We start from the raw sequence: 173,731 nt of genomic DNA, 5'->3' as shown, positions 1-173,731 counted from the left end.
ATTACATGCCTTGGTCGAATAATATCCAAGCCACATGTTCAAAATAGCCAGTTATCTGAAAAAAACTCAGATAGCTGGCCATTCGTCGTGCGTACAGAGAAGGTGCGCTTATTTTTGTATTTCGGGCTTACCGTTAACTCTTTCTGAAGATGTTTGGAGTGAAATTGAAAATTTAATTGAAGATGGATCGAATCAATCGAAGGTGTTAAGAAGCCTTATAGAAAAGGGATTGAAAAGTTAAAGTTAAAGTTAATGCACAATATGAGTAAATTACGCAATAACTGAAAATAAAAAAGCCGCAGCGTCTTCACACGCTACAGCCCAGAATTGGTTCATGCCCTTTAAGGTTTGTTAGTAACAGTAGTATATCATAACTTAGGAGGGCAAACCTAATGGGCAAACAAGGGCAAGTATTAACATTTACACAGGATAAGCTAGACGCAATGATTACAGACTACCACTGGATGGTTAACGCCATCAAAGAAATGCGAGCAGAAATGGTTGTCGGGGCAAAAACGGCACAATACGGTATTGAGGCTACATTACCAAAGGCAGTAGGCGGTGTAGGTGATCCGATTATGCAGGAAGCTATTAGACGTTCAAAGAACATCAAGCGTGTTGCAGAGTAGGAGAAGAAGCTTTTAGAGGTTCAAAATCGGGTCGATCGAGTTACTGGAGACAGAGAAATGCAAGTGCTGAACTGGATGTTAGATGGTAAATCTCAACGTTGGATAGGTCAGCACATAATGGCTTTATCGGCAACTAGTATTAAACGTATTAAAGATAACATTGTAAAACAGATGATGGCGTGATGTGGGGGCTTGTGCCCCTACGAATTTATTGCCACAACTTTGGATTGTGGCAATAAAAGAGACTTTCTCTTTAGGATATTTGTTAAACCTTCACGCATATTAATAATCATTTCTAATCATGGTTTATATTGTTCGTCCTCAAATACCTGTTTTATATTTAGAAATATTTTTTTCTTTTTCAAAAATAGAAGTATTCTGTTCATATTTTTTGGGATTAGATAACTTTTCAAGCTCTTGTATCAACATATCCTCTAAGTCTATGGACTCTTTCATGTTTTCTTGGGTTTGTTTAACCTCCCTAACAAGTAATCTAACTAATTTTTGTCCATTCGATTTCACAAGATATGTACGTATATAACCATCTTCATATCTGGTTTCGAATTTAGGTTTGATATTTTTTTCGTTTTCGTCTTCGTCTTTGTCTTTATTTATATTTTTAATTCCAAATAAATCTAAGAGACTTTCATTTTTTATATTTTTATTTACCTCTGTTTTCAAATAATTTAATGTATTACTGGTTTGAATTTTCATTAATAATTCTCCTTAATTACAAAATTTTTAAATCAAACATTTTAGTTAAATTTGAAATAGGTTTTTGGCATTTTTTATACTTTATTATAACCTTTTAAGTTAATAAATACATTTTTTTGAAAATTCTTTTAGTATTTTTAACATCAATTTGCTGATAGCGAGACTGGGAAGGTAAGCGTGTGATGCCTCAAGGTGTTATTTATGGCATGTTTAACATGAAAGCTAATGTGTTGCCAAAAATACGAGGGCAAATATACGAAATGTTTTTCGTGGCTGATGGTGGTCAATCTGATGCTACTTCATGTAGCTGTAATATCGTTGTGAGATATGAGGATAAATTCAGGCTATTGCGTGTGGCTAACTACTACCATAGTGGCGCTGAGACAGGTCAAGTTAAAGCAATGTCCACTTATGCAAAAGAGTTAGTTAAATTTAAAGAATGGTGTGTTAAAACGTTTGAGATGCGTTACACAGAGTTCTTTGTTGACCCAGCATGTAAATCACTAAGAGAGGAATTACACTTGTTAGGTATTCAGACAAAGGCAGCAGACAATAATAGCAAAGATGTTACAGGAAGCTCGAAAGGGATTGAGGTCGGTATTGAACGACTACAAAACTCAATCACTAACGAGCAATTTTTAATTGTGGAGACAGATAGTGAATACGATCATTACGACTTATTAAAAGAAATTGGCATGTATGTCCGTTTAGATAATGGCGAACCAATTGATGACTTCAACCACGCACTGGATGAGTGCCGATATGCTAATAACTACTTCTTCAAACGATATTTACGTGGGTAGGTGATGCGATGAAACTTAAAGATATTTTTAGTCGAAAGAGAAAACAATGTTGTAAGTGTTATAAAACATTTTATAAACCATATACACATTATTACTCTGACTTTCAATTCAAAAGATTGTTATCGCCTTGTTGTAAAAAAGACTATATAGAAGTATAGGTGGTGATGACATGTTCAACAAAACAATTAACTGGATGAAGGGGGTGATGGCTAAATTGGGGTTAGTGCAAAAAATAAAGGATGTCTCGGATATCAAAAAGATACCGATGTCAGACCAGACCTATAAAGAAATCGAAAAGTGGCAGCAAATATACAAAGGTTACTTTAGTGAATGGCATGACGTATTTTATCACCGCAGCCAAGAACGGCAAAAATATCTATATGCTCAGGGGCGTACAAGATCAGGGCAAATAGTTACCTGGACATTAAACAGTAATCATAAATCACGTTTAGCGTGGGACATTGCTGTTGATCCTCCACAATCATTATATGATGTGACTACTTTAAATAAAGTCGGTGCAATTGCTAAGAAATTAGGCGTTGAGTGGGGAGGCACTTGGACGAATGCTATTGATCGTCCGCACTTTGAGGTTAAAGCTAATTGGATTATGCCAAAGGGTTATAAGTTAGAAGGTACTGTAATCGTGCCAAGTAACAGCAAAATGCAAGTCCAATTAATTGTGGAAGACAAAAAGGAGGAAATCAAAGTGACTCAAACATGGTATCCAGGATCACCAGCTATGAAAACTGCAGAAAACTATATCGCACAGGCGGTAAAGGATGGTATTATCCAGGCTTCACATTTGAAGGATTTACAGAATGGTACAATGACTACGGACCGTTTAATGGGGTTGTATATTACGATTCAGCAGCGTAGAAATAATAAAAAATAGTTAAAATCAGCACAGTACTTATCGAACTTTATCATAAAAATACTAAAGACCAAGATAGCTTAATGCTGTCTTGGTCTTATTGTTACAAGAGTTATAGAATTAAATATATATTTTAAAAATTATTTTTTTCTAAATATGAAATACTAATAAATTAATACCAAGTTACTTTTAAGTCATAATACGATGCACTAAGACCCGGTCTAGTATCTACTACTTCAATATAATTCCAACCTTGAGTTAAATCATTTGCTAATACACCAGGATCAGATCCAACCTCGATAAAGTTCCCATTTAGTATACTCAATTTATGAGAACCCATACTATCAAATCTTACAGAAACTCCATCATAACCATCGAAGTAAAATTTATAGTATTTAATAGGGTTATAAGTGGTAGTATAAGAGTTTCCAATACCTCCATTCTTTAGTTCATAAGCTCGATCATGAATACTACTGTATGTATTTATAGTAGAAAGAGTTTGAATTTGATTTGTATTTTCTGTTTCAGCCGCTGATACACCACCAGTTAAGCCACTAAACAACCCTAGAGAGATAACAGGTACAAGTAATAATTTTTTCTTCAAAATAAAACCTCCTAAAATTTGAAATATATTACAATATTATAATAACATAAATATTTTTAGATGGTCAACCAATTATTGGATTATATTGCGAAGATGTTGTACTTCAGTATGCTAAACAAGCACTTAAAACACAGGTGGAAAAATTATTATTAAGTCACCAAAATAAATAACCAGGCGCTCATTTAAAAGTGAGTACCTGGTCTTTTTGTGTTTAGTATTCTCTTACTTCAAATGAAGCAATCTTATCATGTACGATATATTCCGTTACTTTTTTATAAGGTGAAATTGTTTTTGAGAATTTGAATGTTGAAGTACCTTGAGCACTTTCAAACCAATTTAAGTAATTGTTTAAAACTGTATTAGTTACATCATATTCTTTTGTTATGCCGTTTACTAACGTGATACTTAGAATAGCACTTGATGATTCATTGTTTGGTTTCTTAACGATAACTGTAGCAGTTGCAACTAGTTCTGTATTTTCGACCTTAGCGAAAATAGTAGCTTCGCCTTCGCGAATAGCTGTTACATTACCATTCTGGTCAATTGTAGCAATTGTTTCATCACTTGAAGACCATATTACATTTTTGTTTAATGAGTCTTCAGGTAAGACTGTAGCTGTTAATTTATCTTGGCTACCTTCTAGTAGTTCTAATACATTTCTGTCTAATGTAATTGATTCAGATTCTGTATTTCCTCGCTTCTTAACAATTACAACGCAGTTGGCAGTAAGATTTGAATTTGGTACTTGTGCTGTGACTGTAATTACTCCTTCTTTAATAGCAATGACATTTCCGTTTTGATCAACAGTTGCAATAGATTCATCACTACTCATCCAAATTACATTTGCGCTATCTGGAGTAACTGTTGCTGTTAGTTTTTCTGAGTCACCTTCAAATAATTCTAGATTATTTTTATCTAAAGTGATGGATTCTACTTTAGGAATTTCGTTCTCTGATATTAAATATCCATCTACATCAATAGCATCAATATCAAAGGGTCTATCATTAGCCTTAACGTTTTTAATCACTACAGTATGTGTTCCTGGTGTTAAATTATTTTTTTCGTAAGTTATAGTTCGTAATGTAGTTATATTTGGATCTGAACTTTGAGAAAAAACATCAACTACTTTGCCATCTATACTTACTTCAATATTTGTAGAATAACCATTGGCTTTTGTTGATATAATTCTTAATTTAGTTCCGCTAAAATTGAAAGTTGCTGAACTGTTATTATAAAACTGTGAAGACCTATCTTTGTAATACGGAGTGCCAAAAGCAGATCTAACGTGTGAAGAATTCCCGATAATAATTTTTTGGTTCTTGTCATCATATCTTTTCCACCCAATTTCGGGATTCTTAAGCACACTACCAACTACTGCACTATTTTCAGGAGTGTTATTTAAATTAGTAACACCTTCCTCATAATCAACTGCTTCTGCTGCTGATGCTCTTTCAACATTAAAACTAATTAGAACGAACAGCATTAAAGCCAGATAAATAAAACCTTTTTTAAATAAAATATTCACTTATGTATCCTCCTTAAAAATTGTTGAAGGTAATTTCTTTAAATAACCTCCAGAAACAACTTTAACCATTTCGAGACTTATTTACCATGATAATAATCGGTTATTTTTGATAATAAAAAAGCCACTCGGTGAGTGACTATTTTTTATTTACTGGTACAACTACTGTTATTTTATCACCAATAAATCTGTTATCTTTTGAAGTACTATCAAATACAAATTTTAATTCTTTTACTCCTTCTAAACCTTCTTCTCCTAAATCAAAGATAACTTCACCTTTTTGAATTACCTTTCCTATAAACTCAGATTCAAAAGGAGAAATCATTACATTTGAATCGATTTGACGCTTTGTATCAGTAATCATTTTAGCTGTGTTAGGATGAAAATCAACTGTGTCGTCAGATAAATTTTCTCCTGTCATAGATAGGATAAGGACATTTGTTTCAGCAGCTGTTTCAATCAAATCAGGATTTTCCGCCTTTAATTTAGCCGTTTTAATTCCATCAATAGTAAATTCAACATCAGCACTTTTGTATTTATCAGTTGGTGCTTCATACAAATCAGTGATTGTATATGTACCTGCAAAGTCATCTTTTACTACATCACCGACATTAGCTACAGTTAGATTATCTGCTTTATTTACTTTGCTTTCTTCTTTGATTTCAACGTTAGTAGAACCTGTTACAGCTTTTTCAAGTGAAGCTGCATACTTAGCGAATTCATTATCTTCCATATCGCCATTCATTTGAATTAAGAATAAGCCACTCTGATGTGTGTGTGAATAAAACATTGGTCCTGAATTACCTAATTCATCGTAGTAACTTTTAGCTTTTTGTAAGTTTTCTTCACTATCAAATAAGAATAATCGACCACCTGAATCATCACCAAGGGAAGGAATTAAAACTCTTTTTCCTTCCTTGCGGATATTACCAAATTCATCATTTGGTAAATCAGAAACTTCTCCTATTTCTAAACCATCATCTTTAAAATGTTGAATTACATCATCCGTTGTTTTAGCCAAAACTTTTTGTGGTTCTTCAGTTTTAGCATCATTCTCTTTAGGTTTATCTTCCTTTGATGAATCTGCTCCACAACCAGCTAATCCCAAGCTTAATACTAATGCAGCACTAAAAATTAATTTTTTCATTTCAATAATTCCTCCCTCTATATTTCCATTTTAGGTAATTCGGAGTGAAAAGTACATATGAAAAAACAGACAACCTTAATTAGTTATCTGTTACTTAACCTCAAATATTTCATTCATGTCTGTAATTTCTAAAGCCTTTATAACTTTAGTTGCATACTCTCTATTAATAGAAGTTCGTCTATTTGTAGCCAATTCACTTATTACAGTTGTTGTGACTCCTGTTTTTTGAGCTAGTTCTAACTGTGACATTCCCCGTGCTTGTAAAACTTCCTTCAACTTAAACTTTAATTCAACCATGTAATTCAACTCCTTGTTTTAAAATTCCTTAATTTGATTATACACAAATTATTACATTTAATAAATAAAATCATTGAATTATTATATTTAATGATTTATAATCAAATACATATATAATTAAATTATTATATTTAATAATAAATGGTAGGTGAAAACGATGGCATTTGAATACTTAGCAACATACACAACATTTGAATCAATAGCAGATATGGATAAGAGTGTGGAGGACCACATAGCAGCGCACTATTACGATTTAACAGAATCAGAAACGTGCCATCGTTTTCAAGCTTGCTAGTCATTCACTGGAATACCCAGGAGCTTGTCGCTTAAAAGCAAGGACGATTGCAGAAGCATTGGAAGTTAGTACAAAGACGGTTTATAGAAGTATTAAGAAATTAGCTGAGTTAGGCATCATTGAAAAAGTACCTGGTACGAAATCAAACGGCATTAAAGGTGCTAGTATTTATCGCATTTTACCTTATGTCCCATCGAGCGTGTCCCAACGAGAGACAGTCTATGAAGCATGTAATGACGCGGTTTGTCCTCCACAATCTGAAAATCAATCATCTAAATCTTTTAATCTTTCTTCTTTTAAAACAAGCACTTTACAGCAAGTATATATAGATGCTCACGCTGAAAAAGAAGCTTGTAAGGAATACATGAATGAGTACCAAGTGATGCTATTTGATTTCATGCACAGCTTACCTTTATCGGATAACTTGAAAGATGAATTGCACAAGGCTGTATTAGCTACTCAGGTTCATAGTGCAACTGACTTCATAAAAGCTAAGAACGTGCTATTTAAAATTGCTATGGATATTAAAGATGGTGTATTGACAGTTGCTAGTACATTAAGAGCTGTATTTGTAGGGGCATATAGTAAGGTTGTTGAGCGTTAATTCATCATCTAATAGAAGAAACTCAGAATAGAGAGCGTCCAGTGCCGTTTTATAACTGGCTTAAGGAGCGTGATAGTCGTCCACAAGCAATAGTTCAATGTGCACCAGCGTTAGAAAATTGGTTGGAATGGTAAATGGAAATAGTTATCCAAATAAAATTTTATTTGAGGTATTATTAAAATAGTTCGATCAAAATTGAACTAGAGGGAGGAGTATGTAATATGAAAATAAAAAGCGTTGTTATTACAATTGTCGCATTTTTATTTATAGTTATTACAGGGTGTAGTTCTGGGATAGAAGAAGAGTCTATGGGTGAAGTTGAAAAGGAAATTTATACGCAAGAACTGGTAGAGTCTATGTTCAGTGAAGACAATCTGGAAGCAGCGAAAGAACGACTAGAGGAACGGGGCGGCTCAGATTATATGATACCACATGAGTATACTGCTATCGGAGAAAATCAATCAACTGTAGTAGAACTTAAAGAGTCGGACATTTTAGACGGAGAAGATTCTAGTTTTGAAAAGTATGACAACGTAGGAGAAATACGTCTTGATACGTTAGAGCTGGACTCTACTTTTGAGGATCAAGATAAATATACAAATGTGCTGCGTACAGAACTAGGAATGGGGGATGATTATTATGCAAAGCATTATCCTCTATTGTGGACAGCCGGTATTCTTACAGATGGACTCAAAGAGCATAGTGATGGCACTATATCTTTTTATCTAAGTAAATACTCTGTGCTTATAAATTGTCACTTTCAGGGCGCTAACCCTGACGTGAAAGAAAAAATTATCAGAAACATGCAGCACGCATATAAAAACAATACACCTATAATTGTCTATGGAGAATATGAGCAATTTCTGGACGAAGAAGGATACTCTGGCTATCGTCTTATCATTCATCGAATAGGCTTTAAAGAGGTCATAAATTAATAAAAGAAAAACTAAGGATTTGATAACAATCCTGAATTATTCATGGAAATGATTTTTAGAAATTTGCCAAATAAGACCACTCCGTGATGGGTGGTCTAAAAAGTTAGTATTACAATACATGCTAATGGATAAGTTTTTAGTTGAAATTACACATTTTCATGGTATTACACAGATATTACACAAAAATAAACTAAGCCCTTGATATCAAAGGGTTTTAAGTTCAATAATACACGTCCTCCTGGGACGTCAAAAAACAGGGTTTGAGGCCTTGGGGTATAAGGGTTTGAGAGGAATTAGGGATACGGTCAGGGCTTCGGTCTGGATGACTTTATCCCTTTTTTGTACCATTGTGATTTTATTACGAGACCAGAATCATCTTCCAATCAATTCTTGAATGGAGGATTTTTTTTATGACTAAAAAGTCGGGATTATTTGAAGTAGAAGTTGATTTAAACCTTTTAAAGTTTGAGAATGAGGCAACTGTTAAGCATGGAAAAAATAATTCAAAAATGATAAAAGATGCGATTCAAATTGTGAAAAGACAAATGATTTCCAGTGGTCTTCGACCTCGAACAATAAAAGACTATGAAACAATTGTAAATCACTTAAAAGATGCACAGACTATTACGTTTTTAAATGACATAAACATTAGATACAATTTACTCTTGGCTTGAAAACATGCAAGTATCAAAACAAACAAAATTGACGAGATTAAAAGCACTTAAGTCATTCCTAAGTAAATGTTATATAAATGGTTGGTATGAGTCAAAATTTTGGCAAGATGTGAACCTCAAAGTCGATAAAAAAGTAAAAGCTGGGGCAAATGAAAAAGATGTACAATTATTGATTTCCCTTTTAGATTTAAATACTTTTATAGGTCAAAGAGATGCTGTTGCAATATTAACAATGTATAAAACTGGGATTAGAATAAATACTTTAGGAAAACTTGAAGAAAAACATATTGATTTTGATGAAAAAACGTTGGTTTTAGAAGGGGAAATTTTAAAAAATCATAAGTTATTGAAGTTACCGATTGATAATCAATGCTTTTGCTCGGTTTACATGCGATAGGTTTACAACAATTCTTAGAACTTATTTCCGATGACACCAAAGCCTTGTTACGAAAAATGTTAGATGAACAAAAGGAGGATAAAGAATGACTGTATATTAGATGTTAAAAACAATCAGCGTTGTTACGTATGAAGCACAGGAAACTTTTGGGAGGCGGTTCAGTAGCAAACTATGCATTTTCAATTGCAACGTTTATTAGCTCAGGACCAATTGCACTAGTTGGACAGGACTTAGCCTATACTAGAGTTGGAGTTTGCTGAAGCTTATTTAGATGTGCAAATTCTGCTTAGAGCAGGAATATGTAAGTATGTTGAGGTAGATAAAAAAATGAATGCGGAATGAACGTAAAATAAGAATATTATCTGTTGTTTATTCAAATTTTGATAAGATTTTTTAAAAACGAGTTAAAAAGAGCCTCTAATATGTAAATGAATAATCAGCATTTATAATTGAGGCTTAGTTTTTGCTCGAAAATTTTAAAATAGATTTTTTCATGAGAACATCCACCTATTTTGCTTTGCAAAGTTTTGGGGTGGTTATTTTTATTATGGTTGTACAAAGTTTAAATTCATATGTACTTATTATAAAAAATCTTGTATTGAATCTTCAAATTTAAAGATTTCGAGAATGGAGTAATTCTTTTTAGATATATTAATTCCCCATTCAGGTTTACTTGTTTGTTCTGGTTTATCGTAATTTCTGTCAACAAATATTTCATTCGGTACTTCCCATACTTGTGCAGGAATAAGAAAAACATCAGGCATTTCACCAACATTAAAGATTAATAGAGCCAGGTATAGGTTTTTATTCGTAATGTCGAATTTACTTTTTTGCATAAACACATAGCCTGTGCCTCTAAGAGATTTAACCTGTATTTCACAGAAACGACCATTCTTATCTTTAATAATAAAATCAATACCCCTGTCATCCACCTCTGTTGTGTAAACTTCTAATCGATACGAAGCAAATTCCATTTTTGCAAAATACTCAGCGTATTTTCCTACTTGTAAAGAATTGAGTTTTGTCCAATCAGTATTTGGCATCGCTATTCCTCCATAGAATTTATATATTTTATGCAGACTTTTCTAATATCAAATAATAACATAGAATTAAAGTACGGAAGTTTGAAATTTCAATTAATATTATTTTATATAAAGAGGAAGGTATTTATGGATAAATATTATTTCAATCTCATGCAATTTTTCGAGGGGTATGTAAGGAATTATCGCAGAATGAACTTATCCCATTTACATAATGTTTCTATGTTCACAAAAAGGGAAATTGACTTTTTTGCTCAATTAGGAGAAATGCTTGGCTTCGATGCATTCATTGAAGATTCGAAGTTTGATAAATCAAAAGGGCGTTCCCGACCAATGGATTTATCTTGGTGGAAGTGTGATGCCCGATTTGATGATGAACATTTTTTATATCTTGGCTTACATTTGGAGAGGGAGAGTATCCCGAAAAAAGATGTTGAAACAATAGAAAAGCTATTTTCGCAAACAGAAGAAGGATATATTCCACATAATGTTATAGGTATACAATACATTAAATCTGCTGATAGGGTAGATTATCTAAATGAATTGATTCTGCGAAAGAATAAAATTCAAAAGTCGAATGTTTTAATGGTTTACCGTTATCACGATAATGAATTTGATTTACAAAGAGTTCGTGCGTATAGTATTACCCCCGAAGGATTAATTGAGGAGAGAAAAGCCATTTTCAAATATGACCAGTCAGGCTATTGTTATATGTGCTTTGATGAGGATTTTGCCCCGTTACAAAATAATAAAAGAATCACTGATTCGATTGAGTTTTGAAGAAAATGGGAATTTCAATAGTGCGGAGCAACTGTTCTTAAGAACAATAACCAATAGGGTTTTGGAAGAAATAAAGAGGGATGTGATGAAAATGTTTTCTCTTGAAGAATACATTTCAAAAAGAAAAAGAGAAGATAAAATAAATGAATATGATATTGATACAAAAAATGAAAATATACGTGTTTGTGTGAATTATGTTTTTGAATATTTTAATCAATATTTGAATATTGAGGAGATGGAACAAAAAACATTCTTATATGAAGAAAGGTTAGTAAAATTTAGAAATCAATTGGAAAAGTATGAAGATGCTGTTCAAGAATGGCTTGTCGATATTTATGATGTTCATGAAAAGCAAATCCATCGTTCTATTATAAGTTTTTTAAAAAAAGAGGAACTTTTTCTTTTGTATAACACTGAACATGAATTTAGGACTTGTTCATATGATTGTTATGCCCATCTTATAAAAAAGAACCCATTTTTAAAAGGTCAGACAGAGATGTTATTCAATTTAATAAAAGATTACCATCGGATTGAAAGTGAAAAAGAGTTAAATAATCCTTCGATATTTTTGACTGAGGATATAAATGAATGGCTGGAAAGTACTTGGAGTAAACACAAAGTGAATATTTGGGCGTTTGCTTCCAATTATTTATTACGTTTTTCTGATGATGATTCTTTATGGCCAGTAAAACATAAAATTAAAACCGGTGAAAATTGGCAGCCTTATATTTATGATTATAAACAAAAAACAAATCTCTTTAATCTAAATACTCGTTACACCAAAATTTCAAGGAAGCCTTTTATAAAAGGGAAGAAGCAGTTTCTTGAAGTAATTTTGATGTACATATGGTTACATGATATATGGGGAGACAATGAAAATTATTGGGAAGAATACTGTACTAAGGTGGTTAATAATTTATAAAATTAATTTTCAACAGAGCCATAAATCTCCTATGGTTGATAGTCGGGCATCGGAAAATTTATGTTTTTTTAAAAAGAAGGGGCGACGAATAATTGAACATGGTTGTAGTATTTGAAGAACAGGTTGTTAAGAAAACAGAACAAAAATTGAAGCAGACTTTAGCAAAGTTAAAAGAAGATGTACATCTTCAACAGAATCTTAGGGAATTGACTGATTTAGCATCAACATTGGAAAAATATAAAGTTATCTTAGAAGATTTTCATATAAATAAAGAGAATAGAGATAAGCGGATAGAGGAAAGAAATGAACTTTTAGAGAAACATGATAAAATATATTCTGAATTGATATTAGAAGGATTTGAAAATTCATGGATAACAACTATTATTAAACATGAAATGGAGAATTTAAAAAAGGTTACTAAAGATGCAAGGGAGGATGCGTACAAGGAACATTTTGGAAAAGTTGATATTGAAGATATTGATATAATGGACGACCGTTGGGAACTCGTAGGACAACAAATAAAACAAGTAAAAGATAAATATATTAGAGGCAATTGAAGCAATTTGAACTGACTCCCAAAAGTTAGACCAAAATCTAACGATTGGGGTGTATTAATTTTGGTAAAGTACGATTATGAGTTTAAAAAGAAAGTTGTTGAAGCTTATTTTCGAGGTGAGGGCGGTTATAGGCATTTAGTTATTCAATTTGGAATTTCAAGTCATGGAGTGGTTAGAAGGAGGGTTAAGCAGGTGACTGCACAGGGATTTGATTCTCTTCGGAAACGGAAAGACATGCAGGTTACACTACTCAATTTAAAAGCGACGAAGTTCCCTAAAGCGACTTATATGTATTGGCAGAAACGATTTGATCGAGAAAATCCCGATAAGGAAATTGAGCGTGTCATGAAAGAAATTTTTGAAGAGAACGATGGCAATTATGGTTATCGCAGAATGGATGACGAATTGCGTGACCGTGGAATCATTGTAAATCATAAGAAAATTCAGCGTATTAAGCGGAAACTTGGTCTACAAAGCGTGAAGTTTACGAGAAAATCTCGCAAATATAGTACATACAAAGGTACCGATGGAACCGTTGAGAAGAATCGTATTCACCGCCGATTCTATACATCCATTCCACATTAGAAATTGACAACGGATACCTCTGAATTCAAGTATTTCGTTACTGGAAAAGATGGAAAAGTAACCATTAAGAAGGCTTATTTAGACGCCTATCTAGATATGTTTAACGGTGAAATCATTTCCTATCGATTATCTGAACGACCGAACGCACAAGCAATTCATGACGCTCAACTAGAGGCAATAGAACGAACATCCGATTGCCCGTATTGTCGAACCTTTCATTCAAATCGGGGATGGACATATCAGATGAAACAATACGTCAATCTACTGAAGAACAATCAAATATTCCAAAGCATGTCTCGAAAAGGAAACTGCTTAGACAATTCGCCAATGGAAAACTTCTTCGGCTTATTAAAACAAGAAATGTATCACGGAGTTATCTATACTAGATTTGAAGAAATGAAACAAGCGATTGATAAGTATATCTACTACTACAATTACAAGCGAATAAAGAGTAAATTTGGATGTAGCCCAGTCACCTATCGTGAAAGATTGGCTGCATAAAAGAAAAACCAGAATGGAGAAATCCATTCTGGATAAAGTCTACTTTTGGGGTTCACTACGGAATGTAGATTCTACTTTCCTCACAACCTGTTCACCTAAATTGATACTAAGAGATTCCTAGAGCTACGGCTACAATTAATGCAATACATGCGATGACTGCCCATCCAAGAATCATCTTCCAAATAAATTTTATCCATTTTTCATAAGGAATACCTGCTACTGCCAAATATGCCATCAGGGCAGATGAAGTAGGAATAATAGAGTTCGTTAAAGAGTCCCCATATTGGAATGCTAATACAGCAACTTGACGCTCTAAACCTAGTAAATCTGTAATAGGGATCATGATTGGCATTGTTGCTGCCGCCTGACCACTTCCAGATGAAATAAATAAATTCAATATCGCTTGAATAAATAACATTCCGATTGCACTGATTGCATGAGGTAAATGACCAATCGTTTCGGACGCAGCATAAACAATCGTATCAATAATTTTCCCTTGCTCAAGCACAACAGTAATTGCGCGTGCAAAGCCGACAATTAAAGCACCAAATGTAACAGCTTTTGCCCCTTCGATAAAGGAATCGAAAATCGAACCAGGTTTTAACCCCCCGATGAGACCAGCAATTATCCCCATAATTAAAAAGGATGCTGTTAATTGCGTTAAAAACCAACCCCAGTTGAAAACACCATAAATATTAAAACCAATACCACATGCCATCACAAGAAACACTAGTTTATGTTTCCACGTTAATGAAGGAATATCGATAATCGAATGATTGGCTTTTGCCTTTTGTTCAATCTCATAAATGACACTCGCTTGCGGATTCTTTTTTACTTTAAAGGCATAACGTGACACGTAGAAAATTGAAAACCCTAGCACAAAAATATAGACGACTGCCCGGAAGCCAATCCCTGAAAATAAAGGTACATCAGCTAAAGATTGCGCTACACCTACTGTAAATGGATTTAACATACCGCCAAAAAAACCACTGGCAGCACCGAGTGTTATCATGGCAGTCCCTGTTACGGCATCGAAGCCCATTGCGCGTGCTATGGCTACACCAATTGGTACAAAGATAATCGTTTCCTCTGCCATCCCCATTGTAAAACCACCAACAGAGAATAGAATCATAGATAATGGAATTAGTAATTTTTCTCTACCTTCTAAAGCTTTAACCCCTTTATAAACGCCAGTTTCAATAGCACCAGTAGAACGAATAATACCAAATACACCACTTACTAAGAATATATAAAAAATGATTTGAGCCCCTTTTTCAAGACCCATCGGAATTGCTGTAAACATCTCAAAAAATGACACAGGATTACTTTCAATATGATGATAACTGCCATCTACAACAAGCATTCGACCTTCTTTATCCTCTACACGGTCAAACTCACCTGCAGGAATAATATAGCTTAAAATACCTGCAAGAAAGATAATAGCAAAAATGATTGTATAAGTATGAGGCACCTTAAGCCAACTCTTCTTTTTTCTACCTAGTTCATTCTCCATATATACACCCCTATATAAATACCAGATATTCGTGCTTTCGACATAATGTTTCTCATGTTTTCCTTAATGCTTCTATATGTCTCCCTTCTTAAACCTTTTGTCGTTATATGTCGTTAATTGAAAATAAATATACAATAGATTAAATTTATTGTAAAGTGTTAATTTTCTGTTATTTTAGAAATTAACTGCGTTGTTGCTTTATAAACCTTTCTAGGGCGGCCCTGATTGTATGGATGTTCTTCACCGGTTAATAATAAATAGTCGTTATCCATTAATCGATTAATAATTCGTTCAGCAGATCTACGGGAAAGGTTCATATATTCTGCTAATTCAGCTGCTGAAAAAGGACGATTATTATTCATGCTAATAAACTGCTTCATTAATTTTAAATTTTTTGCACTCATTTTTATTTCCTCAGCTAACGCTAAAACTTGTTTATCGTTATTCAATAACGAGATTTTTCGCTCATTCTCAAAGAGTGATCCGCGTAATCGACTTTCTTCGTCAACTAGGCATAAAACAGATGTTTGATCTTTAAATTTATTCGTGAAAAATAAAGCCTGCGATGAATGAATCTCAGCTTCATAGAGAGAATAACCAATTCCTATACCAATTTTGAAAAATGTCTCAAACTGCTTTTCCAGTTGAGCAATTAAGGATTGGAAATAAGCAATATTTGATTTTCTAATAGCTCCTCGTGTGGCATAAATTACAAAAGGCTCACTTTGTGATTGTGAAACTCGCGCATTAAAGATTTTGCTTATTTTTTCTATACTTTCTAAGAATAAATGGTTGTTTACAAGTGATTTCTCTCGACTAGAAATGGATACAACAGCTATTTGTGATGACGACAATAAAGAATATTTGTATGCATCAATCGCTTTAGATACTGTTGATACAAAAGTATGTTTACTATCAACCATATAGGTTGAAGGGATTCCTAATTGATTTAAAGCAACAAATACAGCGTGTAAACAAGTCAGCACATGCTTCGTTTTACCTGCTTCATATAAATTTTTATGGAAGTGAATATATTCCTCAATTTGAAAATCATTTATTTCTCGTTGTTGCGCATACACCCAAGCGTAGTCCTTTAAAAAAATGGGGTCAGCTCGTATTCCCGCTTCCTTTATTACTTGATAAAAGCTTTCCTTGTTTGGCAAGTCAATCGATATACTGGCTAGGTCGATCTTTTGGCTGTGTGTAATGGACAATAATGAAATCGATAACGATAATTCGTCGACAGGAATATAAGTTGCTTGCATTTTTTGTGCTTGTATTTTTTTATAACAATAATAATAAGGGATGGAGCCAGCAAATAATAAAATATCTGATTTGGAGGCTGCTCCATCAATTAAATCAATGCTCTCTTCAGGTATAGTGTAAGGAAAATGGATAAATTGCACTTTAGGAAATTCTTTAAAATACTCTTTTATATTATCCCAAAAAAATAATGAACCAATAACTGCTATTGTTTTCATATTTCCCCTCCGATATGTATTTTTACTATGGAAAAAGTCTTTCTTCTCGATTAAGCATTTCGTGAATTTTTAATTTCTCTGGACTACTTCCTAGTGTGAATTTCTTGCAAATCTCATCTAAGTGTGAGATTTTGTAGACCCTTGAAAGAGCACTTCTACACATATAAACAGTCACCAGAGGTTGGATTCGTTTCCTTCCATATACGATTATTATAGACGCTAATATTATTCCATTCTATATGTGTTTAAGGGAATTCGATGAATAAACATTGATTGCTATTTCTTCATCTCGTTCTGCCATCTCTTTTCATACATGCGCGTAATGATCAAGTGTTGTTTGGATATCTGAATGTCTAAGCGTTTACGGAAATGCGTTAATCAAATTTCCTTACAATAATAAGCACGTTCGCTTGTACGTGTGTTCTGAAAAGAAGCGCTGGAGACTACTGAATCGGTAGTCTCTTTGTATAATTACAATACATTCCATTAATACTATCATGTAGGTAGAATGGAGGTGTTGACTAATGGATTATGAATATACAGTGAAGTTTTACTTTGACGAAAGTCGTGAAGAAGAATATAAAATCAAGGCTAATATTGGACAAGAAACATTTACAGAAGAAATTTCTAACGGGTTCAATGAGAAGTCCTGGTATTCATTTACTGAAACAGAAAATTATAAAACGATTTTAATTAGTACTAAAGATGCTTATAAGGTAGTAGTAAAACAAGATATTTTAACATTTGATTAATCCAATGTATTAAATCACATCTAACAAGGTGTGGCTTTTTATATGAAAATAATATTGTTAAAAAAGTTAAACATCTTTATAATAGTTAAATCCAATAAGAGATGGTTTCATGTCCTAAGATGTTTATTAATATCTCTAGTGTCAAACTACATCCTAATGATGCCTTTATAGATAGAAAGGAAGAGTCAATCAATGCTTAAAAACTCAAACATTCAAAGTGAGATATTAGATACTAAAAATATTTTAGGGAAATACAAAGAGGATATAGTTGTAATTCAACAATCCTTAAAACAACTAGAGCATGTCATTACTAAATTGCAAAGTGAAGGATTGGTTGAAATAGAGAAGTTAGCTAATGAATTAAGTATGTTACAGAAACTCTCAACGAGTATAGAATTTAAAGCTAAATGTCTTATTTGTAATAACGGTGAAACCATCGAGACATCAACACCTGAATAAAATATAGATATCTAGTCACATCCAATGGGTGTGGCTTTTTATTGTAAAATAAAAGAGAACAAACGTTCTTTTTGTGTTAAAATTATTCCATCAATATATTATGATGGAGGGGTTACATTGGATAAGGATAAATTCTTTAAAGAACTAGAAGTCTTCATTAAAGATGTAAGTGATAAAAAATTACCTAAAAAGCTTCAAGTGACTATTACCTACTCAACTGGAGAAAAGGATGTATTAAACGTTTCTGATGTCTTTTGGGCTAATATGTTTGTAGCAACCAAAAATAGAGATAAATATTGTTATGTTCATAATCGGCTAATTAACCTTGACCATGTTGTGAAAATGGAATACGAAAAAATACAAGAGACTACATAGGTCTACATTCAATTGAGTGTAGGCTTTTAATTATGCCTTTTTAAATAAAGAAAAGATGCCATTATGTATTTTGTTACTTTTACCGTATGACAATGCCTTTGTTAGCATTGCCACCTTCCTTTTTATAAAAAGAAGATTTTGATAATAAATAACAACAGTAAGAGTTCACTAAAAGTGAGCCTTATCTCGATACATATTGGCATCTTTTCACCGTCTTTTTATTTAGTTGATATTTATTATATTCAATATATTCCAGTTAGACAAGATTAATTGTGGAGGGATAAATAATGATAAAAGCAAAAGCTATTACAGTATCACTTGAAATGGACACCGATAAGGTGCAATTAAAGTTACGAGCAATTGTAAATCATGCAGGAGCATTGGCTGATGAGTTGGATAGGATTGATTCTAATGATTGTACAGAACTATCAGCAAAGCTAATTAAATTGCCTGAACACATGTTAGAACTCAATAAACAAAATGAAATGTCTATCTGTTCATGTGATGAACGTATAGTCAACAAATGGACGCAAGATGAAAAATGGTAATAACCTCCGGGTAAAAAGTTTTGAATTTTTTTCGAAAGATAGGGACCTGAGTGAGGGTGTTCTGTCCAGGTTTATAAAGGTTCCTATTTCCACGCGAGAGGGGGAGGGGGTTAAATTATGGATTTAGAATTATCCTTCAACTAATTGGAAGAACAGGTGTAACTTATTAAAAATGGATGCGTCTACTTTGAAAATGGAGGGAGTGCTTTGAAAAGACTGGTATTCTTATGTATAGTTATGCTCTTTTCAGCTGGATGTGGTACGACAGTAAAAGACAAGGGTACAGTGCTAAATACGGCAACGATTGAGGGATATATAACAGCAGCGGCATCTGGAAGATACCTAGTAGTCAGCAATGAGCCGCTTCATTTAAATGAAGCGAATCCTCAGTTTGTGAATGCAATATGGGTATCGACAAAAGAAGTTTTAGAAGTTGGTGATTATGTAAAGGTATGGGCAAGTACAATTCTAACGTCTTACCCTGGTCAAACAAGTGAAATCTAAAAAACGCTGGAATATAATATTAGTGGATGTTTTTTATTAACTATATTTTTCAACCTCATCCACTATATATCCCGGAATAATTATATTCCCCTCATACGCCACAAGAAACAGATGCCAAATACTAAAAGAATATCCATTCCTATATATTTTTCAAATGATGTTAAATTCACGAAACTAACAAATAAAAATAAAAACACCCATTTCAGTTTGCATAGTTAGAACGGCCATTGATTAGACGCGTATCGAGTTAAGGTCTCCTAAAATGCAAATACCCTCAAATTAACAAATGAACGAATCCGGCCCTTTTTCTATTGAATCCAATAATCATAACGTCCCTTCATTAATCCCTTGGCTAATACTGCTCTATAAATCTTAAATAACTCCAGCTGGAACGATAATTATTGACGGAAAGATATTGAAGTGGGGGTCAAATCCCAGGTTGATATTTAACCAAAAGAAAAACGCTTGAAACCTTATAAATACTGGATTTTAGGCGTTTTTTGTGGGTTGAATGTTGAAATTGGCGGATCTTGGAGTTGCCCACAGAGTTCATATACAACAAGTAGATTAGAGGGAGGTAGATCACTTGCGATATATAAGCGGAACTTTAAGAAATACCATCGCTGCGAATAGCGTTATTCAGGAATACATTTATCCGAAACAATATATATTGAAATTTAAATTTTAAAATAACGAAAAAAAGACTAGGTGCTCAATTCGTGAACCTGGTCTTTTTGTGGGGCAAATGATTAAATATAGCCGCCGTTATTTATTCTTTCATTTTTATTGCTCTAATAATTAGTAAAATTCCTACAATACATAAACTCCCTAATAAGGCATAAAGGATTATAGTCCATCCTTCACTAACTCTTTGAAAATATTTAATAAATAAAGACACCCCATAGGTGCACATTAAGGTACCCCATATAACCCAAAGTAATTGTAATTTCATATAATCCCTCCATGCTGCCCTTTATTAACTAAGCCAGCTAGTTGCTAATATTAGTATTGGTAAAAAGAAATATACAATCGATATTAAACCTTTAAATATTGAACCTGAACATTTATTTACGGATATATACTTTGACAATATTATCAACTTTGAAATAAATGACATTCAACTTATTGCGAAAATCGGAGGTCAAATTTCTTCAGCTGGTGGATATATAGGCGATATTCGAATTACCTATATGTTTAAGGATAAAATGTACCAAGCAAAATCAATTGAATTTGAACCTTATGAATAATGTGTTGTTATACAAATGGATGCTTTAATGCCTGCAAATGTTAATTATAAAGGGTTCTAATTACGCTAATAAATCTTCTACGCTATCATCTCAAGACCTAAAGCAAATGGGATAAATTACCATTAATTTAATGATTATTATAATTTAAATATAATAAATTCATACATTAGTTCATTCTTTTTCATAATTTCAGTTTAAGAATAACATTCTCCACAATTTTAGTATCTTCCTTTTTCAAACTGTTAGCTCAATAAGAAGCACCAATGAAAACAAATTATTAATGGCAAAAAGAAAAATTTTACTAAAATTCATACAGGGTTTTCATCGAACATGATTTAAATGGATAATTTGAATCGCGGTCATAGAACTTAAGACCTGTCAATGTAGACTATGTCTAATTTTGTTGTATATAAACTTAGTTTCATAAGTGTGAGCCAAAAGGAGAATGAATGTTAGTACCTTTATATATCACTAACGTGCATAGCTATTCCGTAAACCGTGAAAAGATTTGGAAGCAGTTTACGGAATACTTGGAGGAAAAACTATTAAAAGGGTCACCAGGCTGGGAGCGACCCTTTCGTCATAACAGAAGTGCCTAAGCTGGTAGATTAGCATTAAACTTCTATTATGATAGCTTGTAGAAGGGATTATGGAGATTATCGATTGTTGCCAATAATGGAGGCGCTAACCTTTCACTGTTACTTATAATTTGAAATGAAGCTAAAGCTTAATTATTCTACACTTAAAAATTGGAAATATTAATATCCTTTATTCATGAAAGTAGCGCCAACAATAATTAGAAGAATGAATAGGACAACGATTAGAACGAATGTTGAACTATTATCCTTGCCATAGTCCATGCCATAGTTTCCACAGTAACTATTATAATTACCTACATTTCCGGAGTATCCCATAAAAATCCCTCCTTTCTATAATCTAGAGTATGTATAATGTAGAATCGAGACACGGTATTCACCTAATCAATATTTCCTTTTGAAAAAACAATTATGTTACGGATTTTGAGAAATAAGACAATAAAAAGTCCGCTCGCACGAAAGTGACCACTGGTATTGTTGCCCCGTATAATTAAGTCGGTGAATTGTTTGGTGGACTTCGACTACAGCAAAAAAAGCATAAGGAGAGCGTCTAGTGCTTTTTTAAAATATTGGTTAAATGAATGTGACAGTCGCCCACAATCGAAAGTTTACTGTGAAGCAGTGTTAGATATTTGCTTTTATGGTCAATGGAAAAAATTATTCAAATGAAACTGATTTACTAACCAAGGAGTTTAGTTAAAGAACGAAATAGTTGAATCTAAAAGAGAATTTGGTCGTATACATATTAATATGTTTATTTGGAGGTAAATTATGGATAATTCTTATAAGATCGCTATAATCGGTGGGACGGGGAAGGTGGGACGTCAAAAGCACCATTTATCTCTAATTAATATTGTCTCTTCAACGAAAGGGAGCTTTGCTTGAATAATCTACACATGGGTCGGTATTAAATCAGTCACAAACCTTTGATACAATTGGATTTGTGAGAGATTAGGGATTCAGAGGGCATCGGTCGCTGTGTAGAATCCCTTTTTTATGGATTCGACGAGAACACTCGTGACTTCAGTCGTGAGAGGTTCAATACCCTTAAAATGACGTGCAAATAGAAACGAAACTATCTTCCAATTCAAACGAAATGGAGGATTTTTAAATGGTAGTGGATCAAACAAAACTACAAGCTTAAAGGTTTTGAAATCATTCTTAAGGATGTGCTTTAACAATGAGTGGTTGAGTAAGATCTTTTGGCAATCAGTCAATGTGAAGGTGGAAAAGAGGGTTAAGAGTGTGCAATAAGACCGTTACAAAAGCCGATGCAATGAGTTCTAAACCACTATGAATAACAAGCAAAGAACAAGGTGCTACTTTTCCCTTCTGCTGTACAAAGGGCGAAGGACACCTTTGTCGTTCGAATCAATTCAGTCTAGCCAAGTGGAAGCGGGCGCTCTTATTTGTTTCAGCATGTTCACTAAATGGCTACCTACAAAATGTGAATCCATAATGATTACTTTGTAAATTAGAATAATTTATATAAAAAGTGGTAATAAATATGTGTAAAAAAGGGTTGAACGTTATGGAATTTTATAAAGATAAAGAAATTTACTGTTACAGTTGTCGTAAAAAGACTTTATTTACATGTAAAGATCAGCATAAAAAAAGTGGAGTAGACAGTCATTGTAGTGAATGTTTTGGTATATGGTTTGAATGGCAAAATCGAGCAGTGGAGAGAGAGATGGAAAAGTGGGTTGCATATAACCAAAGGATTGTAAATTAACGTAATGCTCTATCTTTAACATTCACTAGTTAAAAGACTCTATAATAGTGATGTTTTAGATAAAAAATATGTACTTATAGAAGTATAAAACACTTATTCATTCTACTGTTATAGGGGAATGCAATAACCTGTCTCCCCATTACAATATGATAAATTTGTTATATAAAAAGAGGCATCCTACTGAAAGGATGCCTCTTTTTTATGGTTACATCATTAACAATTAAAGTTTTACGATGTTTGTAGCTTGTGGTCCACGTTGGCCGTCTTCTACTGAGAATTCAACTTTTTGACCTTCGTCAAGTGATTTGAAGCCGTCACCTTGGATAGCTGAGAAGTGAGCGAATACGTCGTTTCCGCCTTCTACTTCGATGAAACCGAAACCTTTTTCTGCGTTAAACCATTTTACTGTACCTTGTTGTGTCATTTAAATGACCTCCATTAATTTTATTAAATAATATCATATTACGTCGAAAGTAAAAAATTCACATATTACAAAAAGTACCTAATAATACACGATTACTCTTTGTAATATGTGAATTCATAGTTTCTTAAAAACGATCTTATTACATTTATTATATTATAAAAAATCATGTTTGTCTAGTGCAAAAGCAAATATATTAACTACCAACATTTTGCCCATAGTTAACATGTTAAATTCTATAGTTAATACAGTAGCAAGTACGCCCTGGATTACCCCTAAATAACAAAGTATTCATGCTTCTTGAGACACCCGAATTTCCACTAACTTGTTAGCAATCATCACGCAATTACGTCAAGGCTAGTACGATTTTCAATCCTCCTGCTGAAATAACAAGGAGGCAACTGCCATTACCATCGCTGGGAGGGGGAGAACCAGCTTGTTAAATAATGAAACAGGGGTTACACTTGCTGCAATAATACAGACCTTCCCTTTATCGTCAATATCTAAATCAATTCCATATCCAGGTGTTTGAATATAATTGTGTTCATTATGTTCGATTCGGTAAAGGTCTGATTTATTTTGTTATCCTTTTAGTCCTTATTAAACCACAGTTCATCTTTGTCATCAACGTCACCATTATAATTAATGAGAATTTCATCTCCTGCTTTTATATCTGTATAAGCATAGAAGTCAAATGTGTGATTTTTAAAATTAATCTCATACGTTGCATTAGGTTCATAGGAATGATTAAACAACATTCCATAACCAAGAAGGATAGCAGAATACCCTATCCCATACTCGAAAGCATAATCAGCCAGTAAGGTTTGCTCAATGTGCTGGTGCTGTTCGTTTGGATAAGAAATAACAGGTGCTTCATGTAAAAGCTCTCCCTTTTTGAAATCACTCGTAGCAAATACCCCTCTATTAAATTCTCCATCACTTAATGGAGATGTTTTTACCTCAATCATGTTTATTCGCCTACTCACTTTAAAATTTTCTTTCTAAGAATAACATTAATTTGAACATTGAGCTTCTTTTTTTGAAAAGAGACACGTCAATATGTCTTTTTATGTACTTGCTAAGAGATAAGAGAGGGAGAAATATTAGGTTCCCCAATTTGAAATAGTCGCTTGTATACGAAGTGTCACACATCAACCATGCACAGCAGGCGATTATCGATGCACATAAATAGAATACTTATTTATTCAATTTTTTTCTAGACAGCTTTTGTTGAAAACATAGCAATAACAAGGTTCTATCGAAAATTAAATCCCCTCCTAGTACTACGTATTGTTGTTCGGTAAGAATAAGTTTGCACGAGCTGAAAAGCGCATAAAACCCTTCAATATCGAGGATTTGATGCGCTTTTCGAATACCTTAGAAAATGTGTGCCAAGACAGACGCTGTTTGTTTAGTCTGATCGAACTCTTTTTTATTACTTGAGGCATGAGGACGGTTATTAAGATAATCATTCGAATGACAGGATTGACAAGAATACAACGAGGAAATCCAACAATAGCGTTTCAATCCCATACGAATTTATTGTAGCTTCGTACCTTGAGATAGCAAATAAAATTAAAGTAAGTTGAGAGAGATTTCATGCATATAACTTTTTATTATGAAAGAAGAAAAAATCGAAGAATTAGAGTTGGAGATCAAAGAGTTATTAAATAAAGAACTTGAAGCCACAATAAATTAACAAATGAAACTAGCGCCAACAATAATCAGAAGAATGAATAGGACAACGATCAGAACGAATGTTGAATCATTACCTTTACCGCTGTCACAGCCATAGCCTTGATATCCCATGAAAAACTTCCCTCCTTTTATAGTGTGTTTCTAATCAATGGAAAAATAAAAAAATTATATGAACTAGGTACATTACCATATTATGCGCTACATATGAATCACTACTAGGTGTTTGACATTGAAAATTAAAAGTGTCTTAACCGTGCAGTACACTAAATCTAAGTATTAGCAATTTAACAAACAAGGTAGGTGCCGCACATGTAAGAAGGGAGCCTATTTCGAATTGTATTAAGATTAGATATGGGGGAATGTAAAACGGCATAGGTAGATATAAGATTAAAGCCAAATCACTCGGGGGAAATGTCGAAGAAAAATGGTTGCACAGTAGGACATATCTACAAGAAATATTCATATCTTTATAATAGAAAAAATCCCACAGCTCTTCTACGAGTTGCGGGAATCAATTGTCTTTTGGATGCTATTGATTACACTTCTTCTTGGAAATAGATTTTATAAAATTTTCGATTGGTTGTTTCATCATAGCCGACTTCAATCAGTTCATGCACTTGCTCGATATCACGAACGTTCACTTGAATTTCAATGTTGGAATCGAGTTTGATTTTACGCTTATAACTTTTTTCAGCCTTTGCAATCCCACTCTCGGAAATGACTGTTTCGTATGGTTTTACCGAATTCACGATAATATCCTTTTGTACTGGATCGGCCTCTTCGAAAACCGTTTCCATATAATCATTTACCTGGAATTCTTCTTCATTTCTAAAATAATCGAGTGTTTTGTTTAAAAATCCTAATTTTTCGGTATTCGTAAAATTCTCTTCTTTTAAAATATACTTTTTACATTCTACTAACGCTAAATTTGTTTTATGATAATGTTCATCTACTACCTTAATTTTTAAAAAACGCTCTTGCCAGTAAACAACATCCTCTTTCTTTTTCGTTTTCATAAAGACAGCAGGTGCCTCGTCTGCCCCCATATCCACGATAACAGCCATATTATTGACTTTCTTAACATTAATACCATCGATGCCATTGACAATCATTTTATTTTGCTCGTTTTTCACATCTAAAAACATTTCTTTTTCATCAATTTTTACAATGGCAATTACCTTTGTTACTTCTGTAGACATAAAACAATTTTCGAATAATCCTATGAATAATTCTCCACTCTTAATATGAGGATGCCCAGATACACTCTGTAAGTGTGTGGCGGTATGCTTAGACTGTTCAAGGAAACTATTTTCAGAATCGAAAATCGCCTTCACATATGTATATACTTCATTTAATCCAATATCCGTTTCGTGGAAAAATTCGTACTGCTGCTCCATATCAAGTTTGTTAAATGCTAATTGTGTAAAGGCTGCTTCTAGCATGACCTCTGGCTGAGAGAATACTTCTTCACCTAAAACAAGTTTATCACTTACTTGATGTACAACATATTGTGCTAATTTACTGTCACTTACTTCTAGCATGGTCTTCACCTTCTAATCATTAGTTGTAGATAATTTACCATACCACACACGGCACAATAGTTTCATGTTTTTTATAGATGGAAACAACTTTTCTAGGGTTGGCTTCTCTACCTTGAAATAATAATATTGAAAGTTAAATTTAATTATTTTTGGATTTTTGAAACATTTTTTATAAAAATTCTTAAGTAAGCTAAGGGGGATGTTACATGAATAAAATTTATCTGATGTCCATTACGAAAAGGGTAGATGGTCAAGAATGTGAACAGCAAGTTAAAGAAAAAGTATTTGTGAAAAAATCAAAACTAAAAGAGTATTTGAAAAAGGAGGGCTATTGTAGGGAATCAAAAAATCAATATGTAAGAATAAGTGCAGAAGCTATGTATGTAGTTGAAATTGAAAAAGTGAAAGTTAAATGACAACTATTTGAAAGAATGTTAAAATTCGAAAAGAATAGGAGGGAAATAAATGATTACAATAAAGCCTATGAACCGTGATGAGTTTCAACAGTATATTAACTTTGCAATCGAAGACTACGCGAAAGACAAGATTGCTTCTGGAAATTGGCATGTAGATGAAGCAATTGAACTGTCTAGGGAATCCTTCACGCGACTGTTACCAGAAGATGAAAAAACTGATTTAAATTATTTATTCTCAATCTTTCATAACGATACCTTGGTCGGAATGATTTGGATTTCACAAAAGTCGCCTACAAATCTTGAAGAAGGTTTTATTTATGATTTTATCATATATGAACAATATCAGGGACGAGGGTATGCTAAGGCAGCGATGAAAGAAGTAGAAATAGTCGCTAAAGGAATGGGTATGAACAAAATTGGTTTACACGTTTTTGGTCATAATAAAATTGCACGTGGCTTATACGAAAAAATGGGTTATGAAATTACGAATATTACAATGGCCAAATCAATTTGAATATGTATCGTCATCATTGTAAAAGAACGCAAAAGATTACAACGCCTGCGTTCTTCTTTTAATTCGGCTTATTTAAATGTAGCAATCAGTACATATTATAAATATTCGCAATTAATGGTTATACCGGTCTCTTTAGAAAATCGGGTTCATTTAGTGTAAGTAATAATGGTTTGTATTTCCCTTTTTAAGGATAGACTGATTTTGAATATAAGGAGGGGAATACAATTGTTACAATTTGAATCAAATATTATTGGAAAACAAATAGGTTTTGGCTATTTACGAGATCATATTGAAAGGCATGGGTTTACAATCGGAGGTAATTGGGAGTATGACAAGGGAAGTTTCGATACGATTTTATGGCAGGAGGCAGGCGAAACGATCTATTTGCGAGTACCGTTTATCGTAACAGAGGGCGAGTTGGATTTTTATAATGCGCAGATTCGCTTTCAGACCCCTTTTGTCATCAAACATGTGACGAATGTAGGATTAGATTATGATGAGGGTTCATTGCTAGATGCTACGGGAGCTAGTCAATTCCAAACGCCTCTTGATAAAGATGCTCAAATCCATGATAAAAGTAAGTGGGTGCATGCGGGCGAAAAAGTAGTAGAAGAAAAATTTCTACCATTTTTTCACTAATGAAATACATTATTTCGGTGGGGCTGTCCCAAAATTAAAAATAGTGTGCTAGGAGTACTCCTGGTATACTATTTTTTTGATATAAAGGTAAATAAAACGCCTAGACTCCAGGGAATCGTATTTGCGACGAAAGAGTGAGCGAAAAGTAGCGACAGGAGCAAAAAAGCAAGCGCACGAGACCCAGCAGGGAGCGATGTAGCTCGTGCCTTACCTGTAGAAGTATAAGTCTATTTTTACCATAGTAAATGTTCGTTGTTGTTTGAAGGACTTTTGGGACAGCCCGTTTTGCCTGTATCAGTTAAAAAAATGCTGAAGCATAGCAAAACGAGTCTACTCATTTCAAGTCTTTTGAACTTCTTTACAATTGGTTCAATATAATCAAATGTTGAAAATTAATTGTCAGAAAATATTACCGATACTATAATGGGGTTATCTAATACTATTATATGAGGTGAGTTTATGGGAAAAGCAGTTAGTAATGATTTTCTATTTTCGTATCAAAAATTGCAACATGAACGACTCATTGACAGAAAAGAAGAGTATTTAGAAGTTCTTGAAAAAACGAAGGTTGAAGGCGAAATATTAGAATTTGATAGTATAATAGAAGAGGCGCCTGAGTGACGTCTTCTTCTTTTTTTGATTTTAGTGGCTTCTGAGCATTGAATAGAGTGATGCGACGTAATGATTTCTAGTGAGGTCTATCTCAACTAATAATTTCTAATGCCTGATGTTCAACCCAATCTTAGAGGTAAATCTAAATATTTCTTATCGAAAATCTGACGTTTTAAAAATCATTTGAACACTAAACACTAAATACTTAATCATAGTTTGGGTATACCACAAAGCAAGTTATTAACCACAAAGCCAGTTTTTTAAAATTTTTTTCTATCGCAGTTTGTTCAAACGATTCTCCTATTTCCATCATACCGCCAGGGGTACAACAATTGTCTTCATCTGAACGATGCTACAGAGATTTCTTCTTTGTTCTCTATAATTACACCACAGCTAACTGTAGATCATGTTTCATGACCAATATTTCTATCCGTATTGTACTTCTTGCGAAGTGTTATATTGTTCCTTGGTTGCTATAAAAGGCATGGTTTTCTAAAAGTTTTTCGATCCCTTCAGAATAGTAAGGCATCCGAAGATTAGCCGTTTCAATAGCTGCCCAATCGATTTGCGAAATTTCCAGTGGTAATTTTATTTCTTCTACACCAGCTACGATTTGTGCCTCAAAAGTAAAAAATAAGGCATGGTGATTTCGCTTTGTAAACTTTGATTCATTTACCGCGAGTAGGTTTCCTATTACAATTTTATAGCCAGTTTCTTCAAATGTTTCCCGAATAGTTGCTTCAATTAGCGTTTCATCAGCCTCAACTTTCCCACCAGGTAGTGACCAATGACCTTCGTGATTATGCACCATAAGAATTTGATTTTCTATATTTTTGATTAAAGCATAGACGACTTTTACTTCTTCCATAAGAGAGACTCCTTATATCAATTTCCTAGATTTTTTAATTATGATGATCTCGTTTTTTTAGCATAGATGATAGCCCATATCCAATGACTCACCACTGTTACAATTAGAATTACTCTCATGAAAAAAGTTTTTTCAATCGGTAACAGTAACATAAAGACAATGGATAGAATAAGAACGGGTAGAACAGTTAAGAACCAAACTTTGACGATTTTATTATTAAAACTCATATCGAATCTTTCCATTCTCTGATTCCTCTATTCTTCTTTAAATTGTATGACCATAAAACGTGAATGGTTCAAATTTATGACACTTGATATTAGTTATAGTTTATTGGAATTTAATTGGAAAGTAAAGTTCCCTGAACTAATTGGGAATACTATGAATGATATATTTAAATGACAAATAAGTAGTGTTTAGAAGAACGAGTTATTCCAAATACACATTAAGGTAATACATGTTTCGTGTTAAAAATAACAAGGAAAGAGTGATGGTAGTTGAGGATAGTTTTAATCCTGACGATGCTGACTATATTTTTACTAGCAGGGTGTATGACAAATAAGCAACAATATATTAGCAATGAACCGCCAAAAATGGAGCGTGATACTGTAGAGATATCCAATGTTGAATTAGAGGTCATTGCGGATAAACTAGCAACACCATGGTCGATTGAAAAAGTAGACAATACATTTTATTTATCAGAAAGACCAGGAAATATAGTGAAGATAGCAAATGGTGAAATAGAGAGGCAACATGTGAAACTAGAAAAAAATCTTGCGACAGCTTCAGAAGCAGGTTTATTAGGATTTGTTCTTGCTCCTGACTTTCCGAAATCAAATCTGGCATATGCTTATTATACGTATGTAGATGGCTCCAAACAATTTAACCGGATAATTACTTTAAGGCTTGAAGAGAATCACTGGAACGAAGAACAAGTGCTTCTCGATCATATTAAAAATGGTTCCTACCATCATGGAGGAAGGCTTAAAATTGGTCCAGATGGTAAACTTTATGCAACTATTGGAGACGCACTAGATCCTTCTAAAGCACAGGACCGAGATACACTGGAAGGGAAAATTTTGAGAATGAACTTAGAGGGGTCTGTTCCGAGTGACAATCCATTTCCAAATTCTTATGTTTATAGTTACGGGCATCGTAACCCTCAAGGAATGGCATGGGCGACGGACGGCACTTTATACGCTAGTGAACATGGCAATACGGCAAATGATGAGGTAAACAGAATAGAAGCGGGTCAGAATTATGGCTGGCCAATTATCGAAGGTACTGAGAAACAAGAGGGATTGATTGCTCCACTGTTTACATCAGGTAGTAACACTACTTGGGCACCTTCTGGTATGGATTATAATGACGGTAAATTGTATGTTGCCGCATTAAAAGGAACTGCAGTATTGGAATTTAATATTGAAAAGGGTGAACAAAGAAAAATAATTAGTGGAGTTGGCAGAATTCGAGATATACTAGTTGATGGAAAGTACCTTTATTTTATTAGCAATAATACAGATGGACGAGGTATTCCACAGGAAAATGACGACAAATTGTATCGAATTCCATTGAGTTTTTGAAGTAATTTACGAGGAGGATTATGATGACGAAGAATTACACAAAAATCGCAGTAGCGATTGACTTTTCAGACCAATCACTAAAAGCATGTGAACGCGCTGTAAACATTGCAAAGGAGGGTGGGGCTACTTTACAATTGGTCAATGTTGTTGACACGAAATCATTTGGGGCTATCACAGCATATGACTTAAAGTATGCGGAAAAACTGAAAGAGGAAAACCTCATCAAAATAGAGAAAATGAAGAATGAAGCTCAAGCAGCGGGTGTAGCAAATGTAGAAGTTGTTGTAGAAACAGGTTCTCCCAAAAGCGTTTTAACACAATTACCGGGTGTTGACTTAATTGTATGTGGTGCTACAGGGTTAAATCAATTAGAAAAAATGGTACTTGGTTCAGTAGCAGAGCGCATCGTCCGTCTAGCTAAATGTGATGTGCTGATTGTTCGCTAATAGAAAAATGAATTTTTGATAAAGAAAGCCAGTCTCCGAAATCTCGGAAACTGGCTGTTTTTCGATTATTGCGGCTCAGTTGCATTATCGATAATATTTTGTGGAATATCAATTGTTTTAAGGTGATTGAATTCAGTATAGGTAATCACTGACTTCTTTGTCATCGCTAATTCTGCGCCTTCAACTTTCATTTTAAAGTCAAAATTCATATCTATTTTTGTTGTATCGAACGTTTCTTTATCGATATGTAGCACGCAGTTTACTTTATCAATTGTTAAGTTATCAAGAGGATTTTCTTCAAGTCCAAGTTCTTTCATAGAATCATTGACTTGTGAATCGATTAGATCTTTAAAACGATCACCTTTTGCTTCAAGTGTTAATACATACGCATCGTCAGTTTGTTCGAATGTAAAGTCATCAATATATTTTTTTAGTTGTTGTAATTGTTCTTTTGCATCTGCGGATGAAGCTGTTTGCGCTAGAATGTCATCAAATTGTTCTTTAGGTAATTTTGACCAACTGTCTGATGCCACATCCTTCATGAAAAAGCCTTGATCTTGTTTCATATACATTTCAATTGGCATATCGGATTTTTCAGTGCCTTCGCCAAACATATCTGGCACGGTTATAGACCCTGATAAGTGCATGGCAAGAGGATCTGCGATGACATCCATCTCCATTTTTGAGTCAATCGCTACTTCCGTCGATTCATCGCCTGCATCAATTTTTGTTACTTGATTCGTCTCCATATTTGCACTCATGCTTTTAATGTCTGCTTGACGATCCACTGCCTTGTCATACACCTGCTCTAAAGTAAGTGAGCTTTTGTTTGTTGTTTCCTTCGTTGATGTAGCGCTTGAATTACACGCGGCCAACACAAGTGCGAATGTCCCTACACTTAAAATTTTGAATAATTTCTTCAATGCTTTCATCTCCTATTCATTGTGAAAAAAAAACACTATTTACTAGTATACGAGGTTTGGGGGTAAAAGTTTCGGAAAAATAAATAATGAATCATTATTACTATATTAAAGGAACGTCTTTCGAATTATGGGGAAGGAGGATTTATAGACTGATAGAGACTATCTAATCGGTTTTCTTCTTTAGCAAGCCTCGATTTTGTTGCTCCATACTTTTAAGCAGTAAGTATTGAGATAATGCAGATAAGAAAAAGCCGAGAAAATGGCAAGCATCTTCTCGGCTTTTTTATGATTAATAACCCCAGATCATTGCGAATAATGTACCAAGGATTGTCACGACACCTACGAATACTGAATATAAAATCGTTGTATATAACGTTTTCTTGTCTTCAGATTCACCGATGTGCATGAATAATACTAATTGAACTGTTGCTTGTGCAAGAGCAGTCACTAGTAGGATGGCGAATGCCATAGAGTAAGACATACCAAATGCCACAACAGATAATGCTACAAGTGTTAGTAATAGTGAGAAGCCGAAGCCCATCACATGTTGTTTTGGGAATAATTCCTTCATCAGCTAATCAGTCCTTTCAAGTAGACGAAGCTGAAGATGAAAATCCAAACGACGTCTAGGAAATGCCAGTACAGTGAGAAGATAAACGCTTTGTTAGCCGTTTGTGGGTTTAAGCCACGTTTTGCTACTTGGATTAAAATTGCAACGCCCCAGAAGAAACCGAATGTTACGTGGGCACCATGCGTACCAAGTAAAGTCATTAATGCTGATAAGAATGCGCTTGTAGTAATTGTTGCACCTTCATGTACATAAGTGACAAATTCATCAATCTCAATACCTAAGAAACCAAGACCAAGTACAAGTGTAATGATGAAGAATGTCATCATGGCTTTTTTATTACCAAGACGCATAGCATGTACGCCAAGACCAATTGTAAAACTACTTGCTAAAAGTAAAAATGTTTCCAGTAATACTGGCGTTAACTCGAAAATTTCTGCGCCAGTTGGGCCACTACCTGTACGGTTGTGAAGCGTGAAATAGACGGTAAAGAGTGTGGCGAATAACACGATTTCGGCGCCGAGGAAAATCCAGAAACCAAAGATTTTTAGACGGTTTTCCTCTGTACTATATTCTAATGGAAGTGAAGAATCGATTTTCATATTATTTGTCACCTCTCAAACGTTTCTCAGTTTCGTTAATTTCCTCAACAGAAATGTAACGACCATGATCTTTTTCAAATGAACGATAAGCCATAAAGCCAAATACTGCTAGCATACTTAGGATGGCTGGAATCCATAGATTAAATACAGCGAAGAATGCTGCAAGGAAGAAGAATCCACTCATCCAGAACGGTGCGCCTGAGTTGTTAGGCATATGGATTTTTTTAATTTTACCAGCAGTAATATCGCGACCTTCTTTTTTCGCAAACCAGAACTCGTCTAAACGTGTAACAGTTGGTACTACTGCAAAGTTGTATTCAGGTACTGGAGAATGAGTTGTCCATTCTAATGAACGGCCATCCCAAACATCTGCTTTTTCATTGCGCGGCATATGTTTCCAGCTATAGTAAATGTTATAAACGATAAACGCAAAGCCGACTGCAAGACCTAGTGCACCAACAAACGATAGCATGTTTAATGGACCGTAGCCTGTTGACTCTGAGTACGTGTACATACGACGTGCATAACCATCTAAACCTAAGATGAATAGAGGGAAGAATGCCACGTTAAAACTAATTGCGATAAACCAGAAGCCTAATTTACCTAATTTTTCATTTAAACGGAAACCGAACATTTTTGGCCACCAGTAGTGGTAACCTGCAAGTACCCCGAATACTGTACCTGGAATTAATACATAGTGGAAGTGGGCAACTAAGAACATCGTATTGTGATATTGGTAGTCGGCACTAGCCATTGCAAGCATTACCCCTGTAACCCCACCGATTGTGAAGATTGGAATAAAGCCAAGTGCATAAAGCATTGGGGTAGTAAATTGAATTTTACCGTGCCGCATCGTGAGCAGCCAGTTGAATATTTTAACCCCGGTCGGTACAGCAATCGCCATTGTTGTAATAGAGAAGACACTGTTTACCATAACGCCGTGTCCCATTGTATAGAAATGGTGGGCCCATACTAAGAATGATAGTAAAGAAATAACAACCATACTCATAACCATTGATTTGTAGCCGTATAAGTTCTTACGTGCAAATGTTGCAATGATCTCTGAGAAAATACCGAAGGCTGGTAAGATAACTATATAAACTTCAGGATGTCCCCAAACCCAGAATAGGTTGGCCCAAAGCATATCCATACCGCCATCTTGCATAGCAAAGAATTTTGTACCGAATTGACGGTCGAACATCATTAGTGCTAGCGCAACAGTTAACACTGGGAACGCGAATACGATAATAACGTTTGTAATTAAAATCGACCAAGTAAACATTGGCATTTTCATTAATGTCATACCAGGTGTACGCATTTTAATGATCGTTGTGATGAAGTTAACACCTGTCATTAACGTACCAATCCCTGATAATTGTAGTGCTAAAGAATAGTAGTTGTTCCCTACAGTTGGACTAAATTCTGTGCCAGATAATGGGAAGTAGGCAGTCCAACCTGCATCTGGTGAACCACCAATAATGAATGATAGGTTCAGTAAGCCTGCACCAGCTGCAAATAACCAGAAGCTGATTGCATTTAGACGTGGGAAGGCAACGTCACGTGCACCAATTTGCAGTGGAATGACAACGTTCATTAAACCGATAACGAAGGGCATTGCCATAAATAAAATCATTATTAAACCATGTGTTGTGAAAATTTCATTATAATGTTGTGCATCGAGAAGTCCGTTATCAGGAATCGCTGTTTGTGCACGCATTAATAGTGCATCGATACCACCGCGGAATAGCATTAAAAGTGCAACGGCGATATACATAATCCCGATTTTTTTATGGTCAACGGTTGATAGCCAGTTTTTGTAGAAATAGCCCCATTTTTTGAAATACGTAAGGCCTGCTACGATAGCAACTGCACCAACAACGATACTAATAGCTGCCGCTAAAATCATCGGTTCTTGCATTGGATGGAATACTTCTTCCATACTCATTGGATGCGCTCCTTTCAGATTTGAAAATTAGTGTGAATGTGTTGATTTGGAATCTTTGTGTGAATCAGTTGAATGGTCCATCTGTTCATGATCCATACCATCCATATCCATGTCACCATGTTCCATTGGTGCTGGACTAAATTCTAAGTGAGTAGATGAGTAGCTTGAACGACCAACGTGCTCAGCTGCTAATAGCTCATTAAATTTTTCTTCAGTTAATGGTTTTTCGTTCGCTTTTACATCAGCAACCCATTCGTCGAAATCTGCTTGTGTCATAGATTGTGCTTCGAATTCCATTTCCGCAAATCCACGTCCACTAAAGTTTGAGTTACGACCCATGAAAGAACCAACCTCATCTGCTGCCAGGTGAATAGTTGTCAACATGTCACTCATTGCATATTTCTGACCAGCTAGCTGTGGAATCCAAAAACTTGTAATAGGACCGAATGAGTAAAGTTTGAACTCAATTGGACGGTCAGTTGGTAGATTGACATAGTTTACTGTTTCAATGCCTTCTTCTGGATAGCTAAAATGCCATTTCCAGTTTGAAGAAGATGCGTAAATAACAAGTGGCTCTTTATTATCATAACCTTCAGGTGTTGTCTCAACTGTACTTGTCGTTTTAACAGTAACAACTGCTAGGAATGCTACGATAATAATCGGAATAACTGTCCATGTAATTTCAAGTAAATGACTACCCTCTTCGTGAGGAGGCTCGTAATCAGCAGATGCTTTTGATGCACGGTATTTTGTTAGCATAAATGTTAAAAGCACGTACACGACTAGCAATATAACGGCCATTGTAATAATGGATAAAATAATTGTGTCTGATAATGTTCTAGCATTTGGCCCTTTTGGATCGAAAATTGTTAGTGGTTCACAACCAGCAAGGATCGCAAGTGCGCCGAATGCTAAAAACATTAAGCTTATTTTTTTATTCATGTTTGACTCCTTTCTATAAAACGGCTATTCATAAAATTCATGTGGTGTTGTCTATCGTCACATTTACAAATAGTAGGTATTGAGGTCACCTCTTTTAACTGATGTACCAATTCAAATACATTTACAATGGCATGGTTCAATATGAAACGTAAAATCTAGTATTTGATTGGTCTAGTGCAAGCGTTTGTGATGACAATGAACTGTGCAACCGAAAAAGGACAAATATTTGATGTCGTTGGTGACAAGTTGTCGTTGTTTGCACATTGGATTATACGCCCGATTCTTCCGGAAAAAAATTATTTTGTTATAGTTTGAATGTCGAATAGGGGATGAATATGAACATTTTTTGAACAAAAATTGTTATTTCACCATTGGTATTTTCGGGTTTAATAAAATAAACACTGTGCAAACGTTGTAAACACTAGGTTTATCAAATTTAGCTAAGTAAACATTTTTTTTGTGAAAAGTTCCGTTTCACATTTTAGACGTTTTTTTGTAATAAAATCAGCGCTGTACTTAGACGTTTAGAACAATTTAGTTGAGTTTTTTTAAAAAAAGGAGTATGTAAAAAGGGTGTTTTGAAGGATTTAAATGATAAATTTCCTATGTCAGGAATGATATTAATGGATAAAATTGGATGTAAGTATTAATTATGTTAATATAATTATGTATTTTCATTCTCACCAAATATTAGGAGCACTTATATTGAAGTTGAAAAATAATAGAGCATCCAACATGATGAGGATGCTCTAAGGAAGATTATGCACCAAGCTTTAACCATTTTGCGACTTGTCCATAAATGATGTTTTGAAGTTTCGGTGCACGATTATTCATTTTTAAGGCAAAGTATAATGTTTTCATGACATTTAGTGTACAGGTACGTCCGCTAAAAAAGCTTTCGTTATAACCTTGAGTCACTAAATGCATTTCGAATTTATCGAAAACTTGTTCAACCCATTCCATTAATGCTTCCTCAGAATAGCTACGAACCAATAATGCCTCAATGATGTTTACTAAACGTTCTTCCTCATCGTTAGTATAGACAACACCTTTCCAAGTTGTAAGCTTTAGTGCGTGAAGGATGGATGGTGCGTGTTGTAAGTCGAACTTTGGGTGTTTAATTGTTATGGCTGCTAAATCAGCGCCATGGGCAATACTATGTGCCCAACCTTTGCCTTGAACCTGTCCTCGTGTATCTTGTTCTAATAACAAATAACGGCCAATCTTTTTAAAGAAAGGTTGTAAACTATCATCGTTTAAAGTAAGTAGTTCAGCATCTTTTGCGAGTGTAGTGGCCACAAGTAAAGCCGAAAATGAACGTGTAAACACACTATTTGATAACTGTTCACCAATATCAGCGTATAAAAATTCCTCGCTTGAAGCAGTATCAAACAAATACTGTAATTGTTGCGAGCTCAGTAAATTATCACTAAGTAAGTCAATGAATGTGCGATAAATAAGTTGATCGCGAAGCTCAGCGTCGGTTGAGCCAATATGCGTCAACATCTGCTGTATAAGCCAATCGCCTTCTGTTAAAAGAAAGTCTTGGCGTTCAGTAAAAGTCTTAATAGAAAATGATTGTAATGTTTCTTTAATATCCATGTGAAAGCCCCCAATGATAGTCTATTTATAATTATACCGCCTTTTAAAAATATTTTATTGATATTTGAAGTATTACGTAAGTATTGAGTTAATTTCACAAGGAGAATTCCAGAATCTATTGAAAGTTGATATGATAGAAGCGCAGCAAAAGAGGAACAGCTAATTTATTGATTCGACGAGAACTCTCGTGACTTCAGTCGTGAGAGGTTCAATATAGGTTTGTAACATTAAAAAGACATACCCATTTATGTATGCCTCTCTTTGTTACAGTATAAAGGCCGCTTTTATACCAAGAGGCCATTCAATGATTGTGTTTTGATTTGTCTTTAACTCCACAAGAATATTTGCGTTTTTAATCGCATCAATAATCCACTCGCTATAATGGATGTTTGGTTGAGGATGCTGTAAGATACGTTGCATGTCTTTCATATCGATACGTAGAAGCTTATAGTTGCATTCAATGTGTACTCTTTGGGGAATAATAAATAGTGACTCATTTTGGTGACCAATTGAAATGGAACCAGGAATCCTTCCTTGGATACCTGTGATATGTGTAATTGCTTCCTGCGTATACATATCAATCTTTGTGCTTGTGAAAAATTCAAAATCGATCGGATAATCTTGTTGCGGACCATCTGCTGTTGAAAATGAAGTAACTCTAATTGATAGTGCCTTAAATGCGGGGGAGATGCGACTATCGAATTCATTGATTGTATCCATTAATTGCATATATTCCACTCCTTGTGAAGAACATGTTTACTAGGTGCAGACAATTAATGGGTGAAAGATGCCTGCAAATAGTAATTTATGATGGGTATTATTAATTATAATACAATTTATTACAAAATATGAATGTAAAAGCAAATATATTTTGTGGAAAATGAGCAATATGTAAATTTTTAGTAGAAAGATTGCTCGGAAAAATACAAGTAAAGAGGTGAGAAAAGTGACAAAACGAAAGCGTCATGTTATTAAACATGATAATGTTGTTGTTTTTCCTGGCGCGGCCCAAATGTTAATGCGAGAGGGCCATATGTTTGCAGAAAATTATCAATATGAAGAAGCGGTGGCGAGCTTTGAAAAAGCGTTTCTATATGAGGATGGGGATGAAGGGGCATTAAGTGCCTATGCGTATGCTTTATATGAATTAAAGGACTATGTGAAAGCAAAGGAAATCTGTGAGATGTTACTGGCAATGGGGACTACTTTGTATGTTGAAGTAATGGAACTATATATAACTATTTGTATGCAACTAAAGGAATATCATCAAGTAGAGGCGGTAATATCTGCTCTCATTGAAGAAAATGTACTTCCAGCAGCTCAGCTTGAAAAGTTTGAGCGTTTACAAAGTTTGAATAAAGAAGTGGCTAAAAATCTTCAGCAAAAAGAAGATACACAGTTAATGATCGAACAACAAGAGTATGAATTGTCCAATTTTAGTTCGTTAACACCAAATGAACAATCAATGCGTCTGCATCGTTTAATGGATACAAACGTACGTCAATTAAAAATGGCGCTGAAGACTATTATCGAAAGCCCTAGTATCCATCCGTTTGTTCAAAGCTTAGCGTTACTTTTACTTGTGGAGCAAGAAGTATCTATTGAACTGAAGGTCACAAAATTTGATCAGACAAAAACCATCAATCCTATTGAACTGGCATTGCCTAATCAGTTACCTCAGTATGGTCAAGTAAAAAAAATCATCGAGAATAAATTAGAGCAAGACCCATCGACGCTGGAAATGGTACAATACTTAATGGCAAAGCATGCCATTGTTACGTATCCGTTTGAATGGCATCCATTTGAAACTGATGATATTGCTTATAGTTATATTGATTTTGTACAATCGATGCTCGGGAAGGTGCAGGAAGTGGACTATGAAATCATCGACTTTTTACAATTGTTAGAAAAACTAACAGGACTACAGGAAGTATGAAATAAGTTGAAACTATACGCATCTATGATATACTAAAATGGTTGTCAAAATCGTAGTTACGAATGAATTGTCTAACATTTAAAACTTGATTATTTATTTGGAGGTATTTATACATGTCAGCAAAATGGGAAAAACAAGAAGGTAATATCGGTACTCTTACAATAGAAGTACCAGCTGCAGAAGTAGATGCAGCAATGGACCAAGCGTTCAAAAAAGTTGTAAAACAAATTAACGTACCAGGTTTCCGTAAAGGTAAAATGCCTCGTAAAATGTTTGAACAACGTTTCGGTATCGAATCTTTATACCAAGATGCATTAGAAATCATCGTACCAGATTCATATGCGAAAGCAATCGATGAAGCTGCAATTATGCCAGTTGATTACCCAGAAATTTCTGGTACAGAAAACTTCGTACATGGTCAAGATTTCACTTTCACTGCGCAAGTAACTGTGAAACCAGAACCAAAACTTGGTGACTATAAAGGTCTAGAAGTAGCGAAACTTCCAGTTGAAGTAACTGAAGAAGAAGTAGAAGCACAAATCCAAGATCAATTAGCTCGTAAAGCTGAACTTGAAATTAAAGAAGACGAAGCGATTGATGAAGGCGATACAGCTGTAATCGACTTTGAAGGTTTCGTAGGCGAAGAAGCTTTTGAAGGTGGTAAAGGTGAAGACTATCCACTAGAAATCGGTTCAGGTTCATTTATCCCTGGTTTTGAAGAGCAAGTTATAGGTTTAAAAACTGGCGAAGCAAAAGACGTAGTCGTTACTTTCCCAGAAGAATACCATGCTGAAGAATTAGCTGGTAAAGAAGCTACTTTCAAAGTAACTGTAAAAGAAGTAAAAACAAAAGTTCTTCCAGAATTAAACGATGAGTTCGCAAAAGAATTAGATCCAGAAGTAGAAGGCGTAGAAGCATTACGTGCTAAAATTAAAGAACAAACTGCTACACAAAAACAAGCAGAATCAGATGCTGCACTACGTGATGAATTAGTAGAAAAAGCGGCTGAAAATGCAGAGTTTGAAGTACCAGCTGGTATGGTTAACTCTGAAACTGATCGTATGCTTCAAGAGTTTGGCCAACGTTTACAAACGCAAGGTATGAACTTAGACCTTTATTACCAATTCTCTGGTCAAACGGAAGAAGATTTACGTGGTCAAATGAAAGAAGAAGCTGAAAGCCGTGTGCGTGTTTCTTTAACACTTGAAGCAATCGCTGAAGCTGAAAAAATTGAAGCTACTGAAACTGATATTGAAGCAGAATTAGAAAAAATGGCTGCTCAATTCAACATGACTAAAGAACAAATTACTGGCGCTTTAGGCGGCACTGCGGTTCTTGAAAATGACATTAAAATTCAAAAAACAGTTGAATTTTTAGTAGAAAACGCTAAAATTACTGAATAAGATTTTTTTGTAACTAGATAGTGAATTTAAGAAGACAAGGTACGGCATTTTACCGTGCCTTGTTTTATAACACATATAATTTTAGGTCTAAGTTAAAGCCTTCTCTATCCCATTCTCTTTTTAGATAAAAATACATATGACATGAAAGCATTTTCATATTTTATGTTGGGATTGGCAAGACGCTTAGCACTTTTCTTATACATAGTGTTGTTGTTTGACTTATCACATGATACTAAATTTTAACTTCATTCAGCAGATTTTCTCGAAGCGGATTGTTTACACAAAAGTTGTATATAGTGAAAATGATAAGTAACAAAGAGACAAGACATTCCGCCTACTCATAGTGGGTAGAATATCAAAGGGTTTTCCATGCAATGATGAATAACAAACCCCTGCTGAATGAAGTTAAGCTACAGGCGGATATTTCGGATTTTGAAGGGTGTTATTTTAAAAGGTAAGCTTTTAAAAGCGTTGCATCTATACGATGAAGGCTAACTGGCTTTGATCTTACAGGTCTAAGCACAATTCGAAATACGGACGTAATTATGCAGAAGCGTAATTGACGCAGTCAATTTATTTGATAATGGCTCAATAATCTTGTAAGATTGTTGCTTGAATAGGGGTGAAACATATTGTTCAAATTTAATGATGAAAAAGGCAATTTAAAATGCTCATTCTGTGGAAAGCCACAGGAACAAGTACGTAAACTAGTTGCAGGTCCTGGTGTATATATTTGTGATGAATGCATCGAGCTTTGTTCAGAAATCGTTGTAGAGGAACTAGGTGTTGAGGAAGAAATTGAATTCCAAGATATTCCGAAACCAAAAGAAATCTTATCGATTTTAAATGAGTATGTAATTGGACAAGAGCGTGCTAAAAAGGCCTTAGCGGTTGCGGTTTATAATCACTACAAACGTATCAATACCAATAGTAAGATTGATGATGTAGAATTAGCAAAATCGAACATTGTGTTAATCGGCCCAACTGGTAGCGGTAAAACATTATTAGCTCAAACATTAGCGCGTATATTAAACGTTCCTTTCGCAATTGCGGATGCTACTTCTTTAACAGAAGCTGGTTATGTAGGTGAGGACGTAGAAAATATTTTATTAAAATTAATCCAATCAGCAGACTATGATATTGAACGTGCAGAAAAAGGAATTATCTATATTGATGAAATCGATAAAGTTGCGCGTAAATCAGAAAACCCATCGATTACCCGTGATGTTTCTGGCGAAGGTGTTCAACAGGCACTTCTGAAAATTTTAGAAGGAACTGTTGCAAGTGTGCCTCCGCAAGGCGGACGTAAGCATCCACACCAAGAGTTTTTACAAATCGATACAACAAATATTTTATTCATCGTAGGTGGTGCATTTGATGGTATTGAATCTATTATCAAACGCAGACAAGGTGAGAAAATAATTGGCTTCGGTTCTGATCCAAATAAAGTAGAAGTGGATGAAGGCTCATTAATGTCGAAGCTGATTCCTGAGGATTTACTGAAATTTGGTCTTATTCCGGAATTCATTGGTCGTTTGCCAGTACTTGCAAGTCTTGAACAATTAAACGAGGCTGCGCTTGTAGAAATTTTAACCGAGCCAAAAAATGCACTAGCGAAGCAATATCAAAAAATGCTTGAGCTAGATGGTGTTGAGCTTGAGTTTGATGAAGGTGCCCTTTCTGAAATTGCAAAAGAAGCAATTGAACGTAAAACAGGTGCACGCGGTCTTCGTTCAATTATTGAGTCAACAATGCTAGAAGTAATGTACGAACTACCATCACGTGATGACGTGAAAAAATGTATCATTACAGCAAAAACAATTACGGATAAAGAAAAACCGAAATTGCTTCTTGAAGATGGCACTGAACTCGATGAAGGTAGCGACACAAAAACTTCAGCATAATGAACAGACTTGGCTGTCTATTGTTATGAGATAAAGAGTAACTTAGCTGACTTCGATTGTGCAATATTCGCACATATCGACAGTCAGCTTTTTATTCATACATAAAGCCTACTGTAAATGGATGAAATTTTTGGCTCATTTGATTAGATAGTGTGAATCCATTATTTAGACACATACTAGTAGCGCGGGATTGTGAAAAAAATTTTGACGGAGGTGAATACCCGCATGGTGACAATACAAAAAACAACAAGTGTACCATTATTGCCTTTACGTGGACTTTTAGTATACCCCTCGATGGTGTTACATATTGATGTGGGTAGAAATCGTTCTGTAGCAGCGCTGGAACAAGCAATGTTAGAGGACCAATTGATTTTATTGGTAACACAAAAGGAAATGCATGATGAACAGCCAGAAGAACAAGATTTATATGCAGTTGGTACAATGGCATATGTAAAGCAAATGCTAAAATTACCGAATGGAACACTCCGTATTTTAGTGGAAGGTGTAGCACGCGCAACATGGTCTAACTACCAAGCATTAGAAAGATATACTGTTGTTGATATTGATGTAAGGGAAGAAACTACAGATAAAGATGTTGAAACACAGGCTTTAATGCGTACATTGTTAACGTATTTCGAAAGATACGCGAAATCCTCCAATAAAATTACTACAGAAACAATTAATACAGTTACTGATATCGAAGAGCCAGGTCGTTTAGCAGACATTATTGCATCCCATTTGCCATTCAAAATCGCTGATAAACAAGAAGTATTAGAAATGCTAACCGTAAAAAAACGTTTAGACCATTTAATAATTCGCCTTCATGATGAACAAGAGGTACTTGATCTAGAAAAGAAAATTAATACAAAAGTAAAGCAATCTATGGAGCGTACGCAAAAAGAATATTACCTACGTGAACAAATGAAGGCTATACAAACAGAGCTAGGGGATCGTGAAGGAAAAACTGGTGAGGTTGCAGAATTACGCAAACGTATTGATGAAACGGGTATGCCTGAATCGACAAAAGAAGTAGTGCTTAAAGAACTCGACCGTTATGAAAAGGTTCCTGGAGCAAGTGCCGAAAGTGGTGTTATCCGTAATTACATTGATTGGATTGTATCGTTACCATGGACAAAAGCAACAGAGGACCGCATGAATATTGTACATGCAGAGGAAATTTTAAATCGTGATCATGATGGTTTAGAAAAAGTAAAAGAGCGTGTGCTTGAATACTTGGCTGTACGACAGTTAAGAAACTCATTACGTGGACCAATTTTATGTTTAGCTGGCCCTCCTGGTGTCGGTAAAACCTCTTTAGCACGCTCAATTGCAGAGAGCCTAGATCGTAAATTCATTCGTATTTCATTAGGTGGCGTTCGTGATGAATCTGAAATTCGAGGGCATCGACGCACTTATGTAGGAGCCATGCCAGGTCGTATTATTCAAGGCATGAAAAAAGCTGGTACCATAAATCCAGTTTTCTTATTAGATGAAATTGATAAAATGTCGAATGATTTCAGAGGAGATCCTGCGGCCGCGATGCTGGAAGTTCTGGATCCTGCACAAAATAATACATTTAGTGATCACTACATTGAAGAACCTTATGATTTGTCGAATGTGTTATTTATTGCAACGGCAAATGATTTGAGCACAATTCCTGCACCGCTACTAGATCGAATGGAAATTATTTCGATTGCAGGCTATACAGAAATTGAAAAAGCACAAATTACAAAAAATCATTTAATTCCTAAACAATTAAAAGAACATGGACTGAAGAAAACACAAGTTATTCTAAAAGATGAAGCTGCGCTAGATGTTATTCGTTATTATACGCGTGAAGCAGGGGTTCGTGGTTTGGAACGTCAAATTGCAACACTGTGCCGTAAAATCGCAAAAATTATTGTTTCTGGCGAAAAGAAACGTGTGACGGTAAGTTCAAAATCGTTAGAAGAATTACTTGGAAAGCATCGCTTCCGTTATGGTCAAGCCGAGAAAGAGAACCAAGTCGGAGTGGCAACTGGTCTTGCGTATACGACTGTTGGTGGTGATACTTTACAAATTGAAGTTTCATTAACGCCTGGTAAGGGCAAAATACAGCTGACAGGGAAGCTTGGAGATGTCATGAAGGAATCAGCGCAAACAGCCCTATCCTTTGTACGAACGAAAATGGAGGATCTTGGGGTGGATGCTGAATATTTTGAAACGCATGATATTCATATTCACGTACCTGAAGGCGCAGTGCCAAAGGATGGACCTTCTGCTGGTATTACAATGGCTACAGCAATTGTGTCTGCGATTTTACACCGTCCAATTCGTCGTGAAGTTGGTATGACTGGCGAAATTACGTTACGTGGTCGTGTGCTACCAATTGGTGGCTTGAAAGAAAAAACGCTCAGTGCCCATCGAGCAGGATTAACGACAATTATTTGCCCGAAAGATAATGAACGCGATATTGAAGATATTCCTGAAAGTGTGCGTGAGCAACTTACATTTAAACTAGTGTCATCTGCAGATGAAGTATTAGCATATGCACTGGACGGAGGTTTTTAAAGAAATGAAAGTCCATAACGTCGAAATGGTCATAAGTGCAGTAAGACCAGACCAATATCCAGAAGATGGACTGCCAGAATTTGCATTAGCAGGTCGCTCAAATGTTGGGAAATCGTCATTTATCAATCGTATGATTGGTCGTAAAGCATTAGCACGTATTTCTTCTAAACCGGGGAAAACACAAACGCTAAACTTTTATAAAATCGAGGAACAACTCTTTTTCGTCGATGTTCCTGGCTATGGCTATGCCAAGGTTTCCAAGACTGAGCGTGAAGCATGGGGAAAAATGATTGAGCGCTATATTACTGGGCGTGAGGAATTAAAGGCAGTTGTACAGATTGTTGACTTACGTCATCCCCCAACTGCTGATGATTGTATGATGTATGATTTCTTAAAGCATTACAATATCCCATGTATTGTTATTGCTACAAAGGCAGATAAAATTCCAAAAGGTAAATGGGATAAACACAAGAAAGTAGTCAAGGAAACACTAGATATGGATAAAAATGATCCTTTAGTGGTGTTCTCTTCTGAAAAAGGACTCGGTTTTGAAGAAGCTTGGCGTCTCATCGAAAAAAAAATGTAATGAAAAAACATCTATTGCGTCTAATGCTTAGGACCGTAGATGTTTTTTATTTGTCTGAGTCACGTGTTTGCTTTGAAAATGGTGAAGCAGAATATTCACATGCAACAGTTGCTTTTATTTAAGTAGCATCTTTGTAATGATGCGATATCTTTTTTATTTCCTTCGCAGTACGAAAGTTGTATAGAAATACAGAAAAATGACTTGATGAACGGAATTTTTATCCGATAAATTAGATAGGAGGTGGACTAAATGGATATCGCAGCTTTATCTATCGCAATGAATCAAGCAAGTCTCATGCAGAATGTATCTCTAGCAGTTACGAAGCAAGCAATGGATATGCAACAACAAAATACCGAGCAGTTAGTAGAAATGTTAGATGCTCCACATCCGACAGCCGGACATACAATTGACATTCAAGTATGATAATGGCGAGGTAGCTTGAATTTGGAAGCTATCTCTGTCTTTTTGTCTAGTAATAATTTCGAAAATAAATAAACAGTGTCAAAATGTAACTTTTTCAATAAGAAAAACTACCAATTATACGATATACTATTCATAAATAACAAATTTTTAAGGAGGCGGGAATTGTTGAAGAAGATTCCATACATATTTATAATTTTATTACTAATTGCGCTAGTGCTTCCATCGGGACAAAATGCACGAGCTGCTCAGTTAGTAACAGGAACCTTCGTTGATGTAACCTATTCAGAATATACGAATACCAACGGAGAAGTAGAAAAGGCGCTAAGTAAAATTACGTTGCAAAATGCTAATGGTCGAACAGTAACGTACAATATTAATAATAATACCCGCCTATATATTAATAACACAGAGACAACTATAGAGGGCTTTAAGATGGGCATGAAAGTTGAAGCTGATGTCTCACTTCGTAATGTCGTTGAGCTTCGTGGTTCTTCCAATGCGTCTGAAGAAACTACAACAGTTGTACAAAATGCTACAACAATTGCTGGAGTCGTAACAAGTATTGATCCGAATGGGATGTTCATTATGGTGAAGCCAGATATCGGGAAAGAAACAACGTACTATATTAACAAGGATACAAGCTATCAAAAAAATTCTTCATCTGTTGATGTTAGTGCGATGTATGTAGGAGATCGTGTCAAGCTAAGTCTTAAAAACACAAGTACTTCCATTATCACGAAGGTAAATATTAGTGAATCAGGTTCTTTAGTCGAAAATCTATATAAAGGTGAAATCCAGGCAATTAATGCTAACGCAAACAAATTAACTGTAAAAAATCAGCATGCCTTTGTGAACTGGCAATTTGGCACACAGACAACGACTGCTTTAACAACGATGGATTTTACTTCAAAAGTACCGATTTACGTAGGCAATACAAAAATTGAAAAAGGTCAACTGAAGAATTACGTTGGTAGTGAAGCGTATTATGCAACTGTAAAGCAGTTTGGCAAAGAAGTTATTGAAAAGATTGTCCTGCTAAAAAACAGTGAACGAACTTACTATGAACCGATGCTCGCTGTTGATACAGAATATCAATTCTTAAAGCTAAAAACAGCTGGCACAATGTACTTCCATGATGGAACAATTTTAATTCGTAATAATCGATTAATTGAACCAACAGGATTATTAGCTTATGGTACAGCTTTTGTTATTTCAGATGGTGCTGCTCGTGACCACTATGCTCAGGTTGTACAAGTGACAAGTGATAGCTTTATGTCACCAAACTTAGCAACACATGATTTATACTATGGTCGATTAGCACAAGCAGATGGCTATTTAATAGAAATCGATGATGCTATAAAAATTGAATCAAATGTCTTTAAAAATACAGATAAAGTAGTACTGTCAGTTAGCAATTCTACAAAGGCAAAGGTCGATGACGGTAATAAAACATACAGTGTTATGCCAGATATTGAACTTTATTTATCTGAAGGGGATTATGGCTACTTCTATGTGAAAGATGGGCATGTTCAAGCGCTTCATATTTTAGACAATGCTAAACCAGTGGCACCATTAATGCTAGCAGGTAAGCTTCAATCGGTAAAATCAACCTATCCAGCCGTTATCAATGTGAAGAGCGTTAGTCAATGGCAGAATGGTCGTTGGTATGAGGCTGGCGAAATGATTGATATGAATATTGACCAAGCTACACTTATTAAGGCTGGTAAAGTCATTCAACCATCTGATTTAAAACCTTCCGATCGTTTAGTTGTATTATCCGATCGATTTGTAAAAGGGCATTTCATTTTAGTTGATTAATAAAGTAGAAGAGTTGTTTTAGTTAGGTAGAAATGCAAGTTTTCCATTCGATTTCTACTGTTTTAAAGCGCATAAAAGAAAAGAATCTGCGCGACTCCAAGGAAACGTAAGCCAAGTAAGCATATGTAGACACTTAAGCATATGTGAAGAATTACGACTTACCAACGGAAAGTAAGCAGATTCTTGTTGTTTATGCAAGATTTACTCTTAAGAAGGATGCCACATCTATGGCACATGCACTGTAGGAAAGAGGGACAAAAAACGAATGCCAAAATATATATCGAAAGTAGTGTTAGCATTTCTTGTAGTATTCGTTATTGTGGCGAATATACCAGTAGATGCTTCAGCTGCATCAACAGAAACGACGGGTGCTGTAAAAAATGAATATACATATGAAGAAGCTGTGTTCATTACAGGGACACCTATTGTCTTTAAAGGTACAAGCAAAGACATCAAAATTACCCAAAAAGAATCAAAAGGTAAATTAACAGAAACTTATAGCTTAAAACTAACAGCAAGCAATGGGGCTACGCTAACTCGAAGTATTGCTTACGAATCAGATGTTGTAGATTATGCAACGATTGGTCAAAAGACATCGAATGGCGTTGTGAAAAAGTATTCAGAGAAAATAGCTGTAGGGAATATAACTTACAATTTGCTAGACTTCCAATTCTCACAAGGAACTGTGACAGACAATCGTGCAGCCTCTGATTATTTTTCAGGTAATGTAATTTCAAGAAAAACATACACGTATCAAACTGGAACTGGAAAGAATGCGAAGAAAAATACGGTAACGGTAGATACGGATAGTCGCCACGTTGGCTATGAAAACTTCTGGGGTGCGACAGAAACACAAATTACAGAATCTATTTATACGTATAGCGATGGTACGACGAGTCATGTGAAGAATCGTTTATCTACAAGCAAATCTCGTGTTATAAACTATGAGGAAAACCCAGCTAGTCTAGCAAGCTTTGACGGGGGCTATGCAGTAGTTAGTGAAAAAGATGTGATATCTGAATATACGTATAACTTAGCGTCTGGTGCAAAAGGCACAGTTGACCTTGATACGGAATATATGCCGACAATCGAACGTTTGATCATCCCTAAATTCCGTGATCTAACGAATCATTATGCGAAAGACGCTATTGATAAATTATATTCTTTAGGCATTTATACAGATGCAAGTAATTTCTTCTCACCAAATACACCAATGAAGCGTTTTGATTTTACAATTGCAATTGGTAAGGCTGTTGATTTACGTGTGATGGAAGAAAAGACATCCAAGAAAACGACAACAACAAGTGTTTTTAAAGATGTGAAACGAACAGTAAAAGATTATCCATACATTGAATCGGCCGTAAATAAAGGCATTATTAAAGGGGTAACATCTGAGTATTTCAAGCCAGACAACGCATTAACACGTGCACAGGCCGCCGCAATATTCGTACGTGCATTAGGGTTGGAAAACAAGGCGCCAGACCCAGGTTATATTACGAAATTTGTTGACGATGCGCAAATCCCTAATTATTCCAGAGACGGCATATACATTGTCAATGAATTGGGCTTAATGACAGGTGATCCCGTAACAGGTCGATTTAATCCAAATCAACCTTTAACACGTGCACAAGCATCCGTTATGCTTGATCGTTTCTTGAATTATTTAGAAAATGACTTAAAACAAAACTATCGAGACGATGTATTGTTCTTTAACTAAAGAAAGGACTGAAATGAATGACATATGCTAAAAAAGCATTGCTATTACTTGCTTGTTTCGTACTCGTCTTTATGACAGTGACGCCAGCAACCCAAGCTGCTACAACGATTCAGGATGTTCCGACGAATAATAGTAAATATAAAGCAATTTCTTGGGCTGTCGATAATGATTTACTATCATTGAATGCAGCAAATAACTTCTTACCAAACGAACAGATAGCAGAACGAGATCTTGTAACAATGTTTGCAAAGCTAGATAAAAACTATGCATTAACCTATAACGAAAGTGTAGCTTATAATTTTTATAGTGAGTTTTATTTACCGCTTGACGGTACTTATGCAGCAACGAGTCGTTCAAAAACGATTACGCGCGGGCAATTTGCTCGTATATATGCAGCATTTAAAGGTTTTGATTTAGACGAGCCTCAAGCAGTACAATATTTATATACAAATGATATTTCCACAGGTAGCACGGGTAAAAAAACATTGGCTGATTTTAATCCATCTACGAAGCTTACACGGGGTGATGTAGCTGAATTTTTATATCGTAGTGTACAGAGTGGTTCATTTGCAGTACAAGGGTTAAAGCGTACAGCAACCGGCCGTGATAATGATAAAATAACTTTACCAGCAGGCTTTATGGGTTCAAATAGTTCAGAATTTGAAGAACCAAAGGATAATAACAATGATTTTACAGGCCCTGAATATGTCAATAATGCATTACAAAGTATTGATGTGGAGAATCCTGATTTAATTGCCAATGATCAAGATACAACACTCATTACTGTATCTTTAAAGGCTTGTAATGGGGATCCAATTGCGGATGATAAATCCTTTACATTCCGAGTAACTTCATCTTATGGTGCGAAAATTGTTGACACTGCCGGTGAAGCGGTTCGTAATGTACAATCGGATGGTTCTACAGTATCAGCGATAGTTGTAGCTCCTAAACTAACAAAATCTGTACGTGACACAATTTCTTTTGAACTGATTAACAATACTGACCCAAGCATGAAATGTCTTGTTGGAGAAAAACTAAATGCACAAGTTCGTTATGCACCTCAGCCAGAAATGCGCATAGATTTTGAAGTGTATGACCCAGCTAACTTAGATGATGGTGACGGCAATGTTACACCGCCGTACGTACCATACGAAAAACTACCAGAATTCTTTACAGAAAATATCGTTAACGTCCATTGGATTGACCCGGATGAAAAATTATTTAGTATTGGGCAGCAAACAAATGTGACAACTTCGTTAGGGAATGTGCAAAATATGTATTTACAATACGGAGGTAGTGATACAAAGTATCCTGCGTTAGGCTATGAAAATGCAATTTTGCAATTCGAAAACTATAATATTTCGGTTTGGCTCTTTGAAACAATCATTCAAAAAAGATTGGATAATTCTGTAAATAGTGCCAATACAATTGAAATTATGTATATGATTTCAGAAGATGGTCGTCCAATCTATCGAATTCAGGGAATTGATGATGATATAGCATCGCAAGTAGAAAACATTAATCCTGTTGGCTCTCTCATCCAACTGATGAGCTATATGCCAGAGGAAAAACAATTAACGCTCGAACACTATGATAGTGTGATGAAAATTTATGCAATTTTAACAAACTTAAGTAATTATGATCGTACAGTATTATTGAAATATCAAGGCGGTAAATTACTTGGACAAGTAGAGGCTTATAAAAAGCGCGTGGATGCATTAAAGGAAAGTGAAGAAGAAGCATCGAGACCATCTGGTAAAGACCGTTATACAAAAGTTATGGTAACACTTGTAAGTCCAGGTGGAGAAATTATTACGGACTATCAGGGAACAGTTAAAATCAAATTTGATGGTGTTGAAAAAACAGCATCCTTCATTACGAATACTTCCAATTCTATAGATAATACTGGTAGTCCAGGAACTGCTGTAGCGTATTTTGACTCGATTATTTATGGGAAATCTAAAATAGAAGCAACGCTAGTCAATAAAGTAGACCCACGTTATGAAACAATTTTAAAGAACATAACAAATAAGACGATTACAAAAGAAATCTTTACAAATCCTTACTTTAGTAAAAATGCATGTTCATTAGCAACAGAAGTTGCCTATGTAGTCGATTACTCATCTTCCATGAAACGGTTAGATAAAACAAATTATCGTGGTAAGAAAACAATTGAATTGATCGATCAAATTAAGGCGAAAAATAATATCGTAATTGAAACAAATACGAGTGCGAATGTTTTAGGAGAAGGTACTATCGAAAATGTCTTAAAGAAAGACCTTTATCGCACTTCGAATGATAAAGGGGCAACGGATATTTTTGCTGGCATTGAGATAGCCCTTTCAAAATTCTCGAACGATACAAAAACTGCTAAATCTATTGTTGTTGTTTCAGACGGTAAAACAAGTAAAGCGAAAATGACCAAAGTACTGAATGATGCGAAAAAGAAAGGCGTTAAAATTTATACAGTTAGTATGGGCAAGAAAAATCAAATCAATGAGGCAATACTAACTCAATTAGCGTCAGAAACAGGTGGTGCATATTATCATGCAATTGATAATCTACAATTGCATCAAGTATATCAAAAGCTAATTGATGCAATTTTATGTAAAACAGCACCGTCAAGTTGTATTAATCCTGAAGATTTATTTGAAGAATCAACGGTATCCTTACGGAAAGGCTATATTACGATGAATGCCAGAATAGATAGCAATTGTCCTAGTGTAGCAAGTGTTAGTGTGCGTTACTCTTCTATTAGTGGAGATGTTAAATTTGAGCTGACGAAGCGTAGCGATAGTGTTTATATGTTGACAAAGACCGTTCAGACTATGCAGGACTTCAAAGTAAATGGCGAGATTGAGTTTTTAGCGTATGATAACGGAGGTAATTTACTAGCTGTGAAAACAGTTGCAATTACCAATTAAGAGATAAACTGCTCCGAGATTTACGGGGCAGTTTTTTAATTTGAAACAACACGTATATTTTGTTACACTTAGTTTATAATAATTCTAATATAGAAAGTTGAATTATAGTCTTCATGACATGTTCACAAATTTTAGATGAACTCTTGTCGAACTGTGCTATAATGAAATTTGTGAATTAGAACGTGTGAGGTGTTATTCATGCATACAATCGTAGTAGGCCTGAATTATAAATCAGCGCCAGTTGAGATTCGTGAGAAGTTATCATTCATAGAGAGTGAACTACCACAAGCAATGGAAGCGCTACAAAAACAAAAAAGTATATTAGAAAACGTTATTGTTTCAACATGTAACCGTACAGAAATTTATGCAGTGGTGGATCAATTGCATACAGGGCGTCATTTTGTGAAACAATTTTTAGCTAATTGGTTTGATTTGCCTGTGGAGACATTTTCTTCTTATTTAACAATTCGTGAAGAAGATGAGGCATTAGAACATTTATTTAAAGTGACAGCTGGAATTGATTCAATGGTTCTTGGTGAAACGCAAATTTTAGGACAAGTGAAGAAAAGCTTCTTGAATGGACAAGAGATTGGGACGACAGGTACGGTTTACAATCAGTTATTTAAACAAGCGGTCACATTTGCGAAGCGTGCACATAATGAAACAGCTATTGGTGAAAATGCGGTATCAGTTTCTTATGCAGCAGTAGAATTAGCAAAGAAGATTTTTGGATCTTTACAGCGCAAGCATGTGGCAATTTTAGGCGCAGGTAAAATGGGTGAACTTGCTATTGAGAACTTATACGGTAGTGGCGTAGGGAAAGTGACAGTGATTAACCGTACGTTTGAAAAAGCAGAAATTTTAGCTGCAAAATTCCATGGTAAAGCAAAATCAATGAAGGAATTACAGTGTTCATTATTGGAGGCAGACATTTTAATAACGTCTACAGGCGCAACAGATTTCGTCATTGACTATGAATTAATGCAATTTGTTGAACGTTTACGTAAAGGAAAACCATTATTTATGGTAGACATTGCGGTCCCTCGCGATATTGATCCACGTGTTGGTGATTTACCGAACGTTTTCTTATATGATATAGATGATTTACAAGGCATTGTAGAGGCAAATCTAGCAGAGCGTGAGCGTGCAGCGGCTGAAATTACGCAAATGATTGATAAAGAAGTTGTGCTTTTCAAAGATTGGTTTGCAACGCTTGGTGTTGTGCCGGTCATCTCTGCATTACGAAAAAAAGCGAGTCATATTCAGGAAGAAACAATGAGCAGTATTGAAAATAAAATGCCGGATTTAACGGATCGTGAACGGAAAATTTTAAGTAAGCATACAAAATCCATTATTAATCAATTGTTAAAAGAGCCTATTTTACAAGCTAAAGAAATGGCAAATTCGCCAAAAGCGAATGAACAATTACGTTTATTCCAACAAATTTTTGGTATTGAGGATGCTGTGGAAGCAGAAGTTGAAGCAATGAGTAAGCAAGAAATCGAGCGTAAAGAACGATTACAGCAAACACAAACTTCTGCTGAGACAAAATTCTCTTTCTAATATGTTCAGTAACATAACAACCTGAGTATCGAAAGTAAAGCGGTAGCAACAAATCTTTTTCCGTGCTGAAAGCGTCAGCGGCAGGTACAAACGGGCGCGAAAGCGCCTTTTCTAATTGCAATAATATGAGGCGTTTTCGTATCTGTATGGTAAACTAAGGATACGAAAACGTCTTTGTTTTCTAGGCTGAAGTACTATTGAAGTCACTTTAGCACTTTTCGATATAAAGAAGGGATGTCTATTGGTTGATTTGACAATGACCAGGCTCTACGAAGTGATGATCGTCTTGTATGCAATCAGTCTTGTATTTTACTTTACTGATTACTTTTATAAACAAGTACGAGCAAGGCGGATTGCTTTTTGGCTAGTTTCATTTGTATGGGTAATTCAAAGTGCCATAATTTTATTAACTTTTGTGGAAACGAAGCGTTTTCCAATATTATCCTTGTATGAGGGGATTCTTTTCTACTCATGGCTATTAGTGACGCTGTCGATTATTCTTCATTGTATAGCAAGGGTCGATTTACCGGTATTTATCATTAATATACTAGGATTTGTGTTCGCTAGTATTTTTACATTTATGCCGAAACGACCGACTGGAGCAGTTGGCGAAACATTAATTTCAGAAATGCTCTTTATTCATATTTCCTTTGCGATTTTATCGTACGCAGCGTTTACGCTGACATTTGTTTTTGCGATATTGTATTTAGTTTTATATCGTTTACTTAAACAAAAAAAGTGGTCATATTTATGGACGCGTTTACCATCATTACAACAAACAAGCAATTGGATGAATATTTCATTTTTTGTTGGCATTCCAATGTTATTTATAAGTTTAATATTAGGGTTTGAATGGGCACTACTAACGCTAGAAAGTTTATCTATATTTGATGCGAAGATAATTGGGTCTTTTATCATATTAGTTTTGTATTGCTGTATTTTATATGTGAATCGTAAAGGTAAACTGACAGGGACTAATTATGCATGGGTGCATGTTTACGCGTATTTATTAGTTGTCGTCAATTTCTTTTTAGGAAGTAGTTTATCGCGATTCCATTTATGGTATTAGAAGAAAGGTTGGAGACTGGTGAGAAAAATTATTGTAGGTTCTAGGAGAAGTAAGCTGGCATTAACACAAACAAATTGGTTCATTAATGAGCTTAAGGCAGCAGGTGCGCCATTCGAATTTGAAGTGAAGGAAATTGTCACAAAAGGTGACCAAATTTTAGATGTTCAACTTTCTAAAGTTGGTGGCAAAGGGCTCTTTGTGAAAGAAATAGAACAAGCACTGTATGATAAAGAAATTGATTTTGCGGTGCATTCAATGAAGGATATGCCTGCAGTACTGCCAGAAGGATTAGTAATTGGATGTATTCCGCCACGTGAAGATGCACGAGATGCCTTTATTTCAAAAGGACATATAAAATTTTCAGATCTTCCAGCAGGGTCTGTTATTGGGACAAGTTCTCTTCGTCGTAGTGCTCAGCTCTTAACGGTACGCCCCGATATAGAAATTAAATGGATTCGTGGAAATGTAGATACACGTTTAGCGAAACTTGAAACAGAAGAATATGATGCTATCATATTAGCGGCAGCTGGGTTAAAACGCCTTGGCTGGAGCGAAGATGTTGTCACTGAATTCTTATCGATAGAAGATTGTTTACCAGCGGTAGCGCAGGGCTCTTTAGGTATTGAATGTCGCGAAGATGATGCTGAATTGTTAGCTGAACTAGCTAAATTAACAGATAATGCTACATGGCAAGAAGCACATGCAGAACGTGCCTATTTAGCGGCTATGGATGGTGGCTGTCAAGTACCTATCGCAGGGTATGCAAAATCGGATGGGGAAGAACTTACACTTACAGGTTTAGTTGCAGCGCCAGATGCTTCGGTGATTTATAAAGAAACTGTAGTAGGTTCAGAACCAGAAGTTATTGGAAAAAAACTTGCCTATATTTTAACGAAGCAAGGGGCCTTTGATTTAATTCAACGTGTGAAGGCAGAGCAAGATGCAAAATAATTTACCTTTAACAGGTAAAAAAATAATTTTGACAGGTACATCTAAAACTTCAACAATTATTGAGGATATAAAAGCTTTAGGTGGCCAAGCAGTCATTACCCCTTTGATTGAAACCTGCGAACTAATAGATAGAAATGATGATGTGCATTTAGAGTTTGCACGTCAATTTAAGTGGCTAATTTTTACGAGTCAAAATGCAGTAGATGCTTTTGCTGGTAAAATGAAACGATTTAATTTAAACGCTAGGCATTTTCAAGGGAAAATTGCATCCATCGGTACAAAAACAACTGAAGCATTAGAACAGCTAGGCTTCCATGTCAGCTTTATGCCTTCAGTGTTTAGTGCAGATGTATTTGTCAAAGAATTTCCAGGTATAGCGGGAGACAATCCAACATGTTTATTTATTCGTGGTGAAAAAGCGAAAAAGACATTAAAGGAAGGCTTACCGTTTGAACTAAAGGAATGGACGGTCTATGAAACGATTGCACGTCACGACCAAAAGCAAGTAATTATCAACTGTATTCGTTCACATGAGGATGTAACTGTGATTTTTGCAAGCCCTTCTGCCGTTGATGTTTATGCAATGGATGTAGCATCAACAATAGGCTGGGAAGCAACTCGTGTGGCGGCAATCGGTCATATTACAGAGGCAGCTATTTTAAATCATGGTGCTAGTGTGGATGTTATGCCAAGTGTGTATACTATGCAAGCAGTCATTGAGGAATTAATGAAAGTAGAGGAAAGAAAATGACACAATTACAATTTCAAAGACATCGTCGTTTGCGTTCGAGTGCAGCGATGCGATCTATGGTAAAAGAAACTTACTTACACAAAGAAGACTTAATTTATCCGATTTTCGTCATTGAGGGCGAAAATATTAAAAAAGAAGTTCATTCTATGCCGGGAGTTTTCCAATTTTCATTAGATAATCTTGGTGCTGAAATTGATGAAGTTGTGGCTTTAGGTATTCCAGCAGTTATTTTATTTGGCTTACCAGCAGAAAAAGATGCTGTCGGTACAGGTGCATTCCATGACCACGGTATTGTACAAGAAGCTACACGTCTTATTAAAACACGTCATCCAGAACTTTTAGTTATTGCAGATACATGCCTATGTGAATTTACAGATCACGGCCATTGTGGCTTAATTGAAGGCCATCAAATTTTAAATGATCCTTCACTAGACGTTTTAGCGCGCACAGCGGTATCTCAAGCTAAAGCAGGGGCAGATATTATTGCACCATCCAATATGATGGATGGATTTGTCACAGCCATTCGTGCAGGCTTAGACGAAGCAGGCTTTGAAAATGTACCGATTATGTCATATGCAGTAAAATATGCTTCAAGCTACTATGGTCCATTCCGTGATGCAGCTGACGGAGCACCACAATTTGGAGATCGTAAATCATACCAAATGGATCCATCGAACCGTATGGAAGCATTCCGCGAAGCAGAATCAGACATTGCAGAAGGTGCGGATTTCTTAATCGTTAAGCCAGCACTTAGCTATTTAGACATAATTCGAGATGTAAAAAACAACTTCCCATTACCAATTGTCGCTTATAACGTTTCAGGCGAATATGCAATGATTAAGGCAGCCGCTATAAATGGCTGGATTGAAGAAAAAAAAGTAGTGCTTGAAACATTATTAAGCATGAAACGTGCAGGTTCTGATTTAATCATTACGTATCATGCAAAAGATGTAGCACGTTGGCTGGAGGAGAAATAAATGACGCGTTCTTATGAAAAATCAAAACAAGCATATGCAGAAGCTCTAAATTTAATGCCGGGTGGCGTAAGTAGCCCAGTACGAGCGTTTAAATCAGTAAATATGGACCCAATTTTCATGGAATCTGGTCACGGTGCGATTATTAAAGATATTGATGGCAATGAATACATTGACTATGTATTATCGTGGGGGCCGCTAATTCTAGGGCATACGCACCCGGAAGTAGTAAAAGCGATTGCTGAAACAGCAGCGAAAGGTTCTTCTTTTGGAGCGCCAAGCTATACGGAAAATAGACTAGCGAAATTAGTATTGGACCGTTTACCTGGTATGGAGATGATTCGTTTCGTATCATCAGGGACAGAGGCAACGATGTCAGCTTTACGTGTAGCACGTGGTGTTACAGGGCGTGATAAAATATTAAAATTTGAAGGTTCATATCATGGTCATGGTGACTCGTTACTTATTAAGGCTGGCTCTGGTGTGGCGACATTAGGTTTACCTGATAGTCCTGGTGTACCAGCTGACGTTGCTCGTAATACATTAACTGTGGCGTACAACGATTTAGAAGGTACGAAGCAAGTATTTGAAAAATTCGGTGCTGAACTTGCGGCAGTAATTGTTGAACCAGTAGCTGGCAATATGGGTGTCGTTCCACCACAACCAGGCTTCCTTCAAGGTTTACGTGATTTAACAAAAGAGCATGGCGCACTTCTGATTTTTGATGAGGTGATGACTGGCTTCCGTGTTGATTATGGCTGTGCACAAGGTTATTTCGAGGTAATACCCGATATAACAACGCTAGGTAAAGTTATTGGCGGTGGACTTCCTGTTGGTGCATACGCTGGTAAAAAAGAAATTATGGAGCAAGTGGCACCAGCAGGTCCTATTTACCAAGCTGGGACACTATCAGGTAATCCATTAGCGATGACGGCTGGCTATGAAACTTTATCTCGCCTTGATGCAAGCTCTTATGAGTACTTTAAAAAATTAGGAGATCTACTAGAGAACGGTTTCCGAGCTGCTGCGACTAAATATAATATTCCACATACAGTAAATCGTGCTGGTTCAATGATTGGCTTCTTCTTTACGAATGAAGAAGTAATTGACTTTGCATCAGCGAAAACGTCTGATTTACAATTATTCGCCGAATATTTCCGATTAATGGCCGAGGAAGGTATTTTCTTACCACCTTCGCAATTTGAAGGCTTATTTATCTCTACGGCACATACAGAGGCGCATATCGCGAAAACCGTTGATGCCTTCCATAAAGTCTTTGCGCAACTAGCAAAATAATATATACTGAGAGCCATCCATTGGGTGGCTTTTTTTTGTCAAAATTATAACTTTCAGCATAGCCAAATCGTGGGCAAAATCATTTATAATAAAGCTATTCAGAAAAGAAAGTAGTGGTTTTATATGGCAACAGGCACACATACAGTAGAAGTACCCGTAGAGATTGAAAATGTATGGGATTTCGTTAGCAATATGGAGAAATGGGCAAAACTTGTCCCAGGTTATAGTGCACATACGATGATAGATGATAAGAATTCCACATGGACATTTAAAGGGAATGTAGGTGTACTGAAAAAAACAGTAGAAGTAGAGATTACTATTTTAGAGTGGACAGCACCTTCGAAAGTAACGTTTGAGTTAAAAGGTTTATCTGATAATTTCTCAGGAAATGGCTATTTCCTTGCAGAAAGCATTGACGCAGAAAATACAAAAATGACAGGCTTCTTAGAAGTAACAGCAGGCGGATTAGCAGGACCTGTGTTAAACCCAATTTTTAAACCGATTGTACCGAAAGCAACTCGAATGTTAACGGATCGAGTGGCAAATAAAATAAAAATGGTAAACGTATAAAGAAAAACGTTAATCGATGGGGATTTTCGACGCCGGGGACATGCTAATGTTTCAATGTAACAGGCGTCGAAATCTATTTCTACCTTTATCTCAGGTTAGGAGTCATCGTAACATTTAATGCGAACAAAGTAAAAAAAGAGGCTGTTCTAAAAGTGAAAATAGTATGCTAGGGGTACTTCCTAGTATGCTGTTTTTTATATTAAGGTAAAATTACGTAGACTGCTACTGCCACTAATGCCTTGAAGTGGCAAATGTAGCGGATTATTACTAAGTAGAAAGATATTATGGTTGAATGATTTTTTAGACGCCTCTTTTATTTATGCTATAGAAATAGCAATATTTGCAGAAAAAGTATCGTGAAACAACAACATCTAGTTTGTTATAAAGCATACAACCTTCTCGAAAGTCATATGATGCAAAGGGAGGGATTATTATCGAACAGAAAACTTGGAATATGCGTGAGACATTTTGTTTTCCAGGGTATGGTTGCCCTACAGAAATAGCAGCTGTACAGATTAAGCCACAGTGGCAAGCCATGCAGCTAGATGATTCAGTACGTTTAGTCGGTATTTATCATATTACTTCACATGTTCGCTTTGATTTTCAAGACTTGCAAAATTTTAAGGATGTTGAAGATTTAGTTAAAATTGATGCACTTGATATTCAAGGAGATACAGGGTATTTTGAGTATGCTGTACCTTTACATGTTGATTTACCGAAAGATGCTGCTATTGAAGATTTGATGGTAAAAGATGTTCGGCCGACACTTGCAAATCAAATGTGTCAGTTGGAATGGACAGTTACAAGTATTTTTAGTGAATCAGAGCCAGTAGTAGAAAAAGCTTTAGTATTAGAAGAACAGGTTGCTCCTGTAGAAGTTGCTGTTCATGTAAAGAAACCCGCACCTGTTGAGCAAAAAATAGTGCTAAGGGAATCCTCTAGTCATACGGCTGTGCGCGAGTCCAGCTCCTGGGATGAAGTACCGACAATGATTTGGGATTTAACGGAAAATTATACACCGTTAAAAGTACGTGCTTCAAATGACATCATTCAAAAGTAAATAGCAAAGAAGAAGCAGTAGTAATAAGAAGATCAAATCGCCAGAAGTTGGTACGATGATGATCCGCACAAACTGAAATGCACAAATCGGTATAATAATCGTTCTGCAGTAGAAACGAATTTGTCGTAGCCAAGGTGGTAAAAACCAGGGATTGTATTTACGTCGTCGCATATGAATATTCACTTCCTTTTCTATTTACTTTAAACAGACTCGCTAAAATAACTAAATCACTTGAAAAAGTGCACGATTTTGCGTTACAATGTGGAAAGTTGAATATAGATGCTATGACAGGGAAGAGTAAATTATTCGCACATATTTAGAGAGGGAACGGTAGCTGAAAAGTTTCTATTTGTGCATAATTGAACGTAGCCTTCGAGCAGCTTTAGTGAACTAATAGTAGTTAAAGCCGGTTAAACACCGTTATCGAATTGAGAGCCAGTAGAAGTAAGCATAAGCAAATCAAGTATAAATCGTTATTTTCTGGTGACTAAGGCTAGCAAAAAGCGCTGTCACAAAAAATGAGGTTGTACGTGAGCACTTGACTTAGCCCTGCTGGAATTAAAGGTGGTACCGCGAACTAAACTCCTTCGTCCTTTTGTAGACGCTAGGAGTTTTTTTATTGTCCAAAAATCTTGTTTCAACAATTTCTTTGGCAATAAAGTCTCTGGTAGTTATCGCAGATTTTCAAAGGAGTTATTGTGTAAACACAATGGAAAATCTGGACAGAAAATTCGTTTTAGACCAGTCGATTTATATCAAAAATTATTAGTCAACAGGAGGAGTCAAGATGACAGAAAACATTTCAATGCCGACGAAATACGATCCACAGTCTATTGAAGCAGGTCGCTATGAGTGGTGGTTACAAGGTAAATTTTTCGAAGCACAACCTGAAAGCGGTAAAGAGCCGTATTCAATCGTTATTCCGCCACCAAACGTAACAGGGAAATTGCACCTTGGTCATGCATGGGATACAGCTTTACAAGATATTTTAACGCGTATGAAGCGTATGCAAGGTTATGATGCACTTTGGTTGCCAGGTATGGACCATGCAGGTATTGCAACACAAGCAAAGGTAGAGGCCAAACTGCGGGAAGACGATATTACACGTTATGATTTAGGACGTGAAAAATTCCTCGAAAAAACATGGGAATGGAAAGAAGAATATGCAGGGCATATCCGCCAACAATGGGCGAAGCTTGGCCTTGCATTAGACTATTCTCGTGAACGTTTCACACTCGACGAAGGTCTATCAGATGCTGTTAAAACTGTATTTGTTCAATTATATGAAAAAGGGTTAATTTATCGTGGCGAACGTATTATTAACTGGGACCCTGCTGCGAAAACAGCGTTATCAGATATTGAAGTTATCTACCAAGATGTTCAAGGTGCATTCTACCACATGAAGTATCCATTAGCAGATGGTTCAGGTTATGTGGAGGTAGCGACAACACGCCCAGAAACAATGTTAGGTGACTCAGGAGTTGCGGTTCATCCGAAAGATGAGCGTTACCAACATTTAATTGGGAAAACAGTGATTCTACCTATCGTTGGCCGTGAAATTCCAATCGTAGCAGATGACTACGTTGATATGGAATTTGGTACAGGTGTAGTAAAAATGACACCAGCCCATGATCCTAACGACTTTGAGGTTGGTAATCGTCATAACCTAGAACGTATTCTTGTGATGAACGAAGATGGGACAATGAACGAGCTTGCTGGCAAATATAACGGAATGGATCGTTTTGAATGCCGTAAGCAAATCGTTGCTGACTTACAAGAGGCTGGTGTGTTAATCAACATTGAAGAACACATGCATTCAGTAGGTCACTCTGAACGTTCTGGCGCAGTTGTAGAGCCGTATCTGTCAGCACAATGGTTCGTTAAAATGCAACCACTTGCTGATGCGTCATTAGCGCTTCAACAAGACGAAGAAGGCAAAGTAGATTTCGTTCCATCCCGTTTTGAAAACACATATTCTCGTTGGATGGAAAATATCCGTGACTGGTGTATCTCTCGCCAATTATGGTGGGGGCACCAAATTCCAGCTTGGTATCACAATGAAACAGGTGAAATTTATGTGGGTAAAGAAGCACCTACAGATGCAGAAAATTGGACGCAAGATGAAGATGTGTTAGACACATGGTTCTCATCTGCACTATGGCCATTTTCTACAATGGGTTGGCCGGACGAGGCGAATGAAGAGTATCAGCGCTATTACCCAACAAGTACGCTTGTAACAGGCTACGACATTATTTTCTTCTGGGTATCTCGCATGATCTTCCAAGGTATTGAATTTACTGGTCAACGTCCATTTAAAAACGTATTAATTCATGGTTTAGTACGTGATGGAGAAGGCCATAAGATGAGTAAATCGCTTGGTAATGGTGTTGATCCAATGGACGTTATTGAAAAATACGGTGCCGATTCCTTACGCTACTTCTTAGCGACGGGTTCATCGCCAGGGCAAGATTTACGTTATACAACAGAAAAAGTGGAATCAGTTTGGAATTTTGCAAATAAAATTTGGAATGCCTCTCGTTTTGCATTAATGAATATGGACGGCATGACATATGATGAAATCGACTTAACTGGTGAAAAGTCAGTGGCCGATAAATGGATTTTAACTCGTTTAAACGAGACAATTGAACGTGTGACATCGCTAGCTGAGCGCTATGAATTCGGTGAGGTCGGCCGTGAGCTTTATAATTTCATCTGGGATGATTTCTGTTCTTGGTATATTGAAATGGCTAAATTACCAATGAATGGTGATGATGAAGCTGCGAAGAAAACTACTCGTTCTATTTTAGCGTACGTACTAGACCAAACAATGCGTCTATTACATCCATTTATGCCATTTATCACTGAAGAAATCTGGCAGCACTTACCACACGAAGGTGAATCTATTACAGTGGCTGCGTGGCCAACTGTACGTACGGATCTTCATTTTGCGGACGAAGCGGACAATATGAAGCTCCTTATGGATATTATACGTTCAGTGCGTAATATACGTGCGGAAGTTAATACGCCAATGAGCAAAAAAGTACCATTATTCATTTCTGCAAAGGATGCAGCAACGGTTATTGTTCTTGAAGCAAATAAAGCATACCTCGAAAAATTCTGTAACCCTGAATCTTTAACAATCGGTGAAGGCTTAGATGCTCCTGATCAATCTATGACAGCAGTTGTGACTGGTGCAGAGCTATTCCTACCACTTGTAGGTCTCATAAACCTAGAAGAAGAAATCGCTCGTCTAGAAAAAGAATTAGAGAAATGGGCAAAAGAAGTGAAGCTTGTTACCGGTAAGCTGTCAAATGAGAAATTTGTTTCAAAAGCCCCAGAAGCTTTAGTCAATGCTGAACGAGAAAAATTAGCGGACTATGAAGATAAACATGCTGTGGTGTTAAAACGTTTAGAAGAACTTAAAAATATGTAATAGTGAAGGCAGTGGATGACGAAAAAGTCATCCGCTGTTTTTCTTTTTGTGAATCAAAAGATATGTATTGAGTTAGGTCAAAGTATATAGTATTATTTATAATAATTAGTATAATAGATAAAAGGTGCTATTCAAATTATAGGTCGCAAAGCCTGGTGTCTAAGACGAAGAGATTACCGATCTTTCATGCTAGGATCGTCGATTACCATTTGATGATATGTTTAATAAAATCTATGGCTGTTCTACTAAAAATAGAATGGGCTTTTTGTAATGTTTGGCAAATCTAAAAAATGGAGGTTCATCATGTCTGGAAATGTTGCAACAATCATTGTGAAAGTAAACAAAGCCTGTGATGGGTTGAATTTTGTGAGTGCAAGAGGATTGATAGAAACAAATCTCATTAAATTATCTGAGGCGAAATACTATCGTCAGTTGAATACGAGTGGTCGAGTACTTATCAAACATGTACTAGCGGATAGCAAAAATCAAAATGAGACAAGCTGTAAATTAACACGTGAAGATTTATTTATAATTAATAAAATTAATGAGTATTGTTCGAATTTTGATATTTCAATGTTGAAAAGAACATTAAAGAACTCATTTGAATTAATGCAAAGACCTGATGTTCAGCCATTGTTGAATAACGATGCTAGAATTATATTGGATGATATGGGTGCCCTATTAGGCGCATATCAGCTACAATAAGAAAAAGTTAAAAACTAACTAGTTAAAAACACACAAAGACTCACTTTAATAGTGATTTTCTGTGTGTTTTTAAATTGTGTATGAATTGTGTGTGTGCCAGGCACCATTTATACTAGAGTTATCGCAGTTAGAGGGAGTGTTTCTTGTGTTTTCATCGATGAAAGCTTGTACAGATTTTATTTTTACATTAAAGGCAGTTGACCATAAGCGTGCGCCACTTGTTATGATGCGTGAAGTTTTGGCACGTTTGGATAATCCGCAGGACAAGCTACAAACGATTCATTTAGCAGGTTCAAACGGAAAGGGTTCAACGGCAAATGTGTTACGGGAAATGTTAGAGGAGGCTGGTTACAGAGTAGGTACTTTTACGTCTCCACATTTAGAGTGTGTCAATGAACGAATGACGATTAATGGGAAACAGATTCCGGATGCGCAATTTTTACGATATATGAACAACATTGCTGCAATTGTTGATACGAATTATGATGGGGACTTTCCGAGTTTTTTTGAGGTTGTAACACTTATCATGTTCCAATATTTTGCGGAAGAAGCTGTTGACTTTGCACTTATTGAAACGGGTCTTGGTGGACGCTTAGATGCAACGAATGTTATTACCCCACTTGTGTCAATTATTACGACCATTTCACTGGAACATACAGCGTTTTTAGGAGATACCTTTGCGAAAGTAGCCTTTGAGAAGGCAGGCATTGTAAAAGAAGGTGTGCCTGTAGTGGTAGGTGTAAAAGATGAAGAGGCGCTTGCAGTTATTAAACAAGCTACACTAGAACGTCATGCTGAATGTCACGTTATTGGAAAGGACTTTATTGTAATTGCAGAAAAGCAAGAGATTGCTATGCAGCACTTTAGTTATCGAAAAGCCGATGTGGAGATAAATGATATTCAATTAAAAATGGCTGGACCACATCAAATCGCCAATGCCAGTTTGGCGATAACCGCTATGTTATTTTTACAAGAAAATGGTCATCTTGAAATATCAGAGACAGCGATACGTCATGCATTGCAAAAGGCACAATGGGCAGGCCGCTTTGAACAATTTACCAACAATATCGTGTTAGACGGTGCCCATAACTCAGAAGGAACCGCTGCTCTTATTCAAACACTTGAAGCTGTATATCCTAATCATCATTATCGATTTATATATGCTGCGCTATCTGATAAAGATCACGCGAATAGTATTACTTTAATGGATGAAGTTGCCACATCAATGGCATTTACACAAATAGACCTACCGAATGCTATGCCCGCTGAAAGATTAGGCGCTTTATCGAAACATCCTGAAAAGGAATATAGTAGTAATTGGCGTGAAGTGGTCGAAGCAACCATACAAAAAAAGAAGGAACAAGAAATTGTAGTCATTACAGGTTCGCTTTATTTCATAGCTGAAGTTCGGCAATGGCTACAGGAGGGAGAGCAATGATTCCGAAATTTGATATATACAAAGAGAAATGGGCTGTGAAAAGCGATGATGTCATCAAGCCAGGTCTTGCTGCGATTGAAGAAGCATTGGCGATTGTAGGTAGTCCAGAGAAAAATCTGCAAGTTGTGCATCTAGCTGGGTCAAATGGTAAAGGTTCAACACTTACTTTTATCGAATCAATGCTAAATGAGCATAGTTTACATGTGGGGAAATTTATGTCTCCTTGCATTTTAGATGTGCATGACCAAATTCAAGTAGCAAATCAACCTATTTCAGGTGAAGAGATGGATCGAGTGTTTCACCAAATGCAATTAGCGGGACTGAGCGGCAAGCTAACGGATTTTGAGCTCTTAACGGTTGCAGCATTTTTACATTTTGTTAATAGTCATGTGGATGTGGCTATAATTGAAGCAGGTATGGGTGGTTTACTGGATAGTACGAATGTAGTGACACCAATTGTTTCTATAATTCCGAGCATTGCGTTCGAACACACGAGATATTTAGGTAATACGATTGAAAGTATTGCCCATCATAAAGCAGGTATTATTAAACAGCATCAGCCTGTTATTATCGGCGATTTACCGCTTGAAGCGAAGGCAATTATCTATAAAGAAGCACGTATGAAACAATCGACTGTTCTAGAACTAGACGATCAATTTTATATAGAGCATACGAAGAATGGTGAGTGTTATACGAATGATGAAAATGGCTTACGTATAACAAATCTGTTGCGAAAAATGAAAGGGCAGCATCAAGCAAATAATATGGCATTAGCCATTACCGCGTTTTTTGAAGTGGCAACAACATTAAATGTGCCAGTAAGTATTCAAGGTATTCAAAATGGTATAAATAAGGCGGAAATATTAGGTCGCTTTGAAGAAATCTTGCCCTATATTATAGTAGACGGTGCACATAATCCAGCTAGTGCGGAAAAATTGATAGCAACAATACGGCATGAATTCCCCGATGAGTTGATTACTTTCGTAATTGGCATACTTGCAGATAAAGATGTAAAAAAGGTACTTTATCAGTTAGAACAAGTGAGTGATACCTTTTATTTTGTTGATTTCGATAATCCGCGTGCGATGTCAGCAAAAGATATGTTAGGCCTATCGAATGCTACGTACAAAGAAGTATTAAGTGATTATGATCAATTTTTACAAAAACAATCGGAAAATAAATGCAGGACGGTCGTGACGGGTTCTTTGTACTTATTAACAGAAGTGCGTAACCGATTAATTGGAAATAGCTAACTAGAGTTGTCCTATAGCGTTACATTAAGGGGAAAAATCGGTATCTTGAAAGCGACAGACATAGTTTTTGCCAAACGTTGTTGAAACGCTCTATTCACCATATGGTCGTCCTAGTATTGATCCCATGCCCGCGAAAAGCGTCCGCCGTAGCGGAAATCAACGGCTTCATATAGATACTTCTAGACAAACTCAATTTTTTGAGTTTGTCTACAGTCTGAACGATTCGATATCATATAGTCGAATCGTTTTTTTTTTTTTTTTTTGAACTTTTCATTTCTAACAAAAGTCAGGTTCTATAATATAGCAAACAAATGTTCTTGTTATGGGGAAATAACTATAATGCGTACAGGAAGCGGGAGAATCGAAGGGGAATTTTGTATAGACTTGTGTTTCAATTAAACAATTCTAATCAAGCTTTAAAGATAGATGTGAAACAATAGTATAGAGTAGGCAAATACTTAAATGACAAAGACCAGGTGCTCATAATTTATATGAGTCCTAGTACCTTTGGTAACAAAAGTATTTAATTTTTATGTTAAACCCCAAAAAAATACTATTAATTGAACTTGCAGTAAATTAGCATTTTCACATATTTTTAAACATATACTAATATGAAATCATAGACGACAATAGACTTGTCTTTTTTTATGTTTATTTTGATACGTTAAAGGAAGAGGTGAAGGACGTATGAAAATTGTTAGTCAGGTGATAAAAAAACAAGTATTTCGTGCAATGCTAATTGGGGGTATTGTAGGACTATTTGGTGTTGCCATATTTTTAGGAATTCTTCAAGTGAGTACTCAGTTTTCTTTGAAACAGGATAGTGAAGTAGCAAGTAAAGATACAGAGAAAGAGACTATTCCGACAACAGGTGGTACCGCAAACTCGTCTATGTTTTATGCAAGTCAAGCAGGCGTATTTTCTAATTATGAAAGTGCAAGTGCATTTTTAGCCGAGTATCCAACATTAAAAGAAAGCGCCATTGTAGGGGTGGATGGAAAATATTATATTTGGACAAGTATTGCGATAGAGGAAAGTCAACTCGTTTTCTTAGAAGCTCCCGCAACATTTAAAAAAGTGTTTAGTGTCACTAGTGATAGCTGTAAAGAGGCAACGATTGCAGAACTTCCTGTCGTCTTTGCTGATAAAAATGCTACAAAATTAAAATTTAAGGATAACGCAAAAGATTCAACGCTGCCTCCCGACTGGCAAACTGTAGGTACAGCAGTTTCTTCTATTTCCAATGATATAAACATCATTCGTTTACATTTATTTGCGCATTACCAGAAGAATAATGCATGTCTCCAAATAAAATTTTAAGTATGAAATATAGTGAAATAGGCATTATCTTGATTTTTTGAAAATTTTCAAATACCTAATTCTCCGTTATGATAAGCATAAGGAGGAATGGTGAGATAATGTTTACAACAAATCATAAGTTAGTACTAGCTTCCGCTTCACCACGCCGAAAGGAATTGCTTGCTATGCTCGCGCTTCCCTTCGATATTGTTACGAGTGAGGTAGAAGAGACAAGCGTTCAAGCAGCAACTATGCAAGATTATGTAAAAGGTGTAGCACTATTAAAAACACGAGATGTAGCACAAAAAGTGTCGAATGCAACGGTTATTGGTGCAGATACTATCGTGGTTTTTGATAATGAACTATTGCATAAACCAAAATCTCATGAGGAAGCAATTGCTCACTTAACACGATTATCAAGTGCGCGTCATGCGGTTATGACTGCAGTTGCTATTATCGAAGCTAATGGACAAGAAACAACATTTGTAGAAGAAACAACTGTTATCTTTAATGAATTATCGCAGGAGCTTATCGAAGCATATGTAGCCTCGGGTGATCCTTTTGATAAAGCAGGCGGTTATGGCATACAAACTGCTGGTACCCTTTTAGTTAAGAAAATTGAAGGTGATTATAACAATGTTGTAGGCTTACCACTTGCAGCGTTGTTTACGCAATTGGTAGCACTTCATATTATCCAATTTGCGAAGGAGTGAGACTTTTGCCAACAGATGTATTACCAAGCATGATGATACGAGACGTTCATATAGCGGATCGACCTCGTGAGAGACTTTTAAGACAAGGAGCCAAGAGTTTATCGAATCAAGAGTTACTGGCTATTTTACTAAGGACAGGAACTAAAGAAGAGTCGGTTCTTGTCCTTGCAAATCGTGTATTAGGTGCTTTCGAGCATTTACATCATTTGAAGCATGCTACGATTGAAGAAATGGTGGCTATTAAAGGAATTGGAGAGGTGAAGGCAATTCAGTTATTAGCTGCGATTGAACTAGGGCGGCGCTTAGCTCAGAAGCACAATGATGAAAAATATACGATTCGATCCCCGCAAGATGCTGCTGCGTACTTAATGCCTGATATGACTTCCCTTAACCAAGAACATTTCGTTGTGCTCTTTCTAAATGTGAAAAATCAAATTATTCATAAACAGACAATTTTTATTGGTAGCTTAAATGCTAGCATCGTCCATCCGAGAGAAATTTTTCGCGAAGCAGTAAAACGTTCTGCCGCTTCCATTATTTGTGCGCACAACCACCCTAGTGGCGTGCCAACACCGAGTCCAGAAGATATTGAGGTAACAAAGCGGATTCAGGAAGCGGGCTATATTATTGGCATTGATTTGATTGATCATGTCATCATCGGTGATCATCAATATATCAGTTTAAAAGAAAAAGGATATTTTTAGCTCTGCAAGCAATTTGCAGAGCTTTTTGAGGTCATTTATAAATTGGATATAATCTTGCTGGTGTTGATGGCATCTAAACTCAAACAATGTTTTAATGAAAGCCTGAGCGATTAGCTAAAGTCTATATGGGGAGTAAAATTATCTTGATGCAAATTAAGTTTATTGTAATATATTTAAAAGCGAACCTTTTTTGTCGAATGACGTTAATGTAGTTGGTAGAAATAACTCTATGATTCACAAAAATTGGTAGCCTATTAGACGTTGTCTTAGATGAATAAAAATTATATGCTAATTAATACGTACTATGTTAAGTTTAAGAGGGATGAAAATAGTATATTTTCCGCAAGATGAGCTATGTGGCACTATAAATTCTTGCGTTTTTCCGTTATAATGAACGGTATGATTTTATGTCAACGAAAGTATGGCTTAAGTAGAAAGGGAGTACACAATTTGTTTGGATTAGGTAGTAAAGATGTCGGAATTGACCTCGGCACAGCGAATACATTAGTTTTTATTAAAGGGAAGGGGATCGTTCTACGCGAACCTTCAGTCGTAGCAAAAAATACAAAAACTGGCGATATCGTCGCAGTTGGTAATGATGCGAAAAATATGATAGGACGTACACCAGGCTCAATTGTAGCGATTCGTCCGATGAAAGATGGCGTTATTGCTGATTTTGATATTACAACAGCGATGATTGAATACTATTTAAAAGAGGCGTCTAAAAATTCTGGTGGAAATTGGAAAAAGCCGAATATAATGATCTGTGTGCCTTACGGTATTACATCTGTGGAACAACGTGCGGTCATCGATGCTTCTCGTCAAGCTGGAGCAAAAGAAGCTTTCACGATTGAAGAACCTTTTGCGGCAGCTATTGGTGCAAATTTACCGGTATGGGATCCAACGGGTTCTATGGTAGTTGATATCGGTGGTGGTACCACAGAGGTAGCTGTTATTTCGTTAGGTGGTATTGTCACAAGTGAGTCTGTACGTGTTGGTGGGGATGCTATGGATCAAGCAATCATTTCATACATCCGTAAAACATATAACTTAACAATTGGGGAACGTACAGCAGAGGCTGTAAAAATCGAGATTGGTACGGCGTTTGCTGAGGGTCCTGAAGAGAAAATGGATATTAGAGGGCGGGACCTATTAACAGGTTTACCAAAAACGATTGAGATTTCATCTCAGGAAATTTCTGAATCACTACGTGAAGCGGTATCATCCATTATTGATGGTGTCCGAAAAACACTAGAACAAACCCCACCTGAATTATCTGCTGACGTGATGGAACGCGGTATTGTGTTAACAGGCGGTGGAGCACTTTTATCTAACCTAGATAAAGTCATTAGTCGTGAAACGAATATGCCTGTATTTATCGCAGAAGATCCATTAGACTGTGTTGCTATTGGTACAGGTAAGGCTTTAGATAATATTGACTTGATTCGTCGACAACAGGTAAAAGGTTAAGGAGGTTTAGGCAATGCCACATTTTTTTTTCAATAAGAAATTAATATTGCTGCTCGTGGGCATGGTTTTTCTTGTGGCATTGATTAGCTTCTCATTACGTGATCGGACGAATGCAACTTTACCAGAGCAAATTATTAAAGATACTGTCGGCGTCGCACAATCCATTGTTGCGAAGCCGGCGAATTATCTTACGGGTATTTTTAATGATATTGACTCCCTCTTAAACACGTACGAAGAAAATAAACGTTTAAAAGCACGCTTAGAAGAATTTGCAGCTGTACAAACCGAGGCATTGGCTTTGAAAAAAGATAATGATAAACTTAGTGAGCTCCTCGATAAAAAAGAGAGTTTAAAAGAATTTAATCCTATTCAAGCAACGGTTATTGCTAGAAATCCTGACCAGTGGGAAGAAAAAATTATATTAAATAAGGGTTCCTCTCACGGTGTGGAAAAAAATATGGCAGTTATGACAGCGAAAGGATTAGTCGGTAAAATTACTTTAGTGACTCCTTTCACTTCTGAGGTAGAGCTTTTATATACAAATAATCCAAATTATCGTGTTTCTGCGATGGTTTTAGGAGAAAAAGAAGCATACGGTTTAATCGAGGGCTTTGATGAAGAACGTAATGAACTCATTATGAAGCGAATCGATTCTAGTTTAACAGTTAAAGAAGGCGAGCAAGTAGTTTCATCAGGGCTGGGCGGTATTTTCCCAAAAGGAGTGCCGATCGGAGAAATTACTGAAGTAAGTACAGATGATTTTGGGCTAACGAAAATGGCCTATGTAAAGCCATCTGCTGATTTTTCGATTTTAGAACATGTCGTCATTGCGAAACGTACATCTACAGTGATAGACGGTTCTGATGGCAAGTCAACGAATGAGGATTTATCGAACCCGCAAGAGGCGAGTGAAGAGGAGGCTGAATGATGGTTCGATTTCTCATCCCCTCTGTGGCGGTTTTGTTATTTTTACTAGAACCAGAGTTTGCTATGTTTTCACCAATTGAAGTGAAAGGGCAAATTTTTTATCTAGTCCCTCGATTTTTAATCTTATATTTAATATTTATATCCATCTATTACAGCCGTCAAAGAGCGGTAATGTATGGACTTTTTTTTGGTGTCTTGTATGATGTCTTTTACATTGATATTATTGGATTATATTCGGTGCTCTATCCACTGATATGTTTTTTAGCTGGATCTATTGTGAAAATTATTCATCAGCACTTAGTTGTGACTACGACGATTTCAGTTGTTTTAGTAGCAATTTTAGAATTCGTACTTTACCAATTCTTCTTTTTAATAGATTTTACAACGATACCATTAACGGATTTCTTACGTTCACGACTACTACCAACAATCATTGCAAATACTTTATTTTTAATGATTCTTGGCTGGGCCTTCAAATATTTAATTAATGCGCGTGTCTTACAGAGAGCACGTGAAGTTTCTTAATAAAGAGCAACGTGAGGTGAGGCATTCATGAAAAAACAATTAGTTAATATGAAGGGGACAAAGGATGGTTTTGTTCTCCGTTTAGACGATCAGTGTGCGTATGCCGAATTAGTAGAAGAGTTAAAGAGAAAAGTTTCAGAAGGCGGTATCGATGGTAAAGTAGATGTACAATTACATTTAGGCAATCGATACTGTTCTGATGAGCAAATAAAAGAGCTAGTGAAAATTGTCCAGGAAACAGAACAACTAATCGTATCTAAAGTGCAGAGTGATGTACTGACTGTCCATGAGAGCAACCAGAAAATGGTAGAAAGCCAACAAGATACATATGTAGGTGTGGTCAGATCGGGGCAAATTCTCCGTTCTTCGGGGGACATTGTTATTGTTGGGAATGTTAACCCGAATGGACGCGTAGAAGCGGGTGGCAATGTGTATGTCCTAGGCAGACTAAAGGGAATTGTGCATGCTGGTGTACATGGTAATAAGGAAGCAATAATTGCTGCCTCTCGTTTAGAAGCCACACATATAATGATTGCCGATCAAGTTGAGGCAATGTCAGATGAGCATGTAAAAGCTATCAATCAATCAGAGATGGCTTGTGCATTTATCGGCTATGATGGGCGTATTACGTACGATCAAATTCATGCGTTAAAAAATATTCGACCATTGTTAAATGTGTCTAAGGGAGGAAGCTAGTGTGGGAGAAGCGATCGTCATAACTTCAGGTAAGGGCGGTGTCGGGAAAACGACGTCTACGGCTAACCTTGGGACTGCATTGGCTCTACAAGGTAAAAAAGTATGTTTGGTTGATACGGATATTGGATTACGGAATTTAGACGTAATTCTTGGTCTGGAAAATCGTATTATTTATGATTTAGTTGATGTTATTGAAGGACGTTGTAAGATACATCAAGCTCTAATTAAAGATAAACGTGTTGATGACAAACTATTTTTACTACCTGCTGCTCAAACGACAGATAAGAATGCTGTCACGCCTGAGCAGATGAAGAGCTTAATAGAGGAATTAAAAAGAGACTATGATTATATTTTAATTGATTGTCCAGCAGGTATCGAACAAGGCTATCGTAATGCTGTAGCTGGTGCAGACCATGCAATTGTAGTAACGACACCAGAAATTTCAGCTGTGCGTGATGCGGATCGCATTATTGGACTGCTCGAGCAAGAGGAAATTACGGCACCGAAACTAATTATTAACCGTATTCGTCAGCATATGATGAAAAGCGGTGATACTTTGGATGTCAATGAAATTACAACTCATCTGTCGATTGATTTGTTAGGTATTATCGTCGATAGTGAGGGTGTTATTTCGTCGTCAAATAAAGGAGAACCTGTAGTGATGGACCCCGCCAATAAAGCATCTTTAGGTTATCGTAATATTGCACGACGCATATTAGGAGAATCAGTGCCGCTCATGGCCATTGAAGATGAACATAGAGGCATGTTTTCAAAATTCAAAGCATTATTTTCAAGATAATTAAGACCTTTTCGTGCAATCGCGCGAAAGGTTTTTTTCTTGTTAAGGAACAATAAATAGTTGTCACTTGCATACGAATTCTTTAGCGCAAGTATTCCTCAACAGTCATTGCTCCACCAGGACAAGTTTACCTGTATCAAAAGCCAGAACGGGCAATCGATGAGAATATACATTTCTTGTGCATGAATGGACATGCAACCTCATATAGTGTGAAAAAAGGATGAGGGCTTGTTTAAAAAGTGGAAATGGATTGTCATGATATTACTCGTGGCTGCAATCATGCTCGTTATTCGTTTAGAAGATCAAGGCGTATTGGAAACACCTGTGCGAAAGCTTGTCACAACATCAGCAGATATAACGTATTTAAGTGAGCTCGGGCAAAGTTGGTTAAATAAAGAAGAGGAAACCATTATGGTATCGAGTGATATAGGGCAAACTGAACTATTAAATTTCGCCAATGCGCAGGTTTTTAAAGAAGGTTTTTTAATGCAGTATGATGTTGGACTTCCTGTGTATGCAGGGCAAAGTGGGCTAGTTGTTTTTACAGGCCATACAAAATATACTGGCAAAACGATGACCATTAGCTATGAGGATGGCACAACAGTATCCTATGGTATGCTCGATAGTTTAGCTCAATTGCCATATACTACAGTGCAGGCAAATGATTTAATTGGCATGAAACATGCTGGACAACTGTATTTATCGATTGAAAAAGATGATACTCACTATAATTTAGAGCAAATAGTGCAGTGGCTTCAAACGGATAATGATGAAGATTAAATTGCATATATTATGTATCCCTCTGGTGTTTATAATGATTTTTAGCGGTCAAATTGCTTACTATGCTATTATTTTATCCTCGTTACTCTGGCATGAAGCAGGACATTTATTGGCAGCAAAAATTTGTGGTGTAAAGATAAAATGTTGTGTTATTACACCATATGGGGGGGAAATTGAATTTGATAATCCAGCAGTTGTGCAGGCAACATCGCTACTATGGATTGCTTTAGGAGGACCAATCGCTACGGTATTAGGGATTGGTCTTGCTTTTTTTATGCCCGAGCTACTTGCTATTAAGCTCATCGAGGTACAGCTTGTGTTACTGGCTGTTAATGTATGCCCAATACTCCCACTAGATGGGGGAAGAATATTGATCGCATGTTTATTCTTATTTTGTCCGACTGTGCGTGCATTTGAATATTACTACTCGTTTTGTCTTGCCATTGTAACGCTATTATTTATATTGACAATGAGTTACTTGCCGCAGTCTATTTTTTTAGCTGTTCTTTGTCTATTTATATGGCTTCAAGTAATCAAAGAATGGAATTACCGAAAATATCGTTTTGCTTTTGAGAAATATGTCTTGAACAGGTTGACTTAAGAAATATCATATGGTAATATTTTAATGTTATTGTTTGTAGCACCCGTGCTACTACAACCGCTCTGGGAAGGTTTAAGTATCCTTATGATCACCTTCATATACAGGCGAGTCTGAGTCTAAGAGGAGGTGCAGTAAAATGTACGCAATTATTGAAACTGGTGGTAAACAAATCAAAGTAGAAGCTGGTCAAGAAATCTATGTTGAGAAATTAGGCGTAGAAGCTGACGAAGTTGTAACTTTCGATAAAGTTTTATTCGTAGGTGGCGAAAACGTTAAAGTTGGAGCTCCATTCGTAGAAGGCGCTACAGTAACAGCTAAAGCTGTGAAAGAAGGCCGTCAAAAGAAAATCGTTGTTTTCAAATTGAAAGCTAAAAAGAACTACCGTCGTAAACAAGGTCACCGTCAACCTTACACAAAATTAGTTGTTGAGTCTATCAACGCTTAATTGTGAGGTGTAACGAGTGATACAAGTTACGATACATCATGATGAAAATAGACATGTGTCTGCATTCGAATTTTCAGGACATGCTGAGTACGACGAATCTGGTAAAGATTTAGTATGTGCAGGAGCATCTACCATTGCTATTGGCACGGTGAATGCTATTTATGCACTATTACAATTACAACCGGAAGTTGAACAAGCAGCTGAAGGTGGAGGCTATCTAAAGGTAGATTTACCAACAGATTTAGAGCCTGAAATTGATGCAAAACTACAATTAATTGTCCAGGTAATGACTGCTCAAGTATATTCTATGGTGCAAAATTACGGGCAATATATCCAAATCAACTACAACCAAGTAGGAGGTGGAACAGAATGAAATTGTTATTAGCATTAGACCTTCAACTTTTCGCATCGAAAAAAGGGGTAGGTTCTACTAAAAACGGACGTGACTCTGAGTCTAAACGACTTGGCGCTAAACGTGCTGATGGCCAATTCGTAACTGGTGGTTCTATTCTTTACCGTCAACGCGGTACAAAAATTTACCCAGGTACAAACGTAGGTCGTGGTGGTGATGATACACTATTTGCTAAAGTAGACGGCGTTGTTAAATTCGAACGCTTAGGTCGCGATCGCAAACAAGTATCTGTATACCCAGAAACTCAACAAGCTTAATTTTCATCAATATGATCATAAAGCGGAGGGCTGCATTTATTGCAGTCCTTTTTTTTCTTCAAAAAGCATATTTGTTGTGAGGAATTAAGAGAAAAAAACGTCAAAACTTGTTATACTAATGAAGATAACTTTATTGGAGTGAATGGGATGAACAGTCAATCACTAACCATTAGTGAAGTATTACGTTTTGCAAATCATGATTATGTGAATCAGCTTCAACTAATTCGCATGAATTTAGATTTAGGTAGAATCGATGAATCAAAGAAACTTATTCAAAATTTTTCTGAACAATTACGGGTGCTTTCTAGCATAAATCGACTACAGTTACCACAAACGATGGAGTGGCTACAAACAGCAAATTGGCGCTATCCTTCGTTGCCAATGAAAATTAGTGGTGAGATTAGCAAACCTGTCACGAATAATATTGATGCGGCAGTTGTAGAATACTTAAATAAAACAGTTATACATGTTTATGATACATTAGATCCATTTACTGAACAGAGTTTAGCGATTCATGTGTGTGTCGACGACCATACATTTGCTGTAACATTCACGCTAAATGGACACTGGAGTGCTGATGCATTCACCGAAAAAGGTTTGAAACAATTTGACATTCAAACAGAGGAAGAGACAAATACGTCTTGGATATATGTATTGAGTGCAAGCAGGGAGTGAATTAAATGTTTGTCGATCACGTCAAGATTTATGTAAAAGGTGGCGACGGTGGGGATGGAATGGTAGCCTTCCGTCGTGAAAAATTTGTACCGAATGGTGGTCCAGCCGGTGGCGATGGTGGTCACGGTGGCAATGTTGTTTTTCAAGTTGAAGAAGGACTGCGAACGTTAATGGATTTCCGCTACAAACGCAACTTCAAGGCTGACCGTGGTGAGCATGGTATGAGTAAAGGGATGCATGGTAGACGTGCAGATGATTTAATCGTTAAAGTACCACCGGGCACGGTCGTAATGAACGAAGAAACAGGCGTTGTTATTGCCGATTTAGTCGAGCATGGTCAACAAGCGACTATCGCAAAATCTGGCCGTGGTGGTCGCGGGAATTCCCGCTTTGCAACACCAGCCAATCCTGCTCCAGAACTTTCCGAAAAAGGTGAGCCAGGACAAGAATTAAATGTTATATTAGAGTTGAAAGTACTGGCAGATGTAGGATTAGTTGGCTTCCCAAGTGTGGGTAAATCAACATTATTATCTGTTGTTTCTGCGGCAAAGCCAAAAATAGGTGCTTATCATTTCACTACAATCGTACCGAACTTAGGAATGGTTGAAACGGATGATCATCGTAGCTTTGCAATGGCCGATTTACCAGGTTTAATCGAAGGTGCGCACGAAGGTGTTGGTCTAGGTCACCAGTTCCTCCGTCATATTGAACGTACACGTGTTATCGTGCATGTAATTGATATGTCGGGTATGGAAGGTCGCGACCCTTATGAAGATTACTTAACAATCAACGATGAGCTACAACAATATAATCTTCGTTTAACAGAACGTCCGCAAATTATTGTGGCAAATAAAATGGACATGCCAGATGCAGAGGAAAACTTAGAAATTTTCCGTAAAAAAGTGGGCGAAGATGTGAAAATCTTCCCAGTATCAGCGGTTTCTCGCCAAGGCTTAAAGCCGGTATTATTTGAAATTGCCGACTTACTGGAAGTGACTCCTGAATTCCCATTATTCGATGATCTAGATGAAGAATCAGATGCAACGGTACTTTACAAACACCAAACTGAAGCAGATTCAATCGAAATCTCTCGTGATCCTGATGGTACATTCATTCTTGGTGGATATGCGATTGAGCGTATCTTCAAAATGACAGACTTCAGCCGTGAGGACGGTGTACGTCGTTTTGCACGCCAATTACGTGGTATGGGCGTCGATGAAGCATTACGCGAACGTGGTGCACAAAATGGGGATATTGTACGCTTATTAGAATTCGAATTTGAATTTGTCGACTAAGAATAGGTTTTAGGGGGAAGAGTATGAAAAACGTTGCTAACCAGCGATATTATTTAGTTCGTGAAGACGTTTTGACAGATGCTATGCAAAAAACTTTGGAGGCGAAACACTTACTTTCAAGTGGTACGGTATCTTCCATATGGGATGCGGTAAAACAAGTGGATTTATCGCGTAGTGCGTTTTACAAATATCGTGATGCTGTTTTTCCTTTCCACTCTATTGTGCAAGAACGGATTTTAACAGTCTTTTTACAACTTCAGGACCGTAAAGGAACACTTGCCAAACTTTTAGAAACTGTAACAAACACGCATTGTAATATACTTACAATCCATCAAACGATTCCAATTCAAGGTCGTGCCAATGTTACACTGTCATTAGATGTAACAAGCATGAGCTGTGAGCTTGATGATTTATTGCATCAGCTTAAGCGCTTAGATTTTGTAGAGTCTGCGGAAGTTATTAGTTCTGGAGCATTGTAAAAGGGGTGGCTCAGAGATAAATCTGAGTCACCTCCTTCTATAGGCATGAAAACTATTTCAAAGAAAGGGCTTGTAGAACGCCCCTTTCTTTTTTAGAAGAAGTTTTCGAAAAATTAAAAATGATGTATAGGCTACCAATTGTAGCGAAGGAGGTAAATTCAATGACAGAGCAAAATTGGGAGAAACGAATTGCCTATTTAGGACCAGAAGCATCCTTTACATACTTGGCAACAAAAGCTATCTTCCCTAGTGAATGGCTAGTCCCATGTACCACGATCCCAGAGTGTATTGAGGCAGTAGCGGAAGGAAAGGTTGATTTAGCAGTTGTACCTCTAGAAAATGCATTAGAGGGCTCAGTACCATTAACTCTAGATTATTTATTTCATGAAGCGACGCTTTATGTAACAGGTGAATTACAACTGAAAATACAGCAACATTTAATGGTGAACAAAGCACAACAGGACAAATGGGAGTCCATTAAGGGCGTGTATTCGCATCCACATGCGTTAGCACAGTGTCATAAATACTTATTCTACCGTTTCAGCGATGTTCCGTTACATCAAACAACATCAACAGCGGCAGCGGCAAAATTTGTATCTGAAAATCCGAATGAGTGCATCGCAGCAGTTGGTAACGCAGCAGCAGCTGAAAGATATGGCTTAGACATCGTGCAATCAAATATCCATGATTTTCACTTTAACCATACTCGTTTCTTGGTATTATCAAAACAAAACAAACGTTTACCGCAGGAATTATCAGAGGGACAGGCAAAAACAACCTTCATGATAACCTTACCAACGGACCGTTCAGGGGCATTACATCAGGTACTTTCAGTATTTGCATGGCGCCAGCTAAATTTAAGTAAAATCGAGTCACGTCCATTGAAAACAGGACTGGGTGATTATTTCTTCATGATTGATGTATTAGCGGATGAGAAAGAACCGATGATGCGAGGGGCTATGGAAGAGTTAGCTGCCTTAGGCTGTAAGGTAAAGTCACTTGGTACATACTTTACCTATCTAACATCTGACGAGACCTAAATCGGTTAGGAGGTGCTGTGATGGGTGGTATTATTCTGTTTGACGGGGTTTGTAATTTTTGCCATAGTAGTGTGCAGTTTATTATTAAACGTGATCAGAATGCTTACTTCCAGTTTGCCTCGATTCAAAGTGAAGTTGGGCAGGAAATTCTTGCAACATATAAAGTTCCAACAAACATAGATAGTGTCATATTAATAGAGCATGGTTACGCTTATTTTGAATCCACAGCGGCTCTAAAAATTAGTCGACGTTTAGATAGCTTGTGGCCTACCTGTTATGTTTTCGTTGTTATACCTTCCTTTATACGAAATGTTATATACAAAAAATTTGCTGAAAATCGTTATCGTCTTTTTGGTAAAAAAGAGCAATGTCTAATACCAACACCTTCGCAACGAAAAAGATTTCTCTAACTACTCTGGAGCGCCCAATTTTTTTGGGAGAGCTCGTTTTTTGTGAAGATAGGTGAATGGTAAGACTCTACTAGTAAATGAGCAGGAGAAAAAATCGCCGATAAAAGAGGTATCCCAAACGCAAATGGGATACCTCTTTTTTAGAAAGCATAAAGTTTCAGACTTTATTGATCTATAACTAGATAGCCTTTTTTTTGAAGATTATGTTCAATTAAATCTAAAATTTCTACAGATGGAGCAGAAATGACATGAAGATGTGTACCACCTGTTAGAGCAGATAAATAGTTAGCTTGTGTATCGTTAACGCTTTGCACAAATTTTTCAACATCATGGCGATTAGACACCATAATGGAAGCTGTAATCTCTCCGTATATAGGGTGTTCGACAATTACGTTTTTCACAGTACCACCACAATCAACAATCACCATGAGCTCATCTTTTGCATCCTCCGGGGTGTGAAAACATGGAATGGTACGTTCAACAGTTTGGTATAGTTGGTTCTGATGCATATAAATATAGCCTTGGCTCGTTGCAATAATGGGTTCATTTCTAGCCTTTAATAATGTTATATCATTGACAATGACTTGTCTTGAAACATTAGCAAATTTAGCTAAGTCTGTTCCTGTTATAGGTGTATTGCTTTTTTTTAGTTGTGCTAGAATTTGCAGTCGGCGTTCTTCGCCTAACATTTTTTTCATAAGAGATCACCTCTGCCTGTAATGAAGGAAACGTATTCCTTAAGCAATAGTGTACCATGAAGCTTTTACAACATGCGTGAATTTTTTGTATCCAAATGAAACATTGAACATATGATACGAAGAGAGGAAGGGAGGAAAAAATTGCGTATTCATATTGTTCAAAAGGGAGATACATTGTGGAAGATTGCGAAAGAGTACGGCATTTCGTTTGAAGATTTGAAGCGGCTCAATGTCCATCTTGCCAACCCTGATTATATTGTACCGGGCATGGAAATTATTTTGCCTGAAAAAATACACAAGGAAACACATAACCAAGGAGCACATCATCAAGGAACACAGCATAAGGAGACACAAATTCATAAAGAGATGCCTACTCATAAGCCTGTGAAGGAAAGTGTTAAAAAAGAGGTGCAGAAGCCAATGCCCGCGCCTCCTATTGTTGCACCGCCACCGATGCCAATGCCTGCGCCACAAATGATTCCTATACCATTTCCAATGCCGATGCCACAACCAATGCCACAGCAACCAATGTGGGTGCCTCAGCCTGTTGAGCTTAATTGGAACCAACAATTAGTCATGCCACAAGTTGAACATCCTGTTTTACCACCAATTCAAATTCAACCACCGCCACCAGCACCAGCACCACCACCAATAGCTCATCCAGCGCCGCCACCACCACCACCACCAGTTCATATAATGCCACAAATGCCAATGATGCCACATTGTCCGAGTTGCCATCAGCCGATGCATCATCAAATGTGGTGGCATATGCCAATGCAACCGATGCATCAAATGCATCAAATGCAACCGATGCACCATATGCACCCACAAGTAGAGCCATGTTCAATGCCGCCGCCACCAGCACCATGTCCATGTCCAATGCCTGCGAGTAACGTTGCTGGAGCAGGTCATTTCTTAGAGTCAAGCACATCTCCATTCTTCCCGGTAAATGATGCACATATCAAGCATCATTTTGATCCAATGCCAGAGATGCAAATGGGGCAGTCTTGTGGTTGTGGCTCACAGCCAGCGATGATGCCAAATTGGCAATTTGACCCATGCAACTGTCCGCCACCATGTCCGACGCCGTGCCCAACGTGTGGTCCATGGATGTCCCCGCATTTTTTCCCAGGCGGGATGACGCCTTATCGATGGTGAAAAAGCTTATATTGTAGAGGAAGTAAAGCCTAACATTTGGAAGTATAATTACCGATCGAATAATTACTTTGTCAAAAGAGCAAAGCAATTAGAAGTAGCAGAAAAGGTGAGGGCAATTCATCGTCAACTTGGACGTCTTGCTCCCTCACTCGTCCTGCCTTTAGTACAAAGTGATGATGAGCAGATGATCGTGCAATTGTGGCAAGAGGGGAGTCATAGTGCGAATTTTGCACATAAAAAAGATCGTGAGCAATCTCTAAAGCTATTAATGGCTTTACATGAGACACATAAAAAAATAGCTTGGCAGCGAGTACCAGGCATGCACACGTATTCGCAACTTTTAAAATGGCAAATGCGTCACCTGCGTTTTAAAAGTAGGCGGAATGATTTTCGTGCATTTTTAACGAAAGAAGAAGTGGATCAAATCGTTCACTATAGTGAAAAGTCATTACAGCTAATTGCTATGGAGGATGTGCCAGAAAAAGATATTACACTCTTACACGGAGATGTCGTCCATCATAATTTTTTATGGTGTAGTGACGGAGAATTACGCTTAATCGATTTTGATTTAGCACATCTAGGTGAAGCGGATGATGAATATATTTTATGGTTACATCGTGTATTGCCAGCAGTGGACTATGACCTTGGTAAAATTTTAGCAGAGTTACCTGAGCTTCGGCGTTTAGATAGAAGAAAGTATCATCGTTTAAAATTTCCAAATGAGTTATTACGGGAATGGCTTTTTGCAGTGGACTTACCTTTAGAGCAACAGCTCGTATTTTTAGATTATTTAATACCGTTTACCAAACGAGCTCTCACATACTGGCCGAAACTGTGGTACGATATTGATAGATTCATGAAAAAATGACCGTCCATGGGCGGTCATTTTTGTGTGTGAACGGCCACTATTGTCATTTATTATAGTCGAGCATTCGTTCGCTATATGCTATAATCGAAGACGATGAATGTGAGGGATTTTATTATGTATGATTATTTAAAAGGGCAAGTAATGCGTATTACCCCAGAATATATAGTGCTTGAGCAACAAGGGATTGGCTGGCAGTTGAATACACCTAACCCATTTGCGTTTCGCACAACGGCAGTCGAACAACAAATTTATGTTCATTTGCATGTACGTGAGGATGCACAAGTGCTGTATGGTTTTCCAAATTTAGATCAACGAGAGCTATTTCGCAAGCTGATTTTAGTATCAGGTATTGGGCCAAAGGGTGCACTCGCAATTTTAGCGACAGGTAACCCGCAACAGGTTATCAGTGCAATTGAACGCGAAGATGAGACATTTTTAGTGAAATTCCCAGGAGTGGGTAAAAAAACAGCCCGTCAAATGATTTTAGATTTAAAAGGCAAGCTTGGTTCCTTACTGGATACAATCGAATTACCTAGTACAGATGATGAGTTACCTTTATTTGGGGTGAATCCACATAAGCATGAACTTGAAGAAGCCATACTCGCTCTATTGGCGCTTGGTTATTCTGAAAAAGAACTAGAAAAAATTCGTCCGCAGCTTGAGGATAATGATAAACTTGAAACGACAGATGCCTATATGAAACAAGCATTGCAATACCTATTAAAGTTAAAATAACGAGAGGAGGGCAAGTACATGTCAGAACGAATGATGGCAAGTGAAGCAGGTAGCTATGATGACCAGTTTGAATTATCCCTTCGACCACAAAGATTAACGCAATATATTGGACAACATAAGGTGAAAGAGAACCTACAAATTTTCATTGAAGCGGCCAAGCTTCGTCAGGAAAGTTTAGATCATGTGCTGTTATACGGTCCTCCTGGGCTTGGAAAAACAACATTAGCTGTAGTCATTGCCAATGAAATGAATGTCAATGTGCGCATGACGAGCGGTCCTGCTATAGAACGACCAGGGGATTTAGCGGCAATATTAAGCTCACTTGAACCGGGTGATGTACTATTTATAGATGAAATACATCGTCTGCCTCGCGCCATTGAAGAGGTGCTTTATCCAGCGATGGAGGATTTTTGTTTAGATATCGTTGTGGGAAAGGGGCCTGAAGCCCGTTCTGTCCGCCTTGATTTACCTCCATTTACCCTCGTCGGTGCTACCACAAGAGCGGGAGCATTGTCTGCACCACTCCGAGATCGTTTTGGCGTGTTATTGCGCTTAGAATATTATGATGATATGTCACTCGCTGAAATAGTTGTACGAAGTGCACATTTATTTGATGTCGATATTGAGCAAATAGCTGCCGGTGAAATGGCAAGACGTTCACGTGGTACACCTCGTATTGCCAATCGTTTACTAAAAAGAGTGCGAGATTATGCACAGGTCCTTGGAGATGGTATGATAACGGAGGGTCTTGCGAAGCAAGCTCTGGAGTTACTACAAGTCGATCCTAGAGGACTTGACCATATTGACCATAAACTTGTGACCAATATGATTGAGCGCTTCCGCGGAGGTCCAGTAGGCTTAGATACACTCGCTGCTTCCATAGGTGAGGAACGTGTGACGATTGAAGATGTGTATGAGCCATATTTGATGCAAATTGGCTTTATTCAACGTACACCACGTGGTCGTGTAGCAACACATCTAGCTTACGAGCATTTTGGATATGATTATCCCCAACAAACATAGAAGAAGGAAGTTTTTTTAATGCGTGTAGAAGATTTTGATTTTGAATTACCAGAAGAGCTTATTGCGCAAACACCACTTGTGGACCGTACTGCCAGTCGTTTAATGGTGGTTACACCCGGTTCAGAAGAAGTAGAGCATCATCATTTTGCACATATTTTAGATGAGTTAAATGCAGGGGACTGTCTTGTGTTAAATGACACACGTGTCTTACCAGCGCGCTTAATGGGTGTAAAAGAGGAAACAGGTGCCCATATTGAGGTGTTGTTATTAAAGCAAACTGCTGGAACTGACGAATGGGAAACACTTGTAAAGCCAGCTAAACGTGTGAAGGTCGGTACTGTTGTGACATTTGGTGACGGTTTATTGACAGCAACATGTACAGGTGAGCTTGAACATGGAGGACGTTTGTTTGAGTTCAATTACGACGGTATTTTTTACGAGATTTTAGAGCAGTTAGGCGAAATGCCACTGCCGCCATATATTCGGGAGAAGCTAGATGATCAAGAGCGTTATCAAACCGTTTATGCAAAGGAACGTGGTTCTGCAGCGGCGCCAACAGCAGGTCTCCATTTTACGCAGGGATTGCTAGAACAAGTGAAAGCGAAAGGTGTAGAAATTGTTTTCATTACACTGCATGTAGGCCTTGGAACTTTCCGTCCTGTCAGTGTAGATGCCATTGAAAACCACGAAATGCATGCTGAGTTTTATAGTGTTACCGAAGAAGCTGCGGCAATCATTAACCGAGTGAAGGCTAACGGTGGCAATGTCATCGCTGTAGGTACAACGTCTACACGTACATTGGAAACAATCGGCTCAAAATATGAAGGCGAAGTGCGTGCAGAACAAGGATGGACATCCATTTTCATTTATCCGGGCTATGAATTTACCGTAGTGAATGGCTTAATTACAAATTTCCATCTACCTAAATCTACACTTGTGATGCTTGTTAGTACACTTGCGACAAGAGATACTATTTTAAGTGCCTATAATCAAGCTGTAGAAGAAAAATATCGCTTCTTTAGCTTTGGCGATGCGATGTTTATTCGACCAAAAGGGCTATAAAGGAAACAAATCGAAGTACTGTTTTTACTTCAGATAAGAGAGGATTATTTATTTTATGACACAACCAGCAATTCGTTATGAGCTACTCCATACATGTAAGCAAACGGGGGCACGTCTTGGTATCGTGCATACACCGCACGGATCATTTGAAACGCCAGCATTTATGCCAGTCGGGACACAGGCAACTGTTAAAACGATGTCTCCTGAAGAATTAAAAGAAATGAATGCAGGCATTATTCTTTCGAATACGTATCACTTATGGCTACGTCCAGGTAATGATATCGTTAAGGAAGCTGGTGGCTTGCATAAATTCATGAACTGGGATCGCCCAATTTTAACGGATTCAGGTGGTTTCCAAGTGTTCTCACTTAGCCAATTCCGTAAAATTGAAGAAGAAGGTGTCCATTTCCGTAACCATTTGAACGGGGACAAGCTATTTTTAAGTCCAGAAAAGGCAATGGAAATTCAAAATGATCTTGGTTCAGATATTATGATGGCATTTGATGAATGTCCACCCTACCCTGCTACACATGAATATATGTTGAAATCGGTAGACCGTACAACACGGTGGGCGAAGCGTTGTAAAGAAGCACATGCTCGTCAAGAAGATCAAGGTTTATTTGGGATTATTCAAGGCGGAGAATACGAAGATTTACGTCGTCGCTCGGCAGAAGCTTTAGTAGAGCTTGACTTCCCAGGCTATGCAATCGGTGGTTTATCAGTGGGTGAGCCCAAAGATATCATGAACAAAGTATTAGAATTCACGACGCCATTAATGCCTGAAAACAAGCCCCGTTATTTAATGGGTGTTGGTTCACCGGATTCACTGATTGACGGAGCGATTCGTGGGATTGATATGTTTGACTGTGTATTACCGACACGTATTGCACGTAACGGAACTTTAATGACATCTGAAGGTCGCTTAGTTGTGAAAAATGCGAAGTATGCTCGTGATTTTGGTCCAATCGATCCAAACTGCGATTGCTATACTTGTAAAAACTATTCTCGTGCCTATGTGCGTCATTTAATTCGTACAGAAGAGACATTTGGAATTCGTTTAACGTCTTATCATAACTTGCACTTCCTTTTGAAATTAATGGAGCAGGTGCGTGAAGCGATTCGTGAGGACCGCCTAGGTGATTTCCGTGAAGAATTTTTCGAGAAGTATGGGTTTAACGGACCGAATGCAAAAAACTTCTAATTTTGGAATGGAAATTAGCGAGATTTTACCTGTAATAGAAAAACTATTGATAATATAGAAAAATTTTGGGCTTGTCCATCGCTTTTTTAGGGTGGAATAGTCTATACTAAAAAAGTGAGATTTGGAAAGGGGGCAAGAATTATGGAGCAATATTCTGGCTTAATAATGATTGTGATTATGTTCGTTGCGATGTGGTTTATTTTAATCCGTCCTGCTAAAAAAAGACAACAGGAAACACAAAATATGCAAAGTAGCATACAGCGTGGTGATAAAATTATTACAATCGGTGGCTTACATGGTGTTATTGATTCAATCGAGGACACATCTGTGACATTAATCATCGCTGATAATGTACGTGTGAAATTTGACCGTCAAGCAATCGGACGTGTCGCAAATGACCAAAAATAATGTTAAAAGGCGTTGTTCCAAATTTTATTGGACAGCGCCTTGTACAATTCTGGAAGCTTTGTCGTGAAATGGTGATACATTTTTGACACAGCTTTTTTTTGTATAAAAAGTAGCATACACGGTCACCTTGATAGTATGGGGGTGTCTGTATGGAAGAATATTTCATGATTATATTTAGAACATGTTTTCTATACGTGTTCATACTAATTGTTTTTCGTTTGATGGGTAAACGAGAAGTTGGCGAGCTATCTGTGATTGATTTAGTTGTATTTGTTTTAATTGCAGAGGTAGCAGCATTTGCGCTGGATGACTATGAAAACCCATTATTTAATGCAATTTTACCAATACTCATATTGCTTATCATTCAAATTGTAAGTGCCTATTTGTCATTGAAAAATAAAAAAATACGTGATTTAGTGGATGGTGAACCAGCGTTACTTGTAAGAGATGGTGTCATCTTAGAAAGTGAGATGCGCAAGCAACGCTATAATTTAGATGATTTATGTCAACAATTACGTGAGAATGGTATCGCTTCTATTACTGAAATCACGTATGCGTATTTAGAGCCTTCTGGCAATCTTTCCGTTTATAAAAAAGACGAGAAGGCTTTTGTCTATCCACTTATCATCGATGGTGATATACAAGAAAGGCATTTAATGATCATGCATAAGGATGTTGAATGGTTACTAGCAGAGCTTGCTAAAAACAATATCAAGAATAGTAGCGCGGTGTTTTTTTGTATATGGGAAGACAATCGACTTCATATCCAACTAAAAGAATCCTAAACTTTTTTTGCCAGTTTACGAATATAACGTAAATCTGTCATGCGTAGCTGATTGGAAAATAATAAGAATGTGAACAGTAAAAATATTGTTACACAACTACTTAAAATAAAGGGAAGCGGCATGAATTGCATGATGAAATATTGAGCAAGACAAACAGCTATAAAGCAACTATAAGGAACAACAAACATACGGAAGCCAGCGCGTAAATTTTTACGTTGTCGTACAGTCGCAATATGCAAGAATGACGTGAGCAAAACACCAAAACCAATGGCTACAACCGCACCTTTTTCTTGTATACCTGATTGTGAAGCAAGAACAAACATGACAAATAATTTACCAAAGCCACCATAAATGGAGTTCATCATCGCAGCTCGAGCCTCGCCAATGGCTTGCAGTATCGAATGTAGTGGACTTTGAATATAATAAAAATAAAAAATTGGCGCTAAAATTTTCACATAGCCACGGTTTTCCTCTAAGTGGAAGAGCTTCATCGCAAGTTCGTCCCCATGAATAAAAAAATACGTAGCGGCAAAGCAACCTACCAAAGAGGAAAGGCGTAATGATACAGAAATCCTCTCCTGTAAGAGAGATGTATGTTGACGTGCTACGGCATCACTAACAGCGGGTATAAGCACGATTGACAATGCGGTGGATACGAATGCTGGGAATAATAGAAGTGGCACTAAAACGCCTGAAATGACCCCATATAAAATGGTTGCAGCAGAAGCAGTTAGACCTGCCATTGTTAATGCTTTTAAAAATATAATTGGCTCTAAAAACCAAGTGAAGGAGCCAAAAAGCTTGCTTCCAGCAGACGGCAGGGCAACTCGTAGCATTGGAGTCGCAGGGTAGGACTCAACTTTGCTTTTTCGTGTTAATAATTTTTTCTTTGAAACGATATAGTGGAGCCATAAATACAAGAAAGCCACCACTTCGGCTAGAAGCGTAATACCCATTGCGGAGGCCGCTGTAACTGCAGCATTATTATAAGCAGCCACAAAGGGTAGCATGAAGGTAATGAAACCAATGCGTACAATTTGTTCAAGCATTTGTGCCCAAGCTGTTGGCGTAATTTTTGCGACACCTTGTAAATAAGCACGCAATAAACCAGAGCCAACAGATACAGGTACAGCAAAGAGTGCAATCCATAGTGTAAATGTTGTTTGTTCATTATGTAAAAGAGTGGAAGAGATATATGGTATAGTGAGTGCAACGAGTGGCATAAAAACAATCATACCAATAAACGACCAGAGAATGGCCGTACGCATAACACCGAAAATGCTTTCTCGTTTATTTCTTGCTAGTAACTCTGCCACAATTTTAGCCACAGCGATAGGTAGTCCTAATTGAATGAGTGAGATGAAGAAAATAAATGCAGGATAGGCGGTCATATAAATACCGACAGCCTCTTCACCAGCAATACGCATAAATTGTATTCTATAAAAGAAGCCAAAAAGTTTAGATAAAAAAATAACAAACATTAAAAATAATGTACCACGTACAAAAGAACTCATGCCATCCGTCCCTTCTCAAGCCGCAAAAATTCATTTACACTATTTGTATGCAAATACGTCTTACGATACAACTTTGATTGGAGATGATTCAAAATGAGTATGCAACATGCGCAACTATTTGAAAAAATTCGTCCGGCAATTGATAGTAAGATAGAAGAATTTAAGCACTTTCAGTACGATGCTATTACAGCTGAAGAACTATGGCGTTTTTGTGTAGAAAAGAAATGGCGGAAAAAAAATGTTGAGCAATTACGCTTATATGAAGTCATCGCAACTATTTTTGCGGTAACCCCGTCCGATATCGTATCATTTAACCAAGTAGAGTTTTTACAAAGCAATGATTGGTTTACAGAAGTGAACACGGACGAGCTAAAATTATTGCTTGGTCCTGTTAGAACCTAACCAGAATATGTAGGATCTGTAAAAGATTAAAAGAATACTACAGTGTAGAATTGACACCAAGCGCAACGTGTTTCATAATGAGTGTGTTGCGCTTTTTTACTTTGTACAAGTTTCGACAAAAATAAGCTGTATGAATTTGCGCGTTATTGAACGATTGAAATAAGTAGAGCAATCTCTTTTGAAGCACGGGTAACATTATTCTAGATGAAAAGGAGGAATAAACGCTTCAAAAGGTATTGCTAGTATTACTTGTTTGTAGTGTAAGGGATGTCCTTGCACCAATTCGAGGAGGATTTATAGATGAAATTAAGAAGTCGTATTGTTGCATTCGTGCTGCTTTTGGTGCTCTTTACAGCAACCATGAGTACGACTGTAGAAGGCGTCTTAAAGGACATCAAGCTTGGCCTTGACTTACAGGGCGGGTTTGAGGTTCTTTACGAAGTTCATGAATTAAAAGAAGGACAAAAAATTACACCAGAAGTTGTTTCAGCGACTGCAACAGCTCTTGGTAACCGTATTAATAAAATGGGTGTCAGTGAGCCAAACATTCAGGTCGAAGGTGAGAACCGTATTCGTGTGCAATTAGCGGGTGTCGAAGACCAGGAATCTGCGCGTAAGTTATTGTCAACTTCAGCGAATTTAACATTTCGTGATGTCGATGATAATTTATTATTAGATGGTGATGATTTAAAGGGAAATGGAGCTAGTGATTCCTTTGACCAACAAAATCGTCCAATTGTTTCGCTTACATTAAAAGATGCGAAAAAATTTGCGGATATTACAAGTGAAATTGCTGCAAAACCAGCGGGTCAAAACTTACTAGTTGTATGGTTAGATTTTGAAGAAGGTGTAGATTCGTATAAAGCGGAATCACAAAAAGCAGAACCTCGCTATGAATCAGCAGCCGCAGTAAGCCAAACATTAAACACGACAGACGTTATGATTAGTGGTAACTTCACGGTTGAAGAGACAAAAAATTTATCAGGCATTTTAAATGCTGGGGCACTCCCAGTAAAACTTGAAGAAACTTACTCTACTTCAGTCGGTGCACAATTTGGTGACCAAGCACTGAAAAGTACAGTTTTTGCAGGGATTGTTGGGGTAGTCATCATCTTCCTCTTCATGCTATTCTATTACCGATTACCTGGTTTCATTTCAATTATTACACTATGCGTATTCACGTTCCTAGTCCTTGTCGTATTTGACTGGATTAATGCTGTCTTAACGCTACCAGGTATCGCAGCCATCGTGCTCGGTATTGGGATGGCAGTTGATGCGAATATTTTATCTGCGGAGCGTATCCGAGAGGAACTTCGCGTGGGACACTCGGTAAAACAGGCGTTCCAAATAGGTTCGAAACAATCTTTATCTGCTATTATCGATGCGCAATTAACTACATTATTAGCAGCAGCTGTACTATTCCAATTTGGGACAAGCTCTGTTAAAGGTTTTGCGACAACATTAATTATTTCGATTTTACTAAGTTTCCTAACAGCTGTTTGGGGATCTCGAGTACTATTAGGAATACTTGTGAACAGTGGTTACGTCAACAACCCAGCTTGGTTTGGGATTGCAAAATCTAAACAACATAGCTTAGACGAAAATATTGGTACATTAGATTTATCAACGAAATTTGATCGTTTTGACTTTGTGCATAATCGTAAAAAATTCTATACATTCTCATTAGCTATTTTAGTAGCTGGTTTAGTGATTATTGGTATTTTCCGCTTAAATCTTGGTATTGATTTCTCAAGTGGTACACGTGTGCAGATTGAAGCAGACCAAACATTAAGCAAAGAAGAAGTCTCTAAATATATTGATAGCATCGGCTTCCCATCAGAGGATATCGTTCCTTCTGGTGAAAAGAGCACTTCAGCGGTTATCCGTTATAAAGATGACTTATCACAAGATGAGATTTTAAAATTCAAAAAAGTTACTGAAGAAAAATATGGTCATGAACCGACCGTTAGTACAGTTTCAGCGACTGTCGGAAAAGAGCTTGTGAAAAATGCGATTTATGCCTTATCACTTGCTGCTCTCGGCATCATTATCTATGTAGCGATTCGTTTCGAATGGCGCATGGGTGTAGGCGCAATTGTATCGTTGCTCCATGATGTATTCTTAATTGTTGCTGTATTTAGTTTTATGCGTTTAGAAGTGGATATTACGTTCATTGCCGCCGTACTGACGATAGTCGGTTACTCTATCAATGATACAATCGTTACGTTTGACCGGATGCGTGAAAATTTAAGTCAGTATGATACCATTAAAGATCGTGAAGTACTGGCGAATATTGTTAACAAATCATTACGTCAAACAATGGGACGTTCTGTGAATACGGTATTAACAGTAATTATCGTCGTTGTGGCCCTGTTAATTTTTGGTGCACCTTCTATTCAAAACTTCTCAATTGCGTTATTAATTGGTTTATTCACAGGTATGTATTCTTCTATCTGTATCGCAGCACAAATCTGGTACTCACTAAAAATCCGTGAGATGAAAAAATCAGATGGTCAGCTACACAAAAAAGAGAAAAAACAATGGGGATCTGATGAACCTACTGTTTAATAAATAATCTCAAACCTAATTGCTTTTTGAAGTGTCCTTGCAATGGACAGTTTCATAAAAGCGCTAGGCAACTTGGAGAAGATGCTGTCTGTATTATTCAGACGGCATCTTTTTTTATCGAGAAGGGTTGTTTATGAAAAAAGCTAAGCAATGAATAGAGGGAGAACAACGTTGCTACTACCAGCAATTAGTGAAAATATAATCTTATATTTGATTGGTGAACGGATATAGAGAGCGCCATACGTATAGTAGTTTTCGATTTTTGAGAGAAGTTTAGCGTTCCACTTGTCGTCTATGTAAGGGGTGAATTAATTAATATTGCTGTCGTGGAGGATAAGGGGTATTTCTATGTTAATTATAGTATAATGATGATTTCAAATATGGGGTGGAAAACAGGGAGTGAGAGAACGCATGCCTACTATATTAGTTGCTGACGACGATACGAATATTCGCGAACTCGTCTGTTTATTTTTACGTAAGGACGGATTTGCAACAGTCGAAGCCGCAGATGGCAAGGCAGCACTAGCCGTTTATGTTAAAGAGCAAGTTGATCTTGTCGTGCTCGATATTATGATGCCTATGATGGATGGTTGGACGTTGTGTAGGGAGCTCCGAAGGGCCAATCCTGATCTTCCGATACTTATGCTGACTGCAAGGGGCGAAACATGGGAGAAAGTGAAGGGATTTGAACTGGGGGCGAATGATTATTTGACGAAACCATTCGATCCGTTGGAGTTGTCGGTTCGTGTTAAGGCACTATTGAAACGATACCGAATTGGCTCCACGCAAACAATCAAGATCGGCAACGTCATTCTTGATCGACAAACCTATAAAGTGATGAGGGGAACGGAGTCACTCACGTTGCCGCTCAAGGAGTTCGAATTGCTGTATAAGCTCGCTGGAACACCCGGACAAGTCTATACGCGCGCACAGCTAATCGATCAAATTTGGGGAATTGATTATGCTGGAGATGATCGAACGATAGACGTACATATTAAGCGCCTACGAAAGCGGTTCGCGACCACACCGGAGTTTCGTATCGAAACGGTACGTGGCCTTGGCTACCGGCTCGAGGTGTACGAATGATCAAATCTTTATATACACGCGTAGTGCTGATATTTCTAGTCTCCGTAATCGGTGGCACGATCATTGCTTTTTTTGTAGCAACTTGGGTATTTGAAGATAAATTAAACGAAAACTTGCGAATTCCCTTACTTAACTTTGGTCGGGATGTCGCCAAGATTTATGAGACATTACCGTTAGGTGAAGCAAACAAATTCGTAAGTGACATGAATCAGCTCAATTCCTATCATATTCGAATTTTCGAAGAATCAGGGCAGTTCCAGTCTTACGGAGCGCTAAACGGACACAAACTTGCCACTGTGACGATGGATCAAGTAAAAAAAGTACTAGATGGAGAAATTGTTCAAGTCAATCCGAGTGGAGTTTCTACGGTTCTCTTAGGGTTGCCAATGACAACTGAAAGGGGTAAGCAAGCGATGTTTGTAGAACCAATCGCCCCCCCTTCCGCAACTTTTGTCATAAAGTGGATTTTGAACTTTTCAAGCTATTCGTTGATAGCAGGAAGCCTATTGATTCTGGTTGCTGCCATGTTCCTAGTCAAACCGATCAAAAAGCTGACAAAAGCGACTAGACATATAGCAGGTGGTGATTTTAACGTCAAGCTGAATATTAAACAAACAGGTGAGCTAGGTACTTTAGCTCGCAGCTTCGAAGAAATGACGCACGACCTGCAACAACTTGAGAAAATGCGGAGGGAATTTGTATCCAATGTGTCACACGAAGTTCAGTCACCGCTTACCTCAATATCAGGTTATGCGCTAGCACTCAAGCAAGAAGACATCGCACAAAACGATCGAAACCGATATCTCGATATTATCATTACTGAAGCAGATCGGATGTCCAAGATGAGCGATAGTCTATTAAAATTGAGTATGCTTGAATCGCAGTCACAGCACTTGCAGTTGGACACATTTAGTGTTGATGAACAAATCAGACGAGTCATCGTGGCAATTCAGCCGCATTGGATGGCTCGCAACATCCGTTTTGAGCTTAATTTGGAAGCCGCTCGTCTAGAAGCTGATTATGATCAATTAAACCAGGTATGGACAAACATTCTTGTGAATAGTATCAAATTTTCTAAGGATGACAGCGTTATTAACATCGGCATCAAACAAGATAGCAAAAATGTGACAGTACGAATAGATGACAAAGGCATTGGTATTTCCTACAAGGACCAGAAGCGTATATTTGAGCGGTTTTTTAAGGCCGATCGTTCTCATAGTCGTAAGTATGCTGGTAGCGGTATGGGACTCGCCATCGTTAAACAAATCGTATCGCTTCATCGAGGCGACATCCGCGTGGAAAGTGAACTCGGCAGAGGAACGACTTTCTTTGTCACTTTGCCAATTGTAACACCGAAAGAGTAACTACATTCAAGTTGTACATTCGAATTATGTAAACCCCCGTGTTCTCCATGTTACGGTGTCATGTGTAAACTTTGTTGCATGTGATGCCCTAACATTTTTTATTTGTTCATACTCCGTTCATATTGTTGTCATAGTGAGTACACCTTCGTTGTATAAACTATCCTTAACGGTTTGTAAAGGTAGCCGGAATACACTGATGTGGATAGAAGATACGAATAGATAACGAAAGGGAGGGTAGGCACGAGTACAACGTAGAGAACAAGTTTGCCACTCTACAACCTCGTGCAAACATAATGAAAAAAACGTTAACCATTATAGGTAAAATAATAGCAGTTTTAGCTATAGTCATAGTACTTTTTCTAGCTATTGTTTTCCTGGTTAATATTGTATGCAACAAAATGGAGCAAGGAAAAATAGAATCTTATGGTCAGTTTGTAACAGTAGACGGAAAAAATATGAATGTCTTCATTCAAGGAGAAGGAGAAGAAACCGTCGTGCTCCTACCGGGCTATGGAACAGCGGCACCAGCTCTTGATTTTAAGCTGCTCATCGATGAATTATCTCCATTTTACAAAGTTGTTGTAGTTGAACCTTTTGGTTATGGATTAAGTGATGAAACCGATAAAGAACGAATCACTGAGAATATTGTCAGTGAATTGCATGAAGCTTTACAACAGCTTGATATTGACGAATTTACGCTAATGGGCCACTCCATTGCAGGCATTTACGGACTGGATTATGTGAACAAATATCCAAACGAAGTGAGTGCATTTGTCGGGCTCGATAGCAGTGTTCCAACGCTAAGCGAGAAAGAAATTGGATCTTCAATAATAGGAACTTTAAAACTACTTAAAAAAGCGGGTTTAGCCAGATTGCAAGTGAAGCTAGGTGAAGATCCATACGCCGCACTACCATATGATGATAAAACGAAAGAACAAATGAGCATTCTTATACACAAAAACATGTATAATCCCAGCCAATTAAATGAAGCTGAAAATATGTATGCTAATTTTAGAGCAGCTGAAAATTTATCATTCCCAAAAAATCTTCCCGTTATTTTCTTTATACAAGCGGATCATAAAGTAACTGAAAGATGGATACCAGAGCATAAAAAACAAATAAAAGATTCTGTACATGGGAAAGTGATGACATTTGAAGGGGATCATTATTTATATCGTACCAAAGCAAAAGAAATTGTAGAAAATTTCAGGGCGTATATGGATGAAATAAAGTAAGTGTAGTGACATCACGTTTGTTGTAATAGTTTTGTTTCAATTAGATTGTCTAAACCACATTCTCCATGCTACGATTCAGTTTCCCTAGCATGTGACGCTATAATTATTTTTTTGTTTGTTCATTCATACTCCGTTCATATTGTTGTCATAGTGAGGACACTTTCGTTGTATAAGCTGTACTTAATGGTTTATAAAGGTAGCCGGAATACAATGATGTGGATTGAAGATACGAATAAATAATGAAAGGGAGGGTAGGCACGAGTATAAGTAGAGAACGAGTTTGTCACTCTACAACCTCGTGTAAACATAATGAAAAAAACGTTAACCATCATAGGAAAAATAATAGCAGTTTTAGCTATAGTCTTAGTACTTTTTCTAGCTATTGTTTTTCTCGTTAATATTATCTGCAATAAAATGGAGCAAGGAAAAATAGAATCTTATGGTCAGTTTGTAACAGTAGACGGGAAAAATATGAATGTCTTCATTCAAGGAGAAGGAGAAGAAACCGTCGTGCTCCTACCGGGCTATGGAACAGCTACACCAGCGCTTGATTTTAAGCTACTTATCGATAAATTATCTCCTTTTTACAAAGTTGTTGCGATTGAGCCTTTCGGATATGGACTAAGTGATGAAACTGAAAAAGAACGAACAACGGAGAATATCGTAAATGAAGTTCATGAAGCTCTAAAGCAGCTTGATATTAACCGATACACGCTAATGGGCCACTCCATAACAGGTATCTACGGACTTGAATATGTGAATAAATATCCAGACGAAGTGACTGCATTTGTCGGAATCGATAGCAGTGTTCCAACACAACCGGGTATGGATGTCGAATTGCCAGTAAAAACGTTTGCGTTTGTCGAAAAATCAGGTCTCTTAAGATTGATCATGAAAGTAAGTGGTGACCCCTATGCTGGACTAGCGTTTGATGCTCAAACCGTAGAGCAAATGAAAATGATTTCGAATAAAAATATGTATAATGCCACTACCTTGAATGAAATGGAACATATATCTTCTAATTTTAAAGGGGCTCAAGACTTGTCATTCCCTAAAGATCTTCCTCTTCTTCTCTTTGTACAAGCGAATAATGAAGGCGTAGAAGGATGGATTCCACTGCATGAAGAGCAAGTAAAAGATTCTGTACATGGAAAAATGATCCCAATGGAGGGATCACATTATTTACACCATACTCAATTCAAAGAAATCGCTGAAAACTTTAGAGAATTTATGAAAGAAGCAAAGTAAGTGCATAAGTGATATGAAAACCGTCCTTTGGGGCGGTTTTTCACTGTGCATTTGATGATGTGGCATTTTTTTGCTAGTTCATACTCGGTTCATATTGATGTCACAGTGAGTTCATCTTCGTCGTATATGCTTGTTTTAATAGCCCGTTAAGGCAGGCTAATAGAGAGATAACGATAGGAGAAGTTGTGCGTGAAAATACGAGAGGTGAAGAAAATGGACTTGGACACAACAACAGGCAAGAAACCAGCTAATAAGATGAAAAAATTGCTGATTATTTTACTTAAAATATTAGCAGCATTAGTTATAGCAATCGTCGTTTTTATAGCCATTGTTTTTGTCGTTGATAAGATCAGTAGCAAATCAGAGGAAGGAAAAATAAAACCCTATGGTCAGTCTGTAACAGTAGATGGGAAAAATATGAATGTTTTGATTCAAGGACAAGGCGAAGAAACAGTCGTGCTACTACCAGGTTTGGGAACAGGAACACCAGCACTTGATTTTAAGCCGCTAGTAGAAGAGTTATCGCCATTTTACAAAGTCGTAGTGATTGAGCCATTTGGTTATGGATTAAGTGATACAACCGAAAAAGAACGAAGCACAGAAAATATTGTAAGTGAAATTCATGAAGCTTTACAGATTCTTAAAATTGACCGTTATATTCTAATGGGTCACTCCATTGCGGGCATTTACGGACTAGACTATGTGAACAAATATGAACACGAAGTGAGTGCATTTGTCGGGATCGATAGCAGTGCTCCAAGGCAATATGGTGATAAGGTTGTTGAATCTCCAATACCTAATTCAGTAATTACACTACTCAAAGAATCAGGTTTAGGCAGATTGGTAATGAAACTAAGTGCTGACCCATATGCTACACTACCAGTTGATGATGAAACAAAAGAACAAATGAGAATTCTTTCTTACAAAAACTTTAGAAATCCCACCATTGTGAATGAAATAGAAAATAGGTTTCCTAATTTTAAAGCAGCTGAAAATTTAACATTCCCAAAAAACCTTCCTGTTATTTTCTTTTTACAACCGAATAGTACTGGAATTGAAGGGTGGTCAACACTACATGAAGAGCAAGTAAAAGATTCTGTACATGGAAAAGTGATGACATTTGAAGGAACACACTATTTACACCATACCAAATCAAAAGAAATCGCTGAAAACTTCAGAGCATTTATGGAAGAAGTAAAGCAAGACAGTAGATAATTTTTAAAATGAAAGTTTGTTTGTAACTTGTTGATGTAACAACATGCGCTCATTCGCATTATCTAAACACGGTCCTCGTATTATCCATGCTACGGCATCATGTGCAAGCTTTCTTGCATGTGTGCTGTAGCATTTTTTTTCATTTGTTCATACTCCGTTCATACTGGCGTCACTGGTAGTATATCTTCGTCGTATAGGCTTTTTCTTAGGGCGCGTTAAGGTAGCCCAATAAACAGATAATGATAGGAGAAGATGCGAGTGAAATCAAGAGAAGAAATGAAATTGAAAATGGGCACGAGAATAGGTAGAAAACGGACTTCAATCGTCGCTTTAACCCTTATGTTAACGATGTTGGCTCCAATGTCTGGGGGATAGAGGTAATTCTTCCCCCTCGCGTCACATTTCAAATTTTCACATGGGATCACCTATTTTAATCAGAATTAATTGACAATTCTTGTGGATTGGCATAGAATAAGGCTAACTTTTCGTTCGATACAAGGTAGAAGGTCTCGGGAGCGAGATCAGCCTTTGAACAGATGAGCAGAGGGTAGTCGAGAATAGCTGAGAAATTGTTGAATAAGAGTAGTAGCATAAGTGTGCAATGTAAGAGAGTCAGTGGGTGGTGAAAACTGATTTGTAGCTTATGTGAATGGACTTATGAGAGTCGCTATTGTTTATAGCGGACGGATTCCCCACGTTATCGGGGGTGCTTCCACCTTATTTTTAGCGGTTTACCAAACAATCGTTGAATAAGGTTATAACCTTAGATTGAGCTTTTGATTTGAAAGTAAAACAGCAGGTATGGATGTTTTATGAATCGAAAGCAAAATCAATACCCATTTAGCTGAGGCAGTATAGATGGAGCACACAAGTGAGAGCACATAGCTCTAATATGAGGTGGCAACGCGGTCATGATCGTCCTCTGCAATTAGGAAAATCCTTTTTGCAGAGGGCTTTTTTGTGTTTTTCCGCATAAATGGTCAGTAAGACGCCCACTCCCAAGGTGAATAATGAGAACTGGTTAACTAGGTGGTTGACCAACTGCCCGTAAAAGCCCGATTGGTTCAGCTACCCATCAGTAGGGGTGAAGAAAACCTCTGGGATTGAAGTTTCACTTTACCGTGGGTTTTCTAAGCCAGTTAGTATGAAATTATTTTTGAGTAAAGGAGACTGTCTAAATGCAAACAACGAGCTCAAGAACAAAAATGAAAACAATTAACGGTGATTCACTCACACCTATATTAATTTTTAGACGTTTACAAGGTACGCACAAATTTTTGCTTGAAAGTTCCGCACAGCATGATAGTACAGGACGTTTCTCGTTCATCGGAGCCAATCCGCGGAAAACCTATAGAGGTGTAGGTGATGAAATACGAGAATTTTCCTATAAAACAGAGAAAACCTATACGCATAAGGGTGACCTCTTCGTATTATTAAAGCGCTTAATGCCGCGCATTTCCAATACAACACAATTCCCATTTTCAGGTGGGGCAGTTGGCTATGTTGGTCATGGTGCAACGACAATATTAGCAGCCGGCCAAGATAAAATGCAGCTCCCTGATGTGCATTTTCATGTATATGAAACGATTATTGTTTTTGACCATGTAACAGACGAAGTGACATTGATTCATACGAATATTGATGCAGAGAAAAAAGAGCCGAATTTAGAAGAATTAGCTGAGCAACTGTTAAAAGGGAGAGAGAGTGAGGATGCAAATTGTCGTTATCTAACAAAGGATACATCCTCTAATGAGCACTTTGAAATGTCTTTAACAAAAATAAAAGAGTCTTTAGATGAAGAGAATGCACGTCTAGTATTATCGAAACAATTTTTAGCAAATTTAGAGGGGGACGCTTTTGCGCTATATCGTCAACTGCGTAAAAAAAATCCTGCCCCCTATATGTATTATGTCACGTTTGATGACCATATTGTCTTGGGAACATCACCAGAAAGCCTTATTCGAGTAAAGGGTGAACGAGTAATTGCAACGCCTACCGAAGGAACCTATGCACGTGGACTTACGAAAGTAGAGGACATAGAAAATGAACGAAAGTTATATGAAAATGTGGAAGTGAGGAAATCACATGCTGTAGTCGTTACTGCTGTGCAAAAAGAACTTCAAACTGTATGTTTGCGCGATTCAATTCAAGTGATTGATGCCATGAGAATTGAGCGATCAAAGCAGGTTATGTATATGACTTCGCGTGTAGAGGGGCGAATTTTACCGATGCTTCATGCTTTAGATGTATTAGCCGCAACTTTACCACCCTTCACTTCTACAGGTATACCGAAGGAATATGCAGAACATCCGTTAATGAAAGCGACTCAAACTGCTGGTATTTTCGGAGGTGCTCTAGGATTTATCGGCTTTAATGGACACCTAGATTTTGCGCTAACAGGGAAATCTATCGTGGTAGAAAACGACATCATGTATATGCAAACAACTGTAACGGTTACAAAATATAGCAATGTAAAAGAACTACTTCACAAAGTGGAAGAGGAAGAGCGATTATTTTTACAACTACTAGGAAAAGAAGGAGGCGCAAGTTAATGGAAGACTTAAGTGAGAAAGTACGGAAACGAGAACATTTAATGTATGAAGAAATGTTGGAGGCAGCAAAATGGATGTTTCGGGACGACACACCAAAGGATGAAATGACCAGTTTTTTAATGGACTTGTCTTTAAAAGGTGAAACTGCACATGAAGTGGCGGCACTAGCAACAGTCATGCGGTCGTTTGCACTAGATGTTCCAGCAAAATCGGCTGTTTATATGGATAATTGCGGTACGGGTGGAGATGGTTTAAATACATTTAATATTAGTACTGCATCTGCATTTGTATTAGCGGGTGCTGGTGTCAAAATGGCAAAGCACGGCAATCGTAAAATTTCCTCTGCGTCGGGTAGTTCAGATGTTTTGGAGGCGCTTGGTATTCATACAAATATTTCTATAGAGCAAACGATTGAGCTCTTAGAAAAAGAAGGGATTGCATTTTTATATGCGCCAAATGTTCATCCAAAATTAAAACGTATCGGTGAGGTGCGACGTGCTCTTGGTAAGCCAACCATTTTTAATCTTGTTGGTCCGTTAACAAATCCAGTGGCTTTATCAACACAATTTACGGGCATTAATCGACCAAATTTTGTGATGGAGTATGCTTCGGTTTTGCAGATGCTAGGTCGAGAGCGAGCAATGGTGGTTTCTGGTCCACAAGGATTAGATGAGGCCTCATTGGCTGGGCAAAACACCTTTGTTTTAGTGGATAAGGGAGATTTAATTCCGTTTGCATTAACAGCTGAGGATGCGGGACTTAACTATGCTCCGTTAGAAGCAATTCGTGGAGGAAATGCAGACGAAAATGCTGTTATTATGCGGAAATTACTAGCTGGTAAACAAAGTGCTTATTTTGATACGGTGTTATTAAATGTTGGTATAGGATTGTTCAGTTATGGAATTGCTCAAACCGTTAAAGAAGGTGTCGAGATGGCGAAGGATAGTATATTCAGCGGACGTGCATTACAGAAATTAGAGGCAGTTGTTGCCTATAGTAAGCAAATTAAAGAAGTGGAGGTAGGACGATGAATATTTTAAACAAAATTCTTGAACAAAAAAAATTAGAAGTTGGAGCATTACTTGAACAGCCTGACCCATTAGCTAATTATACAGAAAAAAAGCGTAGGTCATTGTTTGAAACTATAAGAAAATCACAAACAGTGCAAGTTATTGCTGAAATGAAGCGTGCTTCGCCTTCTAAGGGCCTCATTGCAGAAGGAGCTGACCCGGTCAAACAGGCAAAAATTTATGCAGAGGCTGGGGCAGCGACGATTTCTGTTTTAACAGATAAGGAGTTTTTTAAAGGCTCGTTTGATGATTTAGCAGCCGTAGCACAAGCTGTCGAAACACCAATTCTTTGTAAAGACTTCATGATTGATCGTGTACAAATTCGATTTGCAAAAGCGTCAGGTGCATCCATTATTTTACTGATTGTGGCAGCCTTAGAAGACGAACTTTTACGTGATCTATATAGCTATGCAACAAGCTTAGGGCTAGAAGTCTTAATAGAGGTTCATGATATCGCGGAGCTTAAACGAGCTGTTGCTGTCGGTGCTAGACTAATTGGTGTCAATAATCGTGATTTACGGTCATTTGAAGTGAGTCTAGAGCGTACCCGTGAAATTGCCGAAGCCTTTCCATTTGGAGAGGAACGCGTGCTAATTAGTGAAAGTGGTATTTGGACGAAAGACGATGCCCAGATAGTTGCAACGATGGGGGCAAGTGGTGTTCTTGTGGGGGAATCGTTAATGCGAAGTGGTGATGCAGGGTCCGCACTCCGAAGCTTACAAGTAAGTAAAGCGGGTGCATCTGTATGACAAAGGTGAAAATTTGTGGTTTGAAGGAAGTGCAACACGTGCAAGCGGCGGTGCGGGCAGGAGCAGATGCAATTGGCTTTGTGTTTGCATCGAGTAAGCGTTCGGTGTCGATTGAGCAGGCTCATGAATTAGCAAAGCATGTACCTGAAGGGGTAGTGAAAATCGGTGTATTTGTCAACCCAACAGCAGAGGAGCTACAGGCGGCAGTGAAAGAAGTGCCATTAGATTATGTGCAATATCATGGGGAGGAAACACCTGATTTTATCCGTGAGCAAGGGTATCCTGCTATTAAAGCGCTATCGGTGCGTTCCGCAGAGGATGTACAAAAAGCTGCACTTTATGATGTCGATTATTATTTATTCGACGCACCTGGTACGGATTTTAAAGGAGGTAGTGGACATACATTTGACTGGACGCTACTCAAAGCGGTGGGCATCCCTCATGAAAAACTAATTCTAGCAGGTGGCTTGAAGGTAGAAAATATCGAGCAAGCAGTATCGCTTGTGTCACCGTCAATGGTGGATGTTTCAAGTGGTGTCGAGACAGAAGGTGTCAAGGATATCGCGAAAATAGCAGCCTTTTTGCAGCTAGTAAAGAAGGAGAGAGTAAAATGATGAAATCAATTGCAAATAATGTGCCGACCAAGGAAGGACGCTACGGAAAATTTGGTGGGCAGTTCGTACCAGAAACGTTGATGACGGCACTGTTGGAGTTAGAAACGGCTTATAACGAAGCAATGGCGGACAAAACATTTACGGATGAGTTAACTTATTATTTAAAAGAATATGTAGGTCGTGAAACGCCACTGTACTTTGCGGAAAACTTAACGAAAGAACTTGGTGGGGCAAAAATATACTTAAAGCGCGAAGACTTAAACCATACAGGTGCTCATAAAATCAACAATGCCATCGGGCAAGCGTTACTAGCAAAACGCATGGGGAAAAAGAAAATTGTCGCAGAAACAGGAGCGGGACAGCATGGGGTAGCGACTGCGACGGCTTGTGCATTATTAAATCTTGAGTGTGTTGTCTTTATGGGTGCCGAGGATATAAAGCGTCAGCAATTAAATGTTTTCCGTATGGAGCTGCTCGGCACAAAGGTCGAATCTGTTGAAACTGGTTCAAAAACATTGAAAGATGCAGTCAATGCGGCCTTACGCTATTGGGTAACGAATGTAGAGGATACACATTATATTTTGGGTTCAGCTTTAGGACCTCATCCATTTCCGAAAATTGTACGAGATTTCCAGCGCATAATTGGTGTTGAAACACGTGCACAAATTTTAGAAAAAGAAGGGCGTTTACCTGACGCCGTTGTTGCTTGTATTGGAGGCGGGAGTAACGCGATTGGTATGTTCCACCCATTTGTAGACGATGAAAAGGTAGCTTTGTATGGTGTCGAGGCTGCAGGTAATGGACTAGAAACAGGCAAGCATGCTGCAGCCATTGCAGGCGGACAGCTAGGGGTCTTACATGGTGCTTACATGTATTTACTGCAAGATGAAAATGGGTTTGTTCAGGAAGCACATTCTATTTCGGCTGGACTAGATTATCCAGGGAAGGGGCCAGAACATTGTTATTTATATGATATTGGTCGTGCAAAATTCGATTCGATCACAGATAGTGAAGCGCTTGAGGGCTTACAATTACTATGCCGGACAGAAGGGATTTTACCGGCGTTAGAAAGTTCTCATGCGATTGCTTATACAGCAAAACTTGCAAAAACGATGCGTGTGGATGACATCATTGTTGTATGTTTATCTGGTCGCGGTGATAAGGATGTTCATACAGTAAATGCAATACTTGGGGGTGAGGTATAATGGCAACATTACAGCAGGCAATTGAACAAGCTAAGATAGCAGGTAATAAGGCGTTTGTGCCATATATCATGGCAGGTGATGGAGGACTTTTAACATTAAAGCCAACTATTTTGAAGCTACAAGAAATGGGTGTAACTGCGATTGAAGTGGGTATTCCATTTACGGATCCTGTAGCCGATGGACCTACAATTGAACAGGCAGGTGAACGTGCTTTAGCAGAAGGGGTGACATTGCGCAAAGTGTTAGAAACACTTGCTTCATTCCGTGAAGAAATAGCAATCCCGTTAGTCATGATGACGTATTTTAATCCTGTATTGGCGTATGGGTTAGAATCATTTGCTGAGGCTTGTGTTTCAGGGGGCGTTAAAGGTTTAATTGTACCTGACGTACCGCTTGAGGAAAGTGCTATTTTACGCGATCAGTTAAATCCGTATGGTGTGGATATTGTACAGCTTGTGTCATTAACTAGTCCGCCTGAACGGATTGCGCGAATTGCCACAGCAAGCCAAGGTTTTGTCTATGCGGTAACGGTAAATGGGATTACAGGTGCACGCGCAAGTTTTGCTGAAAATTTAGCAGGACATTTTGCGCGATTACGTCAATCAAGCCATCTTCCGGTGTTAGCAGGTTTTGGGATATCGACACCACAACAAGTGATGAGCATGGGGGCTCTTAGTGACGGCGTAATCGTCGGCAGTGCGATTGTTGCGGCATTACATGAAGGCGATGTTGCCAGGGTCGAAGCATTGGTTGCTGCCTCGAAAAATGTGCGAGAGAAGTCTACTCTTTAACGGAGTAGGCTTTTTTGTATGTAGATGGATAGAATCATGAACGTGACGGATAACTTCCAGAGAAAGTGACAGATAGCGCGCCTTGTCGATTTTAGGTATAATAGCCTTCGTGAGGAAGTGAAAAAATGATTCTATCGAAAAAGAGATGGCAAGTAGAGCGTCCAGACGCACAACTTGTACAAGCATTACAAAATGACTTACAAATTTCTGCGATTGCGGCAAAAATTTTAGCTGCACGTGGCTGTGAAACTTCTGCAGCAGCAGAAAGTTTATTAAATATGACAGAAACAAATATTCATGACCCGTTTTTAATGCATGGCATGGCGGAAGCAGTGGCACATATCGAACGAGCACTCGAAAATGGTGAGAAAATATTAATATATGGAGATTATGATGCCGGTGCGACACGTTTCTAAGTGAAAAGCTTAGACACTAGGGAGTCGCTTAATTTCCCTAGGAGAACTGATTTCTTGATAGGTGGAATGAGAGGGTAACGCCTTGAAACGCCTACTCTGATACTCCGACATGCTTTTGCTAAGGTTAAGTAGCAAAGTATGAAGCTCGGTGAAGTCGGCAGAGAGATACCGTAAGTTTACGATGTGAAAAACTAAAAAAATATTCACAGTAAGCCACGAAAGCTGTCTAGAGGTAGATGGTGTATCCTATATGCCGGGAGTCCATAAAGTATCTATGGTTAGAATGTGCTATATTAGCACTGACGAATCTCTGAATGTACAGGTCTAGACGTAGACATTGTAGAAATGCAATGGGTGGCAGTGCCATCGTATGTGTGGGTGAGTAAAAATCGTGCGTTATGAAAACCCATAGCTTGTTATAGGCAAGTTCAAGCATACAGGACTATAGGAGAAACCTAAGGATATATGTATATGTAAGGATAGAGAAATTGGAACGTGGAAAGCGGAAGATGTGGAGGTATTAGCCTACCTATGAAACAGTTCGATATATAAAGGATATAACCTATTAAAATCGATTAACTTTCCGTGAGAGTGGAGCCATAGTACCAGTGAAACCGGGATAACAAGCGGTGGAGGGATAGGCTCTAGTCGGAACTTTCAAAGAACTTATAAATGCATAACAAATCACAGATTCGAGTATGACTAATAGAATCACCACTTGAGAAAGGGGTTGATGTCTGTGGCAAATTCACGAATCGCAAAACATGTTAAAAAGTCCAAATTAAGAAATGCGGAATATTACAGTATGCAAGCAACATTTGATATGCTGTATGACCAAAGTTCAAAAGGTAGTAGTTTTAAAAACTTAATGGGCATTATTAGTTCGCCTGAAAACATTAAATTAGCGTATCGTAATATTAAGAAAAATACTGGCAGTAAAACAGCAGGTGTAGATGGACGAACAATCGAACATGTATCGAAGCTTACGGAGGAGCAATTTATCTTCTATGTCAGAAATAAATTAAGAGATTATAAACCTAAAGCAGTAAGACGAGTTGATATACCAAAACCTAATGGAAAAACAAGACCACTAGGAATTCCAGCAATATGGGACAGAATAGTCCAGCAATGTATTTTACAAGTTCTTGAACCAATAGTAGAGGCGAAATTCTCAGGTAGGAGTCACGGATTTAGACCAAACCGTTCCGTAGAAAATGCAATTGCTCAAAGTTATCGACTCATACAAAAATCAAAAATGTCTTATGTAATTGACATTGACATTAAAGGCTTTTTCGATAACATTTCACATGCAAAGTTATTAAAACAAATGTGGACATTGGGAATCAAGGACAAAAATGTACTCACGATTATTTCAAAAATGCTAAAAGCCAAAATCAAAATGCCAAATGGACAAATCATTGAAAACGAAATAGGTACACCACAAGGAGGAATTCTCTCTCCCTTACTTTCTAACATTGTTCTCAATGAATTGGATAGATGGATTGAAAGTCAATGGGAAACTATTCCGATTTGTGAGGATAAAATAACTATCCGAAAAGATAGAGGGAATTCAATAGATAAAGGAAATCAGTATTACCATCTAAAGAAAACCCGATTAAAGGAATGTTACATTGTTCGATACGCAGATGATTTTAAAATATTCTGTAGTAATCCAAATCATGCGAAAAGGTTATTTATTGCAGTCCAAAAATGGCTGAAAGATAGACTTGGCTTAGAAATTAGCGAAGAAAAATCAAAAATCGTGAATCTTAAAAAAGACTATTCTGAATTTCTAGGAATCAAAATGAAATTAATTCCAAAAGGTAACAAATGGGTCGTTAAAAGTCATATGTGTGACAAAGCTGTAAAACGCACTAAGGATAACCTAAAAGAAATTATTAATGGTATCCGTTATGATAGCGGTTCAAACGACCAAGCAAGAAAAATTGCGTTTTATAACTCAACTGTAATAGGACTTCATCAATATTTCCGTATTGCCACCATGATAGCCGAGGATATGGGTAACATTGCATATGAAGTAAATGCATGTTTAAAAGACCATCGAATGAAACGGCGAATCAAGAAAACAGGTGTTATTACATCAGATTTCATTAAAAAGGAATATGGAAAAAGCAAACAGATTCGATTTATCTCTAAAGCACCGTTTCTACCAATTGGGTACATTAAACACAAAAGCCCGATGATGAAACGGAATGTGGTAAATGCTTATACGAAACAAGGTAGAGAAGAAATTCATAAAAATCTATCTACGATTGATATAGGCTCACTTCGTTTCTTAATGGAACATCCGATTCCGCAAAGAAGTGTAGAATACAATGATAATCGTATTGCATTATATTGTGCACAAAGAGGGAAATGCCATGTTACTGGTAATGAATTAAATCCGATGATGGTACACTGTCATCATAAAGTACCACGATTGCAAGGTGGTACTGACGAATATAAGAACCTCTGCTTAGTTGATAAAGATATCCACATTCTGGTACATGCAAATGATGAAGAAGTAATTTCGAAGTACAAAATTTTAATAACGAATACAAAGATGTTAAATAAGTTAAATACGCTAAGAAAGAAACTAGAGCTAGAAACAATAACAATCTAATTTGGACAATTAGAGCATAATCAAGAAATACGTGAATTGTGTTGAGTTATGTAGATTACAAAAGTTTTGAATGTTTTCGATGGAACGCCGTGTGAGGTGAAAGTCTCACGCACGGTGTGAAGTGGGGGAAAAGCTGGAGATAATTTCAAAGGTTTACCTATCACTATATGGTATCACGAGTACGACGGTGATGGTCAATGTGTTACTTGATCTTGGTGCAGATGTATCCTTTAAAATACCTAACCGTTTCTTGCACGGCTACGGTCCGAATGAAACATTATTCCGCGAAGCACATGCAGAGGGTGTGCAATTAATTATTACTGTGGATAATGGTATTTCCGGCATTGAGCCGATTCGAGTGGCGAAGGAGCTTGGTATGGATGTCATTGTGACAGATCACCATGAGCCAGGTGAAGAACTACCACCAGCGGATATTATTTTACATCCTCGCGTGCCGGAAGGGCATTATCCTTTTGGCGAACTTGCAGGTGTGGGTGTGGCCTTTAAATTGGCGCATGCTTTATACGGGGAACTACCAACGCATTTATTTGAGTTTGTAGCGATTGGCACGGTAGCGGATTTAGTGCCATTAGTCGATGAAAACCGTTATCTTGTAAAGCGTGGGATTGAAGAAACGCGCCGCTCACTAAGCCCATGGGTACAGGCAATGTGTGAGGTAGCAAGTGCAGATCAATCAAAAATTAATGAAGAAACAATTGGTTTTTACTTCGGTCCGCGTTTAAATGCAATTGGTCGTTTAGGAGAAGCAGCACCAGGCGTAGAGCTCCTAATGGCAGAGGATGGTACAAAGGCATCGGCATTAGCGAAACAGCTGAATGCTTGTAATATGGAGCGCAAAGATATTGTGAAAAGTATTACAGATGAGGCTGTTGCGTTAATTGAAGCGGACGAAAAAATGAGCAAGTCACTGGTATTAGTTGTTGCTGGAGAGGGCTGGAATGCTGGGGTTGTCGGAATTGTAGCATCTCGTCTTGTAGAGCTTTATTATCGTCCGACTATTGTTCTATCACTAGACTTTGAGAAAGGCATCGCAAAAGGATCGGCGCGTAGTATCGACGGTTTCCATTTGTTTAATGAATTGGCGAAGAATCGAGATATTTTACCGCATTTTGGTGGACATCCGATGGCGGCAGGTATGACCTTACCAGTGGAGCATGTAGATGAACTACGAGCAAGATTAGATGCACAGGCAAAAGCTTGTTTAACAGAGGAGCAATTGACACCTATACTCAATATTGATATTCCGCTCAAGATTGATGAAATATCCGCGGATGCTATTGAGGAAATTGCCAAGCTTGGCCCGTTTGGAACGGATTTCCCAAAACCTGTTTATGTACTAGAAGATGTTGAAATAGCTACAATGCGTAAAATTGGTGCTGCTGAAAATCATATTAAAATGGAATTAACGGATGGCTATGACAAATTAGATAGTGTTGGCTTTAATAAAGGAAATCTACATGATGAACTGACATATGGAATTAAAGTATCTTTTATTGGGGATCTTCAGATTAATGAGTGGCAAGGACGTAAAAAGCCTCAGTTTATGATTGAGGACGTGCAAACGACAGAGTGGCAATTATTTGATATTCGTGGCATTCGTCAAACTTCACGTTGGTTAAACACTGTACCAAAAGAGGAGGCAACTTTTATAGCGTTCCGTCCTGAGACGGTGACATATTATCAGTCACTTCTTGGTGTGCCAATTTTGTTTGTTGATGTAGCACTTTCAAATGTGTCGCAAACAAGTTATATTGTGTTACTTGATTTGCCGCAAAACGTTCAATTGTTAGAAAATGTATTACAAAAAACGGCGCCTTCTCGTATTTATGCGCATTTTTATATGCCTGATTCCCAGTATTTCAACGGTATGCCTACGCGTGAGCAATTTACTTGGTATTATAAATTTTTGAAAAACCGTCCATCATTTCCGCTTACTATGCATTTGCCAGATTTAGCAAAACATACAGGCTGGCCGTTAGATGCATTAAAATTTATGACACAGGTGTTTTTTGAGCTGGATTTTGTTAAAATGGAGAGTGGACTGACGACTGTCAACGTGAATGCACCAAAAACAGCGCTTACGGAAGCACCGTCTTACAAACAACGTTCAGAACAGATAGATATAGAGCAAAAGCTTGTATATGCACCTTATATAGAGTTAAAGCAATGGTTTGATGAACGAATACATTAAAATACGAAAAAAGTTTCGTAGGAGGAACATCAAAATGGATTTAAAGCAATACGTGACAACAGTTGAGAACTGGCCGAAGGAAGGCATCAGCTTCAAGGATATTACAACAATTATGGATAACGGACCTGCATATAAATATGCTACAGACCAAATCGTCTCTTACGCAAAAGAAGTAGGCGCGGAAATTATCGTAGGTCCTGAAGCGCGTGGCTTCATCATTGGTTGCCCAGTTGCTTATGCACTTGAAATTGGCTTTGCTCCTGTTCGTAAACCAGGAAAATTACCGCGTGAAGTGGTAAGTGCAGACTACGGTCTTGAGTATGGTAAAGATACATTAACAATGCACAAAGATGCTCTTAAGCCTGGACAAAAAGTATTAATCTGTGATGATTTACTGGCAACTGGCGGTACAGTGGAGGCGACTGTTCGTTTAATAGAAGAATTAGGCGGTGAGGTTGTTGGCTGTGCTTTCCTAATCGAGCTGACTGAACTAAATGGTCGTGCAAAACTTGGCGATCTAAATGTGAAGACCTTAATTCAATACTAAAAATTATGAAAATGGCTGTCTCTATAAGTGAAAAAACTTATAGACAGCCATTTTTTTTGAAATTATCGATTATTAATCATAGGTTTTAATGATTTTTTGTATGTGTCTTAGTGTTTCGTAGAAGTCCTGATATTTTTCTGGACCAATATCATTGATAATTCTTTCCTGTAGTTCACGCCATATAGGAGTGGCTTCATTTAGTTTTTTAATACCTGTATCGGTTAGTGAAAGAATTTTTGTTCTAGCATCTTGTTTATCTCTAGTAATAGCAACATAGCCACTTTGTTTCAGTAAATTTACATTACGAGTAACTGTAGTTTGATCAAGTAACAAAATCTCACCTAATTTGCTGATTGAAACCGCCTTCTGATGATCGATATTGGCCAACATAGAATATTGGGTAATTTTTAAATTAGTAGGTTGGAGCAATTTGTCATACATTTGCGTAACGACTCTTGTCTTTTTTCTAAGGTTCGCACACACACAAACCTGTGTATAGTCGAGGATAGTGAATTCTTTATCCATAAAAAAACTCCTTTTGAGTTATTTCAAGTTAAGGGAAACTTGATGTTATTTTATCATGTGAAATGAGATGGTTAATAATAGTGGAATTTATTTCTTGACAGTGGAAAACTCTATACCTATCATTATATATGTATATACATATATTTTAAAGTTATAGCTCGTCTTTATTTTTTGAGATAATACATGTATATACATGTATTATAGGGAGATGAAAAAACGTTGGCAGGAAAGGATGGAATTTTACAGCACTAAATATAACTTAGGAAAATTTGGAAAGCAAGAAAAATTAGAAATATCCTTTATTGTTAGATACTTTGGAGAAATGTAGGTGGAGTCATGAAACGTATTCACTATAGTTGGTTTATCCTTGTCATTACATTTTTCTCAATTATTGCAGCTGGGATTACATTGTCATCATCAGGCGTGTTTATAGGTCCATTCGAAAAAGAATTTGGCTGGGATCGATCAATGATTGCAATGGCTTTTGCAATTAGTCTTTTTTTATATGGGATATCAGGTCCATTTATGGCAGCATTACTTGAAGTAATTGGCTTAAAGAAAATGATGTTAGCTGCGATGGCGACATTAATAATTGGTATTATGCTAACTCTTTTCATGAATCAAGCATGGCAGTTAATCATCATATGGGGCTTTATTATCGGTCTAGGTGCAAGCCTTTTTTTAACGGTCTTGAGTCCCTATGTGGCAAACAATTGGTTTGAGAAAAGAAGAGGGCTTGCAGTAGGAATATTAACAGCAAGTACAGCAACAGGTCAGTTAATTCTATTACCTATTTTGGCGATGATTATAGAAAATTACTCATGGCGATGGGCGATTGGATTAATTATGATTCTAAGTTCCATCATGTTCGTTATTATTTTCTTCTTTATGAAAAACAAACCAAAGGATGTTGGCATTCTTCCTTATGGACTTGAAAAGGAAATAGCAGTCAACGATGTAGCGCAAAAGAATAATCCTATTATTATTGCCTTCAATGGTCTTTTTCACGCTGTGAAAGTGAAAGAATTTTGGCTATTAGCTGGTAGCTTCTTTATATGTGGGCTTTCAACGAGTGGTTTAATTGGGACACATTTTGTTTCATACTGTATAAGTTTCGGAGTTCCTTTAGTGACGGCAGCTTCGTTTCTTTCTTTTATGGGGATCTTTAATCTAGTTGGAACAACTTTATCAGGTTGGCTATCTGACCGTTTCGATAATCGATGGTTATTATTTTGGTATTATCTACTTAGAGGAGCTGCCCTTGTAATACTACCTTATGCATTAGTGCAAGGTTCATTTACTTTGCTCGTTATTTTTACAGTATTTTACGGATTAGATTGGATTGCAACTGTCCCACCAACAATTAGTATTTCAAGGCAGATTTTTGGTACTACTAAAAGTGGAATTATTTATGGCTGGATTTTTGCTTCTCATCAAGCGGGGGCAGCGGTTGCTGCATACGGCGGCGGTTTAATCTATAAATTTTTCGATTCTTACACATGGGCATTTTTCTTAGCTGGTGTTTTCTGTGTATTAGCAAGTCTATTTGTGATAATTGTAAAAAAACAAAAACCAAATACAGTAACGATATAAGAATGATGGTATAGAGTCGAACATCAATTTAATTCCGCATTGAAGGAGTTATCGATGTTACATACTAACTGAATAAGCAAAAAAACAGCCTTAATCTCTAAAAAGAGCATTCAGGCTGTTTTTTTGAATTATTTGCTTAAGTGAAGGAAATCTTTTGACTTAATTTAAACAAAAGTTTATAATATAAACAAATATAACAAAAGGTGATGCTATGAATGAAAGAGAACAGGCGGTACTCGCATTAATTCGCCAAAATCCGTTTATGTCTCAGCAAGAGATGGCAGATAAAATGAATTTGTCTCGACCGGTACTTGCAAATTTAGTGTCGAGCTTAACGAAGCAGGGCAAAATTGTAGGTCGTGCCTATATTTTACCCGAGGAAAATGAGATTATTTGCATTGGTGGCGCAAATCTTGACCGTAAATTTCATGTAAAGGGAACTGTGCAGCTTGGCACATCAAATCCTGCCAGCTCTTCATTTAGTGTAGGTGGCGTAGGTCGAAATATTGCTGAAAACTTAGGGCGTCTAAACCATGAGGTTACGTTACTGACAACAGCAGGAAAAGATGCTGACTGGCTGGTAATTCAGGAAGCTTCAGAACCATTTATGAATTTACGCTATGTCGAACAGCTACCTGAAGCTGCAACGGGTTCGTATACCGCAATTATGGATGAGCAGGGCGAGCTTGCCTTAGCCGTTGCCAATATGGAAGTCTATGACTTATTATTGCCAAGTTTGTTAAAGCAATACGAGGCAATGCTGATGAATGCCGGCTGCTTTATTATGGATTTAAATTGTCCGAAAGAAACAGTGGTGTACATTCAACAAGTAGCGATTGCTCGTGGAATTCCACTAGTAATTGTACCGGTATCTTCACCGAAAATGAACCGACTTCCAGATACATTGCAAGGAGTCACATGGTTTATTTGTAATACAGATGAGGCAGAGACGATTGTCGGTCATGCGATTGACAACGAAGGACATTATGAAAAAGCGTTACAGAAGCTTCTACTATTAGGGGCTGAACATGTGATTATCACAGCAGGTGGAAAAGGCGTATATGCAGCGTCAACTTCCAATGCACCAAGTCATTTTGCGGCGAAAGCCATAGAAAAAATTGAAGATGTTACCGGTGCTGGAGATGCCTTTGTTAGTGCGGTCATTCATAGTTGGTTAAGGGGACAAACCTTAGCAACGTGTATAGATGCGGGCTTAACAAACGCCAAAAAAACATTGGTGTCTCCGTACACTGTAAGACCTGAATTATCAGAAGAATTATTGAAAAATGAAATGGAGGAATAACATCATGAAAGAATTCATCGTATTATCAGAAGAAGTAAAAGCGGGTCAAGAGAAAGGTCTACCAATTATTGCATTAGAATCAACAATTATTTCTCATGGTATGCCATATCCACAAAATGTACAAACAGCGCGTGAAGTGGAGCAAATTATTCGCGACAACGGTGCAGTACCAGCTACTATCGCATTAATCGATGGTAAAATTAAAATCGGATTATCAGAAGAAGAACTTGAAATGTTTGGCAATGCACAAGGTGTGGCAAAAGCTTCACGCCGTGACTTAGCCTATTTATTAGCAACAAAAAAATTAGGAGCAACAACGGTTGCCGCAACGATGATTTGTGCAGAGCTTGCAGGCATTGAAATCTTCGTTACAGGTGGTATTGGTGGTGTACACCGTGGTGCAGAAACAACTATGGACGTTTCAGCAGACTTAGAAGAATTATCACAAACAAATGTAGCGGTAATTTGTGCTGGTGCGAAGTCAATTTTAGATATTGGCTTAACACTTGAATATCTTGAAACAAAAGGTGTACCAGTAGTTGGATATGGTACGGATGAACTTCCAGCATTCTATACACGACAAAGTGGGTTTGAAGTAAACTTCAAAGCTGATACACCTGAAGAAGTTGCAGCGATGCTTCGTGCGAAATGGCAATTAGGGTTACGTGGCGGTGCGGTTATTGCAAACCCGATACCAGAAGCTGAAGCGCTAGAGCACGAATTCATCACGAACATCATTGAAAAAGCATTACATGAAGCTGAAGAAAATGGTATTCAGGGTAAAAACGTAACACCATTCTTACTTGGTAAAGTGAAAGAACTAACAGAAGGTAAGAGCCTGGATGCGAACATTGCGTTAGTGAAAAATAATGCAGTAATTGGGTCGAAAATTGCTGTAGCATATAATAAAGCAAACTAAACATACATCAAGACCCTCTGTGAAGCTTACCAGCATCAAGGAGGGTCTTTTTATCTATTATAATGGGTAATTTTTCCGATGTTGCAAGCTGTTCACGAGAATAACTAAACTATATGACACAGTCCCTTTACAATCGACCTCTATTTTTTATACAATTAAATTTATATCTAATCTGAAAAATTTGACGGGCAAGGTGGACATGTTATGGCGAAAGAGCAAATTTTGACTCCTGAAGACGTTTTTGATTTAGTCAAATCCTACATGAATGAAGAAAATGTCGCATTCGTGAAAAAAGCATATGAACTGGCACGAGATGCGCATATTGAGCAGTTCCGTAGCTCTGGTGAACCGTATATTATTCACCCAGTGCAAGTAGCTGGTATTTTAGCAGAATTACAAATGGATCCTGAGACAGTGTCTGCTGGTTTTTTACATGATGTTGTCGAAGATACAGAAGTTACACGTGAGGATTTGGTCCGTGAATTTGGTGAAGAAGTAGCAATACTCGTTGACGGCGTGACAAAGCTTGGAAAAATCAAATATTTATCGAAAGAAGCACAACAGGCAGAAAATCATCGTAAAATGTTTGTGGCGATGGCACAGGATATTCGTGTCATCTTAATTAAGCTGGCAGACCGTTTGCATAATATGCGTACGTTAAAACATTTACCTGCTGAAAAGCAACGCCGTATTTCCAAAGAGACACTTGAAATTTTTGCACCACTTGCGCACCGCCTGGGGATTTCTACCGTTAAATGGGAGCTGGAGGACACAGCACTTCGTTATTTAAACCCACAGCAATATTATCGTATCGTTAGTCTTATGAAGAAGAAAAGAGATGAACGTGAAGCGTATTTAGACAATGTCATGGGTGAAATGAAATCTCAGCTGACAGATGTCGAAATAGATGCTGATGTTTATGGTCGTCCCAAACATATTTACAGTATTTATCGTAAAATGGTGTTGCAAAAGAAACAATTTAACGAGATATATGATTTATTAGCTATACGCGTACTCGTTGATAGCATTAAAGATTGCTATGCTGTGTTAGGAATTGTTCACACGCTATGGAAGCCGATGCCTGGACGCTTTAAAGACTATATCGCGATGCCGAAGCAAAACTTTTATCAATCCCTGCATACGACTGTAATTGGTCCTTATGGTGACCCACTAGAAGTGCAAATTCGTACAAAGGATATGCATAAAATTGCGGAGTACGGGATTGCAGCACACTGGGCGTATAAAGAAGGTAAAAATATTGATAGCGAAAAACAAAACGTCGATCAAAAATTAACATGGTTCCGAGAAATTTTAGAATTCCAAAACGAGTCTTCCAATGCAGAGGAGTTTATGGAATCTTTAAAATTCGATTTATTCTCAGATATGGTGTATGTTTTTACGCCTGAAGGAGATGTCATTGAATTGCCAGCTGGTTCAGTACCTATCGACTTTGCATACCGAGTGCATTCAGAGGTCGGAAATCGTACAATCGGTGCGAAAATTAATGGCAAAATGGTACCGCTCGATACACCACTGAAAACAGGTGACATTATCGAGATATTAACATCAAAACAATCATTTGGCCCGAGCCGTGATTGGCTAAAAATTGCTCAATCGTCACAAGCAAAGAACAAAATTAAGCAATTTTTCAAGCGCCATCTTCGTGAAGAAAATATCATCAAAGGTAAAGAGATGATAGAAAAAGAAATTCGTGCACAAGACTTTGACATGAAAGAAACAATGTCAGCAGAAAACTTTAAACGCGTTTTCGATAAATTTAACTATACAAATGAAGATGATTTATACGCAGCTGTTGGTGTAAATGGTATTACTGCACAACAAGTTGTCAATCGTTTAGCAGAAAAACGCCGTAAAGAGCGTGAACAGGAAGAAGCTCTAGAAAAAATTGAGCAAAAAATGAAAAATCCAATTCCGCAAAAACGTACAGAGTCGGGCGTTATCGTGAAGGGTATCGATAATATGCTCATTCGTCTATCCCGCTGTTGTACACCTGTTCCGGGTGATGAGATTGTCGGCTTTATTACAAAAGGAAGAGGTGTCTCTGTACACCGTGCAGACTGTCCGAATATCCAAGTGGAAGATGAGCAGGAGCGTTTAATCGAGGTTGAATGGGAGCATGGACTAACGCCCGAGAAAAAAGAGTATCCTGTCGATATTGAAGTATCCGCATTTGATCGTCCGGGCATTTTAAACGAAATCATGCATATTGTGAGTGAAACAAAAACAAATATTTTAGCGGTTAGTGGTCGTGCAGATCGCGATAAAATTGCGACGATTCATTTAACAATTTCCATTTCAAATATTTCACATTTGCATAAAGTTGTAGAACGTATTAAACAAACTCCTGATATTTATTCTGTGCAACGTGTCATCAATTAATATTATTAAGTAGAGCTAGCGCTATTGACTTCAAGTAAGTCGCGGGTAAATGTACGCCGAATATTTAGCTTCGTGATTGGTACACAGTGCTTTTATGTACTTAAAGTGGCAGGTACAGATTTTGAAAGAATAGAGGTTTTAAAAAATGAAAGTGGTATTACAACGTAGTAAATCGGCATCTGTTACTGTTGACGGAAAAGTAACAGGCGCTATCGATAAAGGCTATGTTCTTCTTGTTGGCATTACCCATGAAGATACAACAGAGGACGTAGCATATTTAGCAAAAAAGATCACTAATCTACGCTTATGGGAAGATGCTGAAGGAAAAATGAATCATTCCATTTTAGCGCACGGAGGAGCCATACTATCCGTCTCACAATTTACATTGTATGGGGAAACAAAAAAAGGAAATCGTCCGAGTTTTACAGGTGCAGCAAGACCAGAGGTAGCACAGCCATTATGGGTGGCCTTTAATGATGCTTTGCGCGAACAGGGGTTGCGGGTTGAAACAGGTGTTTTTGGTGCAATGATGGACGTTGCTTTTACGAATGATGGGCCTGTAACGATACTTCTGGAGTCAAAATAAACTAAAGGTACATTTCCTGTTATTCCTTCATACACTAAAAAGAATGGTTAGTTTGTTGGAAGGAAGTGCATATTTAATGTCGCAGTTAGGAAGCATATCGAATCCATATTTATATGAAACAATAAGAATGATGATTGGCCAGGCAATTGTCGTTCAAACAGGGAAAAATATTCAGCAAGGTATTTTAACCTCTGTTTTACCTGACCATATCGTTGTAGAGGTTTGCCGTACACCCTTCTTTATTCGTATGGAGGAGATTGTATGGGTTACATTGGCAACGAGAAGAAAATAAGTGCATAAGGACCTTCATTTTCTCATAGTGTGAAATGGAGGTGCTTTTTTGTTTCAACGTGTAAATAAATTGCTGATTGATTTACCTGAGGTCGAGTATGGTGACGCGAATGCAGCGAGTGCGGTACAAGAGCTACTTGGTGGGAAATTTGGCGAAATGTCGACATTAAATAATTATATGTATCAATCTTTTAATTTTCGCGGAAAAAAGAAATTAAAGCCTTTTTATGATTTGGTTGCAAGTATTACCGCTGAGGAATTTGGACATGTCGAGCTTGTAGCGAATACAATAAACTTACTGAACAAAGGTTCTTCATTTACCGCACCCCCTGATTTAACACCATTGCAAAATGGCAAGGACATGCGCTCAACGGCAGCATTTATTGCCTCTGCTCAAACATCACTTGCTGTTGATTCTATGGGGATGCCATGGACAGGGTCGAATGTTTTTACGAGTGGTAATCTAGTATTAGATTTATTGCATAATTTCTTTTTAGAGTGCGGTGCTAGAACCCATAAAATGCGTGTCTATGAAATGACCAATCATCCAACAGCAAGAGAATTGATCGGTTATTTACTCGTCCGTGGTGGAACGCATGTCCTTGCTTATGCGAGAGCGCTTGAAATGGCAACCGGTGTAGAGGTCTCTAAGTTGATTCCAATTCCAAATCTTGATAACCGTGTATTCGATCATGCACGAAAGTATGAGGATATGGGCTATGGTAATGTTCTGTTTACATGGAATAATGTGGGGGATTATAAAGATATTGATCGTATTTGGAAAGGGACGAATCCTACCTCTGGTCAACGTTTATATGTACAGGAAGGCTCACCAAAAGGCTACGATATTCCTAATTTAGATGAGATGCCAGAAGAATTTGCTCCGGGTATTGGTCCAGAGGAGTTTAATAAAATTGCGAAGCGTTTAATGGAGAACATATAAAAAATAAGCACGCCACCGAAAATGGCTGTGCTTATTTTTATTGATTCGACGAGAACACTCGTGACTTCAGTCGTGGGAGGTTCAATCGTTTACCTCAAAAAAATCAAGAATACCTTGATAGATGCCTAGCGTTGCTTGTTCACGGAATTTTTCAGTGGTAATAACCCGTTCCTCACTTGCATTACTTAAAAAGCCAAGCTCAATTAATACTGCTTTTTGGCGGTTTTCACGTAGTACTAGGTAATTACCTTGCTGAGTACCACGATCTTTTAAATCAATTTTACTTGCAAGTCCACTATGTATAGATTCCGCAAGTCCTTGCTGATTGCCGCTCAAATAATAAGTGGTAAATCCAGAAATGGCACTATTATCAGTTGCATCATAGTGAAGGCTTATGAATGCATCAGCCTCATGCTGATGGCCAATTGAAACTCGCTTGCGAAGCGCAACATATTCGTCTGATTCACGTGTCATGACGACATTTGCTCCAGCGGCACTTAACTTTGATGCTAGTAAGGATGCTGTTTTTAAGGTGATATTTTTTTCATCAGTCCCACGTAGTCCTGTCGTACCATGGTCATTACCGCCATGTCCAGCATCAACGACAATGGTAATACCATTTAATGTACCTTTCTTTCGTGGTTCATTTTTTTCTTCTGTTGTTATCGATTTATTTTTGGAAGTAGAAACGACCCAATTTGCTACAAAGGCAGTTTTGCCATCTAACTGGATTTCATAAAAATCATCTTTAGCGCCGACAATTTGAAAAGATTCACCAGCGTCTACACGTTCAACCACATCTGCTGCTGTTGTGGCATCAGTACGTAGGTTTGTCCCGTTGTAAATGATTGTGACAGATTCTAGGGCCTTAGCAGATGAAGTTTTAGAGGTAGTCTTCACTGTATTTGAAAACGTACCGTAGAAGCTGTATACCCAGCCTGTCTTTTTTTTATTGTACTGAATCTGTACCCAGTTATGTTCTTGAGCAAGTACTTTAAAGGTTTGTCCTTTGGTAATGGTCCCTATTTTTTTAGCTGTTAAATCTGGCTTTTTACGGATATTTAGTGAATCAACTAAAACGGTAAAGGTTGTACTTTTGCTGTCATTTGAAGTAGAAACTTCAACTATTGGTTCATCGGGTGCTTTTTCCGTTGTTTCGTTAATCGTAACATAGCTTGAAGATACCCAACCAACTAGTCCATTCCAATTAATTTTTGCCCACTCGCCGCTTTCTTTTATTAAAATTGCCTGATTACCAGTTGGCAGTTGTCCAAGAACTGCTGAAGAAATATCTGGCTCTGTTCGTATATTCAGACGATCAACCTGCGAGATAACTGTTTTTTCTATGGTTTGTTCGGCGTTTATAGAAGCGGTCAGCCAAGATGCCACCCAACCTTCATGGTCCCCTGTTTTTACTTGAATCCAATCACCCTCACGACCGATAGAAGTTAGCAAGTCACCTTCTTCTAACGTCGTGATAATCGGATAGGAAAGTCCCGGTCCTTCGCGTAAATGAAGAATTGTTCCTGTTACTTTTAAATCACTGGTGTCGGCAAGAGCCCTTTGACCATCGTATATACTTGGAATCGTAATCGTTAGCAATAGTACGAAGATGATGGTTAAATGTAAAAGTTTTGTCGTCATCAGATTCCTCCTATTCTTGTGCTATTTTACCATGAAATTATTGATTTGTTCGTGGGAAAAAGGTAATGGAATTTGTTGTTTTGATAACAGTTGCATGAAAAATACGAAAACAGTTGACAATACCTGTCGTTGTGACTAACATAAAGGGTAATCAAAAAATGATTAACCGCTTATGACCAAGCGAGTAGCGTATACCTCTATTGGAAAAGAGAGGGAAAGACCTGGGCTGCAATCTTTCCTACAAAAATGTATAGCGTGAACAACACTTGTGAGGCTTTTTTCTGAAAAGGACTGCTTAGTAGGAAAAAACGGAATCGGCCGTTATCCGATTATGAGGAGGGCGCATGTAGTTTTTGCGTCAACTAGGGTGGAACCGCGGAAGCTTATACAGCTCTCGTCCCTTGCAATTATGCAAGGAGGCGAGGGCTTTTTTTATTGGATTGGAAAGAGTTGCTCAATCCGCTGTGTAGTCGCTAAAAAACCCGAAGGACTCACTCAATCCAGTAAGGTAAACTCGTTCATAAGCAATCAATAGAGGAGGTATTTCCATGAGTTTTAAAGTGCCACGTGGTACCCAAGATATCTTGCCTGGTCAATCCGAAAAATGGCAAAAGGTTGAAGCGATTATTCGTGATTTATGCAGGGTGTATCGTTACAACGAGATTCGTACACCAATTTTCGAGCAAACAGAATTATTTGCTCGTGGTGTCGGTGAAACAACAGATGTTGTACAAAAGGAAATGTATACATTTGAAGATCGTGGTGGTCGTTCGTTAACGCTTCGTCCAGAAAATACAGCTGGTGTTGTCCGTGCGTATGTGGAACATAAGATGTTTGGTGCGCCAGATCAACCTGTAAAGCTTTCCTATTTAGGACCAATGTTCCGATATGAGCGTCAGCAAGCTGGTCGTTATCGTCAATTTGTGCAATTTGGTGTTGAAGCTATCGGATCAGCAGATCCAGCAATCGATGCGGAAGTCATTGCACTGGCGATGGATGTTTACGAATCAGCAGGTTTAAAGGACTTAAAATTAGTGATTAACTCACTTGGAGACAAAGAAACGCGCGATGCTCATCGTACAGCATTGATAAACCACTTCGAGCCACATATCGAAGAGTTTTGCTCAGACTGCCAAAACCGACTACAAAAAAATCCACTGCGCATTTTAGACTGTAAAGTAGATCGTGAGCATCCATTAATGGTTACTGCTCCTGCTTTAACGGACTTTTTAACAGCGGATTCAGCGACGTATTTTGCACAGGTGAAAACGTATTTAGATACGCTTGGTATTACGTATGAGGTAGATCCAAACCTAGTACGCGGTCTAGATTACTACAATCACACAACATTTGAAATTATGTCCACAGCTGCAGGTTTCGGTTCCATTACAACGCTTTGTGGTGGTGGTCGTTATAACGGCTTAGTAGAAGAAATCGGTGGACCAAACGTACCGGGAATCGGTTTTGCATTGAGTATTGAGCGCTTATTATTAGCACTTGAAGCAGAAAATGTGGAACTGGATACAGCATCATCACTTGACGTCTATATGATTGCTATGGGTGAAGAAGCGAAACTAAAAGCTGTAGAGCTAACAAGTTCATTCCGTGCAAAAGGTATTTCGACGGAAATGGATTATTTAGACCGTAAAATGAAAGCACAAATGAAATCAGCTGACCGTTTAGGCGCTAAATTTACCATAGTCCTAGGTGAAACAGAGCTTGAAGAGCAAGTAGCAGCTGTAAAGCATATGGAATCAGGCGAGCAACAAAAGATCGCTTTTTCAGAATTAGTTAACTACCTATTAAATAAATAATCTTTGGAGGAATTACAAATGGCAACAAGAACACATGCTAGTAACGAGCTATCTGAAGCGTTACAAGGCGTAAAAGTCGTATTAAAAGGTTGGGTGCAACGTCGCCGTGACTTGGGCGGATTAATTTTCATTGATTTACGTGATCGAACAGGAATTACACAAGTTGTATTTAGCCCTGATGTAGCTGAAGCTCATGCTCTAGCTGATAAAGTACGTAGTGAATACGTCATCGAAATCGAAGGGACAGTAATTCTTCGCTCAGAAGATCAAATCAACCCAAATGTGCCAAACGGAAAAATTGAAGTGGAAGCGACAAGTTTAGTCGTTATTAATACAGCGAAAACTACACCATTCCAAATTGAAGACCGTACGGATGTATCAGAAGACTTGCGTTTAAAATACCGTTACCTTGACCTACGTCGTCCGGTAATGTTTGATACTTTCAAAATGCGTTCAGATGTAACGCGTACAATTCGTAACTTTTTACAAAATGAAGGCTTCCTAGAAGTAGAAACACCAATTTTAACGAAATCTTCTCCTGAAGGCGCACGTGACTATTTAGTGCCATCGCGCGTACATGAAGGTGAATTTTATGCATTACCACAATCTCCGCAATTATTTAAACAATTATTAATGGTTGCTGGATTTGAGAAATACTTCCAGATTGCGCGATGCTTCCGTGATGAAGACTTACGCGCAGACCGTCAGCCTGAATTCACACAGGTCGACATTGAAACAAGCTTTTTAACACAAGAAGAAATTTTAGAAATGAACGAGCGTCTTATTCAAGCAGTAATGAAAGATATTAAGGGCATCGACATTCCTGCACCATTCCAACGTATGAAATATCAAGAAGCAATGGATCGTTATGGTTCGGATAAACCAGACGTACGTTTTGGTTTAGAGCTAGTAGCGCTTAACGATATTTTTGATGGCTGTGATTTCAAAGTATTTGCTGATACAGTTGCGCAGGGCAAACAAGTAAAAAGTATCAACATAAAAGGTGCAGCAGACAAATACTCACGTAAAGACATGGATGAGTTAACGAAATTCGTAGGTATTTATGGTGCGAAAGGTCTTGCTTGGCTAAAAGTAACAGAGGAAGGCTTAAATGGTCCAATCGCAAAATTCTTTGATGAAGCATTAGCAGCAGCATTAATCGAACGCATGGGCGCTGAAGTTGGCGATATTTTAGTATTTGTTGCCGATAAAGCTTCTGTTGTTGCAGCTTCTCTTGGCGCACTTCGTACGAAATTAGGGCAAGATTTAGAGTTAATTGATGAATCACAATTTGCATTCTTATGGATTACAGACTGGCCATTATTGGAGTATTCTGAAGAAGATGGTCGCTACAAAGCAGCGCATCATCCATTCACACGTCCATTTGATGAGGATATTGCATTAATGGATACAGATCCAGCAGCAGTTCGTGCGCAAGCATATGATATCGTGTTAAATGGTTATGAGCTTGGTGGTGGTTCGTTACGTATTTACGAACGTGAACTACAAGAAAAAATGTTTACATTACTTGGTTTCACAGCAGAAGAAGCAAAAGCACAATTCGGCTACTTATTAGAAGCTTTTGAATACGGTGTGCCACCACATGCTGGTCTTGCGTTTGGTCTTGACCGCTTCGTGATGCTACTTGCGGGCCGTACGAACTTACGTGACACGATTGCATTCCCGAAAACAGCAAGTGCAAGCTGCTTACTGACAAATGCACCAAGTACAGTATCTCCTGATCAATTGAGTGAGCTAAGTTTAGCAATCAAACCGTTTAAAAAATAAGCGCTGTTAAAGGTAATTGTTGAGTTTTTGTACCTGTATACGCTCGCTTTCCTAAAGGTAATGACTAAGCCTCTAGGGGACGAGCAACAGGCACGACAATCAACCAACTGCATAATTTAACATCGTAACATAATAAAACCACAAATATTAAGTAATGCTAAATACCTTGATCCTCTAGCAAAAATTGTTGGAAATCTAGGTATTTTTTGCGTTTTCAAAAGGTTTTAAGTTTTTTAATAGAAAATAGTTTGAATTATCTGAAATATAGTGTTATTATAACAGTAATACGAATCCTGATGTGTTTGTCTAACTGCTAACTATATTAAACAGTTTTGACCAACACTATATCGTCGGGAGCCTTCCATTTTGTAGTTGCAAACATGCCCCACCGGAGAGGGAAGTTTAACGCTATGAAGCGGGCACCCACCTGCAAATTGCGGGTTCAAAACGAATGTTTCATCGGCATTACGGCACTATCGGGATTCGTCCATACATAAGAAACAAGTATTCATTAATGGATACTTCAGATTGACGACAAAAGGTATTCGGAATGATTTCATCCCGAATACCTTTTGAAATTTTATTAGAAATGTTCGTACCAAATAGCCCCTATGAACGCAGTGGTGCGCTAGGAGCAACTATTTTCTACCATTTTTAGACTTTGCCACGTCCAGTTAGTTAGCTTCTTCAAATTCATGGCATTAAGCTTGTCTGGATGGACAATTTTTTAATCCTTCGTAAGGTTCTTTAGCATCCGCACTTACACATTCAATCGTTTCTTTTCGAAGTGCATGGATTTGTTTCATGTTACTTTGATGACGTAAATGATCGGCTTCTTCCACATGATGCGCCCAAATAGGATGTTCAATGATTTTTCGATGATCGTTACTTGTCGTACATGGAGCCAATAACGGACAACTTGCGCATTGAAGTGGATTGGATTTATACTGTCTTCTGCCTTCTTTCGTTGTCGTTGAATAGGATACACTAGTTGATTGGCGCGCAGCGACGACTGAAACCATGCCCGCGTAGTGGAAATCAATGGGCTCATATAGATACTTCTATATGTCTAATTGATGTGTTCATCCTAGCCATCACCTCAATCATTTATAGACGTACACTAGTTGGTTGGAGCGCAGGCGGCTACTTCTGCGGGAATAGCATGAGCTGAAGGCCCCGCAGGAGCTGTAGCGACGAGGAGACTGAAGCCGTGCCCGCGAAAAGCGTCCGCCGTAGCGGAAATCAACGACTTCATACTAGATATTTCTATTTTAGCAATAGCCATTCATTTAATGGCTATTTTTTACGACAAAAAGCAGCTTTTCAAGATACATAGAATGTAAGCTTAAGATAAAAAATTAGAAAAATAGAAAAATTAACTGTTTATTTTCATATGAACATACTATAATTGGTATAGACAACTATACCAACCGAAGAAATAGCTTGTCTTGACCTTAAAGAAAACCTTCTAAAAAATAAATATTGAGGGGGTGTACGATTGGGAAATACGTTGTTAATTTCCAATGTCACAATTGTTAATCATGATGAGACACCATTTAAAGGTGATGTATTCATTGAGAATGGTCGGATTATTAAACGAAGTCATGCATTATATGACAAGGCAGAGCAATATATTGATGGCAAGGATAAAAACTGGTTGCTACTTCCTGGATATATTGATATGCACATTCATGGGTCCGCAGGACATGATGCGATGGATGCCACTCAGAAAGCGCTCCATCAAATGGCCCGTTCATTAGTAAAAGAAGGTGTTACAGGTTTTCTTGCAACGACCATGACGCAATCTATCCCAGCTATTGAACATGCATTTGTTAATATAGCCCAATTTGAAAATAATGAGGATGAAGCTGAGTTGTTAGGGATACATGTTGAGGGACCATATGTGTCAAAGCAGCGTGCAGGTGCACAGCCAGTAGAACATATCATTTTACCCTCTTTTGAGCAATTTACTCACTGGCAACAACTAAGTAAAAAACGCATTAAACAAATGACGGTAGCTCCTGAGGTAGAGGGGGGATTTGCATTTATTGAAGAGTTAAGTAAACAAGGGGTGCTCGTTTCGATTGGACATTCTGATGCAACTATAGAAGAGGTGAACAAGGCGATAGCATTGGGGATCAAGCAGGCGACTCATTTATACAATCAAATGCGTCCTTTCCATCATCGAAGTCCAGGTGTTGTAGGGGGAGTTTTCTTAGAAGATAGGGTGAAGGTTGAGTTAATTGCTGATTTTGTGCATAGTCATCCACAGTCGGTGAGACTAGCCTATCGCGTAAAAGGAGCAACAGGGATTATATTAATTACCGATGCAATGCGTGCAAAAGGGCTACGACATGGGGACTATGATTTAGGTGGTCAAACGGTTCATGTGACAGAAAGTGGCGCACATTTATCGAATGGAGCCCTCGCTGGTAGCGTTTTGACGATGGAACAGGCAGTGAAAAATATGAAAGCGGTAACAAATTGTTCTTTACAGGACCTCGTCGCCATGTCATCTGCAAATGCCGCTGAACAATTACAACTAGCAACCAAAGGGCGTATTGCAGAAGGTTTTGATGCAGATTTTGTATTACTCGATCAAAAATTAAATGTACAAAAAACTATTTGTCGAGGTAAAGTTGTATTTGAGAAATCAAAGTAAAGTGTTGATAAGGATGGTGCAAGGCTTGTTAGATAAAAATTCTCATATACCGATTTATATACAAATAGAAGAAATATTAAAGCAACGCATTTATTTAGAGGACTACAAAATCGGCGAAAATATTCCCTCTGAGCGAGAGCTTTCAGTACAGTTTGATGTAAGTCGCATGACAGTGCGTCAATCCATTACCAATTTAGTGAATAGCGGGCTTCTGTACCGCGAAAAAGGGAGAGGCACTTATGTAGCCAATCCAAAATTAGAGCAACCACTGATGGGATTGACAAGTTTTACAGAGGATATGCGTGCGCGTGGAATGGAGCCAAGTAGTAAAGTCTTACGCTTTGAAAAAATTATTCCACCAGTAGATGTTGCAGGAGATTTATTGTTAGAGCCAGGAGAAGAAGTATTCTTTGTTGTGCGGATACGTAACGCTGATGCTAAGCCTATGGCCATTGAAAGAACGTATATTCCTGTAAAAGTATATCCTGAATTAGATGAAAAGAAAATTATGGGCTCACTTTATGCGTTGATTGAAGCGAAATTTCATCAAAAAATTGGCAATGCCATTCAACAAATGGAGGCAGCCATTGTTGCTAAAGAAGATAGTAAATGTTTACAAATTAATGGTACAGCCCCAGTTTTAATTATTAAACGAATAAGTTACTTAGCAGATGGTGTTCCATTTGAGCTGGTGCGTAGTACTTATCGTGCAGATCGATACAAATTCATTAGTGAAATTAAAAGGTGATACTATGCATGCTTATTTTCTGGAAATACAAAAACTTTTACAAGAGGTGATTGTGCAGGAGCAAGAAAATATAGCAGCAGCTGCACAAAAGATCGTTCAACGAATTCAACGTGGTGGAATCGTCCAATTATTTGGTTGTGGCCATTCGCACCTTTTAGCACAAGACGCATTTTACCGTGCAGGTGGGCTTGTGCCTGTCCGTCCAATTACGATTGAACCATTAACATTACAAGCGGGGGCATTGACGTCATCAAAAAATGAAAAAGACCCCACGATAATAGAACGACATAAGCATTGTTTTGATTTTCAAGAAAATGATGTTTGTGTAGTGATATCGACATCAGGGAGAAATTACGCCCCTATAGATGCCGCTTTGCTCGCAAAGGAAGCAGGTGTGCTTGTCATGTCGCTTCAATCACTTACTTATCGCGAGCAGCAGACTCGCCACTGTAGTGGGATGCGTTTAGAAGATATTGTCGATGTCGTCATCGATACGCATATACCTGTTGGTGATGGCTTGCTACGTCGTCAAAATATGCAGTACGCACCGGCTTCAACGGTTATTGGCTCGGCCATACTGCATGCTATTTTTAGTCAAGTGATTGAGCAAATGGCAGATTTTCAGGCTATCTTGCCTGTTTTTGAAAGTAACAATGTAGAAGCTAATCTGCATCATAACGATGTCATGATTGCAAACTATCAAAATCGCATTAACTTTAAGTGAAAATTGGAGGGCTATAGATGAAGAAAACTTTTAAAATAACAACACCAGAAGGTCTACATGCACGACCAACAGCTTTACTGGTAACTGCTGTCACACCATTCGAATGTGATGTTCAGCTAGCCTATAATGATAAATCCGTCAATTTAAAATCCATCATGGGTGTCATGGCACTAGGCATAACACCGGAAAGCATCATTACTATTTCAGCTGAGGGGACAGATGCTGATAAGCTTATGCAGACGGTAACTGACGTTATGATCACTAAAGGAATTGGTGAAGAATGCTAGAAATACAGGGAATTGCTGTTTCTGAGGGCATTACCTTTGCAAACGCCTATTGTTTAATGGAACCAGATTTATCATTTGAAAAAGTAACAATCGTAGATGTACCTGCAGAACTTAATCGTTTTAAAGCGGCGGTAGTGCAATCGAAAAGAGAACTTCAAGAAATCTATACAATTGCTCAGACAAAATTTGGTGATGAGGAGGCGGCTATTTTTGCTGCACATCAATTATTGTTAGAAGATCCAGAGATGTTAGCAGCAATTGAAGCCAAAATACACACAGGCATAAATGCTGAATATGCATTGGATGAAGCATCTAAGCTGTTCATAGCGATGTTTGAAGGAATAGACAATGACTATATGCAGGAGCGAGCAGCCGATATACGTGATGTGTCGAAGCGATTATTAGCACATTTATTAGGTGTGGAATTGACGGATATGAGTCGCTTATCTTCTAATGTGATTATCGTAGCTGAAGATTTAACACCATCTATGACGGCACAGTTAGATACAAAGTATGTAAAGGGGTTTATTACGGATATTGGCGGGCGGACTTCCCATTCTGCCATTCTCGCACGTACATTGGGCATTCCTGCTATAGTAGGAACAAAAACCGCCACACAAATTATTAAACAGGGAACGCCTATTATTATGGATGCCATAAACGGCAAAATCATACTAGATGCCACACCGGAAATATCACAATTTTATGTGCGTCAGCAACAGATACAAAATCAGTTACAAAGTGAGTTCGACCAATTTCGTTCACTCCCAAGTATAAGTGCTGATGGATTACGTGTAGAAATTGCTGGTAATATCGGAAAACCAGAAGATGTCGATATGGTAACTAGTGTGGGTGGCGATGGCATCGGCTTGTTTCGAACAGAGTTCTTATATATGGAGCGTCAAGAGTTACCAAATGAAGAAGAACAGTTCACTGCGTACAGAACAGTACTTGAAAAAATGCAGGGTAAACCTACAATTGTTCGTACGCTAGATATAGGTGGTGATAAAAACCTACCTTATTTTCAACTTCCAACTGAGATGAATCCATTTTTGGGCTATCGGGCCATTCGTATATGTTTATCGCATCAAGAAATGTTCCGAACGCAGTTGCGAGCATTACTGCGAGCAAGTGCTTATGGCAATTTGAAAATTATGTTTCCGATGATTGCCACATTAGATGAATTTAGAATGGCGAAAGCATTATTGCTTGAAGAAGAGAAACAATTGCAAAATGAAGGTTTCATCGTTTCTGAAACGATTGAAGTTGGTATCATGATTGAGATTCCGTCAGCAGCAATGATTGCAGATTTATTTGCGAAAGAAGTGGATTTTTTCTCGATCGGTACAAATGATTTAATCCAATATACTTTGGCAACGGATCGCATGAATGAAAACGTCTCGTATCTATATCAACCGTACCATCCTGCGGTTCTTAGGCTGATTAAGACTGTTATTGATGCTGCACATCATCATGGTAAATGGGTGGGTATGTGTGGCGAAATGGCTGGAGATGAAGTAGCAATTCCGATATTACTGGCCTTTGGATTAGATGAGTTTTCTATGACTGCGTCTTCTATTCTAAAAACGCGCGCACAAATTGCCAAGCATTCACAGAAAGACTTAATACAACATAATGAACGCATTTTAATGTTATCAACAGCTTCTGAGGTAGAAGATTACGTAAGGAAATTCCTGTTAATCCACAAGTAATAGTTTGAATATTCTAAAATCCGGTGGTGATGAATAAGTTATGGAAATAAAATTAATTCCTCCAAATGATTATATGCAAGTACATCGACTGCGGGATTATTGTTTTCCGAATAAATATATTGGTGCTCGACGGGAGGATTTTCAATATTGGATTGAGCAAAGTACAACGTTAGGAGCCTATGATGGGGATAAAGTTGTTGGACAGCTATTCATTCTTCCGCTTAATATGACGGTACATGGTGAGAATTATAAAATGGGTGGTATAGGATTTGTAGCGACTTATCCTGAGTATCGACAGCAAGGGATTATAAAAAAACTCATGCTGCAGGCGCTCAAGGAAATGCGACAAAATGGGCAATCCATTTCAGTATTAGCGCCTTTTTCCGTATCCTTTTATCGTTATTTTGGCTGGGAATTATTCTTTGAGAAACTTCATTATTCTATTCCACATACCATGTTTCCAAGCTTAGGAAAACAATTAGATGTGGTGAAACGTATGAGTTTTGAATGGCCAGATGAAACGCTTTTTCAAGCTATTCAGCGCTTTCATAATACGCAAGCGCTCGTTCACAATGGTAGTATGCTACGTGACGAGGCTTGGTGGAAAAGGATTGAGAGAAGAGCATCTGATAGCCATTTTGCCGCGTATTTTCAAGCGGATAAAATAGCAGGTTATATTCGCTATACGATCCAAGATGGAACGTTTATGATTCATGATTTTATAGCAGAGGATATACTGGCAGAACAGGCAATCTGGCGTTTTATCACGTCACATGCAACGAGTGTACACACAATTGAAGGCATTACTGCAAATGACCATCATTTTGGCTTTCAATTTCAGGAACCGCAATTTAAAAGAGATGTCAAAATGGATGTCATGATCAGAATAGTGGATGCTTGTGCTTTTATGCAGCGTTATCCGTGGAGGGAAATACAAGAACCTTTGTATGTGTGGCTAGAGGATGATTTTTGCACTTGGAATGAATGTATATACCGTATAAATAAAGATGGGGATGTCTCCATAATTGAGGCAAATTCTATCCCGGATAAGCATATGCTAGCATTACCAATCAATCTATTTTCGGCAATGATGGTCGGCTATCTTTCGGTTAAGGATGCACTCATTTATGCGAAAAAAGAACCTGTAAAAGAAGTGGTAGAGCAATGGCAGAAAGCAATTCCGAGTAATCGACCAGTATTCTATGAATATTTTTAAATTATGAATATTTTTTTAATCTTTTTTCTGGACTATACCAGTTAAGCTAATCCATTTATTAGTAAGTTATGAAGCGATAGCCCAATTTGCAAACCATTTTTTAAGTAAGGGAAATAGTGTAAAAAGTATATTGTGGTATATACCAATTGGTGCTATTCTCAACATAAGAAAGCGATTTCATGACATTCGAAAATCGGAAGATGACGTAAAAATCGAGCAGACAAATTGAGATAAGAAAAGGAGTGCAGACGATGAAAAATATTATGTTAGTTTGCGTAGCAGGAATGAGTACGAGTTTACTAGTGTCAAAAATGCAGAAGGCGGCACAAGAGCTAAATATTGAAGCCGATATTTACGCTATTGCTGAAAGTGAGGTTGAAAAAGCATTAGCAAATAAAGGTGCTGATGTACTATTACTGGGCCCACAAGTGCGTTACTTAAAAGGGAAATTTGAGACAAAATACAAGGAAAAGAATTTCCCAATCGATGTCATTAATATGGCTGATTACGGCATGATGAATGGTGAAAATGTTTTAAAACAGGCATTAAAGCTGATTGGATAAGGGGGCTAACTAATGGAAGAAACAGTTATGATGCAAGCCATTATGGGCTTGATTGTGCATAGTGGTAATACGAAGAGTGAATGTATGGAAGCCATTCAGTTAGCGAAAAAGGGGCGTATCAGTGAAGCAAAGGAAAAAATTAACATGGCGAATGAAGCACTTACAGAAGCACATCATTCACAGACAGCTTTGTTAACACAAGAAGCAAGGGGAGAGAAAGTGGAAGTATCGATGCTCTTAATTCACGCACAGGATCATTTAATGAATGCCATTACGTTTCGTGATTTAGCGCAAGAAATGATTGAGCTATATGAACATATCAAAGGGGAGTAGCATCAAATTTTGATGTCACAATAAAAAGCAAAAGGGAGTGTGTGAAATGTTCCGTTTTTTAGAAGAAAAATTTGTTCCGGTAGCTGCAAGAGTTGGGAATCAGCGTCATTTAGTTGCCATACGTGACGGTTTTATCACGATAATGCCATTGACAATTGTAGGATCACTAGCGGTTTTAATTAATAACTTACCTATCGACTTTTATCAAAATGCACTTGACTCCATTTGGAAACATGAAACTTGGACACAATGGGGCGGCAATATGTGGGGGGCAACATTCGGAATTATTTCGTTATTATTAGCCTTCTCCATTGCTTACAATCTTGCAAAAGGTTATGACAAGGATGGGCTTGCTGCAGGGGTCATCAGTCTTTCGAGTTATATGACTTTTGGTACTTTTGGTGAGGGTGGTTTGACAGGCTTAACAACAGGTACAGGTGGTATATTTATAGCCATTATTATCGCATTACTCTCCACTGAAGTATTTTGTAGATTGTCAGGTAATCGTAGACTTCTGATTAAAATGCCAGATGGTGTACCACCGGCTGTTTCAAAATCATTTGCAGCATTACTACCTGCTATTATTACAATTGGTGTATTTGCTTTAGTACGTACAATTATTTCGGCAGGCTTCGATATTCCTGATATTGTGGGGTCATTTTATGCAACAATTCAAGAGCCATTTATGGGCTTAACAAATACATGGATTGCCGCGTTACTTTTAGCATTTATTCCTACGTTTTTATGGACATTAGGTGTTCATGGTGCGAACATCATCGAACCATTTATGCAATCTATTAATCTACCGGCAATTGATGCGAACGTTGCAGCGATTTCAGCTGGTAAAGCAGCGCCGTATATCGTAAATAAACCATTCTTTGATGCTTTTATCAATATGGGTGGATCGGGTACGACAATTGCACTTATTATCGCTATTTTCATTATTGCAAGGAAGAATAAACAATATAATACCGTTGGAAAATTATCAGCAGCACCAGGGATTTTTAATATTAATGAACCATTACTTTTTGGTTTACCAATCGTATTAAACCCAATTTTATTTGTACCATTTATTTTGACGCCGATGATTAATGTTACAATAGCATTCTTTGCAACGAAGTGGGGCTGGGTTCCAGCGGCAATTGTTGCACCACCATGGACAACGCCACCGATTATTAATGGATTTTTAGCAACACAATCTTGGCGCGGTGCTGTGCTTAGTTTCGTATTAATTGTTGTGGCTGTTTGTATTTACTTACCATTCCTAGCGATGGCAAACCGTGTAGCAAAGCAAGAAGAAAAGCAAGAAGAAAAGCGTGATGCTGAATTGGAAGCTCAAAATGTAGAAGTGTAAAAGCTTAGCAATGGAGGTATTTGAATTGAGACGATTAGGTATTTCACTTTATCCACAGCATAGCACATTAGAAGAAATGAAACAGTATGTGCAGCTAGCACATGACAATGGTTTTGATCGTATTTTTACCTGTCTGATGTCCTTAAATAATGAGGATGAACGAATAAAATCACAACAAATCAATGCTTTTGCGCAGCAACTGGGCTTTGATATATCTGCTGATATCGCACCTGCCGTTTTTGAGGAGCTTGGCTTAACGTATAAAGACATAGCTGTTTTCAAAGAACAATATCATCTAGCGGCATTGCGTTTAGACATGGGATTTTCAGGCCAAGAGGAAGCGTTTATGTCACTCGATGCTAGTAATTTGAAAATAGAGTTAAATATTAGTAATGGCACAAAGTATCTAGAAAATATATTATCCTACCAACCGAATAAAGATAATATTATTGGTTGCCATAATTTTTATCCTAGACAATTTACAGGTCTTTCACGTCAGCATTTTTTAGAGACCTCCAAACTATATAAAGTAAATCACGTTCGTACAGCTGCAATGATTTCTTCTCAGCATGCAATATTTGGTCCTTGGGAAAAAACACTGCATGGCTTACCTACATTAGAGGAGCATCGTCATCTGCCAATTACTGTGCAAGCGAAAGATTTATGGCACACTGGTTTAATCGATGATTGTATTATCGGCAATATGTATGCTTCTGAAGAAGAGATACGGGCATTAGGGCAATTGAATCGCCACAAGCTAGAGCTGAAAGTTGTGCAGGCACCCGAAACGAGTATTTTAGAGCAAGCTATACTATTTAAAGAACCCCATTTTAATCGTGGGGATGTATCGGAATATGTTATTCGTAGTACACAATCTCGTGTGAAGTATAAAAATGGAGATTTCCAAATCCATGATACGCATCCATTGAAGCCAGGTGATATCACAATTGATAATAATTTGGATGTTCGCTATAAAGGGGAGCTACAAATAGTCTTAAAGGAAATACCGAATGCGGGCTCGACAAACGTAGTTGCAAGAGTTGTAGAAGAAGAGCAATTTTTAATAACACAGATTCAACCGTGGGCGTCATTTGGCTTTACGAAATGATTGATTACTGGAGGAAGGATTGAGCCAACAATCGTTTGCGCTCAATCCTTTTTTAAGGGGAGAAGAGGATGTATATACTGGCAATAGATGGTGGTGGCACGAAAACATCTGCCGTTATTTGTGACGAACATGGCTGTATTTATGCCAAAGTAGTTACGTCACGTAGCAATCCGACTGCGATGGATGCCCAGAGCTTTGAGTCAACGATTCATGATTTATTGCAAAAAATACAGGCACAAAATCCACAAGTGTTTGCTGCTATACATAGTTGTTTTGCAGGTATGGCAGGGGTGAAAGAGCGACAAGCTGAGCAGAAAGTCAAAGAAATTATTCGGCAGTATGTGGACAAGACGACAGCTGTTGTGATTGAAAATGATGCTTGTATTGCCCTGTATGCAGGTACACTCGGACAGGAAGGCATTGTACAAATAGCCGGGACAGGTGCTATTACGATGGGCTACGATAGTCAGCGGAATTATCATCGTGTGGGTGGTTGGGGTTACCTTTTTGATGATGAGGGGAGTGGTTATGACTTAGGCAATCAGGCGCTCAAGGCCGTATTTCAAAGCTATGATCGGCGGGCGAAGCCAACAGCCTTAACCGATGTCATATTGCATCATTTTTCTGTTGAACATGTACCGCAATTAATAGCGTGTATTTATGGTAAAGATCATCCACGAACAGTGATTGCACCGTTAAGTCAATATGTTTTTGATGTAGCAGACAAGGGAGACAATGTTGCGGTTAGCATAATTGAGGGTGCATGTGAAAAATATTACACGGCGATTAAAGCATGTTACACTCGCATGATATGGGGGCTAAAGGATGTCCCTGTTGTTTTAGCGGGTGGGGTCTTTACCAATGCAGCCTATTTTATGCCAAGATTACAGCAAATCGCAAAAGAAGATGCACTACCTTTGCGATTTATGATACCGGTTTTACAACCAATTGGAGGGGCAGTTATAGGAGCTTTTAAACAGATGAATGTCCAGCTCGATTCCTATTTTGTAGAAGCATTTCAAAAAAATTATGAACGATGGAGAAGTTAAGATGACTGGTAGTTAAAAAACTAAAAGGTATCGGAAGTATTCCCGTTACCTTTTAGTTTTTCTGTGGTTTTTTGTACTAAACGCGTGTTGGTCTGTAGAGTCAGTGTCTCTTATGAGTGCTGCTTACGCTGTTTGTGTATCTCGCCATGTCGCGAGTTTTTTTAAATTCATTGCAGCTCAAGTAAGCGGAGGCTAGCTGCTCGTCAGCGGAAAGCGGGTGGCTTTTTCCGGACCTGATTAGTATTACTTTTAATTTATTGAATTTAGATTTTGATTTACAAGTTCCGCATTCTATCTTTAGGAGATGTAAATTTTAATAAAAAAGTTATTATATGATTTTAGTTCTAGGCTGTTTTTTACCCAGTATAAAGAAATAACATGCTATTCCTAGGGCTATGAATACCATCAGGCCTCCCAACCATATCAAATAAATAATATCTGTATATTCTATTACCAATCCACCTAAGCCAGCTCCTAATGTCATACCAATGTTCATAATGGCGGTATTGAAACTTAAAATAATTTCTGACGATTGTGGTTTTAAAGAAGTCAGATAAAATTGGTTTGCTGGAGTTGTTGTCCAGGCTGCAACTGCCCAAATCATGATAGTGATTAGTGTTCCTATAGTAGAGTGTATAGTAAATGTTAAAACCATTAGCACTATTGTATGAATTACTAAACTGATAGTTATTGTTCGGTATGATCCCCACTTATCAACAGCATACCCGCCAAAACGTGAACCGATAAAGGCAGAAACTCCTAAAATTAAAAGAGTCATACTTATCATTTCTATTGAAAAACCTGCATACAGGCTTAGAATAGGAGAAATGTAAGCGAAAACAAGGGTGTATCCGAGAATCCAAAAAGCTGTAATAAATAACCCAATGAGTAATCGTTTATCTTTTATTAGAATCAATTGTTGTTTTATGGGCATTGGTTTATTCCCATCTAATTTAGGAATAAATTTTTGAAGTAACAAGATATTGATACATGTTACAACTCCGATAATAAGAAAGATATTCCGCCAGTCTATATATGCTGCAGTGAAAGTTCCAATCGGGACTCCAAACGCTAAAGAAACAGTAAATCCTGTAATGACGGTTGCCATTGCACTTCCACGCTTTCCAGGTTGAGCAAGGTGAGCTGCGTAATTTGTTGCTACGACAATATATAATCCTCCACTCAAAGCTAGCACAACTCGAGAAAACATTAGAATTGTGTAATTATGGCTGATGTATGCCATGATATTTCCGGTTAAGAAGATAACCATGGAATAAAAAAGTACTTTTTTTCGATCAAACTTAGAAGTGATCATTACTAAAATAAGGGCACCAATTGCATAGAATAAGGAATATATAGTGATTAATTGTCCAGCAACTGAAACAGATATATCTAAATCAGAAGAAATTATTTCCAAAATTCCTGATACTACAAATTCCGCTGTCCCTGTTACAAAGGCACCTAAAGCTAATAAATATATGGCAAAATGATTCAAAATTCTCCACTCCTTTTTCTATCATGTTTTTATTTTATCTAACATGATATCATGAGTAAAATTGATATTTTTCATAAAGGAGATGAACGTTTACTCATGAGTTTTGCGCGTTTTGAAGTATTTAGTAAAATTGCAGAGCTTGGAAGCTTTACGAAAGCTTCTCAACAATTAAATATGACGCAGTCTGCAGTGAGTCATGCTATCGCGAGTTTAGAATCAGAGTGGGGAGTTTTATTAATAAATCGTGATCGAAGAAAGGGGATTACGCTGACTGAGGTAGGGCAAAAATCACTTCTTCACATCAGAGAAATTTTAAATAGAATGGAACATATTAATCAGGAGATTGCATTAGTTAGAAATCTAGAAATAGGTACGATTCGTATCGGTACTTTTGCCAGTGCATCATCCTGTTTGTTACCGAAAATACTCTCAGAATTTCAGAAAAAGCATTCACAAATAGAGTTTAAATTTTATGAGGGTTCATATGAGGAAATAACAGAATGGTTAAATATTGGTATTATTGACATTGGGTTTGTTGTAGAAATGGATTCAACTTCGACATTTGAAATAATACCTCTTATTAAAGATAAAATGGTTGTAGCATTTCCGAGTAACCATATGTTGAATCACCAAGAAATTATAAATATTCAAGATTTGCAAAAAGAACCTTTTATTATGCCAACAGGGATGTATCAAAAGTATATTGAAGATTTGTTTAAGCAAGAAAATATACACCCAACTATTCGTTTTGAAGTGCATGATTGTAATACAATAGCCAATATGGTAAAGGAAGGTCTTGGCATTACAATTGGCCCGGAGTTATTTTTAAAAACACAGCAAAACATTCAATTAGGTACCTTGAATTTAACCCATTGGCGTCATGTGGCTTTAGCTTGTCCTTCTGTAAAAGAAGCGTCCCCTGCAGTTAGAGAATTTCTTGCAGTTGCGAAAAAGGTTTTTAAAAGTAAGAGCTGACTTATCACAGCCTTGTACTCTTGAGAAGAAAAATTTTTAATGCTAATATGCTTGCATGTAAAAGTCCCATTTTTCCACACTTGAGGAATCAGGCGAATTTGAGTTCTCGTTCAAATATGAACAAAGCGCTATTTTCATCGAATTTACCTAACAGCTAAAGTAAATTAATTAGGAATACTTTTTTCGTTGTAATTTTCACTTGATGAATATCGTGATAAAATGTAATATAGGTTTGATTTTATCTTAGTATATAACTAGGTTTACTAATAAAAAATTTCATTAAATGGAGAGTGTAGGAATGTTACATCAATTTTCACGGAACGAGCTCGCAATTGGCACAGAGGGACTCGAACTTTTAAAAAATACAACAGTAGCCATTTTAGGTGTCGGCGGTGTCGGCTCATTTGCTGCGGAGGCATGTGCACGAAGTGGTATTGGCCGAATTATTTTAGTGGACAAGGATAATGTAGATATTACGAATGTCAATCGTCAATTAGTTGCGTATCTTTCAACAGTTGGAAAATCAAAATCTGGCGTCATGAAAGAACGAATTGCAGATATTAATCCTGATTGTGAAGTTACTGATATGCATATGTTTTATACGGAAGAAACGTATGAGGAATTTTTTGCACAGGGTATTGATTATGTCATTGATGCGAGTGATACTGTAATATATAAAATTCATATTATGAAGGAATGTTTAAAGCGTCATATCCCAATTATCTCAAGTATGGGAGCGGCAAATAAAATGGATCCAACACGCTTTAAAATCGCAGATATTTCTAAAACGCATACAGACCCATTAGCTAAAGTAATTCGCACAAAACTACGTAAAGACGGTATTCATAAAGGCATAACTGTCGTTTTTTCAGATGAAAGTCCAATTGTCGTACGACCAGATGTCGTGGAGCATGTAGGGAAACCCGATGCAGCCATTCGTAAGGCGAAAATGCCCCCATCTTCCAATGCATTTGTACCTTCAGTTGCAGGTTTAATTGCTGCAAGTTGGGTAGTGAATACCATTTTAGCAGATGTGAAAATTACACGTGTGCAAGACTAAATCAATCTTCATTATTCAATTGCTAAAGCAGTATGCCAACTAGCAATAGTCTCTGAATAAAGAGTAAACTTTTCGTTTTGATGATACGCTTTTTGCTTTCGTCAAAGTAAGTAATACAAGTGGTGGATTTTTTTACAAGTGGTGGATTTTTTTTTCGACACAGCAAGTAGTCGTCTCAAATGACTTTTGAGATGGCTACTTTTTTTATGATACAATAATACAGTTAAAAAAGAGGAGGCATTACAATGGAGCAAATTTATCAAATGGAATATAGAGGCTTGAATCTATTCGATGAAATTAGCACAGTGGAGTTAGCAATCGATGAGGCTAGTCGGACAATACATATTTTTGATGTTGGACAGGTTGTTACGCCCATTTTCAATTTTGATGTATCTGCTTATGAATTATCAGATGGTTTTTATAAAATGGCTGATATCCTTCGACATAAACGTATTTTAACCGTGCAGCAACCAGCGAGTGAACTGACGTTAAGTGAATGGCTAATTACAAATAATGCGTATTTTTATAGTCCAAAACATAGAATTAAAAAGTATGCAAATGGATGCATTGTAGAAATAATTGATCGAGAAAAAGAACAATTCCTGTTTGATTCCTATGTTCGAAGAGTATAATTTTCCCAAAATAATGAATCTCACGTTCACAAAATGCTAATAATTCACGGAATTGCCTTATTTTCTTCATGAACCCACTTCTTCTTTTGGTTTATTGCTATAATTTTAATAATTGCAATATATAGATAGATAACAGGTCAATTTGTTTGGAATGTACAGGACTGCTTAGGGGGAGTAAGAATGACGTTTGATAAAACAAATGAGAACATGGGAGAGTGGAAAAATGGAAATACAAGTAATTCGTGATCATTTAGATATCGTAAAGCTCCAAGATAAAATGAATAGCATTGTATTTGACTATCTGGACACATCTAATAATTATACAAAGGCTATGCGAGAATTAAAGCCTTTATATTTACAAGTAATAACTTATTATAAAGAGCATGTAGATGGCCTTGCAGGTGAAGTACCAACTGCAAATACGTATTGGCACTTGTTTATAGATTGTAGTGCAAAGCTTAGCTATTTTTTAGCAGCGGCTACGTATTATTCGACAAATGAGCTACAAAAAATGCCTGATAAAGTGGAGCGATTATTAACGATTGCTGCCTACTCATTACCAAGTATTGAACAAGAAGAAAATGAAGGATTTTTGACAGCTATTTTTGCACTTTATCGTGAAGTTGTTGGAGATGATGGAAAGACTACTGCACTACGCGAAGGTGTTTTAGCGCAAAAAGGTGCTGTAAAACAATGCCTACAGCAATTTAAACTATTTGTTGATAAGGAAATCACTGAATAATATTGAATTTTTACCATTGTCATTAGTAAAGAGGCAATGGTTTTTTTGATTCCGCAATAACGGTCAGTAAGCCGCGCATCTTAAGTTGAAAGATGGAACGAGTCAACTGACCGTAAAAGCCCGATTGGTTCGGGGCAACAGATGTTTTATGTGCGAAAGCGAAGCGGCAGCGACAGGATGTTTTATGTGCGAAAGCGAAGCGGCAGCGACAGGATGTTTTATGTGCGAAAGCGAAGCGTCAGCAACAGGATGTTGGTCACACAAGCTTTTTCACAGGATGTTTTAGCTTGTGTTCCTCTATTTATTGTGGGGATGAAGAAACTCCCACTGCTTGAAGTTTCACTTTATCTTTAAAATTTGCATACGGTCTTTTTGTTAGGCAAAGAATTTTGTTGATATGTAAGCTACAGCCAATAGAGGTATTTAAAGTTTTATGTCGAAATATAGTTAAAAAAAGCAGAAAGATGCCAATCAACAAGGTTAATATAGGATAAATGCATGGAGTAGAAATGTGAAAAAGTAGTAGAACTCAACATATCACTTTGTAGGAAGGGGGCGTAGCAATGTTAGTAAACGGCATTGAAATCGATTTGTTTGATTTAGAAAAACCACTTCTATTAGTCAGCAAAGAGGATGAATTGCTATTTTATCAACTTATAAAACCAACGCTTGAACAGGGGCTCATACAATGTCAATTGGCGCTATCTACTAGAAAGTCTATTTCGTTGGTGAGGGATATTTGGCTGGCAATGTACAAAGACCGTGAAAAATTATTTATCAATAGCGGACATGCAATGTTGTATCCGATTCGTTTGATTCTTTTCGAGTTAGTGACGCAAGAAGAGTACTTTAAACGTTTGGCAGCAAAGTCTCGTGAAAATGAATGTCTTTCACTCATTTATGCCGTTATCTTTTTACAATTTGTGATGCAGTGGCTAAAGGAGCGATTTAGCGACAATCAGGCGGTTTACGATGCTTTAAAGTTCCTATATCGAACGACAGATGATAATGCTGATGACGACCAAACTTCCATAACGAGAGAACAGGCAGTGGCTCAAGCAATTGCAGTGAAATCAATACGTCTAGAGGTACAGAATAATAATCAAGAGTTTGCGAGCCTACTGTTTCAAACATATAATTTTGTTAAATATTTACATGGAAAAGTTGATGCCAAAGAAATGACAACATTACCTTCTATGCGCAATGTAGCCGAAACAATAAGTTTATTTTATAGTAAACGGTACACAACCGATAAAGCAGATTTTTCAGGATGATTGCTCATGCAGTTATCCTATTTTTTTTATTATCAGAAAAATCATTCCGTTGTCATGTCATGTATGTTATCATTGTTTATTATTTATCAGTATATTTTGAATAAATAGTATATTCATGTTAATAAAAGTTACATAGATAGGAGTGGTGCTTGTGGGTGTTTTTGGCTGGTTACCTTTTAAAGAAGGCGTATCTCTATGGTGGAATTATCAGTTAAATATAAAAACGTCACACATGAAGGAGGAAATCTTTGAAGGAATTGCAAAAACGCGTGTGAATTTATTACAAAGCTGGGCACGGGATTGTTGGCTTTCACTTGACAATCGAGCGCAGGTAATTGTGCAAACGGAGCATCAGGACCTCTCACCTTTTTTAGAAGAGTCGAAAGAAAAAAGTACAGATTTTACTGAGTTGTTTCTAGTGGACAAGGAGTTAGTGGTTTTTGCTTCTAGCTATGCTGCGCATATTGATAAGCAATACCATGCATCACATGACCCCATGTTGTGTAAGGCGATAACACAGGTTATTCAGACAATGCAACCATTTTTATATGGACCATTTATTGATCCGATGACTGAAAGTATTGGAGCCAGATCTTCTACATTCCATGATGCGGTGACGATGTTGTTTTTACAACCTGTAATGCAAAATAATAAGCTCCATAGTGTACTAGTAGGACGTGTGCCAAATGATGTTTTAGGTGATTTAATTCAGCGTGAGGCTGGACATATTTATCCATTGTCGGGGGATAATTATTTGTTTATGGCAAAATCCAATTTTGATTCATTGATACCGGCAGGGATGGCACTTTCTCGAAGTCGATTTGAGGACAGGACATTTGCGTCAGGTGCTAATTTGAAATCGGGTATTGAGACTAAGAAGTGGGGAGTAGTAAAGATAGCACAACACACCGAGTTCGAACTATGCTTTCTAAATCCAGCGACCAAAAAATTACACTCAGGCATCAAGCGGACGATGCAAAAAGGTCAAAATGTGAATATACATTTTCCCGGGTATGCGGATTATCGGCATATTCCAGTAGTTGGCAGTGGGCGGATTTTTCAATTACCACATTCACCAGATGAGTGGGGCATCATGTGTGAGGCAGATTTAGAAGAAGTGTATAATGAACGATCTATCGGTTTTAAACTAGCAAGTAGCTTTTTAGCTTTTATGATGATGAATATTGTTTTATTCCAACTTTTGTCGGCACTCCATTTACCCAATTGGCTTGTTTTTTGCATCAATACTTTGTATGGAACAATGGGTGGCTGGTATCTCTTGAAAAAGCGTTTAGCTCCGATAACGAGTAAGCTCGAAAAGATGACCAAGATGGTGCAAAAAATTGCTGAAGGCGCGGGCGATTTAACCATTCGCACACCTGAAGGTATGTTATCTAGAGATGAAACAGGGGACATGGGACGGGCATTAAATAACTTTGTTGATAGTCAAGGAAGTTTGTTAGCAAAGGTACAAAGCTCTTCAAATGATGTAGAAGTAACGAACCAAATCATGCGACAACGGACTTTACAGGTGGAGGCGGACTCAACCATTGTACTAGAGCAAATGAAAGAAATGCATACCGCTATCCAGCAACAACTTTATGATGTTCAGCAAGCCATGGGTAATATTGAAGAAATTCAAGAGAAAATGCGTGCTATGGAGGCTGGGTCAGAGGAACAATTGCATGTAGCCCAGCAGCAAGTAGCAGATATTAATGACAAAATGACACAAATTGTTGGTCAAGTGCAAAATACCTTGCAACTAACTGCTACATTTCAACAAGCATCTGACAGCATCGGCAATGTTGTATTATCCATTAATGCCATAGCTGAGCAAACAAATCTTTTAGCGCTAAATGCATCGATTGAGGCTGCAAGAGCAGGTGAGTATGGCAAAGGTTTTGCGGTGGTAGCTGAGGAAATTCGAAAATTATCAGCGCAAACGAAGCTAGCAACCCAAGATATTCATGCTACTTTGCAATTAATTGAAAATAGTTCAATCCATATTCAACAATCGATTAAAACAAGCAGTGTAGAAGTAGAACAAGGGGCAAGTTTTATACATGATGTTCATACGATGCTTATGAACATGTCTACTATTGCATTGCATAATCATGAGACAGAGCATATGAAAGATATCATTCAAAGTATTGCTGCGAGTAGTGAGCAAAATGTACGTGTGGTCAATCTGGTATCAAAGTCAACGGAGGATATGATGGCACAAATTCAACGTGCGCGTTTTGATACAGAGCGTGCATCACTTGTAATAGGTACGCTTGCCCACGCAGTAGCAAAATTTCAAGTGAAATAGAAAAAAGTGATGCGTCATTCGGCGACATCACTTTTTACTATTCTGGAATGTTTTCAACTTTTCGTAGATTCCAGCCATTCGTTTCTCTTCGCCCGCGATAACAGGCTTGTAAAACTCTGAGTCAACCAGTGTATCAGGTAAATACTGTTGATTCACCCAGCCGCCGAATGTGCCGAGAGGGCTATCGTGGGGATATTTGTAGCCGACATGCCCTAAATCTTGTGCACCAGTGTAATGAGCATCGCGTAAATGAAGGGGGATATCACCTGTTTTACCTTCGTGGATGCTGGCGATGGCTGCATCTATTGCTAGAATGGCAGAATTTGATTTCGATGCAAGGCACATTTCAATGACAGCACTTGCCAGTGGTATACGCGCCTCAGGTAGACCGAGACGTTCTGCTGCTTGCACAGCTGCGAGCATATGGGCACCGACATCTGGATTGGCAAGTCCGATATCCTCATAGGCCATGACGAGTAAGCGACGGCTAACAGCCACTAAATCACCGGTTTCCAGCAAATGTGCTAAATAATATAATGCTGCATTTGTATCACTCCCACGCACAGATTTTTGCAATGCGGACAGCAAATTATAATAATGAGAACCATTTTTATCCCCATAGACGCCTATTCGACCTATAAGATGTTCGATGATATGGTCAGCTGCAATTGTTTGTCCGTTTACTTCATCACTCGCATAGTAAATCGATTCAAGTAAAGTAAGTGCTTTTCGTGCATCTCCATTAGCAGCTATTGCCATTTGTTCAATTTGTTCTTCTGTTAGTGCAAATTCATATTTACCAAGTCCTTGCTTGTCATCAGTCAGTGCCTTTTTGATGAGTTCAACTAAATTTTCTGTGGTTAATCGTTTTAACTGATGGATTTCCCCGCAACGCGAGCGAATAGCTGGGTTTACATCATGATATGGATTCTCTGTAGTAGCGCCAATCAAAACAATGGAGCCGTTTTCAACATGAGGTAACAACGTATCCTGCTGTAATTTATTGAAGCGATGGATTTCGTCCAAAAAAAGTAGAACTTTCCCGGATATTCTTGCTTCCTGTACAATATCTTCCACATCTTTTTTTCCAGCGCGTGTGGCATTTAGAGAGAAGTACGGCAACTTTGAGCTACCTGCAATAGCATTGGCAATGGATGTTTTACCAATACCTGGTTCACCGTAAAGTAACATGGACGGAACATGTCCATGTTGAATCATTTTATAAAGTGCGGTGTCGGGTCCGACGAAATCTTGCTGACCAACGATTTCATCAAGTGTATGTGGTCGCATGCGATAAGCAAGTGGTTCATTATGCAAAAGTCATCCTCCGTTCGTACGTTTGTTCTAATTTATAGTATATCATATCCGTATAGGAGTATTTCCGAGTTCTACGAGAGGATATTATGATATACTGTCTTTAGTATTTTGACTAGACTAATTGAGGGTGATAAAATGAAAATTTCAACAAAGGGCCGTTACGGGCTGACAATTATGATTGAATTGGCAAAACACTATGGTGAAGGTCCAATTCCACTACGTAAAATTGCCGCAGAAAAGGAACTTTCTGAAGCATATTTAGAGCAACTTGTATCGCCATTACGTAATTCAGGATTAGTGAAAAGTGTGCGCGGTGCATATGGTGGTTATATGCTAGCTAATCCACCAAGTGAAATTTCTGCTGCGAATGTTATTAGTGTATTAGAAGGTCCAATCCAGCCAGTAGAAGGAATTGAAAATGAGGAAGCCCCTCAACGCGAGTTGTGGCTACGTATTCGTGACGCTGTAAAAAATGTATTAGATACTACATCAATTGAGGATTTGGCACAACATACAGAGGAAAATGAAGTAGACGGCTATATGTTCTATATTTAAAAATTTTAGGCTAAAGCGCCACCCTTCAAAATCGTAACTGTTGCAGCAAAGCCACGGCGGACTTATGCTAACGAACGATAGTCGAGGGTAAAGGGCACTTTAGCGCTTTTCGTATAAAGGAGTTTTCAACATGAATTCATACATCTATCTTGATCATGCTGCGACATCGCCAATGAATGACAAGGTAATTGACGCCATGGCTATAGCGATGCGTGAGGTATATGGAAATGCATCAAGTATTCATGGTGCAGGCCGAGAGGCACGAAAATATTTAGATGACGCACGTGAGATCCTGGCCCATTCCATCGGTGCAAAGCCAAGTGAAATTATTTTAACAAGTGGCGGGACAGAAGCGGATAATACAGCGATTCTAGGTACAGCTTATGCACGAGCTACTGAAGGGAAGCATATTATTACAACACAAATTGAACATCATGCGGTGTTACATACATGCGAAAAGCTTGAAAGAGATGGCTTTGATGTGACTTATTTGCCAGTAGATACAATGGGGCGAGTCTCAGTAGAAGCGGTGCAAAGAGCATTACGTGAAGATACGATATTAGTAACGATTATGTATGGTAATAATGAGGTGGGTACCATTCAACCAATAGCGGAAATTGGTGAGTTGTTACGCGACCATCAAGCAACATTTCATACAGATGCCGTACAAGCTTATGGATTAGAAACAATCAATATAACGAATCTACAAGTTGATTTATTAAGTGTATCTGCACATAAGATTAATGGACCAAAAGGAATTGGCTTCCTCTATCAAAAGACAGGTACGCCACTCGCTAGCTACGCTCTTGGTGGTGCACAGGAGAAAAAACGTCGTGCGGGTACTGAAAATATTCCTGCTGTTCTTGCTTTTGCTACAGCCGTACAAAATGCAAGTGAGTTGCGTCTGGACAAGCGTTCACTGTACAATCACTTTAAGCAAATTATGCTTGAGGTTTTTGCACATGAAAAGCTGTCATTCCATGTGAATGGAGATACACAAAATGCCTTACCACATGTATTAAATGTAAGTTTTGCTGGCATGGAAGTTGAATCATTTTTAGTAAATCTTGATATGGCTGGCATTTGTGTATCAAGTGGTTCAGCATGCACAGCGGGCTCCATTGATCCTTCACACGTGTTAGTTGCAATGTTTGGGCAAGGAACTGAAGAATTACGTAATTCCATTCGTTTTAGCTTTGGTGAAGGTTTAACAGAAGAGGATGTCCGACAAGCCGCAGCAAAAACAGCAATAATTGTGAAAAGACTGGCAAATTAATATTATTTAATGAACAAGTACTTTGCTTGTAAAATAAACAGATAACTTAAAACCTCTGATGGAAACCATGTATGTTTTGAAATGTGCATGTTTAAAACGACTGTGATTCCATTCGTGGTGGTGAAGTTGCTTAAGAGAAAAGGTGACAGCAATGAAAGAAACACGTGACCCCTCACAAATTCGTGTCGTTGTCGGCATGTCAGGTGGGGTAGATTCTTCGGTTGCAGCATACATGTTAAAACAACAAGGTTATGAAGTGATCGGAATTTTTATGAAAAACTGGGATGATACAGACGAAAACGGAGTTTGTACAGCTACAGAAGACTATGATGATGTCATTAAAGTATGTAACCAAATAGGTATTCCGTACTATGCAGTGAATTTTGAAAAGCAATACTGGGATAAGGTTTTCACATACTTTTTAGAAGAATATAAAGCAGGGCGTACACCAAACCCGGATGTCATGTGCAATAAGGAAATTAAGTTTAAAGCTTTTCTTGAACATGCGATGAATTTGGGTGCAGATTATTTGGCAACAGGTCACTATGCACGCATCGATCGAAGTGGTGACGGCGAAGTTCTAATGCTTCGCGGTGTTGATGACAATAAAGATCAGACTTATTTCCTCAACCAATTATCTCAGGAGCAGCTATCCCATGTCATGTTCCCAATTGGTGATATCGAGAAAAAAGAAGTGCGAAGAATCGCAGAAGAAGCTGGACTTGCTACTGCAAAGAAAAAAGATTCGACAGGGATTTGCTTTATCGGTGAGCGTAATTTCAAAGAGTTTTTAAGTCAATATTTACCATCCCAACCTGGCAAAATGGAAACGATGGATGGAGTTGTGATGGGGCAACATGATGGCTTAATGTATTATACACTAGGTCAACGTCATGGCCTTGGTATTGGTGGAGACGGTGAACCTTGGTTCGTGCTCGGCAAAGACTTAGAACGAAACGTGCTACTTGTTGGACAAGGATTCCACCATGATGCCGTGTACTCTACTTCACTAACAGCTGTAAAAATGAGCTATACTTCGACAAAAAAATTGCCCGGGAAATTTTCGTGTACAGCGAAATTCCGTTATCGACAAACGGATACACCAGTAGAGGTAGAAATATTAGAAGATGGTCGTACACATATTACATTTGCTGAGCCTGTACGTGCTATTACGCCGGGACAAGCTGTTGTATTATACGATGGTGAAGTGTGCTTAGGCGGCGGGACAATCGATGAAGTCTTTAAAAATAGCGAAAAATTAACATACGTTGGATAACTTGTGATTTGACTGCTGTTCATGTGATTCAGTATTTGTTTCCTTTCTTTTGAAGTGATGCTATCTATATTTTTTATGGATTCATTCAATGGACGGGGTATCAAGTGGGTTACGTATGTCACCAATTCTGAACTGTTTTTGCGCAGTTCAAAATTCGGAGGCAATTACGCAAATGAAACAGCAGTCTTTCGCTACATAGAGGTGAAAAAATGGATTTTAATGAACAAGGCATATTAGCATTTCAAGAAAAACGTTATGAAGATGCGGCACAGCTTTTTACACAGGCAATAGAAGCTGAACCTGACAATGCAATTGGTTATGTGAATTTTGGTAATCTATTAGCAGTACTAGAGGATACCGAGCGCGCAGAGCGTTTTTTCCAAAAGGCGATTACGGTGGATGGTACGGCTGCGACGGCTTATTATGGATTAGCAAATTTATATTATAATGCAGAGCGTTTTGCAGAAGCATTGAAACTTTATGAGCAAGCGGTGACACATAAAATTGAGGGCGCCGATGTTTATTATATGATGGGCAAATGCTTTGAACGAATGGAAAATCCAAAGCTAGCTTTACCTTATTTACAACGTGCAGCAGAGCTTTCGCCAGAGGATTCACAAATTCGTTTAGCTTATGCGATTGTGCTTTGTGCCTTAGAAATGTTTGATGAAGGTAAAAAAGAATTGGACTTTTTAATCGAACAGGATTGGAATAATGCGGATGCGCATTATAATTTAGGCGTACTGTATGCGGTATCCACAGAGCAAACACAAGATGCTATGTATCACTTAAAGCAGGCCTTTACGTTACAGCCTGAATACGACCAAGCACGTTATATTTACGACATGATTGCGCAACGATTTAATTAAATGAAAAAACTCGTCTCTGCTATACCGTAGATGACGAGTTTTTATTTGTTTTATACCAAGACGATAACATGCATATGAAAGCCCCTAATACATAAGTTGAAAGCGCTGTTCGAATTATTCTAGGTTTTTAGAAGTTCGCTCAGACGTTATCAGAGACAAATATTTTGCTAAATTAGCAACTGGTGTGTCGTCTAAAACAGATGACTCTGATTCATGGACCTTCAATATATTTATTTCTTTATTTAGGCGTTCCATTTTGCGATCAAGTTCAGCAGCTTGCAGTGCGGCATCTTTTAGTTCGGTACGAATATGCGTAGGGACCTCTTTATTATACTTATAGTAGATTTTGTGCTCTAGGCTGGCCCAAAAATCCATCGCAATCGTACGAATTTGAATTTCAGTAAATACTTTTTCCATACGATCCGACATGAATATAGGAATTTTTATAATGAGATGTAAGCTTTGATAGCCATTTTCTTTTGGCTGTGCAATGTAATCCTTAACATCAACGACTTCAATATCACTTTGTGCCTGTAGCATAGCACTCACTTTATAAATATCCTCCACAAATGAACAAGTAATACGTACGCCAGCAATGTCACGAATATTTTCACGAATAGCATCCATTGAGGGCTCTAATTCCCTTTTCTTCACCTTTAACAATATACTTTTTGGTGATTTTATTCGCGTGGATACATGTTCAATCGGATTATACTCGTGAATGAGCTTAAATTCTTCTTTTAATATATTTATTTTCGTCTCAATTTCATTCAATGCAAATTTATAGCCTAAAAAGAACCTTGTTAGCTCTGTTTGGAGAGTTTTTAAAGTTGTATTTTCGTGTTCATTTTTCATATATTGTTAAACCCTTTCTATGGTTAAGTGAAATGATTGGTAGTGGGGGTTCCCGCTTGTAAACTTGCCCACTTTTAAGCTTAACAAAATTTATGTAAAATTAAAAATAAGTGCTCCAATGGGAAAAACCTATCTTCAACAGGGAAGATAGGTTTTTTCTAGCATTATACAATAATTTTAGCATTTAAGTTGTAACGTTTATTAAACTCCTCGACAAATATTTGTAAATCGATATATGTGCCGATGTAGGGTTCGTTTTCTTGATCACGTAAGAAGCCACATGTTGCTTTTAATGATTTTGAAAATTCTAGTAGCATTTGCTCGTTATCAAGTTGTATCTGTAATGATAGAGCATCATCAAAAGTATTCACTTTAAAATACTTACCATCAATAATACGTTCTAAATTTGTTTCTTTGAATGGAAAAACGTAATCTTTATATATTAGTTTCACACTACCCCGTCCTTTTTACAATAGTTTACAACGTCTGAATAAAGTAAATCTCCACCAAAAATAGATAGGGCACTACCGATTGTCACATGGAGCTTACCATTCGCAATGTCCTCAAATTTTTTCAAATCGTCTAGAGAACGAACACCTCCTGCGTAGGTTGTTGGAATCGAAGCCCAAGAAGCTAAATCACGTACCAAGCTTTCTTGTATGCCACCCTTTTTTCCCTCCACATCAACAGCGTGAATAAGTAGTTCATCGCAAAAGCTCTCTATATATGCAATCGAATCAGCATTCACTTCAAAATCGCTAAATTTCGTCCATTTATCAGTTACAACAAACCATTTGCCATTACGCATACGGCAACTTAAATCAATAACAAGATGTTCTTTTCCAACAGCTTTTACTAATTGCTCTAAGCGGGCAATATCGAGCTTACCATCATGGAAAATAAATGAAGTCACAATAACATGTGAAGCACCTGCATCAATGTATTTTTGCGCATTTTTAGTGTTTATGCCACCACCAACTTGTAAACCACCAGGATAAGCACTTAGTGCTGCAAATGCTGCGTCTTCGTTTCCACTACCAAGCATAATGACATGACCACCTGTTAACTGGTCTTTCGCAAACATATTGGCATAGTAACTAGATCCATGAGTAGAAATGAAATTTTCAACAACTTCTTGATCTTCATGGCCAAGTGTACTACCAACAATTTGTTTTACTTTGCCATCGTGTAAATCGATGCAAGGTCTAAATTCCAATAGTTCCACAATCCTTCCCACTTTACACATTCATTCTATCTATCATAGCATGGAAGTTGTTAAAATAGCCGTGAATTGTCATTTGTCAAAATAATGTTAAAAGATCTAACTGATTTCCATCTTAAAACGATATTTCTAGGCATGCTGTGGTAAAATAAAAAGATTGAAATGAAGGAGAAAGGGACGAACGAAAAATGGCAGAAAATCTAGATTTATTTGAGCTGAATAAGTTTTTTATTCTCGGACGTCCGATTGTCTCGATTTTTCATAATGCACAAAATATGTATTCAATTGTCCGTGTGAAAATTCAGGAAACAAACTTACAATATGACGATAAGGAAATTATTGTTGTCGGCTATTTTCCTCCACTGCAAATGGATGAACAGTATCGATTTACTGGAATTTTGAGACAACATCCAAAATATGGTGTACAATTTCAAATTGAGACGTTTGCAAAAGAAGTACCAGCAACTGAGCAGGGAATCGTACATTACTTATCGAGTGACTTATTTGTTGGAATTGGCAGAAAAACAGCTGAAACAATTGTTGAAAAACTTGGTGCGAATGCATTACGTCTTATTTTAGAGGATCCAAACGCACTCGATGTTGTCCCTCGGTTATCTGCAGATAAAAAAGAGGTCATTCATCGCACGATTGAACAAAATCTTGGTTTAGAACGTGTGATGATTCAGCTCAATGAATGGGGCTTTGGACCACAGCTTGGCATGAAAATTTACCAAACGTATCGTACGGAAGCCATTGAGTTAGTGACAGAAAATCCATATCGTCTTATTGAAGATGTTGACGGTGTTGGATTTTTACGTGCGGATGAGCTTGGTGCAAAATTGGGTATTACCGGCAATCACCCTGACCGTATAAAGGCTGCTATTTTCCATATTCTAAATACAGCAGCGCTATCAGATGGCCATGTATATTTAGATGCCGAGCATGTATTACCACATGTAAAGGACATGCTAGAACAAAGTCAACGTGAGGAAATTCCCTTTGAAGCCATTTCAAAGGCCTGTATTGAAATGCGTGAGGAAAATAAGATCTATGGCGAAGAAACTAGACTTTATTTGCCATCCTTATATTTTTCAGAAGTCGGCATTGCTTCGAAAATTTTAGCGTTAACCGAACGAAACAGTAAGGCCGAGCATTTTAGTAAGGATGAAATTCGCAAGGCAATTGGTGAAACTGAAGAGTTTTTAAATGTCACATATGCAGAAACACAAGCATACGCGATTGAGCAAGCTCTCAACTCAGCAGTCATGATTTTAACAGGTGGACCAGGAACAGGGAAAACAACCGTTGTACGAGGTATCGTTGAAGTCTATGCAAAGCTACATGGGCTATCACTAAATCCAAAAGAATATGCACAAAAGGAAGAGCCGTTCCCCATTATTCTATGTGCACCGACTGGGCGTGCAGCGAAGCGTTTATCAGAGTCGACAGAGCTACCTGCAATGACGATACATCGTTTATTAGGTTTTACAGGGCAGGAAAAAGAAGAGGAAACCGAGCGCGAAGTTACTGGTAAGCTTATTATTGTTGATGAAATGTCAATGGTTGATACATGGCTTGCACATCAATTATTGAAATCATTACATGAGGATGTACAGGTAGTATTTGTAGGTGATCAGGATCAGCTACCACCGGTAGGTCCAGGACAAGTGTTGAAAGATCTACTCGCTTCTCAGCAAATTCCCACGGTGGAATTAACAGATGTTTATCGTCAGGCAGAAGGCTCAACAATTATCGAACTTGCCCACCAAATAAAACGCGGTACGATACCCAATGATTTAACAGTGAAAACATCAGATCGTTCATTTATTAAAGCATCATCAGAGCAGGTGGCAAGTGTAGTCACACAGGTAGTCAAGAGTGCTGTAACAAAAGGGCAAGAAATTCGAAATATTCAAGTACTAGCGCCAATGTATAAAGGACCAGCGGGAATTGATAACTTAAATAAGATGATCCAAGAGCTCATCAATCCAAATGATACAGGCTCGAGAAAAGAACTAGTCTTTGGTGATGTAACGTATCGCATAAAAGATAAAGTGCTGCAGCTCGTCAATCAACCAGAAAGCAACGTCTTTAACGGAGATATGGGCGAAGTGATTAGTATCATTAAGGCAAAGGAAACAATCGAGAAGCAGGACTTACTCGTAGTTTCTTTCGATGGCATTGAAGTTACTTATCAACGCAATGATCTTAATCAATTGACACTTGCTTATTGTTGCTCTATACACAAATCGCAGGGCTCGGAGTTTCAAACTGTTATTATGCCAGTAGTACGAGGTTATTCAAAAATGTTGCGTCGTAATTTGTTATATACGGGCATTACAAGGGCGAAAAATTTCTTGATTTTATGTGGGGAACCTGAGGTGTTAGCGGGTGGCTTAAAGCGTACAGATGATTTACAACGATTTACTTCGTTGCGGGCACGACTTAATCCGATGGAAGCAACGGAGGAAATTGTGGAGATTGTAGTAGCGTCTCCAACCGAGGAAACATTGCAGGAAGAGAAGCAAACAATCTCTCCAAAGCTCACGGTAGACACTATGCCACTTATTCATCCAATGATTGGAATGGATAGTGTTTCACCGTATCATTTTATGGATGAAATACATTAAATATAAGATTTATGAGGTGAAGAAAGTGAAACGCATCGTTTTATTGCTTCTATTTATGCTGCTTTTACCGTTTGCACAAGAGGCATATGCAAATAATACGGTCATTCAGATAAATGAAGAAGCAACTGTCTTTGATAATCGTTCAGGCTCACTTGTTCAAGTGGGCACGTTATCAGCTGGACAAACCTTTGTTGTAACAAAAGATTACGGAGCCAATTGGTGGCAAATTCGTTGGGGTGGTCATTATGGCTATGTTGATAAACGTTATACAACTATTGTGCCAACAACAACGTATAAAAATACGGTGCCATCAGTTGTAAAGATAAACGATTATATAGTGGCAACGAGCGTCGCGCCGATTTACGATAATACTGGTAACAAACTGGTACAGTTTGCAACATTGTCCGAAGGTGTTCGTTTCCCTATTTATAGTAGAATGGGCGTTTGGTACGGTATTGCTGTAAACGGACGACTAGGGTTTGTAAATAGTAAGTTTGTTGAAGAAGAAAAAGGCGAAGAATCAACAAATACGTCAACAAAACCTACTGAAAAACCTAAACCAACTTTGCCAAGTAAGCAAAATGGCTATATTGAAGCGTTAGAAAACACAGTACTTTATGATTTGCGCCGTGAAGATCATGTGATGACCATAGCTACTTTATTAAAAGGACAACAGCTAGAGGTGACAAATGCGGAAGACGCGACCTATGTACAAGTGCGATGGGGCAAAACCTTTGTTTATGCTGAAAAATCGAAGGTGAAGTTTGTTCATACACCTGCCTATAATAATATAGGGAAAGATAACGCGGTGCAAAATCAATATTTTATTCCTATTTCTGGTAATGGCGATATTTATGATCGTTCTTCAGGTAGTTTACAACCATTCGCGAAACTAGATATCAATCGCCGTTATCCGATTTTGCGAAAAGAAGCGAATTGGTATGTGACTACGCTTGGCGGACGTGAAGGCTATATTCACAGTTCAAAGGTAGCAATGGATCGAGGAGTACCTGTGATGATGTATCATCATTTCTTAAAAGATCATGAACTTGGTCGCTTTAAAAATGTTAGTACAACAATGACAGATGCACAGTTTGCCAATGAAATGCAGTATTTAAAAAGTAAAAATTATGAAACTGTAAGTACAGATGAATTATTACGTTTTATGCGTAATGAAATTACATTGCCAGCGTATTCCATCGTGCTAACATTTGATGATGGCTTATTATCAACACGTGAATATGCATATCCTGTACTAAAAAAACATGGCTTTCAAGCAACGCAATTTTTAATTACGTATCGTAATGAATATTCGCCAGCGGAGCAAATGTTTGATTATAAAGACTTACAGGCAATCTCCCGAGAGGATATGGCCAATATGCAGGATGTTTTTATGTACGAATCACATACGTATAATTTACATGATATTGTGGGGAATAAAGGAAAGATGCTGCTCGTTCCATATCATGAAGTTGTACAGGATTTAAAGCGTAGTTTAACAATAATCCCTGGTGCCAAGGCATTTGCCTATCCATTTGGTCAATATAATTCAAATACGATTTACGCTGTAAAGGAAGCTGGTTTTTCAATGGCGTTTTCAACAATGCCTGGCTATAACAATCCATATGATGATGTGTATCAAATTAAACGATTGTATAGCGATCAAAAAACTACATTTGCACAATTCCAAAAAATGGTTTCTCCATTTGCGCAATAGCCTAGTGCCCAATCTGCTTTAATAGTAGATTGGGTTTTTCTATGATAGCTATGCTACACAACAAACCCGCATCCTTGTGATAAGATGCGGGTTTGTTGTGTAGTAGTTTAGTTGTGAGCAATGTTCAGCATTCAAGAAATTAGTGTAAGCCAATTAAGTGGTGTTTGACAACTTCGTATGCTTGGCAAACATTTTTATATTGGTCTTTTTCTTGCGCGATTATGTTGGAGGCAATAGAGAATAATAAGTTCTCTTCGTTGTGATCTTCCATTCTGTTCATTAATGCAGCTTCCATTTTATCTACGTAGGAAATGATTTGAGAATTCATGTATATTTTCTCCTTTTTTGTTTAAATGTTGTATTTGCTTTGTTTACGATGTTATCATACACCCGCCTGTTCTAAAAATCTAGCGAGGTTGTACTAATAAAAGAAGGATTTTTAATGAATATGTCACAAAAATGAACTTGTTTTAAAAGTGCTTACTGGAACCGTTTTCTTCTAATATAACTGATAAATCATGCAATATGTAAAATTTCCAACTGTATTTAAAAAGTAATACAGATTGTTATTTTTGAAGTGTTGATATAATACAGATTAAGTGATTGAGGAACAAATTGTGGCTAAAATTCATATATTAATAAGTATAAAAACATAGGGACAATTAGGGGTGAATGTATGCCAGCTATTACAGGACAGCAATATATTGATCGGATTAATGCATTGCAAACGCATCTATCGTTAGATGGGGAAATTATTAAGGGAAAGGTTTCAGAGCATCCAGCATTTAAAGGCGTTATACAGAGTCAGGCAAGGCTCTTTGATTTACAGTATGATGAGGCGTTACATGATCGAATGACCTATGTGTCACCAACCACTAAGCAGCGGGTAGGCATGTCTTTCCTTCAAGTTGTGACACCCGAAGATTTAGTGAAAAGACGTCATGCAGCTCGGGAGTGGGCTTTATCCAGTCATGGTTTTATGGGAAGAAGTCCTGATTATATGAATACCACGCTAATGGCTCTAGCATCAGCTGCGGATTATTTAAAAGATAAACCTAATTGTTTTCCTGATCACTTACTTAACTTTTATGAATATGCTCGCGAGCATGATCTTACGATGACTCATACATTTATTGAGCCACAAGTAAACAGGCAAAGATATTATTATGAAGATGAAGACTTAACGATTGCAGCTAAAATTGTAGAGAAAACGAATCAAGGTTTAGTTATTAAAGGGGCGAGGTTGCTCGCAACGCAAGGTGGAATTACCGATGAGCTTCTCGTATTATCGACAAATGGCTATGACGAAGGGAAAGGTTTTGGTTTCTCGATTCAAAGTAATACGGAGGGTTTGAAATTTTTATGTAGGCAGTCATTCGTAGGTGGCGAATCAACTTTTGATAACCCGTTAAGTGCCCGCTTTGAGGAAATGGATACTATTGTCGTCTTTGATCGTGTCATAGTGCCATGGGAACGCGTATTTTATTATGAAAATGTGGAAGTTGCGAATAACTTTATGAATGTTAGTGGGTTCCAAGCATTCACTTTACATCAAGTGTTGTCACGCCAAATTGCAAAGACTGAATTTGTTCTAGGTGTAGTGCAGTCTATTGTGGATACGATAAACATCGGTGATTATCAACATGTTCAGCAAAAGGTTGTAGAAATCATTGTAACACTGGAAACGATGAAGGCACTACTGTTAAAGTCTGAAATAGATGCAAAGCGAGATACATTTGGCTTTATAAGACCTGATCACCCGACACTGCAAGTCGCTATTCAAATTTTTCCTAAAGTATATCCATCCTTTACGGAAATAATTCAGTTGCTCGGAGCAAGTGGATTAATGTCAATTCCGAGCGAAAAGGCGTTTACAGCGGATGATGGTGACTTAGAACATTATTTACAATCATCCCGTGAGGGTGGGGAGGATCGTGTGAGAAAATTCCGTCTTGCCTGGGATTTAACGATGAGTAACTTTGGCACAAGGCAAACACTGTATGAACGCTATTTCTTTGGAGATCCTGTGCGCTTATCGGGCATGCTTTATCAATCTTATAATAGGGGATATTTAGTAAAACGAGTGGAAGATTTTTTAAATGAAAATTAAATAATTGTAGCCAGTAAAACATTGTTGATTTTAAACATTATAATTTGAATAACTGAGGAAATAGAAAAAATACTTGATTATATTAAGTGCAAAAGAGCAAGAGAAATCGAAATTGATTTCTCTTGCTCTTTTACTTATAGCGTAAATATACGTACTTCTTCTTGCAATTCTTCTGCGTATTTTTCAAGTGCTTCAGCAGTCGCAGCGATTTCTTGCATAGCAGATGCTTGTTTAACAGTCGCCTGTGCCATTGCCTCTACTTCATCTTTTGAAGAAAGTGAAATGTCTTCTATTACTTTCATATCTCCTACTACTTGATGACTATTTGCAGAAATCGTTTTTGATTTTTCTAATACGTCATGGAGCTGATCGTTAATTTCTTCAATGAATGTTTTCATTTCATGGAAGTTCTCTTCAGATTGTGTAAACATCTGTAATCCTTTCGTAACTTCGCTATGGCTTGTATCCATCGATGTTGCTAGTTTTGAAGCTTCTCGTTGAATAGCTGTAATTATTTGACGAACTTGTGAAGAGGATTGGTTCGTTTGTTCGGCTAACTTCCGAACTTCATCTGCTACGACCGCAAAGCCCTTACCATGCTCACCTGCGCGCGCTGCTTCAATGGCAGCATTAAGTGCCAATAAATTCGTTTGTTCAGATATGGATGTAATAACTGCTAAAATTTCATCAATTTCTTTGACGTACGTATTCACCGTTGTAATGTCCGTTGAAAGCTCGTTAATTTTGCCCTCGATTGTTCTCATTTGTTTTTGAGTAGATGCGACAACATTTTGACCTATATCAGCAGTTACTTCAGCTTTTTCAGCTTTTTGCGTTAAGCTATTTGTGTTTTCGTAAATTTGATGAATGTCATCTGAAACTTGCTCGAGTGTATCAAAGCTTGCTACTAATTTGGCAGTTTGCTTGTCGATACCTTCAGAAACGGCAATGGCAGCTTGTGACACCCGTTCTGTAGCACGTGAGTTTTCGTCTGTAACCGCACTTAATTCTTCTGAGGAAGCAAGTAGTGAAGTTGATTTTTCGTGAATATGTGATAATACATCGCGTAGTGAATCGCTCATTTTTTGGAAGGCTTTTCCGAGAACACCGATTTCATCTTTTTTCTTGCTTACCACTTTAGCACGTAAATCACCTGCACTCATCGTTTTAGCTGCTTCGATCATAGCGCCTAGAGAGCGTGTAATTGTACGAATTATGACATATAAAATTGCACCGAATAATGCTATAGAAAGACATACAACGATGAATGTAGAAATAAATATAGGTTTTGTCGCATTAGATATTTCACTTTCCGTCATCGCTCCACCTACATGCCATCCAGTTAATGTATTTTTTTGTACAAACATTTGCTTTTCTTCATTATCTACTCGGTAGTTAATAAATTTGTCTGTGCCCTCTAACATCGCTGATGCCCAAGTCTCATCTGAAATATCTGTACCGACCTCAATGGTTGGGTGTGAAATAATTGCTTGATTTCGACTTACTAAAAATGCATAACCTTCATTTCCAATATGTATGGTACCGATTAAATTTGCTAGCTCTTCCATTTTAAGATTGACGGCAAATACACCATCGGCATTTTTGATTTCTTTGGAAATCGTCACAACCCAGTCGCCTGTTGAAGCAGATTTGTGCGGATCAGAAATAACAACTTCTCCTTGTGCTTCAATGGCGTTCTTGTACCAATCCCGTGTACGTGGATCGAAATCCTTCTTTCCAGATAATCCGAGATTAGGAACTTGAATCATCTCACCATTTCCAGTACCAATAAATGAAGAAACAAGCCCTTTACTCGTATCGAAATATTGCTGCATGCTTTGTAGGAGGGTTGCGCGTTCTTCTTGAGAGATAGTTGTCTTAGTTAGTGAGTTGCCAAAGTAAGTCACATCTTCTACAATCGGCTGGATATGTTTGTTGATAAATTCATCGACAACCGCAACATTTTGTGAGGCACTTGTATGCATAGTATCGTATATTTCATTTTTTGCGACTGAATACGATGTTATAGCGATGAGTAGGCTCGGAATGATAAGTGCAAAGAAAAAAGTTAAGCCTAATTTCTTTCCAATCGTCATGGTTGTCATATGTTTCTGCTTGTGCATAATTATCCTCTCCTTGTTTTAGTGTATCTTTATAGCAAGATACTATTTTAAGTATAACTTAATTTTATTGATAAAAAATGTATATTTTGGGAACGTTTAGATTGATAGAGTGCGCAAAATTATATGGTCGATAAAAAAGATTTCAAATTCAAAAAATGAACGTGTCACTGTCGAAAAGAAAAAGGAAGTTTTGAAGTGATCGAACTAATAAATATAGGGGAGTGGCTTGAAAAGAAGACGAGTGAAGGCTAAATTAACAGTGCATTGAATAGCTTCAAGGGTAGCGTATCTTTACAAAAATGGGTGTTATTAAAAGTATTTTTGCTTTTCAATATAATTGGTATTGTTTATTGAAAATCTTCACAGCAATTCTTTTGAGCAGTATTTAATTGATAATAAGATGAACGTTGACACTCTTTGCAATCTTTTTTATAATTTACTGTATAATAGTAAAAACGATGATGGAACAAGTACGTATTTGTACGTGGACAAGAAAGGGATTTCTAGGCTGGAAAAATCCTCACGACTAACAAATGCCGAAAGCTACTCCAGAGTGCAGCTAATCACTGCCGTTCACTTACGTTACAAGTGCTTGAGAGGTAAGTAGGATATACTTACAACTAGGGTGGTACCGCGAGATCATAACAAGTCCTCGTCCCTTTTTTGGGATGAGGGCTTTTTTTGTTTATATAGCGGATTCATATCGTAATTTTACGTAGATAAGAGGAGGAACTTTCCACATGAACGCAGCAGAAATTCGACGTATGTATTTAGAGTTTTTTAAAGAAAAAGGACATCATCATGAGCCGTCAGCACCACTTGTACCTATTAATGATCCGTCGTTATTATGGATTAACTCAGGTGTTGCAACACTAAAACCTTATTTTGATGGTCGTATTATTCCTGACAATCCACGTATTACAAATGCACAAAAATCTATCCGTACAAATGATATTGAAAATGTCGGGAAAACAGCTCGTCACCATACATTCTTTGAAATGCTTGGAAACTTCTCAATCGGTGACTATTTCAAAAAAGAGTCCATACATTACGCATGGGAATTTTTGACGGATAAAAAATGGATGGGCTTTGATCCAGAACTTTTATCGATTACGTTACATCCGGAAGACCAAGAAGCATATGCTGTATGGCATAACGAAATTGGCATTCCAGAAGAGCGTTTAATCCGTTTAGAGGGGAACTTCTGGGATATTGGAGAAGGTCCATCGGGTCCGAACTCAGAAATTTTCTATGACCGTGGGGAAGCGTATGGCTCAGATGAAAATGATCCAGAAATGTATCCTGGTGGCGAAAATGAGCGCTATCTAGAAATTTGGAACTTGGTGTTCTCTCAATTCAACCATAATCCTGATGGCACATACACACCACTACCAAAGCAAAATATTGATACAGGGATGGGACTAGAGCGTATTGTATCCGTGGTGCAAAACGTCCCAACAAACTTTGATACGGATTTATTCATGCCAATTATTGAAAAAATTGAACAATTCGCAAACCGTCAATATAAGCGTCCTGGTGAAGTGGCGTTAAGTGAAATCTTCGGAACAGAAGAAGACATTAACACACCGTTTAAAGTCATTGCCGACCATATTCGTACGGTCGCGTTTGCAATCGGTGATGGTGCACTTCCGTCAAACGAAGGTCGTGGCTATGTTTTACGTCGTTTACTACGTCGTGCCGTTCGTTATGCAAAACAAATTGGCATCGAGAAACCATTTATGTTTGAATTAGTCCCAACTGTTGGTGAAATTATGGTTGATTTCTACCCTGAAGTAACAGAGAAATGTGAATTTATTCAACGTGTTATTAAAAATGAGGAAATTCGCTTCCATGAAACATTAGACGGTGGTTTAGCAATCTTTAACGATGTTGTAGAAGTACAAAAATCAGCGGGACAAGACTATATTCCTGGTGCAGATGCATTCCGTTTATATGACACATACGGTTTCCCAATCGAATTAACAGAAGAGTATGCGGAAGAAGTGGGCATGAAGGTTGACCATGAAGGATTCGAGGTTGCAATGGAAGAACAACGTGAGCGTGCACGTGCAGCTCGTCAAGATGTAGATTCCATGCAAGTACAAAATGAAGTACTAGCTAACTTAACCGTGGCAAGTGAATTTGTTGGTTACGAAACATTATCGGTAGATACAGAAGTAGCAGCGATGATTGTCAACGGCCAAGTGGCAAAAGTAGCTTCTGAAGGGCAAGAAGCGCTAGTTGTAATAACAAAAACACCATTTTACGCTGAAATGGGTGGACAAATTGCGGATAGTGGTGTCATTTCGAATGATAGCTTTACTGCTATTGTGAAGGATGTACAAAAAGCGCCAAATGGACAACCATTGCACACTGTAATTGTGGAATCTGGTGAAATGCATGTTGAAGATGCAGTAAAAGCGGTGGTCAATCGTGATGCGCGAAACCTAATTATTAAAAATCATACTGCGACACATATTATGCAACGTGCGTTAAAAGACGTATTAGGTGATCATGTAAATCAAGCTGGTTCATATGTGGGTCCTGATCGTTTACGTTTTGACTTCTCTCACTTCGGTCAAGTGACAAAAGAAGAGTTACAGCAAATTGAACGTATCGTAAACGAAAAAGTGTGGGATGATATTGAAGTTGTGATTGAAGAAAAAGGTATCGATGAAGCAAAGGCAATGGGTGCAATGGCATTATTCGGTGAGAAATACGGCGATGTCGTACGCGTTGTATCTATCGGTGACTACTCTATTGAGCTTTGCGGTGGTATCCACGTAAAACGTTCTTCTGAAATCGGCTTCTTCAAAATCGTGTCTGAAGGCGGTATTGGTGCAGGAACTCGACGTATTGAGGCAGTGGCTGGTAAAGTTGCTTACGAAGCCGTAAAAGAAGAAGAGGCGTACTTAAATGATGCAGCTGCCTTACTAAAAGCGAATCCAAAAGATATTGTGACAAAAGTACAAGCACTACAAGCAGACTATAAAGAATTACAACGTGATAATGAAGCACTATCACAAAAAATTGCAAATGCACAAGCAGGTGCTATCGTAGACGCAGCTCAAACAATTGGTGATGTAACAGTCTTATCTACTAAAGTAGAAGCGAAAGACAACAATCAATTGCGTCAAATGATGGATGATTTAAAAGTAAAAATGAATAAAGCAATTGTCGTTTTAGGTGCTGTTGATGGCGATAAAGTTATGCTTTGTGCAGGTGTCACAAAAGATTTAGTGGGCGGAAACTATCACGCTGGAAATATCGTGAAAATGGTAGCAGAAGCTTGTGGCGGTAAAGGCGGAGGCCGTCCGGATATGGCGATGGCAGGTGCAAAAGATGCATCAAAACTTGATGAAGCGCTACTTTCTGTGTATGATTACGTTAAATCCATTTAATTAATCCGCCAAATCGGTTATAATAAAGAGAAATTGGAGATGAGCTTCTTTGCACATCTCCTTATTTCTGAAAGCGAGGTGCTGGTCATGAGTTCATTTGATCAAACGATGAAATTTAATTTTCCAGAAGAATCAATGGAACAGGAAGTCAAGCAGGTAATGTTGAAAGTACATTCTTCATTAGAGGAAAAGGGATATAATCCTATCAATCAGATTGTCGGTTACTTACTTTCTGGTGATCCGGCGTATATTCCTCGCCATCAGGATGCTCGTAATTTAATTCGCAAGCTTGAGCGTGACGAAATTCTAGAAGAGCTTGTTAAATTTTATATCAAAAAGAATAACGAGGACTAGAAATGAGAATTATGGGATTAGACGTTGGGTCGAAAACAGTGGGCGTTGCAATTAGTGATGCACTTGGCTGGACGGCACAAGGTATTGAAACCGTAAAAATTGATGAAGCAAATGGCGTGTTCGGCATCGACCGTTTAGCCGAGCTAGTGAAGGAATATACTATAACAGAATTTGTTGTAGGATTCCCGAAAAACATGAATAATACGGTAGGACCACGTGGAGTGGCTTCTGAAAACTATAAAAAGTTATTAGAAGAAACATTTTCACTACCGGTCAAGCTTTGGGACGAACGATTAACGACGATGGCTGCTGAGCGCATGCTAATCGAAGCGGATGTAAGTCGCAAAAAACGCAAGCAGGTTATTGATAAAATGGCTGCTGTGATGATTTTACAAGGCTATTTAGATAGCAAAAATTAACTGATGAGGTGACAGACATGGCACAAGAGCATAACCATGAAGAAGAATTACATGTACAACATATTACAGTGATTGACGAAAGCGGAAACGAGCAGCTTTGCGAAGTAATTCACGTACACGAGTCTCCTGAATTTGGAAAATCATACGTATTTTACTCAATGGTAGGCGCTGAAGAAGATGAAGAAGGTTCAGTAGAAATCTTCGTATCTTCATTCGTACCTTCTGAAAACGGCGAAGATGGTGAGTTAACACCTATCGAAACGGAAGCAGAGTGGGATATGGTGGAAGACGTTTTAAACGCTTTAGAGGACGAAGACGAAGAATAATCGTTTTTCTATTTGAAGTGTGGGAACAAGGATGGCAATGTGCGGTCCTTGTTCCTTTTTTACTGTGTTCAGTAGTGAATATAACCTCAACAGCATGCAGTAAAGTCTATGATAAGTGTAATTGGACATCATTAAACCAAAGCACCAATTGATTTAAATAAGGAGGGATTTTCTAATGAACGAAGAAATTCAAGAGTTTATGATTAAGAATGAGGATGGCAAGGAGCAAAAATGCCGTGTAGTCTTTACATTCGATGCTGAGGAAAAATCATATGTACTGTTTTCGTTAATTGACGCAGATGGCAATGAAATTCCTGGCGATATTTCAGCCATGACGTTCGATTATGATGACAACAATGGAGAAATGACAAATTTACAGCCTGTTGAAACAGAGGCAGAGTGGGAAATGATTAATGAGGTTGTATTAACGCTTCTTGATGAATTTGAAGAAGAGCCACAACTTATAACTGTGACAGATGAAGAGGGCAATGATCAAGTGTGTGAGGTGATTCATACATTTGCATCAGAACAATTTGGTAAATCGTATGTGCTCTATGTTCCTGCAACGGACGAGCCATTTGAGGAGCGAGATATTTTTGCTGCGCACTATGTGCCGGGCAAGGACGGCAATATTGAGGAATTACTACCAATTGAAACAGATGAAGAATGGACATTTGTAGAAGATAAATTAAATGAATTATAAACAACACTCTGAGTGGCGATATGCTATTCGGAGTTTTTTTTACATTCGTGAACCTAATTGAAAATTTCTATTAGATACTCAAAAGTTTTCTATATAATAATGAAAAACGTGTATTTTCGATGTGATATTAGCATTAAAGTAGAAAATAATTGATTTTTTGTTTTGTATTTTCGGGATTTTTAGATCAAGAGGAAAAAATAAGAAAAAATGGTATTGACCAATCACTAGTAAATGGATAAGATTTGTTTTATATAAAAAAGAAATTTCAAATAATTTGATTTTTTAAGAGAAAACTTCATATATTCATGAATTTTCAATTTTTATTTAACTTTAAAACCAAGTAAACATATTCACAAAGGAGGAAATTGAAATGAGGAAATTATGGGCTTTGTTAGTCGGTGCATTAGTAATTGGCGTATTAGCAGGTTGTACACAATCAGGCGAGGCAAGTAAAGATGAAACGGTGACATTAAAAGTAGGTGCAGCAAGTGTACCCCACGCAGAGGTATTGGAATATTTAGCGGATGATATTGCAAAAGAGGGTGTGAAATTAGAAATTTCTATTTTAAAAGATGCCGTACAAACAAATCAACAAACAGCTGACGGTGAATTGGATTTCAATTATTTTCAGCATATCCCATTTTTAGAGCAGACCAATAAAGAAAGCCATTTAGATTTAGTTAGTGTAGAAGGCATTCACATTGAACCATTTGGTGTGTATTCAAAAACAATCGATAACATTACCGATTTACCACAGAATGCAGAAGTAGCAGTACCAAATGATGTAGTCAATTTTTCTCGTGCATTATTATTATTTGAGAGTAATGGTCTTATTGAATTAGATGATACGAAACAAAGTGATTTTACAGTCGAGGATATAACAAAAAATGAAAAGAATATCCAATTTATCGGGGTCGATTCACTCTTATTAGTTCGTTCATTAGATGATGTAAATGCGGCTGCTATTAATACAAACTACGCATTAGAAGGGGGATATAATCCCGGAGAGGACGCACTCATCAGTGAAGGGTCAGAGTCACCATATGTCAATATTATCGCCACGACTAAAGAAAGAAAGGATGATGTTGCCATTCAAAAGGTTGTTAAATGGTTGACAAGTGATAAGGCGCGCCAGTTTTTTGAAGAACAATACAAAGGTGCTGTCGTTCCAGTTTTTTAACATTATGCAGCAAAATTATAAACAAAATTCAACGAGAAGGAGGTACAGGGGCATGATTGAATTCATCGAAACGACAAAGGAATTTCAGGTAGGGCAATCCACTGTGAAGGCTTTAGATCACATTAATTTAACGGTTCGAAAAGGTGATATATTTGGCGTTATTGGTTTTAGTGGTGCTGGTAAAAGTACCTTAATAAGAACAGTGAATCTGTTGGAAGAGCCTACTTCAGGTCAGGTACTTGTGCATGGCATAAATCTTACAACATTAAGTAAAAAACAATTACGAGAGGAAAAGAAAAAAATCGGAATGATTTTCCAACACTTCAATCTTCTTAATTCTAAAACAGTTTTTGAAAATGTGGCGATACCATTGGAGTTAGGTGGTGTCAAAAAAACAATAATTGAAACACAAGTACGTGAGGTTTTAACATTCGTTGGTTTAGAAGATAAGGCCAATCGTTATATAGATGAATTATCAGGTGGTCAAAAGCAACGGGTTGGGATTGCGCGTGCACTTGTCACCAAGCCAAAAATATTATTGTGTGATGAAGCGACATCTGCGCTGGATCCACAAACGACTAAATCTATTTTAGAGCTATTAAAGCGTGTCAATATTGCGTTTGGTATTACGATTTTAATGATTACGCATGAGATGGCAGTAATACGTGACATATGTAATCGTGTTGCGGTTATGGAAAATGGTCACATTATTGAAGAAGGGAATGTACTTGAAATTTTTTCAGCACCAAAGGAAGATACAACCAAAAATTTTGTGCAGTCGGTCGTACGTGATGACATACCTCAGTCGATCTATGAGCAACTGAAAGAAAAAAATGGCTCGAAACGGGTTTTTAACATGAAATTTATTGGGGTAGATGTTGGGCAACCTGTTGTATCACAGGTGGCGAAAAAATTCAATGTCGATGTCAATGTATTGTTTGGCAATATCACTGAACTACAAGGAATACCTTTTGGTCATTTAATAGTAGAACTTGTTGGACCTGAACCAGAAATACAAAAAGCATTTTTATATATTCAAAACAAAAATATTCAGATTGAGGAGGTCAGTGCACATGAAGGTGAGCGCACAAATCATTATCGACGCAGTGTGGGATACGCTGTACATGGTTAGTATCTCGTTATTTTTCGGCGCTATCTTGGGCTTTATCTTAGGCATTACATTAGTTGTCACTAGAAAAAGACATATTTTGGAAAATAAATTATTTTTTTCTATCTTGAACCCTATTGTAAATACACTTCGTTCCATTCCATTTATTATTTTACTCGTTGCCATTATTCCATTTACACGTTTAATTGTTGGAACGGCTATTGGGACAACAGCAGCAATTGTGCCGCTTGTATTGCATATCGGACCGTATATTTCCAGATTAATAGAAAATTCTTTACTTGAAGTGGATGAAGGCATTATTGAAGCGGCGAAGGCAATGGGGGCATCTCCATTCCAGATTATTCGTAAATTTTTATTGCCTGAAGCTTTCCCATCATTGATTTTAAGTGTCACGACGGCAACTATTGGCTTAATAGGAGCAACAGCTATGGCTGGAGCAGTTGGCGGCGGAGGTCTTGGTGATGTCGCCATAACTTACGGCTATCAGCGCTTTGATAATGTCACGATTTTAGTAACGGTTGTGATTTTAGTTGTGCTCGTTCAAATTATTCAAAGCATCGGCAATAGCTTTGAAAGAAAACTACGAAGAGTGTCTTAGAAGGGAAGTATTACCATGAAAAAAATGAACTATGTCATCGGATTGCTTACGTTATTATTTTTGCTTGTAGCATGTGCGAACGCTGAAGAAAAGGATGTCGTAAAAGTAGGTATTCGCAGCTCGGAACTGAAAACTTGGGCGTATATAAAAGAACAAGCAGCGAAGGAAGATCTTGAGCTAGAACTCGTTACTTTCTCCGCTCAATTCGACCCAAATCAAGCATTGGCAGAGGGTGAAGTGGATATCAATGCCTTTCAGCATGTAGCGTACTTAAACTTATTTAATACGAATAATCATACAGATTTACAGGTGATAGGCACGACAATTATGGCGCCTATTGGTCTATATTCAAACAAATATAGCTCAGTAACGGATATCAAAGAAGGAGCTAAAATAGCCGTACCAAACGACCCGTCAAACTGGGGACGTGCATTGTACTTACTGCAAGAATACGATTTACTCACTGTTACAGATGATTTTGATGGCAATGGCGGAGAGGACCGTATTAAAGATAATCCGAAGAATTTAACAATCCTGCCTGTAGAGGGTGCAACAACGCCACGTGTAATGGAGGATGCTGATTTCGCGGTTATTAATAATGGTGTGGCAGTGGAAGCGGGCTTGCTTTTAAAGGATGCTATTATTCATGAGAATGAAACTGCAAAGCCATTTATCAATGTAATTGTGGCAAAAGCAGAAGATAAGGACAATGCCACATTGAAAAAAATTGTAGATATCTATCAACGTCAGGACACGGCAAATTTCATTACAGATATTTCTAAAGGTAATTATATTCCTGTAAAGCTGTCATTGGAGGAGTTAGCAACATGGAAACAGTTTTATTCATATTAAAATAGGAGAGATGATGAATGGCGAAGAAAAAGGAATTGAAGTTAGCGTTGTACTTAATAGGAGCTGGGATGCATGTTGCAGCTTGGAAACATCCTCAAGGGCAGACAAATGCAAGTATTGATATTCAAGCGTTGCAAAAGGTAGCACAGATTGCCGAAAAGGGTAAATTTGATATTGCTTTTGTCGCTGATAGTTTAGCAATTAATCATGCATCTCATCCTCATATTTTAAATCGTTTTGACCCGCTCATTCAGATTACAGCTTTAGCCGCAGCAACGACAAAAATTGGTCTAGGCGCGACAGCATCGACAACTTATAGCGAACCATATGTGCTAGCAAGACAGTTAATGTCCGTTGACCATATAAGTAATGGTCGCGTTGCATGGAACTTGGTAACGACGGCCGATGCAACAGGTGAGACTGCTCAAAACTTTAGTCGTGATAAGCATTGGGAACACGATCATCGCTATGAACGTGCAGAGGAATTTATTGATGTTGTCCAGTCATTATGGGATTCATGGGAAGATGACGCTTTTGTTTATGATCGTGAAAATAATATTTTTTACGATCCAAAAAAAGTGCATGAAACAGCCTTCAAGGGCGAGTATTTATCAGTAAAGGGGCCTTTGAATATTGCTCGTTCCGTGCAAGGGCAACCTGTTATTGTAGAAGCAGGCGCGTCGAAACCAGGGCAAAAATTGGCAGCGCGTACAGCAGAAGTAGTTTTTGTACACTGGGATGATATTGAAAAATCGAAGGAGCATTATCGTAATTTAAAAGTACAGCTCGCTCCATTTGGGCGTTCACAAGAGGAACTTCTAGTATTGCAAGGCATTTCACCAATTGTCGGCGATACGGAGGAAGAAGCCAACCGTAAGTACAATGAGTTACAAGCTGCAGTTGATCCGTATGAGAGCTTGAAGTTTGTTTCAGGTTATATGGGGAATGTTGATTTTTCTAAGTATTCTTTAGATACGCCAGCGATCGAAGTGGAATTTCCAAAGGTTAACAGTATTCAAAGTCATTTCAATGAGCATTTAGACATTATAAAAAAAGAAAATTTAAAAGTCGGGGATTTATATGCGCGTCTATTTGGTCCAGCTCGACGTGATGCCTTCGTTGGGACACCCATTCAAATTGCAGATGAAATGGAGCGCTGGATTGTAG

At 37.6% G+C, this 173,731-nt stretch carries 163 protein-coding genes, 1 other RNA gene, 5 pseudogenes and 4 other annotated features (1 of these 173 cut by a window edge); of the genes and pseudogenes, 134 read left to right on the top strand and 35 right to left on the bottom strand.

Going from position 1 to position 173,731, the window contains the following annotated elements; translation table 11 throughout:
• Positions 1 to 392: 392 nt before the first annotated feature.
• On the top strand, positions 393 to 629 hold the full coding sequence (locus ACQKII_RS06550; RefSeq protein WP_427457443.1) for a hypothetical protein: 237 nt from the start codon (positions 393 to 395) through the stop codon (positions 627 to 629).
• Positions 630 to 686: 57 nt separating this feature from the next.
• Positions 687 to 812 carry a hypothetical protein gene (locus ACQKII_RS06545; RefSeq protein ID WP_427457441.1) on the top strand — a complete coding sequence of 42 codons (126 nt, stop codon included), beginning with the start codon at positions 687 to 689 and terminating at the stop codon, positions 810 to 812.
• 138 nt (positions 813 to 950) lie between these two features.
• On the opposite strand, the gene ACQKII_RS06540 is transcribed toward ACQKII_RS06545, so the two are convergent.
• Complete coding sequence (locus tag ACQKII_RS06540) at positions 951 to 1,343, bottom strand: hypothetical protein (protein ID WP_400940565.1); 393 nt, start codon at positions 1,341 to 1,343, stop codon at positions 951 to 953.
• 158 nt (positions 1,344 to 1,501) lie between these two features.
• Here ACQKII_RS06540 and ACQKII_RS06535 point away from each other — a divergent pair.
• Together ACQKII_RS06535 and ACQKII_RS06530 are read left to right on the top strand one after the other, a co-directional pair.
• Positions 1,502 to 2,146 (top strand): annotated as a pseudogene (locus ACQKII_RS06535) (PBSX family phage terminase large subunit); the annotation flags it as partial.
• 169 nt (positions 2,147 to 2,315) lie between these two features.
• Entirely contained in the window at positions 2,316 to 3,038 is a 723-nt protein-coding gene (locus tag ACQKII_RS06530; protein WP_427457439.1) for a M15 family metallopeptidase, read from the top strand.
• A gap of 151 nt (positions 3,039 to 3,189) precedes the next feature.
• Here the strand turns inward: ACQKII_RS06530 and ACQKII_RS06525 are convergent, their stop codons facing one another.
• From ACQKII_RS06525 to ACQKII_RS06510, 4 genes are all read right to left on the bottom strand, one after another.
• A complete protein-coding gene (locus ACQKII_RS06525; RefSeq protein ID WP_427457438.1) occupies positions 3,190 to 3,621 on the bottom strand; it encodes a hypothetical protein in 432 nt (143 codons plus the stop codon).
• A 211-nt stretch (positions 3,622 to 3,832) separates the two neighbouring features.
• Positions 3,833 to 5,146, bottom strand: coding sequence for an Ig-like domain-containing protein (locus ACQKII_RS06520; protein WP_427457436.1), 1,314 nt, complete (start codon positions 5,144 to 5,146; stop codon positions 3,833 to 3,835).
• A 136-nt stretch (positions 5,147 to 5,282) separates the two neighbouring features.
• Complete coding sequence (locus ACQKII_RS06515; RefSeq protein WP_427457434.1) at positions 5,283 to 6,290, bottom strand: hypothetical protein; 1,008 nt, start codon at positions 6,288 to 6,290, stop codon at positions 5,283 to 5,285.
• Positions 6,291 to 6,380: 90 nt separating this feature from the next.
• The gene (locus ACQKII_RS06510; protein WP_427457432.1) at positions 6,381 to 6,587 is read right to left on the bottom strand and encodes a helix-turn-helix domain-containing protein; all 207 of its coding nucleotides are present in this window, start codon (positions 6,585 to 6,587) and stop codon (positions 6,381 to 6,383) included.
• A gap of 157 nt (positions 6,588 to 6,744) precedes the next feature.
• Between ACQKII_RS06510 and ACQKII_RS06505 the strand changes: the two genes are divergently transcribed.
• The 5 genes from ACQKII_RS06505 (at position 6,745) to ACQKII_RS06485 (ending at position 9,492) form a co-directional block, all read left to right on the top strand.
• Positions 6,745 to 6,882 (top strand): hypothetical protein, encoded by a 138-nt coding sequence (locus ACQKII_RS06505; RefSeq protein WP_427457430.1) that lies wholly within the window; start codon positions 6,745 to 6,747, stop codon positions 6,880 to 6,882.
• Positions 6,863 to 7,486 (top strand): HTH domain-containing protein, encoded by a 624-nt coding sequence (locus ACQKII_RS06500; protein ID WP_427457483.1) that lies wholly within the window; start codon positions 6,863 to 6,865, stop codon positions 7,484 to 7,486. Before ACQKII_RS06505 ends, ACQKII_RS06500 begins: the two co-directional genes overlap by 20 nt.
• 221 nt (positions 7,487 to 7,707) lie before the next feature.
• Positions 7,708 to 8,421 (top strand): hypothetical protein, encoded by a 714-nt coding sequence (locus ACQKII_RS06495; RefSeq protein ID WP_427457428.1) that lies wholly within the window; start codon positions 7,708 to 7,710, stop codon positions 8,419 to 8,421.
• 410 nt (positions 8,422 to 8,831) lie between these two features.
• Positions 8,832 to 9,095: a hypothetical protein gene (locus ACQKII_RS06490; protein WP_427457427.1), complete on the top strand. Its 264-nt coding sequence runs from the start codon at positions 8,832 to 8,834 to the stop codon at positions 9,093 to 9,095.
• Positions 9,096 to 9,099: 4 nt separating this feature from the next.
• Positions 9,100 to 9,492, top strand: coding sequence for a hypothetical protein (locus tag ACQKII_RS06485; protein WP_427457425.1), 393 nt, complete (start codon positions 9,100 to 9,102; stop codon positions 9,490 to 9,492).
• A gap of 581 nt (positions 9,493 to 10,073) precedes the next feature.
• Here ACQKII_RS06485 and ACQKII_RS06480 read toward each other — a convergent pair.
• Positions 10,074 to 10,535, bottom strand: a complete 462-nt coding sequence (locus ACQKII_RS06480) for a DUF4365 domain-containing protein (protein WP_427457424.1) — start codon at positions 10,533 to 10,535, stop codon at positions 10,074 to 10,076.
• A gap of 126 nt (positions 10,536 to 10,661) precedes the next feature.
• Between ACQKII_RS06480 and ACQKII_RS06475 the strand changes: the two genes are divergently transcribed.
• The 5 genes from ACQKII_RS06475 to ACQKII_RS06455 all read left to right on the top strand — a co-directional run bounded on the left by ACQKII_RS06475 (position 10,662) and on the right by ACQKII_RS06455 (position 13,877).
• Positions 10,662 to 11,312 (top strand): hypothetical protein, encoded by a 651-nt coding sequence (locus ACQKII_RS06475; protein ID WP_427457422.1) that lies wholly within the window; start codon positions 10,662 to 10,664, stop codon positions 11,310 to 11,312.
• The gene (locus ACQKII_RS06470) at positions 11,302 to 12,234 is read left to right on the top strand and encodes a hypothetical protein (RefSeq protein ID WP_427457420.1); all 933 of its coding nucleotides are present in this window, start codon (positions 11,302 to 11,304) and stop codon (positions 12,232 to 12,234) included. The genes ACQKII_RS06475 and ACQKII_RS06470 overlap by 11 nt, the downstream gene beginning before the upstream one ends.
• Positions 12,235 to 12,326: 92 nt before the next feature.
• Entirely contained in the window at positions 12,327 to 12,791 is a 465-nt protein-coding gene (locus tag ACQKII_RS06465; protein WP_427457418.1) for a hypothetical protein, read from the top strand.
• A 192-nt stretch (positions 12,792 to 12,983) separates the two neighbouring features.
• Positions 12,984 to 13,376 carry an IS3 family transposase gene (locus ACQKII_RS06460; RefSeq protein ID WP_427457416.1) on the top strand — a complete coding sequence of 131 codons (393 nt, stop codon included), beginning with the start codon at positions 12,984 to 12,986 and terminating at the stop codon, positions 13,374 to 13,376.
• Between the two features lie 3 nt (positions 13,377 to 13,379).
• Positions 13,380 to 13,877 carry a transposase gene (locus ACQKII_RS06455; protein WP_427457414.1) on the top strand — a complete coding sequence of 166 codons (498 nt, stop codon included), beginning with the start codon at positions 13,380 to 13,382 and terminating at the stop codon, positions 13,875 to 13,877.
• A gap of 106 nt (positions 13,878 to 13,983) precedes the next feature.
• Here the strand turns inward: ACQKII_RS06455 and ACQKII_RS06450 are convergent, their stop codons facing one another.
• Together ACQKII_RS06450 and ACQKII_RS06445 are read right to left on the bottom strand one after the other, a co-directional pair.
• Positions 13,984 to 15,390: a YfcC family protein gene (locus tag ACQKII_RS06450; RefSeq protein WP_427457412.1), complete on the bottom strand. Its 1,407-nt coding sequence runs from the start codon at positions 15,388 to 15,390 to the stop codon at positions 13,984 to 13,986.
• A gap of 158 nt (positions 15,391 to 15,548) precedes the next feature.
• Positions 15,549 to 16,871: a MarR family transcriptional regulator gene (locus tag ACQKII_RS06445; RefSeq protein WP_427457410.1), complete on the bottom strand. Its 1,323-nt coding sequence runs from the start codon at positions 16,869 to 16,871 to the stop codon at positions 15,549 to 15,551.
• Between the two features lie 524 nt (positions 16,872 to 17,395).
• Between ACQKII_RS06445 and ACQKII_RS06440 the strand changes: the two genes are divergently transcribed.
• From ACQKII_RS06440 to ACQKII_RS06420, 5 genes are all read left to right on the top strand, one after another.
• On the top strand, positions 17,396 to 17,623 hold the full coding sequence (locus tag ACQKII_RS06440; protein WP_427457408.1) for a hypothetical protein: 228 nt from the start codon (positions 17,396 to 17,398) through the stop codon (positions 17,621 to 17,623).
• Between the two features lie 192 nt (positions 17,624 to 17,815).
• A complete protein-coding gene (locus ACQKII_RS06435; protein ID WP_427457406.1) occupies positions 17,816 to 18,082 on the top strand; it encodes a hypothetical protein in 267 nt (88 codons plus the stop codon).
• A 117-nt stretch (positions 18,083 to 18,199) separates the two neighbouring features.
• The gene (locus tag ACQKII_RS06430) at positions 18,200 to 18,457 is read left to right on the top strand and encodes a hypothetical protein (protein ID WP_427457404.1); all 258 of its coding nucleotides are present in this window, start codon (positions 18,200 to 18,202) and stop codon (positions 18,455 to 18,457) included.
• A gap of 287 nt (positions 18,458 to 18,744) precedes the next feature.
• Entirely contained in the window at positions 18,745 to 19,005 is a 261-nt protein-coding gene (locus tag ACQKII_RS06425; RefSeq protein ID WP_427457402.1) for a hypothetical protein, read from the top strand.
• 207 nt (positions 19,006 to 19,212) lie between these two features.
• Positions 19,213 to 19,509, top strand: coding sequence for a DUF3221 domain-containing protein (locus ACQKII_RS06420; RefSeq protein ID WP_427457400.1), 297 nt, complete (start codon positions 19,213 to 19,215; stop codon positions 19,507 to 19,509).
• 769 nt (positions 19,510 to 20,278) lie between these two features.
• Here the strand turns inward: ACQKII_RS06420 and ACQKII_RS06415 are convergent.
• The 6 genes and pseudogenes from ACQKII_RS06415 to ACQKII_RS06390 form a co-directional block, all read right to left on the bottom strand.
• The gene (locus ACQKII_RS06415; protein WP_427457398.1) at positions 20,279 to 20,461 is read right to left on the bottom strand and encodes a hypothetical protein; all 183 of its coding nucleotides are present in this window, start codon (positions 20,459 to 20,461) and stop codon (positions 20,279 to 20,281) included.
• Positions 20,462 to 21,514: 1,053 nt separating this feature from the next.
• Positions 21,515 to 21,670, bottom strand: coding sequence for a YjcZ family sporulation protein (locus ACQKII_RS06410; RefSeq protein WP_427457396.1), 156 nt, complete (start codon positions 21,668 to 21,670; stop codon positions 21,515 to 21,517).
• 1,634 nt (positions 21,671 to 23,304) lie between these two features.
• Positions 23,305 to 23,508, bottom strand: a complete 204-nt coding sequence (locus tag ACQKII_RS06405; RefSeq protein ID WP_053582012.1) for a cold-shock protein — start codon at positions 23,506 to 23,508, stop codon at positions 23,305 to 23,307.
• 587 nt (positions 23,509 to 24,095) lie between these two features.
• Complete coding sequence (locus ACQKII_RS06400; RefSeq protein ID WP_427457394.1) at positions 24,096 to 24,473, bottom strand: SET domain-containing protein; 378 nt, start codon at positions 24,471 to 24,473, stop codon at positions 24,096 to 24,098.
• 727 nt (positions 24,474 to 25,200) lie between these two features.
• Positions 25,201 to 25,311: pseudogene (locus ACQKII_RS06395) on the bottom strand (YjcZ family sporulation protein); the annotation flags it as partial.
• Between the two features lie 428 nt (positions 25,312 to 25,739).
• The gene (locus ACQKII_RS06390) at positions 25,740 to 26,744 is read right to left on the bottom strand and encodes a hypothetical protein (RefSeq protein WP_427457392.1); all 1,005 of its coding nucleotides are present in this window, start codon (positions 26,742 to 26,744) and stop codon (positions 25,740 to 25,742) included.
• Positions 26,745 to 26,950: 206 nt separating this feature from the next.
• Here ACQKII_RS06390 and ACQKII_RS06385 point away from each other — a divergent pair, with 206 nt between their 5' ends.
• The 4 genes from ACQKII_RS06385 (at position 26,951) to ACQKII_RS06370 (ending at position 28,934) form a co-directional block, all read left to right on the top strand.
• A complete protein-coding gene (locus ACQKII_RS06385) occupies positions 26,951 to 27,160 on the top strand; it encodes a hypothetical protein (protein ID WP_427457390.1) in 210 nt (69 codons plus the stop codon).
• Between the two features lie 49 nt (positions 27,161 to 27,209).
• Positions 27,210 to 27,674, top strand: a complete 465-nt coding sequence (locus tag ACQKII_RS06380) for a GNAT family N-acetyltransferase (RefSeq protein ID WP_427457388.1) — start codon at positions 27,210 to 27,212, stop codon at positions 27,672 to 27,674.
• A 225-nt stretch (positions 27,675 to 27,899) separates the two neighbouring features.
• Positions 27,900 to 28,313 (top strand): YugN family protein, encoded by a 414-nt coding sequence (locus ACQKII_RS06375; protein ID WP_427457386.1) that lies wholly within the window; start codon positions 27,900 to 27,902, stop codon positions 28,311 to 28,313.
• A gap of 459 nt (positions 28,314 to 28,772) precedes the next feature.
• Positions 28,773 to 28,934: a hypothetical protein gene (locus ACQKII_RS06370; RefSeq protein ID WP_167395919.1), complete on the top strand. Its 162-nt coding sequence runs from the start codon at positions 28,773 to 28,775 to the stop codon at positions 28,932 to 28,934.
• 445 nt (positions 28,935 to 29,379) lie between these two features.
• Here the strand turns inward: ACQKII_RS06370 and ACQKII_RS06365 are convergent, their stop codons facing one another.
• A complete protein-coding gene (locus tag ACQKII_RS06365) occupies positions 29,380 to 29,793 on the bottom strand; it encodes an NUDIX hydrolase (protein ID WP_427457384.1) in 414 nt (137 codons plus the stop codon).
• Between the two features lie 38 nt (positions 29,794 to 29,831).
• Positions 29,832 to 30,035 (bottom strand): hypothetical protein, encoded by a 204-nt coding sequence (locus ACQKII_RS06360; RefSeq protein ID WP_427457382.1) that lies wholly within the window; start codon positions 30,033 to 30,035, stop codon positions 29,832 to 29,834.
• A gap of 252 nt (positions 30,036 to 30,287) precedes the next feature.
• Between ACQKII_RS06360 and ACQKII_RS06355 the strand changes: the two genes are divergently transcribed.
• Both ACQKII_RS06355 and ACQKII_RS06350 read left to right on the top strand, forming a co-directional pair.
• Positions 30,288 to 31,373, top strand: a complete 1,086-nt coding sequence (locus ACQKII_RS06355) for a PQQ-dependent sugar dehydrogenase (protein ID WP_427457380.1) — start codon at positions 30,288 to 30,290, stop codon at positions 31,371 to 31,373.
• Between the two features lie 23 nt (positions 31,374 to 31,396).
• Positions 31,397 to 31,819, top strand: a complete 423-nt coding sequence (locus ACQKII_RS06350) for a universal stress protein (protein WP_427457378.1) — start codon at positions 31,397 to 31,399, stop codon at positions 31,817 to 31,819.
• Positions 31,820 to 31,884: 65 nt separating this feature from the next.
• Here the strand turns inward: ACQKII_RS06350 and ACQKII_RS06345 are convergent, their stop codons facing one another.
• The 7 genes from ACQKII_RS06345 to ACQKII_RS06315 form a co-directional block, all read right to left on the bottom strand.
• A complete protein-coding gene (locus ACQKII_RS06345; protein ID WP_427457376.1) occupies positions 31,885 to 32,742 on the bottom strand; it encodes a DUF6612 family protein in 858 nt (285 codons plus the stop codon).
• 289 nt (positions 32,743 to 33,031) lie between these two features.
• Positions 33,032 to 33,313: a cytochrome aa3 quinol oxidase subunit IV gene (qoxD, locus tag ACQKII_RS06340; RefSeq protein WP_427457375.1), complete on the bottom strand. Its 282-nt coding sequence runs from the start codon at positions 33,311 to 33,313 to the stop codon at positions 33,032 to 33,034.
• On the bottom strand, positions 33,313 to 33,912 hold the full coding sequence (qoxC, locus tag ACQKII_RS06335; RefSeq protein WP_427457373.1) for a cytochrome aa3 quinol oxidase subunit III: 600 nt from the start codon (positions 33,910 to 33,912) through the stop codon (positions 33,313 to 33,315). Before qoxC ends, qoxD begins: the two co-directional genes overlap by 1 nt.
• A 1-nt stretch (position 33,913) precedes the next feature.
• Positions 33,914 to 35,857 carry a cytochrome aa3 quinol oxidase subunit I gene (gene qoxB, locus ACQKII_RS06330; RefSeq protein WP_427457371.1) on the bottom strand — a complete coding sequence of 648 codons (1,944 nt, stop codon included), beginning with the start codon at positions 35,855 to 35,857 and terminating at the stop codon, positions 33,914 to 33,916.
• A 27-nt stretch (positions 35,858 to 35,884) separates the two neighbouring features.
• Positions 35,885 to 36,799, bottom strand: a complete 915-nt coding sequence (gene qoxA, locus ACQKII_RS06325) for a cytochrome aa3 quinol oxidase subunit II (RefSeq protein ID WP_427457369.1) — start codon at positions 36,797 to 36,799, stop codon at positions 35,885 to 35,887.
• Positions 36,800 to 37,558: 759 nt separating this feature from the next.
• Positions 37,559 to 38,401 (bottom strand): DUF2785 domain-containing protein, encoded by an 843-nt coding sequence (locus ACQKII_RS06320; protein WP_427457367.1) that lies wholly within the window; start codon positions 38,399 to 38,401, stop codon positions 37,559 to 37,561.
• A gap of 264 nt (positions 38,402 to 38,665) precedes the next feature.
• The gene (locus tag ACQKII_RS06315) at positions 38,666 to 39,130 is read right to left on the bottom strand and encodes a hypothetical protein (protein WP_427457365.1); all 465 of its coding nucleotides are present in this window, start codon (positions 39,128 to 39,130) and stop codon (positions 38,666 to 38,668) included.
• Between the two features lie 217 nt (positions 39,131 to 39,347).
• On the opposite strand from ACQKII_RS06315, the gene ACQKII_RS06310 reads away from it, so the two are divergent.
• From ACQKII_RS06310 to ACQKII_RS06120, 39 genes are all read left to right on the top strand, one after another.
• Positions 39,348 to 40,337, top strand: a complete 990-nt coding sequence (locus ACQKII_RS06310) for a DUF3196 family protein (RefSeq protein ID WP_427457363.1) — start codon at positions 39,348 to 39,350, stop codon at positions 40,335 to 40,337.
• A 113-nt stretch (positions 40,338 to 40,450) separates the two neighbouring features.
• Entirely contained in the window at positions 40,451 to 41,740 is a 1,290-nt protein-coding gene (gene tig, locus ACQKII_RS06305) for a trigger factor (protein ID WP_427457361.1), read from the top strand.
• A 632-nt stretch (positions 41,741 to 42,372) separates the two neighbouring features.
• A complete protein-coding gene (gene clpX, locus ACQKII_RS06300; protein WP_427457359.1) occupies positions 42,373 to 43,644 on the top strand; it encodes an ATP-dependent protease ATP-binding subunit ClpX in 1,272 nt (423 codons plus the stop codon).
• A gap of 225 nt (positions 43,645 to 43,869) precedes the next feature.
• The gene (gene lon / locus ACQKII_RS06295; RefSeq protein ID WP_427457357.1) at positions 43,870 to 46,194 is read left to right on the top strand and encodes an endopeptidase La; all 2,325 of its coding nucleotides are present in this window, start codon (positions 43,870 to 43,872) and stop codon (positions 46,192 to 46,194) included.
• A 4-nt stretch (positions 46,195 to 46,198) separates the two neighbouring features.
• Positions 46,199 to 46,780, top strand: a complete 582-nt coding sequence (yihA, locus tag ACQKII_RS06290) for a ribosome biogenesis GTP-binding protein YihA/YsxC (RefSeq protein ID WP_427457355.1) — start codon at positions 46,199 to 46,201, stop codon at positions 46,778 to 46,780.
• A gap of 249 nt (positions 46,781 to 47,029) precedes the next feature.
• Positions 47,030 to 47,203 (top strand): YjfB family protein, encoded by a 174-nt coding sequence (locus ACQKII_RS06285; RefSeq protein WP_080647677.1) that lies wholly within the window; start codon positions 47,030 to 47,032, stop codon positions 47,201 to 47,203.
• Positions 47,204 to 47,368: 165 nt separating this feature from the next.
• Positions 47,369 to 49,021 (top strand): hypothetical protein, encoded by a 1,653-nt coding sequence (locus tag ACQKII_RS06280; RefSeq protein ID WP_427457353.1) that lies wholly within the window; start codon positions 47,369 to 47,371, stop codon positions 49,019 to 49,021.
• Between the two features lie 265 nt (positions 49,022 to 49,286).
• A complete protein-coding gene (locus tag ACQKII_RS06275) occupies positions 49,287 to 50,738 on the top strand; it encodes an S-layer homology domain-containing protein (RefSeq protein ID WP_427457352.1) in 1,452 nt (483 codons plus the stop codon).
• A gap of 17 nt (positions 50,739 to 50,755) precedes the next feature.
• Positions 50,756 to 53,662: a vWA domain-containing protein gene (locus ACQKII_RS06270; protein ID WP_427457350.1), complete on the top strand. Its 2,907-nt coding sequence runs from the start codon at positions 50,756 to 50,758 to the stop codon at positions 53,660 to 53,662.
• A gap of 198 nt (positions 53,663 to 53,860) precedes the next feature.
• On the top strand, positions 53,861 to 55,225 hold the full coding sequence (gene hemA, locus ACQKII_RS06265) for a glutamyl-tRNA reductase (protein WP_427457348.1): 1,365 nt from the start codon (positions 53,861 to 53,863) through the stop codon (positions 55,223 to 55,225).
• A 241-nt stretch (positions 55,226 to 55,466) separates the two neighbouring features.
• Positions 55,467 to 56,294, top strand: a complete 828-nt coding sequence (locus tag ACQKII_RS06260) for a cytochrome C assembly family protein (protein WP_427457346.1) — start codon at positions 55,467 to 55,469, stop codon at positions 56,292 to 56,294.
• Positions 56,295 to 56,312: 18 nt separating this feature from the next.
• Positions 56,313 to 57,245, top strand: a complete 933-nt coding sequence (hemC, locus tag ACQKII_RS06255; RefSeq protein ID WP_427457344.1) for a hydroxymethylbilane synthase — start codon at positions 56,313 to 56,315, stop codon at positions 57,243 to 57,245.
• The gene (locus tag ACQKII_RS06250) at positions 57,235 to 57,996 is read left to right on the top strand and encodes a uroporphyrinogen-III synthase (protein WP_427457342.1); all 762 of its coding nucleotides are present in this window, start codon (positions 57,235 to 57,237) and stop codon (positions 57,994 to 57,996) included. The genes hemC and ACQKII_RS06250 overlap by 11 nt, the downstream gene beginning before the upstream one ends.
• Positions 57,993 to 58,973, top strand: a complete 981-nt coding sequence (gene hemB, locus ACQKII_RS06245) for a porphobilinogen synthase (RefSeq protein WP_427457340.1) — start codon at positions 57,993 to 57,995, stop codon at positions 58,971 to 58,973. Before ACQKII_RS06250 ends, hemB begins: the two co-directional genes overlap by 4 nt.
• Positions 58,974 to 60,266 (top strand): glutamate-1-semialdehyde 2,1-aminomutase, encoded by a 1,293-nt coding sequence (gene hemL, locus ACQKII_RS06240; RefSeq protein ID WP_427457339.1) that lies wholly within the window; start codon positions 58,974 to 58,976, stop codon positions 60,264 to 60,266.
• A gap of 123 nt (positions 60,267 to 60,389) precedes the next feature.
• Positions 60,390 to 60,836, top strand: coding sequence for a CoxG family protein (locus ACQKII_RS06235; protein WP_427457337.1), 447 nt, complete (start codon positions 60,390 to 60,392; stop codon positions 60,834 to 60,836).
• 454 nt (positions 60,837 to 61,290) lie between these two features.
• Positions 61,291 to 61,896 (top strand): valyl-tRNA synthetase, encoded by a 606-nt coding sequence (locus tag ACQKII_RS06230; protein WP_427457335.1) that lies wholly within the window; start codon positions 61,291 to 61,293, stop codon positions 61,894 to 61,896.
• Between the two features lie 275 nt (positions 61,897 to 62,171).
• Positions 62,172 to 62,494, top strand: a binding site (T-box leader).
• 189 nt (positions 62,495 to 62,683) lie between these two features.
• Positions 62,684 to 65,329, top strand: a complete 2,646-nt coding sequence (locus ACQKII_RS06225) for a valine--tRNA ligase (protein WP_427457333.1) — start codon at positions 62,684 to 62,686, stop codon at positions 65,327 to 65,329.
• Between the two features lie 303 nt (positions 65,330 to 65,632).
• The gene (locus tag ACQKII_RS06220) at positions 65,633 to 66,034 is read left to right on the top strand and encodes a hypothetical protein (protein WP_427457331.1); all 402 of its coding nucleotides are present in this window, start codon (positions 65,633 to 65,635) and stop codon (positions 66,032 to 66,034) included.
• Positions 66,035 to 66,179: 145 nt separating this feature from the next.
• Entirely contained in the window at positions 66,180 to 67,472 is a 1,293-nt protein-coding gene (locus ACQKII_RS06215; protein WP_427457329.1) for a bifunctional folylpolyglutamate synthase/dihydrofolate synthase, read from the top strand.
• Positions 67,469 to 68,725 (top strand): bifunctional folylpolyglutamate synthase/dihydrofolate synthase, encoded by a 1,257-nt coding sequence (locus ACQKII_RS06210; protein ID WP_427457327.1) that lies wholly within the window; start codon positions 67,469 to 67,471, stop codon positions 68,723 to 68,725. Before ACQKII_RS06215 ends, ACQKII_RS06210 begins: the two co-directional genes overlap by 4 nt.
• A gap of 687 nt (positions 68,726 to 69,412) precedes the next feature.
• Positions 69,413 to 70,045, top strand: coding sequence for a hypothetical protein (locus ACQKII_RS06205; RefSeq protein WP_427457325.1), 633 nt, complete (start codon positions 69,413 to 69,415; stop codon positions 70,043 to 70,045).
• A 98-nt stretch (positions 70,046 to 70,143) separates the two neighbouring features.
• Complete coding sequence (locus tag ACQKII_RS06200) at positions 70,144 to 70,737, top strand: Maf family protein (RefSeq protein ID WP_427457323.1); 594 nt, start codon at positions 70,144 to 70,146, stop codon at positions 70,735 to 70,737.
• Between the two features lie 32 nt (positions 70,738 to 70,769).
• Complete coding sequence (gene radC, locus ACQKII_RS06195; RefSeq protein WP_427457481.1) at positions 70,770 to 71,441, top strand: RadC family protein; 672 nt, start codon at positions 70,770 to 70,772, stop codon at positions 71,439 to 71,441.
• Positions 71,442 to 71,891: 450 nt separating this feature from the next.
• Complete coding sequence (locus ACQKII_RS06190) at positions 71,892 to 72,911, top strand: rod shape-determining protein (RefSeq protein ID WP_427457321.1); 1,020 nt, start codon at positions 71,892 to 71,894, stop codon at positions 72,909 to 72,911.
• A 13-nt stretch (positions 72,912 to 72,924) separates the two neighbouring features.
• Positions 72,925 to 73,839, top strand: coding sequence for a rod shape-determining protein MreC (mreC, locus tag ACQKII_RS06185; RefSeq protein ID WP_427457319.1), 915 nt, complete (start codon positions 72,925 to 72,927; stop codon positions 73,837 to 73,839).
• A complete protein-coding gene (gene mreD / locus ACQKII_RS06180; RefSeq protein ID WP_427457479.1) occupies positions 73,839 to 74,363 on the top strand; it encodes a rod shape-determining protein MreD in 525 nt (174 codons plus the stop codon). Before mreC ends, mreD begins: the two co-directional genes overlap by 1 nt.
• Before the next feature lie 27 nt (positions 74,364 to 74,390).
• On the top strand, positions 74,391 to 75,059 hold the full coding sequence (gene minC / locus ACQKII_RS06175) for a septum site-determining protein MinC (RefSeq protein ID WP_143995611.1): 669 nt from the start codon (positions 74,391 to 74,393) through the stop codon (positions 75,057 to 75,059).
• A gap of 1 nt (position 75,060) precedes the next feature.
• Positions 75,061 to 75,858, top strand: coding sequence for a septum site-determining protein MinD (gene minD / locus ACQKII_RS06170; RefSeq protein WP_427457317.1), 798 nt, complete (start codon positions 75,061 to 75,063; stop codon positions 75,856 to 75,858).
• Positions 75,859 to 76,086: 228 nt separating this feature from the next.
• Positions 76,087 to 76,638 carry a peptidoglycan DD-metalloendopeptidase family protein gene (locus tag ACQKII_RS06165; RefSeq protein WP_427457315.1) on the top strand — a complete coding sequence of 184 codons (552 nt, stop codon included), beginning with the start codon at positions 76,087 to 76,089 and terminating at the stop codon, positions 76,636 to 76,638.
• A gap of 34 nt (positions 76,639 to 76,672) precedes the next feature.
• Positions 76,673 to 77,239, top strand: a complete 567-nt coding sequence (locus ACQKII_RS06160; protein ID WP_427457314.1) for a stage IV sporulation protein FB — start codon at positions 76,673 to 76,675, stop codon at positions 77,237 to 77,239.
• Positions 77,240 to 77,284: 45 nt separating this feature from the next.
• Positions 77,285 to 77,361: a sequence feature (ribosomal protein L21 leader region), on the top strand.
• Between the two features lie 14 nt (positions 77,362 to 77,375).
• Complete coding sequence (rplU, locus tag ACQKII_RS06155) at positions 77,376 to 77,684, top strand: 50S ribosomal protein L21 (protein ID WP_010860053.1); 309 nt, start codon at positions 77,376 to 77,378, stop codon at positions 77,682 to 77,684.
• Positions 77,685 to 77,700: 16 nt separating this feature from the next.
• Positions 77,701 to 78,057 carry a ribosomal-processing cysteine protease Prp gene (locus ACQKII_RS06150; protein ID WP_036130449.1) on the top strand — a complete coding sequence of 119 codons (357 nt, stop codon included), beginning with the start codon at positions 77,701 to 77,703 and terminating at the stop codon, positions 78,055 to 78,057.
• Positions 78,054 to 78,353, top strand: coding sequence for a 50S ribosomal protein L27 (rpmA, locus tag ACQKII_RS06145; protein ID WP_010860051.1), 300 nt, complete (start codon positions 78,054 to 78,056; stop codon positions 78,351 to 78,353). The genes ACQKII_RS06150 and rpmA overlap by 4 nt, the downstream gene beginning before the upstream one ends.
• 147 nt (positions 78,354 to 78,500) lie before the next feature.
• Positions 78,501 to 79,028, top strand: coding sequence for a Spo0B domain-containing protein (locus tag ACQKII_RS06140; RefSeq protein ID WP_427457312.1), 528 nt, complete (start codon positions 78,501 to 78,503; stop codon positions 79,026 to 79,028).
• Positions 79,029 to 79,033: 5 nt separating this feature from the next.
• Positions 79,034 to 80,323, top strand: a complete 1,290-nt coding sequence (obgE, locus tag ACQKII_RS06135) for a GTPase ObgE (protein ID WP_427457310.1) — start codon at positions 79,034 to 79,036, stop codon at positions 80,321 to 80,323.
• Positions 80,324 to 80,346: 23 nt separating this feature from the next.
• Positions 80,347 to 80,802, top strand: a complete 456-nt coding sequence (locus ACQKII_RS06130) for an ACT domain-containing protein (RefSeq protein WP_107923538.1) — start codon at positions 80,347 to 80,349, stop codon at positions 80,800 to 80,802.
• A gap of 161 nt (positions 80,803 to 80,963) precedes the next feature.
• Positions 80,964 to 81,842: a prephenate dehydratase gene (gene pheA, locus ACQKII_RS06125; protein WP_427457308.1), complete on the top strand. Its 879-nt coding sequence runs from the start codon at positions 80,964 to 80,966 to the stop codon at positions 81,840 to 81,842.
• 20 nt (positions 81,843 to 81,862) lie between these two features.
• Positions 81,863 to 82,252, top strand: a complete 390-nt coding sequence (locus ACQKII_RS06120) for a thiol-disulfide oxidoreductase DCC family protein (protein WP_427457306.1) — start codon at positions 81,863 to 81,865, stop codon at positions 82,250 to 82,252.
• A 164-nt stretch (positions 82,253 to 82,416) separates the two neighbouring features.
• Here the strand turns inward: ACQKII_RS06120 and ACQKII_RS06115 are convergent, their stop codons facing one another.
• Positions 82,417 to 82,950 (bottom strand): transcription repressor NadR, encoded by a 534-nt coding sequence (locus tag ACQKII_RS06115; protein ID WP_427457304.1) that lies wholly within the window; start codon positions 82,948 to 82,950, stop codon positions 82,417 to 82,419.
• Between the two features lie 141 nt (positions 82,951 to 83,091).
• Here ACQKII_RS06115 and ACQKII_RS06110 point away from each other — a divergent pair, with 141 nt between their 5' ends.
• The 8 genes from ACQKII_RS06110 to ACQKII_RS06075 all read left to right on the top strand — a co-directional run bounded on the left by ACQKII_RS06110 (position 83,092) and on the right by ACQKII_RS06075 (position 90,190).
• The gene (locus ACQKII_RS06110) at positions 83,092 to 84,108 is read left to right on the top strand and encodes a LysM peptidoglycan-binding domain-containing protein (RefSeq protein ID WP_427457302.1); all 1,017 of its coding nucleotides are present in this window, start codon (positions 83,092 to 83,094) and stop codon (positions 84,106 to 84,108) included.
• Entirely contained in the window at positions 84,098 to 84,976 is an 879-nt protein-coding gene (locus ACQKII_RS06105; protein WP_427457477.1) for a phosphotransferase, read from the top strand. The genes ACQKII_RS06110 and ACQKII_RS06105 overlap by 11 nt, the downstream gene beginning before the upstream one ends.
• A 114-nt stretch (positions 84,977 to 85,090) precedes the next feature.
• Positions 85,091 to 85,711 carry a Holliday junction branch migration protein RuvA gene (ruvA, locus tag ACQKII_RS06100; RefSeq protein WP_427457300.1) on the top strand — a complete coding sequence of 207 codons (621 nt, stop codon included), beginning with the start codon at positions 85,091 to 85,093 and terminating at the stop codon, positions 85,709 to 85,711.
• 18 nt (positions 85,712 to 85,729) lie between these two features.
• Positions 85,730 to 86,734 (top strand): Holliday junction branch migration DNA helicase RuvB, encoded by a 1,005-nt coding sequence (gene ruvB / locus ACQKII_RS06095; protein WP_427457298.1) that lies wholly within the window; start codon positions 85,730 to 85,732, stop codon positions 86,732 to 86,734.
• Positions 86,735 to 86,752: 18 nt separating this feature from the next.
• The gene (queA, locus tag ACQKII_RS06090; protein WP_427457296.1) at positions 86,753 to 87,796 is read left to right on the top strand and encodes a tRNA preQ1(34) S-adenosylmethionine ribosyltransferase-isomerase QueA; all 1,044 of its coding nucleotides are present in this window, start codon (positions 86,753 to 86,755) and stop codon (positions 87,794 to 87,796) included.
• Positions 87,797 to 87,851: 55 nt separating this feature from the next.
• Positions 87,852 to 88,997, top strand: coding sequence for a tRNA guanosine(34) transglycosylase Tgt (tgt, locus tag ACQKII_RS06085; RefSeq protein ID WP_427457294.1), 1,146 nt, complete (start codon positions 87,852 to 87,854; stop codon positions 88,995 to 88,997).
• Positions 88,998 to 89,138: 141 nt separating this feature from the next.
• Positions 89,139 to 89,405, top strand: coding sequence for a preprotein translocase subunit YajC (yajC, locus tag ACQKII_RS06080; protein WP_427457292.1), 267 nt, complete (start codon positions 89,139 to 89,141; stop codon positions 89,403 to 89,405).
• Positions 89,406 to 89,554: 149 nt separating this feature from the next.
• Positions 89,555 to 90,190, top strand: coding sequence for a DUF421 domain-containing protein (locus tag ACQKII_RS06075; RefSeq protein ID WP_427457290.1), 636 nt, complete (start codon positions 89,555 to 89,557; stop codon positions 90,188 to 90,190).
• Here the strand turns inward: ACQKII_RS06075 and ACQKII_RS06070 are convergent.
• Positions 90,187 to 91,704: a putative polysaccharide biosynthesis protein gene (locus ACQKII_RS06070; RefSeq protein ID WP_427457288.1), complete on the bottom strand. Its 1,518-nt coding sequence runs from the start codon at positions 91,702 to 91,704 to the stop codon at positions 90,187 to 90,189. The genes ACQKII_RS06075 and ACQKII_RS06070 overlap by 4 nt on opposite strands.
• A 93-nt stretch (positions 91,705 to 91,797) precedes the next feature.
• On the opposite strand from ACQKII_RS06070, the gene ACQKII_RS06065 reads away from it, so the two are divergent.
• The 17 genes and pseudogenes from ACQKII_RS06065 to ACQKII_RS05985 all read left to right on the top strand — a co-directional run bounded on the left by ACQKII_RS06065 (position 91,798) and on the right by ACQKII_RS05985 (position 113,601).
• The gene (locus ACQKII_RS06065; RefSeq protein WP_143995593.1) at positions 91,798 to 92,106 is read left to right on the top strand and encodes a post-transcriptional regulator; all 309 of its coding nucleotides are present in this window, start codon (positions 91,798 to 91,800) and stop codon (positions 92,104 to 92,106) included.
• A gap of 300 nt (positions 92,107 to 92,406) precedes the next feature.
• A complete protein-coding gene (secDF, locus tag ACQKII_RS06060) occupies positions 92,407 to 94,674 on the top strand; it encodes a protein translocase subunit SecDF (protein WP_427457286.1) in 2,268 nt (755 codons plus the stop codon).
• A 411-nt stretch (positions 94,675 to 95,085) separates the two neighbouring features.
• Complete coding sequence (locus tag ACQKII_RS06055; RefSeq protein WP_427457284.1) at positions 95,086 to 95,760, top strand: response regulator transcription factor; 675 nt, start codon at positions 95,086 to 95,088, stop codon at positions 95,758 to 95,760.
• A complete protein-coding gene (locus tag ACQKII_RS06050; RefSeq protein WP_427457282.1) occupies positions 95,757 to 97,124 on the top strand; it encodes a sensor histidine kinase in 1,368 nt (455 codons plus the stop codon). The genes ACQKII_RS06055 and ACQKII_RS06050 overlap by 4 nt, the downstream gene beginning before the upstream one ends.
• Before the next feature lie 293 nt (positions 97,125 to 97,417).
• Positions 97,418 to 98,359 (top strand): alpha/beta fold hydrolase, encoded by a 942-nt coding sequence (locus tag ACQKII_RS06045; protein ID WP_427457280.1) that lies wholly within the window; start codon positions 97,418 to 97,420, stop codon positions 98,357 to 98,359.
• A 309-nt stretch (positions 98,360 to 98,668) separates the two neighbouring features.
• The gene (locus tag ACQKII_RS06040) at positions 98,669 to 99,607 is read left to right on the top strand and encodes an alpha/beta fold hydrolase (RefSeq protein ID WP_427457278.1); all 939 of its coding nucleotides are present in this window, start codon (positions 98,669 to 98,671) and stop codon (positions 99,605 to 99,607) included.
• A 213-nt stretch (positions 99,608 to 99,820) separates the two neighbouring features.
• Positions 99,821 to 100,822 carry an alpha/beta fold hydrolase gene (locus ACQKII_RS06035; protein ID WP_427457475.1) on the top strand — a complete coding sequence of 334 codons (1,002 nt, stop codon included), beginning with the start codon at positions 99,821 to 99,823 and terminating at the stop codon, positions 100,820 to 100,822.
• A gap of 1,178 nt (positions 100,823 to 102,000) precedes the next feature.
• Positions 102,001 to 103,374: a chorismate-binding protein gene (locus tag ACQKII_RS06030; protein ID WP_427457276.1), complete on the top strand. Its 1,374-nt coding sequence runs from the start codon at positions 102,001 to 102,003 to the stop codon at positions 103,372 to 103,374.
• Complete coding sequence (gene trpD, locus ACQKII_RS06025; RefSeq protein WP_427457274.1) at positions 103,374 to 104,405, top strand: anthranilate phosphoribosyltransferase; 1,032 nt, start codon at positions 103,374 to 103,376, stop codon at positions 104,403 to 104,405. The genes ACQKII_RS06030 and trpD overlap by 1 nt, the downstream gene beginning before the upstream one ends.
• The gene (gene trpC / locus ACQKII_RS06020; RefSeq protein WP_427457273.1) at positions 104,402 to 105,193 is read left to right on the top strand and encodes an indole-3-glycerol phosphate synthase TrpC; all 792 of its coding nucleotides are present in this window, start codon (positions 104,402 to 104,404) and stop codon (positions 105,191 to 105,193) included. The genes trpD and trpC overlap by 4 nt, the downstream gene beginning before the upstream one ends.
• Positions 105,190 to 105,807 carry a phosphoribosylanthranilate isomerase gene (locus ACQKII_RS06015; protein ID WP_427457271.1) on the top strand — a complete coding sequence of 206 codons (618 nt, stop codon included), beginning with the start codon at positions 105,190 to 105,192 and terminating at the stop codon, positions 105,805 to 105,807. The genes trpC and ACQKII_RS06015 overlap by 4 nt, the downstream gene beginning before the upstream one ends.
• Positions 105,804 to 107,012, top strand: a complete 1,209-nt coding sequence (gene trpB / locus ACQKII_RS06010; RefSeq protein ID WP_427457269.1) for a tryptophan synthase subunit beta — start codon at positions 105,804 to 105,806, stop codon at positions 107,010 to 107,012. The genes ACQKII_RS06015 and trpB overlap by 4 nt, the downstream gene beginning before the upstream one ends.
• Positions 107,012 to 107,803, top strand: coding sequence for a tryptophan synthase subunit alpha (gene trpA, locus ACQKII_RS06005; protein WP_427457267.1), 792 nt, complete (start codon positions 107,012 to 107,014; stop codon positions 107,801 to 107,803). Before trpB ends, trpA begins: the two co-directional genes overlap by 1 nt.
• A 125-nt stretch (positions 107,804 to 107,928) precedes the next feature.
• A complete protein-coding gene (locus tag ACQKII_RS06000) occupies positions 107,929 to 108,219 on the top strand; it encodes a single-stranded DNA-binding protein (RefSeq protein ID WP_427457265.1) in 291 nt (96 codons plus the stop codon).
• An 805-nt stretch (positions 108,220 to 109,024) separates the two neighbouring features.
• Positions 109,025 to 110,842, top strand: a complete 1,818-nt coding sequence (gene ltrA / locus ACQKII_RS05995) for a group II intron reverse transcriptase/maturase (protein WP_427457263.1) — start codon at positions 109,025 to 109,027, stop codon at positions 110,840 to 110,842.
• Positions 110,843 to 111,011: 169 nt separating this feature from the next.
• Positions 111,012 to 113,054: pseudogene (gene recJ, locus ACQKII_RS05990) on the top strand (single-stranded-DNA-specific exonuclease RecJ); the annotation flags it as partial.
• A 34-nt stretch (positions 113,055 to 113,088) separates the two neighbouring features.
• A complete protein-coding gene (locus ACQKII_RS05985) occupies positions 113,089 to 113,601 on the top strand; it encodes an adenine phosphoribosyltransferase (protein WP_427457261.1) in 513 nt (170 codons plus the stop codon).
• 72 nt (positions 113,602 to 113,673) lie between these two features.
• Here ACQKII_RS05985 and ACQKII_RS05980 read toward each other — a convergent pair whose 3' ends face one another.
• Complete coding sequence (locus ACQKII_RS05980) at positions 113,674 to 114,126, bottom strand: MarR family winged helix-turn-helix transcriptional regulator (RefSeq protein ID WP_427457259.1); 453 nt, start codon at positions 114,124 to 114,126, stop codon at positions 113,674 to 113,676.
• A 336-nt stretch (positions 114,127 to 114,462) separates the two neighbouring features.
• Between ACQKII_RS05980 and ACQKII_RS05975 the strand changes: the two genes are divergently transcribed.
• From ACQKII_RS05975 to ACQKII_RS05945, 7 genes are all read left to right on the top strand, one after another.
• A complete protein-coding gene (locus tag ACQKII_RS05975; RefSeq protein ID WP_427457257.1) occupies positions 114,463 to 115,719 on the top strand; it encodes an MFS transporter in 1,257 nt (418 codons plus the stop codon).
• A 211-nt stretch (positions 115,720 to 115,930) separates the two neighbouring features.
• Entirely contained in the window at positions 115,931 to 117,022 is a 1,092-nt protein-coding gene (locus tag ACQKII_RS05970) for a carbohydrate kinase (protein WP_427457255.1), read from the top strand.
• A 4-nt stretch (positions 117,023 to 117,026) separates the two neighbouring features.
• Complete coding sequence (locus ACQKII_RS05965) at positions 117,027 to 117,941, top strand: pseudouridine-5'-phosphate glycosidase (protein WP_427457253.1); 915 nt, start codon at positions 117,027 to 117,029, stop codon at positions 117,939 to 117,941.
• 204 nt (positions 117,942 to 118,145) lie between these two features.
• Complete coding sequence (locus tag ACQKII_RS05960; protein WP_427457251.1) at positions 118,146 to 120,341, top strand: RelA/SpoT family protein; 2,196 nt, start codon at positions 118,146 to 118,148, stop codon at positions 120,339 to 120,341.
• A 145-nt stretch (positions 120,342 to 120,486) separates the two neighbouring features.
• Positions 120,487 to 120,927 (top strand): D-aminoacyl-tRNA deacylase, encoded by a 441-nt coding sequence (dtd, locus tag ACQKII_RS05955; RefSeq protein ID WP_427457249.1) that lies wholly within the window; start codon positions 120,487 to 120,489, stop codon positions 120,925 to 120,927.
• Between the two features lie 76 nt (positions 120,928 to 121,003).
• Positions 121,004 to 121,219, top strand: coding sequence for a DUF2642 domain-containing protein (locus ACQKII_RS05950; protein WP_143995572.1), 216 nt, complete (start codon positions 121,004 to 121,006; stop codon positions 121,217 to 121,219).
• Positions 121,220 to 121,267: 48 nt separating this feature from the next.
• Positions 121,268 to 122,161, top strand: a complete 894-nt coding sequence (locus tag ACQKII_RS05945) for a manganese catalase family protein (RefSeq protein WP_427457247.1) — start codon at positions 121,268 to 121,270, stop codon at positions 122,159 to 122,161.
• An 81-nt stretch (positions 122,162 to 122,242) separates the two neighbouring features.
• On the opposite strand, the gene ACQKII_RS05940 is transcribed toward ACQKII_RS05945, so the two are convergent.
• Positions 122,243 to 123,805 carry an SH3 domain-containing protein gene (locus ACQKII_RS05940; protein ID WP_427457245.1) on the bottom strand — a complete coding sequence of 521 codons (1,563 nt, stop codon included), beginning with the start codon at positions 123,803 to 123,805 and terminating at the stop codon, positions 122,243 to 122,245.
• Positions 123,806 to 123,968: 163 nt separating this feature from the next.
• Positions 123,969 to 124,210 (top strand) — a binding site (T-box leader).
• Positions 124,211 to 124,353: 143 nt separating this feature from the next.
• Here ACQKII_RS05940 and hisS point away from each other — a divergent pair.
• From hisS to ssrS, 3 genes are all read left to right on the top strand, one after another.
• Positions 124,354 to 125,619 carry a histidine--tRNA ligase gene (hisS, locus tag ACQKII_RS05935; protein ID WP_427457243.1) on the top strand — a complete coding sequence of 422 codons (1,266 nt, stop codon included), beginning with the start codon at positions 124,354 to 124,356 and terminating at the stop codon, positions 125,617 to 125,619.
• 18 nt (positions 125,620 to 125,637) lie between these two features.
• The gene (aspS, locus tag ACQKII_RS05930; RefSeq protein ID WP_427457241.1) at positions 125,638 to 127,407 is read left to right on the top strand and encodes an aspartate--tRNA ligase; all 1,770 of its coding nucleotides are present in this window, start codon (positions 125,638 to 125,640) and stop codon (positions 127,405 to 127,407) included.
• Between the two features lie 287 nt (positions 127,408 to 127,694).
• Positions 127,695 to 127,885: non-coding RNA, 6S RNA (ssrS, locus tag ACQKII_RS05925), on the top strand.
• A 150-nt stretch (positions 127,886 to 128,035) separates the two neighbouring features.
• Here the strand turns inward: ssrS and ACQKII_RS05920 are convergent.
• Positions 128,036 to 128,405: pseudogene (locus ACQKII_RS05920) on the bottom strand (transposase); the annotation flags it as partial.
• Positions 128,406 to 128,905: 500 nt separating this feature from the next.
• Between ACQKII_RS05920 and nagA the strand changes: the two are divergent.
• From nagA to ACQKII_RS05865, 11 genes are all read left to right on the top strand, one after another.
• Positions 128,906 to 130,069 (top strand): N-acetylglucosamine-6-phosphate deacetylase, encoded by a 1,164-nt coding sequence (nagA, locus tag ACQKII_RS05915; RefSeq protein ID WP_427457239.1) that lies wholly within the window; start codon positions 128,906 to 128,908, stop codon positions 130,067 to 130,069.
• Between the two features lie 25 nt (positions 130,070 to 130,094).
• The gene (locus tag ACQKII_RS05910; protein ID WP_427457237.1) at positions 130,095 to 130,817 is read left to right on the top strand and encodes a GntR family transcriptional regulator; all 723 of its coding nucleotides are present in this window, start codon (positions 130,095 to 130,097) and stop codon (positions 130,815 to 130,817) included.
• A gap of 4 nt (positions 130,818 to 130,821) precedes the next feature.
• Positions 130,822 to 131,541, top strand: a complete 720-nt coding sequence (locus tag ACQKII_RS05905; protein ID WP_427457473.1) for a sugar isomerase domain-containing protein — start codon at positions 130,822 to 130,824, stop codon at positions 131,539 to 131,541.
• A 17-nt stretch (positions 131,542 to 131,558) separates the two neighbouring features.
• On the top strand, positions 131,559 to 131,828 hold the full coding sequence (locus ACQKII_RS05900) for an HPr family phosphocarrier protein (RefSeq protein ID WP_427457236.1): 270 nt from the start codon (positions 131,559 to 131,561) through the stop codon (positions 131,826 to 131,828).
• Positions 131,822 to 133,540: a phosphoenolpyruvate--protein phosphotransferase gene (ptsP, locus tag ACQKII_RS05895; protein ID WP_427457234.1), complete on the top strand. Its 1,719-nt coding sequence runs from the start codon at positions 131,822 to 131,824 to the stop codon at positions 133,538 to 133,540. The genes ACQKII_RS05900 and ptsP overlap by 7 nt, the downstream gene beginning before the upstream one ends.
• 40 nt (positions 133,541 to 133,580) lie before the next feature.
• Positions 133,581 to 134,756, top strand: a complete 1,176-nt coding sequence (locus tag ACQKII_RS05890; RefSeq protein ID WP_427457232.1) for a GNAT family N-acetyltransferase — start codon at positions 133,581 to 133,583, stop codon at positions 134,754 to 134,756.
• Positions 134,757 to 135,007: 251 nt separating this feature from the next.
• Complete coding sequence (locus tag ACQKII_RS05885; RefSeq protein ID WP_427457230.1) at positions 135,008 to 135,319, top strand: PTS sugar transporter subunit IIB; 312 nt, start codon at positions 135,008 to 135,010, stop codon at positions 135,317 to 135,319.
• A gap of 12 nt (positions 135,320 to 135,331) precedes the next feature.
• Positions 135,332 to 135,652, top strand: coding sequence for a PTS lactose/cellobiose transporter subunit IIA (locus tag ACQKII_RS05880; RefSeq protein WP_143995561.1), 321 nt, complete (start codon positions 135,332 to 135,334; stop codon positions 135,650 to 135,652).
• A 46-nt stretch (positions 135,653 to 135,698) separates the two neighbouring features.
• The gene (locus ACQKII_RS05875; RefSeq protein ID WP_427457228.1) at positions 135,699 to 137,006 is read left to right on the top strand and encodes a PTS sugar transporter subunit IIC; all 1,308 of its coding nucleotides are present in this window, start codon (positions 135,699 to 135,701) and stop codon (positions 137,004 to 137,006) included.
• A gap of 25 nt (positions 137,007 to 137,031) precedes the next feature.
• Complete coding sequence (locus ACQKII_RS05870; protein ID WP_427457226.1) at positions 137,032 to 138,114, top strand: DUF871 domain-containing protein; 1,083 nt, start codon at positions 137,032 to 137,034, stop codon at positions 138,112 to 138,114.
• Between the two features lie 68 nt (positions 138,115 to 138,182).
• Positions 138,183 to 139,163, top strand: a complete 981-nt coding sequence (locus ACQKII_RS05865) for an N-acetylglucosamine kinase (RefSeq protein WP_427457224.1) — start codon at positions 138,183 to 138,185, stop codon at positions 139,161 to 139,163.
• 328 nt (positions 139,164 to 139,491) lie between these two features.
• On the opposite strand, the gene ACQKII_RS05860 is transcribed toward ACQKII_RS05865, so the two are convergent.
• Positions 139,492 to 140,658, bottom strand: a complete 1,167-nt coding sequence (locus ACQKII_RS05860; protein ID WP_427457222.1) for an MFS transporter — start codon at positions 140,656 to 140,658, stop codon at positions 139,492 to 139,494.
• A 96-nt stretch (positions 140,659 to 140,754) separates the two neighbouring features.
• Between ACQKII_RS05860 and ACQKII_RS05855 the strand changes: the two genes are divergently transcribed.
• The 6 genes from ACQKII_RS05855 (at position 140,755) to ACQKII_RS05830 (ending at position 147,652) form a co-directional block, all read left to right on the top strand.
• The gene (locus ACQKII_RS05855) at positions 140,755 to 141,633 is read left to right on the top strand and encodes a LysR family transcriptional regulator (RefSeq protein ID WP_427457220.1); all 879 of its coding nucleotides are present in this window, start codon (positions 140,755 to 140,757) and stop codon (positions 141,631 to 141,633) included.
• Between the two features lie 298 nt (positions 141,634 to 141,931).
• Positions 141,932 to 142,693 carry a tRNA threonylcarbamoyladenosine dehydratase gene (locus tag ACQKII_RS05850; protein ID WP_427457218.1) on the top strand — a complete coding sequence of 254 codons (762 nt, stop codon included), beginning with the start codon at positions 141,932 to 141,934 and terminating at the stop codon, positions 142,691 to 142,693.
• 245 nt (positions 142,694 to 142,938) lie between these two features.
• Positions 142,939 to 143,325, top strand: a complete 387-nt coding sequence (locus ACQKII_RS05845) for a hypothetical protein (RefSeq protein WP_427457216.1) — start codon at positions 142,939 to 142,941, stop codon at positions 143,323 to 143,325.
• Between the two features lie 223 nt (positions 143,326 to 143,548).
• On the top strand, positions 143,549 to 144,067 hold the full coding sequence (locus ACQKII_RS05840; protein ID WP_427457214.1) for a hypothetical protein: 519 nt from the start codon (positions 143,549 to 143,551) through the stop codon (positions 144,065 to 144,067).
• Positions 144,068 to 144,630: 563 nt separating this feature from the next.
• Positions 144,631 to 145,341 (top strand): hypothetical protein, encoded by a 711-nt coding sequence (locus tag ACQKII_RS05835; protein WP_427457213.1) that lies wholly within the window; start codon positions 144,631 to 144,633, stop codon positions 145,339 to 145,341.
• 151 nt (positions 145,342 to 145,492) lie between these two features.
• Entirely contained in the window at positions 145,493 to 147,652 is a 2,160-nt protein-coding gene (locus tag ACQKII_RS05830; RefSeq protein ID WP_427457212.1) for a methyl-accepting chemotaxis protein, read from the top strand.
• A 27-nt stretch (positions 147,653 to 147,679) separates the two neighbouring features.
• Here the strand turns inward: ACQKII_RS05830 and ACQKII_RS05825 are convergent, their stop codons facing one another.
• Positions 147,680 to 148,969 carry a replication-associated recombination protein A gene (locus ACQKII_RS05825; protein ID WP_427457210.1) on the bottom strand — a complete coding sequence of 430 codons (1,290 nt, stop codon included), beginning with the start codon at positions 148,967 to 148,969 and terminating at the stop codon, positions 147,680 to 147,682.
• Between the two features lie 135 nt (positions 148,970 to 149,104).
• Between ACQKII_RS05825 and cymR the strand changes: the two genes are divergently transcribed.
• The 4 genes from cymR to ACQKII_RS05805 all read left to right on the top strand — a co-directional run bounded on the left by cymR (position 149,105) and on the right by ACQKII_RS05805 (position 152,945).
• Positions 149,105 to 149,524, top strand: coding sequence for a cysteine metabolism transcriptional regulator CymR (gene cymR / locus ACQKII_RS05820; RefSeq protein ID WP_427457208.1), 420 nt, complete (start codon positions 149,105 to 149,107; stop codon positions 149,522 to 149,524).
• 130 nt (positions 149,525 to 149,654) lie between these two features.
• The gene (locus ACQKII_RS05815) at positions 149,655 to 150,800 is read left to right on the top strand and encodes a cysteine desulfurase family protein (RefSeq protein ID WP_427457206.1); all 1,146 of its coding nucleotides are present in this window, start codon (positions 149,655 to 149,657) and stop codon (positions 150,798 to 150,800) included.
• 151 nt (positions 150,801 to 150,951) lie between these two features.
• A complete protein-coding gene (mnmA, locus tag ACQKII_RS05810) occupies positions 150,952 to 152,076 on the top strand; it encodes a tRNA 2-thiouridine(34) synthase MnmA (RefSeq protein WP_427457204.1) in 1,125 nt (374 codons plus the stop codon).
• Between the two features lie 209 nt (positions 152,077 to 152,285).
• Entirely contained in the window at positions 152,286 to 152,945 is a 660-nt protein-coding gene (locus ACQKII_RS05805; protein ID WP_427457202.1) for a tetratricopeptide repeat protein, read from the top strand.
• Between the two features lie 114 nt (positions 152,946 to 153,059).
• Here the strand turns inward: ACQKII_RS05805 and ACQKII_RS05800 are convergent, their stop codons facing one another.
• The 3 genes from ACQKII_RS05800 to hisA all read right to left on the bottom strand — a co-directional run bounded on the left by ACQKII_RS05800 (position 153,060) and on the right by hisA (position 155,016).
• Positions 153,060 to 153,800: a GTP pyrophosphokinase gene (locus ACQKII_RS05800; protein WP_427457200.1), complete on the bottom strand. Its 741-nt coding sequence runs from the start codon at positions 153,798 to 153,800 to the stop codon at positions 153,060 to 153,062.
• 164 nt (positions 153,801 to 153,964) lie between these two features.
• Positions 153,965 to 154,252, bottom strand: coding sequence for a hypothetical protein (locus ACQKII_RS05795; RefSeq protein WP_427457198.1), 288 nt, complete (start codon positions 154,250 to 154,252; stop codon positions 153,965 to 153,967).
• Positions 154,249 to 155,016 carry a phosphoribosylformimino-5-aminoimidazole carboxamide ribotide isomerase gene (gene hisA, locus ACQKII_RS05790; RefSeq protein ID WP_427457471.1) on the bottom strand — a complete coding sequence of 256 codons (768 nt, stop codon included), beginning with the start codon at positions 155,014 to 155,016 and terminating at the stop codon, positions 154,249 to 154,251. The genes ACQKII_RS05795 and hisA overlap by 4 nt, the downstream gene beginning before the upstream one ends.
• A 194-nt stretch (positions 155,017 to 155,210) precedes the next feature.
• Here hisA and recD2 point away from each other — a divergent pair, with 194 nt between their 5' ends.
• A complete protein-coding gene (gene recD2 / locus ACQKII_RS05785) occupies positions 155,211 to 157,652 on the top strand; it encodes an SF1B family DNA helicase RecD2 (RefSeq protein WP_427457196.1) in 2,442 nt (813 codons plus the stop codon).
• Positions 157,653 to 157,677: 25 nt separating this feature from the next.
• Positions 157,678 to 159,369: a polysaccharide deacetylase family protein gene (locus ACQKII_RS05780; protein ID WP_427457194.1), complete on the top strand. Its 1,692-nt coding sequence runs from the start codon at positions 157,678 to 157,680 to the stop codon at positions 159,367 to 159,369.
• A gap of 139 nt (positions 159,370 to 159,508) precedes the next feature.
• Here ACQKII_RS05780 and ACQKII_RS05775 read toward each other — a convergent pair whose 3' ends face one another.
• Entirely contained in the window at positions 159,509 to 159,697 is a 189-nt protein-coding gene (locus ACQKII_RS05775; protein ID WP_427457192.1) for a hypothetical protein, read from the bottom strand.
• Positions 159,698 to 160,045: 348 nt separating this feature from the next.
• Between ACQKII_RS05775 and hpaB the strand changes: the two genes are divergently transcribed.
• Positions 160,046 to 161,479 carry a 4-hydroxyphenylacetate 3-monooxygenase, oxygenase component gene (hpaB, locus tag ACQKII_RS05770; protein WP_427457190.1) on the top strand — a complete coding sequence of 478 codons (1,434 nt, stop codon included), beginning with the start codon at positions 160,046 to 160,048 and terminating at the stop codon, positions 161,477 to 161,479.
• A 134-nt stretch (positions 161,480 to 161,613) separates the two neighbouring features.
• Here the strand turns inward: hpaB and ACQKII_RS05765 are convergent, their stop codons facing one another.
• Positions 161,614 to 163,602, bottom strand: coding sequence for a methyl-accepting chemotaxis protein (locus ACQKII_RS05765; RefSeq protein ID WP_427457188.1), 1,989 nt, complete (start codon positions 163,600 to 163,602; stop codon positions 161,614 to 161,616).
• Positions 163,603 to 164,051: 449 nt separating this feature from the next.
• Positions 164,052 to 164,265, top strand: a binding site (T-box leader).
• 77 nt (positions 164,266 to 164,342) lie between these two features.
• Between ACQKII_RS05765 and alaS the strand changes: the two genes are divergently transcribed.
• From alaS to ACQKII_RS05710, 11 genes and pseudogenes are all read left to right on the top strand, one after another.
• Positions 164,343 to 167,003, top strand: coding sequence for an alanine--tRNA ligase (gene alaS, locus ACQKII_RS05760; protein ID WP_427457186.1), 2,661 nt, complete (start codon positions 164,343 to 164,345; stop codon positions 167,001 to 167,003).
• 87 nt (positions 167,004 to 167,090) lie between these two features.
• Positions 167,091 to 167,357 (top strand): IreB family regulatory phosphoprotein, encoded by a 267-nt coding sequence (locus ACQKII_RS05755; RefSeq protein WP_004226839.1) that lies wholly within the window; start codon positions 167,091 to 167,093, stop codon positions 167,355 to 167,357.
• Positions 167,358 to 167,359: 2 nt separating this feature from the next.
• Positions 167,360 to 167,776, top strand: coding sequence for a Holliday junction resolvase RuvX (ruvX, locus tag ACQKII_RS05750; protein ID WP_427457184.1), 417 nt, complete (start codon positions 167,360 to 167,362; stop codon positions 167,774 to 167,776).
• 17 nt (positions 167,777 to 167,793) lie between these two features.
• Positions 167,794 to 168,102, top strand: a complete 309-nt coding sequence (locus ACQKII_RS05745) for a DUF1292 domain-containing protein (protein ID WP_143995537.1) — start codon at positions 167,794 to 167,796, stop codon at positions 168,100 to 168,102.
• 175 nt (positions 168,103 to 168,277) lie between these two features.
• Positions 168,278 to 168,529: pseudogene (locus tag ACQKII_RS05740) on the top strand (DUF1292 domain-containing protein); the annotation flags it as partial.
• Positions 168,509 to 168,805, top strand: a complete 297-nt coding sequence (locus ACQKII_RS05735; protein ID WP_427457469.1) for a DUF1292 domain-containing protein — start codon at positions 168,509 to 168,511, stop codon at positions 168,803 to 168,805. The pseudogene ACQKII_RS05740 and the gene ACQKII_RS05735, both read left to right, overlap by 21 nt.
• A 370-nt stretch (positions 168,806 to 169,175) precedes the next feature.
• The gene (locus tag ACQKII_RS05730; protein WP_427457182.1) at positions 169,176 to 169,985 is read left to right on the top strand and encodes a MetQ/NlpA family ABC transporter substrate-binding protein; all 810 of its coding nucleotides are present in this window, start codon (positions 169,176 to 169,178) and stop codon (positions 169,983 to 169,985) included.
• Between the two features lie 52 nt (positions 169,986 to 170,037).
• Positions 170,038 to 171,117, top strand: coding sequence for a methionine ABC transporter ATP-binding protein (locus tag ACQKII_RS05725; protein ID WP_427457180.1), 1,080 nt, complete (start codon positions 170,038 to 170,040; stop codon positions 171,115 to 171,117).
• On the top strand, positions 171,059 to 171,712 hold the full coding sequence (locus tag ACQKII_RS05720; protein WP_427457178.1) for a methionine ABC transporter permease: 654 nt from the start codon (positions 171,059 to 171,061) through the stop codon (positions 171,710 to 171,712). The genes ACQKII_RS05725 and ACQKII_RS05720 overlap by 59 nt, the downstream gene beginning before the upstream one ends.
• Positions 171,713 to 171,736: 24 nt before the next feature.
• Positions 171,737 to 172,564, top strand: a complete 828-nt coding sequence (locus tag ACQKII_RS05715) for a MetQ/NlpA family ABC transporter substrate-binding protein (RefSeq protein ID WP_427457467.1) — start codon at positions 171,737 to 171,739, stop codon at positions 172,562 to 172,564.
• A gap of 17 nt (positions 172,565 to 172,581) precedes the next feature.
• Positions 172,582 to 173,731 carry the 5' portion of an LLM class flavin-dependent oxidoreductase gene (locus tag ACQKII_RS05710; protein ID WP_427457176.1) on the top strand. The gene runs 194 nt beyond the window's last position, so 1,150 of the gene's 1,344 nt are visible here — the first part of the coding sequence; the start codon lies at positions 172,582 to 172,584; the stop codon falls past the right edge of the window.

It is taken from the genome of Lysinibacillus sp. NPDC048646, from assembly GCF_050272295.1.
In the GTDB taxonomy this organism is placed as follows: domain Bacteria; phylum Bacillota; class Bacilli; order Bacillales_A; family Planococcaceae; genus Lysinibacillus.
This window is presented reverse-complemented; position numbering and strand designations above follow the sequence as displayed.

Coding starts and splice junctions, on each gene's coding strand:
- ACQKII_RS06550 (WP_427457443.1), top strand. CDS start 393: ATGGGCAAACAAGGGCAAGTATTAACATTTACACAGGATAAGCTAGAC.
- ACQKII_RS06545 (WP_427457441.1), top strand. CDS start 687: ATGCAAGTGCTGAACTGGATGTTAGATGGTAAATCTCAACGTTGGATA.
- ACQKII_RS06540 (WP_400940565.1), bottom strand. CDS start 1,343: ATGAAAATTCAAACCAGTAATACATTAAATTATTTGAAAACAGAGGTA.
- ACQKII_RS06530 (WP_427457439.1), top strand. CDS start 2,316: ATGTTCAACAAAACAATTAACTGGATGAAGGGGGTGATGGCTAAATTG.
- ACQKII_RS06515 (WP_427457434.1), bottom strand. CDS start 6,290: ATGAAAAAATTAATTTTTAGTGCTGCATTAGTATTAAGCTTGGGATTA.
- ACQKII_RS06510 (WP_427457432.1), bottom strand. CDS start 6,587: ATGGTTGAATTAAAGTTTAAGTTGAAGGAAGTTTTACAAGCACGGGGA.
- ACQKII_RS06505 (WP_427457430.1), top strand. CDS start 6,745: ATGGCATTTGAATACTTAGCAACATACACAACATTTGAATCAATAGCA.
- ACQKII_RS06495 (WP_427457428.1), top strand. CDS start 7,708: ATGAAAATAAAAAGCGTTGTTATTACAATTGTCGCATTTTTATTTATA.
- ACQKII_RS06490 (WP_427457427.1), top strand. CDS start 8,832: ATGACTAAAAAGTCGGGATTATTTGAAGTAGAAGTTGATTTAAACCTT.
- ACQKII_RS06485 (WP_427457425.1), top strand. CDS start 9,100: ATGCAAGTATCAAAACAAACAAAATTGACGAGATTAAAAGCACTTAAG.
- ACQKII_RS06480 (WP_427457424.1), bottom strand. CDS start 10,535: ATGCCAAATACTGATTGGACAAAACTCAATTCTTTACAAGTAGGAAAA.
- ACQKII_RS06475 (WP_427457422.1), top strand. CDS start 10,662: ATGGATAAATATTATTTCAATCTCATGCAATTTTTCGAGGGGTATGTA.
- ACQKII_RS06450 (WP_427457412.1), bottom strand. CDS start 15,390: ATGGAGAATGAACTAGGTAGAAAAAAGAAGAGTTGGCTTAAGGTGCCT.
- ACQKII_RS06445 (WP_427457410.1), bottom strand. CDS start 16,871: ATGAAAACAATAGCAGTTATTGGTTCATTATTTTTTTGGGATAATATA.
- ACQKII_RS06440 (WP_427457408.1), top strand. CDS start 17,396: ATGGATTATGAATATACAGTGAAGTTTTACTTTGACGAAAGTCGTGAA.
- ACQKII_RS06435 (WP_427457406.1), top strand. CDS start 17,816: ATGCTTAAAAACTCAAACATTCAAAGTGAGATATTAGATACTAAAAAT.
- ACQKII_RS06425 (WP_427457402.1), top strand. CDS start 18,745: ATGATAAAAGCAAAAGCTATTACAGTATCACTTGAAATGGACACCGAT.
- ACQKII_RS06415 (WP_427457398.1), bottom strand. CDS start 20,461: ATGAAATTACAATTACTTTGGGTTATATGGGGTACCTTAATGTGCACC.
- ACQKII_RS06410 (WP_427457396.1), bottom strand. CDS start 21,670: ATGGGATACTCCGGAAATGTAGGTAATTATAATAGTTACTGTGGAAAC.
- ACQKII_RS06405 (WP_053582012.1), bottom strand. CDS start 23,508: ATGACACAACAAGGTACAGTAAAATGGTTTAACGCAGAAAAAGGTTTC.
- ACQKII_RS06400 (WP_427457394.1), bottom strand. CDS start 24,473: ATGATTGAGGTAAAAACATCTCCATTAAGTGATGGAGAATTTAATAGA.
- ACQKII_RS06390 (WP_427457392.1), bottom strand. CDS start 26,744: ATGCTAGAAGTAAGTGACAGTAAATTAGCACAATATGTTGTACATCAA.
- ACQKII_RS06385 (WP_427457390.1), top strand. CDS start 26,951: ATGAATAAAATTTATCTGATGTCCATTACGAAAAGGGTAGATGGTCAA.
- ACQKII_RS06380 (WP_427457388.1), top strand. CDS start 27,210: ATGATTACAATAAAGCCTATGAACCGTGATGAGTTTCAACAGTATATT.
- ACQKII_RS06370 (WP_167395919.1), top strand. CDS start 28,773: ATGGGAAAAGCAGTTAGTAATGATTTTCTATTTTCGTATCAAAAATTG.
- ACQKII_RS06365 (WP_427457384.1), bottom strand. CDS start 29,793: ATGGAAGAAGTAAAAGTCGTCTATGCTTTAATCAAAAATATAGAAAAT.
- ACQKII_RS06360 (WP_427457382.1), bottom strand. CDS start 30,035: ATGGAAAGATTCGATATGAGTTTTAATAATAAAATCGTCAAAGTTTGG.
- ACQKII_RS06350 (WP_427457378.1), top strand. CDS start 31,397: ATGACGAAGAATTACACAAAAATCGCAGTAGCGATTGACTTTTCAGAC.
- qoxD (WP_427457375.1), bottom strand. CDS start 33,313: ATGAAGGAATTATTCCCAAAACAACATGTGATGGGCTTCGGCTTCTCA.
- qoxC (WP_427457373.1), bottom strand. CDS start 33,912: ATGAAAATCGATTCTTCACTTCCATTAGAATATAGTACAGAGGAAAAC.
- qoxB (WP_427457371.1), bottom strand. CDS start 35,857: ATGAGTATGGAAGAAGTATTCCATCCAATGCAAGAACCGATGATTTTA.
- qoxA (WP_427457369.1), bottom strand. CDS start 36,799: ATGAATAAAAAAATAAGCTTAATGTTTTTAGCATTCGGCGCACTTGCG.
- ACQKII_RS06320 (WP_427457367.1), bottom strand. CDS start 38,401: ATGGATATTAAAGAAACATTACAATCATTTTCTATTAAGACTTTTACT.
- ACQKII_RS06315 (WP_427457365.1), bottom strand. CDS start 39,130: ATGCAATTAATGGATACAATCAATGAATTCGATAGTCGCATCTCCCCC.
- tig (WP_427457361.1), top strand. CDS start 40,451: ATGTCAGCAAAATGGGAAAAACAAGAAGGTAATATCGGTACTCTTACA.
- lon (WP_427457357.1), top strand. CDS start 43,870: ATGGTGACAATACAAAAAACAACAAGTGTACCATTATTGCCTTTACGT.
- yihA (WP_427457355.1), top strand. CDS start 46,199: ATGAAAGTCCATAACGTCGAAATGGTCATAAGTGCAGTAAGACCAGAC.
- ACQKII_RS06285 (WP_080647677.1), top strand. CDS start 47,030: ATGGATATCGCAGCTTTATCTATCGCAATGAATCAAGCAAGTCTCATG.
- ACQKII_RS06275 (WP_427457352.1), top strand. CDS start 49,287: ATGCCAAAATATATATCGAAAGTAGTGTTAGCATTTCTTGTAGTATTC.
- ACQKII_RS06270 (WP_427457350.1), top strand. CDS start 50,756: ATGACATATGCTAAAAAAGCATTGCTATTACTTGCTTGTTTCGTACTC.
- hemA (WP_427457348.1), top strand. CDS start 53,861: ATGCATACAATCGTAGTAGGCCTGAATTATAAATCAGCGCCAGTTGAG.
- ACQKII_RS06250 (WP_427457342.1), top strand. CDS start 57,235: ATGCAAAATAATTTACCTTTAACAGGTAAAAAAATAATTTTGACAGGT.
- hemB (WP_427457340.1), top strand. CDS start 57,993: ATGACACAATTACAATTTCAAAGACATCGTCGTTTGCGTTCGAGTGCA.
- hemL (WP_427457339.1), top strand. CDS start 58,974: ATGACGCGTTCTTATGAAAAATCAAAACAAGCATATGCAGAAGCTCTA.
- ACQKII_RS06235 (WP_427457337.1), top strand. CDS start 60,390: ATGGCAACAGGCACACATACAGTAGAAGTACCCGTAGAGATTGAAAAT.
- ACQKII_RS06230 (WP_427457335.1), top strand. CDS start 61,291: ATGCGTGAGACATTTTGTTTTCCAGGGTATGGTTGCCCTACAGAAATA.
- ACQKII_RS06225 (WP_427457333.1), top strand. CDS start 62,684: ATGACAGAAAACATTTCAATGCCGACGAAATACGATCCACAGTCTATT.
- ACQKII_RS06220 (WP_427457331.1), top strand. CDS start 65,633: ATGTCTGGAAATGTTGCAACAATCATTGTGAAAGTAAACAAAGCCTGT.
- ACQKII_RS06210 (WP_427457327.1), top strand. CDS start 67,469: ATGATTCCGAAATTTGATATATACAAAGAGAAATGGGCTGTGAAAAGC.
- ACQKII_RS06205 (WP_427457325.1), top strand. CDS start 69,413: ATGAAAATTGTTAGTCAGGTGATAAAAAAACAAGTATTTCGTGCAATG.
- ACQKII_RS06200 (WP_427457323.1), top strand. CDS start 70,144: ATGTTTACAACAAATCATAAGTTAGTACTAGCTTCCGCTTCACCACGC.
- radC (WP_427457481.1), top strand. CDS start 70,770: ATGATACGAGACGTTCATATAGCGGATCGACCTCGTGAGAGACTTTTA.
- mreC (WP_427457319.1), top strand. CDS start 72,925: ATGCCACATTTTTTTTTCAATAAGAAATTAATATTGCTGCTCGTGGGC.
- mreD (WP_427457479.1), top strand. CDS start 73,839: ATGGTTCGATTTCTCATCCCCTCTGTGGCGGTTTTGTTATTTTTACTA.
- minC (WP_143995611.1), top strand. CDS start 74,391: ATGAAAAAACAATTAGTTAATATGAAGGGGACAAAGGATGGTTTTGTT.
- ACQKII_RS06160 (WP_427457314.1), top strand. CDS start 76,673: ATGATTTTTAGCGGTCAAATTGCTTACTATGCTATTATTTTATCCTCG.
- rplU (WP_010860053.1), top strand. CDS start 77,376: ATGTACGCAATTATTGAAACTGGTGGTAAACAAATCAAAGTAGAAGCT.
- rpmA (WP_010860051.1), top strand. CDS start 78,054: ATGAAATTGTTATTAGCATTAGACCTTCAACTTTTCGCATCGAAAAAA.
- ACQKII_RS06140 (WP_427457312.1), top strand. CDS start 78,501: ATGAACAGTCAATCACTAACCATTAGTGAAGTATTACGTTTTGCAAAT.
- obgE (WP_427457310.1), top strand. CDS start 79,034: ATGTTTGTCGATCACGTCAAGATTTATGTAAAAGGTGGCGACGGTGGG.
- ACQKII_RS06130 (WP_107923538.1), top strand. CDS start 80,347: ATGAAAAACGTTGCTAACCAGCGATATTATTTAGTTCGTGAAGACGTT.
- pheA (WP_427457308.1), top strand. CDS start 80,964: ATGACAGAGCAAAATTGGGAGAAACGAATTGCCTATTTAGGACCAGAA.
- ACQKII_RS06120 (WP_427457306.1), top strand. CDS start 81,863: ATGGGTGGTATTATTCTGTTTGACGGGGTTTGTAATTTTTGCCATAGT.
- ACQKII_RS06115 (WP_427457304.1), bottom strand. CDS start 82,950: ATGAAAAAAATGTTAGGCGAAGAACGCCGACTGCAAATTCTAGCACAA.
- ruvA (WP_427457300.1), top strand. CDS start 85,091: ATGTATGATTATTTAAAAGGGCAAGTAATGCGTATTACCCCAGAATAT.
- ruvB (WP_427457298.1), top strand. CDS start 85,730: ATGTCAGAACGAATGATGGCAAGTGAAGCAGGTAGCTATGATGACCAG.
- queA (WP_427457296.1), top strand. CDS start 86,753: ATGCGTGTAGAAGATTTTGATTTTGAATTACCAGAAGAGCTTATTGCG.
- tgt (WP_427457294.1), top strand. CDS start 87,852: ATGACACAACCAGCAATTCGTTATGAGCTACTCCATACATGTAAGCAA.
- yajC (WP_427457292.1), top strand. CDS start 89,139: ATGGAGCAATATTCTGGCTTAATAATGATTGTGATTATGTTCGTTGCG.
- ACQKII_RS06075 (WP_427457290.1), top strand. CDS start 89,555: ATGGAAGAATATTTCATGATTATATTTAGAACATGTTTTCTATACGTG.
- ACQKII_RS06070 (WP_427457288.1), bottom strand. CDS start 91,704: ATGAGTTCTTTTGTACGTGGTACATTATTTTTAATGTTTGTTATTTTT.
- ACQKII_RS06065 (WP_143995593.1), top strand. CDS start 91,798: ATGAGTATGCAACATGCGCAACTATTTGAAAAAATTCGTCCGGCAATT.
- secDF (WP_427457286.1), top strand. CDS start 92,407: ATGAAATTAAGAAGTCGTATTGTTGCATTCGTGCTGCTTTTGGTGCTC.
- ACQKII_RS06055 (WP_427457284.1), top strand. CDS start 95,086: ATGCCTACTATATTAGTTGCTGACGACGATACGAATATTCGCGAACTC.
- ACQKII_RS06050 (WP_427457282.1), top strand. CDS start 95,757: ATGATCAAATCTTTATATACACGCGTAGTGCTGATATTTCTAGTCTCC.
- ACQKII_RS06045 (WP_427457280.1), top strand. CDS start 97,418: ATGAAAAAAACGTTAACCATTATAGGTAAAATAATAGCAGTTTTAGCT.
- ACQKII_RS06040 (WP_427457278.1), top strand. CDS start 98,669: ATGAAAAAAACGTTAACCATCATAGGAAAAATAATAGCAGTTTTAGCT.
- ACQKII_RS06035 (WP_427457475.1), top strand. CDS start 99,821: ATGGACTTGGACACAACAACAGGCAAGAAACCAGCTAATAAGATGAAA.
- ACQKII_RS06030 (WP_427457276.1), top strand. CDS start 102,001: ATGCAAACAACGAGCTCAAGAACAAAAATGAAAACAATTAACGGTGAT.
- trpD (WP_427457274.1), top strand. CDS start 103,374: ATGGAAGACTTAAGTGAGAAAGTACGGAAACGAGAACATTTAATGTAT.
- trpC (WP_427457273.1), top strand. CDS start 104,402: ATGAATATTTTAAACAAAATTCTTGAACAAAAAAAATTAGAAGTTGGA.
- ACQKII_RS06015 (WP_427457271.1), top strand. CDS start 105,190: ATGACAAAGGTGAAAATTTGTGGTTTGAAGGAAGTGCAACACGTGCAA.
- trpB (WP_427457269.1), top strand. CDS start 105,804: ATGATGAAATCAATTGCAAATAATGTGCCGACCAAGGAAGGACGCTAC.
- trpA (WP_427457267.1), top strand. CDS start 107,012: ATGGCAACATTACAGCAGGCAATTGAACAAGCTAAGATAGCAGGTAAT.
- ACQKII_RS06000 (WP_427457265.1), top strand. CDS start 107,929: ATGATTCTATCGAAAAAGAGATGGCAAGTAGAGCGTCCAGACGCACAA.
- ltrA (WP_427457263.1), top strand. CDS start 109,025: ATGCAAGCAACATTTGATATGCTGTATGACCAAAGTTCAAAAGGTAGT.
- ACQKII_RS05985 (WP_427457261.1), top strand. CDS start 113,089: ATGGATTTAAAGCAATACGTGACAACAGTTGAGAACTGGCCGAAGGAA.
- ACQKII_RS05980 (WP_427457259.1), bottom strand. CDS start 114,126: ATGGATAAAGAATTCACTATCCTCGACTATACACAGGTTTGTGTGTGT.
- ACQKII_RS05975 (WP_427457257.1), top strand. CDS start 114,463: ATGAAACGTATTCACTATAGTTGGTTTATCCTTGTCATTACATTTTTC.
- ACQKII_RS05970 (WP_427457255.1), top strand. CDS start 115,931: ATGAATGAAAGAGAACAGGCGGTACTCGCATTAATTCGCCAAAATCCG.
- ACQKII_RS05965 (WP_427457253.1), top strand. CDS start 117,027: ATGAAAGAATTCATCGTATTATCAGAAGAAGTAAAAGCGGGTCAAGAG.
- ACQKII_RS05960 (WP_427457251.1), top strand. CDS start 118,146: ATGGCGAAAGAGCAAATTTTGACTCCTGAAGACGTTTTTGATTTAGTC.
- dtd (WP_427457249.1), top strand. CDS start 120,487: ATGAAAGTGGTATTACAACGTAGTAAATCGGCATCTGTTACTGTTGAC.
- ACQKII_RS05950 (WP_143995572.1), top strand. CDS start 121,004: ATGTCGCAGTTAGGAAGCATATCGAATCCATATTTATATGAAACAATA.
- ACQKII_RS05940 (WP_427457245.1), bottom strand. CDS start 123,805: ATGACGACAAAACTTTTACATTTAACCATCATCTTCGTACTATTGCTA.
- hisS (WP_427457243.1), top strand. CDS start 124,354: ATGAGTTTTAAAGTGCCACGTGGTACCCAAGATATCTTGCCTGGTCAA.
- aspS (WP_427457241.1), top strand. CDS start 125,638: ATGGCAACAAGAACACATGCTAGTAACGAGCTATCTGAAGCGTTACAA.
- ACQKII_RS05905 (WP_427457473.1), top strand. CDS start 130,822: ATGCATGCTTATTTTCTGGAAATACAAAAACTTTTACAAGAGGTGATT.
- ACQKII_RS05900 (WP_427457236.1), top strand. CDS start 131,559: ATGAAGAAAACTTTTAAAATAACAACACCAGAAGGTCTACATGCACGA.
- ptsP (WP_427457234.1), top strand. CDS start 131,822: ATGCTAGAAATACAGGGAATTGCTGTTTCTGAGGGCATTACCTTTGCA.
- ACQKII_RS05890 (WP_427457232.1), top strand. CDS start 133,581: ATGGAAATAAAATTAATTCCTCCAAATGATTATATGCAAGTACATCGA.
- ACQKII_RS05885 (WP_427457230.1), top strand. CDS start 135,008: ATGAAAAATATTATGTTAGTTTGCGTAGCAGGAATGAGTACGAGTTTA.
- ACQKII_RS05880 (WP_143995561.1), top strand. CDS start 135,332: ATGGAAGAAACAGTTATGATGCAAGCCATTATGGGCTTGATTGTGCAT.
- ACQKII_RS05875 (WP_427457228.1), top strand. CDS start 135,699: ATGTTCCGTTTTTTAGAAGAAAAATTTGTTCCGGTAGCTGCAAGAGTT.
- ACQKII_RS05865 (WP_427457224.1), top strand. CDS start 138,183: ATGTATATACTGGCAATAGATGGTGGTGGCACGAAAACATCTGCCGTT.
- ACQKII_RS05855 (WP_427457220.1), top strand. CDS start 140,755: ATGAGTTTTGCGCGTTTTGAAGTATTTAGTAAAATTGCAGAGCTTGGA.
- ACQKII_RS05850 (WP_427457218.1), top strand. CDS start 141,932: ATGTTACATCAATTTTCACGGAACGAGCTCGCAATTGGCACAGAGGGA.
- ACQKII_RS05845 (WP_427457216.1), top strand. CDS start 142,939: ATGGAGCAAATTTATCAAATGGAATATAGAGGCTTGAATCTATTCGAT.
- ACQKII_RS05840 (WP_427457214.1), top strand. CDS start 143,549: ATGGAAATACAAGTAATTCGTGATCATTTAGATATCGTAAAGCTCCAA.
- ACQKII_RS05835 (WP_427457213.1), top strand. CDS start 144,631: ATGTTAGTAAACGGCATTGAAATCGATTTGTTTGATTTAGAAAAACCA.
- cymR (WP_427457208.1), top strand. CDS start 149,105: ATGAAAATTTCAACAAAGGGCCGTTACGGGCTGACAATTATGATTGAA.
- ACQKII_RS05815 (WP_427457206.1), top strand. CDS start 149,655: ATGAATTCATACATCTATCTTGATCATGCTGCGACATCGCCAATGAAT.
- mnmA (WP_427457204.1), top strand. CDS start 150,952: ATGAAAGAAACACGTGACCCCTCACAAATTCGTGTCGTTGTCGGCATG.
- ACQKII_RS05805 (WP_427457202.1), top strand. CDS start 152,286: ATGGATTTTAATGAACAAGGCATATTAGCATTTCAAGAAAAACGTTAT.
- ACQKII_RS05800 (WP_427457200.1), bottom strand. CDS start 153,800: ATGAAAAATGAACACGAAAATACAACTTTAAAAACTCTCCAAACAGAG.
- recD2 (WP_427457196.1), top strand. CDS start 155,211: ATGGCAGAAAATCTAGATTTATTTGAGCTGAATAAGTTTTTTATTCTC.
- ACQKII_RS05775 (WP_427457192.1), bottom strand. CDS start 159,697: ATGAATTCTCAAATCATTTCCTACGTAGATAAAATGGAAGCTGCATTA.
- hpaB (WP_427457190.1), top strand. CDS start 160,046: ATGCCAGCTATTACAGGACAGCAATATATTGATCGGATTAATGCATTG.
- ACQKII_RS05765 (WP_427457188.1), bottom strand. CDS start 163,602: ATGCACAAGCAGAAACATATGACAACCATGACGATTGGAAAGAAATTA.
- alaS (WP_427457186.1), top strand. CDS start 164,343: ATGAACGCAGCAGAAATTCGACGTATGTATTTAGAGTTTTTTAAAGAA.
- ACQKII_RS05755 (WP_004226839.1), top strand. CDS start 167,091: ATGAGTTCATTTGATCAAACGATGAAATTTAATTTTCCAGAAGAATCA.
- ruvX (WP_427457184.1), top strand. CDS start 167,360: ATGAGAATTATGGGATTAGACGTTGGGTCGAAAACAGTGGGCGTTGCA.
- ACQKII_RS05745 (WP_143995537.1), top strand. CDS start 167,794: ATGGCACAAGAGCATAACCATGAAGAAGAATTACATGTACAACATATT.
- ACQKII_RS05735 (WP_427457469.1), top strand. CDS start 168,509: ATGATTAATGAGGTTGTATTAACGCTTCTTGATGAATTTGAAGAAGAG.
- ACQKII_RS05730 (WP_427457182.1), top strand. CDS start 169,176: ATGAGGAAATTATGGGCTTTGTTAGTCGGTGCATTAGTAATTGGCGTA.
- ACQKII_RS05725 (WP_427457180.1), top strand. CDS start 170,038: ATGATTGAATTCATCGAAACGACAAAGGAATTTCAGGTAGGGCAATCC.
- ACQKII_RS05720 (WP_427457178.1), top strand. CDS start 171,059: ATGAAGGTGAGCGCACAAATCATTATCGACGCAGTGTGGGATACGCTG.
- ACQKII_RS05715 (WP_427457467.1), top strand. CDS start 171,737: ATGAACTATGTCATCGGATTGCTTACGTTATTATTTTTGCTTGTAGCA.